The organism is Streptomyces sp. NBC_01571 (assembly GCF_026339875.1).
Taxonomy (GTDB): domain Bacteria; phylum Actinomycetota; class Actinomycetes; order Streptomycetales; family Streptomycetaceae; genus Streptomyces.
On record NZ_JAPEPZ010000001.1, the window covers coordinates 4800162 to 5028593 of the forward strand.

Sequence of the window (228432 nt, forward strand, 5' to 3'; positions counted from 1 at the left end):
CTCGCGGCGGCGTACGCGTTGCGCGCCCGGGGCGTACGGGCCGTCGTGCTGGAGAAGTCCGACCGGGTCGGTGCCTCCTGGCGGCGCCACTACGACCGGCTGCACCTGCACACGACGCGGCGGCTGTCCGCTCTCCCGGGGCTCGCGATGCCCCGCGCGTTCGGGCGCTGGGTCTCGCGCGACAACGTGGTGCGCTACCTGGAGAAGTACGCCGAGCACCACCAGTTGGAGATCGTCACGGGCGTCGAGGTCTCCCGCGTCGAACGCGTCGGTGACTCCTGGCTGCTGCACGCCACCGGCGGCCGCGAACTGACCGGCAGCGCGGTCGTCGTCGCCACCGGCCACAACCACACGCCCCGCGTACCGGACTGGCCCGGCCACGACGCCTACAGCGGCGAACTCCTGCACGCCGGCGAGTACCGCAACCCGGCGCCCTACGCCGGACGGGACGTCCTCGTCGTCGGCGTCGGGAACACGGGCGCCGAGATCGCCGTGGACCTGGTCGAGGGCGGCGCCGGGCGGGTGCGGCTCGCGGTGCGCACCGCCCCGCACATCGTGCGGCGCTCCACGGCCGGCTGGACCGCCCAGTTCACCGGCATCCTCGTACGACGGCTGCCGGTGCGCCTCGTCGACTCCCTCGCCGGGCCGATGGCCAGGATGAGCGTCCCGGACCTGTCGGCGCAGGGGCTGCCGCGACCCGACACCGGCCTCTACTCGCGCGTCAACGAGGGCTCGATCCCGGTCCAGGACGTCGGCCTCGTCGATGCCGTGCGCAAGGGGCGGGTCGAGATCGTCGCGGCGGTGGAGGGCTTCGAGGATGGCAAGGTCGTCCTCGCCGACGGAACACGGATCGGCCCCGACGCGGTGATCGCCGCGACCGGGTACGAGCGCGCGCTGGAGGGCTTGGTCGGACACCTCGGCGTGCTGGACGAGCGCGGCCGCCCGGTCGTGCACGGCGGACGCTCCCCGAAGAACGCGCCCGGCCTGTACTTCACCGGTTTCACCAACCCCATCAGCGGCATGTTCCGCGAACTCGCCCTGGACGCCCGGAAGATAGCGAAGGCCGTGGCCCGCGTCACGGGACGGACCCGCACCACGGACTGAGCCGAACCCGCCGGACGTGCGGCGGCCCGGGCGTGCGGCGGCCAGGACGTAAGCCGGGCTGGGCCGAGCCGGGCGCCGGCCGAACCGGGCGCCACCTGGGCTGAGCCGAGCGGGGTGCCGGCCGAGCCGGGCGCCGGCTGGGCTAACCGGGCCAGGTGCTGGCCAAGCCGGGCGCGAGCCGAGCCAGGCGGAGCGCGAGCCGGGCCGGCCCGCACGAGGACAACCCCGGGCACGAGCGCGACCGGGCACCCGCAGGGACCGGACACGAGCGGGACCGGACACACGCCCGGCCGTGCACCCGCAGGGAGTGGGCGGTGACGTGACGCCGGAAGCCGATGACGGGTTCCGCTCCGCGTGCCGCGGGTACGAACCGGGTGCCCGTCGTGCCCGTCCACGCCCCCACCGCCCGTCTGCCGCACACCCGCCACACACCCGCCCGAGCGGCCGTCCGGACACTCGCCCACGCACCCACGGGCACGGGACCCTCACCGCACGTACGCGCGGCTTTGCTTGCACGACTGTTCCTGACAGGCCGTCAGTTAAGTAATCTGACACAGCGTCAGTTAAACAGCTGTCACACAGGAGCGGGCGGACCGATGCTTGGATCAACCCACGGCACCCTCACCACCGACTCCCGCCGGGCCCGGGTCATCGCCTGCGGCGAGCAGCTCTCACCCGTCGTGCACGGCCGGCCGGCCGATGTCGACGACCTCGACGTCAGCGGACGCCCGCTGTACGCCGACGTACCCGACCTGGACCGCCTCTTCCGCCCCGAGTCGGTGGCCGTCGTCGGCGCCTCGGACACCGAGGGACGGCCGAACACCGGCATCACCCGGCAGCTGATGTCCTGGGCCGAGCGGGTCGGGGCCCGGCTGCACCCGGTGCACCCCACCCGCAGGTCCGTCTTCGGCCTGCGCTGTTTCCCTTCCGTCGGGGACCTGCCCGAACAGGTCGACCTGGCCGTGCTCCTGGTCGGCGACCCGCTCGCCGTGATCGGTGAACTGAGCGAGGCCAAGGTGAAGTTCGCCGTCGCCTTCGCCTCCGGGTTCGCCGAGACCGGCGCCGAGGGCGCGGCCGCGCAGACCCGGCTCGCCGCCGCCGTCTCCCGCTCCGGCCTGCGGCTGCTGGGCCCCAACACCAACCTCAACGCCTTCGAGCGGTTCCGCGACGACCTCGAAGGGCCCGCGGTCGCCCTCATCACCCAGTCCGGCCACCAGGGGCGCCCGGTCTTCGCGATGCAGGAACTGGGCGTACGGCTCTCCCACTGGGCGCCCACCGGCAACGAGGCCGACCTGGAGACCGCCGACTTCATCTCCTACTTCTCCGAGCGGCCCGAGATCGGCGCCATCGCCTGCTACGTCGAGGGGCTCAAGGACGGCCGCTCCTTCCTGCTCGCCGCCGACCGCGCCGCCCGGCGCGGGGTACCCGTCGTCGCCGTCAAGGTCGGCCGCACCGAGGCCGGGGCCCGCACCGCCGCCTCCCACACCGGAAAACTGACCGGTGCCGACACGGTGGTGGACGCGGCGATGCGGCAGTACGGCGTGATCCGCGTCGACGGGCTCGACGAACTCCAGGACACCGCGGCGCTGCTGGCCCGCGCCCGCGCCCCGCTGGCCGACGGGGTCGCCGTCTATTCGATCTCCGGCGGCACGGGGGCGCACTTCTCGGACCTGGCGACGGCGGCGGGGCTGCGCCTGCCGGACCTCTCGGCCGCCAAGCAGGCCGAGCTGCACCAGTGGATACCGGATTACCTGAGCGTGGCCAACCCCGTCGACAACGGCGGACACCCGGTCGGCGACTGGCGCGGCCGGAAGATCATCGACGCGATCCTCGCCGATCCGGCGGTCGGGGTGCTGATCTGCCCGATCACCGGCCCCTTCCCGCCGATGAGCGACAAGCTCGCGCAGGACCTGGTGGACGCGGCGGAGCGGACGGACAAGCTGGTGTGCGTGGTGTGGGGGTCGCCGGTCGGCACCGAGGCCGCCTACCGCGAGACGCTGCTCGGGTCGGCGCGGGTCGCCACCTTCCGTACGTTCGCCAACTGCATCACCGCCGTGCGGGCCTATCTGGAGCACCACCGGTTCGCCGCCGCGTACCGCTCGCCCTTCGACGAGGCGCCCCGCACCCCTTCGCCCTCCTTCCGCAAGGCGCAGGCGCTGATGCGGCCGGGTCAGCAGCTGAGCGAGCACGCGGCGAAACAGCTGCTGCGCGCGTACGGGATCCGGGTGCCGCGCGAGCAGTTGGTGACCAGCGCGGCGGCGGCCGTGCGCGCGGCCGGGCTGGTGGGCTACCCGGTGGTCATGAAGGCCTCCGGCGCGCAGATCGCCCACAAGACCGAACTCGGCCTGGTGAAGATCGGGCTGACCTCCGCGAGCCAGGTCAGGGACGCCTACCGCGAACTGACCGACATCGCGCGCTACGAGGGGATCTCGCTGGACGGGGTGCTGGTGTGCCAGATGGTCGAGCGGGGCGTCGAGATGGTCGTGGGGGTCACGCACGACCGGCTGTTCGGGCCGACCGTGACCGTCGGGCTCGGCGGTGTCCTCGTCGAGGTACTGCGGGACACGGCCGTCCGCGTGCCGCCCTTCGGTGAGGACCAGGCCCGGAGGATGCTCCGCGAGCTGCGCGGCCGGGCGCTCCTGGACGGCGTGCGCGGGGCGCCGCCGGTGGATGTGGACGCGCTCGTCGAGGTCGTCCTGCGCGTCCAGCGGATGGCGCTGGAGCTCGGTGACGACATCGCCGAGCTCGACGTCAACCCGCTGATGGTGCTGCCCAGAGGGCAGGGGGCGGTGGCGCTCGACGCGCTGGTGGTGTGCCGCTGAACCGCCGCGCCACCCGCCGCCGACCACGACTCGTACGAACCGGAGCACCCCCATGCCCGACTCCCCTCGCGAACCGTCCGATTCCGTTCAATCCACTCAAAAGTCCCTCGACTCATTGATACGTCACGCCACTGACAACGCCGTCTCGTGGATCACCCTCGACCGCCCCGAGACCATGAACGCCCTCACCTGGGACCAGCGTGAACGCGTGATCGCGCTGCTCGCGTCGGCGTCCGCGGATCCGGACGTGCGGGCCGTGGTGATCACCGCGACGGGCCGCGGCTTCTGCGCGGGCGCGGACCTGAGGGGGGCGCCCGCGGCCGGTGAGCGGATCCCCGGCGACGTCGCCCGCACCCTCCGTCTCGGCGCCCAGCGGCTCGTCGCGGCGGTCCTCGACTGCGAGAAGCCGGTGATCGCGGCGGTCAACGGCACCGCGGCCGGCCTCGGCGTCCATCTCGCCCTCGCCTGCGACCTCGTACTCGCCGCCGAACCGGCCAGGTTCATCGAGGTGTTCGTACGCCGCGGGCTGGTTCCCGACGGCGGCGGGGCGTATCTGCTGCCGCGTCTCATCGGGCCGCAGCGCGCGAAGGAGCTGATGTTCTTCGGCGACGCGCTCACCGCCAGGGACGCCGAACGGCTCGGCCTCGTCAACCGCGTCGTCCCGCCCGAGGACCTGGAGAAGACCGCACGCAAGTGGGCCGAACGCCTGGCCGCCGGGCCGACCCGCGCCCTGGCCCTCACCAAGCAACTGGTCAACGCCTCCCTCGACACCGATCGCAGCACCGCCTTCGCCGCGGAGGCGGCCGCCCAGGAGATCAACATGACGACGGCGGACGCGAAGGAAGGCGTGGCGAGCTTCGTGGAGCGGCGGCAGGCGCGGTACCGGGGGCGGTGAGAGGTACCTGACGCCGACGGTCCGCACGGCGGGGATGCCGGCCCGTTCCCGGCGGCCAACCCTTCCTATCTGACGTAGCGTCAGGTTCAATGGTGAGGTGATGGGACACGCAGGAATGGCGGCAGCGGCCGTGCGCTATCTCCGGTCGGCCGGGGCTCCCGCCGTCGCGGGCCCGGTCGAGACGCTGCCGCGGCCGGAGTTGCGCGCCGTCGGTGAGGACGAGCGGGCGCCGGTCGATCACGGCGAGTTCCGGCGGGTGCTGGGGAACTTCGCGACGGGCGTGACCGTCATCACCGCACCGGAGGGGCCCGGGGAGCCGGCGGGGGCGGGGCCGGCCGGCTTCGCCTGCCAGTCCTTCTCCTCCCTCTCCCTCGACCCGCCACTGGTCTGTTTCATGGTCGGCCGTACCTCGACGACCTGGCCGCGCATCGCCCGCGCGGGCGTCTTCTGCGTGAACGTACTGGGCGCGCACCAGGGCGACCTGTGCCGTGGGTTCGCGGTGAGCGGGGCCGACAAGTTCGCGGGCGTCCGGTACGACGCGGCACCCGTCTCCGGGGCGCCCCGCCTCGCGGGGACCGCGGCCTGGATCGACTGCACGATCCACGCGGTGCACACGGGCGGGGACCATCTCATCGTGGTGGGACGGGTGGACGCGCTCGGCGCGGGGGACGACGACGGAGGCCGGGGCGACGGCGCGGGCGTCGCGCCGCTGCTGTTCCACCGGGGGCGCTTCGCCTAGGGCGCTTCCGACATCGCCCATGGGGGCGTGGTGCGCCGTTCATGGGTCTCAGGCATGGCTCTCAGGGGTGGACCCTGACTCGGCGTCAGGGGTGGATCAGGGTGGGCCGGGGGGCTTCCCGGTGGCTGCCCGGGGGGTGCGGCGGCAGGCTGAACGGCATGGAGATCACCGCTGAGAAGCGCCCCTCGGCCGTCCGTCGCGGGGCCGCCGGGCTCGCCGTCGCCGCCGCCCTCGCCACCACGATCACCGCCGCGGCGGGCTCCCCCGCCGTCGCCGCCACCCCGACCGTCGCCACCACCGCGGACGCCGCACCCGTCGCCACCGCCCACGTCGCCACCGTCGCCACCACGGCCAAGGACGCCGGCACCGCTCCACCCGTCGTCCCGTTCGACTTCCGTGACTGCCCGGACATCCCGGCCGACGTCGACGCGGCCCGCTGGAAGTGCGAAGTCCTCACCGCCACCGGGTCGTTGACTCTCGACAACAGGAGCATTCCCGAGCTGGCGCCGATGACCATCACCCACGCCGAGGGCCCGCTGCCGGACGGCGGGGACGGGCAGGTCTGGGGCGCGATGCGCAGCACCTCGACCACCGTCCCCGGCGGCCTCCTCGGCACCGGGCCGGCCGGTCACGGCCCCCTGCTGCCGCTGGCCCTGCGTCCCGAGTACGGCGGCAGGTCCGACTTCTACTCCACCGGGAACAGCCTGGGCCTGTTCACCCTGCGCTTCCGCGTCCTGAGCCCCCTGCTGCCGCACGGGTGCGTCATAGGCGGCGACGCCCCCGTCGAACTCCGTCTGCGGCGCGCGGGCGACTCCGAGTGGGTGTCCCAGGACCCGCCGGTCATCAGGTTCGACGCGTACGACGACACCTTCACCGCCCCGGCCGCCGTCGGCTGCGGCCCGCTGGGCCGGCTCGTCGACGACCGGCTCGGCCTGCCGGGAGCGACCGGGAACGCGATCAAGCTGTCCGCGCGGTACACCTTCAAGACGTACGACCGGCTTCCGGCGCGCTGACCTCAGACGGCCGGCCGCACGGACAGCACGGGAGCGACCGGCCGCCGCCGGATGACCAGCGCCATCATCGCCGCCACCGCGCACAGCGCGCCCGAGGCGATCCACACCATGTCGTACGAACCGAACGCGTCCCGCGCGACACCGCCGAGGAAGGCGACGAGGGCGGCGCCGATCTGGTGGGAGGCGAGCACCCAGCCGAAGACGATGGCGCTGTCCTCGCCGTACTGCTCACGGCACAGGGCCAGGGTGGGCGGGACCGTGGCGACCCAGTCGAGGCCGTAGAAGACGATGAAGAAGATCATCGGGGGATGCACGGTCGAGGACATGAGCATGGGGAGGAAGAGGAGCGAGATCCCGCGCAGCGCGTAGTAGACCGCGAGCAGCCGGCGTGGTTCGAAGCGGTCGGTGAACCAGCCGGAGGCGATCGTGCCGACCACGTCGAAGACCCCGATGACCGCGAGCAGTGAGGCCGCCGCCGTGATCGGCATCCCGTGGTCGTGGGCCGCGGGCACGAAGTGCGTCTGGATCAGGCCGTTCGTCGAGGCGCCACAGATCGCGAAGGTGCCGGCCAGCAGCCAGAACGGGCCGGTGCGGACCGCGGAGAGGAGGACGGTCACGGCACGCCGGGCCGCGCCCTGCACCGGCGCGGGCTTCGGCACGAACTCGGACGCCCCGTAGGGCTTCAGGCCGACGTCGGCCGGGTGGTCTCGCAGCAGCAGCCAGACGAAGGGGACGACGGCGAGCGCCGCGAGGGCGACCGTCACCGCGGCCGGGCGCCAGTCGTGCTCCGTGACGATCCAGGAGAGCACCGGCAGGAAGATCAGCTGGCCGGAGGCCGAGGCCGCCGTCAGGATGCCGGTCACCAGGCCCTTGCGTGCCGTGAACCAGCGGTTGGTGACCGTCGCCGCGAAGGCCAGGGCCATCGAGCCGGAGCCCAGTCCGACCAGCAGGCCCCAGCAGAGCAGCAGTTGCCAGGCCGCCGTCATCCACACGGTCAGCCCGGAGCCGAGCGCGATCACCATCAGGGCGACCGCGACCACGCGCCGGATGCCGAAGCGGTCCATCAGCGCGGCCGCGAAGGGCGCCGTCAGTCCGTACAGCGCGAGGTTGATCGACACCGCCGCGCCGATCGTGCCGCGCGACCAGTGGAACTCCTGGTGCAGGGGGTCGATCAGCAGACCGGGCAGCGAGCGGAAGGCCGCGGCGCCGACGATCGTCACGAAGGTGACGGCGGCGACGAACCAGGCACGGTGGATCCGGGTGCGGCCGGGGGCGGAGGACAGCTGAGCGGCGTCCACGGCGTCGGTTGTCTGGGTCACATCAGAGAGCTTCGGGGATGCGGCCTTCCCGAACGAGTGGCCGGGGGGACATCATTCGCTAGGATCGGGCCATGGGTCCTCAGGGTACGTTCCGCCGGCACCGCGTCGTCGTGCTCGCTCTCGACGGGCTGCTGCCCTTCGAACTCGGTATCCCGCAGCGCATCTTCGGCAAGTCGCGGGATGCCGAGGGGCGATCCCTGTACGAGGTCGTCACCTGCTCGGTCCGGCCGCCGGGCCCCGTCGCCACCGACGCCGACTTCGCCGTCCTCGTCGCGAACGGGCCGGAGGCACTCGCCACCGCCGACACCGTCGTCGTCCCCGCCTCCTACGAACTCGGCCCGGTCCACGAGCAGGGCGTCCTGACCCCCGAGCTGGCCGCCGCCCTCGCCCACATCCGCCCCGGCACCCGGCTCGTCTCCATCTGCACCGGTGGATACGTCCTCGCCGCCGCCGGATACCTCGACGGCCGCCCCGCCACCACCCACTGGTCCCACGCCGAGCACTTCCAGCGGCTCTTCCCCAGGATCAAGGTCGACGCCGACGTACTCTTCGTCGACGACGGGAACGTCCTCACCTCCGCGGGCGTCGCCGCCGGAATCGACCTGTGCCTCCATATCGTCCGCCGTGACCACGGGACGGCCGTCGCCAACGACGTGGCCCGCCGGACCGTCGTACCACCGCACCGCGACGGCGGTCAGGCGCAGTACGTCCTGCGGCCCGTCCCCGAGCCGCAGGCGGCCACCACGACCGCGGCCCGTGCCTGGGCGCTCGACCGCCTCGGCGAGCCGATCCAACTGCGCGACATGGCCGGACAGGAGTCCATGTCCGTGCGCACCTTCACGCGCCGTTTCCGCGAGGAGGTCGGCGTCAGCCCCGGGCAGTGGCTCACCCGGCAACGCGTCGAACGGGCCCGGCATCTGCTGGAGTCCAGCGATCTGTCCGTCGACCAGGTGGCGCGGGACGCCGGCTTCGGCACCGCCCAGTCGATGCGGCAGCACCTGCAGGCGGTCCTCGGGGTCACCCCCACTGCGTACCGCCGTACCTTCCGCTCCGCGGGCCGGGAGGCCGAAGCCGGGCCGGACGACGGCGCCCGAAGCGGTGGCACACGGCTCGGCGCCGCGCGGGCGGGCGCCGTCGCCTGAGCGGAGCGGTCCCCGGTGGATTTCCCCGGCCTGTGGACAACCGCCTCCGTACCTCCCTAGTGCCGCGGCACCAGGTCGTGTTGCGAAAGTCCCGCCTGCCCTCCGGGCGGACGACGGGACTTTCGCAACACGCCCTAGAACGTCAGCACCGCCCGTGCCACCCGCCCCTCGTGGGCGTCCTGGGCCGCTTTGTCGAAGTCCTCGACCGGGTAGGTCCGGGTGACCAGTTCGTCGAGGAGCAGACGGCCCTCGCGGTAGAGGTCCGCGTAGAGGGCGATGTCGCGCTGGGGGCGGGACGAACCGTAGCGGCAGCCGAGGATCGACTTGTCCAGGTACATCGCGGAGACGAGGAAGGACGCCTCGGCGGTGGCGGGCGGTACGCCGAGGAGGACCGCCTGGCCGTGGCGGTCCAGCAGGTCGATCGCCCGCCGGATGAGTTCGACCCGGCCGACGCACTCGAAGGCGTGGTCCGCGCCCGTGGGGAGGATCTCCCCGACGGCCTCGGTGGAGGTGAGGAAGTGGGTCGCGCCGAACCGGCGGGCCACCGTCTCCTTGGCCGGATTGGAGTCGACCGCGACGATCCGCAGGGCGCCCGCGATCCGGGCCCCCTGGATCACGTTGAGCCCGATGCCGCCCGTGCCGATCACCAGGACGCTCTCGCCGTGGTCCACCCGCGCGCGGTTCAGGACGGCACCCACCCCCGTCACCACCCCGCAGCCGATCAGGGCGGCGGACGGCAGCGGGATGTCCTTCGGGATCCGGACGGCCTGGACCGCCTTCACCACCGTCCGTTCCGCGAAGGCCGAGTTGGAGGCGAACTGGTACAGCGGCCGCCCGCCCCGCGCGAACGGCTGCCGCGGCATGCCGATCGCCTCGCGGCACATCGTCGGCCGCCCCCGGTCGCACTCCGCGCACGCGCCGCAGTTGGCGAGGGTGGACAGAGCGACATGGTCTCCGGGCCGGACATGGGTGACACCCGCCCCCACCGACTCGACGACCCCGGCACCCTCGTGGCCCAGCACCACGGGAACGGGGAAGGGGATGGTCCCGTCCACCACGGAGAGGTCGCTGTGGCAGAGCCCGGCCGCGGAGACGGCGACCCGCACCTCGCCGAATCCCGGCTCCCGTACCTCCAGGTCGTCCACGACCTGGGTCTGTTTACCGTCGAAGATCACGCCTCGCATCGCACCGGCTCCCCTCTCGTCCCCGGGGCTATCCCCTGGGTTCCTTCGGCAGACCGAGCACGCGCTCGGCGATGATCGTGCGCTGGATCTCGTCCGAGCCGCCGTAGATGGTGTCGGCCCGGCTGAACAGGAACAGGTGCTGGAGCGGGTCGAGTTCGTACGGTGACGCGGCCGACCAGTCCGCCGGGCCGGTCGCAGCCTCCGCTCCCCTCACCTGTACCGCGAGTTCACCGAGCCGCTGGTGCCAGCCGCCCCACAGCAGCTTGGCGACGCTCGGCGCGCCCACGTCGCCCGAACCGCCCAGCGTCCGCAGGGCGTTCCAGCGCATCGTGCGCAGCTCCGCCCACAGGCGCACCAGGCGGTCGCGGACGACCGGATCGTCGGCCGCGCCCGTCGCGACGGCCGTCTCGATCACGCGTCGCAGCTCCGCCGCGAAGCCGACCTGCTGGGCGAGCGTCGAGACGCCGCGCTCGTGTCCGAGCAGGCTCATGGCGACCCGCCAGCCGTTGCCCTCGCCGCCGACGACGTGCTCGGCCCGCGCCCGCGCTCCGTCGAAGAAGACCTCGTTGAACTCGCTGGTGCCGGTGAGCTGGCGGATCGGCCGCACCTCGACGCGGCCCGGCTGGTCCATCGGGACGAGGAGCAGGGACAGGCCGCGGTGACGCGGGGCGTCCGGCCGGGTCCGGGCCAGGACGAAGCACCAGTCCGCCTCGTGGGCGAGCGAGGTCCAGATCTTCTGGCCGCTGACGCGGTACGTCCCCGACGGCGCGGAGCCCTCTTCCCGTACGGCCGTCGTCCTGATGCCCGCGAGGTCCGAGCCCGCGCCGGGCTCGCTGTAGCCCTGGCACCAGAGTTCCTCACCGCGGGCGATCGGAGGGAGGAAGCGGGCCTTCTGCTCCGCCGTCCCATGGCCGATGAGGGTGGGAGCGAGAAGCTTCTCGCCGATGTGGCCCGAGCGGGCGGGAGCCTTCGAACGGGCGTACTCCTCGGCCCAGACGACCTGCTGGGTCAGGCTCGCACGCCGGTTCCCGTATCCGGCCTCGGGCCATCCGAGGCCGATCCAGCCGTCCCGTCCGAGCTCCCGTTCCCAGTCCCGGCGGCCCGGCTCACCCGTGTGGTGCGCCGCCAGCCAGTCCCGCGCCGTACGCCGGAAGACCTCGTCCTCGGCATCGAATCCGAACTCCACGCGTCGTCCTCCCACTCGGCCGGCACCACGGGCACCCTCACGCGTTCGGCCGCGACTTCTCCGCCGCCGCCCGCGCCATCGCCTCCACCCGCTCCAGCAGCGGCATCGGATCCACCCCCACCGTGCCCGGCAGGAAGTCCGCGATCCGCTCCGGGGTCCAGGCGCCCTCCGCGTACCCGGCCCGCAGTTCCCGCGGCTGCGCCCACACCGCGATCTTCGGTCCGGCGATCGTGTACACCTGCCCGGTGATCCGTTCCTGCCGGGCGCGGTCCGACAGCAGGTAGACCACCAGCGCGGCGACGTCCTCCGGTTCGCCGATCTCCGTCAGTTCCATGGGGACGTTGGCCGACATGCGGGTGCGGGCGACCGGTGCGACCGCGTTCGCCGTCACCCCGTACTTGTGCAGGCCGAGTGCCGCGCTGCGGACCAGCGAGATGATCCCGCCCTTGGCCGCGCTGTAGTTGGCCTGCGCCACGGAGCCCTGGTGATTGCCGCTGGTGAAGCCGATCAGCGTTCCCGAGCCCTGGGTGCGCATGACGGCCGAGGCCGCCCGGAAGACGGTGAACGTGCCCTTCAGATGGGTGGCCACGACCGGGTCCCACTCCTGCTCGGACATGTTGAACAGCATCCGCTCGCGCAGGATCCCGGCCACGCACACGACTCCGTCGATCCGCCCGTACGCCGTGAGCGCCGCGTCGACGACGTGCTGCCCGCCCGCCATCGTGGAGATGTCGTCGGCCACCGCGACGGCTTCCCCGCCCGCCGCCTCGATCTCCTTGACCACGGCCTCGGCGACCGAACTCGCCGGCTCGGCGCCCTCGACCGAGACCCCGTAGTCGTTGACGACGACGCGCGCCCCTTCACCGGCCGCGGCGAGCGCGACGGCGCGGCCGATGCCGCGACCCGCTCCCGTCACGGCGACGACCTGGCCCGCCAAGAAGTTCCCCACGTCCGGCCCCTTCCCGCAGTTTCTGACGGTCCGTTAGATTCAACTCGGATTCTACGACCCGTCAGATACCCGGAGACAAGCCCTCGGGGAGGACTCATGTCACTGCCGACGCTGCACCCGGCCTTCCACGAGATCGCGAAGCGCGTGAACAACTGGGGGCGTTGGGGTGCCGACGACGAGATCGGGACCCTGAACCTCATCACCGACGAGGTGGTGCGCCGGGCCGCGGCGGGCGTCCGCTCGGGCCGCCGCATCCCCCTCGCGCTCCCCCTCCAGCAGGACGGGGTGCAGACCGGAATGATCCCCGGGCGGGTCAATCCGCTGCACGTCATGGTGCAGATCAACCAGGAGATCTTCGGCCCCGGCACCGTCGCGTGCAGCGACGACGCCGTGACTCTGGGCCTTCAGGCCGCGACCCACTGGGACGCGCTGACCCACGTCTCGCACTCGGGGAAGCTCTACAACGGCCGTCCGGCCGACACGATCACCCCGCACGGTGGCGCCGCGTTCGGCGGCATCGACAAGCCCCGGCACATCGTCTCGCGGGGCGTCCTGCTGGACGTCGCCCGCGCCCGGGGCGTCGACCGCCTCGACGGCGGGCACGCCGTGACCCCCGAGGATCTGGACGCGGCCGAGGAACTGGCCGGCACCCGGGTGCGGGCGGGGGACATCGTGCTCGTACGGACCGGTCAGATCCAGGTCTATCTGGCGGGCGACAAGCACGGGTACGGGTATCCGTCACCCGGCCTCTCCGTCCGTACACCGGAGTGGTTCCACGCGCACGAGGTCGCGGCCGTCGCGAACGACACCCTCACGTTCGAGATCTTCCCTCCCGAGATCGAGGACCTCTGGCTGCCCGTGCACGCGCTCGACCTGATCGAGATGGGGATGCTGCAGGGCCAGAACTGGAATCTCGAAGAGTTGTCCACAGCCTGTGGACAAGAAGGGCGCTATTCCTTCCTGCTGTCGGCGATGCCCGAGCCCTTCGTCGGCGGCACGGGCACGCCGGTCGCCCCCGTCGCCCTGCTGTAGAGGGCACGGGGATGCACGGGAAAAGCCGGGAAAGAGCGACGGAAAGCAGCAGAAGGAGTCGACTGGCGGCGCGCCACTGCTCGCCCCGAGCACGGCAACGCGCGCCGCCATCCGGCTCCGGCGCACCCACCCTGCCCCACAAGACCCCTTGGGAGCCGACGCCGAATCGCGATCCGCACTCGCCAAGGGCTCCCGTCACCGGAACCCTCGCCGTCCCCTCGCCGCGCATCGCTACCCATAAGCGTGATCAAACGGACACGTCACGTCAACACCCGTTCGGGGGATTATCACTTATGCGCCCTTTGTGTCGGCGCGCAGAGAAGCACAGCCCGGCGCATTGGGCACGGCCCGCTGCCGGCGGCCCGGGTTTCCTGCATACATGCACGAACCGTGTACGCGTCAGACGGCTTCGTAGGCCTCGTAGGCGAAGCCCTGGTAGGTCACGTACGCGGCCGAGGCCCTCGCCGCCGTCGTACAGCGGTCCACCTCGCACCAGATGCTCTTGCCGACGCCCTCGGGGTTCCAGCCCCAGCGATCCGCGAGTCCGTCGACCAGCTCCAGGCCGCGGCCGTTGGTCTCGTCACCCTCCGCGTGCCGGGGCCGCGGGGGGCAGTCACTGGAGTCGGCCACCTCAAGGCGGACCGTGCCCAGCGACTCACCGGGGACGCCCGGCAGGGAGAGCCGCAGCACGGCCGGACACCCGGTGTGCACCACGGCGTTGGTGACGAGTTCGGAGACGAGCAGGATCAGCGTCTCGGCGAGCGGCTCATCGGCCTCTATGCCTGATCCGGCGAGCCTCGACCGGGCCCATCTCCGGGCTCGCCCCACCTCCGCGGGGTCGGGCCGGATCTCCAGCTGCACTTGAAGCACCTGCACCGCTCACACCATCCGAACCGGCGGACACATCGCCTCGCGCCTCACCAGGGCCACGATCGTGGCCATGGCCTGCATGACCAGAACCAGGATCACAGAACGTGATTCCCTTGAGAGACAGCATGGTTGACGTACAGTCACCCCAACAAGCGCTTCGGGCATATTCCAGCGCGAAGGAGTACGCGTGCGGGATACTGTGCGACGCTCGCCACGGGGAGTCGAACAGGCGGTCACGGGGTCCCGGACCGCCTCGCGAACGGCGAGCATCGCCGGATCCGGCGCGGCCTCAGGGGCAACACCGGGATGGCTCAGTCTCGGAACCACTCGCATCCCACACAAGGTACCGGAGCCCGGCGCCGACTCCAGGCCGTGACAAGTCACGCGTAGGACACAACCCGGTATCAACGCTCTGTGATGCCTATATGCCACGATCAGTGACATCCGGCGCGACTCGTCCCGCAGCCCCCCTGGACAGAGCCTCATCGGCCCGCTCCGGCCACCAGATCGCGCGCCAGCAACTCCTCACTCACCGTAGCCGAACCGCCTCGCCGGGTCCGCACCCATGCCCGCTTGAGATAGAGGTGGACGTCGGACTCCCAGGTGAAGCCCATACCGCCGTGCACCTGGAGGCAGTCGCGGGCGCCGCGCACGGCGGCGTCGTCGGCGAGCAGCCGGGCCGCCGCGATGTCCATGGGGTCGGCGGTCACGGCGGCCGCGTAGACCGCTGCCCGGGCCAGCTCCACCCGCACCAGCATCCGCGCGCACAGGTGCTTGACCGCCTGGAAGGCTCCGATCGGCTGCCCGAACTGCTGGCGGGTCCGGGCGTGTTGCACCGCCCTCTCACAGGTCCGGGCGGCGTTGCCGAGCTGTTCGGCGGCGGTGAGGAGGGTGGCGAGGTGATCCGGGGGGCGAGGGGGCCCGGTGGGGCCGGTGTCACCCACGGGGCCCGCATGGGCGGTGGGATCGGTGGGGAAGGTCCCGGGGACCCGGTGCAGCGGTGTCAGCGGGTCCACCGAGGTGAGCGGGACGGCACCGGCGGCGCCGTCCCCGGCCGGGCCCCCGGCGCCGTCCCGTACGGCGTCGGACTCGTCCAGCCACTCCACGAGGCCGCCGTACACGGCGGTGACCACCGTCTCGCCGGTCGCCGCCCCGGCCACCTCGCCGGCCGCGAGATGCGTCGCGACCAGGGGGCCCGGGAGCAGCACCCGGCCCGCCTCCTCGAACGCCAGTACCGCCTCGGGCAGCCCGAGTCCGACACCGCCGTCCGCCTCCGGCAGCCGGAGCGAGAAGAAGCCCGCCTCGCCCAGCTCCCGCCACAGTGCCCGGTCGAGGCCCCGGCCGCCGCGGGCCACCGCCGTCCGCAGCGCCTCCGGCCCGAAACGGCCCGCCAGCAGGGCCCGTACGCCGTCCCGCAAGGCGCGTTGGTCCTCGGTGAGTTGGAAGTCCACGGAGTGAGTTCACCGCCCTTTCGGCAGACCCAGGATGCGTTCGGCCACGATGTTGCGCTGGATCTGCGACGTGCCGGCCGCGATGGTGTACGACAGGGACGTGAGGCGGTCGCGGGTCCACTCCTGCTCCAGGTCCAGCGCCTCCGGGCCGAGGACCTCGGCGGCGGCGTCGTACAGCTCCTGGCGCGCGTGCGAGTACCGCAGCTTGAAGACCGAGCCGCCGACGCCCGGCACGCCCCCCGTCCGCTCCGCCTCGCTCACGTTCCACTGGGTGAGCCGCCACAGCGCGCGGAACTCGGCGTTGAGCCGGCCCAGCCACCGCCGCAGCGCCGGATCGTCCCAGCGGCCGTTGCCGCGCGCCGCGTGGGCGAGCTCGCCCAGGACCCGCCGGCACGCCACGACCTCGCCGACGAAGGCGGTACCGCGTTCGTACGACAACGTCACCATCGTCACGCGCCAGCCGTCGTTCTCGGCGCCGACGCGGTGGGCGACCGGTATCCGCACCTCGTCGAGGAAGACCTCCGCGAACTCGGCCGACCCCGCGAGCGTGCGCAGCGGGCGGACGGTGATCCCGGGGGCGTCCATGGACATCGCGAGCCAGGAGATGCCGCGGTGCCTGGGCGCGTCCGGGTCGGTGCGCACCAGCAGCTCGCACCAGTCGGCGACCTCCGCGTGGGACGTCCAGATCTTGGACCCGCTCACCACGTAGTCGTCGCCGTCCCGCCACGCGCGCGTGCGCAGCGCCGCGAGGTCCGAGCCCGCGTCCGGCTCGCTGAACCCCTGGCACCAGACCTCCTCACCGCGCAGCACGGGCGGCAGCCAGCGGGCCCGCTGCTCGGTGGTCCCTTCGGCCGCGATGGTCGGCCCGGCGTGCAGCAGCCCGACGAAATTGGCCCCTACGTAGGGGGCGCCCGCCTTCTCCGTCTCCTCCAGGTAGATGAGGTGCTGGACCGGCGTGGCTCCCCGGCCCCCGGCGTCGAGGGGCCAGTGCAGTCCGGCGTACCCGGCGTCGTACAGCGTCCGCTGCCACCCGAGGTCGTACGCGCGCCGGCCGGGCCAGTCGCCCAGGGAGGGTTTCGGGGGCAGCGCCGGGAGCGTCTTGGCGAGCCACTCGCGCAGCCGGGCCCGGAACTCCTCCTCCTCGGCGGTGTACGTGAGGTCCACGGGCCGGCTACCTGTCGAGGTCGAGGTCCAGCATGCGGATCGCGTTGCCGCGCATCAGCTTGTGGACCGTCTCGTCGTCGAGGCCCTTCACATGGTCGAGGGCGACCTCCTTGGTGTGCGGGAAGGTCGAGTCGACGTGCGGGTAGTCGGTCTCGAAGGTGGCGTTGTCGCGGCCGACGACGTCCAGGGACGCGACGCCGTGCTTGTCGCGGAAGAAGCAGCAGAAGATCTGGCGGTAGTAGTACGTCGACGGGGGCTCCGGGACGAGGTCCTTGACGCCGCCCCAGGCGCGGTGCTCCTCCCAGACGTCGTCGGCGCGCTCCAGGGCGTACGGGATCCAGCCCATCTGGCCTTCGGAGTACGCGAGTTTGAGGCGCGGGAACTTCACCAGGACGCCGCTGAAGAGGAAGTCCATCATCGAGGCCATCGCGTTGTTGAAGGACAGCGACGCCTGGACGGCGGGCGGCGCGTCCGGGGAGGCGGCGGGCATCTGGCTGCTGCTCCCGATGTGCATGTTCACGACCGTGCCGGTCTCCTGGCAGACCGCGAAGAACGGGTCCCAGTGGCCGGAGTGGATGGAGGGCAGGCCGAGGTGGGTGGGGATCTCGGAGAAGGTCACCGCCCGCACGCCGCGCTCCGCGTTGCGCCGGATCTCCGCGACGGCCAGGTCGATGTCCCACAGCGGGATGAGGCAGAGCGGGATCAGCCGGCCGCCGCTGTCACCGCACCACTCCTCGACCATCCAGTCGTTGTAGGCGCGCACGCAGGCCAGGGCCACCTCCTTGTCGTGCGCCTCGGCGAAGGTCTGGCCGCAGAAGCGCGGAAAGGTCGGGAAGCAGAGGCTGGCCTCGACGTGGTTGAGGTCCATGTCCCTGAGGCGCTCGGCGGGGTCCCAGCAGCCGCGCCGCATCTCCGCGCGGGTGATGCCCTCCAGGGTCATCTCGTCGCGGTCGAAGCCGACGGCGGCGATGTTGCGCTTGTACGGGAACTTGAGGTCCTCGTAGATCCACCAGTCGGTGGGCGGCCCGTCCGGGTCCATCGTGATCCGGTACTTGCCGGCGACGTAGGCGAGCTCGCCGATGCCGGCCGTGAGGGGCTTGGGCCCGCGGTCCCGGTACTTCGCGGGCAGCCAGGTCTCGAAGAGGTGCGCGGGCTCGATCACGTGGTCGTCGACGCTGACGATCCGCGGCAGTTCCGTCATGAGTGGCCTCCGCCTGGCATACGTATCTGATGACCCATCAGATAGCAGGCTAGCTCCGCACCTATGGACCGACAAGGCGGTGCGGCCTACGCTCCCGCTTGGATCTGACAACCCGTCAGCTACAGGGGGCCGTCGTGAACGACACCGCACACGCTCTGGGCGCCTCGCGCACCCTCTGGGAACTGGTCGACCGCCGCGCCGGCCTCACCCCCGACCGGCCCGTCCTCCTCCAGGGCGACCGCACGCTGAGCTTCGGCGCCCTGCGGGAGCGGGCCGAGCGGGTGGCGGCGGGCCTGTACGACCGGGGCGTACGCCCCGGCACGGTGGTCGCCTGGCAGCTGCCCACCCGCATCGAGACCGCCGTGCTGTCCTTCGCGCTGGCGCGGCTGGGCGCCGTCCAGTCCCCCGTGATCCCCTTCTACCGGGACCGCGAGGTCGGCTTCGCGCTGCGGGAGTCCCGGGCCGAGTACTTCGCCGTACCGGGCGAGTGGCGGGGCTTCGACCACACGGCGATGGCGCGGCGGCTCGGCGCGAAGGGCGTCTTCGAGGCGTACGACGTGCTGCCGGACGGTGATCCCGGCGTCCTCCCGCCACCGCCGGCCGACGGCACCTCCGTGCGCTGGATCTACTGGACCTCGGGCACCACCTCCGACCCCAAGGGCGTCCTGCACACGGACCGTTCGCTGATCGCGGGCGGCTCCTGCCTGGCGCACGCGCTGCGGCTGTCGGCCGAGGACGTGGGCTCGATGGCCTTCCCGTACGCGCACATCGCCGGGCCCGACTACACCGTGATGCTGCTGCTGTACGGATTCCCCGCGGTGATGTTCGAGCACTTCGCGCTGCCCGCGGCGCTGAAGGACTACCGCGCGCACGGGGTGACGGTGGCGGGCGGTTCGACGGCCTTCTACTCGATGTTCCTCGCCGAGCAGCGCAAGCGGCCCGAGCGGCCGGTGATCCCGACGCTGCGGCTGCTGGCCGGCGGCGGAGCGCCCAAGCCGCCCGAGGTCTACCACCGTGTCGTGCGGGAGATGGGCGTGCAGCTCACCCACGGGTACGGGATGACCGAGGTCCCGATGATCACCATGGGGGCTCCGGACGACACCGCCGAGAACCTGGCGACCACGGAGGGCAGGCCTCCGGAGGGCATGGATATACGGATCGTGGACGGGGAGGTACGGCTGCGCGGGGAGGCCGTCTGTCAGGGATACCTGGACCCGGCGCAGACCGCCGAGGCCTTCGACGCGGACGGGTTCCTGATCACGGGTGACGTGGGACATCTGACGGAGAGCGGGCACCTCGTCCTGACCGGGCGCCTGAAGGACGTCATCATCCGCAAGGGCGAGAACATCTCGGCGAAGGAGATCGAGGATCTGCTGCACCGGCACCCGGCCGTCGGTGACGTCGCGGTGATCGGCCTGCCGGACGCCGAACGCGGGGAACGGGTCTGCGCGGTGGTCGAACAGCCACCCGGGTCGGCGCCGCTGACGCTCGCGGCCGCGGTCGCGTACCTGCGCGCGGAAGGGCTCTCCGTACACAAGCTGCCGGAGCAGCTGGAGGTGTTGGAGGCCCTTCCGCGCAACGAGACGCTGCGGAAGGTGCTGAAGTACCGGCTCCGGGAGCGGTTCTCGGGGCCCGCCGGGTCGGCGGGGGCTACTCCGGCACCGTGAAGTAGCGGGCGAAGGCGGTCACGACCTCCGACTCGCCGATCCGGCCGTCGGCGTCCGTGTCGAGGGCCCCGGCGGCCAGGGCGGCGATCTCGTCGCTCACGCCCAGGGCCCTGAGCACGCGCTCGGCGTCCTCGACCGTGGCCGCTCCGTCCCCGTCGGTGTCCGCGACGGCGAGGGCCGCGTGCAGGAAGGGGCGGGCGATCTCCCCGAAGCGGTCGGGATTGTCCCGGAGCCGCTTCACGGCGCCGTTCACGAACTCCTCCCGGTTGATGCGCTGGTCTCCGTCACGGTCCGCTATCCCCGCCATGCCCTGCCAGAACGCCTCCGCGCCCACGTACAGGGCCTGGCCCTTGTCGGACCGGGCCGCCGTACCGAACTCGGCGAGGACGGACTTCGCCGCCGCGTTGAAGTCCTCCCGGTCGATGTAGCCGTTGCCGTCCTGGTCGAAGCCTGCGAAGCGGGCGGCAATCCTGCGTTCGTACTCGGTACTGACCATGGTCTTCTCGGACCGCCTTACAACTCAGCCGGACTCTGTGCCGGAACTCTGTGCCGGACTGCGGGTTCACCTGGCAGGGAGCGTACGACGACCCGGCCGCGAAGGGAGCCGGAAAACGACGCTTGTACCAAGACCGCAGGAATTCTTGGACAACTCCGCGGCGCACCGCGCCGCCGATCGGACGGGGGGCGTGGCTCGTGGGACCTTCAGGCCGAGAGCGGGCTCGACTCCTCGTCGACGGCCGTGAGGGCGTCCGCATAGACGTCGAAGAGACGGCGGACGCCGAGGGCCGCGAGGACACGGTTGACGTGCGAGCCGTCGGCGGCACCCTGGGCCGGCAGGATCAGGCGCAGCCGGCCCTGACAGGAGCGGACCAGCCGGCGGGTGGCGATCAGGACGCCGACACCGCTGGAGTCGCAGAAGAGGACCTCGGAGAGGTCGAGGACCAGGCTGCGTCGGCCTTCCGCCACCGCGTCGTGCACCCGCTGGCGCAGCACCGGTGACGTCGCGAGATCCATCTCGCCCGACACCCGGAGCACGGCCCATCCGCCCAGTTCGCCGTCGGTCACCTTGAGCGTCACCGCGTCGCCTCTCGCTCGCCTCGCCCACCAGGAAACGGAAGCAGTTCCTACGCTTCCTTTCAGCGCGGCTGCCCAACCGTCGTTCCATGAAACACCGGACCGCGATCGATGAAACGTCGGTCTACGGTCGAAAATGCTGAACGAGCGAACTGTTTCGGTCGCATGTCGGTCACGTACGGTCTTATTCGATCGAGTGTGCGGGGTGAAGTGAGGGGCTTTTACCATTCCCAGGCCGCCCAGGGGCGCACGTTGGCGTAAAGGGGCGTGCGCTGTCCGACGTGCCGACTACATTCGAGACAGCGATGCGTACAGGCTGGACACGCACCGACACACCGGGCACGAGCAGGGGTGAGGGGGCCGTATGGCGGCGAAGGACGCACCGCCCCGCTGGGACCGCAAGATGCAGCAGCGGCTCGCACGCGGGGAGGCGGCGGCGCTCGGTGAGCTCTACGACCGGTTCGCCTCGCTGGTGCACGGCCTCGCGCACCGCGTGCTCGGCGACGAGCGGGCCGCCGACGGGATCACCCGCGAGGTGTTCGTCCATGTCTGGGAGAACCCCGAGTCGTACGACCCGAAGCAGGGCCCGCTGCGCTCCTGGGTCGCCACACTGACCCATCGGCTCGCCGTGCAGCGGCTGCGCGCGACCGAGACCGCCGCGCTCGCCCTGGAGGGCGGGGGCACCACCGAGGACCTGGAGCGCAAGGTGCGCAGTGCGTCCGTCGCCGCCCGAGCGGACTACATCGTCACGTCCATGCCCACCCCGCTGCGGGCCGCGCTGGACCTGGCGTACTTCCAGCGCCGCGACTACCGCCAGGCCGCCGCCGACCTCGGCGTCACCGAGGACGAGGCCCGGCGCCGGCTCCGCCTCGGCCTGCAGCTGCTGTCCACCGCCCACGACGCCGGGTCCTCCGGCACGCCGCCCGGGTTCGGGGGTGCGCGGTGACCGAAGGAGCGGGCCGGTCCGACGCCTTCGACGAGCACGAGGGCGGCAAGGGGTCACAGGAGCGCGTGGAGCACGGCGAGCATCCGGAGCGCGAGGAGAGGGAGCGCCGGGGGAAGGAAGACGAGACGTCGTCGCACGAGGGGAAGAGCCGTGGTCCCGCTGGTTCCGAAGGCGGTGACAGCGATGTCGGCGATGCCCGCGGCGCCGGTGCCGGTGCCGGGGGCGCCCGTGCCGGGGACCGCGGTGCCGCGGACCGCCCCGGTTCGGGCGGTTCCGCCGGGACCGGGCAGCCGTCGCGCATACCGACGCCGCGTTCGTCCGTCGAGGACACCGGACTGCCCCTGCCCGCGCCCGTGCCGCTCGTCCTGGAGCACCGGGTGCTGAAGTCCCTGCTCGGCGCGTGGGCGCTGGCCGCGTGTTCGGCGGAGGAGACCGCCGCGGTCGAGGAACACCTCGGGGAGTGCGGAACGTGCGCGGACGAGGCACTGCGGCTGCGCGGGGCGGTCGGGCTGCTGCACCCGCCGGAGAGCCTCGACCTCGACCCCGCCCTGCGCACCCGGGTCCTGGAGAGCTGCCTCGACCGGCGTCCGCCGCGCATCCCGGTGCCCGAGTGGGCGGCACCCTACGACTCGGAGACCGCGCGGCTCGACGCACTGCTGCAGGACATAGCGGACGCGGAGTGGCATGCCCCGGTGCGGCTGCGCTGGTTCGAGAACGACGGGCCCGTGAGCCGTCGGACGACGGTCGCCGGAGTGATCGCGCATCTGCTCAGCGTGGACGGGCTGGTCGGGGTCGCGCTGGGACTGGACGACCCGCTCGGCGGGGTCGCCGCGCGAGTACGGGCCGAGGCGGCCGGCCCGGCGGAGGGGCTGGACCTGCCCGCACCGGAGGCCGCCACACCCTCCGGGCGCACCGAGGCCTACTGGCGTGCCTCGCACTTCCCGCCCACCCGCGCCGTGCGCGGGCCCTGGCGGGAACAGAGCCACCATCTCGTCCGCACGGTGGCGTTCGCGGGTGGGGGTTCCGGGCGGCTCGCCGTGTCCTACGGCGGCTTCGCGCTGCCGCTCCGTGACTCGATGCTGGACCGGGCCTTCGAGTGCTGGATGCACGCCGGGGACATCGCGGACGCGGTGGACTACCCGTACGAGCCGCCGGCGCCGCGGCATCTGCACCGGATGATCGATCTCGCGGCGCGGATGCTGCCCATGTCGCTGGCCGAGCGGCGGCGGGCGGGGCGGGCGGCTCCGGCGTCGCGTCATCTGGTCGCGGCGGGGGCGCCCGGGCGCAGTCTCCGGCTGGAGATCGAGGGGGCCGGGGGTGGGGAGTGGCTGATTCCGCTCGACTCGCCGGCCGCTGAGGCGTCCGCCGAGCACGAGGTCGCTCATGTCGCGCTGGACGGAGTGGAGTTCTGCCGGCTGGCGGCCGGACATGTGTCGCCGGAGGAGGCTGCGGCGGGGCAGGTCGGTGACCGGGAGGCGATCAGGGATGTGCTGTTCGCCGCGGCGGCGTTGAGCCGGATGTAGGCGACGGGGGCGGTTCTCGCCCCCGCCGCCCCTACCCGACCCGTCCCTGGGGGCTCCGCCCCAGACCCCGCCAGGGGCGCTGCGCCCCCTGGACCCCCGCCATCGCCCGAAGGGCTCGTCCTCAAACGCCGGACGGCTGGAGATGCGGGCCTGCGCCGGATGGTGCACGCGCGCGGGATCGTTCCGGCTCGGGCGTCAGGCTTTCGGCGTCGGCTCGCACCCTCAGCCCGTCCGGCGTTTGAGGACGAGGCCGTTCAGGCCGAAGCGGGAATCTCTGGGCGGCAGCCCCCAGGCAGGAGCGGCCCGAGCTACGCGAAGACGACCGTGCGGCGGCCGTTCAGGAGGATGCGGCGTTCCGCGTGCCACTTCACCGCCCGCGCCAGCGCCCGGCACTCCACGTCCCGGCCGAGAGCGACGAGTTGGTCGGGGGTCACGTCGTGGGCGACCCGCTCGACCTCCTGCTCGATGATCGGCCCCTCGTCGAGGTCCGCGGTGACGTAGTGCGCGGTGGCGCCGATGAGCTTGACGCCCCTGGCATGCGCCTGGTGATACGGCTTGGCGCCCTTGAAGCTCGGCAGGAAGGAGTGGTGGATGTTGATGATCCGGCCGCTGAGCTGCTTGCACAGGTCGTCGGAGAGCACCTGCATGTAGCGGGCCAGGACGACCAGTTCGACGTCCTCGGCCCTGACCAGCTCCAACAGCTCCGCCTCGGCCTGCGCCTTGGTGTCCCTGGTCACCGGAATGTGGTGGAAGGGAATGTTGTACGAGTTCACGAGCTCGGCAAATTCCGTGTGGTTGGACACCACGGCCGCGATCTCGACGGGCAACGCCCCCGTCCGCGCCCGGAACAGCAGGTCGTTCAGGCAGTGGCCGAACTTGCTGACCATGAGGACGATGCGCATCTTGTCCTCGGCCCGGTGGATCTGCCAGTCCATGTGGAAGGAGTCACCGATGGCCGCGAAGGTCGCCCGCAGCTTGTCCACGGTCACCGGCGACTCCGCCGAGAAGTGGACGCGCATGAAGAACAGGCCCGTGTCGTGGTCGCCGAACTGCTGACTGTCCTCGATGTTGCAGCCGGTCATGAAGAGGTAGCTCGACACGGCGTGCACGATCCCCTTCTTGTCCGGGCAGAAGAGGGTCAGGACGTACTGCTCGGCGGGCTCGGCGGCGCGCACGGACTGCTCGTTCATGCGGCACAGGGTTTCATACCGGGGCCCCGCGACGGACGACCGTCCCGCCACGCGGACGCCCGCGCCGAGGCGCTACACCGAGCGCGTCATGATCCGCAGTACCTCCAGCGTCCGCGGCGGGACATCGGGGTCCTCGCCGTCGCTCGAGGCCAGCCGGACATGCGCGTCACGCGCCGCCCGCACCGCCTCCGGCCAGGCGGCGTGGTCGACGTACGCGGAGACGGGAGCGTCGGGACCGACCTGGTGCATGATCCGCAGGACGCGGAGCACCGCGGTGTCGACGAGGGCCGCTTCCTGGGAGTCCCGGAAGATCGTGCCGACGTATTTCTCGGCGGACCAGTTGTCCAGCCAGGTGTCCTCGACCAGCCGGTACACGGCATCGGTGACGTCCCCGTATCCGTCGACGCCGGCCAGCCAGACATCACGCTGGAAGGCGGGGTCGGAGAGCATGTGCAGCGCGGAGCGCACATTGCTGCGCCAGCGCCACCACGGCATGTCGTTCAGTGGCATGCCGCCCATGGTGGGGGAGCGACGGCCGCGACGGGAAGAGTTCTCCGAACCTTGCACGGTCACCGATCGTACGTTCTTCATGAAAAGCAGATCATCCACCCCTCCCCTTCACCTCGATGTCACCCGGCGTTGACCGCGGGTCACACGCAGGTTAGTGATGTGGGGGAATCGTGCGTGTCCATGACCGGCAGGCGACGTACCCGCACCGCCCCACCCACCCGCCCCCGACGTGCCAGGGCCACGCTGCTGTCCGCGGCCGCGCTGGCCGCGTGCGCGTCGATCGCCGTCGGCTGTGGTGTCGTGCCCGGTGTCATGGGGGGTTCCGGGGACGACACCATCAAGGTGATGACCTGGGCTCCTCAGGACACCGCCGCGACCAACAAGCCCGGCATGCCCGCCCTGGCCCAGGCCTACGCCCGCTGGGTGAACGCGCACGGTGGCATCAAGGGCCACAAGCTCACCGTCCTGACCTGCAACGACCACAACGACACGGTCGGGGCCGCGCAGTGCGCCCGGCGGGCGGCCAAGGAGAACGTGGTCGCCGTCGTCGGCTCGTACAGCCAGCACGGCCGCTCGTTCCTGGCTCCGCTCGAGGCCGCCGGCATCCCGTACATCGGCGGCTACGGCGTCACCGACGACGAGTTCACGAGCCCGGATTCCTACCCGATCAACGGCGGCGCGCCCGCGCTGTTCGCCGGCCTCGGGCAGCAGCTCGGCAATAAGTGCGGCCCGGTGTCCCTGATCCGTCCCGACACCGTCGCGGGCGACCAGCTCCCGGTGCTGCTCGACTCGGGTCTGAAGAAAGAGAGCCACGCGGCCGCCGACGACCAGCGGGCCGCCGAGGACGCGACCGAGTACTCCGGGCAGGCCAAGCGCGCTCTCGACCGCGCGACCTCGAACCCGCAGAGCACCGGATGCGTGGTGACGGCGCTGGGGGACCGCACGGACACCTTCATGGACTCCTTCCGGCGCAGCCGCGGGGACTATCCGAAGGTGGGGACGGGCACGGTGCTCGGCAGCGTCGACCAGTCACGGATCGACGCCAGCGGCGGCAAGTCCGGCCCGTACGAGGGCGCGTACGTCACCGGCTGGTACCCGGTGGCCAGCGATCCGCGCTGGGACCCGATGCACAAGGTCATCAAGGAACAGGCCTTCGGCGACAACCGGATCGACCCCGCGGACGCCGGAGTGCAGACCACCTGGATCGCGTACAACGTGTTCAAGCAGATCGTGGAGTCGCTCGGCGGCGACGTGACCTCGAGCGCGATCCGGCAGACCCTCGACAACGGCCTCAAGGTGACGACGGGCCGGCTCACCCCGACGCTCAGCTGGCGCTTCGAGGACCTGATCGCGGCCGTCGACTTCCCGCGCCTGGTCAACGCCCATGTCACGTTCCAGGTGGTGCGGCAGGGTCAGCTGGTCCCCGCCGACGACGGCAGATTCAGGGACGTGTCGGAGACACTGGAGAACGCGGACCAGCACTGAAACGCCTGGGGCCCGTCCCGCCGGATCATCCGGCGGGACGGGCCCCAGGGGTGTTCACAGCTGGATCGGTGTGCGCTGCGTCAGTCCGTACTTCGACGCGATGGAGTTCCACAGCCCGGCGGCCTTCGACTTCTGCGCACTCGCGGTGCCACTGGCCGCGTTGGCCGCCTGGGTCTGGCCGGTGGCGCGGGCGTGACCGCCCTTGCAGCCCTTCTTGCCACCGACCTGGTCGGCCCAGGCCGCGTAGTGGTTGTCGGCCGACGCGGAGGCCTTCCACGCGTTGTTCAGCGCGTTGGTCAGCGCGGCGTGGTTCGGCAGCTTGTCGACGGAGAGGGCGGAGAGCCGGGTGACGAGCCCGGCGCGCTGCTTGGCCGCGTCCCGCAGATCGCCGGCCGCCTGGCCCAGGTTGTTGCACGCCTTCACGTTCTCGACGGCCTTGACGACCGAGTCACGGCTGTTGTTGCTGTCCGCGAGAAGCTTGTCCAGCGCCACGGCCTGCGCCTTGGCCGGGTCGGCACCCGCGGACGCCGAACCGTCGGTGGCGGCGGCCGTCGCCGACACGTTCTTGCTGCCGCCGTGCGCGCTGTCACCGCTCCCACCGCCGCTGAGCAGGGCACCGGCGCCGACACCGAGCACGACGATGCCGATGCCGACGGCGGCGATCAGCGGGAGGCGCGAGCCGCCGCGCCCGCCACCGCCCTCGGTGGCCGCGCCGCGCCGGGTGGCGGCCCGCCCGCCCGGTCCACCGGGTGCCCCCGGGGCCTGAGCGGCGTACGGAGCCTGTGCACCGTACGGAGCCTGCGCGCCATACGGAGCCTGCGCGGCGTACGGGGTGTGCGGGGTCTGTGGGGTGTGCGGGGCCTGTGCTTCGAAGCGCGGAAGCTGCTGCGTGGACGCCGGCCCTTCCGGTGCGCCCGACTCGGTGCGGAACAGATTGTCGAACTCCGCGGGCGGCTGCCGGTCCTCCGGGCCGCCCGGGCGTATCCCGTACGACGTCCCGGACGCGTCGGCGGGCACCGGAGCCATGTACTGCGTGGGCTCGGCGTCCGGGTTCGCGGCCGGAGGCGGCGAACCGGCGCCGGGCATCCCCTGGGGCGCGTGCCCCGGGAACTGCGCGCCGCCCCCGCTCACCTCGGGCGGCAGGGCGCCGGGCCCGACCGGCGGAAGGAACTGGGTCGCGCCCTCGTCGGCGGCCGGGACGGGCGGGATGTACTGCGTGGCGCCCTCGTCGGCGGCGGGCGGAAGGGCACCGGGGCCGACGGCGTGCGGCAGCGGGGCGGCCCGGCCGTCCGCGGGCTGCGCGCCCATGGGGCCCGCTCCCGCGTACCCGTCGTGCGACTGGCCGCCCTGAGCGCCGTACACCTGCGCCTGTCCGTTCTCGTACGAGCCGTTCTCGTACGAGGACGTCCCGTGGCCGCCGTACGACGGTGACTGCTGCCCGCCGTAGGGCTGGGGCTGCGCGCCCTCGGCCGGCATGGGCCCGGCGCCGGGCCCCTGCTGCGGTGCCTGCCCGCCGGACGTGCCCCAGCGCGCGTCCGGGGCCTGGTCCGGCCCCGCCGACCAGCCGGCGGAACCCTGGGACACGTCGTGGGCGCCCCAGTCCGGGCCGGGCTCGGCGGGCTGGTGCGCACCGGCCTCGCCCCAGGCCTGGGCGCCGTTCGCCTGCGGCCCCCAGCCCTCGCCGGGCTGGGGGGCGGGGGCGGTCGCGGGGTCGGGACCCCACGGCCGGTCCCAGGACCGGCCTCCCGCCGGAACGGCCTGGTCGCCCGTCATGCCCGGCAGCAGCGGCTCGCCACCGTCGGAGGGCAGCACGATGCCTTCACGCGCGGGGCGCGCCGAGGGCTGCTCGCCCTGTCCACTCTGCGTCACCGGGACTCCTACTGATGGGGGACCTTTCGGAATCGTCGGCTCACGCTACCGGGTCCCCACGAGCCCGTGCCACGCAGCACAGGTCATCACCCCCGCCCCCTGTGACCGGGGTAACGAATACGCCCCGCCGTGCGCTGTATTCCCCTCCTCTCCCGCACCACGCCGTCGTTTTCCCGCCGTTCACACCACCGCGTACAAAACGTTCACGCGGCCGCCTGCAGCTCCAGCCTTGCCCCGAACTCCCTCACCACCGGCTCGTCCCGGTACGGATCGAGGCGCTGCTGCAGGTCCTCCAGGTACTCGGCGCCGCGGTTGGAGCGCAGCGTGCCCAGCAACTCGACCGCCCGCAGCCCCGTATGACACGCCTGCTCCACCTCGCGCTGCTGGACCTGCGCGGTGGCGAGCAGCACATAGCCGATGGCGCGGCGGCGGGCCCGCGACTCCGGATGCCCGGCCAGCGACTCCTCCGCACACCGCGCGGCCGCCTCCGACTGCCCCAGGTCACGGTGGCAGTGCGCCAACTCGTCGGCGAGATACGCCTCGTCGAAGTGCGCGATCCACGCCGGGTCGTCGCCCGAGGCCGGGTCGGCGGACTCCAGGGCGGTGACCGCGCGCCCGGTCGCCACCTGGGCGGCGCGCGCGTCGCCCAACAGCGCGTGCCCGCGCGCCTCGGCGGCGTGGAACATCGACTCCGCGCGGGGTGTCACCCGTCCCCGCGCGCCCTCCTGGGCGGCGCGTGCCAACTGTGCGATCTCGCGCGGGTTGCCGAGCTGCGCCGCCAAGTGGCTCATGGACGCTGCGAGTACGTAGCCGCCGTACCCCCGGTCCCCGGCCGCCTGCGCGAGTCGCAGCGCCTGGATGTAGTAGCGCTGGGCGAGGCCCGGCTGACCGGTGTCGATGGCCATGTAGCCGGCGAGCTCCGTCAACCGGGACACGGCGGCGAAGAGTTCGCGCCCGACCGCCTCCCGGTAGGAGCCCGCGAGCAGGCCGGAGACCACGCTGTTGAGGTAGTGCACGACGACCGGGCGCACATGGCCGCTGCCGTACTGGTGGTCGAGGTCCACCAGGGCCTGCGTCATCGCGCGGACCGCCGCCACGTCCGAGAGCCCCACCCGCGGGCCCGCCGCGCGCGCCACCTGGGAGTCCGGCGCGGAGATCAGCCAGTCGCGGCTGGGCTCGACGAGCGCGGAGGCGGCGACGGACGAGCCGGACAGGAAGTCCCTGCGCCCGACGTCGCTCCGCCACAGCTCACAGACCTGCTCGATGGCGCCGAGGACGGTCGGCGAGAACTGCAGGCCGACGCCCGACGCGAGGTTCTTGCCGTTGGCCATGCCGATCTCGTCGATCGTGACCGTACGGCCGAGCTTGCGGCCCAGCGCCTCCGCGATGATCGCGGGCGCCCGCCCCCGCGGCTGCTGGCCGCGCAACCAGCGGGCCACGGACGTCTTGTCGTAGCGCAGGTCGAGGCCGTGCTCCGCGCCGCACATGTTGACCCGGCGGGCCAGGCCGGCGTTGGAACAGCCCGCTTCTTGGATGAGCGCCTGCAGTCGTTCGTTCGGCTGCCGCGCGACGAGCGGCCTTGCGGCCATGGCGTACCCCCTGTGGCTGCGGTGCCTGCCCACGCACCGATTTGACGTGTCCTCACCGGCCGACGACACGGAACGAGGCCGGCCGCGAAGATCAATACCCCGCAGACATACCGAAGATGCGAGACATGTGAGGATTGCCGGGGTAAGGGCGGTTGCCCGACCCCTCCCCTGGTTACCCACCCCCCGCTGCCGTTCCCCACGCGCGCCCCCACCCGTGCATCCATGCGCCCCACATGCGGGAACGATGCCCCTCCCCCGCGCACGGGACGCCCGTAACCCCCCGTGGCCACCAGAGTTGTGTTCATCGTGAAAGAGACCATCGCGGGGCCCGAGGCCGCCCAGATCCCGAAGCAGCGCGGCGAATCGCTGCTGGACACCGCCGTGCGATATGCCGAGGAACGCCACTGGGAAGTGTTCCCGGGTGCCTGGCTGGAAGCCGTCGACGGCACACACCGTTGCTCCTGCGGCGACGGCGGGTGCCCGGCGCCCGGCGCGCATCCGACGCATGACGACTGGGCCACGCAGGCGACCGGCAGCGTGACCGTCGCCCGCCGCATGTGGTCGAAGCAGCCCACGGCGTCGATCCTGCTGCCCACCGGGCGTACGTTCGACGCGATCGACGTGCCCGAGTCTGCCGGCTTCCTCGCGCTCGCCCGCATGGAACGGATGGAGCTGACGCTCGGCCCGGTCACGTGCGCCCCGAACCGGCGCATGCACTTCTTCGTACTCCCCGGTGCCGCCGCGAAGGTCCCCGACCTCGTACGGAAGCTCGGCTGGCCTCCGGCCTCGCTCGACCTCGTCGCGCTCGGCGAGGGCTCGTACGTCGCCGCCCCGCCGACCCGGTTCGGATCCCGGGGGGCCGTGCAGTGGGCCTGCCGCCCCACGCCCGCCAACCGCTGGCTGCCGGACGTGGAGGAACTGATCTCGCCGCTCGCCTACGCGTGTGGACGGGACCGGTAGGACGGTAGGGCTGTAGGACCGTGGCTCCGATCCGGCTCGGCTCCGTCGTGGCCGGTCGCACGCTTCCCCGCCCCCTTGGAACAAGGGCGCTCCCCCGTAGGGTGCCTACATGACCCAAGGAGCAGCCGTACACGTGCAAGGGCTCTGGAAACGGTTCGGGGAGCAGGTCGCCGTCGGCGGGATCGACCTGGAACTGCCCGCGGGCCGGTTCATCGGGCTCGTCGGCCCGAACGGGGCCGGGAAGACCACCACCCTCTCGATGGTGACCGGACTGCTCAGGCCCGACCAGGGCACCGTCGAGGTCGTAGGCCGTGACGTGTGGCGCGACCCGGCGGCGGTGAAGGCCCGGATCGGCGTCCTGCCCGAGGGCCTGCGACTGTTCGAGCGGCTCTCCGGGCGCGAACTCCTCGCCTACACCGGCCGGTTGCGCGGGCTGCCCGGCGCGGAGGTGGACAAGCGCGCCACTCAGCTCCTCGACGTCCTCGACCTCGCGGGCGCCCAGCACAAGCTCGTCGTCGACTACTCGACGGGCATGCGCAAGAAGATCGGCCTCGCCGCCGCTCTCCTCCACAACCCCGAAGTCCTCTTCCTCGACGAGCCGTTCGAGGGCGTCGACCCCGTCTCCGCGCAGACGATCCGCGGCGTCCTGGAGCGGTACACGGGATCGGGCGCCACCGTCGTCTTCTCCTCCCACGTGATGGAACTCGTCGAGTCGCTGTGCGACTGGGTCGCCGTCATGGTCGCGGGGCGCATCCGTGCGCACGGCCCGCTCGCCGAGGTCCGCGGCGACGCGCCCTCCCTCCAGCAGGCGTTCCTCGAACTCGTCGGCGCGCACGGCCGCACGCCCGGGGCCGACCTCGACTGGCTGGGCGGCGGCGCACGATGAGCACCCCGGCGAGCATCCCCGCGAGCACCGCGTCGGGCACTCCGGCGAGCTCCTCCGTACCCGGCTCCGCCGCGTCGATCACCCCCGTCGTCGTACGGCTGAAGCTGTCACTCCTGCGCAACGGGCTGCGGCAGTCGGGCGGGCGGCGGGCCGCGTACCTCACCTCGGTCGTCCTCGTCCTCCTCTTCGCCGCCCTCCAGCTGCTGGGCCTCATCGCCCTGCGCGGCAACCCGCACGCCGTCTCCGTCACCGTGCCGCTCGTGGTGGTCCTGGCGCTCGGCTGGGCCGTGATGCCGCTCTTCTTCCCGAGCGGCGACGAGACGCTCGACCCGACCCGGCTGGTCATGCTGCCGCTGCGGCCGCGCCCGCTCGTCAAGGCGCTGCTCGCGGCCTCGCTGGTCGGCATCGGACCGCTGTTCACGCTCTGCCTGCTCGTCGGGTCCGTCATCTCGGTGGCGCACGGCACGGCGGCGTACGTCACCGCCGTCGCCGCCGTGGTCGTGGGTCTGCTCGTCTGCGTGGCCCTCGCGCGCGCCGTCGCCGCCGCCAACATCCGGCTGCTGTCCAGCCGCAAGGGCCGCGATCTCGCGGTGCTCAGCGGGCTGGTCATCGCGGTCGGCGCACAGCTGGTCAACTTCGGTGCGCAGCGGCTCGGTTCGGCGGGCGGTCTCGCGGAACTCGACCCGGTGGCGGACGTGCTGCGGTGGGTACCGCCGGCCTCGGCGATCGGCGCCGTCGACTCGGTGAGCGAGGGCTCGTACGGGGTCGGGGCCGTTCAACTGGCCCTGGGCGTGGCCGCGCTGGCGGGGCTGCTGGCGCTGTGGTCGCGGCATCTGACCCGCCTGATGACCTCACCGGACGGCTCGACCCTGCGGACCGCGGAGCCCGCCCGGGAGCGGGGCCCGTCGGGGCTGGGGCGGCTGCTGCCGTCGGGACGCACCGGGACGGTCATGGAGCGCAGCCTGCGGTACGTGTGGCGGGACCCGAAGACGAAGGCCGCGTGGGTGACCTCGCTGGCCATCGGGCTGATCGTGCCCGTGTTCAACGCGCTGCAGGGCACCGGCTCGGTCTACTTCGCGTGCTTCGCGGCCGGGATGCTCGGAATCCAGATGTACAACCAGTTCGGGCAGGACACGTCCGCGTTCTGGATGGTCGCGATGACGATCTCGTCCCCGCGCGACGCGTATGTCGAACTGCGCGGGCGGGCCCTGGCGCTGCTGCTGATCACCCTGCCGTACGCGACGCTCGTGAGCGTCCTGACGACCGCCCTGCTCGGCGACTGGACCCGGCTGCCCGAGGTGCTGGGGCTGTCCTTCGCGCTGCTCGGCGCGATGCTGGCCACCGGCGCCTGGTCGTCGGCCCGCTTCCCGTACTCGATCCCGCAGGAGGGCTACAAGAACGTGGCCCCCGGGCAGGCGGGCCTCGCCTGGATCTCCATCTTCGGCGGGATGGTCTCGGCGGCGCTGCTGAGCGCCCCCGTCATCGCCCTCGCGATCTGGGTGAACGTGTCGGCGGACGGAGACCGGTGGAGTTGGGCGCTGCTGCCGCTGGGGGCCGGGTACGGGGCGCTGATCGCACTGCTGGGGCTGCGGATGGCCGCGCCACGGACGGCCCGGCGACTGCCGGAGATCCTGGCGGCGGTGAGCAAGGGGTGAGCCGGGGCGCGTCCGTGAAGTCCCGTCGTCCGCCCGAAGGACCGGCCTAGCGGCATCCGGTGCGCGCTCCCGGTGCGCCGGGCGCGGGCCCTCGCACCGGACGTACTCGGCGCTGTGCGCGGTGCCGCCAGTGGGGGCGCCTCCCACGCCCTTCGGACAGTGGCGGAGCGTGCCGGGCGTCGTGAGGCGGCCGCGACCGTGCGGACACGCCCCGAGGGGGCACGGGCCGGGCCCCGGGGTTCCCGGTCAGCCGGTGAGGACGCCGTCGAGGAACGGCTCGATCGCGGTGCGCCAGGCCGCCGGCCGGTCGTAGTGCACGAGGTGGCCGGCGTCGGCCACCTCCGCGTACCGGCCGTGCGGCAGGACCCGGACCATCTCCTGGGACTCGGCCCGGCCGAGTTCGCCGTCCAGGCCCCTGACGACCAGGGCGGGGCACCGGACCTGCGCGAGCTCCTCCCAGTGGGCGTCGTACACCCAGGTCTCGCGGGACTTCAGCATCTGGTCGGGTTCGAAGACGGGACGCCAGCCGTCGGCCGACTCCCGCATCACCTCGGCGTAGAACTCGCCGCGGGACGGACTCGGGCGCTCCACCCAGGGGTCGTCCTCGCCGAACCACTTCCGTACGTCGGCGAGCGTGGCGAACGGCATCGGCCAGGCCTTGAACCAGTGCTCCCACTCCCGCTGCGACGCGGCGCCTAACGCCGAGGCCCGCATGTCGCAGATGACCAGCCCGCGAACGAGGTCGGGGCGCTTGGCGGCGAGCTGCCAGGCGGTCAGCGCGCCCATGGCGTGACCGACGAGGACGGCCGGGGCGAGACCCAGCTGTTCGAGGGCGGCCTCGGCGTCCTCGACGTACGCCTCACGGGTGTACTCCTCCTGCGGCGCCTTGTCGCTGTCGCCGTGACCGCGCTGGTCGAGCGCGACGGCGCGGTGCCGCTCGGAGAGCCAGCGGGCGGTGGAGGCCCAGTGCGAGGCGCGGCCCATGAGGCCGTGCAGCAACAGCACCCCGGGGGCCGGCGGGCCCGTCGGAGGATCGTTCTCGGGAGACTCGGCGAACTCCCACGCAGCCAGGCGTAGGCCGCCCGCGCCTGTCACGTCGATGCGCCGCACCATAGGTCTGGCACCCCCCTAGCTCGCTCGGACCGCCCGCTCCCACTCGAGCCCGCCGGTCCCTCGTACCGCTCCGTGCCGCTTCCTGCCGCTGTCGTGCCGCTGCTACCACTGATGTGCTGATACCGCCGGCGTGCTGCTCCGCGTGTCGCTCCGGGTGTACCCGGTACGCCCGCCGTACGCCGCCACATTATCGAATAGACATTCGAAAATAGCCCGCTCGGCGACAACACCCCTCGTTCGAGTGACCATGTGCGGGGATTGACGGCCGCTGCCGAGGGGAGATCTTCAGCGGGAGGCGGACCGCTCGGGGACAACGGTCCGACGGGGATGACCCTGGGAGCTCGGGGCTCCGGGTCAGAACAGGGGAGGACAGGCCCCGGCGCCATCTGGTGCCGGGGCCCTCTCCCTGTCTGCGGCACATCCTCCCCGCCCCCTCCCCGACCGCGCGACATCCCTCTCGGACACGGTCAAGAGCCCTCAGGTCATATGCCTCACGCGACAGCCTCGCACGCAAATGGTCTCGCCGCTGCGATTCGGCACACTGAATCTTGGTTTCGACGAGGCAGTGCAGGTATCACAACTACCTCTGCAGCCCCAGGAGTTGACAGAGCCGGACCGGACGGGCAGGGGTCCGGCAGCAGGCTCGACGGCGCCCCGCGGTGACCCGGACCGCGCCTTGCGTGCCCTGTCCGGCGGGCTCCCGGGCGCGGACCCCGGGGTCCGGCCGAAGCCGGGCCCCGCGGCCCGCGCCCGGGGGCTGCCCCTCGCGGGCTCAGGGCCGGGGGACGCGCACCGAGGTGTCGACGTCCGCCCACGGCCACCGGACGCAGACGCTCCGTACGGAACACCCGCCGTCCGCGGCACACACACCGTCCACGGCCACCGGCCGGCTGTCCGCCGCCCGCCGCCGCCCGTGGCGCGTCAGCGCTTCGCGACGAACACGTGGGACGCGACGTCCGACTCCAGCTCGGCCGCCTCACCACCGCTGCCGACGAGCACGCCGCCCGCCGACTCCGTCACGCTCACCACGGAGCCGGGCTGCACACCCGCCCGGCGCAGGGTGTACATCAGCTGCGCGTCCGTCTGGATGGGCTCGCCGATCCGGCGTACGACGACGGTCTTGCCGTCCAGGCCCGGGTCGAGCTCGGCCAGCGACACCATGCCCTCGTCCAGGAACGGGTCGGCGCCGTCCTTCTCGCCGAGTTCCTCCAGACCGGGGATCGGGTTGCCGTACGGCGACTCGGTCGGGTGGCGCAGCAGCTCCAGGACGCGCCGCTCGACGGCCTCGCTCATCACGTGCTCCCAGCGGCAGGCCTCGGCGTGCACCTGCTCCCACTCCAGGCCGATCACGTCGACGAGCAGGCACTCGGCCAGGCGGTGCTTGCGCATCACCCGGGTGGCCAGGCGGCGGCCCTCGTCGGTGAGCTCCAGGTGCCGGTCGCTGGCGACCGCCACCAGGCCGTCGCGCTCCATGCGGGCCACCGTCTGGCTGACCGTCGGTCCGCTCTGGTCGAGCCGCTCGGCGATCCGGGCGCGCATGGGGACCACGCCTTCCTCCTCCAGCTCGAGGATGGTGCGGAGATACATCTCCGTGGTGTCGATCAGTCCGGACATACGTGCCCCTCGATTAGCTCTGCCGGAGGCTCGGTGGCTCACCGGCTTGTGCGCTGGCGCTGAACTCAATTCTGACGCATACCACTGACAACCGTGCCTCGCCGGGGGAACCACACGATGACGAGTGTCTCCGCCGCCTCCGCGGCGACGCGGGCCGAGGCCCGGCCGGACCGGACACGGCCGGCGCCCGGACGGACGTCCCGGGTCGGGCGTGGTCCACAGGTGTGCGGCGCCCCGCGGGCGGGGGTGGTGCCCGCGGGCGGGCGGCTCCGCCGTCGGGCCGCGCGTCGGCGGCCCCGCGCCCAGTGTCGCTCTCGCGGGCCGTATTGACAGCGCACTGGTCCAGACCGCAACGTGATCCGCGACACGACGGGAGCAAGGCCGTGCCGGGCCGCCGGTTCGACCGCTCGCCGGCCCTGTGCCGACGCGACTTCTAAGGGGCTTCGCCGATGAGCGACAGCAAGCTGGCCGGGCAGTTCTTCGACGCCGCGATCGGCCTGCTGCAGCGGGTGCGGGACGAGTGCGCCGAGGACGTCGAGGCGGCCGGCGCCCTCATCGCCGACACCGTCGCGGAAGGCGGCCGGCTGTTCGCCTTCGGCGCCGGGCACTCCTCGCTCGCCGCGCAGGACGTCGTCTACCGCGCGGGCGGTCTCGCCCTGATGAACCTGCTCACGGTGCCGGGCGTGGTCGGCGTCGACGTCATGCCGGCGACGCTGGGCTCCGCCCTGGAGCGGGTCGACGGCCTCGCGAGCGCGGTCCTGGACTGCAGCCCGCTCCGCTCCGGCGACCTCCTCGTGATCATCTCCCTGTCGGGCCGCAACGCACTCCCCGTCGAGATGGCCATGAACGCCCGCGCGCTGGGCGTGAGGGTCATCGGGGTCACCTCGGTCGCCTACGCCTCGGAGACGACGTCCCGGCACGTCTCGGGCACGTATCTGAAGGACCACTGCGACATCGTCCTCGACTCGAAGATCGCGGTCGGTGACGCGGAACTGACCCTGGACGCCATCGACGCCCCCTTCGCCCCCGCCTCCACGGTCGTCACGTCGGCCCTGCTCCAGGCCGTCATGGCCACGGCCGCGGGCGCGCTGGCCGGGCGCGGCATCGAGCCGCCGCTGTTGCGCTCGGGCAACGTGGACGGCGGCCACGAGTGGAACGGCCGCGTGATGACGGAGTACGGGGACCGGATCTTCTACCGGCGCTGAGCCGCCCGGCCAGGACATCGGCACCCAGCCTTCCGAAGGTCCTACAGGTCCCGGAGGCCCCAGACCCCCGGAACGCCCTCCCGAGGCCCTCGCGCCGCGCCTACGGCCGCTCCACCAGCCCCTCCAGGTCCAGCGCCATGGCGATCCGCACCGCCACGTCCTCCGCGTACATGGCGTCCGTGCGCTCGAACTGGCTGCGCCCCGCCCCGCGCAGAAACGTCACGACACCCAGCGTCCGCCCCCGGCTGCGCAGCACCGCGCACAGGGCGTGCACCGAGTCCGCCGGCCACTGGCGGGCCACGGCCCACTCCCGCGTCCGCTCGGGCGTGCTCTCTCCGGAGCTGGCCCGTACGGACCCGGCCCGCTCCACGCACTGCAGCGCGGGGTGCCCCTCGGCGTACCGCACGGGCAGCCCGGCCTTTCCGGTGAGCAGACTCGGCCCCGGCGCCCCGGCCGGCGTCGCGGTGGCCCGTACGAGCCGCACGGGCCCTTCGTCGTCGGCCACCGGGCCGCCGGCCACACGGTCGATCAGCGCGTGGTCGGCGAATCCGGCGAGCGAGAAGTCCAGGTGGACGGTGGCCGCCTCGCCCGGGTCCTCGCACTCGGCCGCCGCCCGGGCCGCCCGGTGCAGCTGATTGGCCCGGAACCGCAGCAGCGCCGCCTCCTGCTCGGTCTGCTTGGCCTCCGTGACGTCCTGGAAGAGCCACCCGACACCGAGCGGAACCGGTTCCTCCGTGAGCGGCGAGGCGAGCCGCACGAAGCCGCTGCGCCAGCACCGCCGCTTCCCGCCCTCCGCCGAGCGCACACTCACCCACATCTCGGCGGGCGCGGGCGGCGCGCCCTCGGCGAGCACATGGGTGAGCGCGCTCTCCAGCTCCTCGACACCCTGCGACAGCAACTCGCCCAGGGGCCGCCCGAGCACCGCCGTACGACCCGTCCCGAGGGCCCGGGCCGCGTGGGCGTTGACCACGGCGGGCCGCAGGTCCGCGTCGACCAGCACCACGCCCCAGCTGGCGTCCTCGAACAGCGCCTCGCTCAGGGCGATGGACCGCTCGAGGTCGATCTGCGCGTGCACCTCGCTGAAGGCGCAGTACACCCCCGCGGGCTTGCCGTCGGGCCCGCGCACGGCGGCGGACTGGGTCCGGACGAGCACCCGCCCGCCGTCCTTGGTCAGCAGCGCGAACTCGTTCACCTGCCGGCCCGGGGCCTCCATGGCGGACAGCAGCCGCCCCTCGACCTCCTCGGCGTCCGCGGTCCGCACGGCCCACCCGGCGAATCCGCGCCGCCCCACGGCCTCGGCCGCGGTCCAGCCGAGAATCCGCTCGGCCTCCCGGTTCCAATGGGTGACGACGCCGTCGGCGTCGAACGCGCACAGGGCCGCGTCCATCCCGTCCAGCAACGCGGCAAGGAGATCCGAACCATCCGGCTCGGGCTCGTCCGGCCCCAGCTCATCGGTGGTCCCACTACGTCGGGAAGCACTCACCTGGACCCCCTGCAGGCTGCGTCCGCACGTACGGCGAGACAGTTCACTCACTGGCAGTCATTCAACTCGAACGTGACCCAGCCCACACCTGATTCCCCGAAGATTGGACGAAATCGTTGGGAGCGGGAATGCGGGAATTCCGCCCCACCCGCCCCAGGCACCGCGGACCGGTCGAAAAAAACAGTTGAGACGTCCGCGATCGGTTCCTAAGGTGTGGTGCACACGAGAGAGGAGGTGGTTCGGCAGATGTATGCAAACCGGACGCGTGAGGTGGCTGCGGGCTAGCGGCCCGTCACCCCATTCAGTGCGGTGCCGGACCAGCGCGTGAAGCAGCGCGCAGCCGGCCCAATCTCCAGCAGTCACCCGACCCGCGAGTTCGCCGGTACGTCCGGCCGGCTCCTCCACCGCGAGGCGGAGGGACCCGAACTCGCGGGTCGCCTGCGTTGTGCGGGGCGTGTGAGGTGAGACACATACGTTTGTGAGGGTCCGCAGTACTCTTGGCCCATGCTTCCGATGCTCGTCCGACGCCGACACGTGGACTACGTGCGCGTCACGAGCATGGGCTGTCGGCCCAGCGTCTGACCTCGGCCCTCACCTCCCTCCTCCGGCTCCCGTGGCCCCCGCCCCAACCCCGGCGGCCCCCGCGGGCACCCCGTACACCCCCGCGGACGCACCTCATGACGACGTACCCGTCTTCCACGCCGTACCAGCAGCTTCCGATCATCGACCTCTCGGCGGCCGACCGCGGTCCCCAGGCCCGTGCCCTGCTGCACGCGCAGCTCCACAGCGCCGCCCACGACGTGGGCTTCTTCCAGCTCGTCGGGCACGGGGTGAGCGCGGCCGAGACAGACGCCCTGCTCGACGCCATGCACCGCTTCTTCGCACTGCCCGAGGCCGACCGGCTCGCCCTCGACAACGTCGGCTCGCCCCACTTCCGCGGTTACACCCGCACCGGCGACGAGCGGACGGGCGGCAGCCGGGACTGGCGGGACCAGCTGGACATAGGCGCCGAGCGGCCCGCGCGGACACCCGGCGCGGGTGAGCCCGCCTACTGGTGGCTCCAGGGCCCGAACCAGTGGCCCGCCGCGCTACCGGAGCTGCGGACCGCCGCCCTGGCCTGGATCGACCGGCTCGGCTCGGTCGCGGCACGGCTGCTGCGCGAGCTGCTCACCGCCATCGGGGCGCCCGCCGACTTCTACGAGCCGATCTTCGGGGAGCGGGCCCATCCGCATCTGAAGCTCGTCCGGTACCCGGGGAGTTCCGGGGACGGCGCGGGTCAGGGCGTGGGCGCGCACAAGGACTACGGGTTCCTGACGCTGCTGCTCCAGGACACCGTGGGCGGGCTCCAGGTGCAGCGGGCGGACGGCCTCTTCCACGACGTGCCACCGCTGCCGGGGGCGTTCGTCGTCAACCTGGGCGAGCTGCTGGAAGTCGCCACCAACGGCTATCTGGTCGCCACGAACCACCGGGTCGTGAGTCCGCCCGGGGCCACCGAGCGGTTCTCCGTCCCGTTCTTCTACAACCCGCGCCTCGACGCCCGTGTCGAGCCGCTGGTCTTCCCGCACGCGTCCGCCGCGCCCGGGATCACCGACGACCCCACGAACCCGCTCTTCGCCGAGTACGGGTTCAACGAGCTGAAGGGCAAGCTGCGGGCCCACCCGCTGGTCGCCGCCCGTCATCACGCGGAGCTGCTCACGCCCGCGTGACGACCGGCGGCCCCGGAGGCGGGGCCGGCGGCGGGCTCAGTGGGCGATGCGCTCGTAGCCGTCGATCTCCTGGGGGCCGCGCGGGCCGGGGCCCACGTAGTGCGCGGACGGCCGTACGAGCCGTCCCGTGCGCTTCTGCTCCAGGATGTGCGCCGACCAGCCGGCCGTGCGGGCGCAGGTGAACATCGAGGTGAACATGTGCGCCGGGACCTCGGCGAAGTCGAGGACGATGGCGGCCCAGAACTCGACGTTCGTCGCCAGGACCCGGTCCGGGCGGCGGGCGTGCAGCTCCGCCAGGGCGGCCTTCTCCAACGCCTCGGCCACCTCGAAGCGGGGGGCGCCGAGGTCACGGGCGGTGCGGCGCAGGACCCGCGCGCGGGGGTCCTCGGCGCGGTAGACGCGGTGGCCGAAGCCCATCAGGCGTTCGCCCTGGTCCAGCGCCCGTCTGACGTACGCCTCGGCGTCCCCGGTGCGCTCGATCTCCTCGATCATGCCGAGGACGCGGGAGGGGGCGCCGCCGTGCAGCGGGCCCGACATCGCGCCCACGGCTCCGGAGAGCGCCGCCGCCACGTCCGCGCCGGTCGACGCGATGACGCGGGCGGTGAAGGTGGAGGCGTTCATGCCGTGCTCGGCGGCGGACGTCCAGTAGGCGTCCACGGCGGCCACGTGCTTGGGGTCCGGCTCGCCGCGCCAGCGGATCATGAAGCGTTCGGCGATCGAGTGCGCCTTGTCGATCTCGCTCTGCGGGACCATGGGGCGGCCCTGCCCGCGGGCGGACTGGGCGACGTACGAGAGGGCCATGACGGCGGCGCGGGCGAGGTCCTCGCGGGCCTGCGACTCGTCGATGTCGAGGAGGGGCTTGAGGCCCCAGACGGGGGCGAGCATGGCGAGCGCGGACTGGACGTCGACGCGGATGTCACCCGAGTGGACCGGGATCGGGAACGGCTCGGCGGGCGGCAGGCCGGGGTTGAACGCGCCGTCGACGAGGAGTCCCCAGACGTTTCCGAAGGAGACGTGACCGACCAGATCCTCGATGTCGACGCCCCGGTACCGCAGCGCGCCGCCCTCCTTGTCCGGTTCGGCGATCTCCGTCTCGAACGCGACGACTCCTTCGAGTCCGGGTACGAAGTCGGACATCAGGCGGCTCCTCATGATGTGTGCGACAGGGGGTCTGCGGGCGGGTGGTGCGATGGACCGTGCCGTGGGAAACCATGCGCCAGTGACGGGTGGTCGACGTCCGGTTCCACGGTCGGCTCGTGGACTCGTGGTCCGGTACGTCTTCCCGGTGATGCCCCGTGCGGCCGGCGGTCACCCCACCGGAGCGGCAGCAGCACGATATCCCCGAGTGCCACCGTTGGGGAGGGCGCGCGGCACTCAGTGCCACGCAGTGATGAACCCCACTCCCGCCGAGTGGGGGTCGAAGTACGGCAAGATGACCGCGTGAACGACCGTTACCCGGATGAATCAGCCGAACCCCTCGTCCAGCGCGCGGCCGAGGCCGCCGCCCAAGAACAGGCCGGAGACGGAGCCGCGACGGAACTCGGCACCGACCCCGCCGCGATGCGCGCCCACTACCGCGCCGAGGGACTGGTGGAGTCCGGTCTCGCCCCGCATCCCATGGACCAGTTCGCCCGCTGGTTCAAGCAGGCCGCGCAGGCCGCCGTGCAGGGCGTGGTGTACGAGCCGAACGCGATGGTCGTGGGCACGGCCGACGCCGACGGGCGGCCCAGTTCCCGCACGGTGCTGCTCAAGCAGTACGACGAGCAGGGCTTCGTCTTCTACACCAACTACGACTCGCGCAAGGCCCGGGAGCTGGCCGCCAACCCGTACGTGTCGCTGCTCTTTCCCTGGCATCCGATGGCCCGCCAGGTCATCGTCACCGGGACGGCCCGCCGCACCGGCCGCGACGAGACGGCCGCGTACTTCCGTACCCGCCCGCACGGCTCCCAGCTCGGCGCCTGGGCCAGCGCCCAGTCCTCGGTCGTCCCCTCCCGCACCGCACTCGACTCCTCCTACGCGGACCTGAGCGCCCGCTACCCCGAGGGTGAGCAGGTCCCGGTCCCCCCGAACTGGGGCGGATTCCGCATCGCCCCGCGGACGGTCGAGTTCTGGCAGGGCCGCGAGAACCGCCTCCACGACCGGCTGCGGTACACGGCGGAGCCCGACGGCGGCTGGAAGGTGGAGCGGCTCAGCCCGTGAACCGCGCGCGGTTCAGCCCGTGACGCGGGCCCGGCTCAGCCCATGACGCGGGCCCGGCTCAGCCCGTGACGCGGGCCCGGCTCAGTCCAGTACGCCGTTCAGGATCTCGCCCCACTGCGCGACCACCCGCTCCCGGCGCGCCGCGTCGTCCGTGAGGAGGTTGGCGAGGCCCAGACCGCGGGACATGTCGAGGAAACCCTGGACGGTCTCCCGTACGCCCGGGCGGGACTCGTCCGCGGCCAGCAGGTCCACGGCGATCCGGTGGGTCTCGCGGCCGACGCGGGCCTCCAGTTCGGTGACCCGGAGGCGGAGCTGCTCCTCGTTGGAGGCGGCGACCCAGAGGTGGAGGGCGGCGCGGAAGAGCGGGCCGGTGAACAGGTCGACCAGGGCCGCGACGACGGCGCGCCGGTCGGCGGCACCCTCCGGGAAGAGGGCGCGCAGGGCCGTGGAGCGCTCCTCCGCGACGTACTCCACCGCCGCCGTGAACAGGTCCTCGCGGGTCGGGAAGTGGTGCTGGGCGGCACCCCGGGAGACACCGGCGCGTTCCGCGACGACGGCGACCGTGGAGCCCGCCCAGCCGTGTTCGGCGAGGCAGGCCACGGCGGCCGCCAGCAGCCGCTGCCGGGTGGCCCGGCTGCGGTCCTGTTTCGGGACATGCGGGGGGCGGGAGACGCGCGCGCCCAGGGCCGCGGCATGGCCGGTACGGTCCGCGTCTCCCGCACGTTCCGTGCGTTCCGTGTCCGCCGTGCGCTCCGGATCCGCCGGGTCTCTCGCGTCCGTCGCGTCCGTCGCGTCCGCCGTGCTCACACCACCCATGCGGGATCCCGTCGTTCGAGGAAGGCCGTCATCCCCTCGCGGGCCTGTACGGAGGAGAACAGCTCGGCCGAGAGCGCCGTCAGGGCGACCGCGTCCTGGTCGAAGGCCTCCAGCACCTTAGCCGTGAGCAGCCGTTTCGTCTCGGCGAGGCCCTGCGGGGAGGCCCGGCGCAGGCCGTCCAGGACGGGGGCCAGAGTCACGTCGACGTCGTCGCCCGTCGCGGTCAGCAGTCCCGTCCGCACGGCCTCCGCCGCGTCGAAGCGTTCACCGGTGAGGTAGTACCGGGCGAGGGCGCGCGGGTCCGTGCGGGGCAGCAGGGGGAGGGAGATGACGGCGGGCGCGACGCCGATGCGGACCTCCGTGAAGGCGAACGTGGCCACGGCGGAGGAGACGGCGATGTCGCAGGCGCCCAGCAGACCGAGGCCGCCCGCCCGGACGTGCCCGGTCACCCGGGCCACCACCGGTTTGGGCAGCTCGACGATCTGCCGCAGCAGACCGACGAGCGCGTCCGGGTGCGGCGGGTCGCGCAGGTCCGCGCCCGCGGAGAACGTGTTGCCGGTGTGCGCGAGGACGACCGCGCGGACGCCGTCGTCCTCGCCGCACCGCGTGAGCCCCTGGGCCAGTTCGCCCACGAGCGCGGACGACAGTGCGTTGCGGTTGGCGGGCGAGTCGAGGGTGAGGGTGGCGACGGCGCGGTCGTGGTCCGCGCGCACGACGGTCATGACCGGCCCCGCAGTTCCCGCCGCAGGATCTTTCCGGAGGCCGCCCGCGGTACCTCCTCGACGAAGGTGACGCCCCGCACCCGTTTGTACGGGGCGACGCGCTCGGCGACGTACATCATGACCTCGCCCGCGGACAGTTCGGCGGCGGACCGCTGACGCACCACGTGGGCGTGCGGGACCTCGTTGTTGTCCTCGTTGTAGACCCCGACGACGGCGGCGTCCGCGATGCCCGGGTGCGTCAGCAGGAGTGCCTCCAGTTCGGCCGGCGCGACCTGGAAGCCCTTGTACTTGATGAGTTCCTTGACCCGGTCGACGACGAACAGCCAGCCGTCCGCGTCCACGTACCCGACGTCTCCGGTGTGCAGCCAGCCGTCCGGTTCGATCATCTCGGCGGTGGCGTCGGGACGCCCCAGGTAGCCCTTCATCACCTGGGGGCCGCGGATGACGATCTCCCCGGCCTCGCCGACGCCCAGCTCCTGGTCCGGGTCGTCGAGGGAGACGATCCGCATCTCGGTGCCCGCGATGAGCCTGCCCACCGTCCCCGGGGGCGCGTCGGCGGCGTCCAGCGGTACCAGGTGCGTACAGGGGGAGAGTTCCGTCATGCCGTAGCCCTGGCCGATGGGCGGGAGGCCGAGCCGCTCGGCGCAGGCCGCGGCGAGCCGGGCGTCCAGGGGCGCGGCGGAGGAGATGACGTACTTCAGGGACGACAGGTCGTAGCCCTCGACGGCCGGGTGCTTGGCGAGCGCGAGCACGATCGGCGGAGCCACGAACAGGCCCGTGATGCGGTGCCGCTCGATGGCCGTGAGGAAGGTGTCGAGGTCGAAGCGGGGCAGCACGACGACGGTGGCGCCTTGGCGCAGGGGCGCGTTCATCAGGGCCGTCAGCCCGTAGATGTGGAAGAAGGGCAGCACCGCGAGGATGCGCTCCCCCTCGTCCATCGGCACCGAGCGCGCCAGCTGCGCCAGGTTGGTGGCGATGGACCGGTGGGTGAGCATCACGCCCTTGGGGACGCCGGTGGTCCCGGAGGAGTACGGGAGGGCCGCGACGTCCGTCACGGGGTCGATGTCGATCCGGGGCTCGGGTGCGGTCGAGCCGAGCAGGTCGATCAGCGACCTGTGCCCCGGCGCGCTGTCGCAGACGAATATCTCCCTTACCCCGCCCGCCAGTTGTGCGGCCCGCCGGGCCGTCTCCAGAAGAGGTGAGACGGTCACGATCCAGCGCGTGGCGCTGTCCCGCAGCTGTTTGGCGAACTCCTCGGCCGTGGCGAGCGGGTGCACGGTCGTGACCGACGCCCCCGCGCGGGTGGCGCCGTAGAACACCGTCGGGAACGCGATGGTGTTCGGGCTGTGCAGGGCGAGCACGTCGCCCTTGCGGAGGCCCGCGTCGGCGAACGCGGCGGCCAGCCGGCGGTGGAACCCGTCGAGTTGGCCGTAGGTGAGCGTGGTGCCGTCGACGCCGTCCACCAGCGCGGGCGTGTCTCCGCGCTCGGCGGCCCGGCCGAGGACGGCCTCGTGGATGGGTTCCTCGACGGCCGGGACATCGGCGTACTCACTGCGGAACACGGGTCCTCCTGGAGCGGCTCGCTGGGTAGGACTGGCCGGTGGGTTCTTCGGTGCGAGCACCCACCGGTGGCGCCCCCGGGGGGCGGCCGACCGGTGGGCTTCTTCGTCGGTACGGCCGGCCGTCGGGCGTCTTCGGCGCGCCCCTCAGTACGACTTGGGCAGGCCCAGGGTCTGGTGGGAGACGTAGTTGAGGATCATCTCCCTGCTGACCGGGGCGATACGGGCCACCCGTGAGGCCGTGATCAACGAGGCGAGCCCGAACTCGCGGGTGAGTCCGTTGCCGCCGAGGGTGTGCACGGCCTGGTCGACCGCCTTCACACAGGCCTCACCGGCGGCGTACTTGGCCATGTTGGCGGCCTCCCCGGCGGCGACGTCGTCCCCGGAGTCGTACAGGAAGGCCGCCTTCTGCATCATCAGGCGGGCGAGTTCGAGTTCTATGTGGGCCTGTGCGAGCGGGTGGGCGACGGCCTGGTGGGCGCCGATGGGGGCCTTCCAGACGGTGCGTTCACGGGCGTACTCGACGGCCCGGGAGAGCGCGAAACGGCCCATGCCGATCGCGAACGCGGCCGTCATCACCCGCTCCGGGTTGAGTCCGGCGAAGAGCTGGAGCAGACCCGCGTCCTCGTCGCCGACGAGCGCCTCGGCGGGCAGCCGCACGTCGTCGAGGGTCAGCTCGAACTGCTTCTCCGCGCTCTGGAGTTCCATGTCGATCTGCCGTCGGCCGAAGCCGTCCGCGTCGCGCGGGACGATGAACAGGCAGGGCTTGAGGCTGCCGGTGCGGGCGTCCTCCGTACGGCCGACGACGAGGGTGGCGTCGGCGATGTCGACGCCGGAGATGAACACCTTGCGGCCGCTCAGCACCCAGTCCGCGCCGTCCCGGCGGGCCGTGGTGGTGATCCGGTGCGAGTTGGAGCCGGCGTCGGGTTCGGTGATGCCGAAGGCCATGGTGCGGGAGCCGTCGGCGAGGCCGGGCAGCCAGGCGCGCTTCTGCTCCTCGGTGCCGAAGCGGGCGATGACGGTCCCGCAGATCGCGGGGGACACGACCATCATCAGCAACGGACAGCCCGCGGCGCCCAACTCCTCAAGGACGAGGGAGAGTTCGGCGATGCCGCCGCCACCGCCGCCGTACGCCTCCGGCAGGTTCACGCCCAGGTAGCCGAGTTTGCCCGCCTCGGACCACAGCTCGGTGGGATGGCGGTCCTCGCGGATGGCGCTCGTGAGGTAGTCGCGGCCGTAGCGCCTGCCGAGGGCGGCGACGGCGGCGCGGAGTGCCTTGTGCTCTTCGGTCTCTGTTGCGGGGCTCATCGGGCCTCCTGAGTACGGAAGGTGCGGGTCGGTCGTGGCGGAGCGCGCGGTCGCCCGCGGCCCTCATCCGGGCGCGTCGTCGTCCACGACCGCCAGCAGGGCCCCCATCTCCACCTGCTGGCCGGGGACCACGTGCAGGGCGGTGAGGGTGCCGTCGGCGGGGGCGGAGATCCTGTGCTCCATCTTCATCGCCTCCAGCCACAGCAGGGGCCGGCCGGCCTCCACCCGGACTCCTTCGGCGAGGCCCTCGGCCACCCGGACCACGGTGCCGGGCATCGGTGCGAGCAGGGAACCGGGGGCGTGGTCGGTCGTGGGTTCGGGGAAGCGGGGCAGCGCGGTGAGGGCGGTGGCGTTCACGTACACCTGGTCGCCGTGGCGTGCCACCCGGAACCGCTCCCGCACACCGTCCACTTCGAGGACGACGAGGCCGGGGTCGGCGCGCACCACACGCACCCCGTCGGCGGCCAGGCCCTCCCGGGTGTGCCGGTAGCGGACCTCGTGCTCCTCCCCTCCCATGAGATACCGCCTGACCTGCGGCTGGGAGGGCAGATTGCGCCAGCCGCCGAACCGGGAACGGCCGTGCGCGTCGGCGAGGGCGGCGGCCAGCGGCGCGTACGGGTCCGCGGCGGGCGTCGTGAGGGCGGCGAGGTGACGGTCGTAGAAGCCGGTGTCCATGCGGCCCCCGGCGAACTCCGGGTGCCGCAGGGACCGTACGAGCAGATCCCTGTTGGTGACCGGGCCGTGGATGTCCGCCCGCTCGAGAGCGCCCGACAGGGTGCGCAGGGCCTGCGCGCGTGTGGGGGCGTGGGCGACGGCCTTGGCGAGCATCGGGTCGTAGTGCACGCCGATCCGGTCGCCGTCGCCGTAGCCGGTGTCCAGGCGGACACCGTCCGGGACGGCGAGGCGGTGCAGGGTGCCGGTCTGCGGGGCCCAGGCGGCTGCCGGGTCCTCCGCGTACAGACGGGCCTCGACCGCGTGCCCGCGCGCGGGGGGCGGCGCGTCGTCGAGCGCGGCGCCCTCGGCGACCTGGATCTGCAGCGCGACGAGGTCGATCCCGAACACCGCCTCGGTGACGGGGTGTTCGACCTGGAGGCGGGTGTTCATCTCCAGGAAGTGGGCGGTGCCGTCCGCGATCAGGAACTCGACCGTCCCGGCGCCCACGTAGTCGACGGCGCGGGCGGCGCGCACGGACAGGTCGTACAGGGTGTCGGTGAGCGGCTGCCCGAGCCCGGGGGCCGGGGCCTCCTCGATCACCTTCTGATGGCGCCGCTGGAGCGAGCAGTCGCGCGTGCCGAGCGCCCAGACCGTGCCGTGCGTGTCGGCGAGGATCTGCACCTCGACGTGCCGGCCGCCCTCCACGTACGGCTCGACGAAGACCTCGCCGTCGCCGAAGGCGCTGAGGGCCTCGGCCCGCGCCGCCTCCAGCTCCGTTTCCAGGGCGGCCAGTTCGCGCACGATCCGCATACCGCGCCCGCCACCGCCCGCGGCCGCCTTGACCAGCACCGGAAGGTCGTCCGCGGTGACCTCCACCAGCGGGGCGAGACCCATCAGCTTCTTGGCGCGGGTCTTGGACGCCATCGCCTCGATCGCCTCGGGTGGCGGCCCGATCCAGACCAGGCCCGCGTCGAGGACGGCCCGCGCGAAGTCCGCGTTCTCGGAGAGGAAGCCGTACCCGGGGTGCACGGCGTCCGCACCGGCGCTCAGCGCCGCTTTCACGACCAGGTCGCCGCGGAGGTACGTCTGCGCGGGGGTCGCGCCCGGCAGCCGCACGGCCGCGTCGGCCTCCCGCACGTGCAGGGCGTTCTCGTCGGCGTCCGAGTGCACGGCGACGGTCCGGATCCCGGCCTCCCGGCAGGTGCGGAAGACACGGCAGGCGATCTCGCCCCGGTTGGCCACGAGTATGGAACTGATCATGGGGAGGGACCTCACATCCGGAAGACGCCGAAGCCGCCGCGTGCGCCCTCGTAGGGCGCGGTGTGGATCGCGGACAGGCACATGCCGAGGACGGTGCGGGTGTCACGGGGGTCGATCACCCCGTCGTCGTACAGCCGCCCGGACAGGAACATGGGCAGGGACTCCGACTCGATCTGCTGCTCCACCATGGCGCGCAGGGCGGCGTCGGCCTCGTCGTCGTACGGGCGGCCCTTGGCCGCCGCGGACTGCCGGGCGACGATGGAGAGGACGCCGGCGAGCTGCTGGGGGCCCATGACGGCGGACTTGGCGCTGGGCCAGGCGAACAGGAAGCGCGGCTCGTAGGCGCGTCCGCACATGCCGTAGTGGCCGGCTCCGTAGGAGGCGCCCATCAGGACGGACAGGTGCGGGACACGGCTGTTGCTCACCGCGTTGATCATCATCGCGCCGTGCTTGATGATGCCGCCCTGCTCGTACTCCCTGCCGACCATGTAGCCGGTGGTGTTGTGCAGGAAGAGGAGCGGGATGTCGCGCTGGTTGGCGAGCTGGATGAACTGGGCGGCCTTCTGCGACTCTGCGCTGAAGAGCACCCCCTGGGCATTGGCCAGCACCCCGACCGGGTAGCCGTGCAGCGTCGCCCAGCCCGTCGTGAGGCTGGTCCCGTAGAGGGGCTTGAACTCGTCGAAGTCCGAGCCGTCGACGATCCGGGCGATGACCTCGCGGGGGTCGAAGGGGTGCTTGAGGTCGCCGGGCACGATCCCCAGCAGCTCCTCCTCGTCGTACTTGGGCGGGTCCGCCGGTCCCGGGTCCGGGTAGGCCTTGCGGTGGTTGAGCCGGGCGACGACGCGCCGGGCCTGCCTGAGGGCGTCGCGTTCGTCGACGGCGAAGTGGTCCGCGAGGCCGGACACACGCGCGTGCATCTCGGCGCCGCCGAGGGACTCGTCGTCGCTCTCCTCGCCGGTGGCCATCCTCACCAGCGGCGGACCGCCCAGGAAGACCTTCGCCCGCTCCTTGACCATGATCACGTGGTCGGACATGCCGGGGACGTACGCGCCGCCGGCGGTGGAGTTCCCGAAGACCACGGCCACGGTCGGGATGCCCGCCGCCGACAGCCGGGTCAGGTCGCGGAAGATCGCGCCCCCGGGGATGAAGATCTCCTTCTGGGACGGCAGGTCGGCGCCGCCCGACTCGACGAGGCTGATGCAGGGCAGCCGGTTGGCGAGGGCGATGTCATTGGCCCGCAGCGCCTTCTTCAGGCTCCAGGGATTGCTGGCACCGCCGCGTACCGTCGGGTCGTTGGCGGTGATCAGGCACTCCACGCCCTCGACGACCCCGATCCCGGTGACGAGCGAGGCCCCCACCGTGTACGCGGGGGCGTCGCTCCCCCAGGCCGCCAGCGGCGACAGCTCCAGGAACGGTGTGTCGGGGTCGAGCAGCAGCTCGATGCGTTCGCGGGCGAGCAGTTTGCCGCGCTCCCGGTGCCGGGCGACGTACTTCTCGCCGCCGCCCGCGAGCGCCTTGGCGTGCTCGGCGTCCAGCGCGGCGAGCTTGGCGAGCATGACCTCGCGGTTGGCGGTGTGTTCGGGGCTGCGGGCGTCCAGGGCGGACGCGAGGACGGTCACAGGAGTGCCTCCGGTATGTCCAGGTGGCGGGAGCGGAGCCATTCGCCGAGGCCCTTGGCCTGGGGGTCGAAGCGGTGCTGGGCGGCGACCCCCTCGCCGAGGATTCCCCCGACGACGAAGTTGAGGGCGCGGAGGTTGGGCAGCACATGGCGGACCACGTCGAGATGACGGCTCTCCGGGATCAGACTCCGGAACCGGTCGGCCGTCAGCTCGTGGGCGAGCCAGCGCCAGGCGTCCTCCGTACGGACCCAGACGCCGACGTTGGCGTCGCCGCCCTTGTCCCCGCTGCGGGCGCCGGCCACCAGACCGAGGGGGGCGCGGCGCGTCGGCCCGGCGGGCGGCGGCTCGGGCAGGGCGGGCTGCGGCGCCGGTTCCAGAACCAGGGTGTCGCGGGCCGGGGCCACCGCGATCCGGCGCCCGTCCGGGAGGACCGCCACCTGCTCCACGGCGTCCTGGGGGACGCGGGAGTCCTCGAACACCCCGTACGGCGAGCCCTTTCCCGGGGGCGCCGACACATGGAAGCCCGGATAGCTCGCCAGGGCCAGTTCGACGGCCGCCCCGCCGAGCGTGCGGCCGACCGCGTCCTGGTCCGGGTCCCGTACGACGAGACGGAGCAGGGCGCTCGCGGTCTCCTCGGTGGGCGCGTCCGGCCGGTCGGTACGGGCCAGCTCCCAGCGGACCTCGGCCGGACGCGACTTGGCGGCGTCGAGCGCGGTCTCCATCTGGTCCCGTACGAGCGCGGCCTTCGCCTCGATGTCGAGCCCGGTCAGGACGAAGACGACCTCGTTGCGGTAGCCGCCGAGACGGTTGAGGCCGACCTTGAGGGTGGGCGGCGGTGCCTCGCCCCGGACCCCCGCGATCCGGACCCGGTCGGGACCCTCCTGGGTGAGCGACACCGAGTCGAGGCGGGCGGTGACGTCCGGGCCCGCGTACCGGGCGCCGGACGTCTCGTACAGGAGCTGCGCGGTGACCGTGCCGATGTCCACGACGCCGCCCGTGCCGTCGTGTTTGGTGATGACGCTCGTGCCGTCCTCGTGGAGTTCGGCGAGCGGAAAGCCGGGACGGCGCAGCCGCGGCGTGGGATGGTCGCCGAAGAAGGCGTAGTTGCCGCCGGTCGCCTGCGTGCCGCACTCCAGGACGTGCCCGGCGACGACGGCGCCCGCGAGCCGGTCGTACGCGTCCGGGGCCCAGCCGAAGTGGGCGACGGCCGGCCCGGTGACCAGTGCGGCGTCCGTGACCCGGCCGGTCACCACGACGTCCGCGCCCTCGCGCAGACAGGCGGCGATCCCGGCGCCGCCGAGGTAGGCGTGCGCGGCGAGGCTGCCGGGGTGGCCGCGGGTGAGGTCGTCCCCCTCGACGTGGGCGACGCGTACCGGGATGCCCAGCCGCTCGGCCAACTCCCGGACGGCGCCGGCGAGTCCGGCGGGGTTGAGGCCGCCCGCGTTCGCCACGACCCGGACGCCCCGCTCGTGCGCGAGGCCGAGGCACTCCTCCAGCTGCCGCAGGAAGGTGCGCGCGTAGCCGCCCGCCGGGTTCTTCAGACGGTCGCGGCCGAGGATGAGCATGGTCAGTTCGGCGAGGTAGTCGCCGGTGAGGACGTCCAGGGGCCCGCCGGTGAGCATCTCGCGCATCGCGTCGAAGCGGTCGCCGTAGAAGCCGGACGCGTTGCCTATGCGCAGGGGACGCGGGGAGGGGAGGGCGCGGCTCACTCGGCCGGCCCCTCGGGCCGCGCCTTCCCGGGTTGCCGTCCGTCCCCCGGCGGCCCCGCGAAGGCCTGGGCGATGTCCAGCCAGCGGTCGGCGTCGGGGCCCTGTGCCCGTACGGCGAGGTCGGCGCGGTGGGCGCGCTGGGTGACCAGGAGACAGAAGTCGAGGGCCGGGCCGGTGACCCGCTGGGACGCGTCCTCGGGTCCGTACGTCCACAGCTCCCCGGCGGCACTCACGAGTTCGACGCGGAACTCCCCGTCCGGCGGCGTGAGACCGCGTACCCCGAAGGCGAAGTCCCGTGCCCGGACGCCGATCCGCACCACGTGCCGGAGCCGGTCCGTGGGGGTACGTGTCACCCCCAGCGCGTCCGCCACGTCCTGGCCGTGGGCCCAGGTCTCCATCAGCCGGCCGGTGGCCACGGAGGCGACCGACATGGGCGGGCCGTACCAGGGGAAGCGGGTTCCGGCGGGGGCCGCGCGGAGGGACTCCTCCAGCGCCCCGCGCCCCGCGCGCCAGTCGGCGAGCAGCTCGGCGGCCGGGCGGGCCGCGCCCTCCTCGGCACCCTCGTCCACGAATCCGCCGGGTGAGGCGATCGCCTTCTCGACCTCCTTCGCGAAGGCCTCGGCGTCGGTCACGGCGAGCAGCGCGGAGCGGTCCGTCCAGGCCAGGTGAGCGATCTGATGGGCGACGGTCCAGCCCGGGGCCGGGGTGGCGAGCCGCCAGCCCTCCTCGGTCAACTCGCCGACCAGCAGGTCGAGTTCCTCGCTCTCCCGATGCAGATCGTCGATCACGGACGACAGGTCGGACACGATGGCGCTCCCTCGGGGCACGACGGTGTGCGGGGTGGTGCGGGGTCCTGCGCGGTGCGTTCTGGAGCATGGCAGCGGGCGGAGAAACAATCAAGCGTGCTTGCATTGATTCGAGGACGGGAAGTCCGGGTGAGCGTCGGGATTCGCCCCCGGTCTCCCGCCAGGGGCGCTGCACCCCCCTGGCCCCCGCCCTCGCCCGAAGGGCTCGACCTCGAACGCCGGACGGGCGGGAGATGCGCGCCCGCGCTGGACGGTTCCGGACGGGGTCACGTATTCCAGCCGTCCGGCGTTCGAGGACAAGGCCGTTCAGGCCGAAGCGGGGGTCTGGGGGCGGCAGCCCCCGGGGACGGGACGCGACGGACGGCGAGCGGCCGACGGCCGCTCGCCCCGCTCCCGTCCTGGTGCCCCGCGGACGCGGCTACGTCGTGGCCCGTCCCCGCCCCACCTGGGTCCGTACCGCGCCCATGCTCGCCGCGATGACGAGGGCGATCGCGAGGGCCTCGGTGGCGGAGAGCGCCTGATGCAGGACGAGGAAGCCTGCGGTCGCGGCGACGGCCGGTTCCAGGCTCATCAGGATGGCGAAGGTGGAGGCGGGAAGGCGGCGCAGGGCGAGGAGTTCGAGGGTGTAGGGGAGGACGGAGGACAGGACGGCGACCGCGGCCCCGAGCGCCGCGGTCGTGGGGTCGAGCAGCCGGGTCCCGGACTCGGCGATCCCCAGCGGCAGGAACGCCACCGCCGCGACCACCATGGCGAGCGCGAGCCCGTCGGCCTGCGGGAAGCGCCGGCCCGTACGGGCGCTGAAGACGATGTACGCCGCCCACATCGCGCCGGCGGACAGCGCGAAGGCGACGCCCGCCGCGTCGAGGCTGCCGAAGCCTCCGCCGCCGAGCAGGAAGACCCCGCCGAGCGCGAGGCCCGCCCAGAGCAGGTTCAGGGCGCGGCGGGAGGCGACCACCGAGAGCACCAGTGGGCCGAGCACCTCCAGCGTGACGGCGGGGCCCAGCGGGATGCGGGCGACCGACTGGTAGAAGAGGCCGTTCATCGCGGCCATGGTCAGCCCGAAGAGGACGACCGTGGCCCAGTCGGCCCTGGAGTGTCCGCGCACCTTCGGCCGGCAGATCACCATCAGCACGATCGCGGCCACCAGCAGCCGAAGGGTCACCACTCCGAGCGCCCCGGTGCGCGGCATCAGGGTCACCGCCAGCGCGCCGCCGAACTGCACGGAGACACCTCCGGCGAGGACCAGTCCGACGGGCCCGAGGCCGCCGCGCCGGACCGGGGATCCGCCGCCCGTACCGGGCAGGGGGGCCATCACCGGGGCGACCGGGGTCGCGGACGCCGGGGAGGACGGGACGGCGCTGGGGGTGTTCACGGTGCCTTCCAGGGGCTCGACTCGGGATGCGTGCATCACGCTGCACTTTCCGGTCCAGAGTAATGGACTCGGTCAGGCGCGTGAACCCTTGACGACCCTGTCTCGTTCCTCACAGCGGCCGCCCCGGTCCCGGGGCCTCAGCGGCGGGCCATGTACAGGTCGAGGACGCGGTGGAGCACGCGGTTGAGGGGGAAGTCCCACTCGCCGAGGTACTCGACGGCCTCGCCGCCCGCGCCGACCTTGAAGCGGAGCAGGCCGAGGAGGTGGTTGGACTCCTCCAGGGTGTCGGTGATGCCGCGGAAGTCGTAGACGGCGGCGCCCAGTTCGTGGGCGTCGGTCATCATGCGCCACTGGATGGCGTTGTTGGGCTGGACCTCGCGTCTGCGGCTGGTGGAGGCGCCGTAGGAGTACCAGACGTGGGTGCCGACCGTCAGCATCGTGGCCGCGGCGAGGACCTCGCCGTCGTGGTGCGCGAGGTAGAGCCGCATACGGTCCGGGTCCTCGGCGGTCAGCGCGGTCCACATGCGCTGGAAGTAGGGCAGCGGGCGGGGGATGAAGCGGTCGCGCTCAGCGGTCTCCGCGTAGAGCTCGTAGAACGCGGGCAGGTCGTCGTAACCGCCGCGCACGACCTTGACACCGGCCTTCTCGGCCTTCTTGATGTTGCGCCGCCACTGCTGGTTGAGGCCGCGCTGGATCTCCTCCAGCGGCCTTCCGCCGAAGGGGAGCTGGAAGACGTAGCGCGGCTGCCCGGCCGCGAACCCGTCCTCGGCGCCCGCCTCGGCCTGCCGCCAGCCCCTGTTCCGCAGCTTCTCGGCCACACCGGCGGCGGCCGGTTCGTACGTCGTCGCCTCCGTGTCCCCGAGCCGGCGCGCCGCCGGATCGGCGATCGCCGCCTTGACGGCGTCGGCGCTCCACCGGCGTACGGCCACGGGCGGCCCCATCTTCACCGAGAACGCGCCCCTCCCCTTCAGATACGCGAGCATCGGGTCGAGCCAGCGCTCCACGAGATCGGCCGCGTACCAGTCGACGACCGGACCCTCCGGGAGGTAGGCGAGGTACCGCCGCATCCTCGGCAGCGGCCGCAGCAGCACCAGCCCGGCCCCGACGAGCCGCCCCTCCTCGTCGAACCACCCGAGGCTCTCCGCCCGCCAGTCCGGCTTCACCTCGCCCCAGGACGGCACCTGCATATGGCTGACCGAGGCCCGTGTCGAGACGAACGCCAGGTGCTCTTCACGGGTGATGACCTGCAGGCGGAGCCTCATGCGCGGCACTCCTCGGTGAGGGGGGTGGCTGAAATTTCAGCACACTCAGGACATTTCGCCATTCTCGTGCCCACGGCCGTGGCCCGCTCCCCGGCCGGAGCCATCGAGTGCCTCCGCCAGCACCTCCGCCAGGTGCTTTCCCCCGCGGCCCGTCAGCTGCTCCAGCTGGGTGCGGCAGGAGTAGCCGTCCGCGAGGAGCACCGCGTCGTCGCCGGCCGCCGCCACCGCCGGGAGGAGCTGTTCCTCCGCGCAGGACACCGACACGGCGTAATGGCCCTTCTCGAAGCCGAAATTGCCCGCGAGGCCGCAGCAGCCGCCCGCGAGGGAGCCGGTCAGACCCGCCGCCGCGCGCAGCCGGCGGTCGGCGGCGTCGCCGAGGACGGCGTGCTGGTGGCAGTGGGTCTGGCCGACGACGGGGCGGTCCAGCGAGGGGGGCGACCAGTCCGGGGCGAGCCGTTCCAGCGCCTCGGCGAACGTCAGCACCGCCGAGGCCAGCCGGGCCGCGCGCGGGTCGTCGTGGAGGAGCTCCGGGAGGTCCGTACGCAGCGCGGCGGCGCAGCTCGGTTCGAGGACGACGACGGAGGGGGGCCGCGGGTGGACGTCCGGATCCAGGAACGCACCCATCAGGTCGAGGGTGCGGCGCATCACCGCGCGGGCGAGGTCGAGCTGGCCCGTGGAGACGTACGTGAGACCGCAGCAGACGCGGCCCGCTCGGCCCACCGCCCAGGGGGCCGGTCCGCCCGACGCGCGGTCCGCACCCGGCGCCCCGGCCGTCCCCGCCGTCGCCTTCTTCCGGCTCTCTCCCTCGTCGCCGCCCGTCCCCTTCCTGCCGCCGTTCCCCTTCCCGTTCCTGCCGGTCCTTGCCGGACTCCCCAGCTTCCTCATCCCCACCGTCGGCGTCAGCATCACGTCCACGCCGGCCGCCTCCAGCACCCGTACGGCCGCCCGCCCCACCGACGGCGAGAGGTGCTCCGTGAAGGTGTCCGGCCACAGGAAGGCCGCCTCCGCCGGGGCGACGGCACCGTTCCCGTCGGCGCCGTACCCGTCGGTCCCGTGCACCCCCCCCTCGCGCATCATCCGCCGCACCCGCTCCTTGAACCGCCGCTGCCACCACCGGCTGAACGTCTCGGGCGCCAGACGCGGGATCTTCCGCTCGGGTGCGATCCCGGCCAGCCGCTTGACCACCGCGGCCGGCGGCCGCAGCGAGGACAGGGCGTTGAGCAGCCCGGCGGTCCTGGTCCGGGCGACCAGCCCGAGCCACCCGGGCAGCCGTCCCAGGGCGTAGTGCGCGGCGGGGCGGCGCCGGCCCGCGTAGTGGTGGTGCAGGAACTCCGCCTTGTACGTGGCCATGTCGACGCCGACCGGACAGTCGGAGCGACACCCCTTGCAGGACAGGCACAGGTCCAGCGCGTCACGGACCTCCGTCGACCGCCATCCGCCGGTGACCACCTCGCCCGCGAGCATCTCGTGCAGCAGCCGCGCCCGTCCCCGGGTGGAGTGCTCCTCCTCGCCCGTCACCCGGAACGACGGGCACATGACACTCGTGGCGTCGGGTGTCGTCGTACGGCACTTGGCGACCCCCACGCAGCGGCGCACCGCCGCGGAGAAGTCCCCGCCGTCCGCCGGATAGCCGAACGTCACGTCCACCGGCTCGCGCGGCAGCACCGCGAACCGCAGGTTCTCGTCCAGCCGGTGCGGCCGCACCAGCATGCCGGGGTTGAGCAGGCCGTCCGGGTCCCAGAGGTCCTTCGCCCGCTCGAAGAGGCCCACCAGTTCGGGACCGTACATGAGGGGCAGCAGCTCGGCCCGGGCCTGCCCGTCGCCGTGCTCGCCGGACAGTGAGCCCCCGTGCGAGACGACCAGTTCCGCCAGTTCCCGTGAGAAGCCGCGGAAGCGGCCGATCCCCTCGCCCGTCAGCAGGTCGAAGTCGATCCGGACGTGGATGCAGCCGTCCCCGAAGTGCCCGTACGGCGTTCCGCGCAGTCCGTGGGCCGCCAACAGGCCCCGGAAGTCGCGCAGATACGCCCCGAGCCGGGCCGGCGGCACCGCGCAGTCCTCCCAGCCGGGCCACGCCTCTCCCCCGTCGCCGGGCATCCGGGTCGCCGTGCCGCTCGCGTCCTCACGCACCCGCCACAGCGCACGCTGCCCGGCCGGGTCGGTGACCACGGCGGCGTCCAGGACGTCGGCGGCGCGCAGGATCGCGTCGGCACGCGCGCGGGCCTCCCCCGCGTCGGCGCCGCCGGTCTCGACGAACAGCCAGGCACCGCCCCGCGGCAGCCCCGCGCCGGGCGGTACGAGGTCCGCGGCCATCCCCTCCACCGTGAGCGGCCCGAGCGGCAGCAGCCCGGCGGCCGCCTCCGCCGCCGCGCCCTCGTCCGCGTACCCGAGCACGGCCAGCGCCGTCGCCCGCGGTGCCTCGACCAGTCCCACCACCGCTTCGGTCAGCATGCCCAGAGTGCCCTCGGAGCCGCAGAAGGAGCGGGCGACGTCCGCACCCCTCTCGGGGAGCAGGGCGTCCAGCGCGTAACCGGAAATGCGGCGGGGCAGGTCCGGGAAACCGGTGCGCAGACGGGCCAACTCGCCGTCCACCAAGGTGCGGAGGCCGGGCGGGGCGCCCCGCCAGTCCCGGCCGAGCGTGCGGGCCTCCCCCCGGCCGGTCAGCACCGACAGCTCACGCACGCTGTCCGCGGTCGTGCCCCACGCCACCGAGTGCGACCCGCACGCGTTGTTCCCGATCATGCCGCCGAGGGTGCAGCGGCTGTGGGTGGAGGGGTCGGGTCCGAAGCGCAGGCCGTGCGGGGCGGCGGCTTCCTGGAGGCGGTCCAGGACGACGCCGGGCTGTACGACGGCGGTGCCGGCCTCGGGGTCCAGCGCGACGATCCGGTTCATGTGCCGGGTGAAGTCGAGGACGACCCCGGTGCCGGTCGCCTGGCCGGCGATCGAGGTGCCGCCGCCGCGCGCGACGACCGGCACCGCGTGCGCGCGGCACACGGACAGCACGGCCGCCACGTCGTCGCTGTCGCGCGGGGCCACCACACCGAGCGGGACGCGCCGGTAGTTGGACGCGTCCATGCTGGTCAGCGCGCGTGCGGTGGCGTCGAAGGAGACCTCGCCGCGAACCTCCGCGGCGAGCCGTCCACGCAGTGCGGCCCGTAGTTCCCGAAACTCCGCCGGTCCCCGATCGCCAAGATCCGTCATGTCTCCAAGGATGGCCCCGCGCGGCGCCTCCGGGTGGTACCCGGGGTGTCCGAATCGCGGTCCGATGACGGGACCGGATCCAGAACCTTCCCAATGCGATCACGAACTCTCATATAGTGACCGCGAATTGAGTTTCAGGTGTCGCCTCTCGCCCAGGAAACGACCGAGGACACGGACCGAGGACAGGATTCATGACCGCGCCCAGCCCCTCCGGCGAACGACCCACCCTCCGCGCCACGGCACCCGCCCCCCTGCTCACCGCCGCTCTGGCGGCGCTCGCGGTGGTCGGCGCGGTGGCGACCGCTCCGAACTCCGCACGGGTACCCGTCGCCTGGGTCACCGGGACGGCCGCCGTGCTGCTCTGCGTGGCCGTCGCGGTCGCCACCCGCGCCGTACGGACCGCGCAGCTGGCGCGCCGCCGCCTCGACACCGTGAGCCAGGACGCCGGCCGCCTGCTGCAGGAACGGGCCCGCCAGGCCGAGGAGTTCAACCAGGAGCGGACCCGGCTCACGGCGGAGTCCGCCCGCGACCGGACCCGGGCGGCCGACGCCGAGGCCCGCGAACGTGCCCGCCTCACGGCCGAGTTCGAAGCCGAACGGCAGCGGCTCGGCGCCGAGATCGCCGAGGAGCGGCGGCGGTCCGCCGAACTCACCGCGGACGGAGCGCGCCTCGTCCAGCAGGTCCGGCAGGCCACGAGCGACCGCGCCGCCGCGATCTCGGCCACCGCCAACGCGGCCGGCCGGATGCAGGCCCTCTCCACGGCCATGCTCGCCGACCTGCGCGCCATGGAGGAGAAGCACTCCGACGAAGAGGTCCTCGCCGATCTCCTGCACCTCGACCACCGCACCGCGCAGGCCGGCCGTCTCGCCGACTCCGTCGCCGTCCTCGCGGGCGCCCGCTCCGGCCGCCGCTGGGCACGGCCCATCGTCATGGAGTCGATCCTGCGCGGCGCCATGGGGCGCATCGGCGGCTACCAGCGGGTGCGCCTGCACTCCTCCAGCGACGCCGCGGTCGCCGGCCACGCCGCGGAGGGCGTGATGCACGCGCTCGCCGAACTCCTCGACAACGCGGCGAACTTCTCGCCGCCGACCGCCGAGGTCCATGTGTACGTCGAGGAGGTCCCGGCCGGTGTCATCGTCTCCGTCGAGGACAGCGGCCTCGTCATGGGCGACGTCCAGCTGCGCCGCGCCGAGCGCGCCGTCTCCGGTGACGGCGCCGAACTGGGCGGTCTCACCGGCACCCGGCTCGGCCTCGCGGTGGTCGGCCGGCTCGCCCGCAAGCACGGCCTGAAGGTCTCCTTCCGGCCCTCCGCGCGCGGCGGCACCGGCGTCCTGGTGCTCATCCCCCAGGACCTGCTGTCCCTGCCGTCCGCGCCGGCGCCGGCGGCTCCCGAGGCCACGCCCGCCGCGGCCCCCGCGCCGGCCCCCGCGCCCGTACCCGCCGAGGACGTCACCGCCGCGGCCGAGGACCACCCCGCCGCCGGGCCGGCGCCCCGCGCGTCGTACGCCGCCGCCCGGGCCACCGGGGACCTCGACCCGGACCCGGTCCCCACCCACGACTCCCCCCGGCACGCGGACGCGGAGCCCGCCGCCGGCAGCCTGCCCAAGCGCCGCCGCGGCCGCACCCTCGAGCACGCCGAGCGCAGCCGCGCCCGCCTCGCGGACCAGGCCGCCGAATCGGAACCCCGCACCACCGACTCCAAGGTCACCGCCGCCCGGTTCAGCAGCTTCCGGCAGGCGGTCCGCGGCACGGCACCGGACCAGGCCGCGGTCCAGGGGACCGTGCCCGAGGACTCCGTACGCGCCCCGGCGTACACCCCCGAGAACGCCGTACGCGACGAAGCAGCCGTACGGGACACCAACCCCCCGCACCCGGAAGGCGACACCACTTCATGACCGGCACCACCACCGCCGACGAGAAGCTCTCCTGGCTCATCGAGGGCCTCCTCGAGCGCACCCCGGGCGCCCGGCACGCCCTCGTGCTCTCCCGCGACGGCCTGAAGCTGTGCCGCACCCCGGAGCTCACCGTCGACCGGGCCGACCAGCTCGCCGCGATCGCCGCGGGCATCCAGTCGCTGTCGCACGGCGCGTCCGTGGAGTTCGGCGACGGCAGCGGCGGCGTGCGCTCGGCGATGACCGAGTTCTACGACGGGGTCCTGTTCATCGTGGAGGCCGGTGACGGCGCCCACCTCGCCGTGGTCACCGCCGAGGACGCGGACGCCGGCCTGGTCGGACACAACATGAGCGAGTTGGTGGAGCAACTCGGCGAACACCTGAGCGCGCAGCCCCGGACGTCATGAGCCGTCCGGGCAGGGACGACGCGCCCGACCGGCTGTACACCCTCACCGGAGGACGCAGCCGTTCCGGGCCTGACACCCCGTTCGACCTCGTGACGCTCGTGGTCGCCGAGTGCGATCCGGCCCTGGGCATGCAGTCGGAGCACGCCGCGATCCTGCGGTTGTGCGAGCGGCCGACGGCGGTCGTGGAGATCGCCGCCGTGCTGAAGCTGCCGGTGTCCATCACCCGGGTCCTGCTCTCCGACCTGCTCTCCGCGGGCCGGGTCAGCGCCCGCCACCCGCAGAAGGCAGCACTACCCGATCCCGACATCCTGGAGCAGGTGCTCGTTGGACTACGCAACCTCTGACGCGAGGACCCCGCTGGGCGCCACCGCCGACAACGGTCTGAAGATCGTGGTCGTCGGCGGTTTCGGCGTCGGCAAGACGACCCTGGTCCGCTCCGTGAGCGAGATCCGTCCGCTCAACACCGAGGAGACGATGACCCGGGCCGGGGAGACGATCGACGACATCAGCGAGGTCCGCGGCAAGTCCGCGACCACCGTCGCCTTCGACTTCGGCCGCATCACGCTCGACGCCCGCAACGTGCTGTACCTGTTCGGCGCGCCCGGCCAGGAACGCTTCTGGTTCCTGTGGGACCGCCTCTTCTCCGGCACCCTCGGCGCGGTCGTCCTCGTGGACACCCGTCGCATCGACGACTCCTGGTACGCGATCGACCGCCTGGAGCACCACGGCACGCCGTTCATCGTCGCCTGCAACGACTTCGGCGGCCCGGGACACACCCCCGCCGAGATCCGTGAGGCCCTCGACCTCGACCCGCACGTCCCGCTCATCGAATGCGACGCCCGCTCGCGGGAGTCCAGCAAACGGGTCCTGATCACGCTGGTCGAACACCTGAAGACCGTGTACGCCGCCTCGGCCGAGGCCACCGCGCCGGCCTCAGCGGACACCGAAGAAGTCACCAAGTCCCCGGAGTTGGCCCTGTGACCCCCGCCCCCGTGCCCCTCAGCGGGCCCCGGTTCCAGACCGAACCCGCCGAGCTGTACCGGGAGATGCGGCGCGACCACGGCTCGGTGGCGTCCGTCGTACTGGACGGCGACATCCCCGCGTGGCTGGTGCTCGGCTACCGCGAGCTGCACCAGGTCACCGGCGACCCCGTGCTGTTCAGCCGTGACTCCGACCTGTGGAACCAGTGGGACCGCATCCCCGACGACTGGCCGCTGCTGCCGATGATCGGCCGCAAGCAGCCCTCCATCCTCTACACGGTCGGCGAACGCCACCGTGAGCGCGCCGCGATGATCAGCGAGGCGCTGGAGGCCGTCGACCCCTTCGAACTGCGCACCCACGCCGAGCGGTTCGCCGACGAACTCATCGACGCGGCCTGCGCCAAGGGCGAGATCGACCTCGTCGGGGACTACGCGGCTCTGCTGCCCGTGCGTGTCCTCGCGACGCTCTACGGCTTCTCCGAGGAACAGGGCCCCGGCCTGGTCACCGCCCTCAACGACATGATCAACGGGCGGGAGGGGGCACTCGCCGGACAGCAGCACCTCGCCGGCTCCATGGCGCGGCTGCTGGCCGACCGCAAGGCCGACCCCGCGAGCGACGTCGTCTCCCGGATGCTCGCCGACACCTCCGGCTTCACCGACGAGGAGATCATCCAGGACCTGATGGTCATGATGGCCGCGGGCCACCAGCCCACCGCGGACTGGATCGGCAACTCGCTGCGACTGATGCTCACGGACGACCGTTTCGCCGCCTCCCTCTTCGGCGGCCGCAACAGCGTCGCGGAGGCCATGAACGAGGTCCTCTGGGAGGACACCCCCACCCAGAACGTCGCCGGGCGCTGGGCCTCCCGCGACACCCAGCTCGGCGGCCACCGCGTCCGCGCCGGCGACCTGCTGCTGCTCGGCCTCCAGGGCGCCAACTCCGACCCGCAGGTCCGCACCGACGGCTCCGCGCTCACCGGCGGCAACAACGCCCACTTCTCCTTCGGACACGGCGAGCACCGCTGCCCGTTCCCGGCCCAGGAGGTCGCCGAGGTCATCGCGCGGACGGGCATCGAGGTCGTACTGGACCGGCTGCCCGACATCGACCTGGCGGTACCCGCCGCATCCCTCACCCGCCGGCCCTCACCCTGGCTGCGCGGCCTCACCGAACTCCCGGTGCGCTTCACCCCCGTACCCGCACTGTGAGACTCCACCGCGCCCGGCCGGCCCGCGTGTCCGGCCGGGGGCCGCGGGGGCCTGCGCCGATGCCACGGCCCCCGCGACGACGCGGCATCCCCACCCCGGCCCTTGGAGGCATCCCCGCATGACCGCACGTATCGCCCTCGACCCGTTCGTGTCCGACCTCGACGGCGAGAGCGCCAGGCTGCGCGAAGCCGGTCCGCTGGCCGCCGTGGAGCTGCCCGGCGGCGTGCCCGTCTGGGCGGTCACGCACCACGCGGAGGCCCGCGCCCTGCTCACGGACCCCCGGCTGGTGAAGGACATCAACGTGTGGGGCGCCTGGCAGCGCGGCGAGATAGCCCCCGACTGGCCGCTGATCGGCCTCGCCAACCCCGGCCGTTCCATGCTGACGGTCGACGGCGCGGACCACCGCAGGATGCGCACGCTGGTGGCGCAGGCGCTGACGCCCCGCCGGGTGGAGCAGATGCGGGAGCGGATCACCAAGCTGACGCAGGGGCTTCTCGACCAGCTCTCCGCCGACGCCGGCGTGGTCGACCTGAAGGCCGACTTCGCCTACCCGCTGCCCATGTACGTCGTCGCCGACCTCATGGGCATCGAGGAGTCCCGCCTCCCCCGCCTCAAGGAGCTCTTCGAGAAGTTCTTCTCGACGCAGACCCCGCCGGCCGAGGTCCTCGCCACGCTCACCGAGCTGGCCGGGATCATGGCCGACACCGTCGCGGCCAAACGCGCCGAGCCCGGCGACGACCTGACCAGCGCCCTGATCCTCGCCTCCGAGAACGGCGACCACCTCACCGACGAGGAGATCGTCTCCACCCTCCAGCTCATGGTGGCGGCGGGACACGAGACGACGATCTCCCTCATCGTCAACGCGGTGGTCAACCTGTCCGCCCATCCGGAGCAGCGCGCGCTCGTCCTTTCCGGTGAGGCCGACTGGTCGGCCGTGGTGGAGGAGACGCTGCGCCACTCCACCCCCACCTCGCACGTCCTGATCCGCTTCGCGACGGAGGACGTGCCGGTCGGGGACAAGGTCATCCCCGCGGGTGACGCGCTGATCGTGTCGTACGGCGCGATCGGGCGCGACGAGAACGCCCACGGCCCGACGGCCGGGGACTTCGACATCACCCGCACCACCGCCAACCGCCACATCTCGTTCGGCCACGGCCCGCACGTCTGCCCGGGTGCCGCCCTGTCCCGGCTGGAGGCCGGAGTCGCGCTGCCGGCGCTGTACGAGCGCTTCCCCGCCCTCGACCTGGCGGTCCCCGTCGCGGAGTTGCGCAACAAGCCCGTGGTGACCCAGAACGACCTGTTCGAACTGCCGGTCCGGCTCGCCCCGTAGCTCTCCACGGGGGGCGGGCGGGACGCCGTGACTCCCCCAGCGGCCACGGGCCGGCCGGGTCGTCTCATCGAACGGACACGCTTCCGTCCGGTTTCTCCGAAGAGATACCCTCCGGCTCGTGGCTGACATCCAGATCCCCGCTGACATCAAGCCCGCCGACGGACGATTCGGCGCCGGCCCCTCCAAGGTGCGGACGGAGGCACTGGACGCGCTGGCGGCGACCGGCAGTTCCCTGCTCGGCACGTCGCACCGCCAGGCGCCGGTCAAGAACCTGGTCGGGAGGGTCCGGGAGGGTGTGCGCGAACTGTTCTCGCTGCCCGACGGGTACGAGGTCGTCCTCGGCAACGGCGGCTCCACCGCGTTCTGGGACGTGGCGACCCACGGCCTGATCGAGAACAAGTCGCAGCACCTCAACTTCGGTGAGTTCAGCTCCAAGTTCGCCAAGGCCGCGAAACTCGCCCCGTGGCTCGCCGAACCCACCGTGATCGCGTCCGACCCGGGCACCCACCCCGAGCCCTCGGCCGAGGCCGGCGTCGACGTGTACGCCTTCACCCACAACGAGACCTCCACCGGTGTCGCCGCCCCCATCAGGCGGGTCGCGGGCGCCGACGAGGGCTCTCTCGTCCTCGTGGACGCCACCTCCGGCGCCGGCGGCCTGCCGGTCGACATCGCCGAGACGGACGTCTACTACTTCGCCCCGCAGAAGTCCTTCGCCTCCGACGGCGGCCTGTGGATCGCCGTCTTCTCCCCGGCCGCCATCGAGCGCGCCGAGCGCGTCCACGCCTCGGGCCGCCATGTGCCGGAGTTCTTCTCGCTCCCCACGGCGATCGACAACTCCCGCAAGAACCAGACGTACAACACCCCGGCCCTCGCCACCCTCTTCCTGCTCAACGAGCAGCTGGAGTGGATCAACGGCCAGGGCGGTCTGGCCTGGTCCACGGCCCGCACCAAGGACTCCTCGACCCGGCTGTACACCTGGGCCGAGGACTCCAAGTACGCCACCCCGTTCGTCACCGACGCGGCCAAGCGCTCGCAGGTCATCGGAACGATCGACTTCGACGACGAGATCGACGCCGCCGCCGTCGCCAAGGTCCTGCGCGCCAACGGCATCGTCGACACCGAGCCCTACCGCAAGCTCGGCCGCAACCAGCTGCGCATCGCGATGTTCCCGGCGATCGACCCGGCGGACGTCGAGGCGCTGACGAAGTGCGTCGACCACGTCATCGAGAAGCTCTGACCTCACCCGTACAGGGAAAGGGGCGCCCGGCACTCGCCGGGCGCCCCTTTCCCTGTCGCCGCGCTCCCGCTCCGGCTTTCTAAGACCTGCGCAGCAGCCGCCTCACCGCGAAGACCACCACCAGCACCGCACCGACGGCCAGCGCCCCCTTGGCGCCGGAACCCAGGCCCCCGCCACCGTCTCCCGCCGACGACGAACCACCGCTCTTCGACGGGGACTTGGAGTCGGAGCCGCCCCCGGGGACCGAACCGGGCTGCACCGGGCTGTCCTTGCCCTCACTGCCGTACATCAGCTCGGACCCGTCGGGCGTGTACGTGACGGACTCGCCCTGTCCCTGCAGGGGAACGTTCAGCCGCCCCTGCCGCTTCGGCTGCCCGTCGTTCCAGGTGTACAGGATCCCGCCGAAGTACCCGCGCAGCGCCAGCTGTTCGCCGTTCGGCGAGAAGGCTCCGTCGGTGACCCAGAGGTCGATGGTGGCGACCCGGCGGAACACGTTCGTGCCGGAGGAGGAGAGCTGTGCGGGGCCCTCGTACAGGTGCCCGCCGTCCTCGTTCTTGTCGGCGATGTAGACCCGCCCGGTCTTCGGATGCACCATCAGCGCCTCCGCGTTGCGGGGCCCGTCCGCGTACTTCACGACGTACTGGGTGGCCCGGATCGTCTGGTCCTTGAGCACCTTCGGCTCGGGCAGCTTGTAGATCCAGACGTGGTTCCAGGTGCCGCCGAGGTTGTCGCCGATGTCACCCACGTAGAGATCGCCGTCCGGGCCCAGCGAGATGGCCTCGACGTCGCGGGGGGCGCCGACCCCGCTCATCGTGACGGTGGCGACGGTCTCGCCGGTCCTGCTGTCGACGGCGTAGAGGTACGGGCCGTCGTCGCTGTCGTTGTGCGTCCAGTAGATGCCGGGGTGCAGGTGCGAGGCGGCGAGTCCGCTGGACTCGGTGATCCGGGGGTCCTTGATCGTGAACCCGCCGTCCCCGCTGTCGGCGACGGCGGGCGCCGACAGCGCGACGACGAGGGCGGCTCCGGCGGCCAGTCGGGCGGCGGCTCCGGCGAGGTAGGAGGGCGATCGGCGCATGGCCCCAAGCCTGCCATCTCGAACGGACTTTCAGTTCGATCTCCGCCGGCGGCCGGCCCCGTATCGCGTCCGCGAGGCGTGTCCAGCCTCACACCCCCGGCGGTCATGCCCTCCGCACCGATCGTCCATGATGAGCGGATGCTCAGGTTCATGCCCGTCGGCGACTCCCAGACGATCGGGAGCGCGGGGGAACACACGTGGCGTTACCGGATGTGGCAGCACCTGCGCGCGACGTACGGGGGCCCGTTCCGGATCGTCGGCCCGCGCGAGACCCTGTACGACAAGGCGACCGAGTCCCCCGACTCGTACGAGTACGCGGAGCCGGACTTTCCGCAGGCCCATCTCGCCGGCTGGGGCGAGGGCTGGATCCACATGGTCCCGCTGATCCAGGACGCGGTCCGCGCGCACCGCGCCGACGTGCTCCTGGTCTCCCTCGGCCTGATCGACCTGGGCTTCTACACGAACGCGGAGCAGACGGCCGAGAACGTCCGCGCCTTCGTCGCCGAGGCCCGCGCGGCGAACCCGCGGATCCGGATGGCCGTCCTGCCGGTGATACCGAACGTCCGCGCGCAGTCCGACGCGCCCTTCGCCGCCGCGGTGAGCTCCTTCAACGACTTCCTCGCGAAGGCGGTCGCCGACCTCGACGAGCCCCGTTCCCCCCTGCTGCTCGTCTCCCCGCCCCCCGGGTACGACATCCACCTCGACACCTACGACGGCACCCACCCGAACGAGAGCGGCGAACACCGGATCACGGAGGCCTTCGCGGAGGCGATGTACCAGGCGTGGGACCTCGGGGAGCCGTACGCGGCCGACAGCGCCTGACCGAATCCCGGCGCACCCGGATCGTCGTACGTATCGTTGAACCGCGTGGCTGCGCTCGACCGGGTCGCGGCCGGGGAGGAGTGCCACGATGACCGTCCTCGAAGACAGGATCGAGATGGCCGACGACAACCGCGAACTGACTCTGGACACCCTGTTCGAGTCGATGGAGCGGACCACCCCCGAGGGATACAAGGTCGAGATCGTCGAGGGGACCGTCTTCATGGCACCGCAGCGGGACACTCACTGGGAAATCATCCTCGACATCGTCGAGCAGTTGCGCACCAAATACCCGCGCAGGCGCGTGAAGTCCGACGTGCGCATCGACTATCCGGGCCATCTCAACGGGTTCGCCACCGATGTGACGCTGGTGGCGGAGGACGCCGCCAAGGACTCCAAGGGGCTGTGGAACTGCCAGGACGTCGAGTTCGTCGCCGAGGTCATCTCCAAGGGGACGGCGGCCAACGACTACGGCCCCAAGAAGACCGCGTACGCGAACGCCGAGGTGCCCGTCTATCTCGTCGCCGACCCCTACCAGGGCAAGTGCCATCTGTACACCCAGCCCAAGGACGGCGACTACATCACCGAGACGACCGTCGCCTTCGGCGGAGAGGTCGACATGACGACCACCCTCCTCGGCCTCACCATCAGGACGGACGACTTCCCCCGGGACTAGGGGCTGTCCCGGCGTTCCACTCTTGCCTAGAGCGCACTCCACGCCGTTGGGTGGGGAGTCATGAAGTACACGCAGCTCGGACGCACGGGACTCAAGGTCAGCCGGCTCGTCCTCGGCACCATGAACTTCGGTCCGCAGACCGACGAGGCCGACAGCCACGCGATCATGGACGCGGCACTGGCCTCAGGGATCAACTACTTCGACACCGCGAACGTGTACGGCTGGGGCGAGAACAAGGGCCGTACGGAAGAGATCATCGGGAACTGGTTCGCCCGGGGCGGCGAGCGGCGCGACAAGGTCGTGCTCGCCACCAAGGTGTACGGCAACATGGCCGCCGAAGGCGACGCCTGGCCCAACCACGACAAGCTCTCCGCGGTCAACATCCGGCGGGCGGTCGACGCCAGCCTCAAGCGGCTCCGGACCGACTACATCGACGTCTACCAGTTCCACCACGTCGACCGCCGCACCCCCTTCGAGGAGATCTGGCAGGCGATCGACGTCCTGGTCCAGCAGGGCAAGATCCTCTACGTCGGCTCCAGCAACTTCCCCGGCTACAAGATCGCCCAGGCCAACGAGATCGCCGCCCGGCGCGGCGGCACCATCGGCCTCGTCAGCGAGCAGTGCCTCTACAACCTCGCCGAGCGACGCGCCGAGATGGAGGTCATCCCGGCCGCGCAGGAGTACGGGCTCGGGGTCATCCCCTGGTCGCCGCTGCACGGCGGACTGCTCGGCGGGGTCATCAGGAAGGAGACGGAGGGCGGCCGCAGGGCGGGCGGCCGGGCCGCCGAGTCGCTGGCCAACACCGCCATCCGCGCGCAGATCCAGTCGTACGAGGACCTGCTCGACAAGCACGGGATCGAACCCGGCGAGGCGGCGCTGGCCTGGCTGCTGACCCGGCCCGGCGTCACCGGACCCATCGTCGGCCCGCGCACCGCGCAGCAGCTCGACTCCGCCCTGCGCGCCGTCGAGCTGGAACTGTCGCAGGAACTGCTGTCCGCGCTGGACGAGATCTTCCCCGGCCCGGGTCCCGCGCCGGAGGCCTTCGCCTGGTAGCACGCCCCCGCAGGGCGTCCAGGGAGTCGTCAGGGGTGCGGGAACCACGCGGCCTGTCCCACGGGACCGGGGCTCGCGGTTCCCGCGCCACCCGGCGGGTCGGGCTGTCCCTGGTTCTCCCGGGGGCTGCCCGGCTCGCCCGGCCGCTGCCCGGTTCTCCCGGGTGCTCCCCGGTACTCCCGGTGGCTCCCCGGTGGAGCGCGCCGATCGCGGGCGGGCCGCCTACTTGACCGCCGCGGCCAGCGCCACCACGACGAACATCAGCACGAGCACACCGGCCATGATTTGGTTTCGGGTCTTGGGATTCACGCCATTGAGGTTAACCGGCGGCTCCCGGCCCCCTTCAGCCGCCCGCCCCGGCCAGCGCCCACCGCGCCACCGTCTCGTAGCGCGGCTGCTCCCCCGGGACCCCCGACCTGGGCAGATTGCTGCGTACGAGACACAGCTCGCCCGCCGTCCAGGGACACCCGGCGAAGTCGTCCAGGGCGGTGACGTACGCCTCGAAGTCCGCGGCCTGCCTGCTGCGGGCCACCGTCAGATGCGGGCGGTAGCGGCGGTGCTCGCCCATCGGGACGCCCGCCCTGCGCGCCGCCGCCTCCGCGCGGTCGGCGAGCAGGCGCAGAGTGGTGACGTCACCCGACACTCCGGCCCACAGGGCCCGGCCGCCGAAGTGGCCGCCGCCCCGGAGGGCGAGCGGGACGGGCGGCGTACGCCGGGCGGCCCGGGACAGCCGGTCCGCGAGGGGACCGGTGAGCTCCTCCTCGACCTCGCCGTAGAAGGCGAGCGTGAAGTGCCAGCCCGGACGGCCCGTCCACCGCAGACCGTCCGCGCCCGGCAGCCGGTGCAACGCGTCCACCGCCGCGCCGAGTTCACGTACCGCTTCCTCGGGTGGCAGCACGGCCGCGAAGAGTCTCATGGCCCCACTCTCCCAGGATCGGGGGCCACGGTCGCCGGTCAGACCGCCGTCGCCAGCCGTTCCTTGGGGACGAAGCGCACTTGCGGATGGCCGCGGTGCCAGCCGACCGACAGGCGCAGCCCGCCCACGCGGGCCAGGACCAGGCCGACGGCCGTCGCGGCGGCGGCCGAGACCAGACCGCCGAGAGCGAAGCCGACGCGCGGACCGTAGGCGTCGGTGACCCAGCCGACCAGCGGCGCCCCGAGCGGCGTACCGCCCACGAAGACCATCATGAACAGCGCCATGACACGGCCGCGCATGACGGGGTCGGTGGCCATCTGGACCGTGGTGTTCGCCGTGACGTTGACCGTCAGGCCGAAGACCCCGATCGGGACCATGAGCAGCGAGAAGAGCCACAGCGACGGCACCACGGCCGCCACCGCCTCCAGCAGACCGAAGGCCAGGGCCGCCGCGATCAGCACGCGCAGCCGGGCCGTGCCGCGGCGGGCGGCGAGCAGCGCGCCGGCCACCGAGCCGACCGCCATCAGCGTGTTGAAGAGGCTGTACGCGCCGGCGCCCGCGTGGAAGACGTCGTCCGCGTAGGCGGAGAGCCAGACGGGGAAGTTGAAGCCGAAGGTGCCGATGAAACCGACGAGGACGATCGGCCAGACCAGGTCGGGGCGGCCGGCGACATAGCGGAGGCCTTCGCGGAGCTGCCCCTTGCCGCGGGGCGCCCGCTCGACCATGTGCAGGTCGCGGGAGCGCATCAGCAGCAGACCCGCGAGGGGGGCCACGAAGGACAGTCCGTTGAACAGGAACGCCCAGCCGGTGCCCACACCGGTGATCAGCACGCCCGCGACGGCGGGGCCGACGAGGCGGGCCGACTGGAAGTTGGCGGAGTTGAGGCTGACCGCGTTCTGCAGCTGGCCGGGGCCGACCATCTCGGAGACGAAGGACTGGCGGGCCGGGTTGTCGACGACCGTGGCGAGGCCGACGGCGAAGGCCGCCAGGTAGACGTGCCAGACCTGGACGTGGCCGGAGAGGGTCAGGAAGGCGAGCGCGAGCCCGGTGAGGCCCATGGCCGTCTGGGTGGCCAGCAGGGTGGGGCGCTTGGGGAGCCGGTCGACCAGGACGCCGCCGTACAGCCCGAAGAGCAGCATCGGCAGGAACTGAAGCGCGGTGGTGATACCGACCGCGGCGGAGGATCCGGTGAGGCTCAGCACCAGCCAGTCCTGGGCGATGCGCTGCATCCAGGTGCCGGTGTTGGAGACGACCTGGCCCAGGAAGAACAGCCGGTAGTTCCGGATTCTCAGGGAGCTGAACATCGAGGACGACGAGGCCGCCGAGGGCGACGGTGGTGCCGAGGGCGCCGGGCCGGCCGACGCGGAAGACGGGGAGGTCGCGGCCGCCGAGGAGGCCGGGGCCGAGGGGATCCGGGATCCGGGTGTGCGGGACGGGCGGGTGGCACCGTCAGGGGTGGGCGGGGAGTCGTGGGTGGCTGGTGCGGGGGCGGAGTCTGCTCCGGATCCCGTACTCAAAAGGGCTCGCCTCCTCGGGGGCACGGACAACGGTGTCCAGGGTGAGGGCGTGCCGCCCGGACGTCGGTCGGCACGCCGCGCGGGGCATCAGATCTGCGCGAGCTTCTCCAGGACGGGAGCGGCCTCGCGGAGCTTCGCCCACTCGTCCTCGTCCAGGGCCTCGACCAGGCCGGCCAGCCACGCGTTCCGCCTGCGGCGGCTCTCTTCGAGCATCGCCTCGGCCTTGTCGGTCTGCGTGACGACCTTCTGTCGGCGGTCCTCGGGGTGAGGCTCCAGCCTGACCAGGCCCTTGGCTTCCAGCAGCGCGACGATGCGGGTCATCGAGGGCGGCTGCACATGCTCCTTGCGGGCGAGTTCACCCGGCGTGGCGGAGCCACAGCGGGCCAGGGTGCCGAGCACCGACATCTCGGTGGGGCTCAGCGACTCGTCGACCCGCTGGTGCTTGAGTCGACGTGACAGCCGCATCACTGCGGAGCGCAGGGCGTTCACGGCGGCAGCGTCGTCGCCATGGGTGAGGTCAGGCATGTATTTAGCTTAACTCATTACTCTCGCTAAAGAGCATCGGGGTGCCCGTGACACGGACCACTGAATCCCTTGCGTCACTCATACGAGTGAGTCCCGTGCGGAAAGTGACCCGCTCCGCGGCGAAGTCCGGCGACCCTCGACTCCATGGGGACCAGTGTGCTCAGCCTGCGGATAGACGGGGAGCTGCTCGACCGGCTCCGAGACCATGCCGCCAAACGCGGAATGAGCGTCCAGGACTATGTCGTCCGGACGCTCATTCGCGATGACTTCGACGAGCGGTTCCAGACCGCCGTCGACGAGACGGAGAAGTTCTACGGGGTCACGTGAGCCCGGGAGACACCGGGAGTCCCCGAGGGACGGGGACGCGTGACCCCGCCCGTCAGGTGAGGCCGAGGGCCGGCATCAGGTAGTAGAAGGCGAACACCGCCGACACCAAGTACATCGCGACCGGGATGTCGCGGCCCCGGCCCGCCGCCAGGCGCAGCACCACGAAGGTGATGAAGCCCATGCCGATGCCGTTCGTGATCGAGTAGGTGAACGGCATCATCACCATGGTCACGAAGGCCGGGATCGCGATCGTGTGGTCGGCCCAGTCGATCTCGCGGACCGAGCCGGACAGGATCAGGAAGCCGACCGCGAGCAGCGCGGGGGTGGCGGCCTGGGACGGGACCATCGTGGCGATGGGGGTCAGGAAGAGCGCCACGGCGAAGAGCGCGCCGGTGACGACGTTCGCGAAACCGGTGCGCGCGCCCTCGCCGACGCCCGCCGTGGACTCCACGAAGCAGGTGGTGGCCGAGGAGGAGCTGGCGCCGCCCGCGGCGACCGCGATGCCGTCGACGAAGAGGACCTTGTTGATGCCGGGCATGTTGCCCTGCGCGTCGGTCAGCTTGGCCTCGTCGCTGACGCCCATGATCGTGCCCATCGCGTCGAAGAAGCACGACAGCAGCACGGTGAAGACGAAGAGGATGCCCGTCAGCACGCCGACCTTGTCGAAACCGCCGAAGAGGCTGACCTTGCCGACGAGCCCGAAGTCCGGGGTGGCGACCGGGTTGCCCGGCCACTTCGGGGTGGTCAGCCCCCAGGACGGGATCGTGGCGACGGCGTTGACGATCACCGCGAGCACCGTCATGGTGACGATCGAGATGAGGATCGCGCCCGGCACCTTGCGCACGATCAGCGCGAGGGTGAGCAGTGTGCCGAGGACGAAGACCAGGACCGGCCAGCCGTTGAGGTGACCGTCGGAGCCGAGCTGCAGCGGCACGGTGGTCTGGGCGACGTCCGGGATGCGGGAGACGAAGCCGGAGTCGACCAGGCCGATCAGCATGATGAACAGGCCGATACCGATCGAGATGCCCTTGCGCAGCCCCAGCGGCACGGCGTTCATGACGCGCTCGCGCAGCCCGGTGGCGACCAGCAGCATCACGATGAAGCCGGCCAGCACGACCATGCCCATGGCGTCCGGCCAGGACATCCGCGGGGCGAGCTGGAGCGCGACGACCGTGTTCACACCGAGGCCGGCCGCCAGCGCGATCGGCACGTTGCCGATGACGCCCATGAGGAGGGTGGTGAAGGCCGCGGTCAGGGCGGTCGCGGTGACCAGCTGGCCGTTGTCCAGGTGGTGCCCGTACATGTCCTTCGCGCTGCCCAGGATGATCGGGTTCAGCACGATGATGTAGGCCATCGCGAAGAAGGTGGCGAGACCGCCGCGGATCTCGCGCGGGACGCTGGAACCGCGTTCGGAGATCTTGAAGTAGCGGTCGAGGGCGTTCCGCGCGGGCCGGGACTCCGGCTCCTGCGGGGCGGGGGCCTTGGTGGCGGCCGAGGTGGACATGCGGGTCCTCAAGCGTGCGGGGGGGGACGGGGAACATGATCGAGTCCGGCCGGCGGTCGATCGCCCACCAACGGGATCCCCGGTCACTGTTGGTGTTTCCTACGAATACAACTGGCCAGACTCGGACTGTTTCAGTATGAACATATGAATCGGAAATGGCTATCTCCGCGCGTAGACCGTTGAGGGACACCGGGAACACGGGTGCGAGCATCGGCCGGTCCGCGGCCTCGTAAGCTGTGCCCATGGCGAAGTGGACCCCCAAGCACGAGGCGCCGGAGCCCCTGGAGGGGCCCGTCGTCGCCACCATCACGGGCGGCACGATCCTCTGGTTCGTCCTCTTCCTGGTGCAGCTGCCGTTCTACGGCTGGTACGACGATCACGGGCACACCTGGTGGGTGTGGACCTGCCTGGCCGGCGCGGGCCTCGGCCTGATCGGCATCTGGTACGTCCGCAGGCGCGACGCCGCCATCAAACGGGCCGCGGCGGCCGGTACCGCGCCGTCGTCCACCGCCGCGGAGTAAGCGGCTCCGCCCAGCGTCCTCCGCCCTGCGGCCTCCAGACTCCGACCACGGCATCACGGCCCGCCGCCCCCCGTCCTCCCCTGGTCGGATCTTCGGGGCACTCGGCAGGTGAAGCCCCCCTTCCGCACGTACCGTCGAATGCATGACGCACATCGACGCGGGCGCGGAACTGGATCCGGTGCACCCCGTGCCTCTCCCCGCCCCCGGGCGGGCCAAGGGGCTGTCCGCCGCCGAAGTGGCCGAAAGGGTGGCGCGCGGCGAGGTGAACGACGTCCCGGTGCGCAGCAGCCGCTCACTGGGCGAGATCGTCCGCGCGAACGTCTTCACCCGGTTCAACGCGATCATCGGTGTGCTCTGGCTGATCATGCTGACCGTGGCTCCGTTCCAGGACAGCCTGTTCGGGTACGTGATCATCGCCAACACCGGGATCGGCATCATCCAGGAGTGGCGGGCCAAGAAGACCCTGGACTCGCTCGCGGTGATCGGCGAGGCGAAGCCGACGGTGCGCAGGGACGGGGTCGCCGCCGAGGTCAGCACCTCGCGGATCGTGCTCGGGGACGTGATCGAGATCGGCCCCGGGGACAAGATCGTCGTCGACGGCGCCTGTGTGGAGGCCGACGGCCTGGAGATCGACGAGTCGCTGCTCACGGGTGAGGCCGACCCCGTGATCAAACGCCGCGGCGACAAGGTGATGTCGGGCAGCTTCGTGGTGGCGGGCGGCGGCGCGTTCACCGCGACGAAGGTGGGCCGGGAGGCGTACGCGGCACAGCTCGCCGAGGAGGCGTCGCGGTTCACGCTCGTCCACTCCGAGCTGCGCAGCGGTATCTCCACGATCCTCAAGTACGTGACGTGGATGATGATCCCGACCGCGATCGGTCTGGTCATCAGCCAGCTCGTGGTCAAGCAGCACGGCTTCAAGGACTCCGTCGCGCGGACGGTCGGCGGGATCGTGCCGATGGTCCCCGAGGGCCTCGTCCTCCTCACCTCCGTCGCCTTCGCGATCGGCGTCATCCGGCTCGGCCGGAAACAGTGCCTCGTGCAGGAACTTCCGGCCATCGAGGGCCTCGCCCGCATCGACACCGTCTGTCTCGACAAGACCGGCACCCTCACCGAGGGCGGCATGGACGTCACCGAGCTGCGGTCGCTGGGAGGTGCCGACGAGTCGTACGTACGCAAGGTCCTCGGCGCGCTCGGCGAGTCCGACCCGCGGCCGAACCCCTCCCTCCAGGCGATCATCGCCGCCTACCCGGACAGCGAGGACTGGCGCTGCGTCGAGTCGCTGCCCTTCTCCTCCGCCCGCAAGTACAGCGGGGCGTCGTTCAGCGAGGGCAACGGCGAGTCCGGTACGTGGCTGCTCGGCGCCCCCGACGTGCTGCTGCCCGCCGGGGACCCGGCGCTCGCCGAGACCGATCGGCTGAACGAGGAGGGGCTGCGGGTCCTGCTGCTCAGCCGGGCCACCCGGGACCTCGACGATCCCGAGGTCAAGAAGGGCGCCCGGCCGACCGCGCTGGTCGTACTGGAGCAGCGGCTGCGCCCGGACGCGGCGGACATCCTGCGCTACTTCGCCGAGCAGGACGTCCGGGCGAAGGTCATCTCCGGCGACAACGCGGTCTCGGTCGGCGCGGTGGCCGGGAAGCTCGGTCTGAGCGGCGAGGTCGTGGACGCGCGCCGGCTTCCCGACGAGCGGGAGGAGATGGCGAAGTCACTGGACAAGGGCACGGTGTTCGGGCGCGTCACCCCGCAGCAGAAGCGCGACATGGTGGGCGCGCTGCAGTCGCGCGGCCACACGGTGGCGATGACGGGCGACGGCGTGAACGACGTCCTGGCCCTCAAGGACGCCGACATCGGCGTGTCCATGGGGTCGGGTTCGGAGGCGACCCGGGCGGTCGCCCAGATCGTGCTGCTCAACAACAGCTTCTCGACGCTGCCCTCGGTGGTGGCGGAGGGCCGCCGGGTCATCGGCAACATCACCCGGGTCGCGACCCTGTTCCTGGTGAAGACCGTCTACTCCGTGCTGCTGGCGGTGCTGGTGGTGTGCTGGCGGGTCGAATACCCCTTCCTGCCCCGGCACCTGACCCTGCTGTCCACTCTGACGATCGGCATCCCGGCGTTCTTCCTCGCGCTCGCCCCCAACACGGAGCGGGCGAGACCGCACTTCGTACGGCGGGTCATGCGCTACTCGATCCCCGGCGGTGTAGTCGCCGGGGTCGCCACCTTCGTGACCTATCTGGTGGCGCGTCACCACTACACCGGGCCCGACCAGTTGAACGCGGAGACCAGCGCCGCGACGCTGACGCTGTTCCTGATCTCGATGTGGGTACTGGCGATCATCGCCCGGCCGTACACCTGGTGGCGGATCGTCCTGGTGGCCTCGATGGGGCTGGCGTTCCTGGTGGTGCTCGTGGTGCCCGCGTTGCAGCACTTCTTCGCGCTGAAGCTCGTCGGTGCGCAGATGCCGTGGATCGCGGTGGGCATCGCCGCGGTGGCGGCGGCCGCCCTGGAGTTCCTGTGGCGATGGGTGGACCGCCGCATTCCCGCGTGAACGGCGCGGTCCCCGCGCCCCTGGAGGGGGCACGGGGACCGTACGACAGCGGGTCGGCGGCCGCCGCCCGGCGTCACGCCGGAGACGGACTAGCGGACGTCGACGTAGTCGCCCGTGGCCTTGACGGCCGGGGTGGTCGAGGTGCCCGCGAAGCTGTAGCGGTAGTAACCGTCGACGGACGCCTTGGTGGTCGTCTTCAGGTTGCCGGTGCCGTCCGTCTTGACGGTCTTGACCGTGGTGTACGTGGTGCTGTTCTTCTTGCGGAACTGCAGCTGGACGGACTGGCCGGTGTAGCCCGCGTACTTGTTCGTCTCCCAGTTGGCGCGGGACAGCTTGCCCGTGACCGTGAGGGTCTTGCCCTTCGTCACCGGCTCCGGGGCGGCGTTGACCGTCAGCTTGGAGTAGCGCTGGACGTTGACGGTGCCGAGGCCGCCCTGGACGGCCATGCCCTCGATCGTCTGACCGCTGGTCTCGATGGCGAGGCCGGCCGCCTTCCAGGAACCCGCCTCGGAGTTCAGCAGGTCACCCTCGGCCGGGCGGATGTCGATGACGGCCTTGCAGCTGGCGGAGGTCGCCGAGGTGGCGGTGCAGCTGCCCGGTTCGTCGCCGAAGAGGAAGCTGGAGGGCTCCTCCACCGAACCGCGGTACAGGAACGGGCCGGCCTGGAAGTCCGGGGAGGTGATGTCGACGTCGGCGCCGTGCTTGAGCGTGTACGTGACGGGGACGACGACGTGGTTGGTGATACCGACGGCGATGGCCTTGCCGTTGTTCACCTTCATGCCGGAGAAGGTGACATCGATGGGCGCCGGGTCCGCGGTCGTCGCGGTGAACGCGGCCCTGCCGGACCCGGAGTGCGCAGCTCCCAGGACCTTGGCGACGTCCGCACGGTAGGAGGAGCCGGAGTCGGCGGCGTGCGCGGCCGGCACGACGAACGCGGAGAGGGCCAGGGCGCCGGTAGCGGCAGCCACAGTGGCTCGAATGCGCATGCGATCCCCAAGTGGAGAAAGGGGCCCCTACGGTGGTCGTTCCTCGCGGCTCGTCGTCACTCGGGGCCCAAGTGATGTGGAGTCTCTTGACTCGGAAGATCAGATCCGTGACAGGAGTGAATGGTTGTACGCGTGGTGAGGATTTTGTGCGTACATGACCAAGGCCGCATCGAGCGGCCCCGCCGGGCCGGTACGGACGGTCGCCGCGCACCGTCCGCACCGGCCGCCCGCCTCAGTCGAACCAGCGGTCCCGGCCCAGTTCCTCCGTGCGGGACGGGTCCTCCAGCAGGGCCGCGACCTCGAAGCGGCGCGGCCACTGTCCGGCGGCCCAGGCGAGGCCGGCCGCCACGCCTTCCAGGGTGGACGCGTGCAGCACCCCGTCCCGGGTACGGCGCCAGTCCAGTCCGGTGCCGTCGACGACGAGTTCCTCGTGCTCGACGTACGAGGTGGGGGCCGAGGGGCCCAGCAGGATCCGTACGGACTCCGGTACGTCGTGTTCGGCGCCCTCGGAGGTCACCTCGCCGGTCACCGACTCGCTGAGGCGCCGCACCTGGAACAGTTCGGCGAGGTCGGCGGCGCGGGACGGGCGGACCGGGAGCAGGGGCATGCCGCCGGTGAAGGGCAGCAGGTCGGGCGAGTCGACGACCACGGCGTCGGCGGCGTCCACCACGGTCACCCGTCCGTCCAGTACCGCGCGCAGCTCGTCCGGCAGGGTCACCCGCTCGGGCTCCAGATCGGCCAGGGCGCCGTACAGGGCGTGCAGTTGGGCCCCGGAGACCTCGCGGTCGGGGTCGGCGAGCCGTTCGAGGAGCTCGGCGGCGCCCCCTGGCTCGTCCAGCAGGGCGGCGACGGACGTGCGGACGCCCAGCGCCCGCAGCACCTGCTCGTCGTCGAAGCCGGTCGCGTCGGCCTCGTCGTACAGCCCGCGCAGGAGCGGGTCGCCGCCCGCGGCGAGCAGCCCGGCCGGGTGACGCCCGTCCAGGACCGGGTGGCCGCGCAGCCACCAGGCGGAGTACGGCCGGACGATCTCGTGGGTGCCGTCCGGGAGCAGGATGCGCACCGGCTGGGTCAGCGCGTCGCGCAGCGGCGGCCGGGACAGCAGCGCGAGCGCCTGCGGCCACCGCTCGTCGTCCACCAGGTCCAGGTCCCGTACGGCGACGATCTCGGTGGCGACGGGCGGTACGGGGGTGTCGGGCAGCCGGTCGAGAACGTCCTCGCACCACACGTCGACGGCGTCCAGCAGCCCCGCGTCGTCTGGTTCGGCGAAGTCGGTGTCGCGGGGCTCCAGTTCGTCCGGGTCGAGGACCACGTCGGTGGCGCGCACCAGGGTGAAGTTGGCGAGCACACCACAGGCGGCGAGCGGCTGCTCGCCCCACCGGTCGGCCAACTCGGAGTCGACGAAGGCGAGTTCGTCCTCGCGCATGACCTGGGCGAACGGGCTGCCGGGCAGCACCAGTTCGCCGGCGGGGGCGAGTTCGCCCTCCTCGTCCGGCAGCGCGAGGGCACCGAGCCAGGGCTCGTCGCCGGGTTCGAGCGCGGCGTCGCGGACCAGGGCGAGGACCAGCTCCGCCACCTCCTCGGCGTCCGGTGCCTGCTCGTCCCAGCCGATCCCCTCGTCGTCGAGCGAGGCGGCGACGGCGGCGCGCACCTGCGGGGTGGTGAGGACCGCGCGGGGAGTGGCCGAGAGGGCGCCCAGCTTCTCCAGCAGCGGGTGGGCGGCGTCCGGGTGGGCGACCTTGAGGCCGAGGCGGGCGAGGGTGTCCGGGGCGGCGGCCCGCATGTCCTCGGAGCCGGGCAGCAGGATCTGCCGGGGCCCCACCGCCGTCCGGCCGTCGGCGAGCGGCACGGGCAGGCCGGACAGCCGGTCCGGGTCGACCCCGGCCAGGCTCTCGTACAGCCGCCACCACCAGCCCGGGTCCTTCTCCAGCCCGGCCAGCCGGTCCACGGCCTCGGCGAGCGGGACACGGGCGACGCCCAGCGTCCGGAGCTCCACCCGGCGCTCCAGGCCGGCGGGCAGCAGACTGGGCAGCACCTCGGCGAGCACCCGGACGGTCTCGGCACCGGCGCCCTCGACGACCTCGGCGTCACGGGGGCGCAGGGCGGCCGGGTGCTCCGCGGCGCTGCTCTCGGGCCAGTCGGCGACGTTGTCCTCGCCGGCGTTCTCCGGCGGGGCGGCCGACGGCAGGAAGGCGGTCCGCGGCAGCCGGTCGAGGATCGCGCGGCGCAGCACGCCGTCCAGCTCGCCCTTGCCGAGCGGGCCCGGCACCAGGTCGATGATCCCGGAGTCCACCGGGCTCCAGGCGGCGAGCAGTTCGGCGTACGCGTCCGCCGCGCGCTCCACCAGGAAGTCGGTGAGCGGGCCCGGGGCGGCGTGCCGCCGGCTGGTGTCGAGCGGCAGGGAGGCGATGAGCAGGGCGGGCACGCCGAGCGGCTCGTCACTGGGGGTCGGCGCGTGCACGACGGGGCTGGTGCGGGGGCGGCCCGGGGTGCCGTCGGTGTCGACCGGGACGGCCCAGGTCACCGACCAGTGCGGACGCAGCCGCTCCTCGACCGGACGGTCGGCGAGGAGGGCCGGGTCCAGGGGGCCGTGGTGGGAGACGGTGCGCCAGCGGGTGGCGCCGTCCCGGGAGTCCTCCAGGGTGACGCCGTGCTCCTCCGACCTGCGGCGCAGCGTCCGTACGTCGCCTCCCGTGCCGCCGTCGCCGATCTCGACGACCACTTCCTCCAGGCCGGGCAGGGCGAGCAGGAGCGCGTCGTCGAGCCCTCGCAGCAGGCGCTCGGCGAGATCCTCGGCGGCGGTGTCCCGCAGCGGGAGGATGACGGCGGTGTCGTACGGGCCCGGGGCGGTGCCCTCGGCCGCGAACGGCAGCCGCAGCAGGGGCACATGGCCGTCGCGGCGGCGGATCTCGTCGCCCAGTCCCGGGCTGTGGCGGGCGGTGTCCGCCGCCAGTTCGCGGGCCTCCGCGAGGGACCAGCGGATACCGCCGTGCCGGCCGACCACGGCGGGCTCGTCGGTGACCGCGACGACCGCGGCGAAGCCGACGCCGAAGCGGCCGACGGCGGTGTCGTGGGCGTCGCGCTTGGCGGAGGCGCGGAGGGTGGAGAGCGACTCGACGCCGGCCGCGTCGAGGGGGGCGCCGGTGTTGGCGGCGACCAGGACCCCGTCGCGGAGGGTGAGCCGGAGGCGGCCGGGGACGTGGGCCCGGGCCGCCGCGTCGGCGGCGTTCTGGGCGAGCTCGACGAGGAGGCGGTCACGGTATCCGCCGAGGACGAGGTCCTCCTCGGCGTTGGCGTCCTCGCGGAACCGGGCCGGGCTGGTGGCCCAGGCGTCCAGCACGCCGCGGCGCAGACGGGCCGTACCGAACGGGTCCGCGCCCTCGGGTGCCGGTTGCACGAACTTGCTCACGGTTCACTCTCCCTCTCGCTTCGCGCGACCGCGAGCGCTGGGCTCGGTCGCGGCACGAAGGTACCGTGCGGGGCGGTGGGGGTCGGTCGCGCAGTTCCCCGCGTTGCCCTGCGGGGTGCGGCCGGGGTCCGGTGGTGGGCTGTGCCATGTGGGCTGGCTGCGGGCCGGTGGGGGCTGGGCGCGCAGTTCCCCGCGCCCCTTCAGGGCGGCACCCGGAGGCACGTCACAGGGGTGCCCGGGAACCAGTGGCAGGCCACGCCATGTGGGCTGGCTGCGGGCCGGTGGGGGCTGAGCGCGCAGTTCCCCGCGCCCCTTCAGAGCGGCTCCTTCAGGGCGGCACCTTCAGAAAGTCACCTTGAGAAGGTCACCTTCAGGGGGTCGCCTTCAGGGGTCGCCTTCAGGGGGTTCTTCGAAGGGGCGGTCCGTGGTGTCAGCCCGTCCGGCGTTTGAGGACGAGGCCGTTCAGGCCGGAGCGGGGGGCCGGGGGCGGCAGCCCCCGGTGACGGGACACCGGGGTTACGAGTGGCCCAGTTCGGACGACGGCTCGTCCGGGGTGATCGAGACCGAACCGGAATCCGGCGAGGGCCGGAGCGGGAAGGGATCGACCCGGGTCTCGTCGATGACCGGCGGCGCCGGCCGCGGCGGCGCCGGCATGACCGCGGCCTCGGAGTGCCCCCCGCACCCGTACGAGAGCGCCACGACCCGCCCGTCCGCCGGCGAGAACTCATTCGCACAGACACCGAACGCCTGTCCGAGTGAGCCCCCGATCGGATTCAGGAAGCCGCAGCTGACGCACGACGCGGGCGCCGCCTGCGCCATCGCCGTCTTGGGCCCGTACGACTCCTCCCACCGGTCGGCCGCGACATGCAGCCCGTACCGGGAGAGCACCCGCGCCCGGCGCAGTCCGAGCTCCTCCGCCACCGCCGCGATCGAACCGCGGCGCGGCGCGAACGGAAGGTGCGCGGGAACGCCCTCCGTCACCTCCGCGTCCTCCGCCTCCACCAGCTCGGCCATGTCCTCCGAGACGGCGGAGTTCGGCGCGGGCTCGTCCTCACCGGAGAAACCGGGTTCGAGCCGCAGATCCTCGGCGTCCGTGGGCAGCAGGTCCCCGGGGCCCATGTCACCGGGCCGCAGCCGCTCGCTCCACGGCACCCACTCGGGCGCGAGAAGGGCGTCGGAGCCGGGCAGCAGCACCGTCTCGTCCAGGGTGACGATCTTCGCCCGGGAGGCACGGGCGACCGTCACGGCCCAGCGCCAGCCCCGGTAGCCGAACTCCTTGCACTCGAAGTAGTGCGTGACGACACGGTCCCCCTCGGAGACCACCCCCAGGTGTTCACCGACGACGCCGGGGGCGGCTGCCTCCTCGGCGGCGGTGCGCGCGAGGTCGACGGCCTCGGCGCACAGACGGTCGGGGGTGCGGCTTCGCGTGGTCGCTGCGCTCACAGGTATCGCTTCTCTCCTACGCCGTCTCACGGGTGCGCCCTTCCTCGGCGGCGGTGCGGACGGAGCGGACCGGTGGGCCGCGTCGACGTCCGCGCCCGATCGCGCTCGGGCGCACCTACGCCATCCATTCTGCGGGATGGCCGAGAGGCGCGCGGCCGAGAACAACCGCCGCAGGCGCGTTACGCACGCTACCTTCTCCTGAGCCCTGGGCCCACACCGGCGGGGCGCTTCCGCACTCCGCGCCGGTGTTCTTCGCCGTCGCGAGGCGGCGTTTTCCCACTGTCCGCCCCTTCTCTGCCGGACCGGAAGGCGCTCCGCCGCGCCGCTCCCGGTCGGCCGGAAAGCGCGCCCGGCCCCTCCACGGGCGGCCCGGCACGGGCCCGCACCGGCCCCACTCGGCCTCTATACGCGCGGTAACCGCACTACCCACGCCATTCTCGGGGCACTATTGCGGAGTGGCAGCCGCGAGGTCGTCCCCAGGAGCAGCCGGAATCGGCAGCACCAAGGGGAACATTCGAAGGGGCGGATCGGGCCGGATGAGCGGGTCCGTCCGCGCGGTCGGCCGTGCCCTGCACTTCCCGTTCACCGGCACGGCCCGCGGAATCCGCAAGGCGACGCACGCGCACGGGGCGGGCGAGTCGGGCCTCGGCAAACTGATCGAGCTGCACGCGGTCAACGGCGCCGGCGACGTCATGATCACCATCGCCCTCGCCTCCACCGTCTTCTTCTCCGTGCCCACCGACGAGGCCCGCGGCCGCGTCGCCCTCTACCTCGCCATCACCATGGCGCCCTTCACCCTCCTCGCCCCGGTGATCGGCCCGCTCCTGGACCGCCTGCCGCACGGCCGCCGGGCCGCGATGGCCGGCGCGATGCTCGCCCGGGCGATGCTCGCGCTGCTGCTGTCGGGCGCGGTCGTGAGCGGCAGCCTGGAGCTGTATCCCGCCGCGCTGGGGGTGCTCGTCGCGTCCAAGGCGTACGGGGTGGTGCGCAGCGCCGTCGTACCCCGGCTGCTCCCGCCCGGGTTCTCCCTGGTGAAGGCCAACTCACGGGTCACCCTCGGCGGACTCCTCGCCACCGGCGTCGCCGCGCCCGTCGGAGCGGGACTGCAGGCCCTCGGTCCGCGCTACCCGCTCTACGGCGCCTTCGCGATCTTCGTCGCGGGGACGTTCCTGTCGTTCACGCTGCCGCCGAAGGTCGACTCGGCCAAGGGCGAGGACAGGGCGCTGCTGGCCGCCGACGAGGACCATGTGCGCCGGCCGCAGCGGGAGAGGACACCACGACCAGGACTGCGCACCGTCGGTACGGCGGTCACCCACGCCCTCGCCGCCAACGCCGCCCTGCGCTGCCTCTCCGGCTTCCTGATCTTCTTCCTCGCCTTCCTGCTGCGCGAGCATCCGCTCTCCGGCCAGAGCGCGGCCGTCTCGCTCGGGATCGTGGGCGTGTCGGCCGGCGCTGGCAACGCGCTCGGCACCGCGGTCGGGGCCTGGCTGAAATCCCGCGCCCCCGAGATCATCGTCGTGACCGTCGTGGCGTGCGTGCTGGGCGCCGCGATCACCGCCGCCCTCTTCTTCGGGGCCGTCCTGGTGGCCTGCCTCACGGCGGTCGCCGGGTTCTCGCAGGCACTCGCCAAGCTGTCCCTGGACGCGCTGATCCAGCGGGACGTGCCGGAGCTCGTACGGACCTCCGCCTTCGCGCGCTCCGAGACGCTGCTGCAGGTGGCCTGGGTGTTCGGCGGCGCGATCGGCATCGTGCTGCCCCTCAACGGCACGCTGGGCCTCTCCGTGGCGGCCGCGATCGTCGCCGTCGGGTGGCTCACCACCGTCCGGGGGCTGATCGGCGCGGCCCGGCACGGGGGCACGGCGCGGCCACGCGTGGCATGACTGCGGCACGCCGTACCCCACGTGGGGAGAGCGGTGCACGTGCCCGATAGCCTTCGGCCATGACCTCCCTGCCCCGCGGCAGAGCCGCCAATGGACATCACCGTCGCGCCGTTGCCGCTCTCGGCGCCGTTTCCGCCGGACTTCTCGTCCTGTCCGCCTGTGACAAGCCGACGCCGCTGGCCACGATCACGGTCGGCAAGAGCTCGGTGAGTTCCGAGACCGACTGCTACAACGACGGCAAGGCGGTGAGCAGCGCGGACCTGGCCAAGTGCCTCAAGGCCAAGGACATCAAGTCCATCAAGGTCGACCCCGATGACACCGTGCGGTTCGGCGTGGACCCGAAGATCGCGGACAACGGCTGGACGATCCTGATGAACGGTCAGCCGCTGACCGAATCCAGCAAGAAGACGTACCGGACGATCCCGGGAAGCGTGTTCTTCAACGCCCAGTACGGGGCCAGCGGCAACTCCACGCTCGTCTCCATCAAGGAGGGCGACAAGACGGTGACCGGACTGTGGTCGTTCAAGCTCAAGAAGGACGCCTGATCGCGGCCGCTGGGCCGAAGGTGCTGGTGGCCACCGCGGTTCCGGTCGAACGGGACGCGGTGGCCGGGGCGTTCGCGGGCCCGCACCATGAGGTGCGGCTCCCCGGGGTGACCCTCCACCGGCTGTCGCCCGCCCCCGCCGTCACGCCGCCCGGCGCCGCCCAGGCCGCCGGGCCGACCCTCGATCTGCTGGCCGCCGGTGTCGGCCCCGCCCTCGCCGCCGCCTCCGCCGCCGCCGCGCTCACCGCGGGCGCCCTCGAAGGCGCCCCCTACGACCTGGTCGTCTCCGCCGGGATCGGCGGCGGTTTCCAGCCGGACGCACCCGTCGGGTCCCTCGTCGTCGCCGACGAGATCACCGCAGCGGATCTCGGCGCCGAGACCCCGGACGGGTTCCTCCCGGTGACGGAACTCGGCTTCGGCACCGTCACTCACCGTCCGCCGGAAGCACTCGTACGAGAGCTCGTGGCGGTCACCGGCGCACGCGCCGGGACCGTACTGACCGTGTCCACCGTGACCGGCACCGCCGAGCGCACCGACGCACTGCGCGCCCGGCACCCCCGCGCCCTCGCCGAGGCCATGGAGGGCTTCGGCGTGGCCGAGGCCGCCGCCGCCCACGGCGTGCCCGTACTGGAGCTGCGCGCGGTGTCGAACGCCGTCGGCCCGCGCGACCGCGCCGCCTGGCGCATCGGCGAGGCTCTCACGGCCCTCACCGAGGGTTTCGGGAAGCTCGCGCCCGTCCTGGAGAGTTGGAACCCACATGAGCCCTGAGAAGCTGCCCGAGCCCCTGCGGATCGCGTACTCGCCCTGCCCGAACGACACCTTCGTCTTCGACGCCTGGGCCCACGGCCGCGTCCCCGGCGCGCCCCCCCTCGATGTGACCTTCGCGGACATCGACATCACCAACGGCATGGCCGAGCGCGGTAAGTTCGACGTACTGAAGGTGTCGTACGCCGTGCTGCCGTACGTCCTCGACGAGTACGCGCTGCTGCCCTGCGGCGGCGCGCTCGGCCGGGGCTGCGGCCCGCTGGTGCTGACCCGGGAGGCGGCGGGCGGGGACACCGCCCGACCCGGCGGGAGCCGAGGGGCCGGGGGACTCACGGGCGCTACGGTCGCCGTGCCGAGCGAGAGGTCGACGGCGTACCTGCTCTTCCGTCTGTGGGCGGCGGACCAGGTGCCGGGCGGCGTGGGCGAGATCGTCGTGATGCCGTTCCACGAGATCATGCCCGCCGTACGGGACGGGAAGGTCGACGCCGGACTCGTCATCCACGAAGCCCGTTTCACGTACCAGAACTACGGCCTGCACAAGCTCGCCGACATGGGGGAGCACTGGGAGCTGACGACCGGGCTGCCCATCCCCCTCGGCGCGATCATCGCCAAACGCTCGCTGGGACAGGAACGCCTGACCGAACTCGCCGCCGCGACCCGCGCCTCGGTCCGCGCCGCCTGGGACGATCCCGAGGCCTCCCGCCCGTACGTCCTCGCGCACGCCCAGGAGATGGACCCCGCCGTCGCCGACCAGCACATCGGCCTGTACGTCAACGAGTTCACCGCCGACCTCGGCGAGGACGGCTACGCGGCGATCCGCGGCCTGCTCACGCGCGCCGCGGCCGAGGGACTGGTGCCGCCCCTCGGCCCGGACGCGCTGAGGTTCCCGTAGCCCGGCGTTGCCGTGACCAGGGGTTCCCGTGACCGGGGCTACACGTCGAGTTGGTCGGCGACCGCCCGCAGCAGGCCCGCGATCTTCTTCCCGGAGGTCTTCTCCGGGTAACGGCCCTTCTCCAGCATCGGTGTGATGTTCTCGAGGAGGGTCGTCAGGTCCTGCACGATCGAGGCCAGTTCGTCCGGTTTGCGGCGCTGGGCGGCCGCGACGGAGGGGGTCGGGTCCAGGATGGTCACCGAGAGCGCCTGGTCGCCGCGCTGACCGGCGACGACGCCGAACTCCACACGCTGGCCCGGCTTGAGAGCATCGACTCCGGCGGGCAGGACCGAGGAATGGACGAAGACGTCGCCGCCGTCGTCGCGGGAGAGAAAGCCGAAGCCCTTCTCGCTGTTGAACCACTTGACCTGGCCGGTAGGCACGTCTGTCCTCGTCCTCGTACTCGTCGGGAAACGCTCTGAAAACTGCTCGGGCACTTACGTCGGAAGTTGCTCCGGCAACTTCGGGCAACCACTGGGAAACTGCTCTGGACAGCACTGCAGCGGGCCGTCCGACCCGCCGGTACCAAGGCTAATGGTCCGGGGGCCACTGACAAGACGTCGCCTGACTGTTCCTTCGCGCTGGGAACTACCCTGGTCCGGTGCGTGACAAAACCCAACCGAATTCCGCAGAACCGGGTGACCGGCTGATCCGCGCCGGTGCACTCGTGTTCTTTGCCGGTGCCGTGGCCACACTCGTCACCGTGGCCCCGCTGCTTCTCGACACCAAACCCTTTCCGACCTACATGTTCGGATTGAGCATGCTCATGGGCGTCGGTTTTCTCATCGCCGGAGCCGGGGTGTTCCGGTCGGTCGCGGCCGGCCGCCGCCGGGCCCGCGCGGTTCAGGCGGGCGCGGCCTCGCGGTAGCCGCCCAGCCACGCCGGGAAGTGCGTCAGGTCGGTGAGGACGACGTCCGCGCCGGCCGCGCGCAGCTCCGCCGCGTCGCACGGCCCGGTGGCCACGGCGACGGAGTACGCGTCCGCGGTGCGCGCGCCGCGGACGTCGCCGGTGTGGTCGCCGACGTACACGCCCGCGCCGTGCTCGCGCAGGGCCTCCGCCTTGCGCTCGGCCCACAGGTTGCCGACGACCGCGTCCGCGCCGATCCCCAGGTGCCTGAGGTGCAGCTTGGCGTTGGGCTCCCACTTCGCCGTGACGACGACGGCACGCCCGCCCGCCGCCCGCACCGCCTCGACGGCCTCGTGGGCACCCGGCATGGCGAGCGTGCCGGTGATGGCGTACTCGGGATACAGCTCGCGGTAGAGGTCGGCGACGGCCGGGACCCGCTCCGCCGGGAACCAGTTGAGGAGCTCCTCCTCCAGCGGCGGTCCGAGCCGGGTGACGACGAGGTCGCAGTCGATGTACGTGTCCGTGCGTGCCGAGAGCGCCTGGTAGCAGGCGTGGATGCCGGGGCGGGAGTCGATCAGGGTCATGTCGAGGTCGAAGCCGACGGTCAGCCCGCGCGAGGGCATCGGTGCTATCTGCATATGGACCATTGTGCCCAGGCGGGCGCGGAGCGGTCCGGGGCGGCCCGGGGTCCAGGGGCGGCCCGGGGTGCGGTCCGGGGGATGCGAGGCCCTTCAGCGGCGGCGCTGGGAGCGCCACACCAGGTACAGCGCCGAGGCGACCGCAGCGCCGCGCACCACCCACGGCCAGGTCTCCGCGAGCGCCTCGTCCATGTGGCCCTCGGCGATCGGATCGCCCCAGCGGCCGTCCGTACGGCCCCACAGCCAGACGATGCCGGCCACGGCCACCAGGCCCGGCATGCCGAGGACGGCCCACTTCGACTCGTGGGGGCTCAGACGGCGGGACGCGTAGGCGATGAGCCAGCCGAGCCCGAGCGCGAACCAGTTGCCGAGAGCGGCGCCCGCGACGAGGAGGACGGCGGCGAGCAGGAGCAGGGGGTTGCTCCGCGTACGCGGGCGGGGGAGCCGCACCCGGGGCGTGCGGCCCTCGTCCTCGGTGACGGGGACCGCCTTCCCGGTCTTCGGCGCACTCGTCGCCCGCACCGGTTTCGCCCGTGCCTTCCGCTGCCACCACGACGGGCCCGGTTTCGGCGCGGGGTCCGCCTCTTCGCCGGAATCGGCGTCCGCCTCGACGCCGGCATCGGAATCGGTGTCGGTGCCGGAATCGGCTTTCCGGGGCCTCGGCGGTGGTTTGAGCAACCCGGGGATCTCCACGCCGCCGACGAAACCCGGCACGCTGTCCCCGAGTTCGAACGGCTCGCCGTCCACGCGCCACCAGTCCTGTGGGGTGGAGGCGTCGTCCGGGTCGTAGGAGCCGGCGTGGTGGAGCGGTGAGAGGTGGTCGTCGGTGGTGGCCCCGGTGCCGTCCGCGTCGGAGGTGCGCCGCGGCCTCGGGACGACCCTGCGCAGACCCTTCGGGCGGGCCTCCGGTTCACCGGCGCGCTGGGTGGGCACGGCGGCCCGGGTGTCCGTGCCCGTCTCGGACGCACCCTGACGGGCCGAGGTGACGATCTCGTCCGGTGTGCCCAGGCGGGAGAGGATGCGGCGGACGGCCGCCGGGTTGTCGACGGGAGCCTTCGACCGGCGGCGGTCGATCTCGTTGCGCAGCTCCGAGACGAGTCGCATCCGGGTGGCCGAGGGCAGCTGGCGCTGCTGGGCCAGGTCTCCGACGCGGCTCAGATAGTCGAATACGAGCTGGTCGCTCTCAATCCCCACGAAGTCCCCTCCGGGGCGCGTGCGTTGAATACCCCGTGGCCACGACGGTACCGTGTCGGGCCCGGTTCCCGGGGGCCGCCGCCCCCGGACCCCCGCATCGGCCCGGACGGCCTCGTCCTCAAGCGCCGGACGGGCTGGCGATGAGGGCCCGCGCCGAAAGGGTGCTGGAAGGCCGAGGCCCGGGGTCGTGTATTGCCGACGCCCCGCACGTATTTCCGACGCCCGGGGTCATGTATTGCAGCCCGTCCGGCGTTTGAGGACGAGCCCTTCGGGCGAAGCGGGGGTCCAGGGGGCGCAGCGCCCCTGGCGGGGGTCCGGGGGGCGCAGCGCCCCTGGCGGGGGTCCGGGGGCGGAGTCCCCAGGTACGGGATGGGTCGGGTAGGGGCGGTGGGGGCGCGGAACCACTACCGTTGAGCGGATGAGGACAGAGGAGCAGCGCGACCCGGATCCCGCCCCGGCGGGCAACCCCCCGCGCTCATTGGCGGAAGCCCTCCGCACGAGGGACGACACCTCCCTGTCGGCCCTCCTTCGCATCCGCCCGGATCTCATCACCCCCGTCCCCACCGACCTGACGCAGCTCGCCACCCGCGCCGGCACCCGCGCCTCGGTCGTCCGGGCCCTGGAGCGCCTGGACCGGTTCGCCCTGCAGACGGCGGAGGCGCTGGCGGTGGCGTCGGACCCGGCGACGTACGTCGAACTGATGGGCCTGATGGCGGGCGACGACCGCGACCCGGCGGTCACGGCTGCGTTCCCCCACGCGCTCGCCATCCTGCGCGAGCAGGCCCTCGTCTGGGGCACCGACGACCGTCTCCGGCTCGTACGCACGGCGCGCGAGCTGCTCGCCCCGGCCCCCCAGCACCCTTCCCCCACCGGCCTCGGCCCGACGGTCGCCGAGGCCACGGCGGGCATGTCCCCGGGACGTATCCAGGAGATCGTGGCCGCCTGCGGTCTGCCGAGCACCCACGACTCCGTCTCCGCGGTGGCCTCGCTGACCGCCCTGTTCACCGACCGGGAGCGGATGCCGGCGCTGCTCGACACGGCGCCCGCCGAGTCGCTGGAGGTGCTGTCCCGGCTGGTGTGGGGGCCGCCGTACGGCCAGGTGACCGCCGATCCGGCGCGCCATCTGCGCTGGTTGATCGACCGCGCGCTGCTGCTGCCGACGGCGCCCGGCACGGTCGTCCTGCCCCGCGAGGTGGCCCTTCATCTGCGGGCGGGCCGCGCGCACCGGGAGACGGACCCGGTCGCACCGGCCCTGGAACCGGCCCGGACGCACCGTCCGCAGATGGTGGACACGACCGCGGCCGGCCAGGCCTACACCGCGCTCGCCACCGTCGAGGAACTGCTCAAGGACTGGCACGAGGGCGGGCCGTCCGTGCTGCGCGCCGGCGGTCTGAGCGTGCGGGACCTGAAGCGGACCGCGGTGGCCCTGGACGTGGTGGAACCGGTGGCCGCGTTCTGGGTCGAGCTCGCCTACGCGGCGGGGCTGCTGGCCTCGGACGGCGAGGCCGAGGAACGGTACGCGGCGACGCCCGGTTACGACGAGTGGCTGGAGCTGCCCGCCGGTGAACGCTGGGCCCGGCTCGCCTCGGCGTGGCTGGCCGCGACCCGCACGGCGGGCCTGGTCGGCGGACGGGACGCGAAGGACCGTACGTTGTCGGCGCTGGGGCCGGGTCTGGACCGCTCCGCGGCCCCCGAGGTACGCCACCGGGTCCTCGCCCTCCTCGCCGCTCTCCCGGAGGGCACTGCCGCCGTCCCGGACTCCGTCGTCGCCCGGCTCCACTGGGAGCGCCCCCCGCGCGGCCCCCGGACCGCCGCCGGCGACGACCTGCGCGGCCGGCTGGCCCGCTGGACCCTGTCCGAGGCGGAGCTGCTGGGGGTCACCGGCCGAGGCGCGTTGTCGGCACAGGGGCGGGCCCTGCTGGGGTTGCCGCCGGCGCCTGACCACACGGCGCCCGGGTCCGGGTCCGTCGGAGCGAGCACCGGAAGAGGGGCGGGAGCAGGGGCCAAGCTTCCCGTCCACAGGCACCACCGCCCCGCCGCCGAACCGGCCGCCCTCCTCCCGCGCACCCCGGCCGAACAGGCCGCCGCCGCCGCACAGGCCGCCCGGATCCTCGGGCCGCTGCTCCCCGAGCCGCTGGACCACGTCCTCCTCCAGGCCGACCTGACCGCCGTCGCGCCCGGCCCCCTGGAACGCCCCCTGGCCGACACCCTCGGCGTGCTCGCTGACGTCGAGTCGAAGGGCGGGGCGACGGTCTACCGCTTCACCCCGGGGTCGGTACGGCGAGCCCTGGACGCCGGCCGTTCGGCCTCCGACCTGCACGCCTTCCTCGCCGCGCACTCCCGCACCCCGGTGCCGCAGCCGCTCGCCTATCTGATCGACGACGTGGCCCGCAGGCACGGCCATCTGCGGATCGGCGCGGCGTCGGCGTACGTCCGCTGCGACGACGACGCCCTGCTGAACGAGATCCTCGCCGACAAGCGTTCCCAGGGGCTGCGGCTCAGACGCCTCGCGCCCACCGTGCTCGCCGCGCAGGCCGACCCGGCGGCCCTCCTCGAGGGGCTGCGTTCCATGGGGTTCGCGCCGGCCGCCGAGTCCGCCGAGGGGGATGTGCTGATCACCCGCGCGCACGCCCACCGCACCCCGCCGCGCTCCGCCCCCGCCCCCGTCCCGGACGGCCCGCCGGTGCCCGACACCACCCTCCTGAACGCCGCGATCCGCGCCATCCGCGCCGGTGACCTGGCCTCCACGACCCCGCGCAAGGCGGCCCAGGCCGATCTGCCGGGCACCGGTGAGCTGCCCCGCACCAGCTCCGCCGAGACCCTCGCCACCATGCAGGCCGCCGTCATGACCGGCGAGGCCGTGTGGATCGGGTACGTCAACGCCGAGGGCGCCGCCAGCCAGCGCGTGATCGCCCCGATCCGCGTCGAGGGCGGCTTCGTGACGGCGTACGACCACACGGCCGACGAGGTCCGCACCTATCCGCTGCACCGCGTCACGGGGGTAGCGGAGCTGGCGGACGACCAGCAGTGATCACCCGTCCGTAAGGCACACTTGAGGTTTGGCCGTGCGGAAGGGATAGGTACGTACGTGAACGGTCCCCTCATCGTCCAGTCCGACAAGACCCTGCTCCTGGAGGTCGACCACGAGCAGGCAGACGCCTGTCGCCGGGTCATCGCGCCGTTCGCGGAGCTGGAGCGGGCGCCCGAGCACATCCACACCTACCGGGTGACGCCGCTCGGGCTGTGGAACGCGCGGGCCGCGGGCCACGACGCCGAACAGGTCGTCGACGCCCTCGTCGAGTTCAGCCGCTACCCGGTGCCGCACGCGCTGCTCGTCGACATCGCCGAGACGATGGACCGCTACGGCCGGCTCACGCTCAGCAAGCACCCGGCGCACGGACTCGTCCTGACCAGCACCGACCGGCCCGTTCTCGAAGAGGTGCTGCGGTCGAAGCGGATCGCGCCGCTGGTCGGCGCCCGGATCGACCCCGACACCGTGGCCGTGCACCCCTCCGAGCGCGGGCAGATCAAGCAGACGCTGCTGAAGCTGGGCTGGCCGGCCGAGGACCTCGCCGGGTACGTGGACGGCGAGGCGCACCCCATCGAGCTGGCCGAGGACGGATGGGCGCTGCGGCCGTACCAGAACCAGGCCGTGGAGAACTTCTGGCACGGCGGGTCCGGGGTCGTGGTGCTGCCCTGCGGTGCCGGCAAGACGCTCGTCGGCGCCGGGGCCATGGCGCAGGCCAAGGCCACGACCCTCATCCTCGTCACCAACACGGTCTCCGCCCGGCAGTGGAAGCACGAGCTGGTCAAGCGGACCTCGCTGACCGAGGACGAGATCGGCGAGTACAGCGGGACGCGCAAGGAGATCCGGCCGGTCACCATCGCGACCTACCAGGTGCTGACGACGAAGCGGAAGGGCGTCTATCCGCACCTCGAGCTCTTCGACTCCCGTGACTGGGGCCTGATCGTCTACGACGAGGTGCACCTGCTGCCCGCGCCCGTCTTCAAGTTCACCGCCGATCTCCAGGCGCGCCGCCGGCTGGGGCTCACCGCCACCCTGGTCCGTGAGGACGGGCGCGAGTCGGACGTCTTCTCGCTCATCGGACCGAAGCGGTTCGACGCGCCCTGGAAGGAGATCGAGGCGCAGGGTTACATCGCGCCCGCGGACTGTGTGGAGGTGCGGGTCAATCTGACCGACTCCGAGCGGCTCGCGTACGCCACCGCCGAGGCCGAGGAGAAGTACCGCTTCTGCGCGACGACCGCGACCAAGCGGAAGGTGACGGAGGCGCTGGTACGGAAGTTCGCCGGGCAGCAGATCCTGGTGATCGGCCAGTACATCGACCAGCTCGACGAGCTGGGCGAACATCTGGACGCGCCCGTCATCAAGGGCGAGACGAGCAACGCGCAGCGCGAGAAGCTGTTCGACGCGTTCCGCGAGGGCGAGATCAGCGTGCTCGTGGTGTCGAAGGTCGCCAACTTCTCCATCGACCTGCCGGAGGCGACCGTCGCCATCCAGGTGTCGGGCACCTTCGGGTCGCGCCAGGAGGAGGCCCAGCGGCTGGGACGGGTGCTGCGGCCGAAGGCCGACGGCCACCAGGCCCACTTCTACTCGGTCGTCGCCCGCGACACCATCGACCAGGACTTCGCCGCCCACCGGCAGCGGTTCCTGGCGGAGCAGGGGTACGCCTACCGGATCCTGGACGCGGACGAGCTGCTGGCCGACAGCTGAGCCAGCACGAGCAGCCCCAGCAGCGGGTACGGCGAGGCCAGCGGCTGCTGCCACCAGGGGAGCCGGAGGTCCAGGTCGCCCTGGTGCGGGATCAGCCAGAGGGTGCGGGCCGTGAAGACCGCGGCGACGGCGGCGGCCGGACGCGGTCCGTGTCCGGCGTACAGCACGGCGATCAGCGGCACGCACCACACCCAGTGGTGCGACCAGCTGATGGGTGAGACGAGAAGGGCCGTGAACGCGGTGCCGAGCACCCCCCAGCGGTCGGGATGCGGACCGGTGGCCGGGGCGGCCCGTCCGGCGCGCACGGGGACGCGATCCGGAGCGTACGTGGTCCTCGACACGTAGGTGGTCGTGGAAGCGGGCACGGTCCCCGGGGTGTGCGGGGGCCGCGACATGTGCGGGAGCCCGGACGTGTGCGGGGGCTCGAAAGCGTGCGGTGGCTCGGAGGCGTCCATCGTCCCGGAGGTGTGCGGGGCCTTCGCGACGTGCGGAGCCTGGGCCGCGTACGGGCTCTTCTCCGTGTACGGGGCATTCTCGGCGTACAGGCTCTGCTCGGCGTACGTGTCCTTCTCGGCGTGCGACGCCCGGGCCGCGTACGTGTTCCTCGCGGCGGCGGTCGTGCGGGTGCAGGACAGCCAGAGGCCCGCGCAGCCCACGGCGGCGGCCGGCAGGGCCCAGGCCGGTCCCGGTGACGGTTCTCCCATCACGCGGGCGATCAGCCCCTGGAGCGACTGGTTGTCGACGATCCACGGCTTGCCGACGCGGCCGGTCTCGTAGAGCCGCCGGGTCCAGAAGTCCACACTGGCCGCGGGCAGCAGGAACGCGCCCAGCAGCACGGTCCCGGCGAAGGTGCCCGCGGCCGTGCGCGCCTCCCGCCGGCGCCCCGTGAACATCAGGTACGCGATGAACAAGACGGGGGTCAGTTTCACCCCGGCCGCGATCCCGAGCGCGACGCCCCTGCCGCGGGCGCCGGGCGGCCGGGACAGGTCCCACAGGATCAGACAGACGAGGGCGAGATTGATCTGGCCGAAAAGGACGCTCTGGAAGACGGGTTCGAGCCACAGGGTGAGCGCGCTGGCGGCACAGACCGCGGGGAGCCGGGCGGAAAGGCCCGCGAGGCGGAAGGAGAGCCGTACGAGCACCGCCAGCAGGACCGTGTTCCCGAGGACGAAGACCACTTTCAGGGTGGGCGGAGCGAGCCAGGCGGCCGGGACGAACAGGAGCGCCGCGAAGGGCGGGTACGTGGCGGGCAGCCGCCACTCGGTGACGGTGAACCCGTAGAGATCCGTGCCGTGCGCGACGGCCGCGCCCTCGGCCCGGTAGACGAGCGCGTCGGCCATGGGGGCGCGCTGGAGGACGCACAGCGCGGCGAAGGCGGCGAGGGAGACGGCGAGCAGGGCGGCCGCGGCGGCGCTCGCGAGGGGGCGGCCGGCGTCGGCTCCGGTGGGTGAGCGAGTGATCACTTTCCGCTGAAGCACGGGGTGACCCTAGTGCCGTGGCACTTCGCTCCGGCGTACGGCTCACCGCGGTGGGCGGGGCGTACGACCGCGGCGGTGGCCGCGGCTCAGTGGTGCCGTACGCCCGCCTCCTCGCCGTACTCGCCGAGGATGACCACGTCGACGGCCGCGCCGGCGAAGACCTTGACGGCGCGCAGGGCGTCGCCGAGGAGGTGGCGGTGATGACCGACGGAGAAGGCGGTCGCGCCGCGGGCGGCGGGACCGTGCTGGGCTGGACCTGGGGTGAAAGTGGCTGCGCTCATGTATCCATCATGCGAGCCTCCGCCCCTTATGGCGTCGGTCCATGGACCGAACCTCGGCGCCCCCTCGTACACCCGCGGGCCTCCGTGTGTCCGCCTCACGACGGACGGCGCCCCCTAGGGATCCGGCCTCCGCGACCCTGACACCGGCAGCCCACGCCCCTGCCACCCAGGAACCCGCACCCCCGGCACCACGAAAAAACCGGTTGGCCCGGGTCCGCTCCCCTGACCTAGAATCTCCGCTCTTGCCCGCCTCCCTCGACGGAGTGCCGCCGCCCGGACGGAAACCGGCCGGCCAGGAACATCCAGGATCCAGTCACGCCGCAGGTCTCCGGAGGCAGCCCCGTGTCCACCCCGCCCGCCGACCCCCACGCCGACCGCACCGACCGCGCCGACCGCGCCGACCGTGGTCCGGACACCCAGGACGATCCCCTGTTGCGCGAGCGGACCCACCTCGGAGAGTCCCGTGCGGCGCTGCGCGCGATGCGCGAGGACGTGGAGAACCTCGACATCCGCGACGTCACCGCGAACTGGGTCAACGCCGCGGTGCTCCAGCGCCAGATGGACGAGCGGATCAAGGCCCTCGCCGATCTCAGCCACACCCCGCTGTTCTTCGGCCGTCTCGACTACCTGCACGCGCCCGGCGCCGACAAGGCGGAGGGTGCCGAGGGTGAGCGTTTCTACATCGGGCGGCGGCATGTGCACGACGCCGAGGGCGACCCGATGGTCATCGACTGGCGCGCCCCCGTGTCACAGCCGTTCTACCGGGCCTCGAAGAAGGACCCGATGGACGTCGGGCTGCGCCGCCGCTTCGGGTACACCGGCGGCGACCTCACGGCGTACGAGGACGAGCACCTCTCCGACCCCTCCGAGACCGCGGCCACCAGCAAGCTGCTCCAGCAGGAGATCGAGCGGCCGCGCGTCGGCCCGATGCGCGACATCGTGGCGACCATCCAGCCCGAGCAGGACGAGATCGTCCGCGGCGGGCTGAGCGGAAGCGTGTGCGTCCAAGGGGGGCCCGGCACCGGGAAGACCGCCGTCGGCCTGCACCGCGTCGCCTATCTCCTCTACGCCCACCGGGAACGGCTGGCCCGCACCGGCACCCTCGTCATCGGGCCGAACAAGTCCTTCCTGCACTACATCGAGCAGGTGCTGCCCGCCCTGGGCGAGCTGGAGGTCAAGCAGGCCACGGTCGACGACCTCGTCGCCCATGTGGAGGTGCGCGGCACCGACACGTCCACCGCCGCCGTCATCAAGGGCGACGCGCGGATGGCCGAGGTGCTGCGGCGCGCGGTCCGCTCGCACGTGACACCGCCGGGCGAGCCGGTCGTCGTGGTGCGCGGCTCCCGGCGCTGGCGGGTACCGGCGTACGAACTGGAGGAGATCGTCCGGGAGTTGCTGGACCGCGACATCCGGTACGGCGCCGCCCGCGAGGCCCTTCCGCAACGGATCGCGCACGCCGTGCTGGTGCAGATGGAGCGGGCCGGGGAGGCACCGGACGACCGGGTGCAGGACGCCGTCGCCCGTGACAGCGCGGTGAAGGCGGCGGTCAAGGCGATCTGGCCGCCCGTCGACCCGGCCCGGCTGGTCCTGCGGCTGCTCGCCGACGCGGACTTCCTCGCCGTGCACGCCGAGGGTGTCCTCGACGCGGACGAGCAGAAGGAGATCCTCTGGGCGAAGCCGGCCCGGTCCGTGAAGGCCGCCAAGTGGTCCCCCGCGGACACCGTGCTGATCGACGAGGCGACCGACCTCGTACAGCGCTCGCACTCCCTCGGACACGTGGTGCTCGACGAGGCGCAGGACCTCTCCCCGATGCAGTACCGAGCCGTGGGCCGCCGGTGCACGACGGGTTCGGCGACGGTACTGGGCGACCTCGCGCAGGGCACCACTCCCTGGGCGACCCGGAGCTGGGGCGAGGCGCTCGCCCATCTCGGCAAGGAGGAGGCCGTCGTCGAGGAGCTGACGGCGGGTTTCCGTGTCCCCACCGACGTCATCACCTACGCCTCCCGGCTGCTGCCGCACATCGCGCCGGGGCTGACCCCGGTGGCGTCGGTCCGCGAGAACCCGGGCTTCTTCGAGCTGCGGGCCATCGCGACGGACCCCGAAGTGATCGACTCCTGCCGGGAGTTGCTGCGCCAGGAGGGCTCGGTCGGGCTCATCGCCGCCGACGCCCGCGTGCCGGCGCTCGCCGAGGCACTGGCCACCGCCGGTCTGGGGTATCTCGGTCCGGGCGAGGAGACGACCCAGGACACCCGGCTGACGCTCGTCCCCGCCTCCCTGGCCAAGGGCCTGGAGTACGACTACGTGGTCCTGGACGAGCCGCGGGCCGTGGTCGACGGCGAACCGGACGAGCGGACCGGGCTGCGCCGTCTGTACGTGGCGCTGACCCGCGCGGTCTCGGGACTGATCGTGACCCACGCGGCGCCGCTGCCACCCCAGCTGAGCTAGCCCCGGGAGGACCTCGGCGGGGGTCTGGAACGGCACCGCTTCGAGACGGCGGGACTCCGGAAACGGCGGGGCGCTGGAACGGCGGGGCGCTGGAACGGCACGACTCCGAGACGGCGGGGCGCTGGAACGGCAGGGCGCTGGAACGGCACGACTCCGAGACGGCGGGGCGCTGGAACGGCAGGGCGCTGGAACGGCACGACTCCGAGACGGCGGGGCGCTGGAACGGCAGGGCGCTGGAACGGCACCGCTTCAAGGCGGTGCGGGGCTCCGGAACGGCACCGCTCCGGAAACAGCGGGCCGAGTGCCCGGGGAGCCGTCCCCCCGCCACCCCGGCCCGGGGCCGGCCGCACCCGGCGGGGGGATGCGGGCCCCGGCGCGTCCGGCGCCGACCGGGAGAACCGTCCCTATCCGTCCAGCGCCGCCCGCCACTGCCGTACCGCGTCCGCGGACACCGGGGTGTCCCACCCGCCGGGCCGGGCCGCGCCGCCGATGTGGAAGGCGTCGACCCCCGCGGCGCGCAGCCGGGGCACGTGGTCGAGGCGCAGGCCGCCGCCGACCATGACGCGCGGCTCGTAGCCGGGCTCGCCGGCCCGGGCGGTCTCGGCGAGCAGGGTGGGGAACCCGTCGTCCACGCCGTCCGGCGAACCCGCCGTCAGATAGGCGTCCAGGCCGGGCAGTTCGGCGAGCTGCTTGCGCAGCGAGTCGCGGTCGGCGGCGCGGTCGATGGCGCGGTGGAAGGTCCAGGGGCAGCCGTCCAGTTCGACGACGATCCGCTCCACGGCGGACAGGTCGGGTCCGCCGTGCTCGTCGAGGAAGCCGAGGACGAACTCGTCGGCCCCCGCGGTCCGCATCTCCCCCGCCACGCGGACGAGCGCGTCGACGTCCCCGGCCGCGAAACCGTCGGCGAGTCTGAGCATCACGCGCAGCGAGATGTCGACGGCGGCACGGATCCCGGCGAAGGTCTCCACCGTCGGGGTCAGCCCGTCGGCAGCCATGTCGGTGACCAGCTCCAGCCGGTCCGCGCCTCCGTCCTGGGCGGCGACCGCGTCCTCCACGCCGAGGGCGATCACCTCCAGGGCCGCACGCCTGCGCTCACTCATAGGACCTCTTCCCTCGGACGGCTACTACAGGTCTAGTCCAATCCCAAGCGTACGCCGGGAACAGCCACCGCCGCGAGAAGATCGTCCGAGGGCGTCCCGGCCGCACCCTGTGGTCCGCCGCCCCGGCGCGGGAGAATGCGCACATGCCCGACCTCGACGCGTTGCGCGCCCGCTGGACCCATGCCCTGGAAGGTGCCCGGCCGCCCGGCGGACCCGACCCGGCCCCGTACGCGGACAACCTGCTCGCCCGCTGGCAGGAGCCGCAGCGCCGGTACCACTCCGTCGCGCACCTCACGGCGGTCCTCGACCACATCGATCTGCTGGAGAAGTACGCGGACGATCCGGACCTGGTGCGCCTGGCCGCCTGGTTCCACGACGCCGTCTACCACCCCGACCGCTCCGAGAACGAGGAACGCTCCGCCCGTCTCGCCGAACGCGCCCTCGCCGAACTGGGCGGCGACGCGCCGCGTACACGGGAGGTCGCCCGTCTCGTCCGCCTCACCGTCACCCACGACCCCGCCCCCGACGACCGCAACGGCGCGGTCCTCTGCGACGCCGACCTCGCCGTCCTGGCCTCGCCGCCGGGTGCCTACGCCGCCTACACCGCCGCGGTCCGCGAGGAGTACGCCTTCGTCCCGGACGAGGCCTTCCGCGTGGGCCGGGCGGCGGTGCTGCGCGAACTCCTCGGCCTGCCACGGCTGTTCCGGACGCCTTACGGAAAGCGGGAGTGGGAGGAGCGGGCCCGGCACAACGTCGGGCACGAGCTGGGCCGGCTGGATCCGGCCGCGCCCGGCGAGGCCGGCGCATGACCGGCGCGCGTACCCGTATGCCCCTCGCCGTCCACATCCTCGCCCTCTCCGTCTTCGCCCTCGGGACCAGCGAGTTCATGCTCTCGGGACTGCTGCCGCCGATAGCCGACGACATGGGCGTCACCATCCCGCGGGCGGGCCTGCTGATATCGGCGTTCGCCGTCGGGATGGTCGTCGGGGCGCCGCTGCTCGCCGTGGCCACCCTGCGGCTGCCGCGCCGCACCACCCTCGTCGTCCTCCTCGCCGTCTTCGGTCTCGGGCAGGTCGCGGGGGCGCTCGCTCCGACGTACACCGTGCTCTTCGCCTCCCGCGTGGTGAGCGCGCTGGCCTGCGCGGGCTTCTGGGCGGTGGGCGCGGCGGTGGCGATAACGATGGTCCCGCGGACCGTCCGGGCCCGCGCCCTCTCGGTGATGATCGGCGGGCTCTCCATCGCGAACGTCCTGGGCGTCCCGGCCGGCGCGTTCCTCGGGGAGCACCTGGGCTGGCGCTCCGCGTTCTGGGCCGTCGGCGCCGCCTCGGCGATCGCCCTGGTGGGCGTCGTCACCCTGATCCCGCGCATCCCGGCGCCGGCCGAGAAGCCGCGGCTGCGGCGGGAGGTGGTCGTCTACCGCGACACGCAGGTCTGGCTCGCCGTCTCCGTCGTGATGCTCTCCGCGGGCGGCGTGTTCTGCGCGTTCAGCTATCTCTCGCCGCTGCTCACCGACGTCGCCGGGCTCGACGACGGCTGGGTGCCCGGCGTCCTGGCGCTGTTCGGGGTCGGCGCGTTCATCGGTACGACGATCGGCGGCCGGATCGCCGACGCGCACCTGTTCGGGGTGCTCCTCACCGGTATCGCCGCCTCCGCCTCCGTCCTCGTCGCGCTCGCCCTGCTGGGGCAGTTCGCGATCGCGGCCGTCACCCTCTCCTTCCTGCTCGGCGTCTCCTGCTTCGGCACCGCCCCGGCGCTCAACGCCCGCCTGTTCGACCTCGCCGGTGCCGCCCCCACCCTGGCCGGCGCCACCACCACGGCCGCCTTCAACCTCGGCAACGCCGGGGGCCCCTGGGTCGGCGGCGCGGTCATCGACGCGGGCCTCGGGTACACCGCGACGGCCTGGGCGGGCGCCGCGATGACGGTGGCCGGGATGGCCGTGGCGGCGGTCTCGCTGCGACTGCACCAGCGGGGCGGTCCGTCCCGCGTGGTGGCGGCCGGGAACGCGAACAATCCAGTACACACACAGGCCTGAGCGCACTTATCCTCACCCGCATGCGAGACATGGGTGGGGACCAGGTGCAGGAAGCCGTCTCCGGGGCCGTGGCACTGCTGCGGACGGTGACCGGACGGGACTGGGACGGGGTCCGGGCGGGCCGTCTGGAGTGGAGCTGCCGCAGGACGGCCGAGCACATCGCGTCCGACCTCGTCGCGTACGCGGGCCAGTTGGCGGGCCGCGCGACCGGGGCCTATCTGCCGTTCGAGATCGTCATGGACGACGGCACCGACGCGGCGGCCGTCGTCGACGTGATCGAGGCGACCGGCACGCTGCTGGCCGCCGCCGTCCGTACGGCACCGCGCGAACTGCGCGCCTTCCACCCGTACCCGTTCCGCAGCGCCGGGCGCGAGGGCTTCGCCGCGATGGGCGTCACCGAGGTGCTGGTGCACACGCACGACATCGCCCAGGGGCTGGGGGTCGCCTACGAGCCCCCGGCCGAGCTGTGCGAGGACGTCCTCGCCCGGATCTTCCCGCAGGTACGGCCCGGCCACGCCCCCTGGCCGACCCTGCTGTGGGCGACCGGCCGCGGCGAACTGCCGGACCGCGCCCCGCTCACCGAGTGGCGCTGGAACAACAACCTGGTGATCGAGGCCGAGCGGCTCACCCTGCAGGGCGTCACGCCCGCGGCCGCCGCCGATCTGCTCGCGGGCGGCACGGGCGGCTTCCGGTGGATCGAGGGCGGCCCCTTCGAGGGCACCCGGGACGCCGCCGGGATGATCGTGAAGGGGTACGAGGCGGGCGTGCACCGCCCGGAGTGGGGCATGTTCGTGCTCGTACGGACCGCGGACGGCCTGGCCGTCGGCGCCCTGGGCTTCCACGGCGCACCCGACGAGCAGGGCCGCGCCGAGGTGGGCTACGACCTCGCGGAGGGTGCCCGCGGCCACGGCTACGCGACCGAGGCGCTCGGCGCCCTCGCCGCCCGGTACCTCTCCCGTGACGACGTCAAGGTCCTCTTCGCGGTCATAGACCGGGACAACGCCGCCTCCCAACGGGTCGTCGCACGCGCCGGTTTCACCCGGGTGAGCGAGGACGCCGGTCAGTACGCGTACGAGCTGGCCGGCCCGGACCCGGCCCTGCGGGTGTACGCCCGCGAGGACTGACCCGCTCCCCTGGACGCGGTCCCGTCCGCCCATCCGCCGCGCCCGGCCCGCGCTCCTCCGGGACACCGGGGCCCGACCCGGTGGCGGTCACCGGCAGGCGGCACACCCGTGGACCCGCTCCCGCTCCTCACCGGCCGGCGTGCTTGCGCCGGCGCAACCCCGCCCCGTGCAGCAGCCGCACCACCTCGCGGCTGCCGACCTCCACCGCGCCGGCGCGCACGGCGTCCGCGTAGCGGTGGGCCGGGATGTCGTAGTGGTCGCGTTCGAAGGCCCGCGACGGGACGCCGAGGCCGGCCGCGAACCGGTGCAGTTCGTCGTACGACAGGTCGCTGATCAGGTGGGACCACAGGCGGCCGTGCCCCGGCCAGGTGGGCGGGTCGATGTAGACGGTCACGAGGACGGGGTGTCGCCGGTGGCGGATCCCAGGGTGCCCACCGACGCGACCTTCACACCGGCCTTGTGGCACACCCAGTGCGGGTCGGGCCCCAACTCGGGCTCCACGTCGAGCGCGTGCGGGTCCCCGGAGCCGCAGACCGGGCACAGCGGCCACCGCCCGTACCGCTCCAGGAGCGCGTCCTGGACGTCCTGGGCGACCAGCCCGGCGACATAGCCGACACCCTCCGGCCACTGCTCGACCCACCAGCGGCGCTGCACCACCGAGTCCTCGACGAGCGAGACGACGTCCGCCTCGGCCACCTCCCCGGCGACCAGGTCGGCCAGGACGAGGGCACGAGCCGCGTGCAACGCCTGCTCCAAGGGGCTGATGGGATCACTGTGGGGGGGCATGCACCCATTGTGCGCACTCTTGACCGGATACCCCAGCAGAAAATATCTTTCAGAGGTGACCCAAGAAGTGAAGGAAATTTTCGCCGGTGAGGCCCCGCCCGCCCCGGCCGCCCTCGCGGCCAAGGTGCGGACGCTGGCCCCGTCGATGACCCGCTCCATGCAGCGGGTGGCCGAGGCCGTCGCCGCGGACCCGGCCGGCTGCGCGTCCCTCACGGTCACCGGCCTCGCCGAGCTCACCGGCACCAGCGAGGCGACGGTCGTGCGCACCGCACGCCTCCTGGGCTACCCCGGCTACCGCGACCTGCGCCTGGCGCTCGCGGGCCTCGCCGCCCAGCAGCAGTCGGGCCGCGCCCCGGCGGTCACCGCCGACATAGCGGTCGACGACCCGATCGCCGACGTCGTCGCCAAGCTCGCCTACGACGAGCAGCAGACCCTCGCCGACACCGCGGCCGGGCTCGACACGGTCCAGCTCGGCGCGGCCGTCACCGCGCTCGCCGCCGCCCGCCGCGTCGACATCTACGGGGTCGGCGCGTCCGGCCTCGTCGCCCAGGACCTCGCCCAGAAGCTCCTGCGCATCGGGCTGATAGCCCACCCGCACAGCGACCCCCACCTCGCCGTCACCAACGCGGTGCAACTTCGCGCCAAGGACGTGGCCATCGCGATCACCCACTCCGGCTCCACCGGCGACATCATCGAGCCGCTCCGGGTCGCCTTCGAGCGCGGGGCGACCACGATCGCGATCACCGGCCGCCCGGACGGGCCCGTGACGCAGTACGCGGACCACATCCTCACCACCTCCACGGCCCGCGAGAGCGAGCTGCGCCCGGCGGCGATGTCCTCGCGCACCAGCCAGCTGCTGGTGGTCGACTGCCTGTTCGTGGGGGTCGCACAGCGGACGTACGAGACGGCGGCACCCGCGCTGGCCGCGTCGTACGAGGCCTTGGCGCACCGGCACACCCCCAGGGGGCGTACGCGGTAGCGCGCCGCCGCGGGCCGGAAGAGACCGGAAGGCCGTACGAGAACCCCGGACCGTTCCCGCCCGGCCCGCCCACGCGACCGAGCCGCACGCGTCACAGCCCAGCGCCCCAGAAGGGCACCCCCTTGTCACCCCGCACCGGAAAGAGCCGCTCCACATGACCTCCACCGCCGACGCCTCCTCCAACTACCGCGATCTGCGCGCCGAGCTGGAGACGCTGACCACCGAGGCGTTCCGCCCCGAACTCTCCGAGATCGACCGGCTGCCCACGCTGGAGATCGCGCGGCTCATGAACGCCGAGGACGCGACCGTGCCGGCGGCGGTCGCGGACCGGCTCCCCCTCATCGCCGCCGCGATCGACGACATCGCGGAGCGGATGTCCCGCGGCGGCCGGCTGATCTACGCGGGCGCGGGCACCGCGGGCCGCCTCGGAATCCTGGACGCCTCCGAGTGCCCGCCCACCTTCAACACCGACCCGTCCGAGGTCGTCGGGCTGATCGCGGGCGGCCCCGGCGCCATGGTCACCTCGGTCGAGGGCGCCGAGGACTCCAGGGAACTGGCGGCGGCCGACCTGGAGGCGCTCGCCCTCACCCCCGACGACACGGTGGTCGGCATCTCCGCCTCCGGCCGCACCCCGTACGCCGTCGGCGCCGTCGAACACGCCCGCGCACGCGGCGCGTTGACCATCGGCCTGTCCTGCAACGCGCACAGCGCCCTCGCGGCCGCCGCCGAGCACGGCATCGAGATCGTCGTCGGCCCGGAGCTGCTGACGGGCTCCACCCGTCTGAAGGCGGGCACGGCCCAGAAACTCGTCCTCAACATGTTCTCGACGATCACGATGATCCGGCTCGGCAAGACGTACGGGAACCTGATGGTCGACGTCCGCGCCTCGAACGAGAAGCTCCGCGCCCGCTCCCGGCGCATCGTCGCGCTGGCGACCGGCGCCTCGGACGAGGAGATCGAGCAGGCCCTCGCGGCCACCGACGGGGAGGTGAAGAACGCCATCCTCGCCCTCCTGGGCGGGGTGGACGGGCCCACGGCGGCCCGCCTCCTGGAGGAGAGCGACGGCCACCTGCGCGCGGCGCTCGCGGCGGCACCCCGCTGAGCGGCACCTGTCGCACCGGCCTCACCGGCCGCACCGGGCTGTCGGTGCGGCGTGGCAGGGTGGACGCATGAACCACGCACAGCTGACCGCCCTCGGCCGGGCCCTGCGCGTCCTCGGCGAGCACGGCGACGCGCTGAACGCCGACACCCCCGACGCGAAGCTGCACGAGGTCAAGGCCGATCTCAAGCGGGCCCTGGACCTGCTGGAGGAGACGGTCACCACGGCGGTGCCCACGACCCGCTGCGCCGAGCACCCGAACGGCCCGGTGGACGAGGGCGCCGCCGACCTCTGTCTGCTCTGTGAGACGCGCCGTCGCGCCGCCCGCCGCACCGAGGTCAACGACGCCTACGGGCACGCCCGCACCCCCGGCCCCGACGAGTCCCCCGAGCGCACGATGTCCCGGTACGGCGTACGCGCCGATCGCCCCCAGCCCCAGCAGCGCTGGCTCCCGGAGGTGTGGACGGGGCAGGCCTGGGCGCTGTGCGGCACCCCGCGCCGCGACCGCCAGGAGGCCGAGCGCTATCTCGCCGCGGAGCGCCGCACCCCCCGGCCGGGGATGGCCTACCGCCTGGTCCACGAGTTCACGGACTACGAGGTGCTGCGCATCTGGGGCACCCCGGTCAAGGTCGACATCGAACCCATGGGGAACCTGTAGCGGCCCGTCGACCACCTGTCGCCGCCCCCCTTCGCGACGTAGTGCGCGGCCCGCGGCGGCCTGAAGCCGGCTGGTCAGCGGGGTCCGCGCCCGGCCAGGGGAATGGGGTCAGCTGAGCGTCCGCAGCGCCGCCGGGTCGTACGCCTTCAGCTCGTCGAAGCGGCCGGCAAGCACCTTCTCCGCCCACTCGGGGTCCTGGAGCAGCGCGCGGCCGACGGCGACGAGATCGAACTCGTCGCGCTCCAGACGGTCGAGGAGGTCGTCGATGCCCCGCACGGAGGAGCCCTCGCCCTGGAAGGCCTTCAGGAACTCGCCGTCCAGGCCGACCGAGCCGACGCTGATGACCGGCTTGCCCGTCAGCTTCTTCGACCAGCCCGCCAGGTTGAGGTCGGAGCCGTCGAACTCGGGCAGCCAGTAGCGGCGGGTGGAGGCGTGGAAGACGTCCACGCCGGCCTCGGCCAACGGGGTCAGGATCGCCTCCAGCTCCTCCGGGGTCTCGGCGAGCCGGGCGTCGTACGCCTGCTGCTTCCACTGCGAGTAGCGGAAGATGACCGGGAACTCCGGCGAGACCGCGGCGCGGACCGCGGCCGCGATCTCCGCCGAGAACCGGGCCCGGGCCACGGGGTCGCCGCCGTACGCGTCGGTGCGGCGGTTGGTGCCCGACCACAGGAACTGGTCGAGCAGGTAGCCGTGGGCACCGTGCAGCTCGACGCCGTCGAAGCCGATGCGCTCGGCGTCGGCGGCCGCCTTCGCGAACGCCTCGATGACGTCGTCCAGGTCCTGCTGGGTCATGGCCTTGCCGGTGACCTCGGCGCCCTCGTTGGTCAGACCGGACGGGCCGACCGGCGGGGCGTCGGCGAACGGCGGCTGGCCCGCCTCACGCACCATGCCGATGTGCCACAGCTGGGGCACGATCGTGCCGCCCGCCGCGTGCACCGCGTCCGCGACCTTCGTCCAGCCCGCGAGCTGCTCCTCGCCGTGGAAGCGCGGGACGCGGTCGCTCTGCCCGGCCGACTCGTGGCCGACGTAGGTGCCCTCGGTGACGATGAGGCCGACCCCCGCGGCGGCACGGCGCGCGTAGTACCCGACGACGTCCTCGCCCGGAACACCGCCCGGCGAGAACTGCCGGGTCATCGGCGCCATCACGATCCGGTTCGGGACGGTCAGGCCGTTCAGGGCGACGGGGCGGGACAGGATCTCGGCGGCACGGGAGGCGGCGTTGGCAGTCACGTACGGGACTCCTCGGAGAGGTCGGTCGGTCATCGGGCGGACGACTGACGGGCATTCCACTCGGTATGTGCATGCGCATCAACCGCCCGTCCCCTCAACCGCCGGGTCCGGCGCGGAATTCCGGCGCTCTCCGACTCCTCGTGTGACCCCGGACACGCCCGAGGGCGGCACCCCCTGGGAGAAGGGGTACCGCCCTCGGAACGTCAGGACAGTGATCAGCCGGAGGCGGATCAGAAGTCCATGTCACCGCCCGGCATGCCGCCCGGAGCGGCCGCGGCGGCCTTCTCCGGCTTGTCGGCGATGACGGCCTCGGTGGTGAGGAACAGCGCGGCGATGGAGGCGGCGTTCTGCAGCGCGGAACGGGTCACCTTCGCCGGGTCGATGATGCCTTCGGCGATCATGTCGACGTACTCGCCGGTCGCGGCGTTGAGGCCGTGGCCGACGGGCAGGTTGCGCACCTTCTCGACGATGACGCCACCCTCGAGACCACCGTTGACGGCGATCTGCTTGAGCGGGGCCTCCAGGGCGAGCTTCACGGCGTTGGCGCCGGTCGCCTCGTCACCCGTCAGCTCGAGCTTCTCGAAGACCGAGGAAGCCTGGAGCAGGGCCACGCCACCACCGGCGACGATGCCCTCCTCGACGGCCGCCTTCGCGTTGCGAACGGCGTCCTCGATACGGTGCTTGCGCTCCTTGAGCTCGACCTCGGTGGCGGCACCGGCCTTGATGACGGCCACGCCGCCGGCCAGCTTCGCCAGGCGCTCCTGGAGCTTCTCGCGGTCGTAGTCCGAGTCCGAGTTCTCGATCTCGGCACGGATCTGGTTCACGCGACCGGCGACCTGGTCGGCCGAGCCGGCGCCGTCGACGATCGTGGTCTCGTCCTTGGTGATGACGACCTTGCGGGCACGGCCCAGCAGGTCCAGACCCGCGTTCTCCAGCTTGAGGCCGACCTCCTCGGAGATGACCTCGCCGCCCGTGAGGATGGCGATGTCGCCGAGCATGGCCTTGCGGCGGTCACCGAAGCCCGGAGCCTTGACGGCGACGGACTTGAAGGTGCCACGGATCTTGTTGACGACCAGGGTCGACAGGGCCTCGCCCTCGACGTCCTCGGCGATGATCAGCAGCGGCTTGCCGGACTGCATGACCTTCTCGAGGAGCGGCAGCAGGTCCTTGACGTTGCTGATCTTCGAGTTGGCGATCAGGATGTACGGGTCGTCGAGGACGGCCTCCATACGCTCCATGTCGGTGGCGAAGTACGCCGAGATGTAGCCCTTGTCGAAGCGCATACCCTCGGTGAGCTCAAGCTCCAGACCGAAGGTCTGGGACTCCTCGACGGTGATGACGCCTTCCTTGCCGACCTTGTCCATCGCCTCGGCGATGAGCTCGCCGATCTGGGTGTCGGCGGCGGAGATGGAGGCCGTGGAAGCGATCTGCTCCTTGGTCTCGACATCCTTGGCCTGCTCAAGGAGGGCACCGGAGACGGCCTCGACGGCCTTCTCGATACCACGCTTGAGAGCCATCGGGTTGGCGCCGGCGGCTACGTTGCGCAGGCCCTCGCGGACGAGCGCCTGGGCGAGCACGGTCGCCGTGGTCGTACCGTCACCGGCGACGTCGTCCGTCTTCTTGGCGACTTCCTTGACCAGCTCGGCGCCGATCTTCTCGTACGGGTCCTCGAGCTCGATCTCCTTGGCGATGGAAACACCATCGTTGGTGATCGTGGGGGCGCCCCACTTCTTCTCGAGGACGACGTTGCGGCCCTTGGGGCCAAGGGTGACCTTGACGGCGTCGGCGAGCTGGTTCATCCCGCGCTCGAGACCGCGCCGTGCCTCCTCGTCGAACGCGATGATCTTGGCCATGTGAAGTGGTCCTCCCGGACTGGGGTGGATTGCTCCGGACCGCGCTGGCGCCCGCGACGGACGGCCTGCCTGCCCCGTGGTTCCTTGCACCACCTGGCCTGCGGGCCTCACCGACCCGGTCCTTCGTTATCACTCTCACCTTCAGAGTGCTAACGCAATGATTAGCACTCGCCCCTGCCGAGTGCAAGCGACTCCGGAGGATCCCCAGGTGGACAGGGGCGGCGCGACCGCCCCTCGGAGGGGTCGCTCGGACGCCCCGGAGGGGTCGCGCGGACGCCCCGGACAGACCGAAGGGCTCGCACCCCAGAGGGATACGAGCCCTTCGTCACGTCGAACAGTCAGTCGGCGCGTGCTTCAGCCGGTCGCGAGCCGGACCATGTCCGCCTGCGGCCCCTTCTGGCCCTGCGAGATCTCGAAATCGACCCGCTGACCCTCTTCCAGGGTGCGGTAGCCGTCCATCTGAATCGCGCTGTAGTGGACGAAAACATCCGCACCACCGTCGACCGCGATGAAGCCGTACCCCTTCTCCGCGTTGAACCACTTGACGGTGCCCTGAGCCATGCCTAACTCCCCTATTACTGGCCCTTGCACAGGACCGCACTTCGCGGACCCGGGTCAGACCTCCACCCCCCAACGGATTGGGGGTGTGCGCCGGAACGCGTCGACCGCGGCTGAATGTATCTGCCCAACTGCCGTCTGCAACAGGTCAATCGGACGAGAATTCTGGGCACGCCCGATCGGGAATATAGGGAGAATTCGCGAAGATTTAGGGCAACTCGGGCCCCATAAAGGCCACATAAGGCTCAAAAACGCCGGGCACTTTGGCCACTTCTTATCGCAGGCCGCACCTGCACTCATATGCACCCGGCATGGATAAGGCGGCGGGTTCCCCAACTGTACCCCGCTCAACCATGCAGAATTGCCCCCTCCGCTTCTCTCACGGAGGGGGCAATTCGATGAACTCTCGGTGATTGGCATTACCCACGGTAATGATTTCACCGTGGGTAACCGCCCGTCAGCCTCCGGCGACGGCGGGGATGATCGAGACGCCCGCGCCGTCCGGCGTCGCCGTCTCCAGGCCCTGCTCGAAGCGGACGTCGTCGTCGTTGACGTACACGTTGACGAACCGGCGCAGCTTGCCCTCGTCGTCGAGCACGCGCGCGGCGATGCCCGTGTGGTTCTTCTCCAGGTCGGAGATCACCTCGCCGAGGGTCCCTCCCTCGGCGGTCACCTCGGACCGGCCACCGGTGTAGGTGCGCAGGATGGTGGGGATGCGGACGTTGACGCTCATGCGGTGACCTCCCGGTCGGATGGTGGCGTACGGCGGAGAGCGCCCCGGCAGGGGCGCGTGGAACTGCGCGTCCGGCCCCCGCGGGCCCGTGGCCGGGGAAGGACCTCCCCGGCCGGGCGGCTACGCGAGGCCGGCCTCGCGGAAGGAGTCCAGGCTGGGGCGGATGGTCGCGGTCAGTCCCGTGCCGGCCACCGCGTCCAGCGTCTTGAGGCCGTCACCGGTGTTCAGCACGACCGTGGTGAGCGTCGGGTCGAGCAGCCCGTTCTCGATCAGCTTCTTGGCCACCCCCACCGTCACACCGCCGGCGGTCTCCGCGAAGATCCCCTCGGTGCGCGCCAGCAGCTTGATCGCGTCGACCACCTGCTCGTCGTTCACGTCCTCCACGGCCCCGCCCGTCCGCCGCGCGATGTCCAGCACGTACGGGCCGTCGGCGGGGTTGCCGATGGCCAGCGACTTGGCGATGGTGTCCGGCTTCTGCGGCCGGACGACGTCGTGGCCGGCCTTGTAGGCGACCGACACCGGCGAACAGCCCTCGGCCTGCGCGCCGAAGATCTTGTAGGGCTTGTCCTCGACGAGGCCGAGCTTGATCAGCTCCTGCAGCCCCTTGTCGACCTTCGTCAGCTGGGAGCCGGAGGCGATCGGCACGACGAGCTGGTCGGGCAGCTGCCAGCCGAGCTGCTCGCAGATCTCGTACGCGAGGGTCTTGGACCCCTCCGCGTAGTACGGCCGCAGGTTGACGTTGACGAAGCCCCAGCCCTCACCGGCCGGGTCGCCGATCAGCTCGGAGCAGAAGCGGTTCACGTCGTCGTAGTTGCCCTCGATGCCGACGAGCTCGCCGCCGTAGACCGCGGCCATGACGACCTTGCCCTGCTCCAGGTCGTGCGGGATGAACACGCAGGAGCGGAAGCCGGCACGCGCGGCGGCGGCGCCCACCGCGCCGGCGAGGTTGCCGGTCGAGGAGCAGGAGAGGGTGGTGAAGCCGAAGGCGCGGGCGGCCTCGATGGCCTGGGCGACGACGCGGTCCTTGAAGGAGTGCGTCGGGTTGCCGGAATCGTCCTTGACGAAGAGCCGGCCGGGTTCGACGCCCAGCTCGCGGGCGAGGTTGTCGGCCTTGACGAGCCTGGTCCAGCCCGGGTTGATGTTCGGCTTGTCGGCGACGTCGGCCGGGACGGGCAGCAGTGGCGCGTAACGCCAGATGTTCGCGGGGCCCGCCTCGATGCGCGCCCGGAGTTCTTCGGTGTCGTAGGCCGAGAAGTCGTAGGCGATCTCGAGCGGTCCGAAACACTCCTCGCAGGCGAAGACCGGGCCGAGCGGCACCCGGTGGCCGCATTCGCGGCAGGAGAGCGCCGCGGCGGGGCCCAGATCGACGGTGCCGGTGGAAGCGGTGGAAGCCGACGGGTCCGCGGAGGTCGCGGTGTCCGGAGTGCTTGCAACAGTCTGCGCAGCCATGGAGGCGAGGCCCTTTCTCCTCATCTTCCTCACGACGCACTTCGCCGTGAGACGGATTTGGCACCTTCCCGAGCCGGGAGCCCCGCGACGCGATCGGCAATGATCGGTACAGGACCGGCTGGAGGGTTGCCGGGGCTTCATCGGGCCGTATCCCTCTGCCCCTCTGGATGAGCGGTATTCGGTTGTTGGTCTTCAGTCCGGGATGATCTACGACATGCGATGGTCATCCGCGTTGTTCAAGACTGTAACCGAAGGCCAGGACAGTTGAGATAGTCGTCCGAACCGCGAGATGGATCACACCGTGCGACACCGGGTGATCAGACAGTGAGGAGCCGCAGACTGTGCTGAAGGAAGTCGAGCGCTGGCTGAACACACGCTCCTGGTCCGTGGCCGATCGCCCGCTCCACAGAATCATGTCCGCCAAGCGCGCCTCGGGCTCCACGGTGAGCGTCGTGCTGCCCGCGCTGAACGAGGAGGAGACGGTCGGCGAGATCGTCACCGTCATCCGCCACGACCTGATGCGGCAGGTGCCCCTCGTCGACGAGATCGTCGTCGTCGACTCGGGTTCGACCGACCGCACCTCGGAGGTGGCCGCCGCGGCGGGCGCGCGTGTCGTGCACCGGGACGAGATCCTGCCCCGCATCCCGGCTGTGCCCGGCAAGGGCGAGGTGCTGTGGCGGTCGCTCCTCGTGACGAGCGGGGACATCGTCTGTTTCATCGACGCGGACCTGAGGGAGTTCTCGTCGGACTTCGTCTCAGGGATCGTGGGCCCGCTGCTCACCGAGCCGGGCGTGGACCTCGTCAAGGGGATGTACGACCGTCCGCTGGCCGGCGCCGCGGGGCAGGGCGGCCGCGTCACGGAGCTCATGGCCCGCCCGCTGCTGAACATGCACTGGCCCCAGCTGGCCGGCTTCGTCCAGCCGCTCGGCGGTGAGTACGCGGCCCGCCGCTCGCTGCTGGAACAGCTCCCCTTCCCCGTCGGGTACGGCGTCGAACTGGGCATGCTCGTCGACGCCCTGCACCTGGTGGGCCTCGACGCGCTCGCCCAGGTCGACGTGGGCGAGCGCAAGCACCGCCACCAGGACGGGCAGGCGCTGGGCCGGATGTCCGCCGCGATCTACCGCACGGCGCAGCTCCGGCTGGCCCGCGGCCATCTCATCCGGCCCTCCCTCACCCAGTTCGAGCGGGGCGAGGACGGTTTCGAGCCGCGTACGTACTCGGTGGACACGGAGGAACGCCCCCCGATGGCCGAAATCTCCGAATACGTGGAACGCCGGGCCGCGTGAACCGCGTCCCTGGTGAGGGGGTGGTGGACGGCACGACCGGCGCCACCGCCCCGCGGTTCGTGTCCTTCGTCGCATACGGCCGACGGGAACGTTTGAGCGTTTCGGTGCCGGGCTAGGTTTCGAGGCATGGCTTCAACGGCTTCAACGGCTTCAACGCATGGCGCCCACCGGATCCTCGTCGCGTCCAACCGCGGCCCGGTCTCCTACGAGGTGCGCGAGGACGGCTCGCTCCAGGCCCGGCGCGGCGGGGGCGGGCTGGTCTCCGGCCTCTCCGCGATCGGTCCGGACGCGGGGGCCCTGTGGGTGTGCTCGGCGCTCGGCGAGGGGGACCGCGAGGCGGTCCGGCGCGGGGTCGGCGAGGAGGGCGTGCGGATGCTGGACATCGACGCCACGGTGCACGCGGACGCCTACAACGGCATCGCGAACTCCATGCTGTGGTTCGTCCACCACATGCTGTACCAGACGCCGCTGGAGCCGGTCTTCGACCAGGAGTTCCGGCGCCAGTGGGCGTCGTACGAGGCCTACAACCGCTCGTTCGCGCGCGCCCTGGCGGACGAGGCGGCCGAGGGCGCCGTGGTGATCGTGCAGGACTACCACCTGACCCTGGTCCCCGGCATGCTGCGGGAGCTCCGCCCCGACCTGCGCATCGGCCACTTCTCCCACACACCGTGGGCGCCGGTCGACTACTTCCGGATGCTGCCCGACGACATCGCCGAGCAGGTGCTGCGCGGCATGCTCGGCGCGGACCGGCTGGGCTTCCTGACGCACCGCTGGGCGAACGCGTTCACCGCCTGCTGCGAGGCGCTCGTCGGCGGGCTCGGCGACACCCGGGTCGGGGTGCACGGGCTCGGCGCGGACGCGGACTTCCTGCGCGGGCGCTCCCACGAGGCGGACGTCGCCGAGCGGATGGACGCGCTGCGCGGGCAGATCGGTGAGGGCCCCGACGGCCGCGCCCGCAGAGCGATCGTGCGGGTCGACCGCACCGAGCTGTCGAAGAACATCGTGCGGGGCCTGCTGTCGTACCGGCAGCTCCTGGAGGACCGGCCGGAGTGGCGCGAGCGGGTGGTCCACGTGGCCTTCGCCTACCCCTCCCGCCAGGACCTGGCGGTCTACCGGGACTACACGGCCGCCGTGCAGACCCTGGCGGACGAGATCAACTCCCAGTACGGGACGCCGGGTTGGACCCCGGTGGTGCTCCACGTCAAGGACGACTTCGCCCGCTCGCTGGCCGCCTACCGGCTCGCCGACGTCGCCCTCGTCAACCCCATCCGGGACGGCATGAACCTCGTCGCCAAGGAGGTGCCCGTCGTCTCCGACGAGGGGTGCGTGCTGGTGCTGTCCCGGGAGGCCGGGGCGTTCGAGGAGCTGGGCGAGGACGCGGTCGCGGTGAACCCGTACGACGTGGTCGGCACCGCGCGGGCGCTGCACGAGGCCCTGTCCCTGTCGGCCGGTGAGCGGGCCGAGCGCACGAAGCGGCTCGCCGCGGCGGCGACGGCCCTGCCTCCGGCGCAGTGGTTCCTGGAGCAGTTGCGCGCGCTGGAGGAGTGAGGGCGCCGTTCGCCGCGGCGGGCCGGGGCTACCGGTCCAACCGGTCCGCCAGGGCCCTCAGCAGGTGGACGACCCCGGCGGGGCCGTCGACCACCAGGTCGGCGCGGTCGGCGAGTTCCGCGACCTCCGAGCTGCCGCTGCACACCAGCAGGCCCGGGACGCCGTCCGAGCGGAGTTTGTCGACGGCGGCGAAGGCGGGGAGGTCGCCGAGGTCGTCGCCCGCGTAGAGGACCGCTTCGGCGCCGACCTCGCGGACGTACTCCAGGAGGGCGACGCCCTTGTCCATGCCCGGCGGGCGCAGTTCCAGGACCATCCGGCCCGGTTCGACGATCAGGCCGTGCCGGGTGGCGAGATCGGCGAGGGGTTCGCGCAGGGACTCGAAGGCGGCCTGCGGGTCCGTGGCGCGGCGCGTGTGGACGGCGAGCGCGCGGCCCTTCTCCTCGATCCACGTGCCCTGCCAGGCGCCGACCCGGTCGAGGACTCCCGGCAGCTCGGCGCGGACGGCTGCCACGCCGGGGTGGGGGGCGGGGGCGCTGACGGTGCCCGTGCGGGCGTCCCAGCGTTCGGCGCCGTAGTGGCCGAGGACGACGAGGTGGTCGAGGCCCGGGACGCCCGCGAAGCCGCCGTGGCGGACCGCCACGCCGGCGGGCCGGCCGGTGACGACGGCGACGGAGGCGACCTTCGGGGCGAGGGCCGCGAGGGCGGGGACCGCAGCGGGATGGGCGCGGGCCTGTTCGGGGTCGGGGACGATGGGGGCGAGGGTTCCGTCGAAGTCGAGTGCGATCACCGTTCGGGCGGGGCGCGCGAGGATGGCTTGCAGCCCGTCCTTTCCCGCGGCGGTCGCCGGTGTCGGGACGGTGTCCGTGGTCTCGGGGTGTTCCGGGGATTCCGCATGACTGCCCATACGCCGACCCTATCGGGGCCGCCCCGAACCCACCCACGCTTCTCCGCCCCCGCCGCCCCTACCCGACCCGTCCCCGGGGCTCCGCCCCGGACCCCGCCAAGCGGCTGCCGCCCCCTGCACCCCCGCCTCGCCCGAAGGGCTCGGGGCGGAGCCCCCTGGTACGGATGAACCCGGGTCAGCGGTCGTCGCGGCGGGACGCCCGGACCCGGCGGAGCCGGTTCACCGTGACCGGATCGTGGGCCAGCGCCCGCGGATCGTCCAGAAGGGCGTTGAGAAGCTGGTAATACCGCACCGGCGCCAGCCCGAGCTGCTCCCTTATCGCCCGCTCCTTCGCCCCCGGCCCGGCGAATCCCCGCCGCTCCATGGCGAGAACCGCCCGTTCCCGCGCCCCGAGCTCCTCCATGGACGTCATGAGAAGCACCGTAACCCCGGCCACAGACACCCGCGGCGCTAGTCCGTGCTCTCCCGGATGGTCGCCGTCCGCTGGAGCGCGCCGAGGACCCCGGCCGGGCTGCCGTCCGGAGCGACCGCCTTGCCGATGTCCTGCTTGATGTCCGCGCTCACGGACGCCCAGGAGGTCTTGCCGACCGGATAGAGCTGGGAGGTGGGCAGCTCGTCGAGGAACGGGACGAGATCCTTGTCGTGCGCGTCGGCGCTCATCGCCTGGGACGCGGACGTCGTCACCGGCAGCAGGTCGTACTTGTGGGAGAAGGCGAGCACGTTCTTCTCGCTGTACACGTAGTCCAGGAACGACCCGATCTGCTCCCGGTGGCCGTTGTGCTTGAACGCCATCATCCAGTCGGCGACACCCATCGTCGCCTTGGCCCTGCCGTCGACGCCCGGCATCGGCACCATGCCGAACCTCACGCCCTTGTCGGCCGCCGCCTTCATCAGCGTGGGGTGCCCGTTGAGCATCCCGACCTCGCCCCGGGCGAACGCCGCGAAAGCGTCCGCGCGGTTGAGCTTGGCAGGTGCGACGGGTCCGGTGAGCCCCTTACCGACCAGTTCGTTCTTGAGCCAGGTGAGGGTGTTGACGTTCTCCGTCGAGTCGAGGTGGTATGTGCCGACGTCGTCGGTGTAGTTGTCGCCGCCGCTGAGCAGCCACTGCATGGTCTCGGCCTGCGCCTCCTCCGGGCCCAGCGGAAGGGCGTAGGGGAACTTCACGCCCCGCGACTTGAGCGCCGCGGCGTCGGCCGCGAGCTCGCTCCAGCTCTGCGGCGGGGTGAGACCGGCGTCCGCGAAGAGCTTCTTGTTGTAGAACAGCAGCCGAGTGGAGGCGGCGAAGGGCATGCCGTACTGCACCCGGTTCATCTGCCCCGCCTCGGTGAGCTGGGAGACGAAGTCGGCCTGGACCGGGATGGAAAGCACCTGATCGGCGCTGTAGAGCTCACCCTTGGCGGCGTAGTCGGCGTACGCGCCGATCTGCGCCATGTCGGGGGCCCGGCCCGCCGCCACTCTCTCGCCGACCTTGCGGTCGACATCGGTCCAGGGGTACACGCTGACCTCGACACGCACACCCGGGTGGGCGGACTCGTATCCCTTGACCAGCGCGTCCCAGTACTTCTGGGAGCTGTTGGCCTTGGAGTCGCCGTAGTCGGCGGCCACGAGCTGGAGGGTCACGTCTCCGGACCCGTCCGAGCTGCCGCAGCCCGCGAGGGTCGCCGTCATGCCCAGTGCGGACATCACCGCGACCAGTCCTGTCCTACGTCGCTGCACGCTGTCGTCTCCCACCCCTGCGTCGGCTTGCCGTCTTTGCTTCTGCGTCCATTGCATCCGTCTCGGAATGCGGATACAAGGTCTACACCACGTGAGTGGACTAGACCTCTCCTGGGGTAAGGGGCGAGACTGTCCCCGTGAGACATGTCATCGCCCTCGATGTGGGCGGCACCGGGATGAAGGCCGCCCTAGTCGGGCCGGCGGGCGAGCTGCTCCACCAGGCCCGCCGCGCCACCGGCCGGGAACGCGGCCCGGACGCCGTGGTCGACGCGATCCTCGACTTCGCGGCCGAACTGCGCGCCGACGGCGAGCGACGGTTCGGCGTATCCGCGGCGGCCGCCGGGGTCGCCGTCCCCGGCATCGTCGACGCCGACAGCGGCACCGCTCGCTACTCGGCCAACCTCGGCTGGCGCGACGTGCCGATGCGCCGGCTGCTCGGCGAACGGCTGGGCGGGGTGCCGGTGGCCCTCGGGCACGACGTGCGCACCGGCGGTCTCGCCGAGGGCCGGATCGGCGCGGGGCAGGGGGCCGACCGCTTCCTGTTCGTCCCTCTCGGCACCGGCATCGCGGGTGCCATCGGCATCAACGGCGCGGTCGAGGCGGGCGCGCACGGCTTCGCCGGCGAGATCGGCCACATCGTCGTACGCCCCGGGGGCACCGCGTGCCCGTGCGGACAGCACGGCTGTCTGGAGCGCTACGCGTCCGCGGCGGCCGTCAGCCAGGCCTGGGCCGAGGCCTCCGGATCCCCCGACGCCGACGCGGCGGACTGCGCGAAGGCCGTGGAGTCGGGGGACCCGCGGGCCGTACGGGTCTGGCAGGACGCCGTCGACGCGCTCGCCGACGGTCTCGTCACCGCGCTCACCCTGTTGGACCCGCGCACCCTGATCATCGGTGGCGGTCTCGCGGAGGCCGGGGAAACCCTGTTCACACCCCTGCGGGCCGCCGTGGAGCGACGCGTCACCTTCCAGAAGCTGCCGTCGCTCGTCCCGGCGGCCCTCGGGGACACGGCCGGCTGCCTGGGCGCGGGCCTGCTGGCCTGGGACCTGCTCGAAACTCCCCTCACCGACCGCTCGGAGGTAACCACCTGATGGCCCCTAGCAAGGTTCTCTCCGGTGCCAGGGTGGTCCTGCCCACCGGAGTCGTGGACGGCGGACGCGTGATCGTGGACGGCACGCGCATCGCCGGGAGCACGGCCGAGGACACCCCGGCCACCGATCTGTCGGGCCACTGGCTCGTCCCCGGCTTCGTCGACCTGCACAACCACGGCGGCGGCGGCGCCTCCTTCACCTCCGGCACCGTCGAGGAGGTCCTGCGCGGCGTGCACACGCACCGGCTGCACGGCACCACCACGGTCGTCGCCTCGACCGTGACCGGTGACATGGACGGCCTGGCCCAGCGCGCCGGGCTGCTCTCCGAGCTGGCCGAGCAGGGCGACATCGCGGGCATCCACTTCGAGGGCCCGTTCATCTCACCGTGCCGCAAGGGCGCCCACTCAGAGGAACTGCTGCGCGACCCGGACCCGGCGGAGGTCCGCAAGCTGATCGACGCCGCGCGCGGCCGGGCCAGGATGGTCACCCTCGCCACCGAACTACCGGGCGGCCTCGACTCCGTGCGCCTGCTGGCCGAGCACGGGGTGATCGCGGCGATCGGGCACACGGACGCGACGTACGAGCAGACGGTGGAGGCCATCGACGCGGGCGCGACCGTGGCCACGCACCTGTTCAACGCGATGCCCCCGCTCGGCCACCGCACGCCGGGGCCGATCACGGCCCTTCTGGAGGACGAGCGGATCACCGTCGAGCTGATCAACGACGGCACTCATCTCCACCCGGCCGCCCTCCAGCTGGCGTTCCATCACGCGGGCGCGGACCGGGTGGCGTTCATCACGGACGCCATGGACGCGGCGGGCTTCGGCGACGGCCGCTACCTCCTCGGTCCGCTGGAGGTCGAGGTCAGCGAGGGTGTCGCGCGGCTGGTGGAGGGCGGCTCGATCGCGGGCTCGACGCTCACCCTGGACCGCGCCTTCCAGCGGGCGGTCACGATCGACCGGCTGCCGGTCGAGGACGTCGTCGCGGCCCTGTCCGCCAACCCGGCCAAGCTGCTGGGCGCGTACGACAGGGTGGGCTCGCTGGAGCCGGGCAAGGACGCCGACCTGGTGGTTCTCGACTCTGAGTTCGCGCTCAAGGGCGTGATGCGCAAGGGCGATTGGGTGGTCGATCCCCAACTGGGCTGATTCATCCGTTTGTTGCCGTGCGGCGGTCGGCCCGGGGGACTGGGCCGACCGCCGTCGCGTTTGGCATGATCGTGCCTCCGGAACTGTCGGCAAGCGCATCGGGGGAGGTCGGCCCACGTGATCCTCACGGTCACACTGAACACCGCTGTCGACATCACCTACCGCGTGCGGGCCCTGCGGCCGCACGCCTCGCACCGGGTGACCGAGGTGACCGAACGCCCCGGCGGCAAGGGGCTGAACGTGGCCCGGGTGCTCGCCGCCCTCGGCCACCGGGTGACGGTCACGGGCTTCACGGGCGGCGCCACCGGACGTTCCCTCAAGGAGCAACTCGCCGCCGGTCCCGGCCTGGTGGACGCGCTGGTCCCGGTGTCCGGCTCGACGCGCCGCACGATCGCCGTGGTCGACACGGCGACGGGTGACACCACCCAGCTCAACGAGCCCGGTCCGGAGATAACCCCGGCCGAGTGGGCGGCCTTCCGGGAGACGTACGACCATCTGCTGGGCTCCGCCTCGGCGGTGGCCCTGTGCGGCAGCCTGCCGCCGGGGGTGCCGGTGGGCGCGTACGCGGGGCTGATCCGCGCGGCCCGCGCTGCGGCCGTCCCGGTCCTCCTCGACACCAGCGGCGAACCACTGCGCCGGGGTGTCGCCGCCCGCCCCGACATCGTCAAGCCGAACGCCGACGAACTGGCCGAACTCACCGGCTCCCACGAACCGTTGCAGGCCGCCCGGGACGCCCGCAGGCGCGGCGCGCACGCCGTGGTGGCCTCACTGGGTCCGCAGGGGCTGCTCGCCCACACTGCGGAGGGCCTCTGGCGGGCCGCCCCGCCCCACCGCGTGCACGGCAATCCGACGGGCGCGGGCGACTCGGCGGTCGCGGGCCTGCTGTCGGGCCTGGTGGAACATCTGCCGTGGCCGCAGCGCCTGGCACGGGCCGTCGCCCTGTCCACGGCGACCGTACTGGCGCCGGTGGCGGGCGAGTTCGACCGGGCGGCCTACGAGGAACTGGTGGAACGGGTGTCGCTGACCGGGGAGATCAGCGCGGCCTGAACGGACCGGCTTCCCGGCGCCACCCCGGCTGCCGTCGGAACCCGATGGCTCCGACGCCCGCCGGGGCCGGGACACCCCCGGAAGCTCAGCCGCCGGACTTGACCCAGCCGTTGACCAGCCACATCTGGTCGATGAGGGCGTCGCACTGGTTGCCCTGCTCGCACGAGAGCTTGATGGTGTTCGTGCCCTTGTCGAGCTGGATCCAGTTGTAGGTCTTCGTCCAGCCCTTCGCGTAGTCGCCCGCGGCGCCGCCCGCCCAGTTCTTCAGGCCGACAGGCGTCTTGGAAGCCGTGCCGTTGACCGTGAGGGTGGCGGTGCCGTCCTTGCCGGGGACGCTGTACCCGACGTACACGCTGTACTTGCCGGACTTGGGGATGCCGTTGACGGTCCAGGTGACGGAGGCGCCGGCCTGGTTGAAGCCGGTCACGTAGACGCCGCCGTCCGCCTTCGCGCCCTCGACGTCCGACGCGGTGGCGGTTCCGCCGTCCAGCCGCAGGGCCTTCGCGTCGATCGTCGGGAGGTCCTCCTCGGCGGCGGCGCTGTTGCTGTTCGAGGGGCTCGGCTCCGAGCTCTGGGCGGCCGTGGGGGACGAGCCCGCCGCGTCACCGGTCTTGTCGTCGTTCGAGTCGCCGCCCATCATCGCGATGCCGATGCCGATGACGACGGCCGCGACCACGGCGATCGCGCCGATCAGCAGGCCCTTGGTGTTCGGGCCGCGACCGCGGCCGCCACCGCCGGCCGACGACTGCCGGGAGGTGGGCGCACCGCCGGGGGCCGTCTCGGGCGCCGCGTAGCGCGCGTTCGGCTGGCCGTAGCCGGGCTGCTGCTGGCCGTGGGGCCCCTGGGGCGGGACCTGGCCGTAGGGCGCGGTGGGGGCGGCGGCCTGCTGCTGACCGTAGCCGGGCTGCTGCTGTCCGTACTGGCGTTCACCGACCGCTCGCACCCGGTTGACCGAGCCCGGGTAGCCGTAGCCGCCACCTCCGCTGGGCGGGGTGGCGCCGTTGGCCTGACCGTCGGCGTACAGGTAGCCGAACGGGTCGTCGTCCTCGGGCGTGCTCGCGCCGTTGTTGCCGGGCGTCATCCCTAGGTACTCCTCAACAGGTGCGGTACAGATGCGGTACACGAAATGAAGCACGTGAATGGCGAGCCTACCCGCTCCCAGGGGGCCAAACAGGTGGCCTTCACCGCATCAACCCACTGACCTGTGACTTATCCGGCACGCCGATGCTGTTTGGGACGAGAACGTTTCTCGACGTACATCCGTTCGTCAGCGGATTTCAAGACCTCGTCCGCCGTCATGCCGCAGTGTGCCCATCCGATGCCGAAGCTGGCGCCCACCCGGACCGCCCGGCCGTCGACCCGGATCGGCGGAATGATCGCGTTCCGCAGCCGTACGGCGAGGTCCGCCGCGTCCGCCCGGCCGAGGCCGTCGGCGAGCACCACGAACTCGTCACCGCCGAGCCGGGCGACCGTGTCGCCGTCGCGGACGCCGTTGGTCAGGCGCCGGGCGACCTCGATGAGCACGGCGTCGCCCGCGTTGTGCCCGAACCGGTCGTTGATCGACTTGAAGCCGTCGAGGTCGCAGAAGAGCACCGCGAGCCCCTTGGCGCCGTCGTCCGTCTCGTCCTCGGGCGCGATCGTGTGCACATGGTGGTCGAAGGCGTCGTACGCCGCCGCGCCCGGACCGAAGTCGAAGCCGTGCGCCGCGGCGTGCCCGTCGAAGCCGCCGTGCTCGGCCGCCTGCTCCGCGTACGGCCCGTGTCCGTAGGCGGCGTCCAGCGACTCGACCGCGCCGGGCTGGAGGGCCTGCGGGCGCTGGCACAGCCGGGAGCCGAGGCGGGAGCGCAGCTCCGCCGAGTTCGGCAGGCCGGTGAGCGAGTCGTGCGAGGCGCGGTGGGCGAGCTGCAGCTCGCGGCGCTTGCGCTCCTCTATGTCCTCGACGTGCGTGAGCAGGAAGCGCGGGCCGTCGGCGGCGTCCGCGACCACGGAGTTGCGCAGCGAGACCCAGACGTAGGTGCCGTCGCGGCGCCCGAGCCTGAGCTCCGCGCGGCCGCCCTCGGCCGAGGTGCGCAGCAGGGTGCCGATGTCCTCGGGGTGCACGAGGTCGGAGAAGGAGTAGCGGCGCATCGCGGAGGCGGGGCGGCCGAGCAGGCGGCACAGGGCGTCGTTGGTGCGCAGGATGCGGCCGTGCTGGTCGCCGCCCATCTCGGCGATGGCCATGCCGGAGGGCGCGTACTCGAAGGCCTGGCGGAAGCTCTCCTCGCTGGCGCGCAGGGCCTGCTGTTCGCGCTCCAGGCGGACCAGGGCGCGCTGCATGTTGGCCCGCAGCCGCGCGTTGCTGATCGCGATGGCGGCCTGGAAGGCGTACATCTGCAGGGCCTCACGGCCCCAGGCGCCTGGCTGCCGACCGTTGCGCGGCCGGTCCACGGACAGGACGCCGATCAGTTCGCCCGTGTTGCCGCCGACGCCGGGGGTGTACATCGGCGCGAAGAGGCGGTCGGAGGGGTGCCACTCGTCCTCGAAGCGGGGCGCGGGGCCGTCGGTGTACCACTGCGGTACGTCGTCGTCGTCGAGGACCCAGCCCTCGGTGTGCGGTATGAAACGCAGGTCGCCCCAGGCCTCGCCCATGTTCAGCCGGCGGTCCCAGGAGGTGCGGGAGCCGACCCTGCCGGTGATCAGCGCTTCGGCGGCGGAGTTGCCGGCCAGCGCGGCGACCACGAGGTCGCCGTCGGGGCGTACGAGGTTGACACAAGCCAGCTCGTAGCCGAGGCCCGTGACCACGCCGTCGGCGACGGTCTGCAGCGTGTCCGCCAGGCTCCGCGCGGTGTTCATGTCCGCCATCACCTGATGCAGCTGCCGCAGGGTCGCAAGACGGACGTAGGGCTCCGACTCGGTCTCCATTCGCCCTCCCCTCGAGACCTCGCAGCTACTCCAGGGTTGTCTTCGGCGTACCTGGTTCTCTGTACCGGTTCTCTGTACCTGAGTTCTCTTGCGCGTACTGGTTGGTAGCTTCCCGCATAGCTTCCCCGCCACTGAATCACAGCGCGCTGCCCACTCGGTACACAGGGTCAACAAAATATGGCTCCTGTGACTCAAGTCACAGCGTAAGATGAACAATTGAGTGGGGTTTCTGCATTTTCCCCGTGTGTTAACTGAACACATATTTAGATGCCGTGCAGACACTGTGAGCGGTTGTGTCCGTCCTGGGACCTAGGACCCGCCTCGGGCCGAGGTCCGATGTGGACGCCCCGGGTCGGAGACTAGCGTTTCGGCGTGCTGAACACTCCCCCTGCCGTTCCTTCCACCCCCTCCGTGCATGCTGAGGGGGTGAGCAACGACGAGTTCCGCGCCGCCATGTCCCGGCTGGCCGCGGGCGTGGTCCTGGTGACCGCGCACGAGCCCGCCCTGGACCCGGAAGGACCGGGCGGCGAGGACGTCGGCATGACGGCGACGGCGTTCGTGTCCGTCTCCCTGGACCCGCCGCTGGTCCTCGTCAGTCTGCGCGAGGGCTCCCGTATGGACGACCTCCTCGACGAGCAGCCGCTGTGGGGCGTCTCCGTGCTCGCCGAGAGCCAGCGCCACATCGCCGGCCGCTTCGCCATGAAGGGCCGCATCAGTGACCGTCTGCTCTTCGAGGACATCCCGTACGTCCGCGGCGAGGCGGCCGGGGCGCCCCTGGTGGGCGGCGCCCTGGCGACCCTGGAGTGCCGCACCGAGCAGCGGGTCACCGCCGGTGACCACACGCTGGTCGTCGGGCGGGTGCTGACGGCGTCGGTGCCGAGCGCGGACGGGGGGCCGCTGGTGCACTTCAAGGGCCGCTACCGGCAGCTGGGCTGACACCCCGGCAGCCGACGCGCCGGAAGGCGGCGTCCCGAGAACGGGCGCCCCGAAAGCCGGCACCCCGGCGGCCGGCACCCCGGAACACGGCACCCGTGGGGTTCCGGGGGCCGTCGGCCAACGTTCACCGGTCGAGGACCGTGACGTCCACCCGGGCCAGCCGCCGCGGATCGTTGAGGATGTCGATCACCGCGATCCGCCCCCGTACGACCGTGAACGCGAGGACGCCGACGGGGCGTCCCTCCTCGATCACCACGACTCCCGCCGCGCCGTTGACCAGGGCGGGCCGCGCGACCCGGGCCAGATGGGCGAAACGGCTCGCGTTCGAGGCCACGTTCACCGCGCCGGTCGTCACCCCGCCCTCGGACCGTGCCACCACGTCCGGGTCGAGCACCGCGACGAGGGCCGTGAGGTCGCCCTCGCGCGCCGCCGCCAGGAACGCCTCCACGACCTCCCGCTGCTGCGCCAGGTCCGGATCGGGCGCCGGGGCCCCGCCCTGGACACGGCGCCTGGCCCGGCTGGCGAGCTGACGGGAGGCCGCCGGCGTACGGCCCACCAGGGGCGCGATCTCGTCGAAGGGCACCGCGAACAGGTCGTGCAGCACGAAGGCGAGCCGCTCGGCGGGCGTCAGCGTCTCCAGGACCACCAGCAGCGCGAGACCCACCGAGTCGGCGAGCAGCGCCTCCTGTTCGGGGTCGACGCCGCCGAAGGGGCTGAGCACCGGTTCGGGCATGCGCACCCCGGGCCCCTCCTCCAGCGGCTGCTCCCCGCGGGTCCTGCGGGAGCGGAGCATGTCGAGACAGACCCGGCCGACGACCGTCGTCAGCCAGCCGCCGAGGTTGTCGACCCGGCCGGCGTCGGCGCGGCTGAGCCTGAGCCAGGCCTCCTGGACGGCGTCGTCGGCCTCCGCGAGCGAGCCGAGCATGCGGTAGGCGACGGCGCGCAGACGGCCGCGATGCGATTCGAAACGCGCGGCGAGGAATTCGCTCCCGCTCCCGGCGTCGTTCCCGACGCCACTCCCCGCGCCACCGCCATATTGCTTCGCTTTCGCATTCCCGTACGTGTTCCCGGACGGGTTCTCGCCCGTGTTCTCGCGCGCGTTCCGACCGTTCTCATGGTTCTCGTTCAGAAATTCGCTGTCGCTCATCCGTCACATCTCCCCGTCGGGCCCGCGGTCCTTCGTCCGTCGGTGGATTGACGGATCGCGGGCCCGGGATGTGACGTCAGGCCTCCGGCACGGCGCTCAGCCGCAGCCGGCCGGGGTCTCCCGCCCGCTCCACCTCGACCTCCGTCACGGAATCGTCGCCGAAGCGAAGGGTGAAGTAGGGGCTGGCCTCGATCAGGAACTGCATGTCCTCCCGCGCGCCCCTGTCCAGCGGCGGCGAGACGACGGCGTCCCACGCCCGGGGGCCGGGGCCGGCGGCCAGCCGGACGGGGATCCGTGCCAGGCAGCTCGATCGGTTGGCCCACCACTCCAGATGCGCTCTGTCCTCATTTCCGTCCATTCCCCGAGCGTAGCCACGAGTGGCCGACTCGGCCCGCCGCTCAATACGCGTACGGCGCCGGGCGTTTCGCACGGCGCCGTCGGAACACGGTGTCTGGAATGTGACGATCCAGGGTTGCCGCCCCAAGGACTGTCCCGTAATCCCCGGTGGATCAGCGCGCGGCGTCAGATGCGGTGCATCGCAAGGCGGAGGGTCGTCCTCGTACCGGGTGTATTCGGGCGATTCGACAACGCGGCGAGGTGCCGCAGCCGCCGTCGTGCGCCCACCGGGGGGATCACGGAACGGCCCTCAGCCCCAGTCGCGCCCGGAACGCCCGCGCTTGGTGTCCGAGCGCTGCTTCTTCTCGCGCAGCCGTCGCTCGTTGATGCCCCGGGGGATACGGGTGGCCCGGCGCGGCTTGGGCGGCACCGTCGCCTCGGCGAGGAGGGAGGCGAGCCGTACGGCCGCGGTCTCCCGGTTGCGCCACTGCGAACGGTGCTCCGAGGACCGCACGCTGATCACGCCGTCGACGAGCCGGCCGGCGAGCTTTGCGAGCGCCCGCTCCTTCCAGACCGGCGGCAGCGCCTCGGTCTTCGCGAGGTCGAACCGCAGCTCCACCTGCGAGTCGGTGGTGTTGACGTGCTGTCCGCCCGGCCCGCTGGACCGCGAGAAACGCCACATGAGCTCGGCCTCGGGGAGGGAGACGGAGCCGCGGATGACATAAGGACCGGACATGGGGTTCATGGTCTCCCGGATGTCCGGTCCACGTCACCCGTTTTTCGCGGGGTCCGTCCGGCGCAAAGGTAAAGAAAGTAAAGACAGCCGGAACCTTCGGCACCCCTCTTGGCGTTCTTAGGGGTAGCTGTAGCTTCGTGGCCGTAAGAAGCCCGACGTACGGGCACATCGCACGTACGCAACGAGGGAAGGGACTCCCAACAATGGCTGTAAGCCTGTCCAAGGGTGGCAACGTCTCGCTCACCAAGGAGGCTCCGGGCCTGACCGCCGTCACCGTGGGCCTCGGCTGGGACGTCCGCAGCACCACGGGCACCGACTTCGACCTCGACGCCTCGGCCATCGCGGTCAACCAGCAGGGCAAGGTCTACTCGGACGCCCACTTCGTCTTCTTCAACAACAAGCAGACCCCGGACCAGACCATCGTCCACACCGGTGACAACCGCACCGGCGAGGGCGCGGGCGACGACGAGGCGATCAACGTCAACCTGGCGGGCCTCCCCGCCGACGTCGACAAGATCGTCTTCCCGGTCTCCATCTACGACGCGGAGAACCGCTCGCAGAACTTCGGCCAGGTCCGTAACGCCTACATCCGCATCGTCAACCAGGCCGGCGGCACGGAGATCGCCCGCTACGACCTCTCCGAGGACGCGGCGACAGAGACGGCGATGGTCTTCGGCGAGCTCTACCGCAACGGCGCGGAGTGGAAGTTCCGCGCGGTCGGCCAGGGCTACGCCTCGGGTCTGGCGGGCATCGCCCAGGACTTCGGCGTCAGCGTCTGATCCGTACGCGCGAGTCGACAGAGCCCCTGTCCCGGGAACCCGGGCCAGGGGCTCTTCGCGTGGACCTGGGACCGCCCCCGGCACCCGTTCGGCCTGAACAGCCTCGTCCTCGCACGCCGGACGGGCCGGACATGCCGCCCGCGCTGGATGGTTCCGGACGGGCCGGAGACACGAGCCCGCACCCGAAGGCGGACGCCCGGCACTTCGACCTGGGCCCGCGCCCGACTCCACCCCGCGGCCGACTCCGGATGCGCCTCCGCCCACTAACCTGCACCGCGTGATCCTCGAATCCCTGCCCCTCACCCCCGACCACGACATCCCGGGCCCGCTCCTGACCGAACTCACCGCCCTGCACGTCTCCAACCGCGACTTCAACGCCCTGAGCGGCGACTTCCCCGACCCGGACGACATCCGCCCGGAGCAGGTCGCGGAGGCGCTCGCCGAGGAGGCGGCGCACCCGGGCGTGGAGTTGCTGCTCGCCCGTGGCGCCGGGCGGCTCGCCGGGTTCGCCATCACGCTGGCGCACCATCCCGACCCGGCGGATCCGGACCCGTGGATCGGCCTGCTCCTCGTGGACGCCCGCGATCACGGCAAGGGATACGGCAGAGCACTGGCGGCCGGTGTCGAGGAGCGGTTCCGGGCCGCCGGCCGCACCGGCGTGCGCCTTGCCGTCCTCGACAACAACCCCAAGGGCCTCGCCTTCTGGACCGCCCTCGGGTACGAGGTGATCGACCACCGCGAGGACCGGCGGCTGGGCCGTCCGTGCGCGGTCCTGCGCAAGGCGCTCGGCTCCCCCGGCCCCGACCGGGCCGACGCTCCCTAGTGCCGCGGCAGGCACCGTTCGCCCTTCGAGGAGCGGCGTCTGGTGCGTGCTCTCGGCGTGCCGGGCGGAAGCCCGCGTACTGGACGTACCCGGGTTTTCGCCCGGTGCGGCGAGAGGGCGTGCCAGGCGCCGCGAGGCAGGCGGGACTTTCGCAACACGACCTAGTCCTTCAGGCGCCCGGGAGGAAGAGGCAGAACGGGTGGCCGTGAGGGTCGCGGAGGACGCGTACGTCCTTCTGGGGCTGGTGTTCCTCCAGCGTCGCGCCGAGGGCACAAGCCCGCTCGGTCTCCGCCTCCAGATCGTCGACCTGGAGGTCCAGGTGGGCCTGCATCTGCTGCATCCCGGGGCGTTGTGGCCACACGGGGGGCGTGTGGTCGGTCTCCAGCTGGAAGCTGAGGCCGGGGCGTTCCTGTTCGGGAGCGCGCAGGCGGACCCACTCCGGCTCGCGGTCGACCTCCTCCCAGCCCAGCAGGGCCCGGTAGAAGTCGGCCAGCGCCGGCGGATCGGGAGTACCGAGGACAAAGGCACCGAGCGTCGTCGTCATGCCTCCCACCCTGCCCCCGGCGCACGCCCCCACGCTTCCGCCCGCACCCGGCGAGCCCCGCGCCGGTCCAGGACCGCGCCGGTCCAGGGCCCACGCCCGTCTAAGGCCGGGCCGGTCTGCCCTCGCCGTACAGCCAGTCCTTCCAGATGCCGCCGAAGTCCTTGCCCGGCGCCTTCTTCTCGACGTACGCGGTGAAGTCGGCGGTCGTCGCGTTGCCGTGGCGGTGGGTGGCGGCCCAGCCCTGGATGATGTCGTAGAAGGTGTCGTCACCGACGGTTCTGCGGATCTTGTGGAGGACCATGGCGCCGCGGTCGTAGACGGGACTGTCGGAGATGTGGGCCGCGCCGGAGGGCCTGGCGGGCGGGAAGTCCCAGATCGCCTTGTTGTCGGCGGCGTCGTCGTAGTAGTCGCCCCGGTAGAGGGCGTTGAAGATCTCGTCGGCCGTGTCGCCGTCGTGGTCCTCCTGCCAGAGCCACTCCGCGTACGTGGCGAAGCCCTCGTTGAGCCACATGTCCTGCCAGGACGCAGGGGTGACGGAGTCTCCGTACCATTCGTGGGCCAGCTCGTGGACCAGCGTCCCGATGTCGGGGGCGCCGGGGAAGACGGGGCGGTTCTGGGTTTCGAGCGCGTAGTCGGCGACACCGGCGCGGTCGACGATCGCGCCGGTCGAGGAGAACGGGTACGGGCCGAAGTTGTAGGCCTCCCAGTCCAGGATCTCCGGAATGCGGGCCAGCACCTTCGCGCTCGCGGCGGTCTGTGTCGGGTCGACGGCGACGTACACGGGCAGCCCGCCCTTCGTCGCGCTGCGGGTGATGTCGTACGCCCCGACGGCGAGCGTCGCGACATAGCTCGCCATCGGTTCGGCGGTGTGCCAGGCGAAGGTCCTCCGGCCGTCGGCGGCCGTCGTCTCGCTCCTCAACTCCCCGTTGGAGACCGCGCTCAGGCCCTTGGGGACGGTGATCGTGATGTCGTACGACGCCTTGTCGGAGGGATGGTGGTTGCCGGGGAACCAGGTCATCGAGCCGACGGGTTCGCCGAGGGCGAGCGCGCCGCGGGCCGAGGGCAGCCAGCCCTCCTGCGAGCCGTCCGGGTCCGTGAGCGTCTCCGGGGTGCCCGCGTAGCGGACGGTGGTGCGGAACGTCTCGCCCTTGCCGAGGCCCGTTTGCGGGCGCACCGTCAGTTCCTGGCCCGCCCGGCTCCAGCGGGCGTCCCGGCCGCCGACGGAGACGCCGGCGACGTCCAGGCCCTTCAGGTCGAGGTCGAAGGCGTCGAGGCTTCGGGTCGCCCGCGCGGTGATCCGGGCGGTGCCCCGCAGCTGCTTGCTCCCGGGGTCGTAGGAGAGGTTCAGGGCGTAGTGCGTGACGTCGTAGCCGCCGTTGCCCATCTTCGGGAAGTAGGGGTCGTGCAGGCCCGGGGCGCCCGCCGGGCCGTCCCCGCCGCCGCACGCGGTGAGCGCGCAGGTGAGGGTGAGAGCCAGGACACAGGGGACGATCACGGAAGATCGGGGCACGTCCGCGATCCTACGAGGCCATGACACCATCACGTACGTGCTCGACATCGGCTACGCCCTCTCCAACCGGTTCCCCGACCCCCCGCAGACCGACTACCGCCGCGCGGACGTCCACGCCCTGCGGCACGACCTGTTCTGCGGCGACGTGTACCTCGCCGACACCAAGGCGGACCGGGAGGTGTCGACGGCCTGGGGATGGGTGCCGGTGCTCGACTTCGCGTGGGCGCTGTGCGACATCGTGGAACAGCTGGACCGGGACCCGCGGGGCAGCCGGGCCTCCCGTCCCCAGCACGCGGAGCTCGACTTCACCGAGTCGACGGACCGCATGCTCTTCGAGCGCCGCTTCGGCTGGGTCGACATCGAGGCCGACTGGATGCACCGCGACGAGGAGCCGTTGACCTTCTCGCACTCCGCGCTGCGCCGGGAGGCCCGCGACTTCCTGCACGACCTGATCGCGGACCTCACCGATCTGCACGACGACCTCGCCGAGAACCCGGCCCTGTGGACCCTCCAGGCCCGCTTCCCCCGCGTGTCCTGATCCTCTCGCGATCCCGACCGTTCTCCCCGCGGACGTCCCCCTCGATCGCTCGCCCCGGCGGACCTCGTCTCCCCCTCGGCTCGCCTTCCCCCTCGGCTCGTCTCCCCCCTCGGCTCGCCCTGGCCCTCAGACCTCATCCATATCGCCGTGCACCCGCACGCCCAGCGCGGCCGCCAGCACCGGTGCCAGGTCGAACAGCTGGGCCGGGCTGATCACCGCGCCCGCCAGGCGGTCCACCCCCCGCGTGATGTCCAGCTCCGCGGCGCGGCGCAGATCCACGTCTACCAGGGTCGCCGCCGTGAGGTCGGCGCCCTTGACGACACAGTCCACGAATTCCACGCGCTCCAGGCGGGCGCCTCCGAAGTCCGGCTCCACCAGCACACAGCCCTCGAAGACGACGTCCTTGAGGCGGGCCCTGCGCAGGTTCAGGTAGTCGATCTTGCCGCCGCGGATCAGTACGCGCTCCAGCACGGAACCGTGCAACTGCACTCCGCCCAGGCGGGCGTCGACCAGCTCGACGTCGCGCAACGTCGACTCGGCCAGATCGGTTCCCACGCCCCGCAGGCCCGTCAGGACCGAGTCCAGCACGCGCGCGTGGTGCAGCCGCGTCTCGTCCAGCGCGCACCCCGTCAGGGCGCAGTCCATGAAGCGCGCGCCCCCGCCGTCCTGCCCGGCGAAGTCCGTCTCCCGGAAGTCCAGCCCGTCATAGTCCCCGTCCGGCTCCAGAGCGGACCCCTCATGGGGCTCCAGCGACGGCAGCCGCACCTCCGGCCGCCGCGCCCCCTTCACCCGCCCGCTCGCCCCGCTCGTCCCGCCCGCCGCTCTCCGCACCATGCCCCCATCCTGCACTCCCCCACTGACAACGCCTCCGACCTGCGGTCCTGCCCTCCGATGTCACATTCCGGCCCCGCGAACAGTCGTACCCGACAAGACGACCCCGACCGCAGGGAGAGGCCAACCATGCACCACCTGACCGTCATCGGCGGCGGTCTCGCCGGACTCACCGCCGCGATCACCGCCGCCGAGGCAGGCGCCAGGGTCACGCTGTACGAGGCCCACCACACGCTCGGCGGCCGGGCCCGCACCGCGGACGGCCCGTACCGGACGGACAACGGCCCGCACACACTGCACGGCGGCGGCCCGCACTGGACCTGGCTCAAACAGCGCGGCCTCACCGGCCCCCTCGCCCCCGTACCGGCCCGGGAGACCGCGCGGCTGCGCCTGCACCACCGGGGTGTCCTGCGCCGCACCCCGCCCCTCGCCCTGGTCAGACTGCTGCGCCAGGACGCCCGGCAGGCGCCCGTGGACGCCGACTTCCTGAGCTGGGCGAGCGCGCGGACGGGCGAGGAGGGCGCCCGCGCCGCCGCGCACTACTCGGCCGTCACCCTGTTCCACCACGATCCGGGGGCGCTTTCCGCGGCCTTCGTGCAGGAACGGCTGCGCAGGGCCGCCCGGCTGCCCGCGGCGGCACGCCATCCGCGCGGCGGCTGGGCGAACCTCGTCGACCGCATGGCCGCCCGCGCCTGGAACCTGGGCGTCCGGGTGGAGACCCTCGCCCGCGTCGACGCGCTCCCCGACCGTCGCGGCCCGGTCGTCGTCGCCACCTCGCTCGACTCCGCCCGCCGCCTCCTGCGGGACGACTCCCTCACCTGGACCGGCGGCCGGACCGCCCTCGTGGACCTGGCCCTGCGCACCCGGCGCGGCGACCCCTACGCCCTCTCCGACCTGGACGCGCCCGGCCGGCTCGACCGTCCCACGGCGCGGGACCGCACCCTCGCCCCGGCCGGGGAGCAACTCGTCCAGGGGCAGATCCCGATCGCTCCCCACGAGTCCCGCGGCGACGGCGCCGCCCGCGCCGAGCACCTGCTCGACCTCGCGTTCGAGGGCTGGCGCGAGCGCGTGACCTGGCGGCGGGACGCGGTGGCGCTGGGGCGCACGGGAGCGGTCGACCCGCCGGGCACCACCTGGCGCGACCGCCCGGCCCTCGACCGCGGCGACGGCGTCTACCTCGCGGGGGACCAGGTGGCCGCGCCCGGCATGCTCTCGGAGGTCTCGTTCAACAGCGCGCTCGAAGCCGTCGCCCTGGCCTTCGGGATCCGGGAACGCCTTGACCTCAAGCACGCTTGAGGTCGAAAGCTGGGCCCGTCACCGCCCGCGCCCCCCGAGGAGCCCTCCCGATGCACGCCGTCCGCCTGCACACCTTCGGCCCGGCCGAGAACCTCACCTACGAGCGGACCGAGGACCCCGAGCCGGCTCCGGGCCAGGTCCGGGTCGCCGTGGCCGCGGCCGGCGTCCACCTCCTGGACGCCGCCCTACGGGAGGGCGCCCGGGGCCCGGCGCCCGCCCCCGCCACGCTCCCCACCGTCCCCGGCCGCGAGGTCGCCGGCACGGTCGAGTCGCTCGGCGACGGCGTCCCCGGCCACTGGCTCGGCAGACGGGTCGTCGCCCACCTCGGCTTCGCGCCCGGCGGGTACGCCGAACTGGCCGTGACCGACGCCGGCCGCCTGCACGAGATACCGGAGAACCTCGGCTTCGCCCAGGCCGTCGCCATGATCGGAACGGGCCGTACGGCGATGGGGATCGCGCAGTTCGCCGAGTGGGGCCCCGGCACGGTGGCCGTGATCCCCGCGGCCGCGGGCGGCATCGGCACCCTTCTCGTGCAGTACGCCCGCAACGCGGGCGCCACCGTGATCGGCGTCGCGGGCGGCCCGGAGAAGGCGGCCCTGGTCCGGGAGAACGGCGCCGACCTGGCCGTCGACCACCAGGACAGCACCTGGCCGGCGCGGGTCCGCGACTACCTCGGCCACCGCACGGCGACCCTCGTCCTCGACGGCGTCGGCGGCGCCACCGCCCGCGCCGCCGTGGACCTCCTCGGCCCCGGCGGCCGCCATCTCGTCTTCGGCTGGTCGGCCGAGGGCATCCGGGACGGCGGACCGCTGATCGTGCCGGGCGTGACCGAGCAGGTGCTCGGCCCCGCGATGATGCGCAGGGCGGGCGGCCCCGACCCCCTGCGCACCCTGGAACTGCGGGCACTCGCCGAAGCGGCCGCCGGCCGCCTCACCCCGGCCCTGACCCGCTTCCCGCTCGCCTCGGCGGCCGCCGCCCACCGTGCTCTGGAGACCCGCGCCACCATCGGCAAGGTGGTCCTGGAACCGTGAACGGGAAGGCCTCACCGACGTGAGCGGGAAGGCCGCACCGAAAGGTGCGCCATCCACCGATCCATGGTCTTCTGGGCAGGTGAGTGTCACCCGAACAGGTGAACCCGCAGGCCCCGATCCCCATCGCTGGTGGGGTCTGGTGATCATCGCTCTCGCCCAGTTGATGGTCGTTCTGGACGCGACCATCGTGAACATCGCGCTTCCTTCCGCACAGCGTGACCTGGGCATGTCCGACGGCAATCGTCAGTGGGTCATCACCGCGTACACCCTGGCCTTCGGAGGCCTGCTCCTGCTCGGCGGCCGGATCGCCGACCTGGTCGGCCGCAAACGCACCTTCGTCATCGGCCTCATCGGCTTCGCCGCCGCCTCCGCTCTCGGCGGCGGCGCCACCACCTCCAGCATGCTGTACGGCGCCCGCGCCCTGCAGGGCGCCTTCGCCGCCCTCCTCGCCCCGTCCGCGCTCAGCCTGCTGACGACCGCCTTCACCGACCCGCGGGAACGCGGAAAGGCCTTCGGCATCTACGGCGCCCTGGCCGGCAGCGGCTCGGCGATCGGGCTGCTCGCGGGCGGGCTGCTGACCGAGTACCTGAACTGGCGCTGGTGCCTGTACGTCAACATCCCCATCGCCGTCGTCGCGGTCGTCGGCGCGACCGCCCTGCTGCGCGACCGCCCCGGCTACCGGGGCGCCCACCTCGACGTCCCGGGCGCGGTGCTCGGCTGCGGCGGCCTCGTCGCCGTCGTCTACGGCTTCAGCGAGGCGGAGCCGCGCGGCTGGACCGACCCGCTGGTCCTCGCCCTGCTCGCGGCCGGCCTCGCCCTGATCACGGCCTTCGTGTGGTGGCAGAGGCGGGCCCCGAGCCCCCTGCTGCCCCTGCACATCGTCGGGGACCGCAACCGCGCCGGCTGCTTCCTGACCATGGCACTCGCCGTCATCGGCATGTTCGGCATGTTCCTGTTCCTGACCTACTACCTGCAGGTCGTCCTCGGCTACTCGCCGGTGCGGACGGGCCTGGCCTTCCTGCCCCTGACGGTCGCCATCGTCGTCGGCTCGACGCAGATCTCCGCGCGGCTGCTGCAACACGTGGCACCGCGCGTGCTGATGGTCCCCGGCACGGTCCTCGCCGCGTCCGGGATGCTGGTCTTCACCCGGCTGAGCGTGCGCCCCGACTACGCGGGCCTGATACTGCCCGGCATGCTCCTGATGGGGCTCGGCATGGGCCTGATCTTCATGCCGATCTTCGCCACCGCCACCGCCGGGGTCGCCCCGCAGGACTCGGGCGTGACCTCCGCGACCGTCAACACCTCGCAGCAGGTCGGCGGTTCGATCGGCACGGCCCTGCTGAACACCGTCGCCACCACCAGCGGCGCCACCTACATCGCCGCACACCTCACCGACCCGGCGCGCAGGGCGCTGGTCGTCCGCGAGGGCATCGTGCACGGCTACACGGTCGCCATCTGGTGGGCCTGCGGCATCATGCTCCTGGCCGGTCTGACCGCCGGCCTCCTGGTCACCGCGAGGGCCCCCAAGCACACGCTCGGGGCGGCCCCCGTCCCCGAGTCAGTCCCGTGAACCAAGCTCCCGCAGCGCCCCGTCGGTCAGCCGGTACACCGTCCACTCGTCCTGCGGACGCGCGCCGAGCGCCTCGTAGAACTCGATGGACGGCCGGTTCCACTCCAGCACGGACCACTCCAGTCGCTCGTACCCGCGCGTCACGCAGATCCGCGCCAGTTCGGTGAGCAGCGCCTTGCCGTGCCCGCCGCCCCGCGCCTGCGGACGCACGTACAGGTCCTCCAGGTAGATGCCGTGCACCCCGCGCCAGGTGGAGAAGTTCAGGAACCACAGCGCGAAACCGACCACCTCCCCGGCCTCCTCCGCGAGGTGCGCGAACGCCGCCGGGTGCTCGCCGAACAGTGCCTCGCGCAGCTGCGACGGGGTCGCCCGTGCCTCGTCCGGCACCTTCTCGTACTCGGCCAGTTCACGGACCATCGCGTGGATCACGGGGACGTCGGCGGGGGTGGCGGTGCGAATCATGGGCGCAGTGTCACACACCCGCCGCGCGGCCGGCCGTGCGCGGTCCCGCCCCGTCAGTGCCGCCCGGCCACCCGGTCCGCCATCCGCGCCAGCCGGGACGACTCCGCGCTGCGCGTGGTCAGTTCGCGGCGGTCCGCGGTGCGGTAGGTCGCGTACATGCCGTGCACGCCGATCCAGCGGAAGGGCTCCGGCTCCCACTTGCGGACCTTGTGGCCGACCCAGGGCAGGCCGGTCAGCTCGGTCGGGCCCGCCTGACCCGAGTCCAGCCGGACGAGGTCGCGCAGGGTGCGGGCGGCGAGGTTGGTGGTGGCGACACCGGAGCCGACGTAACCGCCGGCCCAGCCGAGGCCGGTCGCGCGGTCCAGGGTGACCGTGGCGCACCAGTCGCGCGGCACACCGAGGACGCCCGACCAGGCGTGCTCCACCCGGACGCCGGCCAGGGACGGGAAGAAGCGGACCAGGATCCCGTACAGGGCCTCGACGGTCGCCTGCTGCGTGCCGCCGTCGTGGTCGGTGCGCGAACCGAAGCGGTACGGGACACCCCGGCCGCCGAGCGCGATGCGGTCGTCGGCGGTGCGCTGCGCGTACATGTACGCGTGTGCCATGTCGCCGAGCGTCTCGCGGCCCTCCCAGCCGATCCGCGCCCACTGCTCGGGCGTCAGCCGCTGCGTCGCGATCATCGACGAGTTCATGGGCAGCCAGGTGCGCCGCTGGCCCTTCAGGGAGGCGGTGAAGCCCTCCGTGCAGCGCAGGACGTAGGGGGCGCGGACCGTTCCGTACGGCGTCACCGCGTGCCGCGGACGGATCTCCGTCACCGGCGTCCGCTCGTGGATCGTCACCCCGAGCGCCTCGGCGGCCGCCGCCAGACCCTTGACCAGCTTCACCGGGTGCAGACGCGCCCCGTGCGGCGTCCACGCCGAGCCCACCGCGTCCGCGACCCGGACCCGCTCGGCGGTCTCGCGCGCGCCGTACAGCTCGCGGTCCCGCTCCCCGTACGACAGCTCGTGCTCGTGGAAGGACTTCAGCCGGGCCAGCTGCGCGGGCGTGTACGCCACCTCCAGGACGCCGCCGCGGTGGACGTCCGCGTCGATGCCCTCCTCGGCGGCGACCCGGACGACCTCGTCGACCGTGTCGTTCATCGCCCTCTGCAGACGGACCGCCGCCTCGTGGCCGTGCAGCCTCGCGTACCGGTCGCGGCCCGCGACGCCGTTGTAGAGCCAGCCGCCGTTGCGCCCCGACGCGCCGTACCCGCAGAACCTCTGCTCCAGGACGGTGACGCGCAGCGAGGGCGCCGCCTTCTTCAGGTAGTACGCGGTCCACAGACCCGTGTAGCCGCCCCCGACGATCACGACATCGGCGGTCGCGTCGCCCGGCAGGGGCTCGCGCGGGACGGGGAGCCCGTCGTCCGCGTACCAGAAGGAGATGCCGCCGTTGACCGTGCCGCTTCCCGTGCCGCTGCTGCTCATGGCGGGGACGTTAACCCCTGGGAGCGGCCAGTGTCTCCTTCGGATTCCGTGCTTTTCCGCGGCCTCTGACCAGCGGATAGCAGCCCAGACCGATCATCACGGAGAGGAAATGTCCGCATTGGGTGAGGGTGGGGGTGCCGAGGACCGGCACCCCGTAGAAGACCAGGACCGCCGCCAGATACGGATACCGCCAGGGTGCCGGGATCCGGTACGTGAGCACGGCGATCACTCCCGCCAGCGAGTAACTCACCCCGATGTCGAGGGTGTTCACGGAGGACTCCGGTGCGATCCCGCGCCGTACCGACTCCAGCAGCGCCCCCTCGCTGGCCAGCGTCGCCAGCACGTGCGAGACCACGCACACGGTCAGCCAGCGCAGGGTGCCGAGCCAGCGCTCCGCCTGCGCGTGGAACACGGTGAAGAGAAAGGCGTACGGGAACCAGTAGCCGCCGTCGATCCACATCGCGCTGGAGACCATCACCCGCAGCGGGTCGTTCGACAGTTCGTGGATGTTGGTGGACCGCTGCCGCAGGAACTCCTCCTCGAAGTCAGGCGACATGTGGTGCAGGGCCACGGTGGTGAAGAAGAGAACACCCAGCCACAGGTAGGTGCCGGGAGCGGCTCGTATGTAGCTCCCCACGGAGCGCAGGATCCGGTCAACGCGCATGGGACACCGCCCCTTCGCGCGTAGGGTCGGCCGGGTGATCGACGTTCCGGACGCCCTGGCCGCCTCCCAGCACCGGTACAACGGAGCGGCGGGCCGTGCCTTCGTCGCCGCGCTCCCGCGGCGGGCTGCCCACTTCCTGGACCGCTGGGAACTGCGCCCCGACGGCCCCTCGATGCACGGCGTGACGGCGCTGGTGCTGCCGGTGCGCCGGGCCGACGACACCCCGGCGGTGCTGAAGCTCCAGTTCCTCGACGAGGAGAGCGCGGGTGAGCCGCTCGCGCTGCGCGCCTGGGCCGGCGGCGGCGCCGTACGGCTTCTCGACCACGACAGGGACACCTGCACCCTGCTGCTCGAACGGCTCGACCACACCCGTATGTTGGCGCACCTCGCCGACACGCGCGAGGCCGCCCTCGTCATCGCGCGGCTGCTGGTCCGGCTGACGGCCGTGGCGGCGCCGGAGGGCGTGCGGCGGCTCGGGGACGTCGCGGCGGACATGCTGGAGCGGGTACCGGGTGCCCTTCGGCGGATTCCGGACCCGTCCGACCGGCGGCTCGTCGAGGACTGTGCCGCGGCGCTGCGTGAGGTGGTGACCGAGCCGGGCGACCGTCTCCTCCACTGGGACCTCCACTACGACAATGTCCTGCGCGGCCTCCACCACGACGACGAACATGACGACAACCACGCCCACCACGACGACGACCGCGCCGCCGGGCGCGCGCCCTGGGTCGCCATCGACCCCAAGCCGCTCGCGGGCGACCCCGGATTCGAACTCTGTCCCGCGCTCGGCAACCGCTTCGAGCCCGGCGAGATCCGTCGGCGCTTCGACGCGATGACCGACGTCATGGGTCTGGAGCGCGCACGGGCCCGCGCCTGGACCCTCGGCCGTGTCCTACAGAACACTCTGTGGGAGATCGAGGACGGCCGCCCGCTGGAGCCCGTTCAACTGGAGATCGCCCGCCGGTTGCGGGAGGTCACGTAGTCCGCGTGTCCGCCATTCGAGTCACGGACACGGCGACGCGGCCGGCCCCGGAAGTGCCCCGGCCGAGCCCGCCCCGCGGCTCACACCGCACACGCGGGAGCGAGGGCGCGGCCCAGTTCGAGCGGGTCGGCGCGCCCGTCCAGGGCGGTGTGCAGGGCCATCGCGAGTTCCGGCCGGGCCAGCAGGCCCTCGCCGGCCGGGTCCCCGGCGGCCCGCGCCGCCAGCCCGAGTCCCACCCAGGCATCGGGGTCGCCGCCGCGGACCGCACGTGCGTGGAACGCGTCACGGGCCCCCGGTGTACGGCCCTCCACCAGCGCGACGTCCTCGACGACCGCGCCCGCGACCACGGCGCCCGGGTCGTCCCGCAGTGCCGCGAAGCCCGCCGGGTCGGCCAGCAGCCACCGCAGCAGCACCGCTCGTGTGTCGAACCCGCGGAGCGGGCTGCCGTACGCGCCGCCGGGGACGGGCGCCGTGTCCGGAGCCGGGGGGAGCGGCGCACCGCGGGACCAGGCCGCCGCGTACGCGCGGACGGTGTCCGCGGCCGGCCGCAGATGGTGGGCGCGCCAGCTCGCCCGGTGGTCCGCGACCGCGAGGGCGGCCGCGGACCTGGCCCGCACGTCGACCGGTTCGTCCAGCCAGGGTTCGACGCGCCGCGTCAGCTCGGCCACCAGCCGCCGCCCCAGCTCGTTGAGCCCGTCCGCCGAGCCGATCGCGCGCAGCGCGTGCGCCGTCTGGCAGCGCCACAGCGCGAACTCGAACTGCCCGAGCACATGGACGCGCCGCCGCCAGAACGCGGTGACCCCGAAGAAGGCGTACACACCCTGGAGCAGGCCGCCCAGCGGTCGCGGATCGTCGCGCCAGGGGGCGTAGTGCAGCCGGTCGTCCCGGTCGTCGTACAGGGTGAACAGGTGCATGAACGCGCTGAGTTTGTTGTGCTGGAACTCGTGCACCAGTGTCGAGGCGAACTGCTCGGCGTCGTCCGGCGCCGAGGCCAGGGCGCCGCCGAAGGCCTCGCCCGACGACGCGCTGTGCGGCCGGAACCGCTCGGCGCGCGGACGGGGCACCACCGACACCAGCCCGCCCGCCAGCGCCCGGGCGCCCTCGGTGTCGGTGCGCCGGAGGATGTCCCAGGCCGGGGCGAACAGCGCCTGCCACTCGGCGACCGGGGCGACGGGTTCGACCCGGCCCGGTTTCCGCAGGTCGCGGTAGGGGTCGGTGTCGTCCAGGAGCAGGGTGCAGCCGGCCGCGCGCAGCTCCGTCAGGGCGTGCCAGTCCGGTCCCTCCAGCGGGCGCCCGGCGATCCGTACGTGTCCGGCGGTGGCGGAGACCTCGGCCACGTCCCAGTCGGCCGGGCCGGGTACCCGCATCGCCCCGAGCGCGGGCAGGACCGCCCATCCGTGCCGGACCGGGATCTCGGCGCGGAACTCCAGGCCGGCCCGGATCGCCGCGGCCGCCGCGATGGCGTGGAGGTGCCCGGTGTCCGCCCAGAGGGGCGCGTCGTCCTGGGCGGTCCCGCGCAGCCGGCGCAGCGTGTGGGACGCCCAGACGCCGACCGCCGGATACCCCAGCAGTTCTTCCACCGCGTCCCGTGCCGCCTCGGACGCGGTCCAGGCGCGGGCCAGCAGCCGCCAGCCCTCCGCCGGGGGAGGCAGCGGGCCGGGCGGTGCCGTCGCCGCCGAGTCCAGCAGGGCCCGTACGACGAGCAGCCGCCAGCTCCGCTCGCTCCTGCGCAGCAGGTCCACCGTCGCGGGGCCGCCCCCGCCGCCCAGCAGTTCGTCGAACGACTGCGGTGAGAGGACGTGGGGTCGGGCCGTCTGGTGCATGGGGGACCTGTTCGTTGCTGCCGGCGAGGGGGCGTCGACGCCTTCGGGCGGTCGCTGCGGCTGTCAGTCCTCGCGCTGCGGGTTGTAGCCGCCGAGGCTGCTGGCGGGGTCGTCGATGCGGCTGAGCAGCCGGCGCATGGAGCCCGACGCGGACGGCAGGTCCAGATGGGGCCAGGCGTCCAGCGGAACGTCGCTGAGGTCGATCAGCTCGGACTCGACTCCGGACTTCTCCATGGCGGCGCCCCTGTGACGGTGAAGGTGTGCGGTCAAGGTCGGTGATGCAACGTCTGATGCAGTGCCTGATGCGACGTCTGATGCGACGCCTGCGATCAATGCCCTATGTATCACTGAAATATGGCTTTTTCAGTGATTTGAGGCTACTTGAGTGACCCTAGTGCATCAGGGAGGTCACACAGAGCCACATCGCGCAATCGTCCCGGATCGGGTGACGTCCCCGGACCGAGTGACGCGTGGGCGCCGCGGGTAGGGACCGGGTGTGATTGAACTCGCTGAACTGATCGAGGAGTTGCGCAGGGAACTGACCGCGGCCCGGACGGCGGCGGAGGGGGAGGATCTGTACTTCGAGGTGGGTCCGGTGGAGCTGGAGGCGGCCGTGGTCGTGGAGCGCTCCGCGACGGCGGGCGGGAAGATCCGCTTCTGGGTGGTGGAGGCCGGCGCGGACGGACGCGTGGCCGACAGCGTCACGCACCGGGTAAAACTGACGCTCGATCCGCGCACCCACAGCGGCGGCGGACGCGCGCCGTGGGTGGGCGGGGCCGAGGCCGACCGGGAGCGCTGAGCCGTGCCGGGGCAGGAGCCGCGCCGCGGACTTGATCCGGTCCGGGTGGCGGAGGTGATGGTGCGTCCGGCGGCGGGCCGGGGCCCCGGGCGGCGTGGGTCCGGGTACCGGGTCGGGCTCCGCTGGGTGCTCACCGCCGCGCACGTGGTCCGCGACGCCGAGGGGGGAGTCACGGGCGTACGGTTCGAGGCCGACCGCGCCGCGGAGTGGACGGCGCCCGCGCAGGTGCTCCTGGCCTCCGACAAGGCGGACGTGGCGCTCCTGGAGATCGCCGGGACCGTACCGCGGGGCGTGCACGCGGCCGCGACCGGATCTCCCTCGTACGGGACGTTGCCCGACACGGACGTCGTCCTGCCGTGCGCCGCGATGGGCTTTCCACGCTTCAAGCTGCGCGAGGACCGGATGCGGCCGCTCGACGACGGTTCGGCGTCCCAGTACCGCGACTCCTGCCACGCCACGGGCATGACCTCGGTGCTGTCCAACCGCCGCGAGGGCACCCTCGAACTCGCGGTCACCCCACCGGAGTCGGACAGCGAACCGGACCGCTCCCCCTGGGAGGGCATGTCGGGCGCGGCCGTCTGGCACGACGGCACACTCGTCGGCCTGGTCAGCGCCCACCACCGCACGGACGGCCTCGGCCGGCTGGCCGCGGTGCGCGTGGACCGCTGGTACGAGTTGCTGACCGGGGCCGAACTGGCTTTGCTGCACGAGAACGCGGGCCTTCCCGCGTCGGCGGACGGGCTGGTCCGCTTCCCGCCCGCGGACACCACCGTCGCCGTCCCGGTCACCCTGGCGGACCTCCGCGACGACCTGCCGCTCGGTGAACTCGCGGGGCTGGTCACCGCGTTGACCACGCTGCCCACGGTGAGCGACCGCACCACCCTGGCGCTGGTCCTGAGCAGCATCGACCCGGTAGTCGCCGCGATGAGTCCCCGGATGCCGGCGCTGCGTCCCGACCTGTTCGGAATCCTGCGGACCTGCCTGAGCTACCCGGGAACCCTGGATCAACTTCTCGAAGCGATACGGTTGTTGGAGGGCGACTCCGCAGGGGTGGCCCGCATGGACCAAGAGGCGGTGGAGTTGTCCCGGCGCCACCGTCGAGCCGATGGGCGCCGCTGACCTGATATCGCACCGCCCCGCAGGTGCGGGGTTTCATCCCCCGTACGGCGGGCCATTATCAGGAGGATGTGAGCAGCCCGCATCCACAAATGCAGCCGGGGGGGAAGGGGTTTGGCCGTCATGGAGCCGTCTGTGGCCGCCGTCGAGTCCAGCCTGGTCGATCTCGCGGGGGTATCCCTTGAAACGCTGCGCTCCATGGACAGTCAGGTTCTCGCCACATCCCTGGACGAGTTGCTGCAAAGGATCGATCAAACCCTCGCCAGCGTCAACGGTTTCGGCGGCGGCGAGGCGGAACGCTTCGACTGACGATGCCAGGGCCGCTCATGCCCGTTGAGCCCTCCCTGCCGCGTCATCGTCTGCCGCACGGCAGTCTGGCCGAACTGACCCGCGGTGAGGGGAGCCCGGCCACCCTCGAACTCATCATCGGCGCCGAACGAAGCCGTCGCCTGCTGCTGTTACGGATCCTCGACGACGCGACCCGCCTCGGTCCCGCCTGGGACCTCCTCAGCGAGGCCCAGCGTGCCTCCCCGTCCGTCGTCGACGACGTGCTGATGTATCCGCAGACGGGCATGTGGCTCGCCGGGACACTGCGCAGGCTGCGCGCGCCGACCGCGCGGGACGAGCCCCCGCTGTGGGTGGATACCGGTCACGTCTCCGCTCTCGCCGCCGCGGCGGGACTGCTGGCGGGCGTGGACTTCACCATCGAGGTGCCCGTGCGGCACGGCCGGGTGCCGCTGCCGACCCTCGGCTGCGCGACGGTCCCCGCGACCGGGCCGTGGACCACGGCCACCGTCCGCGCCGAGGCCGGCAACGCTGTGGTGGAGACACCCGGGGCGACAGTCGCGATACCCCTCCCGCCCGGCACGCCGGGACCGGGATGGCACGCCGTCCGCCGACTCACGGTCGGGCCGGGGGAGCAACGGCTCGAAGTGGTACTGGACGACGTGGACCCTTACCGGACGTACCCCCGGCCGACCGAACCGCGTCCGCTCTCCGAGGAGGCCGCGGCGCAATGGCGTCAGGTGCTGGGGCAGGCCTGGGCGGTACTGCTGAGGGAGCAGCCCGACACCGCGGAAGCCATGCGACGGGGCGTGTTCTCCCTCAGCCCCACCTCCGCGAGGGAAAGATTCCGGCCGCGCAGCGTGACATCGGGGGACGCGTTCGGCGGTATCGAGGTCTCGGAGCCGGACGACGCCGTCCAGTTGGCCGTGACACTCGTGCACGAGTTCCAGCACACCAAACTGGGCGGCCTGCTGCATCTGACACCGCTCCTGGACCGAGGCGCCGACGGCGGTGCGGAACGGTGGTACGCGCCCTGGCGGGACGACCCCCGACCGCTCCAGGGGCTGCTCCAGGGGATCTACGCGTTCGTGGGGATCACCCGTTTCTGGCGCACCCACCGCCGAGGCACCCATCCCCGCGACAGCATGGCCCATTTCGAGTTCGCGCTGTGGCGGGCCCATGTCGCGACCGCGATGGAGCAGGTCCACGGCCATCCGCACCTCACCCCGCTCGGTGCCGCCCTGCTGGACACGCTGCGCGACCGCTGCGCCCAGTGGCTGGAGGACCCGGTCCCCGAGGAACCGCTTGCCCTGGCCCGGCTGTGTGCCGCCGACCACGCCACCCGCTGGCGGGCCCACCATCTACGGCCCGCCGCACCGGCGGTGGACGAGACCGTGCGCGCGTGGCTGCGGGGGGAAAGCGGTCCGCCCGCAGCCCTCGCCGCCGAGCCCGACGTGGTGCTCGACCCCTCCGCACGCTGGCTGGACAGCCTCGCCATGCTCGTCCGCCACCACCTCGGCGGCCGGGACGACGACCGCCGCTCCCCCGAAGAACCGGAGAAGACCGCGGCCCGCGTCACCGGCGCCCTGACCGGCGATGCCCTGCTGGCCGTGGGCGACGCCACGGCCGCCCGGAACGCGTACATGGCACGACTGGCCGTGGAACCCGGGCGGGCCGGAGCCTGGGCCGGCCTGGGCCGGTCTCTGGAGATGGCGGGGACGGAACCGGCGGCTGCCCGGCTGCTGTGCCGCCACCCCGAACGGGCACGGGCCGTCCAGACGGCGCTCTGCCGGGCCGCGGGCACCCCCGCGGACCCGGTCAGGCTCGCCGCATGGCTCGGCTCGTCCCTGCCCCGGCCGGCCTGAACCGTCCGGGCTCAGGCCTCCGGAACGGACCGTCTCCGGGTCACAGTTGCAGCGGGTCGATGTCGCAGTCGCACCGCTCCCTGGAACGGGCCTGCTCGGTGGCGGGGTGCGGAGTGAGCTGGGCGGCGCTCAGTCGGGGGGCGTCCAGTACGCGCTCCATGCGCTCCAGGACGTCCATGCGCAGTGCCTCGCCGTCCGTCTCCTCACCGACGGCGATGAGGTCGAGGGAGAGATTGGCCGCGCACACCAGCGTGGTGGGGTGATCAACGCCCTGGCGCACCCGGCACAGCGCCAGCGTCTTCTCCCCGAGTTCGCGGGCTTCGGTGGTCCGCCCCAACGCGCTCAGGTCACTCGCCAGGTTGATGGCGCAGACCAGCGCCGTCGGGTGACTCTCCCCGAGACGCTCGGTCAGTGACTCCAGTGCCGCCTCGTCCCGCTGCCTGGCCTCCTCGGCCCGGCCCAGCAACCGCAGTGTCACCGCGAGGTCGATGTCGGCCGCCAGGACGTGAGGGTGATCGGACCGGAAGATCTTGCGGAACCTCTCGCAGGCCTTCTCTCCACGGTCGCGGGCCGCTTCCAGCTCGCCGTTGTGCCGCAGGGCCACCGACAGGGCCAGAGCCGCCATCAGTGCCTCGGGGTGTGTGTCGCCATAGCGGCGGGTGAACTGGCTGAACGCCTCGCGTGCCAACTCCAGCGCGGTGGCGTGGTCACCCTCCTTGCGACAGGCCTCGCTCAGCTGCCGCACGGCCTGCAGTGTCGAGGGGTTACCGGTTCCGAGGACGGCCTGATAGCCGTCCGCGACCGCCTGCTGCAGGGACCGCGCGCCGACGTAGTCACCGGTCTCCCGTACGTCGACGGAGATGCTCGCCTCGGTCATCAGCGACTGGGTGTGATCGCGGCCGTACAGCCGCGCCTTCATCGCGTGCGTGTGCCGGTCCAGCTCCAGAGCCCGCTGGAAGTCGCCGACCATTCGCAGGCTCACGCCGAGGTTGTGGGCCGTGACCAGGGTCGTGGGATCGTCCTCGCCGAAGGCCCGTCGGGCTCGGTCGTAGGCCATCTCGTCCAGCTCGGCACCGGCGGCGAAGTCCCCTTCCACGCGGCGTACCGCGGCTTCGAGGTTGATCGTCTCCAGGGCGTCCTCGCGGGTGTCCTCGCGGTCCGGTGGCGCGGTGCGGGCGTAGACGTCCTTGAGCTGGGCCACCAGGGTTGCGGCATCGTCGTGGCTGCCGACCTTCAGGTAGAGGAAACACAGCCACCAGCCCATCAGCCGCGTCTGCTGGTCCTCGTCGCCGTACAGCCGCTGCCAGGTCCGCCAGGCCTGTTCGGAGAACTCGACGGCGACCTTGTGGTCTCCCCAGTACCAGAGGTACCTGGCGACGTTCCGCACCAGCTCGCGCACCCATGGCTGATCGGACTCGATGGCGCCCGACGCGATGACGTGGCCGTACAACTCGGCGTAGCGCGGCCAGTTGGCCGCTTGGTTGGGCCCCTTGGGGTCGGCGGCGGCCAACAGCGTGTGGGCGCCGTTGCGCATGCGATTCTGCTCCTCGGGCGTCATACGGTTGATCAGCACCGCCTGGACCAGGCGGTGCATCTCGATCGAGTTCGTGCGGTGGTCGATACGGGCGAGCGAGTAGCGGTTGATCTCCCGTATGGCACGCGCGAGCCGCATGGGGTCGTTGAGGGCACGGTCGAGTTCGGTGTCGATGCTGCTGCCGCCGAGGCCGGAGAAGATGGAACGGGAGATGGGGTCCGGCGCGAAGTAGGAACAGAGCTGGAGCAGTCGCAGGGCGGTGAGACTGCGGGTCTCGAGGTGGTCGAGAGAGACGTTCCAGGCGGCCGCGACCGGAAGCTGGTAGTCCGGGGGCGGCGAGACTTCGAGAAGCTCACTGCGCTTGTGCTCGAACAGCCGCAGGTACTCCGACACCGGCATCCCGGTCTCCGCACGCCAGGCCGCGGCCTGCTCCAGGGCGAGCGGAAGGTCGCCGAGCGCGTCGGCGAGGAGGTTCGCGTCGGCGTCGGTGAGTTCCTCGCCGTAGGCACTGGTACGGCGCAGCAGCTGCTTGCTCTCCTCCCGGGTGAACACGTCGACCTCGAGCGAGGGGCCCACCACGCTCCACCGGCGGTTGCGGGAGGTGACCAGGATGGTGCCGCTGCCGCCCGTGGGGAAGTAGTCGCGGACGCGTTCGGGACTGTCGGCGTTGTCGAAGATCAGCAGCCAGCGGGAGTAGGGCCGGCCCTCGCGCAGTGCCTCGCGCACCGCAGGACCCGCGATATTGGCCTCGGCGCTGGTGCCCAGGCCCAGCCGCTGGGCAAGCTCCACCAGGGCCTGGCCGATCTGGCCGGGGCGCTCGGCGGGGATCCACCAGACGATGTCGTACTCGGACTGGTGGCGGTAGGCGTACTCGATCGCCAACTGAGTCTTCCCGACACCGCCCATGCCGTGGATCGCCTCGGGCAGCACGGTGGTCGTGCCCTCCCGGCGCAGGCGCTCGCTCAACTGTTCAAGAAGGTCCACGCGGCCGGTGAAGTTGGGATTGCGCGGAGGGATGTTCCCCCAGATGCGCGGCTGCGCCGAACGCGCGTTCTCCACCGTGGGCTGCTGCGTGGTGGCCATGGTCGTGGCTCCTTCTGGAGTTGTCTCGGGCCCCCTCGGGGCGTCTGCGGCGTCCCGGCTCGCCCGGCCGGCGGAGGGCCGAGGCTGGGGCCGCGTGCGGATACCCACGTCCTTGCGCAGGTCCACGGTGTTCTGCCGGTCGTACCCGCGCAGAACCTGCGCGAGACGCTCGGCCCGGGGCAGGAAACGTCCGGACAGAGCGCGCAGCGCGGTCAGTTCGACGCGCAGGAACGCCACGTTGCGTGGGGTCACGGGCGGCACACCGGTCGCCTCGACGGGTTCGTCCGGGGCGGGCAGGACCGGCTCGGAGCCCTCCGCGGCGGTCGCCATCAGCACCCGTACGTCGTGCAGCACCCGGACGGTGTCCCGGCGGCGGGCCAACGCCAATAACTCCTGGCGGATGTTCGGACCGAAGGCGAAGACCATCTCGGCCGTGCGCTCGGCCTCCGCGCCCGCCGGCCGCACCAGGCCGCTCATCAGCAGCTCGGTGAGGTGGGCAGGGCCGGCGCCCGGCACCGAGGCCGTCAGGGCGCTCATCACGGACAGCGTCAGAGGAGCCGCCGCGAGTCGGGTGGCCAGGGCGAACGCGGTGGGCGACGCGGCGGCCCGGAACTCCGAGACCCGCTCCCACGGCGGCACCGCGCTGGCGGGGTCGGGAACGTCGTCGACCCACGGGACGGCACGGGCGGCATCCGGCCGCCGCTTCCAGTCCCGGGCCCGGACGCCCGACATCTCCACCCAGTCACCGGCCCCGGCCGCCACCAGGTCGGCCCAGTCGGAGAGCGAGTGGTCGGTCCGCTCCAGGACCGGGACCGGCACCACGCCGGAGCGCGCCGCCGGATCGTCGTCGACGGGTTCGAGCGGGGAGGTGCGCAGCTCCCACCGCAGGGAGCCGTTCGGCGCCCAGGGTCGCCCGGACTTCAGCCGCATGCGGTGCACGTCGAGGCCGGTGCGGAACCAGAGCCGTTGCGGCAGCAGGTGGAGCACCGCGAGGGGGTCGGAACGGCCGAGTTCCCTCAGCAGCGGCAGTACCGCGTCCGACCGCCAGCCCGCCGCCAGACCGTCGGTCAGCACCAGCACCACCCGGTGTTCACCCACGGGCGGGGGAAGGTGCTCCAGCCGGATCCGGCCCGGTTCGGTGTCGTCGGAGCCCAGCAGCCGTAAGCGCGTGACCGGGCCGGACGACTCCTGGGCGGCGAGCTCCTCGGTCAGCCGGTCGACCGTCTCGTCCCAGACCCGCATGGTCACGTAGTCGTCCACGACGAGCAGGACGGACGCACGGTCCGCGGACCCGGCCCGCTCCAGTCCCCGCAGAGCATGCGCCACCGCGCACGGTGACGCGTCGCCAGAAGCCCGTCCCGATGGTGGTCGTGGGCCGTCGTCACGCTGCATAAGCGCCCTCAGAGCGTCCGGTCATGCCCGACGACGGAGGGAGCACCGAGGAGGAGTCCCGCAGTCCGCGGGCATGCGTGACATCCACGTGCCAAGCCTGGCAGTGGTCTGCGTGCGGTGCAAGACGGCAGGCCACAGGGGGCGGCAGGACCGACGGAAACTCAATCACCGGGCGGTACCCACCCGTTCGGCGGTACCGGCCCCCTGTGGACAGCCGGTGAGTCTGTCTCGGCACCAGCGTGGCACTCGACGATGGCGCGTGCAAGACCACGGGGTACCCGCCTCCGCGCACCGGTCGGAGGCCCCTTCCGGGCCGCGGGGGCATGACGCCCTACACCGGTCCGGGCGGGCTCGGCTTGCGCTCGGGGTCGTCGAGCAGAATGGCCAGATGGCGACCGACGTGCCCGTCCCAGGCCGCGGGGCCGAGGGCCAGCGCCTCCCTGCGCCACTCCCCGACCCGTTCCGCCAGACTGCCCAGCCCCCGGTCCTGCAGGATCTCGCCGATGGCGTCCTTGAACTTCGGGTCCGCGCAGTCGCTGCGGTGCCAGATCATCGCGGGCACCCCGGCCCGCAGCCCGGCCAGGACCTCACGGCGGCCGGTGCCCGAGTCGTCGCCCGGCGGCTGGCTGAGCACCAGGCACACCGCGTGCTGGTCCTCCTTCAGCTCGCGCTCCAGGTGGAAGAAGTACGCCCCGTCCCGCTCCGGACTGCTCCAGTGCGGATGGCTGTCCGCCGGGCGCTCCCGCAGCTGCCGCCACTTGTTGTGCCAGGGCCGGTGCCAGGCGGCACGCTGTAACCGCTCGATGCTGCGCACCACCACCGGATAGTCCAGGACCAGCGGGGTCGGGGACCCGGAACCGGACTCCTTCGACCACCACTCCACCGGCTCGTTGAGCAGCTCCCACGGCAGTATGAACTCGAGGATCACCGGCTGCCGCAGATCGGCCCACTTCTCCTCGGCGTCCTCGATCAGCCGCTCCACCGCGCCCGGGAGCTCCTCCCGGCCCAGATGGGCGGTCTCGCCGCGCACGGGGTGCCAGCCCTCGGAGTCGGACTGACGCCAGTGCGACAGGTAGTAGCGGTCCGCCTCGATCCGGTCCGGCTCGAACTGGATCATGAGATAGGCGGGGACGAGGGACGGCGCGGGATGCGGGAAGTCCGCCTGCCGGCGTTCCGCCAGCACGTTCTCCACCCCCAGGGCCGCGGCCTGGCCGCGGTTGAAGCGGCGCAGCACCTCGGCGGCCTCCGCCTGGCCGTCCTCCACCAGCCGGTCGGCCGACAGCGCGAGGAAGGCCATGCTGGGCGGGAGCTCACCGGCCGGGGAGTTCTCACCCGCCAGCCGCAGGAAGACCTGCCATCCCGTACGGCACCACGCGGGCAGCTCCTGCACCCGGGAGCGGCTGGAGCGGCGCGCCATGACGGCCAGGTCCGAGGAGCCCATCGACAGCAGGGCGGGCCGCAGGTGGCGGAGATCCGCGTTGTTGAAGAAGTCGACGGCCTCCCACTCGTCCACGAGCGGCCACAGTTCCACGACCGTCGCCGACTGCTGCTCCACGTACTCCAGCGACCGCACCAGGCAGGCCAGGCCGTCACCGACGGCGGTGCACGCCTTCACCACCTGCAGCAGCCAGGGCCGCAGCCGGTCCCCGCCGAAGGGTTCCACGGGCGAGGCCAGTTCACCGGCCAGCATCTCCCGCCAGATCTCACGGCTGCCGGCCTGGCTCACCGTCGCCGAGTTCTGCAGTGCGTCCACGATGGAGACGATGAGCTCGTTGCGGACCCGATCCGGACTGCGCCCTTTCACCCCGTTACCTCCACACAGCTGGCGCGGCTCCCTGATGGTGCCCAACAGGGTAAGGCCGCACCACGGGGCATGGCAGTGAAAAGCGCGGGCATGGGCGCTGGATGTCCGTGCCGTACGCTCGCGCGTCCCGGGGCGGACCGGAAACCACCGCACCGTTCGAGGCGTGCGGGGAGCACCGCACGCGGCGAGAGCACCTGCGGATTCATGCCGGCCGCTGCCGCAACGTCCTTGCGCTCGCAGTGTGTTGACGACCCCTCGGACCGGGCCGTGCCCACTCGGGGGATCGGAAGAGGCGACATTGCCCTTCGCCGGAGGACTGCTCCGGGGCGCGGCCGCGAAGAGTGCCAGGCGTGTCGCGCGGCGAGCCGGGGCTCGTGGCCACGGGCGGCTCATGCTCCGGGCAAGGGAGGGGCAAGTGCCTTCTCGGTGAGGACCGTTGCGGGGCTGGGAACCGCGGACGGCGGGTCGCCGCCCAGGACCGCTCGTGGCGATCCGGAGCCGAGACCCGCGTGTCCGTGCGCTGCCCGGGACGTCGTCAGACCGTCGGGGCTATGCCGCTGTTCGGCACCTCGGACAGCGCCCTCTTGATGGTGACCTTCGCGAAGTAGCCGGCGCCGAAGAAGATGCACTGGACGACGTACCAGAACTTCTCGGCACCGGTCATCTCGACCAGCCCGTACTCGCTCAGGGCCTTCTTCACCGGGACCTTCTGGAAGTAGGCGGCGCCGAAGTAGATGCAGCCCAGGACGTACCAGAACTTCTCCCAGGAGGTGTTGGTGCCCTGACCGAGGTACTGCCGTTCTGCCATGACGTGCTCTGCCTTCCGATGACCATGTGGAGCCGGGGGACACGCCGATCCGGGCCCATGCGAGCAGCCTCGGAGCAGCGGTCGGCCATAGGCGCCGACGTCTGCTGGCATGCTCGGGCTCAGGATGGGATGGCGTGGGTGATGCGCACTTGGTCACGGTGTCGGCCGTCATGACGGCCGGCGGCCCCCCCGGACGCGCAAGCCGCAGTGTATAGGCAAGATCCATCGATCTTGCCTCTCTCCCGGGTGAAGTTAGTGCAACTGTTCGGTTTCGAAATCCGTGCGATTCCGGGAAGGCCGACCGATGGTCCACGCCGCCGGTCGACCCAGCCCACTGAGGGGCGCGGACGGCGCGGTACCGCGGGACCGGTGCGCTCACAGATCGTGGCGACGACGAACGGTTGCGCCCACGTGAGCGACGGCGACCGGAGAGAGGCCACGTGGGCCGGTGGTCCGTGGAGCCCCCTGTCGGATTCGAACCGACGACCTTCGCTTTACAAGAGCGGCGCTCTGACCAGCTGAGCTAAGGAGGCCTGCACGCGCGCGTGCGGTGTGCCTGCCGCGTGCGTGCCCGTGCAGTGTACCCACGTCACAGTGGGCCCCTGTCGAAAATTTCCGCGAAGTTCACAGGGCTGCGGGTACTGACAGAGCACGTGAACGGGAGGTACCGTCCAGAATCAGTTCACTCTTGTGGACTACACCACCGCGAAGCTTCGCGGTGGACACCACCTTTACAACGGATCGTCCGGCACGTTCCTGCCGGTGAAGGGGGCCCCTCACCATGGCCACTGTCTCGTTCGACAAGGCGACCCGGATCTACCCGGGTTCCGAGAAGCCCGCCGTCGATGCTCTGGAGATCGACATCGAGGACGGCGAGTTCCTCGTCCTCGTCGGTCCCTCCGGCTGCGGCAAGTCCACCTCGCTCCGCATGCTCGCGGGGCTCGAGGACGTGAACGCCGGCGCCATCCGCATCGGTGACCGCGACGTCACGCACCTGCCGCCCAAGGATCGGGACATCGCCATGGTGTTCCAGAACTACGCGCTGTACCCGCACATGACCGTCGCCGACAACATGGGCTTCGCGCTCAAGATCGCCGGCGTCAACAAGGCCGAGATCCGCCAGAAGGTCGAGGACGCGGCGAAGATCCTCGACCTCACCGAGTACCTCGGCCGCAAGCCGAAGGCCCTCTCCGGCGGTCAGCGCCAGCGCGTCGCGATGGGCCGCGCGATCGTGCGCGAGCCCCAGGTCTTCCTCATGGACGAGCCCCTGTCGAACCTCGACGCCAAGCTCCGTGTCTCCACCCGTACGCAGATCGCCTCGCTGCAGCGCCGCCTCGGCATCACCACGGTGTACGTCACCCACGACCAGGTCGAGGCCATGACCATGGGCGACCGGGTCGCCGTGCTCAAGGACGGTCTGCTCCAGCAGGTCGACTCGCCGCGCAACATGTACGACCGCCCCGCGAACCTGTTCGTCGCCGGATTCATCGGCTCCCCGGCCATGAACCTCGTCGAGGTCCCGATCACGGACGGCGGCGTGAAGTTCGGCAACTCCGTCGTGCCGGTCAACCGTGAGGCCCTGAAGGCCGCCGCGGACAAGGGCGACCGCACCGTCACGGTCGGTGTCCGCCCCGAGCACTTCGACATCGTCGAGCACAACGGCGAAGCCGCCAAGTCCCTCACGAAGGACACCGAGGACGCCCCGGCCGGCCTCGCCGTCTCGGTGAACGTCGTCGAGGAGCTCGGCGCCGACGGTTACGTCTACGGCAGCGCCAAGGTCGACGACACCCTCACCGACCTGGTCGTCCGCGTCAGCGGCCGCGCCGTCCCGGACAAGGGCGCCACGCTGCACGTCGTGCCGCGCCCGGGCGAGACCCACGTGTTCTCGACCTCCACGGGCGAGCGCCTCTCCGACTGAGGCAACCCGGACGGCTCCGACACCCCCGGAGCGGGTGAATTCACCCAAGTTGACGAGGAGGGCCCCGCAGCCTGCTGCGGGGCCCTCCTCGTTGTCGACAAATACCCCGGCAAGCCGGTCATTTCGATACGTGTACGTCAACGCGCTACCCGGAAACCATCACTTCCTCATCCCCCGAACCGGTGACTAAATGTCGCCAAATCATCACCCCGCGCTACCCTCACTCGCGTGAAGCACTCCACCACTAACCAACGGACCCGGCGTGGCCGTGGCCCCGCCCGCCGGATCGGCCGCACCCTCGCCCTCGTTCTGCCTGTCGTCCTGGTGCTCTCCGGGACCCTCGCGGTCACCCGAGTCAACTGGTCGGGGAACTCCTCGGAGTCGGTGCTCACCGCCTCCTCCTCGGACGTCTCCTCGCGCGCCGTCTCCCGCGCTCCGCAGGACGTCCTGCGCGACCGCCTCCTGCTGGAACTCCAGGAGAAGGACCCGGGAACCGCCCTCACCCACCTCCAGGAGGCGGTGAACGGCCGCCCGTCGCTGGCGAAGCACTGCGTCTCCATCGCCCGCGCCCTCGGCCGCGCCGCGGTCCGCGCGTACGGCCCGACGCGCGCCCAGGCGTTCGCCCGCCCGGTCTGCGACACGTCCTTCGCATCGGGGGTCGCGGCCACGCATCTCTGAACCCGCGGGGGCCTCGTCCGACGCCGGAAAGGCCCCTTCCCGCCCGCCAGGTAACGGCTGCTTAAGGGAACGGTTGCCGACAGAAGCCACCAGCGGGGCGCCACGTACAGTTCGGGCATGACCGATCCGAACGCCGCGTCGCGCCCCGTTCAAGCCGTTGTCCTGGCCGGTGGTCAGGGCTCCCGACTGCGCCCCTACACCGACGACCGGCCCAAGCCGATGGTCGAGATCCCCGGCACCGGGACCCCGATCATCGGCCACCAGCTGACCTGGCTCGCCGAAGAGGGCGTGACCGACGTCGTCGTCTCCTGCGGCCACCTCGCCGAAGTCCTCCAGGAGTGGCTGGACGCGGCCCACCTTCCGGTCAACGTCATAACGGTCGTGGAGAAGGAGCCCCTGGGCCGGGGCGGCGGCCTCAAGTACGCCGCCGCGCACCTCCCCTACCCGGACCGGCCCTGGTACGCGACCAACGGCGACATCTGGACCCGTTTCTCGCTGCGCGACATGGCGGACTTCCACACCGAGCGCGACGCCGTCGCCACCCTCGCCCTCGCCCGCCCCCGCATCCCGTGGGGCGCCGTCGAGACGGACGACTTCGGCCGTGTGACGGACTTCATCGAGTCACCGCCGACCACCTACGAGATCAACGCGGGCGTCTACGTCTTCTCCGCCGAGTTCGCCGGCCTGCTCCCCGAGCGCGGCGACCACGAGCGCACCACGTTCCCGCACCTGGCCCGTGAACGCCGCCTGGCAGGCTTCTCCCTCCCGCAGGGCGCCTACTGGCGCGCCATCGACACCGCGAAGGACCTCACGGAGGCCGCCAAGGAGCTCGCCGCACTCGGGCGCTGAACAGCCTCACGGCACACGACGGGGCCCCGCACATCCGATGTGCGGGGCCCCGTCGCCGAACCGTCCGGGGACCTACCCGAGCAGGCCGCCCACCAGCTTGTCGGAGCCGCCGGTCGTCCCGCCGCCGGAGCTCGAACCGCCGGACGTCCCGCCCGTACCGGCACCCGTGGAGCCACTGCTGCCGCTCCCACCGCCGCTGCCGCCGGTGGACGTCGGACCCGCGCTCGTGCTGGGGGCCTGATGCACCGGCGCGGAGTGCTGCGGCGGTGCCTGACCGCCGCCCTGCGTCCGGCTGGGGCCGCTGCTGACCGTGCCGCCCGTCTCGCGGGTCGCGCCCGGCGTGGCGGCCGGGCCCGACGGCGACGAGGAACCGCCGTGGGTGGGCACCTTGGCGGAGGCCGACGGGGAGCTGGTCCTGCGCTGCGGAGTGCCGGGCTCCTGGGGAAGCGGGGAGCCGGGCAGTTCGTTGCGAGGAGCCTCGCCCGGTCCCGGCACGACCACCCGGTCGGCGTCACGCACGGCGCCGCCCAGCAGCGAGCCGACCAGCAGCGTGAGCCCGATGACGACGGCCGACACCAGCGCGCCGCGGCGCAGCACACGCGCCCGCAGATCCCAGATCTCGGCCCGCGGCCCGAGGGTGCGCCAGGCCTCGGCCGCCAGCCGTCCGTCCACCGAATAGACGGGGGCGCCCGCGATGATCAGCGGGGACCAGGCGGCGAGGTAGATGATGTCCGGCGCGTCGTACGCGGGGACGGTCTTCCAGCTGACGGTGACGATGAGCGCGGCCGACAGCATCGCGCCGACCACCGCGGCGACCCGCTGCCACAGGCCGAGCACCGTGAGCACGCCCACGATGACCTGGAAGAAGGCGATGACGAGCCCGGAGCCGACCGGGTGCTGGAGCGCGAACTGCCGCAGCGGCTCGGCGACTTCCCAGGGGTGCAGCGTGTTCAGCCACTTCACCATGGAGCCGCGCTTGCCGCCGTCGAAGTAGACGGGATCGCACAGCTTGCCCATGCCGGCGTAGATGGAGATGAACCCGAGGAAGACGCGGAGCGGAAGCAGCACCACGCCGAGGTTCATCCTGCGGCCGGGGTAGTACCCCTGCCGCACCGAGTCCGTGGCCTGTCGCCTGACCGGCGGTTCGGCCGCCTCGTCCTCGTAGCCGTAGGCGTAGGCGTCGTCACCCTCGTCGTGCGCGAACTCCCCGCCCCCGTAGCGCGGTTCGTCGTACGCGCTGTCGACGCTGCGCATGTTCGGCAGCAGCCGGCCCTCGCCGGCGGGGGAGGTTCCCGCGGTCCGGCCCGAGTCGAACCCGGACGAGGAGCTGGTGCGCTGGCTGCCGACGAGCGGCGTCTCGACCGTCTCCACGGTCATGTCGCCCTCGTAGCCGTGGTGTTCGTCGTACCGCGGAATGACCTGGGTCGCGCCGGCGTCGCCCACCGGGGCTGCCCCGCCGTGACCGACGCTCGTGCTCCGCACGGCCTGCAGCAGACGGTGCGCGCCGGTGTCGTCGGGCGCGGACTTCCCGCTCCAGACGACGGGCGCGCGGCGACGGGTGCCGGCTGCGCCCTGGCCGGCCGCGCCCGCTCTGCCCGCCGTACCGCCGGCGGACATCCGCGCGGAGGCGCCGCCGGCGCTCAAGTGCCGTGCGACGCGCGAGGATTGGGGCCGCGACGCAGCGCCCAGCTGCACGCGGAAGCTCGCATGATTGACGATGACCTGCGCCGGATCGCTCGGCACCTTCACCATGCTCAGCGCGGGAGCGTCGTCGAATCCCGACGAGCGGTCCCCCGTGGGTGTGCGGGGTGTTCTGGTGTCCACACTCATCTAACCGAGTGACGTGTGTTTAGGACACTGCTTTGACCTCGCCGATCTGTCCGGACCGCGTCAAGGCCGTCCGGACCGCCCCGATCACCCCACGGGGGTGACAGCACGCACGCCTGTTCAGGCGCGTCGCCGAGCCGCCTCGTACAGCACAACTCCCGCCGCCACACCGGCGTTCAGCGACTCCGCGCCGCCCGGCATCGGAATCCGCACCCGGAAGTCGCAGGTCTCCCCGACGAGCCGGGACAGCCCCTTGCCCTCACTGCCGACGACGATGACGACGGGACCGCCGAGGGCCTCCAGGTCACCGACCTCGACCTCGCCGTCCGCGGCGAGCCCGACGACGACCAGCCCGGCCTTCTTGTACGACTCCAGGGCCCGCGTCAGGTTGGCGGCGCGGGCGACGGGCGTACGGGCGGCGGCGCCGGCCGAGGTCTTCCAGGCACCGGCGGTCATCCCGGCCGCGCGCCGCTCGGGCACGACGACACCGTGGCCGCCGAAAGCGGAGGTGGAGCGGACGACGGCGCCCAGGTTCCGCGGGTCCGTCACACCGTCGAGGGCGACGATCAGCGGGTCCTGGCCCTCGTCGTACGCGGCGGCGGCGAGGTCCTCGGGGTGCGCGTACTCGTACGGCGGGACCTGCAGGACGAGACCCTGGTGGTTGAGCCCGTTGGTCATGCGGTCCAGCTCGGGACGCGGAGCCTCCATGAGGTGGATGCCGCCGCGCTCGCCCGCCAGCTGGAGGGCCTCCCGCACCCGCTCGTCGTTGTCGATGAACTGCTGCACGTACAGCATCGTCGCCGGTACGCCCTCGCGCAGCGCCTCGACCACGGGGTTGCGCCCGACGACCATCTCGGACGTGCCCTTGCCGCCACGCCCACGCGGCGCGGGACGGCGGGCGGTCTGCTTCGCCTTCACGTTGGCGATGCGGTTCTTCTTGTGTCCCTTGCGCATCTCGGCGGGCGGGGTCGGGCCCTTGCCCTCCAGGCCCCGGCGTCGCTGGCCGCCACTGCCGACCTGCGCGCCCTTCTTGCCGGACATGCGGCGGTTGTTAGCGGCCATGACCTACCTGTTCTGTGTGAGGTGTGCAGACGCTTCGCGTGCACGTTCGTCTATGCAGTGTGCCGCCCGGAGAGCCGGGCGGCACACTCGATCAAGGAACACTCAGCGCGGGCCGAGTGTCCACCGGGGTCCCTGCGGGCCGTCCTCGATGACGAGACCCGACTGGTTGAGCTGGTCGCGGATGGCGTCCGCGGTGGCCCAGTCCTTGCGGCCCCGCGCCGCCTCGCGCTGCTGGAGCACCAGGCGTACGAGGGTGTCGACGACCCCGTGCAGGTCCTCGCCGCGGTCGCCCTCGCCGGCCCACGCCGGGTCCAGCGGGTCGAGACCGAGGACCCCGAGCATGGCCCGGACCTCGGCGAGCCGTGCCACGGCGGCTTCCTTGTCGTCGGCGGCCAGGGCGGAATTGCCCTGCCGCACGGTGGTGTGCACGACGGCGAGCGCCTGCGGCACGCCCAGATCGTCGTCCATGGCCTCGGCGAACGCGGGCGGCACCTCGGCGACGGGCTCGACGACGCCCCCCGCCATCTCCGTCACCCGCTGCGCGAAGCCCTCGATCCGCGCGAACGCCGACTCGGCCTCACGCAGCGCCTCTTCGCTGTACTCGATCATCGAGCGGTAGTGCGGGGTGCCGAGGTAGTAGCGCAGCACGATGGGGCGCCACTGCTTGACCATCTCGCTCACCAGCACGGAGTTGCCCAGGGACTTGGACATCTTCTCGCCGCTCATGGTGACCCACGCGTTGTGCACCCAGTACTTCGCGAACTCGTCCCCGAAGGCCTTGGCCTGCGCGATCTCGTTCTCGTGGTGCGGGAAGATCAGATCCAGCCCGCCGCCGTGGATGTCGAACGCGCTGCCCAGGTACTTGTGCGCCATCGCACTGCACTCCAGGTGCCAGCCGGGCCTGCCGCGCCCCCACGGCGTCTCCCAGGTGGGCTCACCGGGCTTGGCGGCCTTCCACATGGCGAAGTCGCGCGGGTCCCGCTTGCCGGTCTCGCCGACGCCGGACGGCTGCTGGAGGTTGTCCAGCTCCTGGTTGGACAGCTGGAGATAGCCCGGGAAGGACCGCACGTCGAAGTAGACGTTGCCGTCGGCCTCGTACGCGTGACCGCGCTCGATGAGGCCGCGCATCATCTCGACCATCTCGGTCACGTGCCCGGTCGCCCGCGGCTCGTAGCTGGGCGGAAGGCAGCCCAGCACGTCGTAGCCGTCGTTGAAGGCGCGTTCGTTCTCGTACCCGATCGACCACCAAGGGCGGCCCTGTTCGGCCGACTTGGTGATGATCTTGTCGTCGATGTCGGTCACGTTCCGGATGAACGTGACGTCGTACCCGCGGTACTCGAACCAGCGGCGCATGATGTCGAAGTTGAGACCCGAGCGGATGTGCCCGATGTGCGGGGCGGCCTGCACGGTGGCGCCACAGAGGTAGATCGAGACACAACCCGGCTTGAGCGGGGAGAAGTCACGGATCTGCCGGGCGCTGGTGTCGTACAGGCGAATGGTCACGCCTCCAGGGTAGTGGGCCCTGGGTAGTGCCCCGCGACCCTTCCCGCGCAAGGGGCACGTATTCGTGACATACGACCCTCACGGGCGACACCTGCGTCCCGGGTCCTCTTCGATCCCGGCCCGCTCCTGGGGGCTGCCGCCCCCGGACCCCCGCTTCGGCCTGGACGGCCTCGTCCTCAATCGCCGGACGGGCTGAAAGACATACGCCCGCGCCGGCGCCGTCAGCACACGCCCGGAACCTTCCAGCCCAGGCCGGCATCCTCAGCCCGTCCGGCGTTGGAGGACGAGCCCTTCGGGCGAAGCGGGGGTCCAGGGGGCGGCAGCCCCCTGGACGGGGCACGCGCCTCAGACCGCGCGGGCCACCAGAGCCGTCGCCACCGCCATCAAACCCTCGTCCCGGCCCGGAAACCCCAGCCCGTCCGTGGTGGCCCCGGACACCGACACCGGCGCCCCCACCGCCTCGGACAGCACCTTCTGCGCCTCGTCCCGCCGCTTCCCGATCTTCGGCCGGGGCCCGACGACCTGGACGGCGACGTTGCCGATGACGAAACCGGCCGCCCGCACGATCCGCGCGGCCTCCGTCAGCAGGGTCACCCCGGACGCACCGGACCACTCGCGCCGCCCGGTGCCGAAGTGCGCGCCGAGGTCGCCCAGGCCGGCCGCGGAGAAGAGGGCGTTGCAGGCGGCGTGCGCGACGACGTCCGCGTCGGAGTGCCCGGCCAGCCCGGTCCCCTCCCCCTCCCACAACAGCCCGGCGCACCACAGCTCCCGGCCGTCCTCGAAGGCGTGGATGTCGGTACCGACACCGACCTGCGGCAGCGACGGCACACCGGGGGCCGACGACGTCCCGGCGGGAGCCGTCCCGGAGACCTCAGAACCCATCGTTCGCCCTCCTGCGCGCGAGGACCGCCTCCGCGAGGACGAGGTCCAGGGGCCGCGTCACCTTGAACGCCTCCTCGTGGCCCGGCACCACCACGACGCGCTCCCCGAGCCGCTCGACCATGCTCGCGTCGTCGGTCACGTCGTCGGTCACGGTGTCGTGGGCCCGTACGAGCGTGGCCCGGTCGAAGCCCTGCGGGGTCTGCACGGCCCGCAGCCGCGCCCGCTCGGGCGTGCCGACGACGGGCTCCGGCGTCCCCGGCACGCTCGCCGGCTCGACCTGCTTGACGGTGTCCGCGAGCGGCAGCGCCGGTACGACGGCGGGCGCGCCGTCCCGTACCGCCTCGATGACGGCGTCCACCGTGTCCACCGGCACCAGCGGCCGGGCCGCGTCGTGCACGAGGACGATGTCGATCCCGGGGGGCAGCGCGTCGAGGCCGTACTTCACGGACTCCTGGCGGCTGTCCCCGCCGGGGACGACCAGGAAGTCGGTGCGCTCGGGCAGCGCGTGCGCGTCGAGCAGGGTCTTGACCTCGGCCGTACCGTCGGGCGGCGCCACGACGACGACCAGCGAGACGGCGCGGGAGGCGGCCATGGCCCGCACCGCGTGGATGAGCATGGGCGTGCCGTTCAGCGCCCGGAGCGCCTTGGGGGCGCCCGGACCGAGGCGCACGCCCCGGCCGGCGGCCGGAATCACGGCCGCGACGGGGGTCCCGGACGGCGAAGGGCGCGAATCGTCAGACATCGGTTCCTGTCAGGTTTGTGTACTCGGCCTGCTTGGGTATGGCCCTGGCGTGCCTCCCGCTCGCGGAGCGTGGGGGAGTGCCCGGCGCGACGTCCTGACCGGACCCTTCCGTGACATCCGGTCGAGTCGGCCGCCCGGGCCCGGCACATCAAGTATCGGGGCATCGAGTCTCGGGGTGGGGAGACCGGGGAGACCCGGGTTCCCGAAGAGATGCGGGTACGAACATGCCGCAGCGCCCGGCGACAGCAATTCCCATTGCGTCATCGGGCACCGCGGCATTTCATTGCACAGCTGCGCGGCCTTGTGCTTACGTCAGAACGACTACCGTCCGAACGACAGAAGAACCAGCCCACCGTCCGAACGACCACCGTCTAGGCGCTGTATGCGTCAGGACGCGAGAACCTCGTCGAGCAGAGCCTCGGCCTTGTCCTCGTTCGTGTTCTCCGCGAGGGCGAGTTCGCTCACCAGGATCTGCCGGGCCTTGGCAAGCATCCGCTTCTCACCGGCGGAGAGTCCGCGCTCGCGCTCACGACGCCACAGGTCACGTACGACTTCCGCGACCTTGATGACATCGCCGGAGGCGAGCTTCTCCAGATTTGCCTTGTAACGACGCGACCAGTTCGTGGGCTCCTCGGCGTACGGCGCGCGCAGCACCTCGAAGACCCGGTCCAGCCCGTCCTGACCGACCACATCACGCACGCCGACGAACTCCGCATTGTCCGCTGGCACACGTACCGTCAGGTCGCCCTGGGCGACCTTCAGCACCAAGTAGGTCTTGTCCACGCCTTTGATCTGGCGAGTTTCGATGGCCTCGATCAGCGCGGCCCCGTGATGGGGATAGACCACGGTGTCGCCAACCTTGAACGTCATGTGACAGGTACCCCTTCCGTGGCTATCCAGGGTAACACGGAAACTGCGTCTTCTGAATGGCGTTTTCGCAGGTCAGGGCATATCTCGGGGCTTGACAACCGCGACAGGAACGTGCTGCGAGGGGCGAGCGGAAGAGGGTATTCGCAGGTGGGAGCGGCTGTCCAGGGCAAGCGAAACGCGTACGGTACACACACCTGTAGTCCCTGACCAGGGTCTGAACATCCCGTTTTGTCCTGCTCCAGGAGCTCGACTTCCGCTACTCCGTTCGGTTCCCGGAGTCGGGTACGAGACGAATCCGGAATTGATCACGCCCGTCACCGAACTGTCGATGATCAATTTTCCGGTCCGCCACGGATTCCCTACCGGAAAAGCCCAAGCGGATCTCCTGGCTACTTATGTGAATGGCAGACGAGCCGGTGCCCAAAGGAGCCGACGAGGCGGCACCGGACGGCGCACGGGACGGCGTGCGCGGACGGCGCGACGGGGCTCGAGGGGGCGAAGGGGCGGGTCGGGTGCGGTGGCGCGGGAACGGCTCGGTAACCTAAGGCCGCTGACAGACCCTTAGGGCGGCTTTACACAGAAGTCGCCCTGCTTCGCCCACGTTCAAGGAGTTGCCGCCGCCGTGAGCAGCAGCCTTCGACGCGGCGCCCTCGCCGCCGCCGCCATTGCGTTCTCGATCGCCTCGCTCGCCGCGTGCGCTGCCGGCAACGACGCACAGACGCTGGAGGTCAAGCCGGACAACGCGGCGACCAGCGTCGGCGACATCAAGATCCAGAACGCCCTCGTCATCACCCAGCCCGACACGACGTCCACGGGCCCGGCGGTGATCTCCGCGACCCTGTTCAACAACGGCCGCACCGCACAGACCCTGGACTCGGTCAGCGTCGCCGGTGACGGCACCGCCCAGATCACGCCCGCCGCGGGCAAGGGCAAGCTGACCATCCCGGCCGGCGGTTCCGTCGTCCTCGGCGGCAAGGGCAACGCCTCCGCGGCCCTCTCCTCCCCCGGGACCGCCGTCAAGGACGGCAACGCGCAGAAGGTCACCTTCACCTTCAGCAGGACCGGTGCCGTGAGCCTGCGCGCGTTCGTCGTCCCCGCCGAGAGCTACTTCAGCAAGTGGGGTCCGAGCAACATCCCGGCGGCGCCCGGCGCGACGGCGACCGGCTCCGCGACCGCTTCGCCGGATGCGTCCACCTCGCCGTCCGAGTCCGTCTCGGGCGCGCCGTCGGACTCGGCGTCGTCCGGCGGGACCGACACGGGGACGGCCACCGCGACGGAGTCCGCTTCCGGCCAGTGACCGGCGTCCCGGCGTACACCGCCGGGACCGTCACCGTACGAGCCCGTAAGACGCCGAAGGGCGGTACCCCTCGCGAGGGGTACCGCCCTTCGGCGTCGTCGTGCCGCCACGCGCGCGGCGGCCGCTTGAGAGCCGGCCCACGGAGCGCCGGACCTCCGGGCGCCCGTTCGCCGGCGGGCCGGTCTACGGCTCGAACTTGTAGCCGAGCCCGCGTACCGTCACCAGGTACCTCGGCGCGCCCGGGTCCGGCTCGATCTTCGCGCGCAGGCGCTTGACGTGGACGTCGAGGGTCTTGGTGTCGCCCACGTAGTCGGCGCCCCACACCCGGTCGATGAGCTGCATACGGGTCAGCACGCGGCCCGCGTTGCGCAGCAGCATCTCCAGCAGGTCGAACTCCTTCAGCGGGAGGTCGACCTTGGAGCCGGAGACGGTGACCACGTGGCGGTCGACGTCCATCCGGACCGGACCGGCCTCCAGGGCGGCCGGGGTGACCTCCTCCGGCTCGCCGCGGCGGCGCAGGACGGCCCGGATGCGGGCGACCAGCTCGCGGGAGGAGAAGGGCTTGGTGACGTAGTCGTCGGCTCCTATTTCCAGCCCGACAACCTTGTCGATCTCGCTGTCCTTGGCGGTGACCATGATCACCGGAACGTTGGAGCGGCCGCGCAGCTGACGGCACACCTCCGTGCCGGGCAGCCCCGGCAGCATCAGGTCGAGGAGGACGAGGTCGGCGCCGTTGCGCTCGAACTCGTCGAGTCCGTCGGGCCCGGTGGTCGCGATGGCGACCTCGAAGCCCTCCTTGCGGAGCATGTACGACAGGGCGTCGGAGAAGGACTCCTCGTCCTCGACGACGAGCACTCGGGTCACGGAAGGACCTCCGGGGCAGGAAGCGGTTCATACGGGGATGAGACGGTGGTCGTCCCGTCGGGCTGCTCGGGCTCGTCGTCTTCGTCGAGTCCGGGCATGTGGTGATCGGTCACGCGGTCGCGGGCCGCACCCGCCTCCGGCAGCCGCAGGGTGAACGTGGAGCCCTGACCCTCGGAACTCCACACCGTGACCTCCCCGCCGTGCGAGGCGGCCACGTGCTTGACGATCGCGAGGCCCAGGCCCGTACCGCCGGTCTGGCGGGAACGGGCCGGGTCGACGCGGTAGAAGCGCTCGAACACGCGCTCCCGGTCCTTCTCGGAGATGCCGATGCCCTGATCGGTCACGGCGATCTCGATGAGGTCTCCGCCGGGCGCGGTCACCCGGCGCGCGGCTATGCCCACCCGGGTACGGGCGGGCGAGTAGTTGACGGCGTTCTCGACGAGGTTGCCGAGGGCCGCGGCCAGCTGGCCGCGGTTTCCCCAGATGCTCAGCTCGGCGGTTCCGCCGGCGGCCATGGTGATCTGCTTGGTGCCGGCCTGGTGGCGGCACCGGTCGATGGCCTCGGCGACGAGTTCGCCGACCCGCACGGGCTCGGCGTCCTCCAGCGGGTCGTCGTTCTGCACCCTCGACAGGTCGATGAGCTCCTGCACGAGATTGGTGAGCCGGGTGGCCTCGATCTGCATGCGCCCGGCGAAGCGCTCCACGGCCTCCGGGTCGTCCGAGGCGTCCATCACGGCCTCGGAGAGCAGGGAGAGCGCGCCGACCGGCGTCTTCAGCTCGTGGCTCACGTTGGCGACGAAGTCACGCCGTACGGCCTCGATGCGCCGCGCCTCGGTGAGGTCCTCGACCAGCAGCAGGACGAGCCGGGAGCCGAGCGGCGCGACGCGCGCGGAGACGGCCAGGGCCTCGCCGCGGCCCGTCCCCCTTCTCGGCAGATCCAGTTCGACCTGGCGTATCTCGCCGTCCCGGCGGGTGTCACGCGCCATCTGCAGCATCGGCTCGACGGCGAGCTTGCCGCCGCGGACCAGCCCGAGGGCGTACGCGGCGGAGCTGGCCTTGACGACGGCATCGGCCTCGTCGAGTACGACGGCGGAGGAGCGGAGCACGGAAAGAACCGTGTCGACACCTGGCGGAAGCACCGGGTCCGTGTGAAGAGAGGTGCGGGTGGGGCGTTTCTGGTCGCGCTCGCTCCAGCGGAACGCCAGCATGGCGATGACACCGGTGAGCACTCCGGCGATCGCTGCCGCTGCGGCGACCGCCGCGTTCACGTCCATGCCCCCAGGTTAGGCATGTCGTCGCGCCAGGCCACAGCCATCCGAGTGCGACCTCGAACACTCGTCGCCCAGAGTTCACCCAGGAGCCAGTGGTGGTTCATTTGGGATGCCGGAAACGGACGCGTACGAGCCGGAACGTGGGAGCGTGGGGTTCACGGGGCCCATCCGGCGGTCATTAGATGCCTCCGGGGGCCCGGCCCCCAGGCCCCCAAAGGTGACGTAAGAGAGGGACAACACGATGCGTGACGCGTACCACGAGGAACTGGACTCGATCGGCGAGGGTCTGGTCGAGATGGCCCGGCTCGTCGGGTCGGCGATCGGACGCGCCACGACGGCCATCCTCGACGCCGACCTGAAGCTCGCGGAGAGCGTGATCGCGGCCGACCAGAAGGTCGACGATCTCCAGCACGAGCTGGAGGCCCGCGCGATAGCCCTGCTGGCCCGCCAGCAGCCGGTGGCGACGGACCTGCGCATCGTGGTCACGTCCCTGCGGATGTCGGCGGACCTGGAGCGCGCCGGCGACCTGGCCCAGCACGTCGCGAAGCTGGCCCGGCTGCGCTTCCCCGAGCGCGCGGTCCCGCACGACCTGCACGCCACGATCCTCGAAATGGGCCAGCTCGCCCAGCGCCTGATGGCCAAGGCGGCCGAGGTCGTCATCACCAAGGACGTCGACCTCGCGCTCCAGCTGGAGCAGGACGACGACGACATGGACCTCCTCCACCGCACCCTCTTCCAGCACCTTCTCGACGACCGCTGGAAGCACGGCATCGAGACCGCCGTCGACGTGACCCTGCTCGGCCGCTACTACGAGCGCTTCGCCGACCACGCGGTGTCGGTGGCCAAGCGCGTGGTGTACCTGGTGACGGGCGAGCACGCGGACGAGCTCCAGGCGGACATCCACCCCGTCACGGGGGCGGAAGGCATCTGAGACCGGGGCGGAGTGGCCCGGACCCGGGCGGCAGGGACCGCGAGCGGGCGGGAAAAGGCCTGCTTCCGGGCTCCGGGGGCGCTCGCGAGCCTCAGTGCGCCGTTGATGCGCCCGGTGGAGCGGGCATGGAATAGGCGTAGGCACCCATGCCTCGATGCCTCACTGAGGCCTCATTGAGGGAGGACCCCATGGCCGAATCCCCCGCCACCGACCCGACCCTGGACCGGGACACCGAACAGCCCGCCGACATCAAAAGCCTCCCCCTCTTCGGCGCCTGCGGCTGCGGCTCCGGCTGCGGGTGCGGCTGCCAGTCCGGCAACCCCTGCCAGTGCGGCTGACCGGACCCCCGGGCCCACCAGGGCACGCGGATCCAGAGGGGCCCCGTCACCACGGCGGGGCCCCTCCTCCGTGTACGGACCTCGCGACCGCAGGTAGTGCACCGGGCACCGATCCGTACCGAACGGTAAAATAAGGGGCGAAAGGCACATCTCCGCAGCACATGGGAGACGTTCCATGCGCAAGATTCGTCCACGCAGTGCGGGCGCGACCGCGGCTCTGGCCGCCGTCCTCCTCATCACCGCCCCCACCGCGTCGGCCGCCTGGTCGGCCACCCCGTCAGCCTCCGCCACGGGCCGGAGAATTCACCAGCACACGGAAATCATCCAGCTGGACGCCAGACAGACCCGTTCCGAGAACCTCGATGTGGGCAAGAAGGGGCTCAGTCCGGGAGACGGGATCCTCATCGCCGAGGACCTGTACCGCGACGGCAAGAAGATCGGCGACCACACGGTCGTCTGCACGTACGTCCAGACCAAGCCGGGCGAACTCCAGTGCCTCGGCACCTTCGCCCTCCCCAGGGGACAGATCACCTCGCAGGCCCTGCTGCACCTGCCCGCCGCCGCCTCGGTCGACATCGCCATCACCGGCGGTACGGGCGACTACCGCTCGGCCCGGGGCTTCGTGCACACCGTCCCGGCGGGCACGCACACCGTCCCGGCGGCCGTGACGGAACGACGGCTCACCTTCCACGTTCTCGTGGACGACCAGCAGGAGGACTAGCGACCATGACCGCTGCGCCCGGCGCCCCAGGCCCCCACCGCCCGTACGACCTCGCCGGCCGGACGGTCGTGGTGATCGGCGGCAGCGCGGGCATCGGACTGGAAACCGCCCGCCGGGTCCGCGCGGACGGCGGTCAGGTGATCCTGGTGGGCCGCGACCCCGAGCGGCTGCGGCAGGCGGCGCGCACGGTCGAGCCGCTCGACACGGCGGCGTTCGACGCCGGTGACACCGAGCGGCTGAAGCGGTTCTTCGAGGACCTTCCCGGACCGGTCGACCATGTGATGGTCACCGCCGGCGGCCCCTTCTACATGCCCTTGGCGGACATGGACCCCACCGTCGCCGGCGCCCACATCGGCGAGCGGCTCGCCATGACACTCGGGGTCGGTCTCTACAGCCGCGACAAGGTACGGGCCGGAGGCACCCTGTTGTTCGTCGGCGGCACCGGCGGCCGGCGCCCCGGCATCGGCATGTCCGTCGCCTCCGCCCTCACCGCTGCACTGCCCGCCCTCATCGCCAACCTGGCACTCGAACTGGCGCCGGTCCGGGTGAACCTCATCGCCGCCGGGTTCGTCGACACACCCCTGTCGGCCGCGCTCCTCGATGATCAACTGGAGTCCCGGCGCGAGGAGTTGCGCGCCACACTGCCCATCCGACGGGTCGTCGGTCCGGCCGACGTGGCCGCCCTGGCCGTACACATCATGGGCAATGACGCGCTGACCGGCGGCACGTACGACATCGACGGCGGGCAGCAACTCGTAGCGCACTGACGACATCGGTGGCGTCCTGACGACGCCCCGGTGGTGCACTGACGACGCCCAACCGCCCGCACGTCCGCCCCGTGTGCTCGGCCCGTGTCGGGTCCGGGTGTCGGGTCCGGGTGCTCAGATCAGCCCCGGCCGCCCGGCCAGTTGGGGATACAACGCCGCCGGCCCCTCGGCGAGCGCCGCCTGGACCTGCCTGCTGGCGTCGTCGGCGAGCACCTCGAGCAGGCCGGCCTCGACACCGTCGAGCGCCGCACGGGCCACCGCGACCGGATCGGCCTTCGGAGCCGTCACGCTCGCGGCCATGTCCGTCGCCATGTAACTGACGTGCAGGGCGGTGACCTGCGTGCCCTGTTCCGCGAGAGCCAACCGCAAGGAGTTGGTCACCGACCACTCGGCGGCCTTGGCCGCGGCGTAACCGGCGCTGGCCGGGATCGACAGCCAGGACAGTACGGACAGCACATTGACGATCGCGCCGCCCCCGTTGCGCCCGAGGGCGGGGGCGAAGGCCCTGCACATGGCGAGGGTGCCGAGCACGTGCGTCTCGAACTCGGCGCGGAACAAATCCAGTCCGGCCGTGAGCACGTCGGCCCGGGTCGTCGAACCGGCGTTGTTGACGAGCAGCGTCACGTCCTGGGCCAGGTCGGCCGCCGCGCGCACGGATTCCGGGTCGGTGATGTCCACGGCGACCGGAACCACCCCGGGCACCGTGACCTTCCCGGGGTCGCGCGCTCCCGCGTAGACCTTGGCTGCTCCGGCGGCGACCAGCTCCCGCGCGAAGTGCTCACCGAGCCCGCGGTTCGCTCCGGTGACGAAGGCGATCGACTCCTGGATCTTCATGGGGGCACCTCACGGCATGGATTGCAGGGCCGAGACCGGCGCCGCGACCAGGCACGACGACGCGACGCCAACCCTTCGTCGAACGTATACCGCCCCCAGCGCGGTCACCACCCGAACCGAAGCCGACCCGAACCGAAGCCGAACCCGAACCGAACCCGAACCCGGCCCCGAACCCGAAGGACTCGGGTGAGTAGATGTACTCATGACGCGTGCCGCGACGCGGGGGAGGATCGGGGGTATGACGGTGATCAGAACGACGGGGGCCCGGTTCGGGATGGTGCCGATGGTGGTACCGGCCGTGCTGGCGGTGCTGGCGGTGGGGTGCGGAACGCAGCGGGCCGGGGACGAGGCCGGTGCGGCCGGACCATCAAGGGCGGGGGTGACGCCCAGCGCGGCGGTGACGCCGAGCGCGCCGGTGGACTTCCGGTGCCCCGGCGAGAGTCCGAAGCCGACGCCGACGCGCACCCCGAGCACCTCGGGGCCGGCCACGCCGCCCACCGACCACTACGCCGAGAACCACGGCTTCATGGTGCCCTTTCCGCTGCACGGCCAGGAGCGGTGCGAGGGTCTCGCGGCCATCGCACGGATCAAGGGCGCGCTGGAACCTCTGCGTGAGCGGGGCGACTTCGTGCCGGAGAGCACGCGTGACGCGCTCACCGGCCTCGGCTACCCCGCCTCGAAGGTGCGGACGTACCAGAACGGTTCCACCGAGGTCGGCTTCCTCATCGACACCTACCCGCTGTGCGTCGAGGGCGGGATGAACCGCGTCTCCACCCAGGCGGACGCCTTCGGCGGCTACCCCGACCACTCCGCCTGCGACCGCCCCTCCGGCGGCCACTGACCCCGGCCGCCGCTACGGACGACCGGCGAGCACGGCCTCGGAGCCGGACGAGCAGCGCGGAGGGAGCCTGACCGTACCGGGCCTGTGCGCGAACGTGTCCATCACGAGCCACTCGTCCAGCTGGGGGTCGTAGAGATTCTGCACGCCGAACTGCAGCACCTGCCAGAACGTACCCGGGTCCTTCTGATCGACGTAGATGTCGCCCAGCGCGAGGGGGAACCGCAGGTAATTCCCCGGAGGCCGCTCCGGCAGGACGACACCGACCCGCCAGTGGTTCACGTACCGGTTCGGGCTCCGCTGGAGGATCTCCCGCCCGACGAACCGCGCGCCCCGGAACGCCTGGTTCAACTGGTCGAGGTCGAAACCGGGGATCCGTGAGCACGGATGTTCGGTCAGGCCGGGCCACTTGTAGGTCAGCGTGTAGAGCGTGCCGTGGTGGATCAGGTTGGTGAACCAGATCGGGTACTGCGGGCCGCCCGCGATCATCTGGCTGTCGCCGTCTCTCCCCTCCCAGGTGAACGGGACCGTGATGCCCAGGTCCCGGACGACCCACTTGCCCTTCCCGCGAAAGTCCCGAGGGAGCCGCGGGGGGCGCGGCGTGGGCGAGCCGGGCCGTTTCGCCGCCACGGTCGCGAACGACCGCGCGACCCCGGTCCGCGTTCCGGCGTGGGCCGGCGACAGCATCGTCGAGACGATGGCGATCGCTCCGACCAGTGCCGCCGACGCTGCCGCCCGAAGTGTGCGTGTCCAGCCCATGGTCTCCCTCTACCTCTTCTGTCGCGTCAGGTGCCGTCGTGGCGCGGTTTCGAACTCAGAGACGCCAACTGGTCGTCCTTGCGGAACGAGAGCACACCAGGTGGGACATTCCCTATCAGACGACGGCAGAGTTGACGCTGAGGCGAGCCGTACGCCGCGACCCTGCCCCCGCTCATTCCTCTTTACGGCGGGCGGCCGGGGCGCGAGAGGCATACGCGGCATCCCGTGAACGCGGGGGATGACCCGAGACGCTTCTCGGTTCCGGCGGGAGGCGGCAGGCGGCAGGCGGCAGGCGGCAGGCGGCAGGCGGCAGGCGGCAGGCGGCAGGCGGCAGGCAAAAGAAAAAGGCAAGGAGATCTCTCTCCCTGCCACTCTCAACGTATAGCGCACCGGGGGGCTTGCGGCAAGACCCGGGTGGTAGCGCAAAATCGTCGGCCGAGGCCACAACCTGCGGAAACGGGGCACGACGTGCGTGTGTTGTCGACATATGGGGGACGCGGTGACGTCGAACCAGTGACAGGAGGTTCGACGGAGCTGGAGGCGCCGGTGATTCCATCGACCGCTGCGGTGCAAGGGGACACGACTGCCTCGGAGGTATCGCGATGATCGAGCAGTACGTGTGGGATCTTCAAGAGGCCGACGAGACGCGGGTCGCGGTCGTCGGCGGCAAGGGCGCGCACCTGGGCGACCTGTCACGGATCGAAGGCATCCGCGTGCCGGCCGGCTTCTGCGTGACGACCGACGCCTTCCGGCGGATCACGGCGGAAGCGCCGTCGATCGACGATCGGCTCGATCAGCTGTCGCGTCTGAACCCGGACGACCGGGAGGCGATCCGCACGCTCAGCGCGGAGATCCGCGGGACCATCGAAGGGATCGCCGTCCCGGGCGATCTAGCGGCGGCGATCACCCGTGCGCTCGCCCGGCTCGGCGAACAGGCCGCCTGCGCCGTCCGATCCAGCGCCACGGCGGAGGACCTGCCGACGGCCTCCTTCGCCGGCCAGCAGGACACGTACCTGAACGTCGTGGGACCGGCGGCGATCCTCCGGCACGTCAGCCGGTGCTGGGCCTCGCTGTTCACCGAACGGGCCGTGACCTACCGCCTCCGGAACGGCATCGACCACCGTACGGTCCACATGGCCGTGGTCGTGCAGCGGATGGTCTTCCCGCACGCGGCCGGCATCCTGTTCACGGCCGACCCCGTCACGGGCGACCGGAAGGTCGCCACCGTGGACGCCGGCTTCGGCCTCGGCGAGGCCCTGGTCTCCGGCCTGGTGAACCCGGACGTCTTCAAGGTGCGGCACGGCGAGGTCGTCGCCAGGGCGATCGCCGTCAAACAGCGTGCCGTTCACGCCCTGCCGGCCGGCGGTACTCGGGAGGTGGCGATCGACTCGCGGCGGCAGGAGCAGCCGGCGCTGACGGATGCGCAGGTCGTGCGGCTCGTGCAGCTCGGGCGGCGGATCGAAGCGCACTTCGGCCGCCCGCAGGACATCGAATGGTGCCTGGACGATGCCGGCTTCCAGATCGTTCAGAGCCGGCCGATCACGACGCTGTTCCCCGTCCCCGAGACCGGCGACCAGGAGAATCACGTCTACGTCTCCGTCGGTCACGGGCAGATGATGACCGACCCCATGAAGCCCCTGGGGCTCTCCATGTGGCAGCTGACGGCCATGGTGCCGATGCACGAGGCCGGCGGGAGGCTGTTCGTCGACGTCACCCGGCGCCTGGCCTCACCCGCGAGCCGCGCCGGCCTCCTGGACGTCTTGGGGAGGGGCGATCCGCTGGTCAGGGACGCTCTGGAGACCGTTCTCGACCGCGACGACTTCGTCCCGTCGCTTCCGGACGCGGGTCCCGGCGGGCCGCCGGTCGGCGGCACGTCCGCCCCGGACGAGCCCGATCCGGCCATCGTCACCGAGCTGATCGAGCGCAGCCGCGCGTCCGTCGCCGCCCTGGAGCGCGACATCCGGACGAAGACCGGACCTCCGCTGTTCGACTTCCTGCTGGGCGCGTTCGAGGAGCACAAGCGGGTCCTCGGAGATCCGCTGAACCTTCAGGCGATCATGGCGGGAATGGAGGCCACGTGGTGGCTCAACGACAAACTGCAGGAGTGGCTGGGCGAGAAGAACGCGGCTGACACGCTCACGCTGTCCGCCCCCGGCAACATCACGTCGGAGATGGGACTGGCGCTGCTCGACGTCGCGGACGTGATCCGCCCGCGGCCGGAGGTGGTGGCGTTCCTGGAGGGCGTCGAGGACGAGGGTTTCCTGGACGAGCTGGTGAAGCTCGCGGGCGGTACCGAAGCGCGTGACGCCGTGGAGGCCTACCTCGACCGGTACGGCATGCGCTGCGTCGGCGAGATCGACATCACGCGGCCGCGTTGGCGCGAGCGCCCCACCACGCTCGTGCCCGTGATCCTCGACAACGTCAGGAACTTCGAGCCGGGCGCCGCCGAACGGCGCTTCGAACAAGGGCGGCAGAAGGCGCAGAAGAAGGAACAGGACGTGCTGGCGCGCTTGCGGGCCCTGCCCGACGGGGACCGGAAAGCCGACGAGGCCAAGCGGATGATCGACCGGGTCCGTAGCTTCATCGGGTACCGGGAGTACCCCAAGTACGGCATCGTCAGCCGCTACTTCGTCTACAAGCAGGCCCTGATGGAGGAGGCCGAGCGCCTCGTGCAGGCCGACGTGCTTCCTGAGAAGGAGGACATCTTCTACCTCACGTTCCAGGAACTCCACGACGTCGTGCGCTCGAACGAGGTGGATGCCCGGCTCATCCAGCAGCGCAAGGACGCGTTCCGGTCCTACCACGCGCTCACCCCGCCGCGGGTGCTCACATCGGACGGCGAGGCCGTCACCGGGGCGTACCGTCGCGACGACGTGCCGGACGGCGCCCTGATCGGCCTGCCGGTTTCCGCCGGGACCGTCGAGGGGAGGGCCCGCGTCGTCCTCGACATGGCGGAGGCCGATCTCGAGGCGGGCGACATCCTGGTCACGACCTTCACGGACCCCAGCTGGTCACCGCTGTTCGTCGGAGTCGCGGGCCTGGTGACGGAGGTGGGCGGCCTGATGACCCACGGCGCGGTGATCGCCCGGGAGTACGGCCTGCCTGCCGTCGTGGGCGTGGAGCAGGCCGCCCGGCGGATCCGGGACGGGCAGCGGATCCGCGTGCACGGAACCGACGGGTACGTCGAGATCCTGCCTTGACCGGCCACACGATCAAGCCCTCACCCGCGGCGAACCGCAGTGCCGAGATTTCACCTGTACACAGTTGATCATTCATCCATGTGCGCGTTCTGATGCCGATCATGTCGACGCACCCGCCCTCGCCGTGGGGAGAATCCGCTGATCCGTACGGGCAGCCCCGGGATCCGCAGTACGAAATCCCGTACGGGCAGCCCCGGGATCCGCAGTACGAAATCCCGTACGGGCAGCCCCGGGATCCGCAGTACGAAATCCCGTACGGGCAGCCCCGGGATCCGCAGTACGAAATCCCGTACGGCCGGCAGTACCCGGGTCCGCACGGGCAGCCGAACCAGAGCCCCGAGCAGCACCCGTACGGGCAACCCGAGGGCCGGCCGTACGACATGGGGCAGCCGTACCCGAGTCCCGAGCAGCCCCTGTACGGCCAACCCGATGGCCGGCCGTACGACATGGGGCAGCCGTACCCGAGTTCGTACGGGCAATCGGGCCAAGTGCCGCACGGGCAGCCCTACGCGAATCCACGCAGCCGGCCGGAGCGACCGCTGCGGCCTGACCCGTACGCCGAACTGGGCCGGCTCGATGAGCTGTACACGCAGGCCGGGCCACGTCGTCGGCCCGACCCCTACGCCGAGCTCGGGCGCCTCGACGAGGACTACGCGGCACCTCCCGAGACCCCGATGGCGGCCCCGGCCCACCCGAGCGCCCCATATGCGGCCCCTGAGAAACCACGCCGCCGAAGACGCCTGCTCGGGTGTCTCGGTGTCGTCGCTGTCCTGGTCGTCGGCGGCGGGGGGGTGCTCGCCTACCTCGGCATGACCACGGCCGCCAAGGCCGGCCGGTACAAACTGGCTCCGCCGGAAAGCTTCCAAGGGCTTTCGTCGGACCCGTCCAACACGCTGGCCAAGGGTCTCGTGGCGAGCAACGGCGAGATCGCCAAGGCGGGCGCCACCCCCGCGCTGGCGGCGTACTCCACCCACCTCGGCGACCGCACACCACAGATGGTTCTGCTGGGCGGGTACGGCAAACTCCTCGCCCCCGAGGCCGAGGTGGCGGCCGCCTGGGCCGGGATCGACCGGAGCGGCGGCTCCGTCAAGGACAAGACCGACGAGTCCAGCGGAAAGCTCGGCGGCACGACTCAGTGCGCAGTCGCCACCGCCGGGCCCGCGGAGATGCCCGTCTGCATCTGGGCCGACAACAGCACCCTCGCCATGGTCCTCTTCACCGGACAGATGAGTCGGACCGTGACCCACCCCGACTTCGCGGCACTCGACCAGCGACTGCTCGCCCTGCGCGCCGTCGCCGAGGTGAAAAAGTAGCGGCTGGACACCTTCCATGAAGTTCAAGCCTGACGAGAGCGGCGGGCTCTGGGTGTCCGTGCACGACGGGCCGTCGTCAGCGGCGACTGTCACCGCCCCGTTGTTCGTACCACGAGGTCGTGGCCGACCACCTGACGGCCCAGCCCCACCAAAAAGCCCCCGCCCCGCGAGAAACTCGCAGGTCGGGGGCTTTGAGATGTTCGGATACTTCTTCTTGCCCTGGGTCTTGCCCAAGAAGTTGGCGACCTGCGTATTCGCTGGTCCGAGCGGTGCCTCGCTGCGCCTGCGTAGGTGTCATTGGTCGTCGTTGGCCACTGTTGAGCAACCTCGCACGGCCCAGAGACGGCCCAGGACGCCAGGCCATCCACCGCACCTTCTGATCCGCTGACCCGACCGCGCCTTGGCGGGCGCACGCAACTAGCGGTTCACCCGCTGAGTCGACGACTTGACGCTGATCCAGAGGTGCAGTGCGAGGCGGGCGAGTATGGGGGCGGCTCACCCCGGCGCGACGTGCTGCTCTACGCGAGGACGACGAGACCGCCCGCTGATCCGTGGAGGCCGGCGACGGCGCCGTCGAGGGCAAGAGCCGCTGGTGGGATCTGGTGTGCGAGCCCGGCGCCACGCGCCTCGTTGTGATCTGGTGGCGGACCCCGTACCCGGGTGAGATGTGGCGCGAGCTGCCGCCCGTGAGCCATTCCAGGATGCGGCCGAACCTGACGCTCACCTTGCGGCAGATCCGGTCGGTCGATCTTGCGGAGTAGGGTCGAACCACCCGACCGAGAACCGGCGTCAGTACCACGCCAAGAACTTTGGATCATGCACGTCGACCCGGGCGGCCGCCTCAAGTGTCAGAAACGCTTGAGCAGCTCAGTCTGATCAGGCATGCTCCACGCCCCGAGGGCAGGGGACTTCCGGCGACGCCAGGCTGACACATGCCACGTGCCGGCGCGCTCCAGTCCGCCTCACCACATAGGACACGGTGTAGGTCGACAACCTCACCTGATAGGAAGCCTCGCCGTTTGGGCTCAACTTGCGTCGATCGCTTGCGGGTAGTTGAAGAATCCGGTCGGGTCGTATTTCCGCTTCACGTTGACCAGACGGGGGTAGTTCGTGCCGTAGTAGGCCTGCCGCCAGTTCTTCAGTGTCGGGTCCGGGAAGTTCTGGTAGGCGTGTTCGGGCGACTTGTCGGGGAAGATGTCGGCGTAGAACTGCTTGAGCCAGTGGAGGTTGGCATCGGCGACGCTGGAGAGGTCGTAGTCGGCCCACGAGGTCTCGGCAGCGAAGACGAAGAGGTCGTTTCGGTGTACGAACGCGGTCGCGTTCGGTGGTACCTGGTTGATCTCACCGCCGAGGGCGAACATCGCGAACCCGGCTCCGTCCTCGTTGTTGCTGCCAGGCCAGTCCAGCAGGCGCTCGGCTGCCGCGCTGACCTGCTGATCGGTCAAGAGAGTGCTGGAGTCCAGGATCGCCGATTTGGTGGCAAAGCGATCGATCGGTGTAGTCGCGCTCAGCAGTACGCTCGCCTCACCGGGCGTGACCTGACGAACGGACGCGCTGTTGCGGGCGCGTTCCTCGGCCGTGCCGATCTTGAGCAGCGGGTCGAGAATGGCACGCAGTTCCTGGACAGTGCCGTAGAACTGGCCGATGGCGTTGACGTTGGCATTCGCATGGATCTGTGTCCTGGTCATCCCGCTGGTACCGATACCCAGACGCAGATGGAACCGCCTGTCGCCCGCGGTGTCCTGGGCAATGTGCTGCGCGGCCGCGACCACCGGCAGTACGGAGTCCAGGTTCCAGCGGAGCTGGTAGAACGCCACGGTGCCCTCGAACTGCTCGTACTGGAAGGTGAACGAGGTGTTGACACCGAAGTTGTTGCCGGCTCCGCCGCGGCAGGCCCAGAACAGGTCGGGGTGCGAGTCCTTGCCGGCCTTGACCGCCCGTCCGTCGGCGAGCACAACGGTCGTGGAAACGAGCCGGTCGCAGGTCAGGCCGAACATCTTGTCGCTGAAGCCGATACCTCCGCCCAGAACCAGCCCCGCGACCCCGACGCTGGGGCAACGACCGGTCGGCACGAACATGCCGTGGTCCTCCAACAGCGGATGCAGGTCCCCGTTGGTGACCCCGGCCCCTACGGTGAGGGTACCGGCGTCGTGCACGACCTTCATCGGCCCGTAGACCCGAGAGCGGGCACCGCCCGGCATCGGGGTGGAGACGATGCTCTTCATACGGGCCATATTCAACAGCAGGCCCGTGGTGGTCGAATACCCGGCGTAGTTGTGTCCCAGCCCGGTGCGCGGTACGGCGGGCAGCCCTGCCTCACGAGCCCAGCGGACAGCTGCGGACACGTCCCTGGTGGTCGCGCAGGCAACGATGCCAGCAGGCCGAATTCCGGCGTACCTGTGGTTGAACGGCAAGGCCAGCGACTGGTACACCGAGCCATGCGGCCGGTAGAGGGTGGCCCCAGGGGACAGGGCCTCGGCCAACCGCTTCCAGTCCCGATCGCCAACTGGCCCTGCTGCCTCAGCCGCCGCAGCCGCACTTTCCGGTACTTGAAGCCCCAGCGCCCCAGCAGCGGTTCCCAACACGCCCGCCCGCAGCACGTCTCGCCTGTCGATCACAGCGACCTACCCTCACGCAGAGGTCGCAGGCTCCTCCCGCGATCCCATCGGCCAGTTTGTTGGTCGTCGACGGGAGCCATCCCCGTCGGCTGTCCACTCGCCAGACCCACCACACGAAGGGACGAGAGACGCACCGCCAAACAGCTCAGACACACCCAGGGCCGTTGTCTGCGAACGTGCCGTCAGCGCCTTCACCATGCGGTACTTGGCAAAGGCGCTGACGGCTTTCCGAACGTCCAGAGGATGGGTAGACCCACGCGGTTCTCAAACCGAGAGGTGTGCCGACGCGACTATGGAGTTGCCCACGGTCCGGCCGGCGTGGCCGCGGCGGCGCCCATCGCCCCCACGAGCCCGGATCAGCCCTTCGTTGCCGGGCGTGAGTAGGTGGAAAGTGACGCTGAGCTTGATCTTGCTGCGGTCGGGCTACTAGAGGGTGCCTGCGGAGACGCCGAGCTGTTTGGCCATCGAGGTGATCGAGCGGCTCGAGCCGGACAACAAGTCGCGGGCGGCGCAGTTGACTTCCTCAGTGGCGAGGCTGGGCGCACGCCGATCCGGTCACAGGCGGGGGCGACGGCCGGGCCTAGTAGCCCGACTGCTGATGCGGACGGCCCGGTCGTGTCGGCAGCAGCGCGTTGTCGAACACGTAGTCGCCAACGTTGGTACCGATCACGTTCCCGTCCTCGGCGTCCCAGCGGTAGTGCACGCCCAGCCAGAGTCGGCTCAGCTTGCCCTCCTCGGCGACCTGGCTGAAGTTGGCCATCTTGCGGTACGCCTCGATGGTGTGCGGGTCCTCGGAGTGTGCGATGAACGAGACGTCGTCACGACCGAAGAAGTGCTTCATCGCGCTTGCCCACGCAGCCGTGAAGTTGGCGTGCCCGGAGGTCCAGGCGGAGAAGCACGGGGTGAACGGTGCCCCTGCGCGGTCCGCGCTGAGAGGCTCCCAGGTCGCGTTCGCGCCGCCCGTCGCCTGGATCGCGGACGCCGGGCGCCACAGGTTGATAGGGCTGTCGAACTTGCTGTCCCAGGCCGTGATCCCGGCATCCGCCAACGACAGCGCCGACAGCGCGAACAAGTGGGTGGTCTCGTACGTGTCGAGCTTGAACTTCTTGGCGACGATCCCGGTCAGCTGGAGCAGTTGTCCCGGGGGGTGGTAGGTGCCGTTCAGGTCATGGTCCCAGAACCAGCCGACGACGGTCTGATCGTAGGTGCGCTCGGTGGAGTCGACGGCGCCGACCCGTCGCACCTCGTCGCGCTGGGCCGCGTACTGCGGGCTGGCCACCAGATCGGCGTAGGAAGTGAAGCCGCGCAGGGTGGGAGGCCGGAACTGCGAGCCAGAGCGGAGCACGAACGGCCTCACCTTGCCCCAGTTCGGGGTCACCGCGTCGCTCGGCTGCTTGCAGGCCCCTTCGTCAGCCGTCGCCTCTTCACCCGTCGGCCGCCAGGCTCCGGGTGTGGTGGTGTCGCCGCTGTAGGTCTCCGGGTTGTCCGAACCGTCGCCCGCCCGGGCTTTGTTGATCTGCCTCACCACGCGGTCGACCACCAGGCGGTCGAGGGGGTCGTAGGAGTGGGGGGAGCGGCCGGTCCGGGCCCTGTACTTGGCGTCGATGTACGCCTGATCGCCCGGGTACAGCTGCGAGATCATCCGGTACGCCGTGCGGTCGATCAGCCGCTCCTCCTCGCCCGGACGCGGCCGCGAGTGTTTGTCGGCGTACTTCAGCGGCCGGTTGAGGTACGGCTCGTACTTCAGGGTTCCGTACGTGTACTGATAGGCGCTCTCCGCGTTGTAGATCGCCGCGAAGACCATCGCCCCGGACCTGGACAGTTTGCCGGGCGAGGCGTCCCAGCCCCGCGCATTGCGGAACGTCTGGAGCAGGACGTTGTTCCAGTACTGCGTCGGATCGCCTTTGTGCCCTGTCGCGGCGGCTGCCTGTGGCGCACCGACCGCCACCGGACTCAGTCCGGCGAGCAGTGCACCGGCCACGACGCCGGCCCGTAGCCGTCCCAGGCGTCTGCCGGTACGGCACTTCAAGCGTGGGAGCACGGATTTCACGGCCGACCGACGGCCATGATTGGGCTCGAGAGGCACAGTATTCCTTTCGACGTCGCTGATCGACAGCGGTAGCGTAAGGTCAGATATGCGTAAATAGAGATCAACCACGCCGATATGCCGCTTGCATCCTGCAACTTCATGATTTACGCAGAAATGCTCATCCGGTCATGATTGACGGCCGAGCTGAGCCGTGATCGCCCAGACGTGGAGGTCTCACTCGTGTGAGCGATTTCCGGATCCACCGAAGGGCGGCTGTCTGACACTGACTCCGCGAAGAGAGCGTGCTCGCCCGGCAAGTCGGCCTGCCCTGTGGCCGTTCTTCAACAGGTGGAACGCCGCGAAGTCGCTGACGCCGCCGTCGTACAGGTGCGCCACCAGTGGCGGCTGCCCAACGCCGTACACCTGGTCCACCGCGAGCAGCCGCCCGGGCTCCCGGTCGAGACCGATCTTGCGAACAGAATGTGTGTCCATGCCCAGGGACACTTCCTGCGCATCGGGCTCGTCGAAGTCGCACGTGAACAACAAGGAGAACCCCTCCTCGTCGTCCGACTCGCCACTCTCGCCATCACACAGTCGTCTTGGTCCGGATGGGTCTGATGCAGGTTCGGGTGACAGGTTGACCTGCCCCACGGTTTGGGTTCCAGCTGCGGTGGCTAACTGGCGGCGGGGATGGTGTCTTGTTCGGAGAGTAGTTCGTACTCGATCGGGGTGCGGTAGCCCAGTGCTGAGTGGCGCCGCTGTCGGTTGTGGAAGACCTCGATGTACTCGAAGATCGCGTTCGCCAACTCGACCCGGGTCTCCCACCGTTTGCGGTTCAACAGCTCGATCTGCATCGAGGACCAGAACGACTCCGTCATCGCGTTGTCCAGGCCGTCTCCGACCGTGCCGAACGATGGCAGGAGCCCGGCGGAGCGGATCCTTTCCCCGAAGACCCAGGAGGTGAACTGGGTGCCGTGATCGGCGTGCACTATCCCGCCTGGTTCGGGGCGCCGGTTACGGAGGGCCATGTCTAACGCGTTGACCACGAGGGTGGAGTCCTGTCTGGAGTCGATCGACCACCCCACGATCTTGCGGCTGAACGCGTCCAGGACCGCCGCGCAGTACACCCACCCTTCTCTGGTGCGGTGTTGCGTGATGTCGGTGACCCACAGCTCGTTGGGACGCAGCCGATGGAACTTCCGGTTGACCAGGTCGTCGGCGGTGACGACACCCCGCAGGCGCTTGATCCGCACCGGTCCGGGCAGTCCGTGGATCCCGGCCTGTGTCATCAGGACCGACACGGTCCTCGAGCACACCTGGATGCCCATGCCCAGAGTGAGCTCGGCGTGGACGCGGCGGTAGCCGTAGGTGCCGCGTGAGGCGACGTGGACCTCCCGGATCAGCCCTGTCAGCCACTCCCGTCGCAGCTGCCGCGGTGTGGTCGGGGTGCGCTTGTGTCTCAGGGTCATTGCGTGATCGAGATCTGTCCGGGTTCGTCACGTGAGGCCGAGGGTTCGTAGGGGCCGGAGGTAGTCGCGGCCTGTGCCGGAGGGCGGAGGCGATGTTGGTCTGGCCGTCCTGGCGGAAGACGCTGATGGCAAGGTTGCGCAGGGAAGCCATGGCGCGGGGCAGGGTGCCCGTGCGGACCTTGGAGTCGTCCTCGCGGAACGTGCGGTCCCGGACGTGGTGCAGGAGGTTCTCGATGCCCCAGTGGCCTCTGATCCAGGTGGCGAGTTCGGTGCAGGTGGCGTCGAAGACGCTCAGGCTGGTGATCAGGTAGACGCGCTCGATGGCCAGCTTCCCGGTGCTCAAGTCGCGTCGCCACCGCACCACTTGGATGGCCTGCCGGGCGCCGGGATAGGCCAGGTGGCTGAACGCGGCAACTTTGAGCCGGCGGATCTCTTGGTGGGCGTGGTCGCGGGTGCGGTGGCCGAGCGGGATGTCCCGCCAGGGCAGCTTCCTGACTTGGGCGTACAGGCCCGGATGGTTCTTCTTCACGACAGCCACGTAGTGAGCGCCGCAGCCGATCAGATAGGCCCCGTGATCATGCTGGGTGTGCAGCGCGTCGGCAGTCACCACCGCGTTCTGCAGATCCAGGCCACCCAGAAGGGGTGAGAAGGAGGGGATCTCGTTGGTCTTGGAGGCGACCTGCCGCTGGGCCAGGACCACGCCGTAGTGGTCCATCGCCGCCAGCAGCTGGATCGCCGTGGCGGTCTTGGTCCGCGAACCGCGTACCACCTTGCCGTCGACCGCGATCACCCGCCGCACCGGCCCCTTCTTTGCCTCCGGCTCGGCCGGAGGTGGCGTTCTGGCCTGCAGAAACGCGCCGATCGCCGCGTCCAGGGCATCACCGTCCACATGCTGCAGCAGGCGGCGCACCGTTGCGGCGTGCGGCACCGGTCGCAGACCGGTGAGTGGATCGGCCGCGAAGCCAAGGACACCCAGCGCATACTGCGGGGCATCCGTGATCCATTCGCTGATCGCGATGAGCGAGCGGGCCCCGGTCAGCACGGCCGAGACGGCCGCGCACAGCAACGCGACCGCCGGATACCGCAGTCCCCGCGCATCGCGGGGATCGGTGACCAGGATCAGGAAACGCCGCAGGTCAGCGACATCGCTTCAGGTGAGGGAATCAGTCTGGGAGCCCAGTTGCTCCAGCGCGGAAGGGATGGGCGATGATGTTCGGGCAGGCACGGTCTCGCTCGGTTCTCATGGGTCTCGACAACCACATGATCACCAGCGCCGTGCCTGCTCTGCTCTCCGGGGCCCCTTGCCGCACAACGGACATGACGCCACGTCACCCGCGAGACGGGCGAACCGGACCAATCCCAATCACGCAATGCCCCTGGCTTGTGTCTGTAGTAGTTCTGCCGGGCGACCCCGAGGATCCGGCAGCATCGGTCGACCGGTGCCCCGGCACCGACGAGACGGTCGATCACCGGGTAGAGCCTTTTGGGGCCGGCTTGTCCTCGCCGAGGAACTTGGCGGCCTTGCGGACGATCTCGAGCTCGTTTTCCAGCTCGCGGATTCGTCGCCGTGTTGCAGGCAGCTCTGCGGACTCCTCCGACCCTGCCAGGGCGCCGGCCGTTGTCGATGTCGTCCTGGCGCAACAACTTCGACAACGTGACCGGATGGGCGGTCTGCTTCTGTTCTTTTCCTGCCCGCACCAACGCAATGGCGCGGGCGCGGAACCGGCAGCTCCCGGGCTGTCCTCGACTCCGCCCACGTAAGGGCGAAAAAAGGGGCGAACTCACAGGTCCGAGCCCCGTGGACCGGGGTAAGCCGGGTTCCAAGATGCACGTCCTGTCGGACGCGAGCGGACTGCCCGTCGTCGTCGGCCTCTCGGCAGCCAACACCCACGACAGTCTCGCCCTGAAGCCCATGATCCAGGGTCACCAAACGAGACACGACCCCCACCGCGGCCGGTACTTCAAGCCCCGACGTCTCCACGCAGACAAGGCCTACGACGTCCCTCACCTGCGAAAATGGCTGTGGGGCAAGCACATCGGTGTCCGTATCGCCCGCAAGGGAGTCGAGTCCAGCGAACGGCTGGGGCGCCGACGATGGGTCATCGAACGCACCATGTCCTGGCTGACCGGCTACCGCGGACTCAACCACCGCTACGAACGCCACCCCCGCAACTACCTGGCATTCCTCGGACTCGCCGCAGCCCTCTGCTGCTACAAACGACTCATCCGCCTCACCACATAGGACACGGTCCAAGGCCAGCTTCTCCTTCGGCCAGATCTCGCTGCCGTTGGGAACGCGATGAACGATCCATACTTCATGATCTTCAGGTAGATCAAGGACTCTACCTTCGACATTGATCTCAGCATCGAAGACCTCACCTTCAATCGGACTGGTGAGCCAAGCTCGGCTCCCTTGTCCCGGTCCAGCGTGAGCTCTTCTTCTGACTCGCAGCCGTTGCGGATAGGACAGCAACCAGGCCATGAGCTCTTGCCCCCGACGGGTACACGCCGCACAGGCGGAGACAAGGATGGTGCTCAACGCACCACCTAAGGCATGGTCGACCTGGGCGGCGGCTGCGGGCTTCGTCAGGGAGAGATCCTCGGCGTCGCCGTCGACGCGATCGACTTCGAGTCGGACACGCTCCACGTGGTCCAGCAACTCAAGCTGAGTCGTAGCAAGGCCGTGTTCGCCCCGCCGAAGGGTGGCAAGCTCCGGGACGTGCCGCTCCCGGGGCCAGTCGCTGACGCCCTCCGGGCACACATGAATGAGTTCCCGCCGGTAGAGATCACGTTGCCGTGGAAGGTCGTGGACGGTCCCCCGGTGACCAAGCGGCTCATCTTCACCGGACCGCGCGGGGGTCGCGTCTGGCGCACGTCGCTCAACGAGGAGGCGTGGAAGCGGGCGCTGGCCGGCGCCGGGGTGATCCCGGTCCCCGAGCGTGGCCAGCCCCACGCCGAGTCACGCGAGAACGGGATGCATGCGCTCCGCCACTTCTACGCCTCGGTACTCCTGGACGCCGGGGAGAACATCAAGGCACTCGCTGAGTACCTCGGCCACTCGGACCCGGGGTTGACGCTGCGCGTATACGCACACCTCATGCCCTCCAGCCAGGAGCGCACACGGAAGGCAATCGCAAGCACTTACGAGAAACGCGATACACCTAGGGGCTAAACGAGGAAGGCGGAAGACCTAACCCGGATTAAATAACCCGGGTTAGCAACCGAGATAAGGTAACCCGGACAGCTTAGCCACTTACCTATTCCCCATTCTAAAGGGAAAGATTCCCGACCGGCATGCGGCAACAACAACGGTCCAGAGAACAGGCGGCTCATGGCCGACACGGGCCGGTACCAGGCGACACCGAGCGCTACAGGGCGATACGGAGCGGCATGGGGCGGCACGGAGCGGTACGAGACGACTCTGGAAAGATTGGAGAGTCTGGAAAGACTCCAAGAAATGTTGGAGTGCTCCGGCCGTCCATGACCGTGGACAAGCTGTCCACGCAAACGAACAGGGCGGCTTTTAGCTGCACGTTTGCTGGCACGTGGCGACTATGGGAAAGCTCCAGCGGCATGCGAATGCCGCCCGAGCAAGGGGCGGCATTCGCCTCCATTGCCACGCCCCAGAAATCACCTGTAAGTGAACCGAGCACAGCTGGAGGGCCGCATCGTCCCACGCGTCGGCGTGACCGTCGACATCCATCCGCGCGATCTACCGATCGCGCTCATCGGCACAGCCGGCGGAGCCCTGGCCCTCTGGGCTACCGCCCCCGTCGAGATCGCCGTCCCCGTGGCGCTGCTGATCGTCTTCGACATCCGCATCCGCCGTTGGCGCCGTCGCACCTGACGGCCCAGAGACGGCCCAGGCCGACGAGTAAGCCCCCTACCCACGGAGAACCCGCAGGTAGGGGGGTCACTGACGTCGCGTTACTTCTTCTTGCCCTGGGTCTGGAGGGCCCGATTTCCGGCCCTGGTCAGCGGGTTCCGCACCCCGACTGACCTGTGGCTGGACCCTCGTTGTTGGTCGTTGGTGGTCGTTGCTGGTCAACCTCGGAGGGCCCGGAGAGGGCCCAGCGCCGTCGACCCCATCTCACTCACGAAGAGGAGCAGCCTCCACTCGGGCGAGCGCCACCCACAGGTCCGCCGCAGCACGGCCTCTCTGCCGTCAGTAGTTGCGATCTACCGCGAGGCCACGCTTGTCGTCTGTCTCTCCGTGGATCGTCACAAAGACTGCCGGCGGCTCGTCGTCTTCGCTCCGGGCCGTCTCTTCCAGCAGAGTCAACAATCGCTCGGCCGCGTTCAGCTCGAACCACTCACTGGTACCTGCAGCAACGGTCAACCACCTATCAGGTGTGGATAGACCGGGAACGAAGACCTCTAGGACGAACTGCCCATCCGCGTCGTCGTCAACTTCGCGCACGCGGGCGCCGACGATGTCCTCGCCACGCACCCAGGTGCTGGCTGCCGAGCATCGCGTGTCCAACCAGACACGCGGCCTCTTGGCCGTGAATGCGCCCTGCAGCACCGCGTACGTCACAGCCGCGAGCCCCTCCCCAACCGCGTCCGTCAACAGGGTTTCGCCCGTACGGCTCGCTGCACGTTTGGCCTGTTCTGCTGCTCTCTTCTCCCACGCCGACACGAATCGTCCCCTCCGTTATGTGTCTGTCGGTCCTGCTCTCCCCACCACCGCGACCGACACACCTGTGGGGTGGAGGAAGTCACTAGAGCCCCGGTGCCACGACGGTTTTCAAGAGCGTTACATCGCGTACCTCTCGATGGCCTCTGACCTGCTCCAACGACCGGAACTAAGGCCGACTCCGCCCCTCTTACCCACGCATGGCCCTCAACGGCTCCGTCGGACCCGCGGTGAACCTGCGCTGCCAGTTCGACCCCACCAGGGTCTGACTTCCTCTTTTCGAACCTCATTTGAGGTACGATTTGGGGAAGTCGATCACGGAGGCTCGATGCTGAAGCACCCTGCGCAACCGCCTGACAGCTCCACCAAGATCACTCCCCCCGACGAGGCGGACGCCCGCCTCCGTCAGTGGGGGCTCTCCGCCGAGCATTTTCGGGAGAGTGTCACGTTTGGCGACAACGCCCGGAAACGGGTCGATCAGCCGTGGTATCCGCGTACGTACGCAGGTGTGGCCATGTGGGCGGAAACGCTTGCAGGACTCCGTAAGCAACTGAAGAAGTTGCAGCAGGGCTGGCGCATAGGCCGGACGGGCAACTATGAAACCGTCTACTCCGAGGAGAGGCACCTGGCCTTTGCTGTCGTCGCGGGCGACAAATACACTGGTACACGAGGGAAGCGCCATCCGAAGCTCACTAGGAAGAGGGGACCTAAGACCAGAGAGCGGGTAGAAAGGAACGCAGAATTCGTTCAGCCGACTCTCTGGGGGGAGATCGAAGGCGATCGCTCCAGACCGCTACAGAACGCCGACCTAACTCCCGACGAGGACTGCTCGACGTGGTTCCTGGTCGTCCACGCCGACGACGATGAAATTCGGTTGGAGGTCTCGCTAGCACGAGACATTGGAGACGGCCTGGTTGGCGAATGGGTGGAGCGCATCCTCATCCCGCCGATCCCTTCATCGGGAGCGGTAGCACCTATAGAGTCAGACGAGGATGACGACGATGACGGAGAATCAATGGTATTCAGGGCTACTTCGTGATGAAGGACCGTCATTTAATCCTGCGCGGCTGACATCAGCGAGAGAGCGTAGAGGACTTACGAAACAGGGACTTGCTGAGCGGTGTGACGTTTCGCGGCGAACGGTTACAGCCTGGGAAGCCGGACAGGTGGATTCACCGCCGGCGGATCAGATTGCGCGAGCACTATCCCTTCCGGAGTCCTACTTTTTCTCGGATGACCCACCGCAAGTGAAGGAGGAGTGGGTTACCTTTCGGGCTCTTTCGTCCATGACAGCCCGACAACTGCGAAGGGTGCTTGCGGTCAGCTCTATGGCAATCGAGCTGAGCGGATGGATTGACAAGCATTACGGCACGCCGATCACCGACCTACCCGACGTTGCCGACCCGTCCGATGTCCCCCCAGCGATGGTAGCCGAGCAACTTCGATCGACCTGGGGACTACACCAGAAACCCATCAAGAGCATGCTGGCCCTCCTCGAACGAAGGGGGGTACGTGTGTTCTCACTCCCTGCGGCCGATCGAGAAATCGATGCCTTCTCCTTCAAATACGAAGGCCGACCCTTCGTGTTCCTAAATACAAGCAAGACAGCTGAGCGAACGAGATTCGACCTAGCGCATGAACTGGGCCACTTGGTATTGCACGATGCCGCCAACATGAACCTCTCAAGGCAGATCGAGCAAGAGGCTCACGACTTCGCCGCAAGTTTTCTGGTACCGGCCGATGGCCTATATGCTCAAGTGGTAGGAAAGCTTCGTCTAGATGATGTATTCAAGCTGAAGAAGTACTGGAAGGTTTCGGCCCTTGCCATGGTTGAGCGCCTGTACCGGCTGGAATTCATTTCGGAGTGGAACAGAAGGCAATGGCTCATCGAGTTGTCCGAAAGAGGATTTCGCACTGCGGAACCAGAGGGAATCCAGGTGGAGGCTTCAAAGTTCCTTACCGATTTGTTCAAGCTGGCCAGGGAAGACGGGTGGACGTCCCGCGCGATCGCAGACCAGCTTCAGGAAAGCGAGCGTGACCTTGATGCATTGGTCTTCGGACTAGCCATGGCGGCCGTCCCTGGCGGAGGCCAAAAGAGCCCTGCCGTTACAGGCCACCTGCGAGTTGTTAGATAGCGGGAACGTGCGTTCTCACCACGTGGCCGAGGAGGCTCCGGAAGCGCTCGCGTCCTCCCTGGCGGGCTTCTTCGCCGGGGGGCCCGAGTGACCTGAGTCCGGCCGGAGCCGCCGTCGCTCCCTGCCGCCGAAGGGAAGGAGCTGAGGCGCACTGAGCATCCGTTCCGACGGCCCGGAGACGGTCCGGCGCCCGTGACACACCCAGGGGCCGGCGGTCCGCGACCGTCGGCCCCGAGGCGTCGTCTCGGCGGCGCCCCGCCCCAACCTGCGGCCACAGCATCGGCAGGTTCTTCCAGCTCGAACGCCGTCACCTCGGAGCGGTACCCCCCTCCGACTTCTTGTTGCGCAGGAAGTGGCGTTGGCCCGAAACGACTTCGTACGCTCGCCGTCAGCACAGCGCTGACCGGAAAACTCGACGGTCAGGTGGGTACTGCGAGATAGCCCCTCGGCGGTGGCTGTCGGGGGCTCTTCCGGGGTGTTCGGGGGTGTCGGGAGGAGTTCAGGCGGCTGCCGGGGCGAGGGTGACGTCGTGGCCGAGGGCCTTGAGCTGGCGGACCAGGTCGCGGGCCTTGCGTGCGGGGTCGAGGTTGCGGGCATGGAAGTCCGCGCCCAGTTCGCGGTAGCGGGCGGTCGGGTTGGCCATCAGGTGCCAGACGGACACCAGGATCGAGCGGGCGACCGCGACCAGGGCTTTCATGTGGCCGCGGCGTTTGACGATGCGCCGGTAGCGGGCGCCGAGGAAGGTGTCGGTGCGCGCGGCGGAGATCGCCGCCTCGCCCAGGGCTCCCCGGAGCCAGGGATTGCCCTTGCCCGTCGGCCCGGAGGTGTTCTTCCCGCCGGACTGGATGGTGCGTGGGGAGAGTTTCGCCCAGGAGACAAGGTGGCCGGCGGTGGGGAAGACGGTCATGTCCAGGCCTGTCTCGGCGAGGATCACCTGAGCGGTGCTGGGGCCGACGCCGGGGATCTCGTCGAGTCGTTCCACGTCGGTGATCGGCATCAGCGTGCCCTGACCCGGGCCTTCGTCGTCCTCGGTGGTGGACAGTTCGGCCAGGCGGATGGTGATCCGGGCGGTGAGCTTGTCGATCTGCACGGTGAGGTAATCGACGGTGTCCAGCAGTATCCGGCACATGAATGCGTGGTGCTCCTCGAACCGGCCGGTCAGGGCTTCGGCGAGGGTGGTGTGACTGGCCTTGATCGTGCCGTGGGCCAGGTCCGCGAGGGCCTTGGGGCTGCGCTCGCCCGCGATCAGTGCCTGCAGCATCGCGCGCCCCGAGACCCCGAAGATGTCGGCGATCACGGTGGACAGCTTGATCTGGGCGTCTTCGAGGAGCTTCTCGGTTCGCTGCTTGTGGCGGGTGCGCTCGTGGGTCATCACCGCACGCGCCCGGGTGAGGTCGCGCAGTTCACGGACCGGCTTCGGGGGCACGAACGAGGCCCGGAGCATGCCGCGCTCGGCCAGCTTCGCCAGCCAGACCGCGTCCAGGCGGTCGGTCTTCGGCCGGCCCGGGACGTTCTTGACGTCACGGGCGTTGACCAGCCAGCACTCCAGGCCACGCGACTCCAACAGGAAGAAGTACGGCTTCCAGTAGGTCGATGTGGCTTCCATGACCACGCGGGTGACGCCCTGGCAGATGAGGTGGTCGGCCAGGTCCAGGATCGCGCCGCTGGTCGCGATGGTGTTGAAGACGCGCTGGGTCCGAAAGCCCGGCCTGTCCTCGTGCGGCAGGCGCACGCACACCATCCCGGACGCCTTGGCGATGTCGATCGCCGCGACCCGCTCCACAAGCTCGACCGCCTGCTCGATCTCCTCGATGTCTTCGGCCTCAGCCATGAACCCCTCCCCTTCACACCGTGCCAGTACAGGACGGTGCCTGCCCGTGGGACCGCTGGGGGAGCGAGAATCTGACCGGCGTGCTCGGAGGCAACAGTGCGTGGCCCCTCTGCGGTCCCGGCGCCAGACTGACCTACGGGCTCACAGTCCCAACGAAGCATCGGGGTCGGCGGGCAGGCACCGCGATCATGTTTTCACGCCAGCAAGGCGTACCCGAAAGGGATCAGGGGGACTGACCTGTAATCGAACGGCCATCGTTGGCCCTTGTTGGCCGCTGTGGGCCACCATTCGACGGCCCACAGACGGCCCGGTGTCGCCTCAGCCCTGAGCTCTGCGTCCCCAACGCGACCGCGCAATGTGCACCCCTCGGCTCCGGATGGTTGCACTGCTCTCTCCACCGGTTCAGGTCTCGTTGTTGGTCTGCCAGGGGCCATGGGTTGCCCTTCAGAACCTCTCTCGGCATGCGCCACCTCGGTCGATCAGCCCCCATCCCACCGGGCTAACTCCTTCGTCCGTTGGTGACCAGGGCGGCCCACATCGACCGCACCTGCCACGTACGAGCGATCCAACGATTCCCCCTTGCATGCGGACTTGCGTTAGAGGACCATTGCTTAGTCGGTTATCAGACCTCCTGAGGGGGAACGAAAAATTGCCCGAGCTTACCGCAGGCCGATTCGAAGCAACTCCCCACACATGGGAAATAATTAGGGCTGCAGATCAATTTACGCTACAGATGACCTCGATCCACGAAATCAACAAAACTGTATTACCAGAACTGGAAGCGCAGGCAAAAAATCGCACCAATCGCATAATCGAAGAAATTACGCAGCATCTTCCCGAAGATGAGGTGCCACACCTCACAGAAGGAATGAGAGATTTCGCCAAGGGGGTTCTTTCGCTTACAGATCCGAAAGAAGGGGAGAGAGAGGCTACTTTCACATTCTCTCTGGATGGGTCACCGGGCGCAGCCTTGTCACAGCTAACCTGGCTCACCATGGAGCAAGTGCAAGCCGCCCCTCATCATGACCTACTACGGAACTCCCTCCTCGTCTCTTCGATATCAGGGTTTGAGGTTCTCTTCGGCAGGGTTGCGCGCTCCATATTCAAAGTAAACAAGGCGGCACTCAATGACTCCGACCACGCATTCACACTGCAGCAGCTCGCCGACTTTGCGTCACTCGATGACGCAAGGGAGTTTCTGCTAGAACAGCGAGTATCTAAGCTGCTATATGAAAGCCTTGACGGGTGGGAGAAGTGGCTCAAACGGGCAGGCGGAGGCGCATCTATGGTGGCACTTCCGGTGGACTGGCCTAAACTTCGAGAGGCATTCGCCCGCAGAAATCTACTCGTGCACGCTGACGGCGTCGCAAATCATCTCTACCTAGAGATTGTCAGTAAGCTTACACCTCGGACTCCTGTTCAGCTGGGTGAAAAATTGAGGGTCAATGGCCAGTACCTCGATGAGCACCTTCAGGAGATTCTCGCCCTAGGTAGGCTCCTTAGCGTTGATGTAGGCATGAAACTCCACAAGAGAGAGAAAGAGGCGTACCTATCCACACTCACGACAGACATTAACAGGTTGTCACATAAAGGGCTTTGGCGTACATGCATAGCCCTCTCCAAATACGCTCTCGGCTGCGAACTGACACGCAGTCAGGAAATTAACGTTCGCACGCGGGGATGGATCGCCCAGAAAGAAGAAATTGGACTAGATAGCATTAAAGGCGAAGTAGAGGGGTGGGACGTTAGCGGCTTGGCTCCAATTTTCGCTTTGCGAAAGGATGCAATCCTTGAATTGGATTCAACTATCGACAAGGTGCGCCCACTCCTGGAAGACGGGACAATCACTGTCTTCGATGTCGCAACGGATCCGCTATATAAAAGCTTCAGGAAACAACTGAAATCGGAAATAGTGGCGGCCGGGCAATTGGAACAAGCAGACTCCGAAGAAGCGTTCACAGAGAAATAGACGGTTTCATCAACTGCGCCCATCGTTGACCACCCCTGCCCGGCTCTCGCGACGACGCGTAGAGAAGGGACCCGGACACTTTGTCCGGGTCCCTTCTCTACGCGTCGCCCATCCTTGTTTCAGCCCTGAAACAAGCAGGCCAACTGCCTGCCTCACCTTCCGCTCTGTACGGTGAGACGGGCCCCTACCGCTCGCAGGAGGCAGCACTAATGCGTGGTCTTGGAGATCACCTCAGCGTCGGTGAACGCATCGCGTTCTACCGGAAGCGTCGTGGCTACACGCAAGAAGTGCTCGCCGGCCTTGTAGGGCGTAGCACCGACTGGTTGGCGAAGATCGAGACGGGGCGCCGGAAGCCTCCCCGGATCGACATGCTCGCGGAGCTCTCGCGCATTCTGCGTGTGCCCCTCGGGGACCTGCTCGGTCAGACCGTGCTCATGGAGGACGAGAAGCAGCAGGATGACGTTCCGGCCGTGCGTGACGCGCTCATGAGCCCGCGTCGGCTATCGCGTCTGCTCTTTGGCCCCGAGGCTGAAGTGCAGCTTCCCACGCCGGCGCCCGTAGCCGTACGCGTCGAGCAGGCATGGAACGACTACCAAGGTGGGCGGCTCGGCAGCGTCATCGCCGCGCTTCCCGCACTTCTTCAGACCGCGCAAGAGCTAGAGGAGCGAGCCGCACGGCGCGGCGAGGACCGTAGCGACTGCTGGGCAGTCTCAGCCCGTACTCACCACCTCGCAGCGACGACCCTCGCGAAGATCGGTGAGTCGGACATCTCATGGCTCGCTGCGGAGCGTGCAATGCGTGCCGCAGACGAGTCCGACGACCCGCTCGTGCTGGCGTCCGCCGCACGGTCCGGGACACACGCCCTGCTGGCCAACGGCCGGTACGACGACGCGTTGGAGTTGGGCAACACGGCTGCCGCGTGGCTCTCGTCTCAGGTGACCGACAACGACCCTGCGGCCCTGAGTCTGCTGGGGATGATCCACCTGCGGGCGGCCGTCGCGGCGGCTCGCCACCAGGACCGGCCCACCGCAACCGGCCTGCTGGACCGAGCCGAGGAACTCGCGGATGACCTCGGCTCGGATGAGAACTACTGGCAGACAGGCTTCGGACCCACGAACGTCCTGCTTCACCGCCTGTCGGTTGAGCTGGACCTCGACAACGTGTCGTACGTGGTGGAACACGGCCGGATCAACGTCGATCACATGCCTCAGGAACGCAGCGTGTCGCACCGCATCGACTTCGCGCGCGCACTCTCGCTCAACGGGCAGGGCGATGAAGCATTCACCGAACTCCGCACGGCCGAACGCACTTCGCCGCAGCTCGTACGCAACAATCCGAGGGTTCGCGAGACGCTGCGAGATCTGATCAAGCAATCACCTGTCACCGGTGGCTCGCGATCGTCCGAGGTGTTCGTGATGGCTCAACGGTGCAGGGCGGTGCAGTGAGTTCAGGCAAGCGTGGGGTGCTCGGAGTCGTCGGTTCGGCGGCCGGAGGCGTAGAGGCATTGCGCACCGGCCTGGTTGAGCCCGCGATGGAGCGCGGCTGGCAGGTTGCTGTCACTCTGACGCCGACCGCAGGTCAGTGGCTACGATTGAGCGGTGAGGTCGAGCAGTTGGAGAAGCTGACCGGCCTACCCGTCCGCCACGAACTGCGCCTTCCTGGCGAGACGCGACCGCACCCGGCCGTTGACTGCTACGTGGTGGCCCCCGCGTCGGCGAACATGGTGGCCAAGCTCGCCACGGGCCTGATGGACAACCAGGCGCTCACTCAGGTGGGCGAGGCGATCGGCACTCTCGGGTTGCCCGTCGTCGTCTTCCCTCGGGTGAACGCGGCGCACGCTCGCCACCCGGCGTGGCAGCACCACATCGACACCCTCCGGGCGGGGGGCGTACTCATCGTCTACGGTCCGGAGGTGTGGCCGCTATACGAGCCGCGCGAAGCGCCGACGGGCCGTGAACTGCCTTGGGGGGCAGTGCTGGACGCCGCGGACCAAGCGACCCGATGACGATTCGTCAACCACCCTGACCTGCGTGGAAAGAGGACCCGGACACTCTGTCCGGGTCCTCTGCCGCTCACGGCGACATGCTCATTGGCATGCCAGGGATCAATGAGCGAAGCGGCGAGCTGGAATGCATGTCTCCTGCTGAACTCGCTTTGATCAAAGCGAGTTTGAGGGACGCATGCCTCAGGGTCGAACGACTGCTGAGGCGTGCGGATGAACTCACGGTGACGGTGGAGTCTCGCTACCCACAAGCCGCTCAAGCCGGTCAAGCCGCTCACCGAGCATCCGGAGAGCGTCATGAATCGTGCTGAGTTCTGTGGCCAGGGCCGCGAATGCCGGGCTGCTGCCCGGCTCGGTCCCGAGAGGTGCCGAAGGATCGCGGACAAACGTCCCGCGCCCCTGCTGAGTGAGGATCAACCCCTCGTCACGCAGTTGGCCGTACGCGCTCTGAACAGTCATGAGCTGCACACCAAGTTCCTTGGCAAGTGCGCGAGCTGCTGGGAGGCGGTCCCCCGCGGCGTACTCACGATCGGGGCCAGTGATCCTCTCGCGGAACTGCGCCGCAATCGCCTTGGCCGTCGGCGTGGGCTTGGGCACTTCGAGGCTCTGCTCCATACCTCCGAGAGTAACCGGACCTAGGTCAATCTCAGGTTCTCCGGTACACCTCCTTGACACGCAGATTGACCTAGGTCAATCTGGATAGGTCGGAACGCGAAGCCGAAAAGACTTCAACATCCGGACTCGTAAGTGATTGACCTGCGCAGATAGCGCCCGGAGGAAAGCCCGCAGGGGTGAGTACGAAGGCAGCGGCAGTTGGTTGAGAACTGAACAGAGGGCGCACCGCAACCTGCACATGGGGAGAGCGGCCGCCGGAAGCACCAGGCAACAGCGACAAGCCGTGGGCCCTGCCGCGCGAGTAGCAAGCACCTTCTCCCAAGCCGTCCCTGCCGGGCGGACAAGCGACTCGTACGTGCGGTGAGACAAGGGCAAAGATCGCGGGCCCCGAAGGAAGTTGGCCGGTTCGAGTCCGGTCCGGGGCGCTTTGGCCACTGCTCAGTGGCCGCATCACGCGAGGTTCGCGTGATTCACCACCAACGGCAGGCACCCCCGGAGCTGACTCTCCGGGGGTGCTGTTCGGGCCGTTTCACCTGCTAGGGAGACCACGACCCATGAATCACATCGTGACTGTTCAGGAGGCTGTTACCGCGTTCGCTCCGTTCATGGAGCCCACGGATGCGGAGTTGGAGGCCATCGAGCGTGAGGCGCCGCTGATCGATGCGGAGCTGGAGCTGCTGGACGTGCAGATCGCGCTGCTGGACCGGCCGGCGTCCGTGCTCGGTGAGCGGCGGCTGCGCAGGGCGGCGAACAAGGTGCTGGCTGCACGGCGCGAGGTCGCCAACCGCGTTACGGCGGGGGAGGCGGCATGATCCGCCTGGTCACCGCATCCCGCCTGGAACGGCTGGAGGCCGCCGCGAGCGTGGCCCGCGAGCACGCCCGGCAGACGAGCAGCGCGGCGAACGAGGCGTTCGGCCGGCACATGCGGGAGCTGTACGCAGTGACCGACCGCGCGGAGCGGGCGGAGGCGACTGCTACCGAGGTGGGCACGATCCTCGCCCACGCGATGGCGGAGCTGTCCGTCGCGCAGCAGGAACTCCTGCTGAAGGACATCCAGATCCGGCGGCTGCGCGAGGAGCAGGCGGCCCGGTCGATGGAGGGCAGGACGCTGACGGTGCTGCTGCACTACGGCGAGCCGCACAACATCTACGCCTGCCGTGAGGACCTCTACGCCGACACCGCGACGCACGGCGTGCCCGCCGGCGCCGCATGGGTGCCGCTGGGTGAACGCGCGGCGTCCGCGTGCGAGTGGTCGTGTGCGGCGTTCATCCACGATGCGACGTCCCACGGGTTTCGCCGTGCGTCCCTGCCCGCTCCGAAGCCGGTCGGGGAGGCGGCGTGAACAGTGTTCAGACCCGTTCAGCAGAGCGGGCCCTGTCGGGCGGCACGTGGCTGATCGTGTGCGGGGCGATGCTCTTTTCGATCCTGACCGTGACGCCGTTGATGGCCGAGCACACGGCCGATGACTGGGCTTGGACGGCCCCGATCTTGCCGCTCGTGGTGGACGCGGCCGTGGTCATCGTGGTCAAGCTCGATGACGTGCTGGGCCGCCTAGGCGGGCACGGCGGACGGTGGCCCGTCATCCTGCGCTGGATGACCGGCCTGATGACGCTCGCACTGAACACGGCCGACTCCGCGCTGAAGAAAGACCTGGTCGGCGTGGCTGTGCATGCGGTGGCGCCGCTGCTGCTGATCGTCACGGCGGAGACCAGCCTCGCCTACCGGCGCGCCATCGCGCACGCCGTCGAGGCCCTGCAAGCCCAGCGGCATGCGGAGCAGGAGCGGCGCGAGCAGGTGGCCCGCGAACGTGCCGAGCAGGCCCGCGCCGAAGCGCAGCAGGAACGCGAGCACGCCGCGATGCTGGCCCGTGAACAGCGTGAACACGAAGCCGCATTGGCCCGCGAGGCAGCCGAACGCGAAGCACGCCAGCGACGCGACGAGCGTGAAGCCCGGGAGCGGGCCGAGGCTGCCGAGCGGGAGATTCGTGAACGCCGTGAACGCGAGCATGAAGAGCGTGAACACGAGCGCGAACTCCGTGAACGGCGGGCTCGCGAGCAAGCCGAGACCGAGCGCCGCGAGCGCGCGGAGCGGGCCGAGCGTGAACAGCGCGAGTGCCAGGAGCGCTTGACGCGTAAACGCGAAACCCTGCTGCAGCGCGGCCCGGCCGCGGGCAAGCTCGGTGAGGATGAGGCCCGCCGGATCACGGCGGCCGCGTTCGAGACAGGCCTGTCGGTGCGCCAGGCTGCCGAGCTGTGCGGCTGGTCGGTGGGCTGGGTGTCCGCCCGCTACGCCGAACACCGCGACACCAGCACCTCTGGTGCTGGCCTGGCCATCGCGAGCAACTGATGGGCGCGATACCGGTCTATTCGTGGCGCCTGGCCCCGGAGGGTCTGGCCACGGTCCGCCAACTGCGGGCGCGCGGGCTGCGGCCCGGTGGTCAGGACGTTGCCGCGCAACTCGAGCGCCGACGCCGTCGCCGCGGCCCACTGGTCGCCTACCTCTACGAGATCGACAATGCCAAGCCGGTCCGCCCGATGACGCCGGCGAAGTGGGCGGCGGTGACCAAGGCGAATGCCGCTCGCCGCACCTGCCCGCAGTGCGGGCGGGATGCCGGCTACGTCATCCCTGCCTCGCTCGGCATGTGCGTGCCTTGCGCCTACCCCGACGACGAACAGCGCGCCGCCTGAACGCCCCCTACCTGGAGGAATCGTGAGTGTTGCACCGCAGCAGGGCACGCACTTCTTCGTGCTGTCTCTGGAAAAGCCGGGCCTGCTCTCCATGACGCAGGAGGGCACCTGCACCCCCGCGCCCGGTGCCACCCGCAAGGACATGTACCAGCAGCTCTACCAGGCCGTGACAGCGCAGGACCCCGCCTTGTCCGGCGCCACGGTCTTGTTCTTCTCCCTGGAGCGCAACCAGCTCTGACCCGCGCCCAGCTCACCATCCCGTTGGCGGGCCCGGCCGGCACTTCTCACGGCCCCGGCCGGGCCCTACTCCCCAAAGGAGTGCTCACAGCATGACGGACCTCAGCACCGAGCCGGTAGCCGTCGAGGCTGCCCCGATCACACCACCCCCGCCCCCCGACACCCCGCCCGCCGTGGCCAAGGACGTGCACGAGGTCGACCACACGCCCGGCGGGTGGCCGATCGTCCCGCTCGCTCTGTCCGGGGCGAACAGCACCATCGGCGCGGTCGCCGCCGCATCCCTGGCCGGCGGCCCCATCGCCGCGGCCGTCGCCGCCACCGGCATGGTCGTCCTCGGCACCATCGCCGCCACCCGATCCCGCAAGCCGGACCCGCGCCGGGAAGCACGCAGGTCCGCCGCCCGCACCGCCAGCCGCTCAGCCGCCCGCAAGACGGGACAGCACAGCTCGGGTGCGGCCAGCCGCCGGAGCTCCTCCGGAGGTCGTTCGGCCGGCTCACGTTCCGGTGGTTCCGGTGGCCGATCGGGCAAGGTGCCCGGCCAACACCGCCGCACCAACGGCGGCACCGCCACCCGCCACGGCAGCACCACCACCGGCGGAAAAACCCTCCGCAAGAGCGCACACGGCCCGGCCAAACACCAATTGGGCTCAGGCAAGGGCGCTGCGAGCCGTGTCGGGCAGGTCAAAGCGCTGCGGGCCGCACGGAAGGACGCGGCCGGCTCCCGCGGCGGGCAGCGGGCGCAGACCACCGACGCCCGCCGCGCGGTCGCCGACGCCCGACGCAACGCCAAAGCAGCCGGTAGCGGGACGGGGCTGACCGGCCGTGCCGGGCACAAGGGCGGTATCGCCGGGCGGATGCTTGCCGGCGCCGCAGGCAAAGCCCGCGGAGCACGCGATATGGCGATCGCCAAGAACCGTGCCCGCCGCGACCGCAAGGCGGGCGCCACTGTCGACGCGCAGCGCGGCGCCGTCCGTAAGGCACCCGCCCGCAAGGCAGCCCGGCAGGCTCTGCGCCGGTCGGCGGCACGTTTCCACGGCCGTCGCCTGCTCGCCGCGCTGCTCGCACTGCCGCTGGGCCTGCTCGGGCTGATCACCAGCCCGATCGGTCGCAAGTTGAACCTGCCGTGGCTGATCCACCCCGGCCGGCGCCTGTACCGGCGCATCGTCGGGGCGGCCCGCGAGCAGCGCACCCTCCGCGACGACGCGATCCGCGACGAACTGGCCGAGCGGGAGGCCGCCGCGGACACCGAGGCCGCCACCGACGGCGCCGCCGGCATCGCCGACGACGTCAAGCGGCCTCCCACGACGGTCCCGACCAGCACGAACACCCCTGTGAGTGAAGGAGAGAACGTGTCCGGCTTCCGGTTCGAAGAGGCCGCTTCCGAGATGGAGCAGGCCGCCAACGCCTACGACCCCGAGAACGCCATGGAGATCCTCGCCATGGTCGAGGGACTCCCCGCCGCGCTGACCAGCGTGGCGAACGTGATGAAGATCCTCGCGGAGCGCTCCGACAGTGAGTTCCCGCTGGAGAAGCAGATCGCGGACGGCTTCAACGACATCTTCGGCGCCGTCATGAGCGCCGTCGCGGTCGCCGAGGACATGGGCCCGCTGTTCCGACAGGTTCACGCGCAGGACATCGCCCGCCACGAAGACCCCCGCAACGGCACCGAGGCAGAGAAGGGCTGGAACGTCTGATCATGGCCAGCACCGCCACCGCCAAACAGCAGAGCAGTGGCCCGGTGCTGGACTGGGCAGCCGGTCACGGACCCGTGACCGGCGCCCTGTCCGCCACCACCGGAGCCTTCGCCATCGCCACCACCGGCGCCGCAACCGCCATGCCCCCCGGCTGGGCCCTCGCCGTCGGCGCGGCCGGCGCCCTCGGGCACACCGTCGCCGGCATCCGGGTGCGTAACGCCGGCCGCACCCTCGCCACCCGCGCCGCGTCCTGGCTCATCGGGGCCGGCTGGACCACCTGGGCCATGACCCACGGCCCTCTCACCTGGGCCGCCCTCGGCTCCCTGGCCACCATCGGCGTCGGCATCGGCGCCACCGCCCGCTCCGTCGCCCTCTACGAGGAGGCCCGTGAGGACGAAGCCCTTGCGGCTGAGCAGCGGCAGATCGCCGCGGAGTTGTCCGCGGAGCGGCGGGCGATCGCCGCGGAATGGGTCGACCGCATCCAACGCGTCTGCTCGATCACCGTGCGGGTGGTCGGCGTGGAGTTGTGGGAGACCGGCGCCGGATTCTCCATCGACGCCGAACTCCCGCCCGGCGGCGCCACCTGGAACAAGATCGCCGCCGAGTCGCCGCGGCTGTCCGCGGACGCCCGGCTGCCGCACGGCTGCACCGCCACGGCGGGCCCCGGCATCCACCAGGGCCGCGTCATCCTCGACGTGACCACGGTCAACGTCCTCGAAGAAAAGCGCGACTACCCGACGGACTACAGCACACTGTCGATCCACACCGGCATCCCGTGGGGCTACCGCACCAACGCCGAGCAGATCCTCGCCTACCTCCGGGAGCAGTGCGCGCTGATCGTCGGTCCGACCGGGTCAGGCAAGACGAACATGGTGCACGCGATCCTCGCGGGGTTCGCTCGCGCCGAGGACATCCTCACCTGGGTGATCGACCTCAACGCAGGCTCGGCCGGCCTGCCCTGGGTCCTCCCTGCGTTGAACGGGGAACTCGTGCGGGAGGACGGCAAGCCTGTGCGGCCGGGTGTGGACTGGCTCGCCGGCACCTACGACGAAGCCCTGACCATGCTCGATACGGCCGTGCGCGTGGCCAAGCAGCGCAAGATGGGCTACCAAGCCCTGCTGTCGAAGGCCAACACGGATCTGCTGCCGGTCAGCCGGAAGATTCCTCAGATCATGCTGGTGATCGATGAGGGAGCGGAGATCCTGGCCAGCACCGATCGGGCCGTGCGCAAGCTCGGGGAAAAGATCCTCGAAGTGATCCGGATTGCCCGCGCCATGGGTGTGCGTACCGTCCTCACCGCCCTGGGTGCGACCGGCAGCGTGCTCAGCAACCTCATGATCCGTCGGGAAGCCAAGGTGCGTGTCGCCCTCACCGGTGGCGAGACCGAGGGCATGGACCTGTCCAAGATGTTCCCCGGCTCCCGCGGGCTGCGGGTGGACCAGGCGCCGCACAAGGGCGCCGGGTTCATGAGCACCCCGGAATCGCCGGCCGCCCTGTTCAAGGGGTGGCGGATCCTCCCCAACCAGATCCGGGACATCACCGCGGCAACATCCGACCGGCACCCGACGCTCGATGACGTGTCCGCTAAGGCCGCCGGCCCCGCCTACGCACGGCGCTGGGATGCGGAGCGCACCGCGTGGATGCGCGACCAGGCCGCGACCGACGACACCGACGGGGACACGCCCGGGACACCTGGGGGCCTGCGCCTGTCAGCGCTGAGCGAGCAGGCAGAGTCCCCGGAAGACGCGTTGGCACGCCGGTTCCGGGAGGAGATCGACGCGCAGTTCGGCACCGCACCCGAACCCCACACCACCGAGCGCAGCGACGGGGCGGAACGGCCGGCCGGGCTGGACCTGTCGGCGTTGCGGGGCGAGCAGGGCCCGACATGGCTGCCGGCCGCGTTGGAAGCGATCAAGGCGACCGGAGCGGAGGGCATGAAGCCGTCCGCGGTCGCCGAACTGGCAGGCAAAGACCGCAAAACGGTCCGGGCCGCGCTGCAAGCCGCCATGGAACGGGGCGCGTTGGTTTACCGGGACAACGGACCGCACTCGGTCTACGTCCACCCCGACCACGCCTGAACGCCCTCACACAGCGCTACCGAGTAGTGGGTAGTGGGGGAACGCCCCACTACCCACTACAGGCCCCTACTGGGGCGCCACGGGCTCTGAACAGCGCCTCCCCACTGAGGACCCCACTACCCACTACCCAGTAGCCCCCTGCGCGATCGTCACGCAACGCCACCACCATCCCATGCCGAAGGAGACCGCCATGGACCGCAACATCCCACCCGGAATCATCGCCCCGCACATACCCGCCGACGCCTGGAACCGCGCGCAGGCCACCGGCCAGCCGGTCGTCATCGTCACCCCGGCGACCAACGACAACGCCATCACGCTGCGCCGGATCGTCGTCCCGTTCGCGATCGCCGGGGCCGCCGTCCTCGGCGGCTGGGGACTGGTCGCAGCCCTCTGCTTCCTGCTCGACGCCGCGGCCCACACCTTCACCGTCATCGCCGGCGCCGCCGGACCCATCGGAGCCGGCGGCATCACGTTGAAGCTCGCCCGCGGAAAGAACACCTAGCTACGCCAAGGGCGGCCCCCGCATCTCGCCAAAGAATCCGGGGCCGCCCTTGCCAGCCAGCATCCATCAAAAGGAACTGGAGACATCCCAGCATGACGCAACCCGTGACCATCCCGCGAGCCTTACAGGCGGGAGCTCCCGCCGCGAGCGGGATGCGCTTCTACCTGACCACCCACAAACGGCACTGGCTGCGCTGGACCGACGTGCCGCTGTTCCTGAAATCCGAGCACTGGGACCGCGCCATCAAGTGGGACGTCGCCCAGGGCCCCTATGCCATCGACTCCGGCGGCTTCATGGAGCTCAAGGACAAAGGAACCTGGACCCGATCGCCCCGCCAGTACGTGCAGGACCTGCGCCGCATCTGGGAACACGTCGGCCCCTTCGACTGGGCCGCCCCGCAGGACTGGATGTGCGAGAAGGCCATCATCGAGGGCGGCTGGTTCGGCGGACAGTACTTCGTCGGCACCCACCTGAGCGTGGAAGAACACCAGCGCCGCACGGTGAACAACTTCCTCGAACTGCGCTCTCTCGCACCCGATTTGCGCATCGCCCCGGTCATCCAAGGCAACACCGTGCCCGCCTACGAGCGGTGCGTGGAACTGTACGAGAAGGCTGGGGTTGACCTGCGGGCCGAGCCGATCGTCGGCTTGGGGTCGGTGTGCCGGTTGCAGTCCACCCGCCAGGGCGCCGCGATCGTCACCGCCATGGCCGCGCACGGCTTCAAGCTGCACGGCTTCGGCTTCAAAACCCTCGGCCTGGAACGCGTCGGCCACCTGCTGGCCTCCGCGGACTCCGCCGCCTGGAGTTCCCACGCCCGCCGCCGCCCGCCCCTGTCCGGCCATACGCACAAGAACTGCGCCAACTGCATCGACTACGCCCTGAACTGGCGCGAGCGCGTCATCCGCGCCATCCCCACCCAGCAGCAGATGATGCTCACCGACCGGAGCGCAGCATGAACGCACTCGACACCGCACTGCATCTGGCGGCAAACGGCATTCCGCCCCTGCCCCTGCGGGCAGGGAAGGTGCCATTCGGTAACTGTCGTGCCTGCGCCCGGAATGCCTGCGGGGGCCGGCCAAACATGAAAGCACCGGGCCCCTGCACGTGCCCGCGCCCGTGCCACGCGTGGGCCGCCGCCACCACCGACCCCACCGTTCTACGCTCCCAGGAGTGGGCGAGGGCGTGGCGCCAGGCGGCAGCGGTTGCCTACCACCCCGGCGCCGCCGGCCTGACCGTCGTGGACTGCGACAACGCTGACGCGATCGCGTGGGCCCGCGAGACCCTGCCCGCCACCCGGACCGTGCCCACCACCCGCGGCGAGCACTGGCTCTACCTCGGAACGATGCCGTCAGCCAACGGCGTGCGGCACGGCGTGGACATCAAATCCACGATGGCCTACGCCCGCTGGCTCGGGTCCGGCACCGGCACCATGGCCGCGCTGCCCGACGTCGTGCGCGCGCTCACCGCAGCCAAGCCCGCGGCCCCCGTACCCATCAGGGTCCCCGCGCTGGCCGGGGGCCGGGAATGCCGCCACCGCACCCCCGCCTACCTCGAACGCGGGATCGCCATGGCGGAGCAGCGCATCACCGAGACGTCCAGCGGCGTGCACACGGCCGTGTACCGCACGTTCCTGGCCGTCCTCTCGACGCACGGCCGGTGCGGCTGCCTCACCGAGGACCACATCGCCCGCCTGTTCACCGCCGCTCAGGCCAAGGGCGAGACCGCCCGGCACTGCACGGACGCGTGGACCAACGCACACACCCGGTTGGGGCTTTGAGCATGGACGACGACGACAAGAACCCGGCCCGGAAGGTCATCGCGGACTACGCGCAAGAGCGCTTCCGCTACTTCCGCACCGCGGAAGGCACCGTCTACGCACAGCGCAAGGGCCACCCGGTGGCCCGCCCGATCCGCTCCCAGGGCACCACCGGAAGCCACCGCCAAGAACTCATGGTCGGCCTGTTCAAGGACGGACTCGGCACGTTCAACGGCACCGCGATGAAGGAGGCACTCGACTTGATCGAAGCACTCGCCCTCACCGAGCAGGTCCAGCCCGTCCACATCCGCGTCGCCCCCGGCCTGGACGGGGCCACCTGGCTGGACCTGGGCCGCAACGACGGCCAGTCCGTGCGCATCCACCCCACCGGCTGGGACATCGGCGTCCCCGACCCAGCAGAGGTGTGCTGGCGGCGCACTCAGCTCACCGGCGAACTGCCGCTGCCCGTCAAGGACACCAACGGCAAGGGCATCGACCTGCTTTTTAGGCTGTGCAACTTCGCGAACGCGGAGACCGAGTGCCTGGCCATGGCCTGGCTGGTCGGCTGCCTGGAACCCTCCGTGCCCGTCCCGGCCCCCTTCCTCACCGGCCCCCAGGGCGCCGGCAAGTCCACCGGCGGGCGGATGCTGATCCGGCTCATCGAGGGCATGACCGGCGACCTGCGCCGGGCCCCGAAGGACGAGGACAACCTGATCGCGGCCGTCGCCGCGGGATGGGTCACCGCGCTGGACAACCTCTCCCACATGACCCCGGACCTGTCCGACGCCATGTGCTGCATCGTCACCGGAGCCGAGAGCGTCAAGCGCGCCCTGTTCACCGACGGAGACGTCTTCCGCGCCCGCTACCGCCGCCCCCTGCTCCTGACCGGCATCGACGTCGGCGTCATCCGCCCCGACCTCGCCGAACGCCTCCTCCCGCTGCGCCTGGAACGCCCGAAGGTGCGGCGCACCGAAGCCGAACTGTGGACGGAGTACGCCGAAGCCCTGCCCGTCATGCTCGGCTCCCTGCTGGACCTGACCGTCAAGGTCCGCGCCGCCACCGCCGTAACACCGACCGACCTGCGGATGGCGGACTTCGCCCACCTGTGCGCGCAACTCGACGAAGCCATGGGCCTCGGAGCTCTGGCGGCCTACCGGGCCGGGCTGGACGACCTCAACGACGACGTCATCGAGGGCGACCTGCTCGCGCAGACCGTGCTCCAGTACGCGGCCGACATGGAACCCGGGGCACAGGAACGGATGACGTCCGCGGAGTGGCTGCACCTCCTCACCCGGCTCTACAGCGGCGAGGACTGCCGCCCGCTGCCCAAGGGGTGGCCGACCACCGGCAAGGTCCTCTCCGACCGGCTCAAGCGCCTTCAGCCCACCCTCGCCGCCCGCGGCCTGGTCGTGGACTGGGGACGCACCAAAACGGCCCGCTACATCGAACTCACCGAACCCGCACCGACACCGGCACCCGAGCCGCAACAGGAAACGGCGTTCTGAGCCCGAGGCCACCGCACAACAGCAAGAAGAGCACCCGGCCCGACGCGGCGAAGGGTGCTCCTCTTGCTGTTCGGTGCGCAGCACCGCCCCAACGACGTGCCGCGCAGCGGCTCCTTCTCCGCTTTCTGAGCCGCGCACAACAACAGACACCACCTCCCTCTCTTTCCTAAGTAGGGGAACGCTGCGTCACCTGCGTCACACACGACGGAAAACGGCCCCTGACCAGCAGAGAAGGCGGTGACGCAGAGCCCAACCCTCTGCGTCATCGTGCGTCACCTGCGTCACCCCCCGGTGACGCAGGTGACGCGGCGGTGACGCACCCCCACCGCGCTCCGTCACCGATAACCGCAGGTCAGCGGCCTGAATGACGCAGGTGACGCGGTGACGCAGAAATCCGAACCTCGGACAGACGCGCCCTCCGGGCCCGCGCGCCCGCGACTCATCGCAGAAGACCTCACCCCACCCCGTGACGGACATGAGGAGTCACCGAACCGATGGCCACCGAAGAGCCGACCGACCTGATTGGCGTCCTGCTCGCCCTGCTGCGCGGCGGTGTTCCGGATCGCTACCTGACCCCCGAGGACCTGGTCACCATGTTCAGCCTCCCGAGCGTCGAAACCGTCTACCAGTGGCGACGCAAGCGCATCGGCCCGCCCGGCTTCCGCGTCGGCCGCTACCTCCGCTTCAACCCCGCCGCCGTCAGGGCGTGGGAGGCCGAACGCACCGCCCTCGACGACGCGGCCTGAGCCTGCCGCGCACCGCGCCAACCAACACCCCAGGGAGGGCCACACCGTGGCCCTCCCCGGGGCATGCCCAGAAGGGACCGCGCCCCACATGGCAGGCAGCATCCAAGACCGCTGGTTCAAGACCGAGACCAACTCCGCAGGCAAGAACAGCAAGGTCAAGACAGCCCGGTACGGAGCCGGCATGCGCTACCGGGCCCGCTACTTCGCACCCGACGGCAAGCGCAAAAGCAAGTCGTTCGCCGACGGACAGAAGCGCCTCGCCGAGCAGTGGCTGACCAAGATGGCGGCGGACGTGGCTCGCGGCGACTACATCGACCCGAACGCGTCCCGGACGTCCTTTCAGGAGTTCGCGGAAGGGTGGTTGGCGAGCCAGAGCGGCGACCCAAACACCCGAGCGTCGATGCAATCTCAGCTCAGCCTGCACGCCTTTCCGCGCATCGGGTCACGCGCGCTGGGATCGTTCCAGCCGAGCCACATCCGCGAGTTTGTAACCCAACTCGAAGCCTCCGGCATGTCCGGCGCCTACGCCCGTGTGATTTTCTCCAACGTCCGCGCTGTCCTTTCCGCGGCAGTAGAGGACGGCTACCTGCGCCGGAACCCGTGCAACTCGCGCACGGTGACGCTCCCCGAGATGGGCACCCGCCGTGTCGTCCCCTGGCAGCCTGACCGCGTTTTCGCCATACGTGACGCCATGGTCGAGCGCTTCCGGACCATGGTCGACATGGGCGCCGGTTGCGGACTGCGACAGGGCGAGATCCTGGGACTGTGCGTCGATGAGCTGGACTTCGACAGCGGCACGCTGCACGTCGTGCAGCAACTTAAGCTGAGCCTGAGCAAGCCGGTGTTCGCGCCCCCCAAGGGCGGCAAGCTCCGGGACGTGCCTTTGCCCGAGCCCGTAGCGGAGGCGCTGAAAGAGCACATGAAGCGCTTCCCGCCGGTCGAAGTCACCCTGCCGTGGATGCGCGCGAGCGGTCAGCCCGTGACCAAGCGACTCATCTTCAGCGGGCCTCGCGGCGGGCACGTCTGGCGTACGTCGCTGAACGAGGACCACTGGAAGCCCGCACTCGCGAAGGCGGGCGTCATCCCGAAGGCCAAGAGCCGCGAGCATGAGGCTGCTCGCGAGCACGGCATGCACGCGCTCCGGCACTTCTACGCGTCCGTTCTCTTGGACGCCGGCGAGAGCATCAAGGCCGTCAGCGAGTACCTCGGTCACTCCGACCCAGGGCTGACGCTGAAGGTGTACGCGCACCTCATGCCGAGCAGCCGGGACCGGGCCCGGAACGCCATCGGTCGCGCGCTCCAGCCGCAAGATCCGGGGCACTGAGGGCCCACAGTGGGCCCAGGCCATGAAAATGCCCCCTGACCCGCGCCATGTGCGCAGGTCAGGGTCATGATCACGAAACCTACTTCTTCTTGCCCTGGTTCTTGACCGCCTCGATCGCCGCCGCGGCAGCATCCGCGTCGAGGTACGTGCCGCCGGGGTTGAGGGGCTTGAAGTCGGCGTCCAGCTCGTAGGTGAGGGGGATGCCGGTGGGGATGTTCAGGCCCGCGATGTCGGCGTCGGAGATGCCGTCGAGGTGCTTGACGAGGGCGCGCAGCGAGTTGCCGTGGGCCGCGACCAGGACCGTGCGGCCGGTCAGCAGGTCGGGGACGATGCCGTCGAACCAGTACGGCAGCATGCGCACGACGACGTCCTTGAGGCACTCCGTCTGCGGGCGCAGCTCCGGCGGGAGCGTCGCGTAGCGCGGGTCGTCGAACTGGGAGTACTCGGCGTCGCGGGCGAGCGGCGGCGGCGGGGTGTCGTACGAACGGCGCCACAGCATGAACTGCTCCTCGCCGAACTCGGCGAGGGTCTGGGCCTTGTCCTTGCCCTGGAGCGCGCCGTAGTGCCGCTCGTTCAGGCGCCAGGAGCGGTGGACCGGGATCCAGTGGCGGTCCGCGGCCTCCAGCGCGAGCTGGGCGGTGCGGATGGCGCGCTTCTGGAGCGAGGTGTGGACCACGTCGGGCAGCAGGCCGGCGTCCTTGAGCAGCTCACCGCCGCGGACTGCCTCCTTCTCGCCCTTCTCGTTGAGGTTGACGTCCACCCATCCGGTGAACAGGTTCTTCGCGTTCCATTCGCTCTCGCCGTGGCGGAGGAGGATCAGCTTGTACGGTGCGTCGGCCATGCGGTCGAGCGTAATGGAACGGGCTGACGCGCCGCTCCCCCGGTCGGCAGACGGACACCGACGCTCGGGCGAACGTTCGCCGGTTGACGGCATCTGTTAATCGAGTGGCCCTCCCGAACCGGATTCTCGTAAGTTGTGCCCACCGCCCGAGCCGCTTACGCGCCTGCCTGACCTGGGGTCCGCCATGCCACTAGTCGTGATGAGACGTGCCGTCCGAGAGACCGTGTCAGGGCTCCCCCGTGAGTTCTGGTGGCTGTGGACCAGCACCCTGATCAACCGGCTCGGGGCCTTCGTGGCCACCTTCATGGCGCTGTACCTGACGCTCGACCGCGGCTACTCCGCCTCGTACGCGGGCCTGGTGGCCTCCCTGCACGGCCTCGGCGGGGTCGTCTCCTCGCTCGGCGCGGGGGTGATGACCGACCGGCTCGGGCGGCGGCCCACCCTGCTCATCGCGCAGACCTCGACCGCGGCCTCCGTCGCGCTGCTCGGCTTCATGCACGACCCGGTGAGCATCGCCGCCGTCGCCTTCCTCGTCGGCATGGCCAGCAACGCCTCGCGGCCCGCCGTGCAGGCGATGATGGCCGACATCGTGCGGCCCGAGGACCGGGTCCGGGCGTTCTCCCTCAACTACTGGGCGATCAACCTCGGGTTCGCGGTCTCCTCGATGGCCGCCGGGTTCATCGCCGAGTTCAGCTACCTGGCGGGCTTCCTCATCGAGGCCGGCATGACGCTGGTCTGCGCGCTGGTCGTGTTCGCGAAGCTGCCGGAGTCCCGGCCGGTGCGGACCGCCAAGGAGGCCGCGGCCGAGGCCGGCCTCGGGACCGTGCTGCGCGACCGGCGCTTCATGAGCGTCGTCGGGCTGTCCTTCCTGGTCAGCCTCGTCTTCCAGCAGGGTTCCGTGGGACTCCCGGTCGCGATGGGCGAGGCAGGGTTCACCCCGGCCGACTACGGACTGGCGATCGCCGGGAACGGCGTCCTCATCGTCGCCCTGCAGATCCCGGTCACCCGCTTCATCCAGCACCGGGATCCACGGCGGCTGCTGGTGGTCTCGTCGCTCCTCGCCGGGTACGGCTTCGGGCTGACCGCGTTCGCCGGATCGGTCGGCGTCTTCGCACTCACCGTGTGCGTGTGGACCCTGGCGGAGATCGTCAACGCCCCGACGCAGACGGGGCTGGTCATCCTGCTCTCCCCCACACATGGCCGCGGCCGGTACCAGGGGATGTACACCATGTCCTGGTCGCTCGCCGCGCTCATCGCGCCGCTGATGTCCGGTGTCGTCATCGACCGGCTCGGCGCGGAGTGGCTGTGGGGGCTGTGCGCGGTGGTGGGCACGGTCGCGGCGCTCGGGTACGGGATGCTGATGAGCCGCCTCCCGGCGGAGGAGCCCGCGGCACAGGTCCCCGCGGCGGAGACGCCTGTGGTGAAGGTGTCCGTGGCGAAGGCTCCGGTGGCGAAGGCGTCGGTGGCGAAGGTGTCCGTGATGGAGGTGTCCGTGGCGAAGGCGCCTGCGGTGGAGGCGCCTTCGCGGAAGGCCGGACCGGTGGCGGAAGAGATCATCGTGGGGGCGGAGGCGGCGGCAGGACCGCCGCCGCAGGCGATGCCACCGACGCCGGCAGGTCCGGCGGCGGTGACAGGTCCCCCGCCGGCGGCGAGGTCCCGCGCCGACACGGTGTGACCCGGCACGCGCCGGCCGGGCGGACCTGTCCCGCGTCCCGAGGGGCGTGTCGCGCATCCCGAGGGGCGTGGCACGCGTTCGGGGGCGTGGCAACCAACCCGCCCGGCCGGCGGCCGGCCGGCCGCCTCAGGGATGCATCCGGGCTCCCTTGAACACCTTGTCCACCCCGTTCCGCGGCCCGTACACGGCGAGCCCGACCAGATCCAGTTCCGCCGTCGGTACGGCCCGTACGGCGGCCCGGTTGTCCCGGTCGTTGCCGGTGGCGAACAGGTCGGACGTGAAGACCGCCCGCGGCAGCGCCCGGACCAGCGCGCGGCCGTGCGCCGCGGTCAGCGTCTCCTTGCCGCCCTCGAAGATCATGACCGGCTGGCGGAACATGGGCAGGTACGGGACGCCGTCCGCGTCGGCATAGGGCTCGCCGACCACCTCGGGGACGGTCGCCCCGAGGCCGCTGACCAGGAAGGCGGTCACATTGAGCCGCTGCCAGGGCTCCAGGTCGTCCCTCAGCAGCACGGCGATCTTCGTGTCGAAACGGATGGGCTCGTTGTCCGGTGTGCTCATGCCTCGAGACTGCCGACCGCCGTACGCCCTCGTCTTGTACGTTGTTTGCATGGCGGCCCAGCGGGAGATCTCCGCATGGCGCCCGCGGATCCCGGGCGTCGTGGAGGTCTTCCACGCCCACTACACCGAGTACGCGTACCCCATGCACGTCCACGAGGCGTGGACGCTGCTGATCGTCGACGACGGTGCCGTGCGCTACGACCTCGACCGGCACGAGCACGGCACCCCGCACGACACGGTCTCGCTGCTGCCGCCGCACGTCCCCCACAACGGTTCGCCGGTCACCGAGGACGGATTCCGCAAACGGGTCCTCTACCTCGACCTGAGCCGCCTCGACGAGAGTCTCATCGGCCCCGCGGTGGACGGTCCCGACCTGCGCGACCCCTTGCTGCGCCGACGCGTCGGGCAGCTGCACACCGCTCTCGCGCACCCCGGTGACGAACTGGAGGCCGAGAGCAGGCTGACGCTGGTGGCCGAGCGGCTGCGCGGCCACCTGCGTCCGCGTTCCCTCGCGGAGACGCGTCCCGACGTCACGCTCGCCGACCGGCTGCGCGAGCTGCTGGACGCGCGGCTCGTCGACGGGGTCACCCTCGACGAGGCCGCCCGGCTCCTGCACGCCCATCCCGCCCATCTCGTACGGGCGTTCAGCGGTGCGTTCGGGATCGCGCCGCACCAGTACCTGATGTCGCGGCGCGTCGACCGCGCCCGCCGGCTGCTCCTGGACGGCGGCAGACCGGCCGAGGTGGCCACCACGACCGGCTTCTACGACCAGTCCCACCTCACCCGCCAGTTCAAGCGGCTGGTCGGCGTCGCCCCGGGGCGGTTCCGCGGCGGGGCGCGGCGGTAGCCACACGTCCTCAGAGGTCGCGCTGTGCCTCGTACAGGTTCCGCGGCCGTACGACGTCCGTCGTCCCGTACAGCTCCAGACGGGAGTGCAGGTCGCCGGTGAAGTCGGGTACGTCGATCTGGTCGAACTCCGTGCAGGTGTTGACGCCGACCGTGGCGCTGTAGGGCGCGAGGCCGTCGATCTTGACGAGGCCGGCGCGGTTGTTGGTGTCGCGGATGTTCCAGTGGGTGAAGCGGGCGCCGAAGAGGGGGCCTGCGGAGGCGTCCCCGCCGTGGCGGCCGTTGTTGTCGACGGTGATGTCGGTGCGGACGTTGGCGAAGGGCATCCCGCGGTGGGAGTCGAAAGTGCCCATCCGCATGTCGCCGCGCGACCAGACGTTGTGGGAGGAGAGCCCCTCCACGTTGATGCCGTGGAGCTGGGTGTCCGCCGGGGCCGGGACCGTGCGCTGCTCGATGGTGAAGTCCTCGACGAGGTTGTCGTGAGAGCCCTCGCGGCAGAAGTACGGGTGGTGCGAGCCGCGGCCGGCCACGCGGGTGCGGCGCAGGGTGCAGGCGGAGGCGGCCACGAGTCCGAAGCCGTTGTCCACGTGGCGCACGACGACGTCGTCCGCCCAGCAGTCGTACGCGCACTGGAACACGACCCCGTTGTAGCCCTTGTCCAGGAGGTGCGGGGACTGCGGTGTCTCGACGGCCTCCAGGGTGAGGCCTTCGACGCCCGAGCCCGTCAGTGGCTCCACAAGGGTGGTCAGTCGCGGGTCCCACTCGGGGCGTATGTCGAGCGGGAGGGGACGTTCCAGGGTGACCTTCGTGCCCCGCACGTGGCTGACGCGCACGGGCCACTCGTAGGGGACGTAGCTGGTCAGCTTGGTCTTGTCGTCCCAGTAGTAGGCCTCGGGGCCGGGGCCGCCGCCCGCCATGTGCTCGAGCAGGGTGTGGCCGGCGTCGTCGGCGAGGCGGAGCAGGACGAGCCGGCCCGCCTTCAGCCGGTGCGGATCGGTGACCGTCACCGTCCATGAACCACGGGTGGCGGGTGCCACCGCGGTCAGCGTCTCCCACTCGTCGCGACGGTTGCCGGTCCAGCCCTCGAAGGGCCAGGCCTTCGCCCGGACGGCGGCGACCAGGGAATCCCAACGGGCCGTGGGAGCCAGCCAGATGAGGCCGCCCGCCCAGGACCAGGAGGACTTGTCGCCGCCGTAGCGGGAGCCGTAGACGCCGATCAGCTCGGTGAGGTTCCTGGTCGCGTACAGCTTCGTACGGTCGCTGCCGGCGCCGCGCAGGACGACGTTCGAGTCGCCGACTCGGATCAGGCCGTCGACGCGGAAGGTGCCGGGCGGGATGAGAACCGTGCCACCGCCGGCCCTGCCGGCAGCAGCGATGGCACGGTTGATCGCGGGTGCGCAGTCCGTCACGCCGTCGTCCGCCACGGCGCCGAAGTCGCGTACGTCGGCCACGACGGGGCGGCGGGGGAAGCGCGCCGTCCCGCCCCGGAAACCGGCCCGCCCCACGTACGGGATCTGCGGGTGGGTGAAGGGGGAGCGGGTGAACTCCCGCCAGATTCCGGGCACTCGGCCGTGCGCCCCGTGCCGCGCGGCTTCCGTGCCCGTCGACGCGGCGGCCGTTCCCGCCGCCCCGGCTTCCGTGACCGGCGGCCCGGCGGCGGCCGCGGCACGACCGGACGCGGCCGCCGCCGGGCCGCCCGTCACGGCGGCGGCCGCCACGGCCACGGCGCTGCCGAGCAGGCCCCGCCTGCTGATGCCCACGTGCTCCTCGCTCATGCCCGCCCGCCTTCGCTCGCATCCATGGATGTGAATGACGTTCAGATCTGCGTCGGCGGTGAGCATGCCACTGCGGAGGCCCGCCCGGAAGAGGGCATGCGGAGTTAGTTGGACTGGACCATGAGTCAGTCGGTCGGGCGCTGAGTCAGATGGGTGAACGCATCCAGATTGCGGGTCGACTCCCCACGGGAGACCCGCCAGGCGTACTCCTTGCGGATCGCGGAGGCGAAACCGAGCTCCAGGAGAGTGTTGAAAGACCCGTCGGCGGCCTCCAGGACCGAACCGAGCAGCCGGTCGATCTCGTCCGGCGTGACCGCGGCGAGCGGCAGCTTGCCGACCAGGTACACGTCCCCCAGCGGGTCGACCGCGTAACTCACGCCGTAGAGCTTGAGATTGCGCTCCAGGAGCCAGCGGTGGACGCCTTCCTCGTTCTCGTCGGGATGGCGGACCACGAAGGCGTTCAGCGACAGGGAGTGCTTGCCGACGATCAGCGAGACGGTCGTCGAGAGCTTGCGGGTGCCGGGCAGTTTCACGACGTACGAGCCCGTCGCTGGGCTCTCCCACTCCAGCTCGGCCTCTGTGAGGGTCTGCTCGACGATCGACGCTGCGTCAGCCATGGGGCGAGCGTACGTCAGCCGTCCGACAGCGGCGGTGTCAGCCCTGGTGGCCGCGGACCTTGCGGCGGTGGCTCTGTGTCGCCGCCGTGTACACGTCCGCCGTGGCCGCCGCCGCGGTGTCCCAGCCGAAGCGCTGCGCGTGCCGGGCGGCGGCCTCGCCCATCCGGGCCGGGAGCGTCCGGTCGTCGGCGAAATCGCGCAGCACGCGCGCGTAGGCGGCGGGATCGTGCCCGGGGACGAGGAAACCGGTCTCCCGGTCGCACACGGCGACGGGCAGTCCGCCGACCGCGGCGGCCAGCACCGGCGTGCCGGCCGCCTGCGCCTCGATGGCCACCAGACCGAAGGACTCGCTGTACGAGGGCATGACCAGCACCGACGCGGCCCGGAACCAGTCCGCGAGCTGCTCCTGGTCGACGGGCGGCCTGAAGCACACGACATCGGCGATACCGAGCCGGGCGGCGAGCTTCTGCAGGCCCTCGGGCTTGGCGAGACCGCTGCCGCTGGGACCGCCCACCACGGGGACGACGATGTTGCGGCGCAGCTCGGGACGCTCGTCGAGCAGGACGGCGACCGCGCGCAGCAGCACGTCGGGGGCCTTCAGGGGCTGTATGCGGCCCGCGAAGAGCGGGATCAGGGCGTCCTGCGGGAGCCCGAGGCGGGCGCGGGCCGCGGCGCGGCCGTCGGCCGGGCAGAAGCGGTCGAGGTTCACCCCGGGGTGGACGACGGCGACCTTGCCGGACTCGGCCTCGTAGTGGCGTACGAGTTCGTCGGCTTCTTCCGCGGTGTTGGCGATGAGGCGGTCGGCGGCGCGCACGATCTGGGTCTCGCCGATGACACGGGCAGCCGGCTCGGGGCTGTCGCCCTCGGCGAGCGCGGCGTTCTTGACCTTGGCCATGGTGTGCATCGCGTGCACCAGGGGCGCGCCCCAGCGCTCGGCGGCGAGCCACCCGACGTGGCCGGAGAGCCAGTAGTGGGAGTGCACCAGGTCGTAGTAGCCGGGGCGGTGCCCGGCCCAGGCCTGCATGACGCCGTGCGTGAAGGCGCACAGCTGGGCGGGCAGGTCCTCCTTGGCGAGGCCTTCGTAGGGGCCGGCGTCGACGTGCCGGACGAGGACTCCGGGGGCCAGCTCGACGGTCGGCGGGAGAGCGGCCGTCGTGGACCGCGTGAAGATCTCGACCTCGATGTTGATCGCGGCGAGGCGCTGGGCGAGCTCCACGATGTAGACGTTCATGCCCCCCGCGTCGCCCGTGCCGGGCTGGTGGAGCGGGGAGGTGTGCACGGAGAGCATCGCGACGCGACGGGGCCTTCGGTTCAGCCTGAGCCGTGACGGCGTCGCCGGGGAGCGCCGCCCGAGCCTGCTGACGTACTGGCTCACGTGGCGTTCCTCCTCGCTGCGGGCATGCCGGTCGGAGGGTGCGACGCACCCTCCAATCCTGGGGAACGCCGGAGCAGGCCGCTCCATTTCCCTTTTGCCGAATCATTACCAGGGGTCGATCAACCGTTCGATAGCGAGTTGCGTACGCGGTCTTTGTCCACAGGGCCGGCGGCCGGGACGGAGGTTGTCCACAGGCGGACACGGCGTCGCGTACGGCCGCCTACTCTCGTACGCATGACAGCCCGCGCCGCGTCCCGCCCCGTGGGTACGGTGACGCGCGGGACCACGAACCCCAACCGCCTGCGCCGGATGGACCGCTGGATCGCGGCCACCCACGGCGCCGAGCTGCGCCGGAGCCCCGGCCCGGTGGCGGTCGACCTCGGTTACGGGGCGGCCCCCTGGACCGCGGTCGAGCTGCTGACGCGCCTGCGCACGGTCGCGCCGCGCACCCGAGTGGTGGGTGTGGAGATCGACCCGGCCAGGGTCGCGGCGGCGCGGCCGTACGAGCGGGAGGGGCTCACCTTCCGGCACGGCGGCTTCGAGGTCCCGGTCGAGGGCGGACCGACACTCATCCGCGCGGCCAACGTGCTGCGCCAGTACGACGAGGAGCAGGTCGCCGCCGTCTGGGAGCGCCTGTGCGCCCGTCTGGCGCCGGCGGGTCCGGGCTCCTCGGGCGGCCTGCTCGTCGAGGGCACCTGCGACGAGATCGGCCGCCGGCACGTCTGGGTCGCGCTCGGCCCCGAGGGCCCTCGCACGGTCACCTTCGCCACCCGGCTGGGCTCCCTGGACCGCCCCTCGGACCTCGCCGAGCGCCTGCCGAAGGCCCTGATCCACCGCAACGTCCCGGGCGAGCCCGTCCACGCGTTCCTGCGCGACTTCGACCGCGCCTGGGCGGCCGCCGCGCCCTACGCCTCGTACGGCGCGCGGCAGCGCTGGATCCGCACGGTCCGCGACCTGGCGGCCGACTGGCCCGTGACCGACGCGATAGCGCGCTGGCGCCAGGGTGAGGTCACGGTGGGCTGGGAGGCCCTGGCGCCAGGGGTGTGACGACCGGAGGTGTGACCCCGGCGCGCGGGCGCGCTTCGGCGAACGGCCGCGGACCTCACCCGCCCGCACCACTCACGGAACGAACTCCATGAGTGGTTCGTCACACAGGCGGGGAGATCGTCTTGCGGAAGCGCGACGGTGGGAAGGGAGTTCTTGCCCGCCTCTGTCGCGTTGCGCGCCGACATGGCACGATCCCCCAGGCGTCCATAAGTTACTGACGGTAAATCAGTTGGGGGGCGGAGCAATGGGATCCGGCAAGCGGAGCCTGACCACGGCTGCCATGGTAGTGGCGTGCGCCTGCGCGGTGCTGTCGGCACCGGGCGTGGCGTACGCGAGCCCGACACCGGGCTCCACACCGTCATCCACCCCGTCGGGCGGTACGGCCGGCGCGGGCGGTGCGGCCGTCCAGGATCCCCAGGCGATGCGCAAGAAGAAGGATCTCCAGGCGATCCGCGAGAAGCTGGACGATCTCTACCACGACGCGGCGGTCGCGACGGACGCCTACAACGCCGCCGAGGAGAAGGCCCGCCAGCAGTCCGCCCAGATCGTCGACCTGGCCCAGGACATCGTCAAGGGCCAGGAGAAACTCGACCGGTTGAAGGACCTGGCGGGCGCCGCGGCCCGGGCGCAGTACCGGGGCGGCGGCCTGCCCCCCGAGGCGCAGCTCTGGCTGAGCAGGAACCCCCAGGAGTACCTGGACGGCGCGGGCAGGGTCCGCCAGGGCGAGCACGCGACCAAGGGCCTGCTCGCCGAGATGGCCCGCACACAGCAGGACTTGGAGCAGTACGCGAAGGACGCCTCCGCCCAGTGGCAGAAGCTCGAGGCCAACCGCGAGGCCAAGGCCGAGGCGCAGAAGAAGATCAAGAAGCAGATCGCCGCCGCCGAGAAGCTGCAGTCCCAGCTCCAGAAGGAGGAGAAGGAGCGGCTGGCGAAGCTCGAGGAGGAGGCCGCCCACAAGGCGCAGACGGCCTGGCTGAGCTCCGGCGTCCTGGCGGAGATCAACGGCAAGGCGTCCGCGCAGGGCAGGAAGGCCGTGCAGTACGCCACCGACCAGATCGGCAAGCCGTACGTGTGGGGCGCCGAGGGCCCGAAGTCGTACGACTGCTCGGGGCTGACCTCCCAGGCCTGGATCTCCGCGGGCCACGGCATTCCGCGCACCTCGCAGGAGCAGTGGAAGCAACTCACCCACGTCGACATCAAGGACATGCGCCCCGGCGACCTGATCATCTACTTCGACGACGCCAGCCATGTCGCGATGTACATCGGGGACGGCGCGATCGTGCACGCGCCCCGGCCGGGGCGGACGGTGACCGTCGCGGGCGCGGGATCGATGCCGATCCTGGGGGTCGTACGGCCGGACGCGTGAGGCGCGGGCGTGAGGCGTGGGGCCCGGCCTGAGGCATCGGGCGTGACCGCCCGGTGACCGGGCCCCGCACGCCGCCCGCCCGCGTCGTGACCCACCGCACGTGACCTGCCCCACGGGGGCGCATACCTCCCCCGCCCGGGGACGTGACGTTCGTCATCTTCGGTGACCCGGCATCCTGTCCAAGTGCGGTACAGGATGCGGCATATGACGGTGGCCGATTGCCGGACGCCCCGCCGCGCACCATTCCCCCGCGGCGTCCGCTACCGCTATGGTCCCCGTCGGTGGGTCGAGGACCTTCGCCCCACCACGCCCTCGGGGGGAGGGAAGGAACAGACGATGCCCGTACCCATACCGCGGCAGAGAGCGATCCCGGCCGTGGAAAGTGGTCAGGCTTCAGCCGCGTTCTCACCCGGCGGCCCATCCGGAGAGTCAACCGGCGGCCCCGCCGGACACGCGACTGGCGGCCCGGCCGAAGCCCAGCCGGCGCCCCGCGCCGCGACCCCGGTCGACAGCACCACCAACCTGACCCTGCTGGTCATCGAGGACGACCCGGCCGGTTCCCTCAGCGTGCCCGAAATGCTCGACGCCGCCGGCAAGCCGATCCGTATCCGTACCGCCCGCAACCTCACCGAGGCCGAGCGGCTGCTCACCGACGACGTCCACTGCATCCTGCTCGACCTCGCGCTGCCGGCGCCGGGCCGGGCCGCCGAGTCGGACGACGAGCTGGCCACGCTCAAGCACGTCCTGCGGCTCGCGCCCCGGCACGCCGTCCTCGCGCTCACCGCGTCGGGTGACGCCGAGCGCGGCACCGAAGCGGTACGCGTCGGCGCCCAGGACTATCTCTTCCGCGATGAGCTGGACGGCCGGCTGCTGAGCCGCGCGATCCGGTACGCGGTGGAGCGGAAACGTTCCGACAGGGCCGAGCGACGGCTCACCGAGTCCAGGCTGCGTGCCCAGGAGAACGCGCGCCTGGAACGCGGTCTGCTGCCGACCCCGCTCCTGGAGGGCTCCTCGCTGCGGTTCGCCGCGCGCTACCGCCCCGGTCGGTCCCGGGCGCTGCTCGGCGGCGACTTCTACGACACGGTCCGTACGGCCGACGGCACGGTGCACGCCATGATCGGCGACGTCTGCGGGCACGGACCCGACGAGGCGGCGCTCGGCGTGGAGCTGCGCATCGCCTGGCGGGCGCTGACGTTCGCGGGGATGTGCGGCGACGAGCTGCTCTCGACGCTCCAGCAGGTACTGGAGCACGAACGTGAGAACGACGAGATCTTCGCGACGATGTGCACGGTGGACATCGCGCCGGACGGCCGTCGTGCCGGGCTCTGCCTGGCCGGTCACCCGTCCCCGCTGATAGCCCGCCCCGGCCGCCCGGCCGAACTGCTGCCGTACGAGAACGGCGGCCCGGCGCTCGGTCTGCTGCCCGGCGCCCGCTGGCCGCGCCAGCAGGTGGAGCTGGGCGGCGAGTGGAGTCTGATGCTCTACACGGACGGTCTGATCGAGGGCCGTGTCGGCGAGGGCAACCAGCGGCTCGGCCAGGACGGCATGGTGGACATGGTCCGCCGCCAGCTCGCCGAGGGACTGGAGGGCGAGCAGCTGCTGCGGGCCGCCGTCAGCGAGGTGCGCGAACTCAACGGCGGAGAGCTGACGGACGACGTCGCGGTGCTGTTGCTGGACCGCACGCCCTAGCGTCGTACGCCCACCGGAGTGCCGTGCTCGTCGGCCGGACCGTCGGGCCCGGCCGACGAAGCGTCGTGCCTGTCCGACGGAGCGGACGGAGCGGTGCGATCACCGGAGCCGGCGAGGGCCGCGCGCGTCTTGGGCGAGGTGGTCAACGACCGCCGTTGTACGGACCGTAGGGGCCGTCGCTGCTGCTTCCGCCGCGACGGCCTCCGCCTCCGGAGACCTGACGGAGCGCGGGGCGTACGTCCACGAAGAAGACGATCGTGGCGACCAGCCCCGCGATCTGCAGGAAGATCATCGGGACCAGCAGGTTCACGGCCACCGTGATGCCCAGGATGATCAGCCAGAACATCTTGCTCTGCTTGTCCGCCGCCCGGTACGCGTCATCGCGGGCGATCGCGGCCATTCCCAGTGCCACCACGGCGAGCACCAGAATGGCCAGGAAGATCAGCGACATGAAGCCGCCGAATGCCGTCAACAGCACTATGCCCACCGCCCGGATCGAATCATCTCTACGGTCACCGTACCCGGAGAACGGGCCGGGAACTCTGAGAGTGCCCGGCCCGTCCCCGCATCACTACGCCGTTCGCCCACCACGTCCGTCGGCGGTCCGGCGGCAGTCGCTCACTTCGCGGGCGGAGTCGTCTTCTTGGCGACGGGCTTGCGCAGCGGGGCCTTCTTCGGCGCGGTCTTCCTGGCCGCGGTCGGCTCGGCGGCGGCCGTGGCCGGCTTCGGCTCCTGCTTGACCTGGGCGGACTGCGCCTCCGGCTCGACGGCCACGGCCAGCTCCTCGATGCCGTCGGCCGCCTCTCCGCGCCAGGTCCGCACGGTCTGCTCGCCGTGCTCGGCGACCTTCTCGTACGTCTCCCGGGCCTTCACGGCGTACTCGGCGGCGACGCCGACACCGCGCAGGGCGAGGTCCTGGGCGGACTCACCGAGCTTCTTGAGGTCGGTGTCGAGGGTGCTGATGAAGCCCGTCACCCGGGTCTGGATCGTCTCCTGCGCCTCCTTGGCACGGGAGGCGGCCTTCTCCTGGACGGTGTTCGCGTCCATGTTCTTCACGGTCTCGATGCGCGCCGGGGCCTCGGCGCGGATCTGCTCCACGATGCCGGGGACCTTCCGGGCCTGCTGGACGGCCAGGTCGGCGGTGCCGGCCAGGAAGTACAGCGGGGTCGGGTCCGTGGCGGCCTTGCGGATGTCGTCGGTGATGGCCATGGCGATGATCCTCCCGGAGTCGCTTTCAGCTGAGGGTTTGGGTGGTCCGCGGCGAAACCTGCCGGTCCGCACCGGTGGCGGCGGCACTGCCGCCGCCGGTACGGGTCAACCGGCGGTCTGCTGCGGATCGGCATCGCTTCCGCCGGCCGTGCGGGGGCCGCGGACAGCGGTGTCCGGCGATTGCTGGGTGTCCGATATGTTCCGCACCGGGTCCTGCGCCATCTCCTGGACCACACCTTCGGTCATGTCCTGTGCCTCGCCCTGGACCATGTCCGGCGTGATCTCGAATCCGTTCTCCTTGCGGAAGGACTCGTAGATCTGGAGCAGTACCTGCTTCTGCCGCTCGTTCAGCGTGGGATCGGCGAGGATGACGGCACGTGTCTCCACCTCGTCCCGGTCCCGCTCGGCGTCGAGGATGCCGGCCCGCACGTACAGCGTCTCGGCGGAGATCCGCAGCGCCTTGGCGACCTGCTGCAGCACCTCCGCGCTCGGCTTGCGCAGCCCGCGCTCGATCTGGCTCAGATACGGATTGGACACCCCGGCGGCGTCGGCGAGCTGCCGCAGGGACAGCTGCGCGTTGCGCCGCTGATCGCGCAGATACTCACCGAGATTGCCGACGTTGAGCGATGCCATGGCTCCACCTTGCCGCACTTCCGCTAACAATTGCAAGCACCCGCTTGCAAAAGTGCGCTGTGCCACGCCGAAAGCCCCCCGGCCGGACGCAGGCGCCGAGCCGGGACCCGCGCCGTGCCGCTCGGCGACGGGGCCACCCGCCGGCGGAGTGCGGCCGTGCGCGGCGGGTACATCCCCGCGCTCGGCCCTGCCGCTCTCGTGCTCGTCTTCCACTCACGGGACGGGGCGAAACCCGAAAGTGCGGCGTCCGCGTGATCACCGCACTGGAGCGCCCGGCGGCCGGACGACCTCGAAAGCACCGGCCTCACGGGCAGGCCGCACCGGACAACCGGCCACGTCCGACAGTCGGCCGCACCGGACAACCGGCGACGCCCGACAACCGGCCGCACCTGACAGCAGGCCGCACTCGACAGCAGCCGTGATTGACAACCGACCGCGTTCCCCGCGACGAATACGCGGGACGGGCGGCGGAATTCCCGACGAATGACGGGGGTCAATGACGGCGGTCATCGACAGCGGCCAGAAGTGGCCTACCGGAAAGGACCGCGTGGCCGGGAATCGGGGGCCCGCGCGTTGCCTCGCGGGCCCCTCGGCACTACCGTTGCGGCCATGACTGCCGGGTCGGCCTCGTGCCGTGAGCGAGTTGGTCGCCCGGCCTCCGAGTGAGGCCGGGGCGGTGCAGGGCACCGCCCACCCCTTTTCTTCGCGCACTCCGGGATGCGGAGTGTCGCGCGCCTTCCTCTCCCTTTGATTTTCCGCAACGCGGGCTTCGCGTGCTCTCGCACGCGCACGGCGCCGCGGCGATTCCCCCTGCCCGAAAACTGCCCGAAGACAGCAGAAAGCAGAGCATGCCCAACGCCTTCAACCAGCAGATCATCGATGAATTCCGCGCCCGTCACGGGAAAGTGGGCGGCCCTTTCGAAGGAGCCCGACTGCTCCTGCTGACCACCACCGGGACGCGCACCAGAACCCCGCACACCACCCCCCTCGGCTACTACCCCGACGGCGGCGGCCGGGTCCTCGTCATCGCCTCGGCCGGAGGAGCGCCCAGGCACCCGGACTGGTTCCGCAACCTCGTCGCCGACCCGCGCGTGCGCGTCGAGAGCGGCGTCTTCACCTACGACGCGCGGGCCGTCGTCCTGGAGGGCGCCGAGCGCGACCGACTCTTCGCCCGGGCGGTGGAGGCCGACCCGGGGTGGGCGACGTACCAGGCGAAGACGGACCGCGTGATCCCCGTCGTCGCGCTCCAGGAGATCGCCCAGGACGGCCCGCCGCGCGTGAACGCCGGCTCCGTGAGCGAGGCCCTGAAGGCCGTCCATGACGCCTTTCGGCGCGAACTCGCCCTGATCCGAGCGGAGTTCACGTTCTCAGGTACCTCCCTGGGTGCCCAGCTCCGCGTCAACTGCCTCACCCTCTGCCAGGGTCTGCACCAGCACCACACCGGCGAGGACATCGGCCTCTTCCGTGCCCTCGCCGACCGGCACCCCGAACACGCGCCGCTGCTGGACCGGCTGCGCGACGAGCACGGGCGGATCGCCGTGCTGACCGGGGAACTGCGCCGGGTCGTCGGCCAGAACCACGCCGACCCGGCCCTCGTACTCCCCGAGGTGGTACGCCTCACCGAAGCGCTCGAAGCCCATCTCCGCGACGAGGAGGACCAGCTGATCCCGCTTCTGGACGCCGCGAGCGCCCGCTGAGTCGCAGGTCCGGCGGTCTCGTCGAGCAGGACGAGGCCGCCGGGCCGGCCACCGGGCCGACCCGTACGAGTGGGGCGGGCGCCGGCCGGGGTCTCCGCGGACTCGCGGAAGCTCAGGATTCCGCGGAGACCCCGGCCGGCCGCCGGTTCCCGCGTTCTCCGTGAGGCAGCGCGCGGGCGAGGTAGGGGTTCGTCGTCCGGCCCGGAAGTCCCAGCGCCGCGATGGCCTCGGCGAGGGTCATCGCGTAGGAGCCGACGGCCCGGCGGACGTTCGGGGCGTCCAGACTGTCGCCGGTCACCAGACGGTCGAGGTCCACGTACGCCGAGCGGACCACCTCCATCCAGCGGTAGACGCGCCAGTCCTCGCGCCAGCCCTTCGTGCAGTCCTCCGGCAGCACCCGCGCCCAGCGGGCGAACAGACGCTCACGGATCTCGGGCCGCGTGGGCGTCAGATGCATGTGCCGGACCAGGTCGTACAGGGGGTCGCCGACGACCGCCATCTCCCAGTCGATGAGCACCAGTTCGCCCCGCTCACCGCGCACCAGGTTCCACGGGTTGAGATCTCCGTGCAGGAGCACGGGCCGACGGGGGACCAGCGTGTGGCGGTCGAGGATCTCGCCGAGCCGGTACCCGTCGGGGAGCCCGAGTTCCCGCATCAGGTCCCGGGTCGGTTTGGGCAGTGCGTTCACCATGTGGACCAGTTCGTCGCGGAGTCCGGGGTAGAGATTCAGCCCCTCCCGGAACGGGTCCAGCTCGTCGCAGTCGACCGAGGCCAGGGCCCCGAGCTGGTCCACGAGATCGTCCGCCTCGTACGGGCGCAGGCCGTCCACGGGGTGGTCCGGTGGCCTGAACCCGTCCGCCGGCCCTTCGTACGAGTGGATGGTGAACTGTTCCATCAGGCCGCTGATGCCCAGGGCCAGCACGCGCGGGGCACGCACGGAGACGTTCGACCGCTCGATGGCTCCGAGGACGGCGTGCTCGTTGAGGAACCGGCGCTCGCGGGCGTTCGCCGCGCCGACCCTCCGGCGGACCATGACGGGAAAGGGCACGCCCGGCACCCGTACCGCCGTGTTGAGGTGGGCCGTTCCCTTGAACACCCGGTCCGCGGAGGCGGCCCCCTCCTCGAACAGGGCCTCGCTCACGGCCGCCTTGGAGAGGCACGGATGCGGAGGGAGTCTTTCGTCGGCCTTCCAGACGATCTCCTGGCGGGACCAGGGATGTTTGTGCCGGCCTCCGTGGGACTCGTTCCACCGGAAGAGAATGCGCTCGATCGCGGTCTCGTCGGGCACGCTCGCGAGCCGCAGTGGTTCCTCGGCGGCAAGGAGTGCCCGGCGCACCGCACCGGTGGCGGCGTCCAGTTGCTGCTGTTTGGCGGAGTCACCCATCGACATCGCGGCCCGGATCACATCCGGGTAGACGGACTGGGCGCGCTCGAAGGCGACGTAGTGCCCGAGGTCGCGGTCGAGCCCGTACACGGCCGCGGGGCGCCGTCGGCCCATCGCCTCACGCCATGCCTCGATCACCTCGGGCCACTGGTATTCGGGGTACCGCATCCGCACCAGATGCGTGGCGAGGTCGTGCAGCGGGTCGCCGTAGCTCGCCAGTTCCCAGTCGACGCAGATCAGGGGCGGGTCGCCGTCGTAGGAGACGATCACGTTGTCCCGGTGCAGGTCGGTGTGGAGCAGGCTGAAGGGGCGGCTGACCAGCGCCGGCACCCTCTCGGCGAACCGCACCATCGCGTCCTCGGGAATGCCCAGCATCGCGAAGAGGCCGCCGAACTCACCCCAGTTGCGCTGCCTGATCTGCTCCTCCGCCGCGAACGCCAACGCCCGCAGAAAGGCGCTGCTGTCACGGTTGGAACGGGGCCAGGACGGGGGCAGCGGAGGAAGGTGCTGTCTGCGCACCTGCGTCATGTCCGCGAGGAGATCCGCCAGGGCGAGGACCAGACCGGAGTGCAGCGGATTGTCGTTCGGGCAGATACGCGACAGCGGCATGCCCTCCACATAGCTGAGAATGGTCAGATCACGGTGCTTGACCAGGCACCGCGGAACGTGCGGCAGTACGCCGCAGATCGTGTTGAGGATCTCCGCCTCGTCCTGCCAGGTCCTGATGACCACGGGCAGCGCCGAGGGGATACGTTCCCGCACCGTCACCGGCGCGCCGTCCTCGCACGCCACCAGGCGGGAGTCGTGCTCCGTGAGCGGCCTCACCATGTAATTCAGATTGTGGTGTCCCCTGCCGAACGATCCGAATGCCTTGGCGTAGCGGACGAAGTGGCGGTACTCCGTGTCCGACGCCTCTTCCAGGGCCAGGGGACCGCGCGGGCCGGACATCAGCGGAACGCCCACGGGTCACTCCTGAATGGCTGTGCGTTGTCGCCGATGTTCATGCATCGCGACGAGGGTGAGGACACCCTAGTGGTCGCCCAGGAGCCTGGCCGCGCAATCGCTGCGTACTTGAGAAAGAGTTCTACATTCAAGGAGTGCCGCACTGCCGGAGGACCGGTGGACCCGGCTCCGGCTCAGGACGGCCGCGCGAGAAGATCCCAGCACGAATCGAACCAGGCGTGCATGCTCTCCACGAACACCGACCCGGAGGAGTCGGGATCACCCTCGTCGTTGACGTGGCGGGTGAGTGTCGATCCCAGGCCGAGCACGTCGATGGCGTCGACCTCGGTCTCGTCGTCCATGAGGATCGAGCGTTCCACCACCTCGTACGGCCCGAACAAGGCCTCCGCGCCCGGACGCAGATACAGCTTGAACGCGGGGGTGAGCGGCACGTGCCGGACCTCCACCTGTACGGAGGGCACCAGTCCCTCCGTCTGCAGGTCCCGCAGCGCCGAACGCAACGAGATCGCGTGCCGCCGGGTGATGGCGTGCAGGCGGTCCTGGAGCTGTCCGTTCAACTGGTCCAGTTGTCCGGCCTCCGCTTCGCGCTCCTCCTCTCCCTCACGCGCGGGGCTCTGCGCACGGGGGTAGGGCAGCTCGAGTGACAGGGAGGGCAACAGCATGCGCAGTTCAATGCGCTCGGGTGTGATCTCCTCCAGCCGGATGCGCTCGGCCTGCAGCCGGATGTGGGCGTCCAGAGATTCGGACGTGAGGGTGAACACGTCCAATTGGACGACCGGCTGAGCGAAGGCGCGGGCGATGAAGGTACCCAGGGTCGCGCGCACCCGGGGCGCTTCCTGCCGGGGGTTGCCGAGGTGTATGGGGCTCTTCACGACGCGCGAGCCGCTGCCCTGCCGGGACTCGATCCAGCCCTCGCCCGACAGCGCTCTCAGGGCCCGCTGAACGGTGTCCCGGGAGACCGCCAACTCGTCGGCCAGGGCTCGCTGGGCCGGCAGTGTGCTGCCCAGCGGGTAGACCCCGTTGGCCAGCCGGCCGCGCAGCTCCTCCAGGACACGCCAGAACTCCCTGCCGCCCCCTTCGGTGGTCTGCTCCTCGCCCACACGGCGACCGTACCTCCTTTGGCCGACAAGCAAACCGGTTCCAGTCAGGCAGTGGTCGCCACCGGCTGCCGGTTAAGGGATCAATCCGGCCGGGAAAACCAATCTCAAGTCAACCAGTCCAATTGGACCGGTAGTTGATCGATTCGTGGAAGTGGACGGGGTGGGACTCATGGTCTTCTTTCAACTGGTCGTCGCCGTACTGGAATGCGGGGCGGCGCAGCTGGTCCGGTCGCGGCTCGGACTGGCCGGTCTGCTCGTGCTGACCTGCCTGGTGGTGGGCATACGCGCGGGAAGCGCCCGGCTGGTCTGGTGGTCGGCGGGGCTCTTCTTCCTGCTGACCCTGCAGATGCAGGCCTGAGACTTCGGACGCGGACCGCCCGCCACCCTCACCGGCGTCTGCACCCGGACCCGCAGCCGCAGCTGTCAGAGCTGCCGCCGAAGCAGCCGCAGCAGCGGCTCCAGTGACTCCACCACGTTCTCGGCGCCCGCTTCGCGCAGCTGCTTCTCCTTGTACGCGTTGCGCGCGTAGCCGAGGAACGGGACGCCGGCCCGTTGCGCGGCCTGGTGGTCGGTGGGGGCGTCGCCGATCATCAGGGCGGCGGCGGGGGCGGCGCCCATGGCGTTCAGCGCGCGGTTGAGGCAGTGCGGGTGCGGCTTGAGCTGGTTGAGGTCTTCCGTGCGGCCGTAGAGGTTGGGGGCGAAGCAGCCGGTGAGGCCACGGCTTTCGAGGTAGCCCGAGACCGTGCGGGCCGAGTTGTTGGTCGCGATGGCCAGCCGCACGCCCACCGCGCTCCAGGTCCGGATCAGCGGATCCGCGTACGGGGTCGGCCAGGCGGAGGGCACCGCCTTCAGTTCCTGCTGGGTGAGGCGTTCCTCCAGCTCGGCCACCAGGTCGCTGTGCGGATGGCGCCGATGGACGGCGTACAGGACGACCATCGGGTCGGGGTGGGCCTGCTCCTCCTCCGTCAGGAGTCCGCGCATTCCCTGGCGTTCGAGCCACTCCACCAGGTCCTTCGCCACGTTCTCCGCGCGGTGCCCCGCGAACAGCCGGCAGATCGGTCCGTCGAAGTCGAAGAGCACGAAGTGAGCACGTTCGATCACTTCTCGCAGGTTCTCGGTCTCTGCCGCCACCAGTTCGGTCTGCCTCGTATCAGAAGTCACTAGGAGAGTGTCAGGTCCGTGGTGATGGTTTCCCAGAGGGCGTCGAACCACTTCTGCGATTGCTCCACGAACGCGGCGTCCCGCATGCCGGACCGCTTCTCGAAGGAGAAGAGGAGGGAGTCCGATCCCAGTGCGTCGTACATGTCCAGCGTCACGTCGGCCATCTCCTCCTCCCGTCGCGTGACCATGTAGTACGCGAGCAGGGCCTCGGCCTCGTTGAGAAGGTACAACTTCACGGGCGGGGTGAAGGGCAGGGCCCGGAACGTCACCCGCACGTCGATACCGTGCGAGGAGCGCAGGGCGCGGAGGTTGTGCTGGAGGACGTGGACCTGGGCGTTGCGCTGGGCCAGCCAGCGACCGTGGACCGGGTCGTCGTCCGCCCCGCTGTCGACGGATACCGGGAAGGCCAGGTTGATGTCCCGGGACGGAAGCAGGATGCGGACGTCGATCGACTCGGGGCGCAGGCGGCCCTCATGGATCAGGCGGACCGGTTCGCCGAGCGCCAGCATGAGCGTCTCCGCGGTCAGACAGGCCGCGTCGATCCGGACGTGCGGCGCCGAGAACGCCTGGGCCAGGCGGGGCGCCAGGCCGACCATCGTCGTCTGGGGCTCGCCCTGTGCCGGGGCCTGCTCCGCGATCCGCGGCGGGCTCCCCTTGCTGACGTTGCTGAGCAGAC

The 228432-nt window shown here is 71.3% G+C and carries 196 protein-coding genes, 1 tRNA gene, 7 pseudogenes and 1 riboswitch (2 of these 205 running past the window's edge); of the genes and pseudogenes, 102 read left to right on the top strand and 102 right to left on the bottom strand.

Features of this window, described 5'->3' with window-relative positions:
- From OHB41_RS21595 to OHB41_RS21615, 5 genes are all read left to right on the top strand, one after another.
- On the top strand, positions 1-1104 hold the 3' portion of the coding sequence (locus OHB41_RS21595) for a flavin-containing monooxygenase (protein ID WP_266699872.1). 90 nt of this gene lie to the left of the window's left edge; the window shows 1104 of its 1194 coding nt (coding positions 91-1194); the start codon falls outside the window, past its left edge; the stop codon is at positions 1102-1104.
- Positions 1105-1700: 596 nt separating this feature from the next.
- On the top strand, positions 1701-3926 hold the full coding sequence (locus tag OHB41_RS21600; RefSeq protein ID WP_266699873.1) for an acetate--CoA ligase family protein: 2226 nt from the start codon (positions 1701-1703) through the stop codon (positions 3924-3926).
- Positions 3927-3978: 52 nt separating this feature from the next.
- Entirely contained in the window at positions 3979-4821 is an 843-nt protein-coding gene (locus OHB41_RS21605; protein WP_266699874.1) for an enoyl-CoA hydratase/isomerase family protein, read from the top strand.
- 100 nt (positions 4822-4921) lie between these two features.
- The gene (locus OHB41_RS21610) at positions 4922-5560 is read left to right on the top strand and encodes a flavin reductase family protein (RefSeq protein ID WP_266699875.1); all 639 of its coding nucleotides are present in this window, start codon (positions 4922-4924) and stop codon (positions 5558-5560) included.
- Positions 5561-5718: 158 nt separating this feature from the next.
- Positions 5719-6573 (top strand): hypothetical protein, encoded by an 855-nt coding sequence (locus tag OHB41_RS21615; protein WP_266699876.1) that lies wholly within the window; start codon positions 5719-5721, stop codon positions 6571-6573.
- A 2-nt stretch (positions 6574-6575) separates the two neighbouring features.
- Here OHB41_RS21615 and OHB41_RS21620 read toward each other — a convergent pair whose 3' ends face one another.
- A complete protein-coding gene (locus OHB41_RS21620; protein ID WP_266699877.1) occupies positions 6576-7892 on the bottom strand; it encodes an MFS transporter in 1317 nt (438 codons plus the stop codon).
- A gap of 71 nt (positions 7893-7963) precedes the next feature.
- Here OHB41_RS21620 and OHB41_RS21625 point away from each other — a divergent pair, with 71 nt between their 5' ends.
- A complete protein-coding gene (locus tag OHB41_RS21625) occupies positions 7964-9034 on the top strand; it encodes a GlxA family transcriptional regulator (RefSeq protein WP_266699878.1) in 1071 nt (356 codons plus the stop codon).
- Positions 9035-9168: 134 nt separating this feature from the next.
- Here the strand turns inward: OHB41_RS21625 and OHB41_RS21630 are convergent, their stop codons facing one another.
- Genes OHB41_RS21630 through OHB41_RS21640 form a run of 3 tightly spaced genes read right to left on the bottom strand, consistent with a single transcriptional unit; the run spans position 9169 to position 12353 of the window.
- Positions 9169-10218, bottom strand: a complete 1050-nt coding sequence (locus OHB41_RS21630) for a Zn-dependent alcohol dehydrogenase (RefSeq protein ID WP_266699879.1) — start codon at positions 10216-10218, stop codon at positions 9169-9171.
- A gap of 28 nt (positions 10219-10246) precedes the next feature.
- On the bottom strand, positions 10247-11404 hold the full coding sequence (locus OHB41_RS21635) for an acyl-CoA dehydrogenase family protein (protein ID WP_266699880.1): 1158 nt from the start codon (positions 11402-11404) through the stop codon (positions 10247-10249).
- Positions 11405-11441: 37 nt separating this feature from the next.
- Positions 11442-12353 carry an SDR family NAD(P)-dependent oxidoreductase gene (locus tag OHB41_RS21640; RefSeq protein WP_266699881.1) on the bottom strand — a complete coding sequence of 304 codons (912 nt, stop codon included), beginning with the start codon at positions 12351-12353 and terminating at the stop codon, positions 11442-11444.
- Positions 12354-12449: 96 nt separating this feature from the next.
- Between OHB41_RS21640 and OHB41_RS21645 the strand changes: the two genes are divergently transcribed.
- Entirely contained in the window at positions 12450-13385 is a 936-nt protein-coding gene (locus OHB41_RS21645) for a cyclase family protein (RefSeq protein WP_266699882.1), read from the top strand.
- Positions 13386-13784: 399 nt separating this feature from the next.
- Here the strand turns inward: OHB41_RS21645 and OHB41_RS21650 are convergent, their stop codons facing one another.
- The 4 genes from OHB41_RS21650 to OHB41_RS21665 form a co-directional block, all read right to left on the bottom strand.
- Positions 13785-14261 (bottom strand): ATP-binding protein, encoded by a 477-nt coding sequence (locus OHB41_RS21650; RefSeq protein ID WP_266699883.1) that lies wholly within the window; start codon positions 14259-14261, stop codon positions 13785-13787.
- 476 nt (positions 14262-14737) lie between these two features.
- Positions 14738-15706 (bottom strand): acyl-CoA dehydrogenase family protein, encoded by a 969-nt coding sequence (locus OHB41_RS21655; protein WP_266699884.1) that lies wholly within the window; start codon positions 15704-15706, stop codon positions 14738-14740.
- Positions 15707-15715: 9 nt separating this feature from the next.
- Positions 15716-16870, bottom strand: coding sequence for an acyl-CoA dehydrogenase (locus OHB41_RS21660; RefSeq protein ID WP_266699885.1), 1155 nt, complete (start codon positions 16868-16870; stop codon positions 15716-15718).
- 7 nt (positions 16871-16877) lie between these two features.
- Positions 16878-18071, bottom strand: coding sequence for an amidohydrolase family protein (locus tag OHB41_RS21665; protein ID WP_266699886.1), 1194 nt, complete (start codon positions 18069-18071; stop codon positions 16878-16880).
- A gap of 134 nt (positions 18072-18205) precedes the next feature.
- On the opposite strand from OHB41_RS21665, the gene OHB41_RS21670 reads away from it, so the two are divergent.
- Positions 18206-19738, top strand: coding sequence for a class I adenylate-forming enzyme family protein (locus tag OHB41_RS21670; protein ID WP_266699887.1), 1533 nt, complete (start codon positions 18206-18208; stop codon positions 19736-19738).
- On the opposite strand, the gene OHB41_RS21675 is transcribed toward OHB41_RS21670, so the two are convergent.
- Positions 19722-20234 (bottom strand): EF-hand domain-containing protein, encoded by a 513-nt coding sequence (locus OHB41_RS21675; RefSeq protein WP_168528668.1) that lies wholly within the window; start codon positions 20232-20234, stop codon positions 19722-19724. The two genes, OHB41_RS21670 and OHB41_RS21675, sit on opposite strands and share 17 nt — an antisense overlap.
- Positions 20235-20440: 206 nt before the next feature.
- Positions 20441-20815: an STAS domain-containing protein gene (locus tag OHB41_RS21680; protein WP_266699888.1), complete on the bottom strand. Its 375-nt coding sequence runs from the start codon at positions 20813-20815 to the stop codon at positions 20441-20443.
- Positions 20816-21176: 361 nt separating this feature from the next.
- On the opposite strand from OHB41_RS21680, the gene OHB41_RS21685 reads away from it, so the two are divergent.
- Both OHB41_RS21685 and OHB41_RS21690 read left to right on the top strand, forming a co-directional pair.
- Entirely contained in the window at positions 21177-21758 is a 582-nt protein-coding gene (locus OHB41_RS21685) for a sigma-70 family RNA polymerase sigma factor (protein ID WP_266699889.1), read from the top strand.
- Positions 21755-23281 (top strand): zf-HC2 domain-containing protein, encoded by a 1527-nt coding sequence (locus tag OHB41_RS21690; RefSeq protein WP_266699890.1) that lies wholly within the window; start codon positions 21755-21757, stop codon positions 23279-23281. The genes OHB41_RS21685 and OHB41_RS21690 overlap by 4 nt, the downstream gene beginning before the upstream one ends.
- 308 nt (positions 23282-23589) lie before the next feature.
- On the opposite strand, the gene purU is transcribed toward OHB41_RS21690, so the two are convergent.
- Both purU and OHB41_RS21700 read right to left on the bottom strand, forming a co-directional pair.
- The gene (gene purU, locus OHB41_RS21695; protein WP_266699891.1) at positions 23590-24471 is read right to left on the bottom strand and encodes a formyltetrahydrofolate deformylase; all 882 of its coding nucleotides are present in this window, start codon (positions 24469-24471) and stop codon (positions 23590-23592) included.
- Positions 24472-24543: 72 nt separating this feature from the next.
- On the bottom strand, positions 24544-25044 hold the full coding sequence (locus tag OHB41_RS21700; protein ID WP_266706035.1) for an SCO4402 family protein: 501 nt from the start codon (positions 25042-25044) through the stop codon (positions 24544-24546).
- A 117-nt stretch (positions 25045-25161) separates the two neighbouring features.
- On the opposite strand from OHB41_RS21700, the gene OHB41_RS21705 reads away from it, so the two are divergent.
- Complete coding sequence (locus OHB41_RS21705) at positions 25162-26466, top strand: ABC transporter substrate-binding protein (protein WP_266699892.1); 1305 nt, start codon at positions 25162-25164, stop codon at positions 26464-26466.
- A 54-nt stretch (positions 26467-26520) separates the two neighbouring features.
- Here the strand turns inward: OHB41_RS21705 and OHB41_RS21710 are convergent, their stop codons facing one another.
- Both OHB41_RS21710 and OHB41_RS21715 read right to left on the bottom strand, forming a co-directional pair.
- A complete protein-coding gene (locus OHB41_RS21710; protein WP_266699893.1) occupies positions 26521-28335 on the bottom strand; it encodes a hypothetical protein in 1815 nt (604 codons plus the stop codon).
- A 203-nt stretch (positions 28336-28538) separates the two neighbouring features.
- Entirely contained in the window at positions 28539-29924 is a 1386-nt protein-coding gene (locus OHB41_RS21715; protein WP_266699894.1) for an NsdA family TPR-like regulatory protein, read from the bottom strand.
- 297 nt (positions 29925-30221) lie between these two features.
- On the opposite strand from OHB41_RS21715, the gene OHB41_RS21720 reads away from it, so the two are divergent.
- The 3 genes from OHB41_RS21720 to OHB41_RS21730 all read left to right on the top strand — a co-directional run bounded on the left by OHB41_RS21720 (position 30222) and on the right by OHB41_RS21730 (position 33425).
- Positions 30222-30884, top strand: coding sequence for a bifunctional DNA primase/polymerase (locus OHB41_RS21720; protein WP_266706037.1), 663 nt, complete (start codon positions 30222-30224; stop codon positions 30882-30884).
- Between the two features lie 109 nt (positions 30885-30993).
- A complete protein-coding gene (locus OHB41_RS21725) occupies positions 30994-31770 on the top strand; it encodes an ABC transporter ATP-binding protein (protein ID WP_266699895.1) in 777 nt (258 codons plus the stop codon).
- Positions 31767-33425 carry a transporter gene (locus OHB41_RS21730; protein WP_266699896.1) on the top strand — a complete coding sequence of 553 codons (1659 nt, stop codon included), beginning with the start codon at positions 31767-31769 and terminating at the stop codon, positions 33423-33425. The genes OHB41_RS21725 and OHB41_RS21730 overlap by 4 nt, the downstream gene beginning before the upstream one ends.
- Positions 33426-33671: 246 nt before the next feature.
- On the opposite strand, the gene OHB41_RS21735 is transcribed toward OHB41_RS21730, so the two are convergent.
- A complete protein-coding gene (locus tag OHB41_RS21735; RefSeq protein WP_266699897.1) occupies positions 33672-34538 on the bottom strand; it encodes an alpha/beta fold hydrolase in 867 nt (288 codons plus the stop codon).
- Positions 34539-35459: 921 nt separating this feature from the next.
- Entirely contained in the window at positions 35460-36152 is a 693-nt protein-coding gene (locus OHB41_RS21740) for an iron-dependent transcriptional repressor DtxR (RefSeq protein WP_148008965.1), read from the bottom strand.
- Positions 36153-36601: 449 nt separating this feature from the next.
- Here OHB41_RS21740 and OHB41_RS21745 point away from each other — a divergent pair, with 449 nt between their 5' ends.
- On the top strand, positions 36602-37357 hold the full coding sequence (locus tag OHB41_RS21745) for an SIS domain-containing protein (protein WP_266699898.1): 756 nt from the start codon (positions 36602-36604) through the stop codon (positions 37355-37357).
- Between the two features lie 100 nt (positions 37358-37457).
- Here the strand turns inward: OHB41_RS21745 and OHB41_RS21750 are convergent, their stop codons facing one another.
- On the bottom strand, positions 37458-38840 hold the full coding sequence (locus OHB41_RS21750; protein ID WP_266699899.1) for a PAS domain-containing protein: 1383 nt from the start codon (positions 38838-38840) through the stop codon (positions 37458-37460).
- 677 nt (positions 38841-39517) lie between these two features.
- On the opposite strand from OHB41_RS21750, the gene OHB41_RS21755 reads away from it, so the two are divergent.
- A complete protein-coding gene (locus OHB41_RS21755; protein WP_266699900.1) occupies positions 39518-40546 on the top strand; it encodes an isopenicillin N synthase family dioxygenase in 1029 nt (342 codons plus the stop codon).
- Between the two features lie 36 nt (positions 40547-40582).
- Here OHB41_RS21755 and OHB41_RS21760 read toward each other — a convergent pair whose 3' ends face one another.
- Complete coding sequence (locus tag OHB41_RS21760; RefSeq protein ID WP_266699901.1) at positions 40583-41683, bottom strand: citrate synthase 2; 1101 nt, start codon at positions 41681-41683, stop codon at positions 40583-40585.
- Positions 41684-42106: 423 nt separating this feature from the next.
- Here OHB41_RS21760 and pdxH point away from each other — a divergent pair, with 423 nt between their 5' ends.
- On the top strand, positions 42107-42745 hold the full coding sequence (gene pdxH, locus OHB41_RS21765; protein ID WP_266706039.1) for a pyridoxamine 5'-phosphate oxidase: 639 nt from the start codon (positions 42107-42109) through the stop codon (positions 42743-42745).
- Positions 42746-42826: 81 nt separating this feature from the next.
- Here pdxH and OHB41_RS21770 read toward each other — a convergent pair whose 3' ends face one another.
- The 11 genes from OHB41_RS21770 to OHB41_RS21820 all read right to left on the bottom strand — a co-directional run bounded on the left by OHB41_RS21770 (position 42827) and on the right by OHB41_RS21820 (position 59030).
- Positions 42827-43561: a TetR/AcrR family transcriptional regulator gene (locus OHB41_RS21770; protein ID WP_526024946.1), complete on the bottom strand. Its 735-nt coding sequence runs from the start codon at positions 43559-43561 to the stop codon at positions 42827-42829.
- Positions 43549-44283: an enoyl-CoA hydratase family protein gene (locus OHB41_RS21775; RefSeq protein ID WP_266699902.1), complete on the bottom strand. Its 735-nt coding sequence runs from the start codon at positions 44281-44283 to the stop codon at positions 43549-43551. The genes OHB41_RS21770 and OHB41_RS21775 overlap by 13 nt, the downstream gene beginning before the upstream one ends.
- A complete protein-coding gene (locus OHB41_RS21780; RefSeq protein WP_266699903.1) occupies positions 44280-45845 on the bottom strand; it encodes a 4-coumarate--CoA ligase family protein in 1566 nt (521 codons plus the stop codon). Before OHB41_RS21780 ends, OHB41_RS21775 begins: the two co-directional genes overlap by 4 nt.
- A gap of 144 nt (positions 45846-45989) precedes the next feature.
- Positions 45990-47150, bottom strand: a complete 1161-nt coding sequence (locus OHB41_RS21785; protein WP_266699904.1) for an acyl-CoA dehydrogenase family protein — start codon at positions 47148-47150, stop codon at positions 45990-45992.
- A 63-nt stretch (positions 47151-47213) separates the two neighbouring features.
- Positions 47214-49064, bottom strand: a complete 1851-nt coding sequence (locus tag OHB41_RS21790) for an ATP-binding protein (RefSeq protein WP_266699905.1) — start codon at positions 49062-49064, stop codon at positions 47214-47216.
- A gap of 11 nt (positions 49065-49075) precedes the next feature.
- Positions 49076-50683, bottom strand: a complete 1608-nt coding sequence (locus tag OHB41_RS21795) for an acyl-CoA carboxylase subunit beta (RefSeq protein WP_266699906.1) — start codon at positions 50681-50683, stop codon at positions 49076-49078.
- Positions 50680-52314, bottom strand: a complete 1635-nt coding sequence (locus OHB41_RS21800; protein WP_266706043.1) for an acyclic terpene utilization AtuA family protein — start codon at positions 52312-52314, stop codon at positions 50680-50682. Before OHB41_RS21800 ends, OHB41_RS21795 begins: the two co-directional genes overlap by 4 nt.
- Positions 52315-52388: 74 nt before the next feature.
- Positions 52389-53198 carry a TIGR03084 family metal-binding protein gene (locus tag OHB41_RS21805; RefSeq protein ID WP_266699907.1) on the bottom strand — a complete coding sequence of 270 codons (810 nt, stop codon included), beginning with the start codon at positions 53196-53198 and terminating at the stop codon, positions 52389-52391.
- 418 nt (positions 53199-53616) lie between these two features.
- Positions 53617-54570, bottom strand: coding sequence for an EamA family transporter (locus OHB41_RS21810; protein WP_266706045.1), 954 nt, complete (start codon positions 54568-54570; stop codon positions 53617-53619).
- Between the two features lie 137 nt (positions 54571-54707).
- Entirely contained in the window at positions 54708-55832 is a 1125-nt protein-coding gene (locus OHB41_RS21815; RefSeq protein WP_266699908.1) for a lipid II:glycine glycyltransferase FemX, read from the bottom strand.
- A 45-nt stretch (positions 55833-55877) separates the two neighbouring features.
- Positions 55878-59030 (bottom strand): FAD-binding and (Fe-S)-binding domain-containing protein, encoded by a 3153-nt coding sequence (locus OHB41_RS21820; RefSeq protein ID WP_266699909.1) that lies wholly within the window; start codon positions 59028-59030, stop codon positions 55878-55880.
- 191 nt (positions 59031-59221) lie between these two features.
- On the opposite strand from OHB41_RS21820, the gene OHB41_RS21825 reads away from it, so the two are divergent.
- The 7 genes from OHB41_RS21825 to serC all read left to right on the top strand — a co-directional run bounded on the left by OHB41_RS21825 (position 59222) and on the right by serC (position 66082).
- Positions 59222-60925 (top strand): sensor histidine kinase, encoded by a 1704-nt coding sequence (locus OHB41_RS21825; protein WP_266699910.1) that lies wholly within the window; start codon positions 59222-59224, stop codon positions 60923-60925.
- Positions 60922-61329 carry a roadblock/LC7 domain-containing protein gene (locus OHB41_RS21830; protein ID WP_266699911.1) on the top strand — a complete coding sequence of 136 codons (408 nt, stop codon included), beginning with the start codon at positions 60922-60924 and terminating at the stop codon, positions 61327-61329. Before OHB41_RS21825 ends, OHB41_RS21830 begins: the two co-directional genes overlap by 4 nt.
- Positions 61326-61673, top strand: a complete 348-nt coding sequence (locus OHB41_RS21835) for a DUF742 domain-containing protein (RefSeq protein WP_266699912.1) — start codon at positions 61326-61328, stop codon at positions 61671-61673. The genes OHB41_RS21830 and OHB41_RS21835 overlap by 4 nt, the downstream gene beginning before the upstream one ends.
- The gene (locus OHB41_RS21840) at positions 61654-62310 is read left to right on the top strand and encodes a GTP-binding protein (protein ID WP_266699913.1); all 657 of its coding nucleotides are present in this window, start codon (positions 61654-61656) and stop codon (positions 62308-62310) included. Before OHB41_RS21835 ends, OHB41_RS21840 begins: the two co-directional genes overlap by 20 nt.
- Positions 62307-63515: a cytochrome P450 gene (locus OHB41_RS21845; RefSeq protein WP_266699914.1), complete on the top strand. Its 1209-nt coding sequence runs from the start codon at positions 62307-62309 to the stop codon at positions 63513-63515. Before OHB41_RS21840 ends, OHB41_RS21845 begins: the two co-directional genes overlap by 4 nt.
- 118 nt (positions 63516-63633) lie before the next feature.
- Positions 63634-64845: a cytochrome P450 family protein gene (locus tag OHB41_RS21850; protein WP_266699915.1), complete on the top strand. Its 1212-nt coding sequence runs from the start codon at positions 63634-63636 to the stop codon at positions 64843-64845.
- 118 nt (positions 64846-64963) lie between these two features.
- Positions 64964-66082: a phosphoserine transaminase gene (serC, locus tag OHB41_RS21855; RefSeq protein ID WP_266699916.1), complete on the top strand. Its 1119-nt coding sequence runs from the start codon at positions 64964-64966 to the stop codon at positions 66080-66082.
- A 79-nt stretch (positions 66083-66161) separates the two neighbouring features.
- On the opposite strand, the gene OHB41_RS21860 is transcribed toward serC, so the two are convergent.
- Complete coding sequence (locus OHB41_RS21860) at positions 66162-67157, bottom strand: WD40 repeat domain-containing protein (RefSeq protein WP_266699917.1); 996 nt, start codon at positions 67155-67157, stop codon at positions 66162-66164.
- A 138-nt stretch (positions 67158-67295) separates the two neighbouring features.
- Between OHB41_RS21860 and OHB41_RS21865 the strand changes: the two genes are divergently transcribed.
- The 3 genes from OHB41_RS21865 to OHB41_RS21875 all read left to right on the top strand — a co-directional run bounded on the left by OHB41_RS21865 (position 67296) and on the right by OHB41_RS21875 (position 69705).
- Positions 67296-67979 carry an SGNH/GDSL hydrolase family protein gene (locus tag OHB41_RS21865; protein ID WP_266699918.1) on the top strand — a complete coding sequence of 228 codons (684 nt, stop codon included), beginning with the start codon at positions 67296-67298 and terminating at the stop codon, positions 67977-67979.
- 88 nt (positions 67980-68067) lie between these two features.
- On the top strand, positions 68068-68652 hold the full coding sequence (locus OHB41_RS21870; protein WP_266699919.1) for a Uma2 family endonuclease: 585 nt from the start codon (positions 68068-68070) through the stop codon (positions 68650-68652).
- A 60-nt stretch (positions 68653-68712) separates the two neighbouring features.
- Entirely contained in the window at positions 68713-69705 is a 993-nt protein-coding gene (locus tag OHB41_RS21875; RefSeq protein ID WP_266699920.1) for an aldo/keto reductase, read from the top strand.
- A gap of 343 nt (positions 69706-70048) precedes the next feature.
- Here OHB41_RS21875 and thpR read toward each other — a convergent pair whose 3' ends face one another.
- From thpR to OHB41_RS21890, 3 genes are all read right to left on the bottom strand, one after another.
- A complete protein-coding gene (thpR, locus tag OHB41_RS21880; protein ID WP_266699921.1) occupies positions 70049-70621 on the bottom strand; it encodes an RNA 2',3'-cyclic phosphodiesterase in 573 nt (190 codons plus the stop codon).
- Positions 70622-70659: 38 nt separating this feature from the next.
- The gene (locus tag OHB41_RS21885; RefSeq protein WP_526024947.1) at positions 70660-72138 is read right to left on the bottom strand and encodes an MFS transporter; all 1479 of its coding nucleotides are present in this window, start codon (positions 72136-72138) and stop codon (positions 70660-70662) included.
- An 87-nt stretch (positions 72139-72225) separates the two neighbouring features.
- Positions 72226-72663: a MarR family winged helix-turn-helix transcriptional regulator gene (locus OHB41_RS21890; protein WP_266699923.1), complete on the bottom strand. Its 438-nt coding sequence runs from the start codon at positions 72661-72663 to the stop codon at positions 72226-72228.
- Positions 72664-72807: 144 nt separating this feature from the next.
- On the opposite strand from OHB41_RS21890, the gene OHB41_RS21895 reads away from it, so the two are divergent.
- Entirely contained in the window at positions 72808-72990 is a 183-nt protein-coding gene (locus tag OHB41_RS21895; RefSeq protein WP_148008990.1) for a ribbon-helix-helix protein, CopG family, read from the top strand.
- A gap of 52 nt (positions 72991-73042) precedes the next feature.
- Here OHB41_RS21895 and OHB41_RS21900 read toward each other — a convergent pair whose 3' ends face one another.
- Positions 73043-74494: an NCS2 family permease gene (locus OHB41_RS21900; RefSeq protein ID WP_266699924.1), complete on the bottom strand. Its 1452-nt coding sequence runs from the start codon at positions 74492-74494 to the stop codon at positions 73043-73045.
- 242 nt (positions 74495-74736) lie between these two features.
- On the opposite strand from OHB41_RS21900, the gene OHB41_RS21905 reads away from it, so the two are divergent.
- Together OHB41_RS21905 and OHB41_RS21910 are read left to right on the top strand one after the other, a co-directional pair.
- A complete protein-coding gene (locus OHB41_RS21905) occupies positions 74737-75015 on the top strand; it encodes a DUF2530 domain-containing protein (RefSeq protein ID WP_266699925.1) in 279 nt (92 codons plus the stop codon).
- A 142-nt stretch (positions 75016-75157) separates the two neighbouring features.
- Complete coding sequence (locus OHB41_RS21910) at positions 75158-77557, top strand: HAD-IC family P-type ATPase (protein WP_266699926.1); 2400 nt, start codon at positions 75158-75160, stop codon at positions 77555-77557.
- Between the two features lie 89 nt (positions 77558-77646).
- Here OHB41_RS21910 and OHB41_RS21915 read toward each other — a convergent pair whose 3' ends face one another.
- The 3 genes from OHB41_RS21915 to OHB41_RS21925 form a co-directional block, all read right to left on the bottom strand.
- Complete coding sequence (locus tag OHB41_RS21915) at positions 77647-78543, bottom strand: hypothetical protein (RefSeq protein WP_266699927.1); 897 nt, start codon at positions 78541-78543, stop codon at positions 77647-77649.
- 232 nt (positions 78544-78775) lie between these two features.
- Positions 78776-81949, bottom strand: a complete 3174-nt coding sequence (locus OHB41_RS21920) for a sacsin N-terminal ATP-binding-like domain-containing protein (RefSeq protein ID WP_266699928.1) — start codon at positions 81947-81949, stop codon at positions 78776-78778.
- 516 nt (positions 81950-82465) lie between these two features.
- The gene (locus OHB41_RS21925) at positions 82466-83392 is read right to left on the bottom strand and encodes a DUF3027 domain-containing protein (RefSeq protein WP_266699929.1); all 927 of its coding nucleotides are present in this window, start codon (positions 83390-83392) and stop codon (positions 82466-82468) included.
- Between the two features lie 455 nt (positions 83393-83847).
- Here OHB41_RS21925 and OHB41_RS21930 point away from each other — a divergent pair, with 455 nt between their 5' ends.
- The 4 genes from OHB41_RS21930 to OHB41_RS21945 are packed head-to-tail and all read left to right on the top strand — an operon-like array spanning position 83848 to position 87473.
- On the top strand, positions 83848-85272 hold the full coding sequence (locus OHB41_RS21930) for an MFS transporter (RefSeq protein WP_266699930.1): 1425 nt from the start codon (positions 83848-83850) through the stop codon (positions 85270-85272).
- 59 nt (positions 85273-85331) lie between these two features.
- Positions 85332-85817 (top strand): DUF2771 domain-containing protein, encoded by a 486-nt coding sequence (locus OHB41_RS21935; protein ID WP_266699931.1) that lies wholly within the window; start codon positions 85332-85334, stop codon positions 85815-85817.
- A 26-nt stretch (positions 85818-85843) separates the two neighbouring features.
- Positions 85844-86584, top strand: a complete 741-nt coding sequence (locus OHB41_RS21940; protein ID WP_266699932.1) for a futalosine hydrolase — start codon at positions 85844-85846, stop codon at positions 86582-86584.
- Positions 86574-87473 (top strand): 1,4-dihydroxy-6-naphtoate synthase, encoded by a 900-nt coding sequence (locus OHB41_RS21945; protein ID WP_266699933.1) that lies wholly within the window; start codon positions 86574-86576, stop codon positions 87471-87473. The genes OHB41_RS21940 and OHB41_RS21945 overlap by 11 nt, the downstream gene beginning before the upstream one ends.
- 38 nt (positions 87474-87511) lie before the next feature.
- On the opposite strand, the gene OHB41_RS52045 is transcribed toward OHB41_RS21945, so the two are convergent.
- Entirely contained in the window at positions 87512-87895 is a 384-nt protein-coding gene (locus OHB41_RS52045; protein ID WP_323138390.1) for a cold-shock protein, read from the bottom strand.
- A gap of 218 nt (positions 87896-88113) precedes the next feature.
- Between OHB41_RS52045 and OHB41_RS21955 the strand changes: the two genes are divergently transcribed.
- Positions 88114-88380 carry a hypothetical protein gene (locus tag OHB41_RS21955; protein WP_266699934.1) on the top strand — a complete coding sequence of 89 codons (267 nt, stop codon included), beginning with the start codon at positions 88114-88116 and terminating at the stop codon, positions 88378-88380.
- Here OHB41_RS21955 and OHB41_RS21960 read toward each other — a convergent pair.
- Positions 88356-88997, bottom strand: coding sequence for an HAD family hydrolase (locus tag OHB41_RS21960; RefSeq protein ID WP_526024948.1), 642 nt, complete (start codon positions 88995-88997; stop codon positions 88356-88358). The two genes, OHB41_RS21955 and OHB41_RS21960, sit on opposite strands and share 25 nt — an antisense overlap.
- A gap of 93 nt (positions 88998-89090) precedes the next feature.
- Positions 89091-90191 (bottom strand): dihydrolipoyllysine-residue succinyltransferase component of 2-oxoglutarate dehydrogenase complex, encoded by a 1101-nt coding sequence (locus tag OHB41_RS21965; RefSeq protein ID WP_266699935.1) that lies wholly within the window; start codon positions 90189-90191, stop codon positions 89091-89093.
- Positions 90192-90609: 418 nt separating this feature from the next.
- Between OHB41_RS21965 and OHB41_RS21970 the strand changes: the two genes are divergently transcribed.
- Both OHB41_RS21970 and OHB41_RS21975 read left to right on the top strand, forming a co-directional pair.
- The gene (locus OHB41_RS21970; RefSeq protein ID WP_266699936.1) at positions 90610-93222 is read left to right on the top strand and encodes a helicase C-terminal domain-containing protein; all 2613 of its coding nucleotides are present in this window, start codon (positions 90610-90612) and stop codon (positions 93220-93222) included.
- 57 nt (positions 93223-93279) lie between these two features.
- On the top strand, positions 93280-94923 hold the full coding sequence (locus OHB41_RS21975; protein ID WP_266699937.1) for a DNA repair helicase XPB: 1644 nt from the start codon (positions 93280-93282) through the stop codon (positions 94921-94923).
- Here the strand turns inward: OHB41_RS21975 and OHB41_RS21980 are convergent.
- Positions 94881-96263: a glycosyltransferase 87 family protein gene (locus tag OHB41_RS21980; protein WP_526025053.1), complete on the bottom strand. Its 1383-nt coding sequence runs from the start codon at positions 96261-96263 to the stop codon at positions 94881-94883. The genes OHB41_RS21975 and OHB41_RS21980 overlap by 43 nt on opposite strands.
- 224 nt (positions 96264-96487) lie before the next feature.
- Positions 96488-96682 carry a hypothetical protein gene (locus OHB41_RS21985; protein ID WP_266699939.1) on the bottom strand — a complete coding sequence of 65 codons (195 nt, stop codon included), beginning with the start codon at positions 96680-96682 and terminating at the stop codon, positions 96488-96490.
- Positions 96683-97024: 342 nt separating this feature from the next.
- On the opposite strand from OHB41_RS21985, the gene OHB41_RS21990 reads away from it, so the two are divergent.
- Positions 97025-99127 carry a HelD family protein gene (locus OHB41_RS21990; RefSeq protein WP_526024949.1) on the top strand — a complete coding sequence of 701 codons (2103 nt, stop codon included), beginning with the start codon at positions 97025-97027 and terminating at the stop codon, positions 99125-99127.
- Positions 99128-99531: 404 nt separating this feature from the next.
- Here OHB41_RS21990 and OHB41_RS21995 read toward each other — a convergent pair whose 3' ends face one another.
- Positions 99532-100227, bottom strand: a complete 696-nt coding sequence (locus tag OHB41_RS21995; protein ID WP_266699940.1) for a copper homeostasis protein CutC — start codon at positions 100225-100227, stop codon at positions 99532-99534.
- Positions 100228-100370: 143 nt separating this feature from the next.
- Between OHB41_RS21995 and OHB41_RS22000 the strand changes: the two genes are divergently transcribed.
- Genes OHB41_RS22000 through OHB41_RS22010 form a run of 3 tightly spaced genes read left to right on the top strand, consistent with a single transcriptional unit; the run spans position 100371 to position 103383 of the window.
- Positions 100371-101036 carry an HD domain-containing protein gene (locus OHB41_RS22000; protein WP_266699941.1) on the top strand — a complete coding sequence of 222 codons (666 nt, stop codon included), beginning with the start codon at positions 100371-100373 and terminating at the stop codon, positions 101034-101036.
- Positions 101037-101053: 17 nt separating this feature from the next.
- A complete protein-coding gene (locus tag OHB41_RS22005) occupies positions 101054-102259 on the top strand; it encodes a Cmx/CmrA family chloramphenicol efflux MFS transporter (protein WP_266706051.1) in 1206 nt (401 codons plus the stop codon).
- A 20-nt stretch (positions 102260-102279) separates the two neighbouring features.
- Positions 102280-103383: a GNAT family N-acetyltransferase gene (locus tag OHB41_RS22010; RefSeq protein WP_266699942.1), complete on the top strand. Its 1104-nt coding sequence runs from the start codon at positions 102280-102282 to the stop codon at positions 103381-103383.
- Positions 103384-103510: 127 nt separating this feature from the next.
- Here OHB41_RS22010 and OHB41_RS22015 read toward each other — a convergent pair whose 3' ends face one another.
- Positions 103511-103777 (bottom strand): DUF4031 domain-containing protein, encoded by a 267-nt coding sequence (locus OHB41_RS22015; RefSeq protein WP_266699943.1) that lies wholly within the window; start codon positions 103775-103777, stop codon positions 103511-103513.
- Positions 103774-104169, bottom strand: coding sequence for a DUF8819 family protein (locus OHB41_RS22020; protein WP_266699944.1), 396 nt, complete (start codon positions 104167-104169; stop codon positions 103774-103776). Before OHB41_RS22020 ends, OHB41_RS22015 begins: the two co-directional genes overlap by 4 nt.
- A gap of 55 nt (positions 104170-104224) precedes the next feature.
- On the opposite strand from OHB41_RS22020, the gene OHB41_RS22025 reads away from it, so the two are divergent.
- From OHB41_RS22025 to OHB41_RS22035, 3 genes are all read left to right on the top strand, one after another.
- Positions 104225-105148, top strand: coding sequence for a MurR/RpiR family transcriptional regulator (locus OHB41_RS22025; RefSeq protein ID WP_266699945.1), 924 nt, complete (start codon positions 104225-104227; stop codon positions 105146-105148).
- A 154-nt stretch (positions 105149-105302) separates the two neighbouring features.
- Complete coding sequence (murQ, locus tag OHB41_RS22030) at positions 105303-106250, top strand: N-acetylmuramic acid 6-phosphate etherase (RefSeq protein ID WP_266699946.1); 948 nt, start codon at positions 105303-105305, stop codon at positions 106248-106250.
- 67 nt (positions 106251-106317) lie between these two features.
- Entirely contained in the window at positions 106318-106905 is a 588-nt protein-coding gene (locus tag OHB41_RS22035) for a hypothetical protein (protein ID WP_266699947.1), read from the top strand.
- Between the two features lie 108 nt (positions 106906-107013).
- Here the strand turns inward: OHB41_RS22035 and OHB41_RS22040 are convergent, their stop codons facing one another.
- The 5 genes from OHB41_RS22040 to thrC form a co-directional block, all read right to left on the bottom strand.
- On the bottom strand, positions 107014-108168 hold the full coding sequence (locus OHB41_RS22040) for an NADH:flavin oxidoreductase (RefSeq protein ID WP_266699948.1): 1155 nt from the start codon (positions 108166-108168) through the stop codon (positions 107014-107016).
- Between the two features lie 197 nt (positions 108169-108365).
- Positions 108366-109988, bottom strand: coding sequence for a chaperonin GroEL (gene groL / locus OHB41_RS22045; protein WP_266699949.1), 1623 nt, complete (start codon positions 109986-109988; stop codon positions 108366-108368).
- A gap of 354 nt (positions 109989-110342) precedes the next feature.
- Complete coding sequence (locus tag OHB41_RS22050) at positions 110343-110549, bottom strand: cold-shock protein (protein ID WP_007493268.1); 207 nt, start codon at positions 110547-110549, stop codon at positions 110343-110345.
- 454 nt (positions 110550-111003) lie between these two features.
- Positions 111004-111279, bottom strand: coding sequence for a MoaD/ThiS family protein (locus OHB41_RS22055; protein WP_168528719.1), 276 nt, complete (start codon positions 111277-111279; stop codon positions 111004-111006).
- A 120-nt stretch (positions 111280-111399) separates the two neighbouring features.
- A complete protein-coding gene (thrC, locus tag OHB41_RS22060; RefSeq protein ID WP_266699950.1) occupies positions 111400-112728 on the bottom strand; it encodes a threonine synthase in 1329 nt (442 codons plus the stop codon).
- 17 nt (positions 112729-112745) lie between these two features.
- A riboswitch (SAM riboswitch) is annotated at positions 112746-112902 on the bottom strand.
- A gap of 167 nt (positions 112903-113069) precedes the next feature.
- Here thrC and OHB41_RS22065 point away from each other — a divergent pair.
- Both OHB41_RS22065 and OHB41_RS22070 read left to right on the top strand, forming a co-directional pair.
- Positions 113070-114014 carry a glucosyl-3-phosphoglycerate synthase gene (locus OHB41_RS22065; protein WP_266699951.1) on the top strand — a complete coding sequence of 315 codons (945 nt, stop codon included), beginning with the start codon at positions 113070-113072 and terminating at the stop codon, positions 114012-114014.
- Positions 114015-114140: 126 nt separating this feature from the next.
- Positions 114141-115562 (top strand): alpha,alpha-trehalose-phosphate synthase (UDP-forming), encoded by a 1422-nt coding sequence (locus OHB41_RS22070; protein WP_266699952.1) that lies wholly within the window; start codon positions 114141-114143, stop codon positions 115560-115562.
- A 28-nt stretch (positions 115563-115590) separates the two neighbouring features.
- Here the strand turns inward: OHB41_RS22070 and otsB are convergent, their stop codons facing one another.
- The 3 genes from otsB to OHB41_RS22085 form a co-directional block, all read right to left on the bottom strand.
- A complete protein-coding gene (otsB, locus tag OHB41_RS22075; RefSeq protein ID WP_266699953.1) occupies positions 115591-116466 on the bottom strand; it encodes a trehalose-phosphatase in 876 nt (291 codons plus the stop codon).
- Positions 116467-116641: 175 nt separating this feature from the next.
- On the bottom strand, positions 116642-116869 hold the full coding sequence (locus tag OHB41_RS22080; RefSeq protein ID WP_266706053.1) for a DUF3263 domain-containing protein: 228 nt from the start codon (positions 116867-116869) through the stop codon (positions 116642-116644).
- 47 nt (positions 116870-116916) lie between these two features.
- Positions 116917-118182 (bottom strand): ABC transporter substrate-binding protein, encoded by a 1266-nt coding sequence (locus tag OHB41_RS22085; RefSeq protein ID WP_266699954.1) that lies wholly within the window; start codon positions 118180-118182, stop codon positions 116917-116919.
- 137 nt (positions 118183-118319) lie between these two features.
- On the opposite strand from OHB41_RS22085, the gene OHB41_RS22090 reads away from it, so the two are divergent.
- From OHB41_RS22090 to OHB41_RS22100, 3 genes are all read left to right on the top strand, one after another.
- Positions 118320-119270, top strand: a complete 951-nt coding sequence (locus OHB41_RS22090; RefSeq protein WP_266699955.1) for an ROK family protein — start codon at positions 118320-118322, stop codon at positions 119268-119270.
- A complete protein-coding gene (gene nagA, locus OHB41_RS22095; RefSeq protein ID WP_266699956.1) occupies positions 119270-120415 on the top strand; it encodes an N-acetylglucosamine-6-phosphate deacetylase in 1146 nt (381 codons plus the stop codon). Before OHB41_RS22090 ends, nagA begins: the two co-directional genes overlap by 1 nt.
- A 117-nt stretch (positions 120416-120532) precedes the next feature.
- Complete coding sequence (locus OHB41_RS22100; RefSeq protein WP_266699957.1) at positions 120533-121462, top strand: 1-phosphofructokinase family hexose kinase; 930 nt, start codon at positions 120533-120535, stop codon at positions 121460-121462.
- An 85-nt stretch (positions 121463-121547) separates the two neighbouring features.
- Here OHB41_RS22100 and OHB41_RS22105 read toward each other — a convergent pair whose 3' ends face one another.
- On the bottom strand, positions 121548-122543 hold the full coding sequence (locus OHB41_RS22105; protein WP_266699958.1) for a CBM35 domain-containing protein: 996 nt from the start codon (positions 122541-122543) through the stop codon (positions 121548-121550).
- Positions 122544-122671: 128 nt separating this feature from the next.
- Positions 122672-124363: a diguanylate cyclase CdgB gene (gene cdgB, locus OHB41_RS22110; RefSeq protein ID WP_266699959.1), complete on the bottom strand. Its 1692-nt coding sequence runs from the start codon at positions 124361-124363 to the stop codon at positions 122672-122674.
- Positions 124364-124735: 372 nt separating this feature from the next.
- Here cdgB and OHB41_RS22115 point away from each other — a divergent pair, with 372 nt between their 5' ends.
- Positions 124736-125299 carry a flavin reductase family protein gene (locus OHB41_RS22115; RefSeq protein WP_266699960.1) on the top strand — a complete coding sequence of 188 codons (564 nt, stop codon included), beginning with the start codon at positions 124736-124738 and terminating at the stop codon, positions 125297-125299.
- 124 nt (positions 125300-125423) lie between these two features.
- Here the strand turns inward: OHB41_RS22115 and OHB41_RS22120 are convergent, their stop codons facing one another.
- The 3 genes from OHB41_RS22120 to arfB form a co-directional block, all read right to left on the bottom strand.
- Complete coding sequence (locus tag OHB41_RS22120; RefSeq protein ID WP_266699961.1) at positions 125424-126446, bottom strand: sigma-70 family RNA polymerase sigma factor; 1023 nt, start codon at positions 126444-126446, stop codon at positions 125424-125426.
- Between the two features lie 76 nt (positions 126447-126522).
- Complete coding sequence (locus tag OHB41_RS22125; protein ID WP_266699962.1) at positions 126523-126804, bottom strand: hypothetical protein; 282 nt, start codon at positions 126802-126804, stop codon at positions 126523-126525.
- A 288-nt stretch (positions 126805-127092) separates the two neighbouring features.
- Positions 127093-127527: an alternative ribosome rescue aminoacyl-tRNA hydrolase ArfB gene (gene arfB / locus OHB41_RS22130; protein WP_266699963.1), complete on the bottom strand. Its 435-nt coding sequence runs from the start codon at positions 127525-127527 to the stop codon at positions 127093-127095.
- 194 nt (positions 127528-127721) lie between these two features.
- Here arfB and OHB41_RS22135 point away from each other — a divergent pair, with 194 nt between their 5' ends.
- Both OHB41_RS22135 and OHB41_RS22140 read left to right on the top strand, forming a co-directional pair.
- Positions 127722-128297 carry a TerD family protein gene (locus OHB41_RS22135; protein ID WP_266699964.1) on the top strand — a complete coding sequence of 192 codons (576 nt, stop codon included), beginning with the start codon at positions 127722-127724 and terminating at the stop codon, positions 128295-128297.
- A 277-nt stretch (positions 128298-128574) separates the two neighbouring features.
- Complete coding sequence (locus tag OHB41_RS22140; RefSeq protein ID WP_266699965.1) at positions 128575-129120, top strand: GNAT family N-acetyltransferase; 546 nt, start codon at positions 128575-128577, stop codon at positions 129118-129120.
- A 169-nt stretch (positions 129121-129289) separates the two neighbouring features.
- Here the strand turns inward: OHB41_RS22140 and OHB41_RS22145 are convergent, their stop codons facing one another.
- Both OHB41_RS22145 and OHB41_RS22150 read right to left on the bottom strand, forming a co-directional pair.
- Complete coding sequence (locus tag OHB41_RS22145) at positions 129290-129664, bottom strand: VOC family protein (RefSeq protein WP_266699966.1); 375 nt, start codon at positions 129662-129664, stop codon at positions 129290-129292.
- Between the two features lie 100 nt (positions 129665-129764).
- Positions 129765-131174, bottom strand: a complete 1410-nt coding sequence (locus OHB41_RS22150) for a M1 family metallopeptidase (RefSeq protein WP_266699967.1) — start codon at positions 131172-131174, stop codon at positions 129765-129767.
- 37 nt (positions 131175-131211) lie between these two features.
- On the opposite strand from OHB41_RS22150, the gene OHB41_RS22155 reads away from it, so the two are divergent.
- A complete protein-coding gene (locus OHB41_RS22155; RefSeq protein WP_266699968.1) occupies positions 131212-131712 on the top strand; it encodes a hypothetical protein in 501 nt (166 codons plus the stop codon).
- A gap of 126 nt (positions 131713-131838) precedes the next feature.
- Here OHB41_RS22155 and OHB41_RS22160 read toward each other — a convergent pair whose 3' ends face one another.
- The gene (locus tag OHB41_RS22160) at positions 131839-132546 is read right to left on the bottom strand and encodes a pentapeptide repeat-containing protein (RefSeq protein ID WP_266699969.1); all 708 of its coding nucleotides are present in this window, start codon (positions 132544-132546) and stop codon (positions 131839-131841) included.
- 126 nt (positions 132547-132672) lie between these two features.
- Between OHB41_RS22160 and OHB41_RS22165 the strand changes: the two genes are divergently transcribed.
- The 3 genes from OHB41_RS22165 to OHB41_RS22175 all read left to right on the top strand — a co-directional run bounded on the left by OHB41_RS22165 (position 132673) and on the right by OHB41_RS22175 (position 136440).
- Positions 132673-133839 carry an NAD(P)-binding protein gene (locus OHB41_RS22165; RefSeq protein ID WP_266699970.1) on the top strand — a complete coding sequence of 389 codons (1167 nt, stop codon included), beginning with the start codon at positions 132673-132675 and terminating at the stop codon, positions 133837-133839.
- A gap of 50 nt (positions 133840-133889) precedes the next feature.
- Positions 133890-134870, top strand: a complete 981-nt coding sequence (locus OHB41_RS22170; protein ID WP_266699971.1) for a zinc-binding dehydrogenase — start codon at positions 133890-133892, stop codon at positions 134868-134870.
- Positions 134871-134949: 79 nt separating this feature from the next.
- Positions 134950-136440, top strand: a complete 1491-nt coding sequence (locus OHB41_RS22175) for an MFS transporter (RefSeq protein WP_266699972.1) — start codon at positions 134950-134952, stop codon at positions 136438-136440.
- Here OHB41_RS22175 and OHB41_RS22180 read toward each other — a convergent pair.
- From OHB41_RS22180 to OHB41_RS22190, 3 genes are read right to left on the bottom strand one after another with little or no spacing between them, the layout of a single operon-like run.
- Entirely contained in the window at positions 136429-136902 is a 474-nt protein-coding gene (locus tag OHB41_RS22180) for a GNAT family N-acetyltransferase (RefSeq protein ID WP_266699973.1), read from the bottom strand. The two genes, OHB41_RS22175 and OHB41_RS22180, sit on opposite strands and share 12 nt — an antisense overlap.
- Positions 136903-136955: 53 nt before the next feature.
- On the bottom strand, positions 136956-138368 hold the full coding sequence (locus tag OHB41_RS22185; protein ID WP_266699974.1) for an NAD(P)/FAD-dependent oxidoreductase: 1413 nt from the start codon (positions 138366-138368) through the stop codon (positions 136956-136958).
- Between the two features lie 10 nt (positions 138369-138378).
- Positions 138379-139032, bottom strand: a complete 654-nt coding sequence (locus OHB41_RS22190; protein WP_266699975.1) for a rhomboid-like protein — start codon at positions 139030-139032, stop codon at positions 138379-138381.
- Between OHB41_RS22190 and OHB41_RS22195 the strand changes: the two genes are divergently transcribed.
- Complete coding sequence (locus OHB41_RS22195; protein ID WP_526024950.1) at positions 139031-140011, top strand: aminoglycoside phosphotransferase family protein; 981 nt, start codon at positions 139031-139033, stop codon at positions 140009-140011. The two genes, OHB41_RS22190 and OHB41_RS22195, sit on opposite strands and share 2 nt — an antisense overlap.
- A gap of 80 nt (positions 140012-140091) precedes the next feature.
- Here OHB41_RS22195 and OHB41_RS22200 read toward each other — a convergent pair whose 3' ends face one another.
- Together OHB41_RS22200 and OHB41_RS22205 are read right to left on the bottom strand one after the other, a co-directional pair.
- Entirely contained in the window at positions 140092-141834 is a 1743-nt protein-coding gene (locus OHB41_RS22200) for an HEXXH motif domain-containing protein (protein ID WP_266699977.1), read from the bottom strand.
- A 63-nt stretch (positions 141835-141897) separates the two neighbouring features.
- A complete protein-coding gene (locus OHB41_RS22205) occupies positions 141898-142068 on the bottom strand; it encodes a hypothetical protein (RefSeq protein WP_266699978.1) in 171 nt (56 codons plus the stop codon).
- 262 nt (positions 142069-142330) lie between these two features.
- Between OHB41_RS22205 and OHB41_RS22210 the strand changes: the two genes are divergently transcribed.
- The 4 genes from OHB41_RS22210 to OHB41_RS22225 all read left to right on the top strand — a co-directional run bounded on the left by OHB41_RS22210 (position 142331) and on the right by OHB41_RS22225 (position 145899).
- A complete protein-coding gene (locus OHB41_RS22210; RefSeq protein ID WP_266699979.1) occupies positions 142331-142633 on the top strand; it encodes a trypco2 family protein in 303 nt (100 codons plus the stop codon).
- A gap of 3 nt (positions 142634-142636) precedes the next feature.
- Positions 142637-143752, top strand: coding sequence for an effector-associated domain 2-containing protein (locus tag OHB41_RS22215; RefSeq protein ID WP_266699980.1), 1116 nt, complete (start codon positions 142637-142639; stop codon positions 143750-143752).
- 132 nt (positions 143753-143884) lie between these two features.
- The gene (locus tag OHB41_RS22220) at positions 143885-144058 is read left to right on the top strand and encodes an FxSxx-COOH-like cyclophane-containing RiPP peptide (protein ID WP_266699981.1); all 174 of its coding nucleotides are present in this window, start codon (positions 143885-143887) and stop codon (positions 144056-144058) included.
- Positions 144059-144075: 17 nt separating this feature from the next.
- Positions 144076-145899: an HEXXH motif domain-containing protein gene (locus OHB41_RS22225; protein ID WP_266699982.1), complete on the top strand. Its 1824-nt coding sequence runs from the start codon at positions 144076-144078 to the stop codon at positions 145897-145899.
- A gap of 40 nt (positions 145900-145939) precedes the next feature.
- On the opposite strand, the gene fxsT is transcribed toward OHB41_RS22225, so the two are convergent.
- From fxsT to OHB41_RS22245, 4 genes are all read right to left on the bottom strand, one after another.
- Entirely contained in the window at positions 145940-149842 is a 3903-nt protein-coding gene (gene fxsT, locus OHB41_RS22230; RefSeq protein WP_266699983.1) for an FxSxx-COOH system tetratricopeptide repeat protein, read from the bottom strand.
- Positions 149843-150239: 397 nt separating this feature from the next.
- Complete coding sequence (locus OHB41_RS22235; RefSeq protein WP_266699984.1) at positions 150240-151661, bottom strand: VMAP-C domain-containing protein; 1422 nt, start codon at positions 151659-151661, stop codon at positions 150240-150242.
- 586 nt (positions 151662-152247) lie between these two features.
- Complete coding sequence (locus OHB41_RS22240) at positions 152248-152520, bottom strand: hypothetical protein (RefSeq protein WP_266699985.1); 273 nt, start codon at positions 152518-152520, stop codon at positions 152248-152250.
- Between the two features lie 456 nt (positions 152521-152976).
- Positions 152977-153053: transfer RNA gene (locus tag OHB41_RS22245), tRNA-Thr, on the bottom strand.
- A 248-nt stretch (positions 153054-153301) separates the two neighbouring features.
- Here OHB41_RS22245 and OHB41_RS22250 point away from each other — a divergent pair.
- The 3 genes from OHB41_RS22250 to OHB41_RS22260 all read left to right on the top strand — a co-directional run bounded on the left by OHB41_RS22250 (position 153302) and on the right by OHB41_RS22260 (position 155965).
- A complete protein-coding gene (locus tag OHB41_RS22250) occupies positions 153302-154438 on the top strand; it encodes an ABC transporter ATP-binding protein (protein ID WP_266699986.1) in 1137 nt (378 codons plus the stop codon).
- A gap of 228 nt (positions 154439-154666) precedes the next feature.
- Positions 154667-155116, top strand: coding sequence for a hypothetical protein (locus OHB41_RS22255; protein ID WP_266699987.1), 450 nt, complete (start codon positions 154667-154669; stop codon positions 155114-155116).
- 117 nt (positions 155117-155233) lie between these two features.
- On the top strand, positions 155234-155965 hold the full coding sequence (locus OHB41_RS22260; protein WP_266699988.1) for a nucleotidyltransferase family protein: 732 nt from the start codon (positions 155234-155236) through the stop codon (positions 155963-155965).
- A gap of 72 nt (positions 155966-156037) precedes the next feature.
- On the opposite strand, the gene OHB41_RS22265 is transcribed toward OHB41_RS22260, so the two are convergent.
- The 6 genes from OHB41_RS22265 to OHB41_RS22290 form a co-directional block, all read right to left on the bottom strand.
- Entirely contained in the window at positions 156038-157789 is a 1752-nt protein-coding gene (locus OHB41_RS22265; RefSeq protein ID WP_266706055.1) for a DoxX family protein, read from the bottom strand.
- Between the two features lie 123 nt (positions 157790-157912).
- On the bottom strand, positions 157913-158854 hold the full coding sequence (gene rlmB / locus OHB41_RS22270; RefSeq protein ID WP_266699989.1) for a 23S rRNA (guanosine(2251)-2'-O)-methyltransferase RlmB: 942 nt from the start codon (positions 158852-158854) through the stop codon (positions 157913-157915).
- 102 nt (positions 158855-158956) lie between these two features.
- Positions 158957-160357 (bottom strand): cysteine--tRNA ligase, encoded by a 1401-nt coding sequence (cysS, locus tag OHB41_RS22275; RefSeq protein WP_266699990.1) that lies wholly within the window; start codon positions 160355-160357, stop codon positions 158957-158959.
- A 345-nt stretch (positions 160358-160702) separates the two neighbouring features.
- The gene (ispF, locus tag OHB41_RS22280; RefSeq protein WP_266699991.1) at positions 160703-161239 is read right to left on the bottom strand and encodes a 2-C-methyl-D-erythritol 2,4-cyclodiphosphate synthase; all 537 of its coding nucleotides are present in this window, start codon (positions 161237-161239) and stop codon (positions 160703-160705) included.
- Positions 161229-161981: a 2-C-methyl-D-erythritol 4-phosphate cytidylyltransferase gene (gene ispD, locus OHB41_RS22285; protein ID WP_266699992.1), complete on the bottom strand. Its 753-nt coding sequence runs from the start codon at positions 161979-161981 to the stop codon at positions 161229-161231. Before ispD ends, ispF begins: the two co-directional genes overlap by 11 nt.
- A 387-nt stretch (positions 161982-162368) precedes the next feature.
- On the bottom strand, positions 162369-162851 hold the full coding sequence (locus OHB41_RS22290; RefSeq protein ID WP_003953493.1) for a CarD family transcriptional regulator: 483 nt from the start codon (positions 162849-162851) through the stop codon (positions 162369-162371).
- A gap of 622 nt (positions 162852-163473) precedes the next feature.
- On the opposite strand from OHB41_RS22290, the gene OHB41_RS22295 reads away from it, so the two are divergent.
- Positions 163474-164148: a copper chaperone PCu(A)C domain-containing protein gene (locus OHB41_RS22295; RefSeq protein ID WP_266699993.1), complete on the top strand. Its 675-nt coding sequence runs from the start codon at positions 163474-163476 to the stop codon at positions 164146-164148.
- 183 nt (positions 164149-164331) lie between these two features.
- Here the strand turns inward: OHB41_RS22295 and phoP are convergent, their stop codons facing one another.
- Entirely contained in the window at positions 164332-165003 is a 672-nt protein-coding gene (gene phoP, locus OHB41_RS22300; protein ID WP_010985401.1) for a two-component system response regulator PhoP, read from the bottom strand.
- 5 nt (positions 165004-165008) lie between these two features.
- The gene (gene phoR, locus OHB41_RS22305; protein ID WP_266699994.1) at positions 165009-166286 is read right to left on the bottom strand and encodes a two-component system sensor histidine kinase PhoR; all 1278 of its coding nucleotides are present in this window, start codon (positions 166284-166286) and stop codon (positions 165009-165011) included.
- A gap of 238 nt (positions 166287-166524) precedes the next feature.
- On the opposite strand from phoR, the gene phoU reads away from it, so the two are divergent.
- The 4 genes from phoU to OHB41_RS22325 all read left to right on the top strand — a co-directional run bounded on the left by phoU (position 166525) and on the right by OHB41_RS22325 (position 169040).
- A complete protein-coding gene (phoU, locus tag OHB41_RS22310) occupies positions 166525-167214 on the top strand; it encodes a phosphate signaling complex protein PhoU (protein WP_266699995.1) in 690 nt (229 codons plus the stop codon).
- 188 nt (positions 167215-167402) lie between these two features.
- Positions 167403-167552, top strand: coding sequence for a hypothetical protein (locus OHB41_RS22315; protein ID WP_266699996.1), 150 nt, complete (start codon positions 167403-167405; stop codon positions 167550-167552).
- Between the two features lie 175 nt (positions 167553-167727).
- Positions 167728-168273: an allene oxide cyclase barrel-like domain-containing protein gene (locus OHB41_RS22320; protein ID WP_266699997.1), complete on the top strand. Its 546-nt coding sequence runs from the start codon at positions 167728-167730 to the stop codon at positions 168271-168273.
- A 5-nt stretch (positions 168274-168278) separates the two neighbouring features.
- On the top strand, positions 168279-169040 hold the full coding sequence (locus tag OHB41_RS22325; RefSeq protein WP_266699998.1) for an SDR family oxidoreductase: 762 nt from the start codon (positions 168279-168281) through the stop codon (positions 169038-169040).
- 114 nt (positions 169041-169154) lie between these two features.
- On the opposite strand, the gene OHB41_RS22330 is transcribed toward OHB41_RS22325, so the two are convergent.
- Positions 169155-169874 carry an SDR family oxidoreductase gene (locus OHB41_RS22330; protein ID WP_266699999.1) on the bottom strand — a complete coding sequence of 240 codons (720 nt, stop codon included), beginning with the start codon at positions 169872-169874 and terminating at the stop codon, positions 169155-169157.
- A 238-nt stretch (positions 169875-170112) separates the two neighbouring features.
- Here OHB41_RS22330 and OHB41_RS22335 point away from each other — a divergent pair, with 238 nt between their 5' ends.
- Positions 170113-170715 (top strand): hypothetical protein, encoded by a 603-nt coding sequence (locus tag OHB41_RS22335; RefSeq protein ID WP_266700000.1) that lies wholly within the window; start codon positions 170113-170115, stop codon positions 170713-170715.
- A gap of 12 nt (positions 170716-170727) precedes the next feature.
- Here the strand turns inward: OHB41_RS22335 and OHB41_RS22340 are convergent, their stop codons facing one another.
- Positions 170728-171471 carry a hypothetical protein gene (locus OHB41_RS22340; RefSeq protein WP_266700001.1) on the bottom strand — a complete coding sequence of 248 codons (744 nt, stop codon included), beginning with the start codon at positions 171469-171471 and terminating at the stop codon, positions 170728-170730.
- 602 nt (positions 171472-172073) lie between these two features.
- Between OHB41_RS22340 and rph the strand changes: the two genes are divergently transcribed.
- The 3 genes from rph to OHB41_RS22355 all read left to right on the top strand — a co-directional run bounded on the left by rph (position 172074) and on the right by OHB41_RS22355 (position 176745).
- Entirely contained in the window at positions 172074-174671 is a 2598-nt protein-coding gene (rph, locus tag OHB41_RS22345; protein ID WP_266700002.1) for a rifamycin-inactivating phosphotransferase, read from the top strand.
- A 101-nt stretch (positions 174672-174772) separates the two neighbouring features.
- A complete protein-coding gene (locus OHB41_RS22350; RefSeq protein ID WP_266700003.1) occupies positions 174773-175984 on the top strand; it encodes a chromosomal replication initiator protein DnaA in 1212 nt (403 codons plus the stop codon).
- Between the two features lie 551 nt (positions 175985-176535).
- On the top strand, positions 176536-176745 hold the full coding sequence (locus OHB41_RS22355) for a hypothetical protein (protein ID WP_266700004.1): 210 nt from the start codon (positions 176536-176538) through the stop codon (positions 176743-176745).
- Positions 176746-177009: 264 nt separating this feature from the next.
- On the opposite strand, the gene OHB41_RS22360 is transcribed toward OHB41_RS22355, so the two are convergent.
- From OHB41_RS22360 to OHB41_RS22385, 7 genes and pseudogenes are all read right to left on the bottom strand, one after another.
- Positions 177010-178602: an FAD-binding oxidoreductase gene (locus OHB41_RS22360; RefSeq protein ID WP_266700005.1), complete on the bottom strand. Its 1593-nt coding sequence runs from the start codon at positions 178600-178602 to the stop codon at positions 177010-177012.
- Between the two features lie 580 nt (positions 178603-179182).
- Positions 179183-180583 (bottom strand): vanadium-dependent haloperoxidase, encoded by a 1401-nt coding sequence (locus OHB41_RS22365; RefSeq protein ID WP_266700006.1) that lies wholly within the window; start codon positions 180581-180583, stop codon positions 179183-179185.
- 417 nt (positions 180584-181000) lie between these two features.
- Positions 181001-181102, bottom strand: a pseudogene (locus OHB41_RS22370) (NUDIX hydrolase); the annotation flags it as partial.
- Between the two features lie 48 nt (positions 181103-181150).
- Positions 181151-181282 (bottom strand): annotated as a pseudogene (locus OHB41_RS52665) (hypothetical protein); the annotation flags it as partial.
- 23 nt (positions 181283-181305) lie between these two features.
- Positions 181306-182100 carry an IS3 family transposase gene (locus OHB41_RS22375; protein ID WP_526024951.1) on the bottom strand — a complete coding sequence of 265 codons (795 nt, stop codon included), beginning with the start codon at positions 182098-182100 and terminating at the stop codon, positions 181306-181308.
- Positions 182101-182278: 178 nt separating this feature from the next.
- A pseudogene (locus OHB41_RS22380) lies at positions 182279-183166 on the bottom strand (ISAs1 family transposase); the annotation flags it as partial.
- Between the two features lie 314 nt (positions 183167-183480).
- Positions 183481-183807 (bottom strand): annotated as a pseudogene (locus OHB41_RS22385) (IS3-like element ISAar24 family transposase); the annotation flags it as partial.
- Positions 183808-183830: 23 nt separating this feature from the next.
- Here OHB41_RS22385 and OHB41_RS22390 point away from each other — a divergent pair.
- The 3 genes and pseudogenes from OHB41_RS22390 to OHB41_RS22400 form a co-directional block, all read left to right on the top strand.
- A pseudogene (locus OHB41_RS22390) lies at positions 183831-184342 on the top strand (IS5 family transposase); the annotation flags it as partial.
- Positions 184343-184654: 312 nt separating this feature from the next.
- Positions 184655-185272: pseudogene (locus OHB41_RS22395) on the top strand (site-specific integrase); the annotation flags it as partial.
- A gap of 468 nt (positions 185273-185740) precedes the next feature.
- The gene (locus tag OHB41_RS22400; RefSeq protein ID WP_266700007.1) at positions 185741-185947 is read left to right on the top strand and encodes a hypothetical protein; all 207 of its coding nucleotides are present in this window, start codon (positions 185741-185743) and stop codon (positions 185945-185947) included.
- A 318-nt stretch (positions 185948-186265) separates the two neighbouring features.
- Here OHB41_RS22400 and OHB41_RS22405 read toward each other — a convergent pair whose 3' ends face one another.
- Positions 186266-186739, bottom strand: a complete 474-nt coding sequence (locus OHB41_RS22405; protein ID WP_266700008.1) for a hypothetical protein — start codon at positions 186737-186739, stop codon at positions 186266-186268.
- A 325-nt stretch (positions 186740-187064) separates the two neighbouring features.
- Here OHB41_RS22405 and OHB41_RS22410 point away from each other — a divergent pair, with 325 nt between their 5' ends.
- The 3 genes and pseudogenes from OHB41_RS22410 to OHB41_RS22415 all read left to right on the top strand — a co-directional run bounded on the left by OHB41_RS22410 (position 187065) and on the right by OHB41_RS22415 (position 188871).
- A complete protein-coding gene (locus tag OHB41_RS22410; protein ID WP_266700009.1) occupies positions 187065-187775 on the top strand; it encodes a hypothetical protein in 711 nt (236 codons plus the stop codon).
- Positions 187738-187932, top strand: a pseudogene (locus tag OHB41_RS52345) (helix-turn-helix transcriptional regulator); the annotation flags it as partial. The gene OHB41_RS22410 and the pseudogene OHB41_RS52345, both read left to right, overlap by 38 nt.
- Before the next feature lie 132 nt (positions 187933-188064).
- The gene (locus OHB41_RS22415) at positions 188065-188871 is read left to right on the top strand and encodes an ImmA/IrrE family metallo-endopeptidase (protein WP_266700010.1); all 807 of its coding nucleotides are present in this window, start codon (positions 188065-188067) and stop codon (positions 188869-188871) included.
- A gap of 499 nt (positions 188872-189370) precedes the next feature.
- On the opposite strand, the gene OHB41_RS22420 is transcribed toward OHB41_RS22415, so the two are convergent.
- Positions 189371-190702: an IS110 family RNA-guided transposase gene (locus OHB41_RS22420; protein ID WP_266696064.1), complete on the bottom strand. Its 1332-nt coding sequence runs from the start codon at positions 190700-190702 to the stop codon at positions 189371-189373.
- A gap of 733 nt (positions 190703-191435) precedes the next feature.
- On the opposite strand from OHB41_RS22420, the gene OHB41_RS22425 reads away from it, so the two are divergent.
- From OHB41_RS22425 to OHB41_RS22435, 3 genes are all read left to right on the top strand, one after another.
- Positions 191436-192671, top strand: a complete 1236-nt coding sequence (locus OHB41_RS22425; protein ID WP_266700011.1) for a hypothetical protein — start codon at positions 191436-191438, stop codon at positions 192669-192671.
- Between the two features lie 209 nt (positions 192672-192880).
- Positions 192881-194116: a helix-turn-helix domain-containing protein gene (locus OHB41_RS22430; protein ID WP_266700012.1), complete on the top strand. Its 1236-nt coding sequence runs from the start codon at positions 192881-192883 to the stop codon at positions 194114-194116.
- Positions 194113-194676 (top strand): flavoprotein, encoded by a 564-nt coding sequence (locus OHB41_RS22435; protein ID WP_266700013.1) that lies wholly within the window; start codon positions 194113-194115, stop codon positions 194674-194676. The genes OHB41_RS22430 and OHB41_RS22435 overlap by 4 nt, the downstream gene beginning before the upstream one ends.
- Before the next feature lie 216 nt (positions 194677-194892).
- On the opposite strand, the gene OHB41_RS22440 is transcribed toward OHB41_RS22435, so the two are convergent.
- Positions 194893-195288: a GntR family transcriptional regulator gene (locus tag OHB41_RS22440; protein WP_266700014.1), complete on the bottom strand. Its 396-nt coding sequence runs from the start codon at positions 195286-195288 to the stop codon at positions 194893-194895.
- Positions 195289-195842: 554 nt separating this feature from the next.
- Here OHB41_RS22440 and OHB41_RS22445 point away from each other — a divergent pair.
- From OHB41_RS22445 to OHB41_RS22505, 13 genes are all read left to right on the top strand, one after another.
- Positions 195843-196100 (top strand): DUF6284 family protein, encoded by a 258-nt coding sequence (locus tag OHB41_RS22445; RefSeq protein WP_266700015.1) that lies wholly within the window; start codon positions 195843-195845, stop codon positions 196098-196100.
- Positions 196097-196630 carry a hypothetical protein gene (locus OHB41_RS22450; RefSeq protein ID WP_266700016.1) on the top strand — a complete coding sequence of 178 codons (534 nt, stop codon included), beginning with the start codon at positions 196097-196099 and terminating at the stop codon, positions 196628-196630. Before OHB41_RS22445 ends, OHB41_RS22450 begins: the two co-directional genes overlap by 4 nt.
- A complete protein-coding gene (locus OHB41_RS22455; RefSeq protein WP_266700017.1) occupies positions 196627-197634 on the top strand; it encodes a DUF2637 domain-containing protein in 1008 nt (335 codons plus the stop codon). Before OHB41_RS22450 ends, OHB41_RS22455 begins: the two co-directional genes overlap by 4 nt.
- Positions 197634-197975 (top strand): RRQRL motif-containing zinc-binding protein, encoded by a 342-nt coding sequence (locus OHB41_RS22460; RefSeq protein ID WP_266700018.1) that lies wholly within the window; start codon positions 197634-197636, stop codon positions 197973-197975. The genes OHB41_RS22455 and OHB41_RS22460 overlap by 1 nt, the downstream gene beginning before the upstream one ends.
- A gap of 22 nt (positions 197976-197997) precedes the next feature.
- Complete coding sequence (locus OHB41_RS22465; protein ID WP_266700019.1) at positions 197998-198213, top strand: hypothetical protein; 216 nt, start codon at positions 197998-198000, stop codon at positions 198211-198213.
- Positions 198214-198304: 91 nt separating this feature from the next.
- Positions 198305-199906: a hypothetical protein gene (locus OHB41_RS22470; RefSeq protein WP_266700020.1), complete on the top strand. Its 1602-nt coding sequence runs from the start codon at positions 198305-198307 to the stop codon at positions 199904-199906.
- Positions 199907-199908: 2 nt separating this feature from the next.
- Positions 199909-201984, top strand: coding sequence for a hypothetical protein (locus OHB41_RS22475; RefSeq protein WP_266700021.1), 2076 nt, complete (start codon positions 199909-199911; stop codon positions 201982-201984).
- A gap of 190 nt (positions 201985-202174) precedes the next feature.
- Entirely contained in the window at positions 202175-202486 is a 312-nt protein-coding gene (locus OHB41_RS22480) for a hypothetical protein (RefSeq protein ID WP_266700022.1), read from the top strand.
- Positions 202487-202578: 92 nt separating this feature from the next.
- The gene (locus OHB41_RS22485; RefSeq protein WP_266700023.1) at positions 202579-203442 is read left to right on the top strand and encodes a deazapurine DNA modification protein DpdA family protein; all 864 of its coding nucleotides are present in this window, start codon (positions 202579-202581) and stop codon (positions 203440-203442) included.
- The gene (locus tag OHB41_RS22490) at positions 203439-204263 is read left to right on the top strand and encodes a bifunctional DNA primase/polymerase (RefSeq protein ID WP_266700024.1); all 825 of its coding nucleotides are present in this window, start codon (positions 203439-203441) and stop codon (positions 204261-204263) included. The genes OHB41_RS22485 and OHB41_RS22490 overlap by 4 nt, the downstream gene beginning before the upstream one ends.
- A gap of 2 nt (positions 204264-204265) precedes the next feature.
- Positions 204266-205747, top strand: coding sequence for an AICE element replication initiation protein (locus tag OHB41_RS22495; protein WP_266700025.1), 1482 nt, complete (start codon positions 204266-204268; stop codon positions 205745-205747).
- 494 nt (positions 205748-206241) lie between these two features.
- Positions 206242-206493, top strand: a complete 252-nt coding sequence (locus tag OHB41_RS22500; protein ID WP_266700026.1) for a helix-turn-helix transcriptional regulator — start codon at positions 206242-206244, stop codon at positions 206491-206493.
- 88 nt (positions 206494-206581) lie between these two features.
- A complete protein-coding gene (locus tag OHB41_RS22505; RefSeq protein WP_266700027.1) occupies positions 206582-207817 on the top strand; it encodes a tyrosine-type recombinase/integrase in 1236 nt (411 codons plus the stop codon).
- Positions 207818-207896: 79 nt separating this feature from the next.
- Here the strand turns inward: OHB41_RS22505 and OHB41_RS22510 are convergent, their stop codons facing one another.
- Entirely contained in the window at positions 207897-208658 is a 762-nt protein-coding gene (locus OHB41_RS22510; protein ID WP_168528774.1) for a phosphoglyceromutase, read from the bottom strand.
- A 184-nt stretch (positions 208659-208842) separates the two neighbouring features.
- Here OHB41_RS22510 and OHB41_RS22515 point away from each other — a divergent pair, with 184 nt between their 5' ends.
- Positions 208843-210333, top strand: coding sequence for an MDR family MFS transporter (locus OHB41_RS22515; protein WP_266700028.1), 1491 nt, complete (start codon positions 208843-208845; stop codon positions 210331-210333).
- A 126-nt stretch (positions 210334-210459) separates the two neighbouring features.
- Here OHB41_RS22515 and OHB41_RS22520 read toward each other — a convergent pair whose 3' ends face one another.
- A complete protein-coding gene (locus tag OHB41_RS22520) occupies positions 210460-210945 on the bottom strand; it encodes a PTH2-like family protein (protein ID WP_526024952.1) in 486 nt (161 codons plus the stop codon).
- On the opposite strand from OHB41_RS22520, the gene OHB41_RS22525 reads away from it, so the two are divergent.
- The gene (locus OHB41_RS22525) at positions 210944-211741 is read left to right on the top strand and encodes a helix-turn-helix transcriptional regulator (RefSeq protein WP_266700030.1); all 798 of its coding nucleotides are present in this window, start codon (positions 210944-210946) and stop codon (positions 211739-211741) included. The two genes, OHB41_RS22520 and OHB41_RS22525, sit on opposite strands and share 2 nt — an antisense overlap.
- 10 nt (positions 211742-211751) lie before the next feature.
- Here the strand turns inward: OHB41_RS22525 and OHB41_RS22530 are convergent, their stop codons facing one another.
- The 3 genes from OHB41_RS22530 to mshA form a co-directional block, all read right to left on the bottom strand.
- Positions 211752-213515, bottom strand: a complete 1764-nt coding sequence (locus tag OHB41_RS22530) for a glycosyl hydrolase family 28-related protein (RefSeq protein ID WP_266700031.1) — start codon at positions 213513-213515, stop codon at positions 211752-211754.
- Between the two features lie 125 nt (positions 213516-213640).
- Positions 213641-214132: a type III secretion system chaperone family protein gene (locus OHB41_RS22535; RefSeq protein ID WP_266700032.1), complete on the bottom strand. Its 492-nt coding sequence runs from the start codon at positions 214130-214132 to the stop codon at positions 213641-213643.
- 37 nt (positions 214133-214169) lie between these two features.
- Positions 214170-215507, bottom strand: a complete 1338-nt coding sequence (gene mshA / locus OHB41_RS22540) for a D-inositol-3-phosphate glycosyltransferase (protein WP_266700033.1) — start codon at positions 215505-215507, stop codon at positions 214170-214172.
- Between the two features lie 234 nt (positions 215508-215741).
- Here mshA and OHB41_RS22545 point away from each other — a divergent pair, with 234 nt between their 5' ends.
- The 3 genes from OHB41_RS22545 to OHB41_RS22555 all read left to right on the top strand — a co-directional run bounded on the left by OHB41_RS22545 (position 215742) and on the right by OHB41_RS22555 (position 219609).
- The gene (locus tag OHB41_RS22545) at positions 215742-216554 is read left to right on the top strand and encodes a class I SAM-dependent methyltransferase (RefSeq protein WP_266700034.1); all 813 of its coding nucleotides are present in this window, start codon (positions 215742-215744) and stop codon (positions 216552-216554) included.
- Between the two features lie 244 nt (positions 216555-216798).
- Positions 216799-217920, top strand: a complete 1122-nt coding sequence (locus OHB41_RS22550) for a C40 family peptidase (RefSeq protein ID WP_266700035.1) — start codon at positions 216799-216801, stop codon at positions 217918-217920.
- A gap of 336 nt (positions 217921-218256) precedes the next feature.
- Positions 218257-219609 (top strand): PP2C family protein-serine/threonine phosphatase, encoded by a 1353-nt coding sequence (locus tag OHB41_RS22555; protein ID WP_266700036.1) that lies wholly within the window; start codon positions 218257-218259, stop codon positions 219607-219609.
- 142 nt (positions 219610-219751) lie between these two features.
- Here the strand turns inward: OHB41_RS22555 and OHB41_RS22560 are convergent, their stop codons facing one another.
- The 3 genes from OHB41_RS22560 to OHB41_RS22570 all read right to left on the bottom strand — a co-directional run bounded on the left by OHB41_RS22560 (position 219752) and on the right by OHB41_RS22570 (position 221451).
- A complete protein-coding gene (locus OHB41_RS22560) occupies positions 219752-220087 on the bottom strand; it encodes a DUF2516 family protein (RefSeq protein ID WP_266706057.1) in 336 nt (111 codons plus the stop codon).
- Between the two features lie 140 nt (positions 220088-220227).
- A complete protein-coding gene (locus tag OHB41_RS22565) occupies positions 220228-220818 on the bottom strand; it encodes a hypothetical protein (RefSeq protein WP_266700037.1) in 591 nt (196 codons plus the stop codon).
- 105 nt (positions 220819-220923) lie between these two features.
- On the bottom strand, positions 220924-221451 hold the full coding sequence (locus OHB41_RS22570) for a helix-turn-helix domain-containing protein (protein WP_266700038.1): 528 nt from the start codon (positions 221449-221451) through the stop codon (positions 220924-220926).
- An 848-nt stretch (positions 221452-222299) separates the two neighbouring features.
- On the opposite strand from OHB41_RS22570, the gene OHB41_RS22575 reads away from it, so the two are divergent.
- Positions 222300-223148 carry a nitroreductase/quinone reductase family protein gene (locus tag OHB41_RS22575; RefSeq protein WP_266700039.1) on the top strand — a complete coding sequence of 283 codons (849 nt, stop codon included), beginning with the start codon at positions 222300-222302 and terminating at the stop codon, positions 223146-223148.
- Between the two features lie 112 nt (positions 223149-223260).
- On the opposite strand, the gene OHB41_RS22580 is transcribed toward OHB41_RS22575, so the two are convergent.
- Positions 223261-225480 carry a phosphotransferase gene (locus tag OHB41_RS22580; RefSeq protein WP_526025054.1) on the bottom strand — a complete coding sequence of 740 codons (2220 nt, stop codon included), beginning with the start codon at positions 225478-225480 and terminating at the stop codon, positions 223261-223263.
- A 188-nt stretch (positions 225481-225668) separates the two neighbouring features.
- Positions 225669-226595 (bottom strand): winged helix-turn-helix domain-containing protein, encoded by a 927-nt coding sequence (locus OHB41_RS22585; protein WP_266700040.1) that lies wholly within the window; start codon positions 226593-226595, stop codon positions 225669-225671.
- Between the two features lie 169 nt (positions 226596-226764).
- On the opposite strand from OHB41_RS22585, the gene OHB41_RS22590 reads away from it, so the two are divergent.
- Positions 226765-226953: a hypothetical protein gene (locus OHB41_RS22590; protein WP_266700041.1), complete on the top strand. Its 189-nt coding sequence runs from the start codon at positions 226765-226767 to the stop codon at positions 226951-226953.
- A gap of 65 nt (positions 226954-227018) precedes the next feature.
- Here OHB41_RS22590 and OHB41_RS22595 read toward each other — a convergent pair whose 3' ends face one another.
- Positions 227019-227756 carry an HAD family hydrolase gene (locus tag OHB41_RS22595; protein ID WP_266700042.1) on the bottom strand — a complete coding sequence of 246 codons (738 nt, stop codon included), beginning with the start codon at positions 227754-227756 and terminating at the stop codon, positions 227019-227021.
- Positions 227756-228432, bottom strand: partial view of a GntR family transcriptional regulator gene (locus OHB41_RS22600; RefSeq protein WP_266700043.1) — the 3' portion only. The gene runs 202 nt beyond the window's last position; the window shows 677 of its 879 coding nt (coding positions 203-879); its start codon lies beyond the right edge, outside the window; its stop codon occupies positions 227756-227758. Before OHB41_RS22600 ends, OHB41_RS22595 begins: the two co-directional genes overlap by 1 nt.

What these genes read in the sequence shown, in the direction of transcription:
- OHB41_RS21600 (WP_266699873.1), top strand. Translation starts at nt 1,701, where the DNA reads ATGCTTGGATCAACCCACGGCACCCTCACCACCGACTCCCGCCGGGCC.
- OHB41_RS21605 (WP_266699874.1), top strand. Translation starts at nt 3,979, where the DNA reads ATGCCCGACTCCCCTCGCGAACCGTCCGATTCCGTTCAATCCACTCAA.
- OHB41_RS21610 (WP_266699875.1), top strand. Translation starts at nt 4,922, where the DNA reads ATGGGACACGCAGGAATGGCGGCAGCGGCCGTGCGCTATCTCCGGTCG.
- OHB41_RS21615 (WP_266699876.1), top strand. Translation starts at nt 5,719, where the DNA reads ATGGAGATCACCGCTGAGAAGCGCCCCTCGGCCGTCCGTCGCGGGGCC.
- OHB41_RS21625 (WP_266699878.1), top strand. Translation starts at nt 7,964, where the DNA reads ATGGGTCCTCAGGGTACGTTCCGCCGGCACCGCGTCGTCGTGCTCGCT.
- OHB41_RS21630 (WP_266699879.1), bottom strand. Translation starts at nt 10,218, where the DNA reads ATGCGAGGCGTGATCTTCGACGGTAAACAGACCCAGGTCGTGGACGAC.
- OHB41_RS21645 (WP_266699882.1), top strand. Translation starts at nt 12,450, where the DNA reads ATGTCACTGCCGACGCTGCACCCGGCCTTCCACGAGATCGCGAAGCGC.
- OHB41_RS21665 (WP_266699886.1), bottom strand. Translation starts at nt 18,071, where the DNA reads ATGACGGAACTGCCGCGGATCGTCAGCGTCGACGACCACGTGATCGAG.
- OHB41_RS21675 (WP_168528668.1), bottom strand. Translation starts at nt 20,234, where the DNA reads ATGGTCAGTACCGAGTACGAACGCAGGATTGCCGCCCGCTTCGCAGGC.
- OHB41_RS21685 (WP_266699889.1), top strand. Translation starts at nt 21,177, where the DNA reads ATGGCGGCGAAGGACGCACCGCCCCGCTGGGACCGCAAGATGCAGCAG.
- purU (WP_266699891.1), bottom strand. Translation starts at nt 24,471, where the DNA reads ATGAACGAGCAGTCCGTGCGCGCCGCCGAGCCCGCCGAGCAGTACGTC.
- OHB41_RS21705 (WP_266699892.1), top strand. Translation starts at nt 25,162, where the DNA reads ATGACCGGCAGGCGACGTACCCGCACCGCCCCACCCACCCGCCCCCGA.
- OHB41_RS21715 (WP_266699894.1), bottom strand. Translation starts at nt 29,924, where the DNA reads ATGGCCGCAAGGCCGCTCGTCGCGCGGCAGCCGAACGAACGACTGCAG.
- OHB41_RS21725 (WP_266699895.1), top strand. Translation starts at nt 30,994, where the DNA reads ATGACCCAAGGAGCAGCCGTACACGTGCAAGGGCTCTGGAAACGGTTC.
- OHB41_RS21730 (WP_266699896.1), top strand. Translation starts at nt 31,767, where the DNA reads ATGAGCACCCCGGCGAGCATCCCCGCGAGCACCGCGTCGGGCACTCCG.
- OHB41_RS21735 (WP_266699897.1), bottom strand. Translation starts at nt 34,538, where the DNA reads ATGGTGCGGCGCATCGACGTGACAGGCGCGGGCGGCCTACGCCTGGCT.
- OHB41_RS21740 (WP_148008965.1), bottom strand. Translation starts at nt 36,152, where the DNA reads ATGTCCGGACTGATCGACACCACGGAGATGTATCTCCGCACCATCCTC.
- OHB41_RS21745 (WP_266699898.1), top strand. Translation starts at nt 36,602, where the DNA reads ATGAGCGACAGCAAGCTGGCCGGGCAGTTCTTCGACGCCGCGATCGGC.
- OHB41_RS21755 (WP_266699900.1), top strand. Translation starts at nt 39,518, where the DNA reads ATGACGACGTACCCGTCTTCCACGCCGTACCAGCAGCTTCCGATCATC.
- OHB41_RS21760 (WP_266699901.1), bottom strand. Translation starts at nt 41,683, where the DNA reads ATGTCCGACTTCGTACCCGGACTCGAAGGAGTCGTCGCGTTCGAGACG.
- pdxH (WP_266706039.1), top strand. Translation starts at nt 42,107, where the DNA reads ATGCGCGCCCACTACCGCGCCGAGGGACTGGTGGAGTCCGGTCTCGCC.
- OHB41_RS21770 (WP_526024946.1), bottom strand. Translation starts at nt 43,561, where the DNA reads ATGGGTGGTGTGAGCACGGCGGACGCGACGGACGCGACGGACGCGAGA.
- OHB41_RS21775 (WP_266699902.1), bottom strand. Translation starts at nt 44,283, where the DNA reads ATGACCGTCGTGCGCGCGGACCACGACCGCGCCGTCGCCACCCTCACC.
- OHB41_RS21785 (WP_266699904.1), bottom strand. Translation starts at nt 47,150, where the DNA reads ATGAGCCCCGCAACAGAGACCGAAGAGCACAAGGCACTCCGCGCCGCC.
- OHB41_RS21790 (WP_266699905.1), bottom strand. Translation starts at nt 49,064, where the DNA reads ATGATCAGTTCCATACTCGTGGCCAACCGGGGCGAGATCGCCTGCCGT.
- OHB41_RS21800 (WP_266706043.1), bottom strand. Translation starts at nt 52,314, where the DNA reads ATGCGCGAGATGCTCACCGGCGGGCCCCTGGACGTCCTCACCGGCGAC.
- OHB41_RS21815 (WP_266699908.1), bottom strand. Translation starts at nt 55,832, where the DNA reads ATGAGGCTCCGCCTGCAGGTCATCACCCGTGAAGAGCACCTGGCGTTC.
- OHB41_RS21820 (WP_266699909.1), bottom strand. Translation starts at nt 59,030, where the DNA reads ATGACGGATCTTGGCGATCGGGGACCGGCGGAGTTTCGGGAACTACGG.
- OHB41_RS21825 (WP_266699910.1), top strand. Translation starts at nt 59,222, where the DNA reads ATGACCGCGCCCAGCCCCTCCGGCGAACGACCCACCCTCCGCGCCACG.
- OHB41_RS21830 (WP_266699911.1), top strand. Translation starts at nt 60,922, where the DNA reads ATGACCGGCACCACCACCGCCGACGAGAAGCTCTCCTGGCTCATCGAG.
- OHB41_RS21835 (WP_266699912.1), top strand. Translation starts at nt 61,326, where the DNA reads ATGAGCCGTCCGGGCAGGGACGACGCGCCCGACCGGCTGTACACCCTC.
- OHB41_RS21850 (WP_266699915.1), top strand. Translation starts at nt 63,634, where the DNA reads ATGACCGCACGTATCGCCCTCGACCCGTTCGTGTCCGACCTCGACGGC.
- OHB41_RS21860 (WP_266699917.1), bottom strand. Translation starts at nt 67,157, where the DNA reads ATGCGCCGATCGCCCTCCTACCTCGCCGGAGCCGCCGCCCGACTGGCC.
- OHB41_RS21865 (WP_266699918.1), top strand. Translation starts at nt 67,296, where the DNA reads ATGCTCAGGTTCATGCCCGTCGGCGACTCCCAGACGATCGGGAGCGCG.
- OHB41_RS21870 (WP_266699919.1), top strand. Translation starts at nt 68,068, where the DNA reads ATGACCGTCCTCGAAGACAGGATCGAGATGGCCGACGACAACCGCGAA.
- OHB41_RS21875 (WP_266699920.1), top strand. Translation starts at nt 68,713, where the DNA reads ATGAAGTACACGCAGCTCGGACGCACGGGACTCAAGGTCAGCCGGCTC.
- thpR (WP_266699921.1), bottom strand. Translation starts at nt 70,621, where the DNA reads ATGAGACTCTTCGCGGCCGTGCTGCCACCCGAGGAAGCGGTACGTGAA.
- OHB41_RS21890 (WP_266699923.1), bottom strand. Translation starts at nt 72,663, where the DNA reads ATGCCTGACCTCACCCATGGCGACGACGCTGCCGCCGTGAACGCCCTG.
- OHB41_RS21895 (WP_148008990.1), top strand. Translation starts at nt 72,808, where the DNA reads ATGGGGACCAGTGTGCTCAGCCTGCGGATAGACGGGGAGCTGCTCGAC.
- OHB41_RS21900 (WP_266699924.1), bottom strand. Translation starts at nt 74,494, where the DNA reads ATGTCCACCTCGGCCGCCACCAAGGCCCCCGCCCCGCAGGAGCCGGAG.
- OHB41_RS21905 (WP_266699925.1), top strand. Translation starts at nt 74,737, where the DNA reads ATGGCGAAGTGGACCCCCAAGCACGAGGCGCCGGAGCCCCTGGAGGGG.
- OHB41_RS21910 (WP_266699926.1), top strand. Translation starts at nt 75,158, where the DNA reads ATGACGCACATCGACGCGGGCGCGGAACTGGATCCGGTGCACCCCGTG.
- OHB41_RS21915 (WP_266699927.1), bottom strand. Translation starts at nt 78,543, where the DNA reads ATGCGCATTCGAGCCACTGTGGCTGCCGCTACCGGCGCCCTGGCCCTC.
- OHB41_RS21935 (WP_266699931.1), top strand. Translation starts at nt 85,332, where the DNA reads ATGACCTCCCTGCCCCGCGGCAGAGCCGCCAATGGACATCACCGTCGC.
- OHB41_RS21945 (WP_266699933.1), top strand. Translation starts at nt 86,574, where the DNA reads ATGAGCCCTGAGAAGCTGCCCGAGCCCCTGCGGATCGCGTACTCGCCC.
- OHB41_RS21960 (WP_526024948.1), bottom strand. Translation starts at nt 88,997, where the DNA reads ATGCAGATAGCACCGATGCCCTCGCGCGGGCTGACCGTCGGCTTCGAC.
- OHB41_RS21970 (WP_266699936.1), top strand. Translation starts at nt 90,610, where the DNA reads ATGAGGACAGAGGAGCAGCGCGACCCGGATCCCGCCCCGGCGGGCAAC.
- OHB41_RS21980 (WP_526025053.1), bottom strand. Translation starts at nt 96,263, where the DNA reads ATGGCCGACGCGCTCGTCTACCGGGCCGAGGGCGCGGCCGTCGCGCAC.
- OHB41_RS21985 (WP_266699939.1), bottom strand. Translation starts at nt 96,682, where the DNA reads ATGAGCGCAGCCACTTTCACCCCAGGTCCAGCCCAGCACGGTCCCGCC.
- OHB41_RS21995 (WP_266699940.1), bottom strand. Translation starts at nt 100,227, where the DNA reads ATGAGTGAGCGCAGGCGTGCGGCCCTGGAGGTGATCGCCCTCGGCGTG.
- OHB41_RS22000 (WP_266699941.1), top strand. Translation starts at nt 100,371, where the DNA reads ATGCCCGACCTCGACGCGTTGCGCGCCCGCTGGACCCATGCCCTGGAA.
- OHB41_RS22005 (WP_266706051.1), top strand. Translation starts at nt 101,054, where the DNA reads ATGCCCCTCGCCGTCCACATCCTCGCCCTCTCCGTCTTCGCCCTCGGG.
- OHB41_RS22010 (WP_266699942.1), top strand. Translation starts at nt 102,280, where the DNA reads ATGCGAGACATGGGTGGGGACCAGGTGCAGGAAGCCGTCTCCGGGGCC.
- OHB41_RS22020 (WP_266699944.1), bottom strand. Translation starts at nt 104,169, where the DNA reads ATGCCCCCCCACAGTGATCCCATCAGCCCCTTGGAGCAGGCGTTGCAC.
- murQ (WP_266699946.1), top strand. Translation starts at nt 105,303, where the DNA reads ATGACCTCCACCGCCGACGCCTCCTCCAACTACCGCGATCTGCGCGCC.
- OHB41_RS22035 (WP_266699947.1), top strand. Translation starts at nt 106,318, where the DNA reads ATGAACCACGCACAGCTGACCGCCCTCGGCCGGGCCCTGCGCGTCCTC.
- OHB41_RS22040 (WP_266699948.1), bottom strand. Translation starts at nt 108,168, where the DNA reads ATGACCGACCGACCTCTCCGAGGAGTCCCGTACGTGACTGCCAACGCC.
- groL (WP_266699949.1), bottom strand. Translation starts at nt 109,988, where the DNA reads ATGGCCAAGATCATCGCGTTCGACGAGGAGGCACGGCGCGGTCTCGAG.
- OHB41_RS22050 (WP_007493268.1), bottom strand. Translation starts at nt 110,549, where the DNA reads ATGGCTCAGGGCACCGTCAAGTGGTTCAACGCGGAGAAGGGGTACGGC.
- OHB41_RS22055 (WP_168528719.1), bottom strand. Translation starts at nt 111,279, where the DNA reads ATGAGCGTCAACGTCCGCATCCCCACCATCCTGCGCACCTACACCGGT.
- thrC (WP_266699950.1), bottom strand. Translation starts at nt 112,728, where the DNA reads ATGGCTGCGCAGACTGTTGCAAGCACTCCGGACACCGCGACCTCCGCG.
- OHB41_RS22070 (WP_266699952.1), top strand. Translation starts at nt 114,141, where the DNA reads ATGGCTTCAACGGCTTCAACGGCTTCAACGCATGGCGCCCACCGGATC.
- otsB (WP_266699953.1), bottom strand. Translation starts at nt 116,466, where the DNA reads ATGGGCAGTCATGCGGAATCCCCGGAACACCCCGAGACCACGGACACC.
- OHB41_RS22080 (WP_266706053.1), bottom strand. Translation starts at nt 116,869, where the DNA reads ATGGAGGAGCTCGGGGCGCGGGAACGGGCGGTTCTCGCCATGGAGCGG.
- nagA (WP_266699956.1), top strand. Translation starts at nt 119,270, where the DNA reads ATGGCCCCTAGCAAGGTTCTCTCCGGTGCCAGGGTGGTCCTGCCCACC.
- OHB41_RS22105 (WP_266699958.1), bottom strand. Translation starts at nt 122,543, where the DNA reads ATGACGCCCGGCAACAACGGCGCGAGCACGCCCGAGGACGACGACCCG.
- cdgB (WP_266699959.1), bottom strand. Translation starts at nt 124,363, where the DNA reads ATGGAGACCGAGTCGGAGCCCTACGTCCGTCTTGCGACCCTGCGGCAG.
- OHB41_RS22120 (WP_266699961.1), bottom strand. Translation starts at nt 126,446, where the DNA reads ATGAGCGACAGCGAATTTCTGAACGAGAACCATGAGAACGGTCGGAAC.
- OHB41_RS22125 (WP_266699962.1), bottom strand. Translation starts at nt 126,804, where the DNA reads ATGGACGGAAATGAGGACAGAGCGCATCTGGAGTGGTGGGCCAACCGA.
- arfB (WP_266699963.1), bottom strand. Translation starts at nt 127,527, where the DNA reads ATGAACCCCATGTCCGGTCCTTATGTCATCCGCGGCTCCGTCTCCCTC.
- OHB41_RS22135 (WP_266699964.1), top strand. Translation starts at nt 127,722, where the DNA reads ATGGCTGTAAGCCTGTCCAAGGGTGGCAACGTCTCGCTCACCAAGGAG.
- OHB41_RS22145 (WP_266699966.1), bottom strand. Translation starts at nt 129,664, where the DNA reads ATGACGACGACGCTCGGTGCCTTTGTCCTCGGTACTCCCGATCCGCCG.
- OHB41_RS22160 (WP_266699969.1), bottom strand. Translation starts at nt 132,546, where the DNA reads ATGGTGCGGAGAGCGGCGGGCGGGACGAGCGGGGCGAGCGGGCGGGTG.
- OHB41_RS22165 (WP_266699970.1), top strand. Translation starts at nt 132,673, where the DNA reads ATGCACCACCTGACCGTCATCGGCGGCGGTCTCGCCGGACTCACCGCC.
- OHB41_RS22170 (WP_266699971.1), top strand. Translation starts at nt 133,890, where the DNA reads ATGCACGCCGTCCGCCTGCACACCTTCGGCCCGGCCGAGAACCTCACC.
- OHB41_RS22180 (WP_266699973.1), bottom strand. Translation starts at nt 136,902, where the DNA reads ATGATTCGCACCGCCACCCCCGCCGACGTCCCCGTGATCCACGCGATG.
- OHB41_RS22185 (WP_266699974.1), bottom strand. Translation starts at nt 138,368, where the DNA reads ATGAGCAGCAGCGGCACGGGAAGCGGCACGGTCAACGGCGGCATCTCC.
- OHB41_RS22195 (WP_526024950.1), top strand. Translation starts at nt 139,031, where the DNA reads ATGGGACACCGCCCCTTCGCGCGTAGGGTCGGCCGGGTGATCGACGTT.
- OHB41_RS22190 (WP_266699975.1), bottom strand. Translation starts at nt 139,032, where the DNA reads ATGCGCGTTGACCGGATCCTGCGCTCCGTGGGGAGCTACATACGAGCC.
- OHB41_RS22200 (WP_266699977.1), bottom strand. Translation starts at nt 141,834, where the DNA reads ATGCACCAGACGGCCCGACCCCACGTCCTCTCACCGCAGTCGTTCGAC.
- OHB41_RS22205 (WP_266699978.1), bottom strand. Translation starts at nt 142,068, where the DNA reads ATGGAGAAGTCCGGAGTCGAGTCCGAGCTGATCGACCTCAGCGACGTT.
- OHB41_RS22225 (WP_266699982.1), top strand. Translation starts at nt 144,076, where the DNA reads ATGCCCGTTGAGCCCTCCCTGCCGCGTCATCGTCTGCCGCACGGCAGT.
- OHB41_RS22240 (WP_266699985.1), bottom strand. Translation starts at nt 152,520, where the DNA reads ATGGCAGAACGGCAGTACCTCGGTCAGGGCACCAACACCTCCTGGGAG.
- OHB41_RS22250 (WP_266699986.1), top strand. Translation starts at nt 153,302, where the DNA reads ATGGCCACTGTCTCGTTCGACAAGGCGACCCGGATCTACCCGGGTTCC.
- OHB41_RS22260 (WP_266699988.1), top strand. Translation starts at nt 155,234, where the DNA reads ATGACCGATCCGAACGCCGCGTCGCGCCCCGTTCAAGCCGTTGTCCTG.
- rlmB (WP_266699989.1), bottom strand. Translation starts at nt 158,854, where the DNA reads ATGGCCGCTAACAACCGCCGCATGTCCGGCAAGAAGGGCGCGCAGGTC.
- ispF (WP_266699991.1), bottom strand. Translation starts at nt 161,239, where the DNA reads ATGGGTTCTGAGGTCTCCGGGACGGCTCCCGCCGGGACGTCGTCGGCC.
- ispD (WP_266699992.1), bottom strand. Translation starts at nt 161,981, where the DNA reads ATGTCTGACGATTCGCGCCCTTCGCCGTCCGGGACCCCCGTCGCGGCC.
- OHB41_RS22290 (WP_003953493.1), bottom strand. Translation starts at nt 162,851, where the DNA reads ATGACGTTCAAGGTTGGCGACACCGTGGTCTATCCCCATCACGGGGCC.
- phoR (WP_266699994.1), bottom strand. Translation starts at nt 166,286, where the DNA reads ATGGACGTGAACGCGGCGGTCGCCGCAGCGGCAGCGATCGCCGGAGTG.
- phoU (WP_266699995.1), top strand. Translation starts at nt 166,525, where the DNA reads ATGCGTGACGCGTACCACGAGGAACTGGACTCGATCGGCGAGGGTCTG.
- OHB41_RS22315 (WP_266699996.1), top strand. Translation starts at nt 167,403, where the DNA reads ATGGCCGAATCCCCCGCCACCGACCCGACCCTGGACCGGGACACCGAA.
- OHB41_RS22320 (WP_266699997.1), top strand. Translation starts at nt 167,728, where the DNA reads ATGCGCAAGATTCGTCCACGCAGTGCGGGCGCGACCGCGGCTCTGGCC.
- OHB41_RS22325 (WP_266699998.1), top strand. Translation starts at nt 168,279, where the DNA reads ATGACCGCTGCGCCCGGCGCCCCAGGCCCCCACCGCCCGTACGACCTC.
- OHB41_RS22330 (WP_266699999.1), bottom strand. Translation starts at nt 169,874, where the DNA reads ATGAAGATCCAGGAGTCGATCGCCTTCGTCACCGGAGCGAACCGCGGG.
- OHB41_RS22335 (WP_266700000.1), top strand. Translation starts at nt 170,113, where the DNA reads ATGACGGTGATCAGAACGACGGGGGCCCGGTTCGGGATGGTGCCGATG.
- OHB41_RS22340 (WP_266700001.1), bottom strand. Translation starts at nt 171,471, where the DNA reads ATGGGCTGGACACGCACACTTCGGGCGGCAGCGTCGGCGGCACTGGTC.
- rph (WP_266700002.1), top strand. Translation starts at nt 172,074, where the DNA reads ATGATCGAGCAGTACGTGTGGGATCTTCAAGAGGCCGACGAGACGCGG.
- OHB41_RS22350 (WP_266700003.1), top strand. Translation starts at nt 174,773, where the DNA reads ATGTCGACGCACCCGCCCTCGCCGTGGGGAGAATCCGCTGATCCGTAC.
- OHB41_RS22375 (WP_526024951.1), bottom strand. Translation starts at nt 182,100, where the DNA reads ATGACCCTGAGACACAAGCGCACCCCGACCACACCGCGGCAGCTGCGA.
- OHB41_RS22410 (WP_266700009.1), top strand. Translation starts at nt 187,065, where the DNA reads ATGCTGAAGCACCCTGCGCAACCGCCTGACAGCTCCACCAAGATCACT.
- OHB41_RS22415 (WP_266700010.1), top strand. Translation starts at nt 188,065, where the DNA reads ATGGCAATCGAGCTGAGCGGATGGATTGACAAGCATTACGGCACGCCG.
- OHB41_RS22420 (WP_266696064.1), bottom strand. Translation starts at nt 190,702, where the DNA reads ATGGCTGAGGCCGAAGACATCGAGGAGATCGAGCAGGCGGTCGAGCTT.
- OHB41_RS22425 (WP_266700011.1), top strand. Translation starts at nt 191,436, where the DNA reads ATGACCTCGATCCACGAAATCAACAAAACTGTATTACCAGAACTGGAA.
- OHB41_RS22430 (WP_266700012.1), top strand. Translation starts at nt 192,881, where the DNA reads ATGCGTGGTCTTGGAGATCACCTCAGCGTCGGTGAACGCATCGCGTTC.
- OHB41_RS22440 (WP_266700014.1), bottom strand. Translation starts at nt 195,288, where the DNA reads ATGGAGCAGAGCCTCGAAGTGCCCAAGCCCACGCCGACGGCCAAGGCG.
- OHB41_RS22445 (WP_266700015.1), top strand. Translation starts at nt 195,843, where the DNA reads ATGAATCACATCGTGACTGTTCAGGAGGCTGTTACCGCGTTCGCTCCG.
- OHB41_RS22450 (WP_266700016.1), top strand. Translation starts at nt 196,097, where the DNA reads ATGATCCGCCTGGTCACCGCATCCCGCCTGGAACGGCTGGAGGCCGCC.
- OHB41_RS22460 (WP_266700018.1), top strand. Translation starts at nt 197,634, where the DNA reads ATGGGCGCGATACCGGTCTATTCGTGGCGCCTGGCCCCGGAGGGTCTG.
- OHB41_RS22470 (WP_266700020.1), top strand. Translation starts at nt 198,305, where the DNA reads ATGACGGACCTCAGCACCGAGCCGGTAGCCGTCGAGGCTGCCCCGATC.
- OHB41_RS22475 (WP_266700021.1), top strand. Translation starts at nt 199,909, where the DNA reads ATGGCCAGCACCGCCACCGCCAAACAGCAGAGCAGTGGCCCGGTGCTG.
- OHB41_RS22480 (WP_266700022.1), top strand. Translation starts at nt 202,175, where the DNA reads ATGGACCGCAACATCCCACCCGGAATCATCGCCCCGCACATACCCGCC.
- OHB41_RS22485 (WP_266700023.1), top strand. Translation starts at nt 202,579, where the DNA reads ATGACGCAACCCGTGACCATCCCGCGAGCCTTACAGGCGGGAGCTCCC.
- OHB41_RS22490 (WP_266700024.1), top strand. Translation starts at nt 203,439, where the DNA reads ATGAACGCACTCGACACCGCACTGCATCTGGCGGCAAACGGCATTCCG.
- OHB41_RS22495 (WP_266700025.1), top strand. Translation starts at nt 204,266, where the DNA reads ATGGACGACGACGACAAGAACCCGGCCCGGAAGGTCATCGCGGACTAC.
- OHB41_RS22500 (WP_266700026.1), top strand. Translation starts at nt 206,242, where the DNA reads ATGGCCACCGAAGAGCCGACCGACCTGATTGGCGTCCTGCTCGCCCTG.
- OHB41_RS22505 (WP_266700027.1), top strand. Translation starts at nt 206,582, where the DNA reads ATGGCAGGCAGCATCCAAGACCGCTGGTTCAAGACCGAGACCAACTCC.
- OHB41_RS22510 (WP_168528774.1), bottom strand. Translation starts at nt 208,658, where the DNA reads ATGGCCGACGCACCGTACAAGCTGATCCTCCTCCGCCACGGCGAGAGC.
- OHB41_RS22515 (WP_266700028.1), top strand. Translation starts at nt 208,843, where the DNA reads ATGCCACTAGTCGTGATGAGACGTGCCGTCCGAGAGACCGTGTCAGGG.
- OHB41_RS22525 (WP_266700030.1), top strand. Translation starts at nt 210,944, where the DNA reads ATGGCGGCCCAGCGGGAGATCTCCGCATGGCGCCCGCGGATCCCGGGC.
- OHB41_RS22520 (WP_526024952.1), bottom strand. Translation starts at nt 210,945, where the DNA reads ATGCAAACAACGTACAAGACGAGGGCGTACGGCGGTCGGCAGTCTCGA.
- OHB41_RS22530 (WP_266700031.1), bottom strand. Translation starts at nt 213,515, where the DNA reads ATGAGCGAGGAGCACGTGGGCATCAGCAGGCGGGGCCTGCTCGGCAGC.
- OHB41_RS22535 (WP_266700032.1), bottom strand. Translation starts at nt 214,132, where the DNA reads ATGGCTGACGCAGCGTCGATCGTCGAGCAGACCCTCACAGAGGCCGAG.
- OHB41_RS22545 (WP_266700034.1), top strand. Translation starts at nt 215,742, where the DNA reads ATGACAGCCCGCGCCGCGTCCCGCCCCGTGGGTACGGTGACGCGCGGG.
- OHB41_RS22550 (WP_266700035.1), top strand. Translation starts at nt 216,799, where the DNA reads ATGGGATCCGGCAAGCGGAGCCTGACCACGGCTGCCATGGTAGTGGCG.
- OHB41_RS22555 (WP_266700036.1), top strand. Translation starts at nt 218,257, where the DNA reads ATGCCCGTACCCATACCGCGGCAGAGAGCGATCCCGGCCGTGGAAAGT.
- OHB41_RS22565 (WP_266700037.1), bottom strand. Translation starts at nt 220,818, where the DNA reads ATGGCCATCACCGACGACATCCGCAAGGCCGCCACGGACCCGACCCCG.
- OHB41_RS22570 (WP_266700038.1), bottom strand. Translation starts at nt 221,451, where the DNA reads ATGGCATCGCTCAACGTCGGCAATCTCGGTGAGTATCTGCGCGATCAG.
- OHB41_RS22575 (WP_266700039.1), top strand. Translation starts at nt 222,300, where the DNA reads ATGCCCAACGCCTTCAACCAGCAGATCATCGATGAATTCCGCGCCCGT.
- OHB41_RS22580 (WP_526025054.1), bottom strand. Translation starts at nt 225,480, where the DNA reads ATGTCCGGCCCGCGCGGTCCCCTGGCCCTGGAAGAGGCGTCGGACACG.
- OHB41_RS22590 (WP_266700041.1), top strand. Translation starts at nt 226,765, where the DNA reads ATGGTCTTCTTTCAACTGGTCGTCGCCGTACTGGAATGCGGGGCGGCG.